At 69.3% G+C, this 185,404-nt stretch carries 171 protein-coding genes, 3 tRNA genes, 2 pseudogenes and 1 riboswitch (1 of these 177 running past the window's edge); of the genes and pseudogenes, 90 read left to right on the forward strand and 86 right to left on the reverse strand.

Annotated features, from left to right (window positions below; all coding sequences use genetic code 11):
- The 5 genes from ACFOY2_RS12530 to ACFOY2_RS12550 all read right to left on the reverse strand — a co-directional run.
- On the reverse strand, positions 1-1,513 hold the 5' end (the start) of the coding sequence (locus ACFOY2_RS12530; RefSeq protein WP_379528138.1) for a WD40 repeat domain-containing serine/threonine protein kinase. It extends 1,997 nt beyond the left edge of the window; 1,513 of the gene's 3,510 nt are visible here — the first part of the coding sequence; it begins with the start codon at positions 1,511-1,513; the stop codon falls past the left edge of the window.
- Between the two features lie 111 nt (positions 1,514-1,624).
- On the reverse strand, positions 1,625-2,272 hold the full coding sequence (locus ACFOY2_RS12535; protein ID WP_379528139.1) for a Pr6Pr family membrane protein: 648 nt from the start codon (positions 2,270-2,272) through the stop codon (positions 1,625-1,627).
- 93 nt (positions 2,273-2,365) lie between these two features.
- Positions 2,366-4,144: a hypothetical protein gene (locus ACFOY2_RS12540; RefSeq protein ID WP_379528140.1), complete on the reverse strand. Its 1,779-nt coding sequence runs from the start codon at positions 4,142-4,144 to the stop codon at positions 2,366-2,368.
- Positions 4,129-4,884 carry an ABC transporter ATP-binding protein gene (locus ACFOY2_RS12545; protein ID WP_379528141.1) on the reverse strand — a complete coding sequence of 252 codons (756 nt, stop codon included), beginning with the start codon at positions 4,882-4,884 and terminating at the stop codon, positions 4,129-4,131. The genes ACFOY2_RS12540 and ACFOY2_RS12545 overlap by 16 nt, the downstream gene beginning before the upstream one ends.
- A 198-nt stretch (positions 4,885-5,082) precedes the next feature.
- Positions 5,083-5,928, reverse strand: a complete 846-nt coding sequence (locus ACFOY2_RS12550; RefSeq protein ID WP_379528142.1) for a phage baseplate protein — start codon at positions 5,926-5,928, stop codon at positions 5,083-5,085.
- Positions 5,929-6,521: 593 nt separating this feature from the next.
- Between ACFOY2_RS12550 and ACFOY2_RS12555 the strand changes: the two genes are divergently transcribed.
- A complete protein-coding gene (locus ACFOY2_RS12555) occupies positions 6,522-7,883 on the forward strand; it encodes a multicopper oxidase family protein (RefSeq protein WP_379528143.1) in 1,362 nt (453 codons plus the stop codon).
- A 170-nt stretch (positions 7,884-8,053) separates the two neighbouring features.
- On the opposite strand, the gene ACFOY2_RS12560 is transcribed toward ACFOY2_RS12555, so the two are convergent.
- Complete coding sequence (locus ACFOY2_RS12560; protein WP_379528144.1) at positions 8,054-8,671, reverse strand: CGNR zinc finger domain-containing protein; 618 nt, start codon at positions 8,669-8,671, stop codon at positions 8,054-8,056.
- Here ACFOY2_RS12560 and ACFOY2_RS12565 point away from each other — a divergent pair.
- From ACFOY2_RS12565 to ACFOY2_RS12585, 5 genes are all read left to right on the forward strand, one after another.
- Complete coding sequence (locus ACFOY2_RS12565; protein ID WP_379528145.1) at positions 8,637-9,365, forward strand: alpha/beta fold hydrolase; 729 nt, start codon at positions 8,637-8,639, stop codon at positions 9,363-9,365. The genes ACFOY2_RS12560 and ACFOY2_RS12565 overlap by 35 nt on opposite strands.
- A 92-nt stretch (positions 9,366-9,457) precedes the next feature.
- On the forward strand, positions 9,458-9,850 hold the full coding sequence (locus ACFOY2_RS12570) for a hypothetical protein (RefSeq protein WP_379528146.1): 393 nt from the start codon (positions 9,458-9,460) through the stop codon (positions 9,848-9,850).
- A 129-nt stretch (positions 9,851-9,979) separates the two neighbouring features.
- Entirely contained in the window at positions 9,980-11,170 is a 1,191-nt protein-coding gene (locus tag ACFOY2_RS12575) for a helix-turn-helix domain-containing protein (RefSeq protein WP_379528147.1), read from the forward strand.
- 182 nt (positions 11,171-11,352) lie between these two features.
- Positions 11,353-11,610 carry a hypothetical protein gene (locus ACFOY2_RS12580; protein ID WP_379528148.1) on the forward strand — a complete coding sequence of 86 codons (258 nt, stop codon included), beginning with the start codon at positions 11,353-11,355 and terminating at the stop codon, positions 11,608-11,610.
- 2 nt (positions 11,611-11,612) lie between these two features.
- Entirely contained in the window at positions 11,613-11,879 is a 267-nt protein-coding gene (locus ACFOY2_RS12585) for a hypothetical protein (protein ID WP_379528149.1), read from the forward strand.
- A gap of 71 nt (positions 11,880-11,950) precedes the next feature.
- On the opposite strand, the gene ACFOY2_RS12590 is transcribed toward ACFOY2_RS12585, so the two are convergent.
- Positions 11,951-14,314 (reverse strand): right-handed parallel beta-helix repeat-containing protein, encoded by a 2,364-nt coding sequence (locus ACFOY2_RS12590; RefSeq protein ID WP_379528150.1) that lies wholly within the window; start codon positions 14,312-14,314, stop codon positions 11,951-11,953.
- Positions 14,315-14,397: 83 nt separating this feature from the next.
- On the reverse strand, positions 14,398-15,174 hold the full coding sequence (locus ACFOY2_RS12595; protein WP_379528151.1) for a hypothetical protein: 777 nt from the start codon (positions 15,172-15,174) through the stop codon (positions 14,398-14,400).
- 182 nt (positions 15,175-15,356) lie between these two features.
- Between ACFOY2_RS12595 and ACFOY2_RS12600 the strand changes: the two genes are divergently transcribed.
- The 5 genes from ACFOY2_RS12600 (at position 15,357) to ACFOY2_RS12620 (ending at position 21,827) form a co-directional block, all read left to right on the forward strand.
- On the forward strand, positions 15,357-15,482 hold the full coding sequence (locus ACFOY2_RS12600; protein WP_379528152.1) for a hypothetical protein: 126 nt from the start codon (positions 15,357-15,359) through the stop codon (positions 15,480-15,482).
- Between the two features lie 97 nt (positions 15,483-15,579).
- Complete coding sequence (locus ACFOY2_RS12605; RefSeq protein WP_379528153.1) at positions 15,580-17,310, forward strand: ATP-binding protein; 1,731 nt, start codon at positions 15,580-15,582, stop codon at positions 17,308-17,310.
- Between the two features lie 13 nt (positions 17,311-17,323).
- Complete coding sequence (locus ACFOY2_RS12610) at positions 17,324-18,463, forward strand: exonuclease SbcCD subunit D (protein ID WP_379528154.1); 1,140 nt, start codon at positions 17,324-17,326, stop codon at positions 18,461-18,463.
- Complete coding sequence (locus tag ACFOY2_RS12615) at positions 18,463-20,886, forward strand: AAA family ATPase (RefSeq protein WP_379528155.1); 2,424 nt, start codon at positions 18,463-18,465, stop codon at positions 20,884-20,886. The genes ACFOY2_RS12610 and ACFOY2_RS12615 overlap by 1 nt, the downstream gene beginning before the upstream one ends.
- Positions 20,883-21,827, forward strand: coding sequence for a hypothetical protein (locus ACFOY2_RS12620; protein ID WP_379528156.1), 945 nt, complete (start codon positions 20,883-20,885; stop codon positions 21,825-21,827). The genes ACFOY2_RS12615 and ACFOY2_RS12620 overlap by 4 nt, the downstream gene beginning before the upstream one ends.
- A gap of 117 nt (positions 21,828-21,944) precedes the next feature.
- Here ACFOY2_RS12620 and ACFOY2_RS12625 read toward each other — a convergent pair whose 3' ends face one another.
- The 3 genes from ACFOY2_RS12625 to ACFOY2_RS12635 form a co-directional block, all read right to left on the reverse strand.
- A complete protein-coding gene (locus tag ACFOY2_RS12625) occupies positions 21,945-23,270 on the reverse strand; it encodes a serine/threonine-protein kinase (protein ID WP_379528157.1) in 1,326 nt (441 codons plus the stop codon).
- A gap of 142 nt (positions 23,271-23,412) precedes the next feature.
- Positions 23,413-25,083 (reverse strand): serine/threonine protein kinase, encoded by a 1,671-nt coding sequence (locus ACFOY2_RS12630; protein WP_379528158.1) that lies wholly within the window; start codon positions 25,081-25,083, stop codon positions 23,413-23,415.
- Positions 25,080-27,176, reverse strand: coding sequence for a serine/threonine protein kinase (locus ACFOY2_RS12635; protein WP_379528159.1), 2,097 nt, complete (start codon positions 27,174-27,176; stop codon positions 25,080-25,082). Before ACFOY2_RS12635 ends, ACFOY2_RS12630 begins: the two co-directional genes overlap by 4 nt.
- Before the next feature lie 122 nt (positions 27,177-27,298).
- Between ACFOY2_RS12635 and ACFOY2_RS12640 the strand changes: the two genes are divergently transcribed.
- The gene (locus ACFOY2_RS12640) at positions 27,299-28,003 is read left to right on the forward strand and encodes a class I SAM-dependent methyltransferase (protein ID WP_379528160.1); all 705 of its coding nucleotides are present in this window, start codon (positions 27,299-27,301) and stop codon (positions 28,001-28,003) included.
- A gap of 250 nt (positions 28,004-28,253) precedes the next feature.
- Here the strand turns inward: ACFOY2_RS12640 and ACFOY2_RS12645 are convergent, their stop codons facing one another.
- Together ACFOY2_RS12645 and ACFOY2_RS12650 are read right to left on the reverse strand one after the other, a co-directional pair.
- Positions 28,254-28,442, reverse strand: a complete 189-nt coding sequence (locus tag ACFOY2_RS12645; protein WP_379528161.1) for a hypothetical protein — start codon at positions 28,440-28,442, stop codon at positions 28,254-28,256.
- Between the two features lie 26 nt (positions 28,443-28,468).
- Positions 28,469-28,726, reverse strand: a complete 258-nt coding sequence (locus ACFOY2_RS12650; protein WP_379528162.1) for a GntR family transcriptional regulator — start codon at positions 28,724-28,726, stop codon at positions 28,469-28,471.
- A gap of 427 nt (positions 28,727-29,153) precedes the next feature.
- Between ACFOY2_RS12650 and ACFOY2_RS12655 the strand changes: the two genes are divergently transcribed.
- The 4 genes from ACFOY2_RS12655 (at position 29,154) to ACFOY2_RS12670 (ending at position 32,093) form a co-directional block, all read left to right on the forward strand.
- Positions 29,154-29,339: a hypothetical protein gene (locus ACFOY2_RS12655; protein ID WP_379528163.1), complete on the forward strand. Its 186-nt coding sequence runs from the start codon at positions 29,154-29,156 to the stop codon at positions 29,337-29,339.
- Positions 29,336-29,626, forward strand: coding sequence for a hypothetical protein (locus tag ACFOY2_RS12660; RefSeq protein ID WP_379528164.1), 291 nt, complete (start codon positions 29,336-29,338; stop codon positions 29,624-29,626). The genes ACFOY2_RS12655 and ACFOY2_RS12660 overlap by 4 nt, the downstream gene beginning before the upstream one ends.
- Before the next feature lie 71 nt (positions 29,627-29,697).
- Positions 29,698-29,928, forward strand: coding sequence for a hypothetical protein (locus tag ACFOY2_RS12665; RefSeq protein WP_379528165.1), 231 nt, complete (start codon positions 29,698-29,700; stop codon positions 29,926-29,928).
- 692 nt (positions 29,929-30,620) lie between these two features.
- A complete protein-coding gene (locus ACFOY2_RS12670; protein WP_379528166.1) occupies positions 30,621-32,093 on the forward strand; it encodes an MFS transporter in 1,473 nt (490 codons plus the stop codon).
- A 16-nt stretch (positions 32,094-32,109) separates the two neighbouring features.
- On the opposite strand, the gene ACFOY2_RS12675 is transcribed toward ACFOY2_RS12670, so the two are convergent.
- Both ACFOY2_RS12675 and ACFOY2_RS12680 read right to left on the reverse strand, forming a co-directional pair.
- Positions 32,110-33,318 (reverse strand): sensor histidine kinase, encoded by a 1,209-nt coding sequence (locus ACFOY2_RS12675; RefSeq protein ID WP_379528167.1) that lies wholly within the window; start codon positions 33,316-33,318, stop codon positions 32,110-32,112.
- Positions 33,315-33,971 (reverse strand): response regulator transcription factor, encoded by a 657-nt coding sequence (locus ACFOY2_RS12680; protein WP_379528168.1) that lies wholly within the window; start codon positions 33,969-33,971, stop codon positions 33,315-33,317. Before ACFOY2_RS12680 ends, ACFOY2_RS12675 begins: the two co-directional genes overlap by 4 nt.
- A gap of 172 nt (positions 33,972-34,143) precedes the next feature.
- On the opposite strand from ACFOY2_RS12680, the gene ACFOY2_RS12685 reads away from it, so the two are divergent.
- Genes ACFOY2_RS12685 through ACFOY2_RS12700 form a run of 4 tightly spaced genes read left to right on the forward strand, consistent with a single transcriptional unit; the run spans position 34,144 to position 37,728 of the window.
- Positions 34,144-34,668 carry a hypothetical protein gene (locus tag ACFOY2_RS12685; RefSeq protein ID WP_379528169.1) on the forward strand — a complete coding sequence of 175 codons (525 nt, stop codon included), beginning with the start codon at positions 34,144-34,146 and terminating at the stop codon, positions 34,666-34,668.
- Between the two features lie 5 nt (positions 34,669-34,673).
- Positions 34,674-35,801, forward strand: coding sequence for an efflux RND transporter periplasmic adaptor subunit (locus tag ACFOY2_RS12690; protein WP_379528170.1), 1,128 nt, complete (start codon positions 34,674-34,676; stop codon positions 35,799-35,801).
- Complete coding sequence (locus ACFOY2_RS12695) at positions 35,798-36,511, forward strand: ABC transporter ATP-binding protein (protein ID WP_379528171.1); 714 nt, start codon at positions 35,798-35,800, stop codon at positions 36,509-36,511. The genes ACFOY2_RS12690 and ACFOY2_RS12695 overlap by 4 nt, the downstream gene beginning before the upstream one ends.
- A 41-nt stretch (positions 36,512-36,552) precedes the next feature.
- Entirely contained in the window at positions 36,553-37,728 is a 1,176-nt protein-coding gene (locus tag ACFOY2_RS12700) for an ABC transporter permease (RefSeq protein WP_379528302.1), read from the forward strand.
- A gap of 1 nt (position 37,729) precedes the next feature.
- Here ACFOY2_RS12700 and ACFOY2_RS12705 read toward each other — a convergent pair whose 3' ends face one another.
- On the reverse strand, positions 37,730-38,152 hold the full coding sequence (locus ACFOY2_RS12705) for a hypothetical protein (RefSeq protein ID WP_379528172.1): 423 nt from the start codon (positions 38,150-38,152) through the stop codon (positions 37,730-37,732).
- A 152-nt stretch (positions 38,153-38,304) separates the two neighbouring features.
- On the reverse strand, positions 38,305-38,937 hold the full coding sequence (locus tag ACFOY2_RS12710) for a TetR/AcrR family transcriptional regulator (RefSeq protein WP_379528173.1): 633 nt from the start codon (positions 38,935-38,937) through the stop codon (positions 38,305-38,307).
- A gap of 57 nt (positions 38,938-38,994) precedes the next feature.
- Between ACFOY2_RS12710 and ACFOY2_RS12715 the strand changes: the two genes are divergently transcribed.
- Positions 38,995-39,288, forward strand: coding sequence for a hypothetical protein (locus ACFOY2_RS12715; RefSeq protein ID WP_379528174.1), 294 nt, complete (start codon positions 38,995-38,997; stop codon positions 39,286-39,288).
- 75 nt (positions 39,289-39,363) lie between these two features.
- Here ACFOY2_RS12715 and ACFOY2_RS12720 read toward each other — a convergent pair whose 3' ends face one another.
- Positions 39,364-40,350: a rod shape-determining protein gene (locus tag ACFOY2_RS12720; RefSeq protein WP_379528175.1), complete on the reverse strand. Its 987-nt coding sequence runs from the start codon at positions 40,348-40,350 to the stop codon at positions 39,364-39,366.
- 129 nt (positions 40,351-40,479) lie between these two features.
- Here ACFOY2_RS12720 and ACFOY2_RS12725 point away from each other — a divergent pair, with 129 nt between their 5' ends.
- The 4 genes from ACFOY2_RS12725 to ACFOY2_RS12740 all read left to right on the forward strand — a co-directional run bounded on the left by ACFOY2_RS12725 (position 40,480) and on the right by ACFOY2_RS12740 (position 43,328).
- Positions 40,480-41,013, forward strand: a complete 534-nt coding sequence (locus tag ACFOY2_RS12725) for a class I SAM-dependent methyltransferase (RefSeq protein WP_379528176.1) — start codon at positions 40,480-40,482, stop codon at positions 41,011-41,013.
- Between the two features lie 67 nt (positions 41,014-41,080).
- Positions 41,081-41,281 (forward strand): DUF5302 domain-containing protein, encoded by a 201-nt coding sequence (locus ACFOY2_RS12730; RefSeq protein ID WP_357808215.1) that lies wholly within the window; start codon positions 41,081-41,083, stop codon positions 41,279-41,281.
- 169 nt (positions 41,282-41,450) lie between these two features.
- Positions 41,451-41,585, forward strand: a riboswitch (cyclic di-AMP (ydaO/yuaA leader).
- 188 nt (positions 41,586-41,773) lie between these two features.
- Complete coding sequence (locus ACFOY2_RS12735) at positions 41,774-42,445, forward strand: hypothetical protein (RefSeq protein WP_379528177.1); 672 nt, start codon at positions 41,774-41,776, stop codon at positions 42,443-42,445.
- Between the two features lie 37 nt (positions 42,446-42,482).
- Positions 42,483-43,328 carry an alpha/beta fold hydrolase gene (locus ACFOY2_RS12740; protein ID WP_379528178.1) on the forward strand — a complete coding sequence of 282 codons (846 nt, stop codon included), beginning with the start codon at positions 42,483-42,485 and terminating at the stop codon, positions 43,326-43,328.
- A 21-nt stretch (positions 43,329-43,349) separates the two neighbouring features.
- On the opposite strand, the gene ACFOY2_RS12745 is transcribed toward ACFOY2_RS12740, so the two are convergent.
- Positions 43,350-43,700, reverse strand: coding sequence for a winged helix-turn-helix transcriptional regulator (locus ACFOY2_RS12745; RefSeq protein WP_379528179.1), 351 nt, complete (start codon positions 43,698-43,700; stop codon positions 43,350-43,352).
- A gap of 54 nt (positions 43,701-43,754) precedes the next feature.
- Here ACFOY2_RS12745 and ACFOY2_RS12750 point away from each other — a divergent pair, with 54 nt between their 5' ends.
- Positions 43,755-44,357 (forward strand): NAD(P)-dependent oxidoreductase, encoded by a 603-nt coding sequence (locus tag ACFOY2_RS12750; protein ID WP_379528180.1) that lies wholly within the window; start codon positions 43,755-43,757, stop codon positions 44,355-44,357.
- Here the strand turns inward: ACFOY2_RS12750 and ACFOY2_RS12755 are convergent.
- Positions 44,351-45,559, reverse strand: a complete 1,209-nt coding sequence (locus ACFOY2_RS12755; RefSeq protein ID WP_379528181.1) for a DUF4032 domain-containing protein — start codon at positions 45,557-45,559, stop codon at positions 44,351-44,353. The genes ACFOY2_RS12750 and ACFOY2_RS12755 overlap by 7 nt on opposite strands.
- Positions 45,560-45,581: 22 nt before the next feature.
- Here ACFOY2_RS12755 and ACFOY2_RS12760 point away from each other — a divergent pair, with 22 nt between their 5' ends.
- Positions 45,582-47,150 carry a DUF885 domain-containing protein gene (locus tag ACFOY2_RS12760; protein ID WP_379528182.1) on the forward strand — a complete coding sequence of 523 codons (1,569 nt, stop codon included), beginning with the start codon at positions 45,582-45,584 and terminating at the stop codon, positions 47,148-47,150.
- Here ACFOY2_RS12760 and ACFOY2_RS12765 read toward each other — a convergent pair.
- Together ACFOY2_RS12765 and ACFOY2_RS12770 are read right to left on the reverse strand one after the other, a co-directional pair.
- Positions 47,147-47,773, reverse strand: a complete 627-nt coding sequence (locus ACFOY2_RS12765; protein WP_379528183.1) for a class II aldolase/adducin family protein — start codon at positions 47,771-47,773, stop codon at positions 47,147-47,149. The genes ACFOY2_RS12760 and ACFOY2_RS12765 overlap by 4 nt on opposite strands.
- A 41-nt stretch (positions 47,774-47,814) precedes the next feature.
- Positions 47,815-48,399: a TetR/AcrR family transcriptional regulator gene (locus ACFOY2_RS12770; RefSeq protein ID WP_379528184.1), complete on the reverse strand. Its 585-nt coding sequence runs from the start codon at positions 48,397-48,399 to the stop codon at positions 47,815-47,817.
- A gap of 47 nt (positions 48,400-48,446) precedes the next feature.
- On the opposite strand from ACFOY2_RS12770, the gene ACFOY2_RS12775 reads away from it, so the two are divergent.
- The 7 genes from ACFOY2_RS12775 to ACFOY2_RS12805 all read left to right on the forward strand — a co-directional run bounded on the left by ACFOY2_RS12775 (position 48,447) and on the right by ACFOY2_RS12805 (position 54,896).
- Positions 48,447-49,361, forward strand: coding sequence for a carbohydrate kinase family protein (locus ACFOY2_RS12775; RefSeq protein WP_379528185.1), 915 nt, complete (start codon positions 48,447-48,449; stop codon positions 49,359-49,361).
- 10 nt (positions 49,362-49,371) lie between these two features.
- A complete protein-coding gene (locus ACFOY2_RS12780) occupies positions 49,372-50,592 on the forward strand; it encodes an aminotransferase class III-fold pyridoxal phosphate-dependent enzyme (protein ID WP_379528186.1) in 1,221 nt (406 codons plus the stop codon).
- Between the two features lie 171 nt (positions 50,593-50,763).
- Positions 50,764-52,203 (forward strand): N-acetylglucosamine/diacetylchitobiose ABC transporter substrate-binding protein, encoded by a 1,440-nt coding sequence (gene ngcE / locus ACFOY2_RS12785; RefSeq protein ID WP_379528187.1) that lies wholly within the window; start codon positions 50,764-50,766, stop codon positions 52,201-52,203.
- A 3-nt stretch (positions 52,204-52,206) separates the two neighbouring features.
- Entirely contained in the window at positions 52,207-53,121 is a 915-nt protein-coding gene (locus tag ACFOY2_RS12790; RefSeq protein WP_379528188.1) for a carbohydrate ABC transporter permease, read from the forward strand.
- A gap of 2 nt (positions 53,122-53,123) precedes the next feature.
- Positions 53,124-53,972, forward strand: a complete 849-nt coding sequence (locus ACFOY2_RS12795) for a carbohydrate ABC transporter permease (RefSeq protein WP_379528189.1) — start codon at positions 53,124-53,126, stop codon at positions 53,970-53,972.
- Between the two features lie 10 nt (positions 53,973-53,982).
- On the forward strand, positions 53,983-54,258 hold the full coding sequence (locus ACFOY2_RS12800) for a 4a-hydroxytetrahydrobiopterin dehydratase (protein WP_357808181.1): 276 nt from the start codon (positions 53,983-53,985) through the stop codon (positions 54,256-54,258).
- An 80-nt stretch (positions 54,259-54,338) separates the two neighbouring features.
- Positions 54,339-54,896, forward strand: a complete 558-nt coding sequence (locus ACFOY2_RS12805) for a hypothetical protein (RefSeq protein ID WP_379528190.1) — start codon at positions 54,339-54,341, stop codon at positions 54,894-54,896.
- Between the two features lie 176 nt (positions 54,897-55,072).
- On the opposite strand, the gene ACFOY2_RS12810 is transcribed toward ACFOY2_RS12805, so the two are convergent.
- From ACFOY2_RS12810 to ACFOY2_RS12825, 4 genes are all read right to left on the reverse strand, one after another.
- Positions 55,073-55,711 (reverse strand): GOLPH3/VPS74 family protein, encoded by a 639-nt coding sequence (locus tag ACFOY2_RS12810; protein WP_379528191.1) that lies wholly within the window; start codon positions 55,709-55,711, stop codon positions 55,073-55,075.
- On the reverse strand, positions 55,695-55,934 hold the full coding sequence (locus ACFOY2_RS12815; RefSeq protein ID WP_379528192.1) for a hypothetical protein: 240 nt from the start codon (positions 55,932-55,934) through the stop codon (positions 55,695-55,697). The genes ACFOY2_RS12810 and ACFOY2_RS12815 overlap by 17 nt, the downstream gene beginning before the upstream one ends.
- A gap of 3 nt (positions 55,935-55,937) precedes the next feature.
- A complete protein-coding gene (locus tag ACFOY2_RS12820) occupies positions 55,938-56,888 on the reverse strand; it encodes an SPFH domain-containing protein (protein ID WP_379528193.1) in 951 nt (316 codons plus the stop codon).
- A gap of 100 nt (positions 56,889-56,988) precedes the next feature.
- Complete coding sequence (locus ACFOY2_RS12825; RefSeq protein WP_379528303.1) at positions 56,989-57,810, reverse strand: spermidine synthase; 822 nt, start codon at positions 57,808-57,810, stop codon at positions 56,989-56,991.
- 49 nt (positions 57,811-57,859) lie between these two features.
- Here ACFOY2_RS12825 and ACFOY2_RS12830 point away from each other — a divergent pair, with 49 nt between their 5' ends.
- From ACFOY2_RS12830 to lat, 4 genes are all read left to right on the forward strand, one after another.
- Positions 57,860-59,395, forward strand: coding sequence for a penicillin-binding transpeptidase domain-containing protein (locus tag ACFOY2_RS12830; RefSeq protein WP_379528194.1), 1,536 nt, complete (start codon positions 57,860-57,862; stop codon positions 59,393-59,395).
- 20 nt (positions 59,396-59,415) lie between these two features.
- Entirely contained in the window at positions 59,416-60,072 is a 657-nt protein-coding gene (gene trhA, locus ACFOY2_RS12835; RefSeq protein ID WP_379528195.1) for a PAQR family membrane homeostasis protein TrhA, read from the forward strand.
- A 53-nt stretch (positions 60,073-60,125) separates the two neighbouring features.
- On the forward strand, positions 60,126-60,665 hold the full coding sequence (locus ACFOY2_RS12840) for an HdeD family acid-resistance protein (protein WP_379528196.1): 540 nt from the start codon (positions 60,126-60,128) through the stop codon (positions 60,663-60,665).
- Between the two features lie 100 nt (positions 60,666-60,765).
- The gene (gene lat / locus ACFOY2_RS12845; protein WP_379528197.1) at positions 60,766-62,040 is read left to right on the forward strand and encodes an L-lysine 6-transaminase; all 1,275 of its coding nucleotides are present in this window, start codon (positions 60,766-60,768) and stop codon (positions 62,038-62,040) included.
- Here lat and ACFOY2_RS12850 read toward each other — a convergent pair.
- The 9 genes from ACFOY2_RS12850 to ACFOY2_RS12890 all read right to left on the reverse strand — a co-directional run bounded on the left by ACFOY2_RS12850 (position 62,030) and on the right by ACFOY2_RS12890 (position 72,179).
- Complete coding sequence (locus ACFOY2_RS12850) at positions 62,030-63,250, reverse strand: NAD(P)/FAD-dependent oxidoreductase (protein ID WP_379528198.1); 1,221 nt, start codon at positions 63,248-63,250, stop codon at positions 62,030-62,032. The genes lat and ACFOY2_RS12850 overlap by 11 nt on opposite strands.
- Before the next feature lie 413 nt (positions 63,251-63,663).
- The gene (locus tag ACFOY2_RS12855; protein WP_379528199.1) at positions 63,664-63,900 is read right to left on the reverse strand and encodes a helix-turn-helix domain-containing protein; all 237 of its coding nucleotides are present in this window, start codon (positions 63,898-63,900) and stop codon (positions 63,664-63,666) included.
- 171 nt (positions 63,901-64,071) lie between these two features.
- Positions 64,072-64,147 (reverse strand) — tRNA-His (locus ACFOY2_RS12860).
- A gap of 69 nt (positions 64,148-64,216) precedes the next feature.
- Entirely contained in the window at positions 64,217-64,810 is a 594-nt protein-coding gene (gene orn, locus ACFOY2_RS12865; protein WP_379528200.1) for an oligoribonuclease, read from the reverse strand.
- Between the two features lie 68 nt (positions 64,811-64,878).
- Positions 64,879-65,973 (reverse strand): DUF2510 domain-containing protein, encoded by a 1,095-nt coding sequence (locus tag ACFOY2_RS12870; protein WP_379528201.1) that lies wholly within the window; start codon positions 65,971-65,973, stop codon positions 64,879-64,881.
- Positions 65,974-66,132: 159 nt separating this feature from the next.
- The gene (locus ACFOY2_RS12875) at positions 66,133-67,491 is read right to left on the reverse strand and encodes a hypothetical protein (protein WP_379528202.1); all 1,359 of its coding nucleotides are present in this window, start codon (positions 67,489-67,491) and stop codon (positions 66,133-66,135) included.
- A 23-nt stretch (positions 67,492-67,514) separates the two neighbouring features.
- Positions 67,515-69,233 (reverse strand): serine/threonine protein kinase, encoded by a 1,719-nt coding sequence (locus tag ACFOY2_RS12880; RefSeq protein ID WP_379528203.1) that lies wholly within the window; start codon positions 69,231-69,233, stop codon positions 67,515-67,517.
- A gap of 109 nt (positions 69,234-69,342) precedes the next feature.
- The gene (locus ACFOY2_RS12885) at positions 69,343-71,454 is read right to left on the reverse strand and encodes a serine/threonine-protein kinase (RefSeq protein ID WP_379528204.1); all 2,112 of its coding nucleotides are present in this window, start codon (positions 71,452-71,454) and stop codon (positions 69,343-69,345) included.
- Positions 71,455-71,540: 86 nt separating this feature from the next.
- Entirely contained in the window at positions 71,541-72,179 is a 639-nt protein-coding gene (locus tag ACFOY2_RS12890) for a pyridoxamine 5'-phosphate oxidase family protein (RefSeq protein ID WP_379528205.1), read from the reverse strand.
- Positions 72,180-72,250: 71 nt separating this feature from the next.
- Between ACFOY2_RS12890 and pdxR the strand changes: the two genes are divergently transcribed.
- Positions 72,251-73,750 (forward strand): MocR-like pyridoxine biosynthesis transcription factor PdxR, encoded by a 1,500-nt coding sequence (pdxR, locus tag ACFOY2_RS12895; protein ID WP_379528206.1) that lies wholly within the window; start codon positions 72,251-72,253, stop codon positions 73,748-73,750.
- 556 nt (positions 73,751-74,306) lie between these two features.
- Here the strand turns inward: pdxR and ACFOY2_RS12900 are convergent.
- Positions 74,307-74,738, reverse strand: a pseudogene (locus ACFOY2_RS12900) (DegT/DnrJ/EryC1/StrS family aminotransferase); the annotation flags it as partial.
- Positions 74,735-75,673, reverse strand: a complete 939-nt coding sequence (locus tag ACFOY2_RS12905; RefSeq protein ID WP_379528207.1) for a GNAT family N-acetyltransferase — start codon at positions 75,671-75,673, stop codon at positions 74,735-74,737. The gene ACFOY2_RS12905 and the pseudogene ACFOY2_RS12900, both read right to left, overlap by 4 nt.
- 302 nt (positions 75,674-75,975) lie before the next feature.
- Between ACFOY2_RS12905 and ACFOY2_RS12910 the strand changes: the two genes are divergently transcribed.
- The 3 genes from ACFOY2_RS12910 (at position 75,976) to ACFOY2_RS12920 (ending at position 79,406) form a co-directional block, all read left to right on the forward strand.
- A complete protein-coding gene (locus ACFOY2_RS12910) occupies positions 75,976-77,001 on the forward strand; it encodes a phosphotransferase family protein (RefSeq protein ID WP_379528208.1) in 1,026 nt (341 codons plus the stop codon).
- A 43-nt stretch (positions 77,002-77,044) separates the two neighbouring features.
- Positions 77,045-77,797, forward strand: a complete 753-nt coding sequence (locus tag ACFOY2_RS12915) for an SDR family oxidoreductase (RefSeq protein ID WP_379528209.1) — start codon at positions 77,045-77,047, stop codon at positions 77,795-77,797.
- A gap of 220 nt (positions 77,798-78,017) precedes the next feature.
- Positions 78,018-79,406 (forward strand): GH39 family glycosyl hydrolase, encoded by a 1,389-nt coding sequence (locus tag ACFOY2_RS12920; protein ID WP_379528210.1) that lies wholly within the window; start codon positions 78,018-78,020, stop codon positions 79,404-79,406.
- A gap of 144 nt (positions 79,407-79,550) precedes the next feature.
- Here the strand turns inward: ACFOY2_RS12920 and ACFOY2_RS12925 are convergent, their stop codons facing one another.
- From ACFOY2_RS12925 to ACFOY2_RS12970, 10 genes are all read right to left on the reverse strand, one after another.
- Entirely contained in the window at positions 79,551-82,424 is a 2,874-nt protein-coding gene (locus ACFOY2_RS12925; protein WP_379528211.1) for a hypothetical protein, read from the reverse strand.
- 8 nt (positions 82,425-82,432) lie between these two features.
- Positions 82,433-83,749 (reverse strand): lipopolysaccharide biosynthesis protein, encoded by a 1,317-nt coding sequence (locus tag ACFOY2_RS12930; protein ID WP_379528212.1) that lies wholly within the window; start codon positions 83,747-83,749, stop codon positions 82,433-82,435.
- The gene (locus ACFOY2_RS12935; RefSeq protein ID WP_379528213.1) at positions 83,742-84,545 is read right to left on the reverse strand and encodes a polysaccharide deacetylase family protein; all 804 of its coding nucleotides are present in this window, start codon (positions 84,543-84,545) and stop codon (positions 83,742-83,744) included. Before ACFOY2_RS12935 ends, ACFOY2_RS12930 begins: the two co-directional genes overlap by 8 nt.
- Positions 84,542-85,483 (reverse strand): glycosyltransferase family 2 protein, encoded by a 942-nt coding sequence (locus ACFOY2_RS12940; protein ID WP_379528214.1) that lies wholly within the window; start codon positions 85,481-85,483, stop codon positions 84,542-84,544. The genes ACFOY2_RS12935 and ACFOY2_RS12940 overlap by 4 nt, the downstream gene beginning before the upstream one ends.
- Positions 85,484-85,494: 11 nt before the next feature.
- Positions 85,495-86,328: a glycosyltransferase family 2 protein gene (locus tag ACFOY2_RS12945; RefSeq protein ID WP_379528215.1), complete on the reverse strand. Its 834-nt coding sequence runs from the start codon at positions 86,326-86,328 to the stop codon at positions 85,495-85,497.
- A gap of 161 nt (positions 86,329-86,489) precedes the next feature.
- On the reverse strand, positions 86,490-87,593 hold the full coding sequence (locus ACFOY2_RS12950; protein ID WP_379528216.1) for a GNAT family N-acetyltransferase: 1,104 nt from the start codon (positions 87,591-87,593) through the stop codon (positions 86,490-86,492).
- Positions 87,590-87,958: a hypothetical protein gene (locus ACFOY2_RS12955; RefSeq protein WP_357808084.1), complete on the reverse strand. Its 369-nt coding sequence runs from the start codon at positions 87,956-87,958 to the stop codon at positions 87,590-87,592. Before ACFOY2_RS12955 ends, ACFOY2_RS12950 begins: the two co-directional genes overlap by 4 nt.
- Positions 87,959-88,273: 315 nt before the next feature.
- On the reverse strand, positions 88,274-89,842 hold the full coding sequence (locus ACFOY2_RS12960) for an RNA polymerase sigma factor (RefSeq protein WP_379528217.1): 1,569 nt from the start codon (positions 89,840-89,842) through the stop codon (positions 88,274-88,276).
- Positions 89,843-89,949: 107 nt separating this feature from the next.
- Positions 89,950-91,632, reverse strand: a complete 1,683-nt coding sequence (locus ACFOY2_RS12965) for a substrate-binding domain-containing protein (protein ID WP_379528218.1) — start codon at positions 91,630-91,632, stop codon at positions 89,950-89,952.
- A 225-nt stretch (positions 91,633-91,857) separates the two neighbouring features.
- A complete protein-coding gene (locus ACFOY2_RS12970; RefSeq protein WP_379528219.1) occupies positions 91,858-92,445 on the reverse strand; it encodes a hypothetical protein in 588 nt (195 codons plus the stop codon).
- 193 nt (positions 92,446-92,638) lie between these two features.
- Between ACFOY2_RS12970 and ACFOY2_RS12975 the strand changes: the two genes are divergently transcribed.
- Together ACFOY2_RS12975 and ACFOY2_RS12980 are read left to right on the forward strand one after the other, a co-directional pair.
- Positions 92,639-93,409, forward strand: coding sequence for a DUF4184 family protein (locus tag ACFOY2_RS12975; RefSeq protein WP_379528220.1), 771 nt, complete (start codon positions 92,639-92,641; stop codon positions 93,407-93,409).
- Complete coding sequence (locus ACFOY2_RS12980) at positions 93,402-94,277, forward strand: TrmH family RNA methyltransferase (protein ID WP_379528221.1); 876 nt, start codon at positions 93,402-93,404, stop codon at positions 94,275-94,277. Before ACFOY2_RS12975 ends, ACFOY2_RS12980 begins: the two co-directional genes overlap by 8 nt.
- A 239-nt stretch (positions 94,278-94,516) precedes the next feature.
- On the opposite strand, the gene ACFOY2_RS12985 is transcribed toward ACFOY2_RS12980, so the two are convergent.
- The 3 genes from ACFOY2_RS12985 to ACFOY2_RS12995 form a co-directional block, all read right to left on the reverse strand.
- On the reverse strand, positions 94,517-94,735 hold the full coding sequence (locus ACFOY2_RS12985; protein WP_379528222.1) for a hypothetical protein: 219 nt from the start codon (positions 94,733-94,735) through the stop codon (positions 94,517-94,519).
- Complete coding sequence (locus ACFOY2_RS12990; RefSeq protein WP_379528223.1) at positions 94,728-95,561, reverse strand: SAM-dependent methyltransferase; 834 nt, start codon at positions 95,559-95,561, stop codon at positions 94,728-94,730. The genes ACFOY2_RS12985 and ACFOY2_RS12990 overlap by 8 nt, the downstream gene beginning before the upstream one ends.
- Before the next feature lie 142 nt (positions 95,562-95,703).
- Entirely contained in the window at positions 95,704-96,144 is a 441-nt protein-coding gene (locus ACFOY2_RS12995) for an ATP-binding protein (protein WP_379528224.1), read from the reverse strand.
- Positions 96,145-96,295: 151 nt separating this feature from the next.
- Here ACFOY2_RS12995 and ACFOY2_RS13000 point away from each other — a divergent pair, with 151 nt between their 5' ends.
- A complete protein-coding gene (locus ACFOY2_RS13000) occupies positions 96,296-97,459 on the forward strand; it encodes a helix-turn-helix transcriptional regulator (RefSeq protein WP_379528225.1) in 1,164 nt (387 codons plus the stop codon).
- A 12-nt stretch (positions 97,460-97,471) separates the two neighbouring features.
- Entirely contained in the window at positions 97,472-98,236 is a 765-nt protein-coding gene (locus tag ACFOY2_RS13005) for a 5-formyltetrahydrofolate cyclo-ligase (protein WP_379528226.1), read from the forward strand.
- 92 nt (positions 98,237-98,328) lie between these two features.
- On the opposite strand, the gene ACFOY2_RS13010 is transcribed toward ACFOY2_RS13005, so the two are convergent.
- Complete coding sequence (locus tag ACFOY2_RS13010; RefSeq protein WP_379528227.1) at positions 98,329-98,814, reverse strand: hypothetical protein; 486 nt, start codon at positions 98,812-98,814, stop codon at positions 98,329-98,331.
- Between the two features lie 345 nt (positions 98,815-99,159).
- Here ACFOY2_RS13010 and ACFOY2_RS13015 point away from each other — a divergent pair, with 345 nt between their 5' ends.
- Genes ACFOY2_RS13015 through ACFOY2_RS13025 form a run of 3 tightly spaced genes read left to right on the forward strand, consistent with a single transcriptional unit; the run spans position 99,160 to position 101,855 of the window.
- A complete protein-coding gene (locus ACFOY2_RS13015; protein WP_379528304.1) occupies positions 99,160-99,963 on the forward strand; it encodes a cyclase family protein in 804 nt (267 codons plus the stop codon).
- A complete protein-coding gene (locus tag ACFOY2_RS13020; protein WP_379528228.1) occupies positions 99,960-101,363 on the forward strand; it encodes an MmgE/PrpD family protein in 1,404 nt (467 codons plus the stop codon). The genes ACFOY2_RS13015 and ACFOY2_RS13020 overlap by 4 nt, the downstream gene beginning before the upstream one ends.
- A 54-nt stretch (positions 101,364-101,417) precedes the next feature.
- Positions 101,418-101,855: a group II truncated hemoglobin gene (locus tag ACFOY2_RS13025; protein WP_379528229.1), complete on the forward strand. Its 438-nt coding sequence runs from the start codon at positions 101,418-101,420 to the stop codon at positions 101,853-101,855.
- A 5-nt stretch (positions 101,856-101,860) separates the two neighbouring features.
- On the opposite strand, the gene ACFOY2_RS13030 is transcribed toward ACFOY2_RS13025, so the two are convergent.
- A complete protein-coding gene (locus tag ACFOY2_RS13030; protein WP_379528230.1) occupies positions 101,861-102,145 on the reverse strand; it encodes a hypothetical protein in 285 nt (94 codons plus the stop codon).
- An 89-nt stretch (positions 102,146-102,234) separates the two neighbouring features.
- Positions 102,235-103,296, reverse strand: a complete 1,062-nt coding sequence (locus ACFOY2_RS13035) for a LacI family DNA-binding transcriptional regulator (RefSeq protein ID WP_379528231.1) — start codon at positions 103,294-103,296, stop codon at positions 102,235-102,237.
- A 72-nt stretch (positions 103,297-103,368) separates the two neighbouring features.
- Here ACFOY2_RS13035 and ACFOY2_RS13040 point away from each other — a divergent pair, with 72 nt between their 5' ends.
- A complete protein-coding gene (locus ACFOY2_RS13040) occupies positions 103,369-103,548 on the forward strand; it encodes a hypothetical protein (protein ID WP_379528232.1) in 180 nt (59 codons plus the stop codon).
- 9 nt (positions 103,549-103,557) lie between these two features.
- On the opposite strand, the gene ACFOY2_RS13045 is transcribed toward ACFOY2_RS13040, so the two are convergent.
- Entirely contained in the window at positions 103,558-104,403 is an 846-nt protein-coding gene (locus ACFOY2_RS13045; RefSeq protein WP_379528233.1) for a D-alanyl-D-alanine carboxypeptidase family protein, read from the reverse strand.
- A gap of 77 nt (positions 104,404-104,480) precedes the next feature.
- Between ACFOY2_RS13045 and ACFOY2_RS13050 the strand changes: the two genes are divergently transcribed.
- Entirely contained in the window at positions 104,481-104,702 is a 222-nt protein-coding gene (locus ACFOY2_RS13050; RefSeq protein WP_379528234.1) for a YegP family protein, read from the forward strand.
- Positions 104,703-104,759: 57 nt separating this feature from the next.
- On the opposite strand, the gene ACFOY2_RS13055 is transcribed toward ACFOY2_RS13050, so the two are convergent.
- Positions 104,760-109,292 (reverse strand): HEAT repeat domain-containing protein, encoded by a 4,533-nt coding sequence (locus tag ACFOY2_RS13055; RefSeq protein WP_379528235.1) that lies wholly within the window; start codon positions 109,290-109,292, stop codon positions 104,760-104,762.
- 556 nt (positions 109,293-109,848) lie between these two features.
- Between ACFOY2_RS13055 and ACFOY2_RS13060 the strand changes: the two genes are divergently transcribed.
- Positions 109,849-112,563: a hypothetical protein gene (locus tag ACFOY2_RS13060; protein WP_379528236.1), complete on the forward strand. Its 2,715-nt coding sequence runs from the start codon at positions 109,849-109,851 to the stop codon at positions 112,561-112,563.
- 150 nt (positions 112,564-112,713) lie between these two features.
- Here ACFOY2_RS13060 and ACFOY2_RS13065 read toward each other — a convergent pair whose 3' ends face one another.
- Positions 112,714-113,232 (reverse strand): DedA family protein, encoded by a 519-nt coding sequence (locus ACFOY2_RS13065; protein ID WP_379528237.1) that lies wholly within the window; start codon positions 113,230-113,232, stop codon positions 112,714-112,716.
- A 144-nt stretch (positions 113,233-113,376) separates the two neighbouring features.
- Here ACFOY2_RS13065 and ACFOY2_RS13070 point away from each other — a divergent pair, with 144 nt between their 5' ends.
- Positions 113,377-113,886, forward strand: a complete 510-nt coding sequence (locus tag ACFOY2_RS13070) for a hypothetical protein (RefSeq protein ID WP_379528238.1) — start codon at positions 113,377-113,379, stop codon at positions 113,884-113,886.
- Here ACFOY2_RS13070 and ACFOY2_RS13075 read toward each other — a convergent pair.
- From ACFOY2_RS13075 to ACFOY2_RS13085, 3 genes are all read right to left on the reverse strand, one after another.
- The gene (locus ACFOY2_RS13075) at positions 113,876-117,250 is read right to left on the reverse strand and encodes a BTAD domain-containing putative transcriptional regulator (protein ID WP_379528239.1); all 3,375 of its coding nucleotides are present in this window, start codon (positions 117,248-117,250) and stop codon (positions 113,876-113,878) included. The genes ACFOY2_RS13070 and ACFOY2_RS13075 overlap by 11 nt on opposite strands.
- A 63-nt stretch (positions 117,251-117,313) precedes the next feature.
- Complete coding sequence (locus ACFOY2_RS13080) at positions 117,314-118,375, reverse strand: lysylphosphatidylglycerol synthase domain-containing protein (RefSeq protein ID WP_379528240.1); 1,062 nt, start codon at positions 118,373-118,375, stop codon at positions 117,314-117,316.
- Between the two features lie 49 nt (positions 118,376-118,424).
- The gene (locus tag ACFOY2_RS13085) at positions 118,425-119,243 is read right to left on the reverse strand and encodes a PIG-L deacetylase family protein (RefSeq protein ID WP_379528241.1); all 819 of its coding nucleotides are present in this window, start codon (positions 119,241-119,243) and stop codon (positions 118,425-118,427) included.
- A gap of 23 nt (positions 119,244-119,266) precedes the next feature.
- Between ACFOY2_RS13085 and ACFOY2_RS13090 the strand changes: the two genes are divergently transcribed.
- Positions 119,267-120,376 carry a glycosyltransferase family 4 protein gene (locus ACFOY2_RS13090; protein ID WP_379528242.1) on the forward strand — a complete coding sequence of 370 codons (1,110 nt, stop codon included), beginning with the start codon at positions 119,267-119,269 and terminating at the stop codon, positions 120,374-120,376.
- On the opposite strand, the gene ACFOY2_RS13095 is transcribed toward ACFOY2_RS13090, so the two are convergent.
- On the reverse strand, positions 120,362-121,831 hold the full coding sequence (locus ACFOY2_RS13095) for a DUF2079 domain-containing protein (protein ID WP_379528243.1): 1,470 nt from the start codon (positions 121,829-121,831) through the stop codon (positions 120,362-120,364). The genes ACFOY2_RS13090 and ACFOY2_RS13095 overlap by 15 nt on opposite strands.
- A gap of 94 nt (positions 121,832-121,925) precedes the next feature.
- The gene (locus tag ACFOY2_RS13100; RefSeq protein WP_357808015.1) at positions 121,926-122,279 is read right to left on the reverse strand and encodes a hypothetical protein; all 354 of its coding nucleotides are present in this window, start codon (positions 122,277-122,279) and stop codon (positions 121,926-121,928) included.
- Positions 122,280-122,549: 270 nt separating this feature from the next.
- Here ACFOY2_RS13100 and ACFOY2_RS13105 point away from each other — a divergent pair, with 270 nt between their 5' ends.
- Positions 122,550-123,656, forward strand: a complete 1,107-nt coding sequence (locus ACFOY2_RS13105) for an aromatic ring-hydroxylating oxygenase subunit alpha (RefSeq protein ID WP_379528244.1) — start codon at positions 122,550-122,552, stop codon at positions 123,654-123,656.
- Here ACFOY2_RS13105 and ACFOY2_RS13110 read toward each other — a convergent pair.
- Positions 123,626-124,180, reverse strand: a complete 555-nt coding sequence (locus ACFOY2_RS13110; RefSeq protein WP_379528245.1) for a DUF1707 SHOCT-like domain-containing protein — start codon at positions 124,178-124,180, stop codon at positions 123,626-123,628. The two genes, ACFOY2_RS13105 and ACFOY2_RS13110, sit on opposite strands and share 31 nt — an antisense overlap.
- A 178-nt stretch (positions 124,181-124,358) precedes the next feature.
- On the opposite strand from ACFOY2_RS13110, the gene ACFOY2_RS13115 reads away from it, so the two are divergent.
- Entirely contained in the window at positions 124,359-125,288 is a 930-nt protein-coding gene (locus ACFOY2_RS13115) for an anti-sigma factor RsbA family regulatory protein (protein ID WP_379528246.1), read from the forward strand.
- 8 nt (positions 125,289-125,296) lie between these two features.
- On the opposite strand, the gene ACFOY2_RS13120 is transcribed toward ACFOY2_RS13115, so the two are convergent.
- Complete coding sequence (locus ACFOY2_RS13120; protein WP_379528247.1) at positions 125,297-125,911, reverse strand: aldo/keto reductase; 615 nt, start codon at positions 125,909-125,911, stop codon at positions 125,297-125,299.
- A 565-nt stretch (positions 125,912-126,476) separates the two neighbouring features.
- Here ACFOY2_RS13120 and ACFOY2_RS13125 point away from each other — a divergent pair.
- Complete coding sequence (locus tag ACFOY2_RS13125; RefSeq protein WP_379528248.1) at positions 126,477-127,106, forward strand: DUF998 domain-containing protein; 630 nt, start codon at positions 126,477-126,479, stop codon at positions 127,104-127,106.
- Here ACFOY2_RS13125 and ACFOY2_RS13130 read toward each other — a convergent pair.
- A complete protein-coding gene (locus ACFOY2_RS13130; RefSeq protein WP_379528249.1) occupies positions 127,067-127,432 on the reverse strand; it encodes a hypothetical protein in 366 nt (121 codons plus the stop codon). The genes ACFOY2_RS13125 and ACFOY2_RS13130 overlap by 40 nt on opposite strands.
- A gap of 85 nt (positions 127,433-127,517) precedes the next feature.
- On the opposite strand from ACFOY2_RS13130, the gene ACFOY2_RS13135 reads away from it, so the two are divergent.
- From ACFOY2_RS13135 to ACFOY2_RS13160, 6 genes are all read left to right on the forward strand, one after another.
- Complete coding sequence (locus tag ACFOY2_RS13135) at positions 127,518-127,979, forward strand: universal stress protein (protein ID WP_379528250.1); 462 nt, start codon at positions 127,518-127,520, stop codon at positions 127,977-127,979.
- A gap of 125 nt (positions 127,980-128,104) precedes the next feature.
- A complete protein-coding gene (locus ACFOY2_RS13140) occupies positions 128,105-129,412 on the forward strand; it encodes an APC family permease (RefSeq protein WP_379528251.1) in 1,308 nt (435 codons plus the stop codon).
- Positions 129,413-129,570: 158 nt separating this feature from the next.
- Positions 129,571-130,989: a methionine--tRNA ligase gene (locus ACFOY2_RS13145; RefSeq protein WP_379528252.1), complete on the forward strand. Its 1,419-nt coding sequence runs from the start codon at positions 129,571-129,573 to the stop codon at positions 130,987-130,989.
- Between the two features lie 58 nt (positions 130,990-131,047).
- Entirely contained in the window at positions 131,048-132,025 is a 978-nt protein-coding gene (locus tag ACFOY2_RS13150; RefSeq protein WP_379528253.1) for a phosphotriesterase family protein, read from the forward strand.
- 41 nt (positions 132,026-132,066) lie between these two features.
- Complete coding sequence (locus ACFOY2_RS13155) at positions 132,067-132,465, forward strand: STAS domain-containing protein (RefSeq protein ID WP_379528254.1); 399 nt, start codon at positions 132,067-132,069, stop codon at positions 132,463-132,465.
- Between the two features lie 324 nt (positions 132,466-132,789).
- Positions 132,790-133,122: a hypothetical protein gene (locus tag ACFOY2_RS13160; protein ID WP_379528255.1), complete on the forward strand. Its 333-nt coding sequence runs from the start codon at positions 132,790-132,792 to the stop codon at positions 133,120-133,122.
- Positions 133,123-133,162: 40 nt separating this feature from the next.
- Here the strand turns inward: ACFOY2_RS13160 and ACFOY2_RS13165 are convergent, their stop codons facing one another.
- The 3 genes from ACFOY2_RS13165 to ACFOY2_RS13175 all read right to left on the reverse strand — a co-directional run bounded on the left by ACFOY2_RS13165 (position 133,163) and on the right by ACFOY2_RS13175 (position 136,269).
- Positions 133,163-133,297, reverse strand: coding sequence for a hypothetical protein (locus ACFOY2_RS13165; RefSeq protein ID WP_379528256.1), 135 nt, complete (start codon positions 133,295-133,297; stop codon positions 133,163-133,165).
- Positions 133,298-133,324: 27 nt separating this feature from the next.
- A complete protein-coding gene (gene ilvD / locus ACFOY2_RS13170) occupies positions 133,325-134,974 on the reverse strand; it encodes a dihydroxy-acid dehydratase (protein WP_379528257.1) in 1,650 nt (549 codons plus the stop codon).
- Positions 134,975-135,048: 74 nt separating this feature from the next.
- Positions 135,049-136,269, reverse strand: a complete 1,221-nt coding sequence (locus ACFOY2_RS13175) for a saccharopine dehydrogenase family protein (protein ID WP_379528258.1) — start codon at positions 136,267-136,269, stop codon at positions 135,049-135,051.
- Positions 136,270-136,370: 101 nt separating this feature from the next.
- Between ACFOY2_RS13175 and ACFOY2_RS13180 the strand changes: the two genes are divergently transcribed.
- The 4 genes from ACFOY2_RS13180 (at position 136,371) to ACFOY2_RS13195 (ending at position 140,647) form a co-directional block, all read left to right on the forward strand.
- Positions 136,371-137,069 (forward strand): TetR/AcrR family transcriptional regulator, encoded by a 699-nt coding sequence (locus ACFOY2_RS13180; RefSeq protein ID WP_379528259.1) that lies wholly within the window; start codon positions 136,371-136,373, stop codon positions 137,067-137,069.
- 115 nt (positions 137,070-137,184) lie between these two features.
- Entirely contained in the window at positions 137,185-138,276 is a 1,092-nt protein-coding gene (locus tag ACFOY2_RS13185) for a sensor histidine kinase (protein ID WP_379528260.1), read from the forward strand.
- A 4-nt stretch (positions 138,277-138,280) separates the two neighbouring features.
- Positions 138,281-138,940 (forward strand): response regulator, encoded by a 660-nt coding sequence (locus ACFOY2_RS13190; protein ID WP_379528261.1) that lies wholly within the window; start codon positions 138,281-138,283, stop codon positions 138,938-138,940.
- 147 nt (positions 138,941-139,087) lie between these two features.
- A complete protein-coding gene (locus ACFOY2_RS13195; RefSeq protein WP_379528262.1) occupies positions 139,088-140,647 on the forward strand; it encodes a nitrilase-related carbon-nitrogen hydrolase in 1,560 nt (519 codons plus the stop codon).
- A 162-nt stretch (positions 140,648-140,809) separates the two neighbouring features.
- On the opposite strand, the gene ACFOY2_RS13200 is transcribed toward ACFOY2_RS13195, so the two are convergent.
- Positions 140,810-140,980: a hypothetical protein gene (locus ACFOY2_RS13200; RefSeq protein ID WP_379528263.1), complete on the reverse strand. Its 171-nt coding sequence runs from the start codon at positions 140,978-140,980 to the stop codon at positions 140,810-140,812.
- Between the two features lie 52 nt (positions 140,981-141,032).
- On the opposite strand from ACFOY2_RS13200, the gene ACFOY2_RS13205 reads away from it, so the two are divergent.
- Positions 141,033-141,521, forward strand: a complete 489-nt coding sequence (locus tag ACFOY2_RS13205; RefSeq protein WP_379528264.1) for a GNAT family N-acetyltransferase — start codon at positions 141,033-141,035, stop codon at positions 141,519-141,521.
- Positions 141,522-141,611: 90 nt separating this feature from the next.
- Here the strand turns inward: ACFOY2_RS13205 and ACFOY2_RS13210 are convergent, their stop codons facing one another.
- Complete coding sequence (locus tag ACFOY2_RS13210; protein WP_379528265.1) at positions 141,612-142,583, reverse strand: hypothetical protein; 972 nt, start codon at positions 142,581-142,583, stop codon at positions 141,612-141,614.
- A gap of 175 nt (positions 142,584-142,758) precedes the next feature.
- On the opposite strand from ACFOY2_RS13210, the gene ACFOY2_RS13215 reads away from it, so the two are divergent.
- Complete coding sequence (locus ACFOY2_RS13215) at positions 142,759-143,565, forward strand: UTRA domain-containing protein (protein ID WP_379528266.1); 807 nt, start codon at positions 142,759-142,761, stop codon at positions 143,563-143,565.
- A 234-nt stretch (positions 143,566-143,799) separates the two neighbouring features.
- On the opposite strand, the gene ACFOY2_RS13220 is transcribed toward ACFOY2_RS13215, so the two are convergent.
- The 3 genes from ACFOY2_RS13220 to ACFOY2_RS13230 form a co-directional block, all read right to left on the reverse strand.
- The gene (locus tag ACFOY2_RS13220; protein ID WP_379528267.1) at positions 143,800-146,268 is read right to left on the reverse strand and encodes a Tex family protein; all 2,469 of its coding nucleotides are present in this window, start codon (positions 146,266-146,268) and stop codon (positions 143,800-143,802) included.
- Positions 146,269-146,467: 199 nt separating this feature from the next.
- On the reverse strand, positions 146,468-146,902 hold the full coding sequence (locus tag ACFOY2_RS13225; RefSeq protein WP_357807954.1) for an RpiB/LacA/LacB family sugar-phosphate isomerase: 435 nt from the start codon (positions 146,900-146,902) through the stop codon (positions 146,468-146,470).
- A gap of 39 nt (positions 146,903-146,941) precedes the next feature.
- Positions 146,942-147,014: transfer RNA gene (locus tag ACFOY2_RS13230), tRNA-Met, on the reverse strand.
- Positions 147,015-147,248: 234 nt separating this feature from the next.
- On the opposite strand from ACFOY2_RS13230, the gene ACFOY2_RS13235 reads away from it, so the two are divergent.
- From ACFOY2_RS13235 to ACFOY2_RS13265, 7 genes are read left to right on the forward strand one after another with little or no spacing between them, the layout of a single operon-like run.
- Complete coding sequence (locus tag ACFOY2_RS13235) at positions 147,249-148,307, forward strand: DUF917 domain-containing protein (RefSeq protein WP_379528268.1); 1,059 nt, start codon at positions 147,249-147,251, stop codon at positions 148,305-148,307.
- Entirely contained in the window at positions 148,300-149,862 is a 1,563-nt protein-coding gene (locus ACFOY2_RS13240) for a hydantoinase/oxoprolinase N-terminal domain-containing protein (RefSeq protein ID WP_379528269.1), read from the forward strand. Before ACFOY2_RS13235 ends, ACFOY2_RS13240 begins: the two co-directional genes overlap by 8 nt.
- Before the next feature lie 23 nt (positions 149,863-149,885).
- On the forward strand, positions 149,886-151,499 hold the full coding sequence (locus ACFOY2_RS13245; RefSeq protein ID WP_379528270.1) for an ABC transporter substrate-binding protein: 1,614 nt from the start codon (positions 149,886-149,888) through the stop codon (positions 151,497-151,499).
- A 2-nt stretch (positions 151,500-151,501) separates the two neighbouring features.
- Complete coding sequence (locus tag ACFOY2_RS13250; RefSeq protein WP_379528271.1) at positions 151,502-152,518, forward strand: ABC transporter permease; 1,017 nt, start codon at positions 151,502-151,504, stop codon at positions 152,516-152,518.
- Complete coding sequence (locus tag ACFOY2_RS13255; RefSeq protein WP_379528272.1) at positions 152,515-153,369, forward strand: ABC transporter permease; 855 nt, start codon at positions 152,515-152,517, stop codon at positions 153,367-153,369. Before ACFOY2_RS13250 ends, ACFOY2_RS13255 begins: the two co-directional genes overlap by 4 nt.
- The gene (locus ACFOY2_RS13260; RefSeq protein ID WP_379528273.1) at positions 153,366-154,112 is read left to right on the forward strand and encodes an ATP-binding cassette domain-containing protein; all 747 of its coding nucleotides are present in this window, start codon (positions 153,366-153,368) and stop codon (positions 154,110-154,112) included. Before ACFOY2_RS13255 ends, ACFOY2_RS13260 begins: the two co-directional genes overlap by 4 nt.
- Positions 154,109-154,978: an ABC transporter ATP-binding protein gene (locus ACFOY2_RS13265; RefSeq protein ID WP_379528274.1), complete on the forward strand. Its 870-nt coding sequence runs from the start codon at positions 154,109-154,111 to the stop codon at positions 154,976-154,978. Before ACFOY2_RS13260 ends, ACFOY2_RS13265 begins: the two co-directional genes overlap by 4 nt.
- Positions 154,979-154,984: 6 nt before the next feature.
- Here the strand turns inward: ACFOY2_RS13265 and ACFOY2_RS13270 are convergent, their stop codons facing one another.
- A complete protein-coding gene (locus ACFOY2_RS13270; protein WP_357807933.1) occupies positions 154,985-155,341 on the reverse strand; it encodes a DUF742 domain-containing protein in 357 nt (118 codons plus the stop codon).
- Entirely contained in the window at positions 155,334-157,220 is a 1,887-nt protein-coding gene (locus tag ACFOY2_RS13275; RefSeq protein WP_379528275.1) for a sensor histidine kinase, read from the reverse strand. The genes ACFOY2_RS13270 and ACFOY2_RS13275 overlap by 8 nt, the downstream gene beginning before the upstream one ends.
- A 159-nt stretch (positions 157,221-157,379) precedes the next feature.
- Here ACFOY2_RS13275 and ACFOY2_RS13280 point away from each other — a divergent pair, with 159 nt between their 5' ends.
- On the forward strand, positions 157,380-158,942 hold the full coding sequence (locus tag ACFOY2_RS13280) for an ABC transporter substrate-binding protein (protein WP_379528276.1): 1,563 nt from the start codon (positions 157,380-157,382) through the stop codon (positions 158,940-158,942).
- Here the strand turns inward: ACFOY2_RS13280 and ACFOY2_RS13285 are convergent.
- Complete coding sequence (locus tag ACFOY2_RS13285; RefSeq protein WP_379528308.1) at positions 158,918-159,082, reverse strand: hypothetical protein; 165 nt, start codon at positions 159,080-159,082, stop codon at positions 158,918-158,920. The two genes, ACFOY2_RS13280 and ACFOY2_RS13285, sit on opposite strands and share 25 nt — an antisense overlap.
- 20 nt (positions 159,083-159,102) lie before the next feature.
- Here ACFOY2_RS13285 and ACFOY2_RS13290 point away from each other — a divergent pair, with 20 nt between their 5' ends.
- On the forward strand, positions 159,103-159,729 hold the full coding sequence (locus ACFOY2_RS13290) for a hypothetical protein (RefSeq protein ID WP_379528305.1): 627 nt from the start codon (positions 159,103-159,105) through the stop codon (positions 159,727-159,729).
- A gap of 30 nt (positions 159,730-159,759) precedes the next feature.
- Positions 159,760-162,765, forward strand: a complete 3,006-nt coding sequence (locus ACFOY2_RS13295) for an AfsR/SARP family transcriptional regulator (protein WP_379528277.1) — start codon at positions 159,760-159,762, stop codon at positions 162,763-162,765.
- Here ACFOY2_RS13295 and ACFOY2_RS13300 read toward each other — a convergent pair.
- Positions 162,756-163,484, reverse strand: a complete 729-nt coding sequence (locus ACFOY2_RS13300; protein WP_379528278.1) for an AfsR/SARP family transcriptional regulator — start codon at positions 163,482-163,484, stop codon at positions 162,756-162,758. The genes ACFOY2_RS13295 and ACFOY2_RS13300 overlap by 10 nt on opposite strands.
- A 131-nt stretch (positions 163,485-163,615) precedes the next feature.
- Between ACFOY2_RS13300 and ACFOY2_RS13305 the strand changes: the two genes are divergently transcribed.
- The gene (locus ACFOY2_RS13305; RefSeq protein ID WP_379528279.1) at positions 163,616-164,395 is read left to right on the forward strand and encodes a hypothetical protein; all 780 of its coding nucleotides are present in this window, start codon (positions 163,616-163,618) and stop codon (positions 164,393-164,395) included.
- 121 nt (positions 164,396-164,516) lie between these two features.
- On the opposite strand, the gene ACFOY2_RS13310 is transcribed toward ACFOY2_RS13305, so the two are convergent.
- Both ACFOY2_RS13310 and ACFOY2_RS13315 read right to left on the reverse strand, forming a co-directional pair.
- Entirely contained in the window at positions 164,517-165,458 is a 942-nt protein-coding gene (locus tag ACFOY2_RS13310; protein ID WP_379528280.1) for a cobalamin biosynthesis protein, read from the reverse strand.
- Entirely contained in the window at positions 165,442-166,224 is a 783-nt protein-coding gene (locus ACFOY2_RS13315) for a phosphotransferase (RefSeq protein WP_379528281.1), read from the reverse strand. Before ACFOY2_RS13315 ends, ACFOY2_RS13310 begins: the two co-directional genes overlap by 17 nt.
- Positions 166,225-166,599: 375 nt before the next feature.
- Here ACFOY2_RS13315 and ACFOY2_RS13320 point away from each other — a divergent pair.
- A tRNA-Arg gene (locus ACFOY2_RS13320) sits at positions 166,600-166,673 on the forward strand.
- 208 nt (positions 166,674-166,881) lie between these two features.
- Here ACFOY2_RS13320 and ACFOY2_RS13325 read toward each other — a convergent pair.
- Positions 166,882-167,928, reverse strand: a complete 1,047-nt coding sequence (locus tag ACFOY2_RS13325) for a site-specific integrase (protein ID WP_379528282.1) — start codon at positions 167,926-167,928, stop codon at positions 166,882-166,884.
- A 497-nt stretch (positions 167,929-168,425) separates the two neighbouring features.
- Entirely contained in the window at positions 168,426-169,523 is a 1,098-nt protein-coding gene (locus ACFOY2_RS13330; RefSeq protein WP_379528283.1) for a GNAT family N-acetyltransferase, read from the reverse strand.
- Positions 169,524-169,881: 358 nt separating this feature from the next.
- On the opposite strand from ACFOY2_RS13330, the gene ACFOY2_RS13335 reads away from it, so the two are divergent.
- The 4 genes from ACFOY2_RS13335 to ACFOY2_RS13350 are packed head-to-tail and all read left to right on the forward strand — an operon-like array spanning position 169,882 to position 175,108.
- Positions 169,882-171,636: a carbamoyltransferase N-terminal domain-containing protein gene (locus ACFOY2_RS13335; RefSeq protein WP_379528284.1), complete on the forward strand. Its 1,755-nt coding sequence runs from the start codon at positions 169,882-169,884 to the stop codon at positions 171,634-171,636.
- A gap of 11 nt (positions 171,637-171,647) precedes the next feature.
- Positions 171,648-172,967: an MFS transporter gene (locus ACFOY2_RS13340; protein WP_379528285.1), complete on the forward strand. Its 1,320-nt coding sequence runs from the start codon at positions 171,648-171,650 to the stop codon at positions 172,965-172,967.
- On the forward strand, positions 172,945-173,820 hold the full coding sequence (locus ACFOY2_RS13345; RefSeq protein ID WP_379528286.1) for a hypothetical protein: 876 nt from the start codon (positions 172,945-172,947) through the stop codon (positions 173,818-173,820). Before ACFOY2_RS13340 ends, ACFOY2_RS13345 begins: the two co-directional genes overlap by 23 nt.
- Positions 173,821-173,872: 52 nt before the next feature.
- Entirely contained in the window at positions 173,873-175,108 is a 1,236-nt protein-coding gene (locus ACFOY2_RS13350) for an ATP-grasp domain-containing protein (protein ID WP_379528287.1), read from the forward strand.
- Positions 175,109-175,117: 9 nt separating this feature from the next.
- On the opposite strand, the gene ACFOY2_RS13355 is transcribed toward ACFOY2_RS13350, so the two are convergent.
- Positions 175,118-175,363, reverse strand: a complete 246-nt coding sequence (locus ACFOY2_RS13355) for a YciI family protein (protein WP_379528306.1) — start codon at positions 175,361-175,363, stop codon at positions 175,118-175,120.
- A 467-nt stretch (positions 175,364-175,830) separates the two neighbouring features.
- On the opposite strand from ACFOY2_RS13355, the gene ACFOY2_RS13360 reads away from it, so the two are divergent.
- Together ACFOY2_RS13360 and ACFOY2_RS13365 are read left to right on the forward strand one after the other, a co-directional pair.
- Positions 175,831-176,493: a GntR family transcriptional regulator gene (locus ACFOY2_RS13360; protein WP_379528288.1), complete on the forward strand. Its 663-nt coding sequence runs from the start codon at positions 175,831-175,833 to the stop codon at positions 176,491-176,493.
- A gap of 55 nt (positions 176,494-176,548) precedes the next feature.
- The gene (locus ACFOY2_RS13365; protein ID WP_379528289.1) at positions 176,549-177,829 is read left to right on the forward strand and encodes an MFS transporter; all 1,281 of its coding nucleotides are present in this window, start codon (positions 176,549-176,551) and stop codon (positions 177,827-177,829) included.
- A 16-nt stretch (positions 177,830-177,845) separates the two neighbouring features.
- Here ACFOY2_RS13365 and ACFOY2_RS13370 read toward each other — a convergent pair whose 3' ends face one another.
- Genes ACFOY2_RS13370 through ACFOY2_RS13380 form a run of 3 tightly spaced genes read right to left on the reverse strand, consistent with a single transcriptional unit; the run spans position 177,846 to position 180,734 of the window.
- The gene (locus ACFOY2_RS13370; protein ID WP_379528290.1) at positions 177,846-178,442 is read right to left on the reverse strand and encodes a hypothetical protein; all 597 of its coding nucleotides are present in this window, start codon (positions 178,440-178,442) and stop codon (positions 177,846-177,848) included.
- A 37-nt stretch (positions 178,443-178,479) separates the two neighbouring features.
- On the reverse strand, positions 178,480-180,471 hold the full coding sequence (locus ACFOY2_RS13375; RefSeq protein ID WP_379528291.1) for a DUF6571 family protein: 1,992 nt from the start codon (positions 180,469-180,471) through the stop codon (positions 178,480-178,482).
- A 29-nt stretch (positions 180,472-180,500) separates the two neighbouring features.
- Positions 180,501-180,734, reverse strand: a complete 234-nt coding sequence (locus ACFOY2_RS13380; protein WP_379528292.1) for a hypothetical protein — start codon at positions 180,732-180,734, stop codon at positions 180,501-180,503.
- A 384-nt stretch (positions 180,735-181,118) separates the two neighbouring features.
- On the opposite strand from ACFOY2_RS13380, the pseudogene ACFOY2_RS13385 reads away from it, so the two are divergent.
- Positions 181,119-181,468: pseudogene (locus ACFOY2_RS13385) on the forward strand (transposase); the annotation flags it as partial.
- Positions 181,469-181,702: 234 nt separating this feature from the next.
- On the opposite strand, the gene ACFOY2_RS13390 reads toward ACFOY2_RS13385, so the two are convergent.
- Positions 181,703-181,843 (reverse strand): hypothetical protein, encoded by a 141-nt coding sequence (locus tag ACFOY2_RS13390; protein WP_379528293.1) that lies wholly within the window; start codon positions 181,841-181,843, stop codon positions 181,703-181,705.
- Between the two features lie 241 nt (positions 181,844-182,084).
- Here ACFOY2_RS13390 and ACFOY2_RS13395 point away from each other — a divergent pair, with 241 nt between their 5' ends.
- Positions 182,085-184,490, forward strand: coding sequence for an HD-GYP domain-containing protein (locus ACFOY2_RS13395; protein WP_379528294.1), 2,406 nt, complete (start codon positions 182,085-182,087; stop codon positions 184,488-184,490).
- Here ACFOY2_RS13395 and ACFOY2_RS13400 read toward each other — a convergent pair.
- Complete coding sequence (locus tag ACFOY2_RS13400) at positions 184,385-185,119, reverse strand: IS110 family transposase (RefSeq protein WP_379528295.1); 735 nt, start codon at positions 185,117-185,119, stop codon at positions 184,385-184,387. The two genes, ACFOY2_RS13395 and ACFOY2_RS13400, sit on opposite strands and share 106 nt — an antisense overlap.
- Before the next feature lie 77 nt (positions 185,120-185,196).
- Between ACFOY2_RS13400 and ACFOY2_RS13405 the strand changes: the two genes are divergently transcribed.
- A complete protein-coding gene (locus tag ACFOY2_RS13405) occupies positions 185,197-185,367 on the forward strand; it encodes a hypothetical protein (protein ID WP_379528296.1) in 171 nt (56 codons plus the stop codon).
- The last annotated feature ends 37 nt before the right edge of the window (positions 185,368-185,404 follow it).

Raw genomic sequence — 185,404 nt, forward strand, 5'->3', positions numbered from 1 at the left:
CGGTGCGCAACTGGTCGGCCTCGACGGCAAGCTGCCTGCCCGTCGCTGTGTCACGCTGCTCGGCGACGACGTCGCTCTGCCGTACAGCCAGGCCGCCCGCCACAAGGGCGACCACCAGAAGTCCCCCCAGCGCTACGCTGGTCAGCCGCCTGCGGCGGGCACGTTTCCTGGTCAGCAGCGTGCCCGCGTTGAGGAAGTCGCGCTCTTGCGGGGTCAGCGTCAGATGCCGGCGGCCGGTCGTCGCCCAGCTCAAGGCGTGTTCCAGGCGGCTGCCCTGCAGCAGATCGCCGATCCTGCGACCATGGTCTGCCCAATACCGCGCCGCTGTGGTGATCTCATTGAGGACGGGCAGACCGTCACGGTCGGCGTCGATCCACTGCCGGAGCCGGGGCCAGGCGCGCAGCAGGGCGGGACGGGTCAGCGCGACGTTGTCGCCCTTGCGCGTGACCAGATAGGAGAACGCCTGCAAGATGTGCTCGACTATGACGATCTCCCGCTCGGGCCGCCCCTCGACCAGTTCCTCCATGGACACGCGACGGCCGGACTCGCGCCCGTCCTCGTCGACGGAGACGAACCGCAGGAACACTTCGGGCACAAGCTCGCGGGTCTCGGGGGTGAGCGCGCCGTAGGCGTCCTCGGCGAGCGTGCCGAGTGCCGGGTCGACCGTCTCAGGCACGTGCAGGTCCCGCGCGGTGCGGCTTCCCTCGGTCAGCAGCCCGCGCGTGTCGGCGCCGTTGCCGCTGACCAGTGCGAGCAACAGGTCACGCGCCGACGGACGGGCGGCCGGATCCTTCTCCAGCGCGGCCTCGACCAGGGGACGCAGGTTCCCCGGCATGGTGCTCAGGTCGGGATGGACGGACAGCACGCGGTGCATCACGCCGCCGAGATTGTCGGCTCTGAACGGGTCCTCACCCGTGGCGGCGAACACCATGATCGCGCCCCAGGCGAACACGTCGGCCCTGGCATCGGCACGCTCACCGGTGAACACCTCCGGCGCCATGTAGGTCGGCGTACCCGTCACCAGCCCGGTCGCCGTCAGCGACATGTCTTGGGTACGCGCGATGCCGAAATCGATCACGCGCGGCCCGTCAGGGGAGAGCAGAACGTTATCCGGCTTGAGGTCACGGTGCGTGACACCCGCCTCGTGGATGGCGGTCAGCGCGGTCGCGATCGCCGTGCCCAGGCGGTGCAGGTCGTCACCGGCGAAGATCCGCTGCGCCGCTCGGAGGCTGGGACCCGCCACGTACTCGCTGACGATGTACGGCTTGCGCGCATCGGTCTGCACTGCCAGCACCCTGGCGGTGCAGAACGAGGCGACCCGCTGGGTGACTGCCGCCTCCTTCGCCAACTGCTCGCGCATCTTCTCCTCAGACGAATGAAGCACCTTGATCGCGACTCTGCGCCCCTCGCCGTCGTAGGCGTCATAGACGACCCCCTGGCCGCCCGAGCCGAGACGTCCGGCCAGCCAGTACCCGTCGATGCGTTGCGGGTCTCCCGCGATCAGTCCCTGCACAGCGGATTTGATGCTTTCCTTGTCGCCGAAGTTCGCCAGCCGTGGTCATGGTCGCGGCAACAGGCACCGGAACACGGTGGCATTCCTCCGGCACGGATCCCACGCGTGATCTCAATGTGTCGCTGGAGCAGGCGGGTCCGCGGTCGTACGGCTGGCCTGGTTGATCAGGCGGTGCAGGGCGATCAATCCATAGCCGAGCAGTGCGAAGCAGACGGCCAGCGCCAGCGATATGAGGGCCACCCCGCCGTACCCGAACCTGTCCACGTCCAGAAACGGATAGGGATACCGCTTCCACGCATCTGGAGGCAGGAGGGCTCCTCTGACCAGGGCAAAGGCCAGATAGGCCATCGGATAGACCAGCCACGTGAGAGCGGCCGCCCATTTGGGCCGAGGAGCGATCCGGTCGAAGAACAGCCAGTCGATCACGGCCATGACGGGCGTCACGTAGTGGAGAAGGAAGTTGCCCAGGCCGTGACCCTGAAGGGAGAGGTGCTCGAAGGGGCTGGCTCCGCGCATACGCAGGAAGTGCCAGACCAGCCCAGTGATCACGATGTAGAGCGTCACCGCCCCCTTGAGCTCAGCAGGAGAGCGCCATCTGCTGACCACCCGCCAGGAGTAAAACCCCGTGAGCAGCAGATTGCTCTGCACGGTGAAGAGCACGAGCGGGTTGAGCGGGCTGCCCAGGGCCATCCACGTGTAGATCAGGCCGACCACCGCAGCCAGGATCAGCATCAAGCGGTACGCCGTCACCCAAATCATGGGGATCATGGTCGCACAGGGCGCAGCACACCGACCTGCAGTTCGCCGATCGCGGAAACGCGGAAAGCAAAGGCCGGGCCCTGGCCGGCGACTTCATCGAGGGGACCATTGCGGGTCTCTTTGAAGAAGGCGCACTCCGGCCGTACCCAGGGCGATACCGAGCAGCACCATGAAGATGATCGTCGGCCACTGGGCCCACGACGGCAGGTACAGGGCCAGGAACCAGGCGCGGCCGTCCACCTCGGCGACCTTGAAGACGCCTGGCAGGATGCCCTGCGGGACCAGGGCAATTGGGCAGAGCGTCATGCACAGGCTCACGAGGATTTGCTTCAGCCTGGACAGGTCGTCGTATCCGACCAGCTTGGCCGTGCCCGTCTCACGGCGACCCGTGCGCATCATGTGGAGTAGCTCGGGGCCGTGAGCACGCAGTCGGCGTGCGGCCAGCGCGCCCAGGCCCCACCAGCACAGCGCCCCTGTCGCCAGGCCGACGGGTACACCGGCCCAGCCGTACAGCGCGGCCACCACGCCTGCGGGTAGCGCCGTGACCAGCCCCAGCGCCAGCAGGGCGTACATCATGCCGGTCGCTGAGCCTTCGTCCTCGGTGAAGCGGAGGGGATTGCCGCTGCGCCGGTGCGGGTCGATGCCGGGCACCAGCGCGTACACCGACACCAGAGGCGCGAGTCCGGCCCCGCCGCCGAGCAGCGCGAACGTGATGGACAGCACCAGCGGCCACGGCCCGTTGACAAGCGCGGTGAACGCCAGCGTCAGCAGGAGCGCCAAGGGGGTGACGAACAGCAGCCAAGCCAGTTGGCGGCCGCGAACGTCGTCCGCTCTCGGGGCGAGCAGCATGAGCCACAGCGCGGTCCCGTCGAAGCCGTAGAGGTTGGCCGACAGCGCGGCGGCCATCAGGATGAAGATCGGCCCTGCCCACGGCAGCATCTGGTCCCAGCCCATCAGCAGTGGGATCGTCGCGAAGAACACCCCGTAGGCCAAGGCGAAGGTCAGTTGATGCGTTCGCACCAGATCACGTGACCAGGTGCGCAGCTCTTTGCCCAGCACCGCGCCCGAGGCCGTGGTGGCACGCATGGGCCTGCGCCCCCGGGTGACAGCCCGCACGGCTCCCACGCGCCGGACCAGCAGCGCCGCCCACGCCGCCAGCAGCAGCACGATGAGCACCACCATGGCGGCCAGCGCCCCCGCGACCCATCCCCACTGGCCCCTCACCGCCGACTCCACCGCGAGCACGCCCCATCCGGACGGCAGCGCACGCACGACCGTGGTCACCATCGACGGCAGCCCGCCTGCCTCGCTGTAGGCGACGGCGAACACCCAGCCCTGGCCCAGCAGCGCCAGCACCAGCCCGTTGAGCACTCCCGCGCCGATCGCGCCCGTCCGTGTGCGCAGCACCAGACCGAACACCGCGACCGCGACCTTCGACAGCAGCACGAACACGGCCAGTTGCAACGGCAGGGCGGCAAACGCCACGAGCCCGGCCGCCCCACTCTGCCGTATCCCGAAGACAGCCAGCCCCGTCAGGGCCAGCAGGCTGATCACCGGTGCGATGCCGACGAACGCGGCCACCAGCAGCCCGGCGGCCAGGCGACGGGACGGCAGGCCCAGCAGCGAGAAGAATTCCGGCCTGATCGTCTCGTCACCGCCGCCGGCGAAGACCGGGCCGAGGATCCAGCCGAGCATCCACACCGCGTAGGCGGCGGCCAGGAAGTCGGGGCGGGTGAGCGCCAGCGCGATCGTGCCCGCCGCCAGCGCCGCGCCGAGCAGGCCGCCGACGGTGACCAGGCCGGCTCGGCGGCTGGTCATCGAGTGGCGGATGATGGCCACCTTCATGCTGGCCATGGTCAGCGCGACAGCCACGACAGTTCCTTCGTCTCGCCGTCTCGTGCCCCGACCAGGTCGACGAACCTGTCCTCGAGCGTCTGCGAGCCCTTGACCTCCCGCAAAGGTCCCGCTGCTGCCACCTGGCCTTTGTCGATCACGCCGACGTGGTCGCAGAGCTGCTCCACCAGCGCCATCACATGGCTGGACAGCACGATCGACCCGCCGCCCGCCACGAACCCCCGCAGGATGGTCTTGATGGTCGCGGCCGACACCGGGTCGACGGCTTCGAACGGCTCATCCAGCACGAGCAGCCGCGGAGCGTGCAACAGCGCGGTTGCCAGGCCGATCTTCTTACGCATGCCGGTCGAGTACTCGATCACGAGCGTCTTGTCCGCCCGGTCCAGGTCCAGCACCGCCAGCAGTTCCTCCGCCCGCTCGGCGACCACCTCGGGCGGCAGCCCGCGCAACAGGCCGAGATACCTCAGCACCTCTCGGCCGGTCAGCCGTTCAGGCATGGCCAGCCCGTCGGGCAGCACTCCGACCAGCGCCTTGGCCTGCGCGGGGTCCGCCCAGACGTCGATCCCGAAGATGCGGGAGGTCCCGGAATCCGGCCGGAGCAGGCCGACAGCCATCGACAGGGTCGTGGTCTTGCCCGCGCCGTTCTGCCCGACCAGGCCGTAGAACGAGCCCTGTGGAACGCTCAGATCGACATGATCGACGGCGACGTTGTCTCCGAATCTCTTGGTCAAGCCCGTCAGCTCAAGCGCAGCGGTCACGGTTCACTCCGGGTTATGAGGGGAAGCCGTTGGCCAGCTTACGAGCTCAGCAAGGTCGAGATGCGCCTTCCTGCGCCTGAGAACGGGCGTCATCACCGCCGACGGGATCGCGATCTTCCTCCTCGTCGACGGCTGAGTATTCGAGCCCCGCAGGGAAGAGGGTGCCGTAAGCCCGAACGGGCTTACGGCTCAGGCGACTTACCAGGTGAGGTCGCTCTTGTAGAAGACGGTTGCCCGGAACTGGTCAGGACTGCCACTGATCTTGCTGGAGAAGCCGAACGCGAGACGCGGGCCGTCCGACGATCGCCAGATCGCCATTCCCTGAGGTTCGCGACCGGGCAGCGACTCGCCCGCTCTCGTCCGGTACACCTCCTCGAACGAACCCCCGGTCTTGTTCATGTCGAGACGGACGAGGTAGGACGGCTTGGCCGGGTCCGAGGGCTTCGCGGGCGCACCGCCGTAGGAGAGGTAGGCGTACTGGCCGTACGAGGTCACGCCCTGGAAGAGGTCGGAGTCGGAGATACGGAGCTGGGCGTTGGTCGGGAGGGCGCGCTTGGCAAGGATGGGAGTGGCGTCGCTGATGCCCTTGTCCATGACGGCGGGGAGGTCGAACAGCGCGAGGCGCCATGGGCTCGTCGTCCCCATGTACCGGACGAGCAGCCGGTTGGTGTAGGGATCGATCGACGGTCTCGGACAGTCCAGGAAATCGGAGAGGCCGATCGGGAATTTCTGGATCCCCGCGTCCTTGGCGTAGTCGAGCAGGCCCCCGTCGCTGTACTTGATGCGGCAGATCGTGTGGCTGTTCGGGGCCGTACCGGGGGACAAGCTCCTCCAGTCGCCCGCGAGCCACACGTACGGAGATCCGGACGTGTCCGGCTGGATCGCCATCGACGAACCGTGGTCGAACCCGTGGAGTGCCATGGCGCCCAGCACCTTGCCGCTCAGGTCGGTCCTGGTCATCCAGAGGTCGCCGTTCGTGCTCCCGACCTTGGTCTGCACGAAGTAGATGTGCCCGTGGACGTGGTCGAAGGCGAAGGACTGCATCGCCCAGTAAGGCTGGTGAAGTGTGGCCCGCACAACGGGATCGCCGCCGGCCCCGTCGAATACGAAAAGCTGTGATGTCGGGACGGTCGCGGACGCCGATTCGGCCGTGAACAAGGAAAGGCCTCCGCTGGCGACGGCGGCTGCTATCCCTGTACCGGTTCGGAGGAGCGTGCGACGACTTACGGCAGATGCTTCGCCGATTTGGGTATTTTTGCGCAAGTGCATCACCCTGCCGGTCGTTCGGCGGATTTGGTTGATCACGATCAACCTAGCAATCGGACCGATGGGTGTCGATAAGACGAACTGCGGGCGATATGGGTACTTCACGCGCCAGAAGCCATGTTTCCTGCCACACAGGGGCGTTGCCGGAGACTGGTGAGACCGTGTTGGGCGGGACTCAGACGGGGTGGCCGAGCTGCGCTTCTTGAGCGGGAGCCAGGGGTGCGTGCCGTCCACGCATGGGGCGCCCGCGTCATCGGTGATCTGTCATGGGACACTGACCCGTCGTGAATCGCCGTAATTTTCTGCTTTTGGCAGCCTTGTCGGGTTTTGTCGCCTCGTGTAGCTCTGCGTCGGAGGCGGTCGTCAACCGGTTGAAGATCCCGCCGGAGCTCCGGCCGACCAGGCAAGCCGGCGGGGTCGCGGGGTTCGACCTGGCCCTGCGGGCGGGGACCACCGAGTTCTTCACCGGGCAACCCGCGCCGACCTGGGGCATCAACGGCTCCTACCTCGGCCCGACAGTACGGGTCTCGCGCGGCGACAAGGTGGCGATGCGGGTCACCAATGAGATCGGCGAGCCGACCACGCTGCACTGGCATGGCATGCGGCTACCGGCCAAGATGGACGGCGGTCCGCACCAGATGATCGCGCCCCGCGCCACCTGGACACCGGAGTGGACCGTCGACCAGCCCGCCGCGACCTCCTGGTACCACCCGCACCCCCACGAGCGCACCGCCATGCATGTCTATCGCGGCGCCGCCGGGTTGTTGCTCATCGACGACGAGCACACGAACGCGCTGGACCTACCGTCCGAGTACGGGATCGACGACATCCCGCTCATCATCCAGGACAAGCGCTTCAACGACGACGGCACGCTGCATGAGGCGGCCGTGGACAGCGGCACGTTCGGCTTTCTCGGCGATGAGATCCTCATCAACGGCACCCACAACCCGTCCCTGGAGGTCACGGCCGAGCGGGTGAGGTTCCGGATCCTCAACGCCTCCAACGCCCGGGTCTACCGCGTCGGCTTCGCCGACAACCGCTCCTTCCACGTCATCGGCAACGACGCGGGCCTGCTGCCGGAACCCGTGCAGGTGGACAGGGTGAAGCTCAGCCCCGGTGAACGTGCCGAGATCGTCGTGGCGTTCACGGCGGCGGAACGGGTCGTCATGAACAGCCTCGGCGAGGACCACTCCGACGCCGACAGCATCGAGCGAGACGAGTTCGACCTGCTGCGGATCACCGCCGCCGCCCGGCTGTCCCCGGCTAAGACGCTCCCGGCGCGACTGTCGGCCGAGCCGGCGATCGAACCGCGAACCGGCGCGCAGGTGCGGCGCTTCGTCCTCACCGGTACCGAGATCAACGACAAGACGATGGACATGAGACGGATCGACGAGGTCGTCCCCGCCGGAGCACAGGAGATCTGGGAGCTCGACAACACCACCTACGCACACAACTTCCACATCCACGAGGTCGCGTTCCGCGTGCTCGACATCAACGGCGCGCCCCCTCCGGCGTACATGAGGGGGCCCAAGGACACCGTTTTCGTGCCCAAGCGCGCAAAGGTACGGCTGGCCGTCACGTTCGGTACCTACACCGACCCGGGTAGCCCGTACATGTATCACTGCCACATCCTGCGGCACGAGGACCAAGGCATGATGGGGCAGTTCGTCATCGCGAAACCGGGGACCGAGCAGCAGGTGCCCCGGACCCTTCCCGACGCGGCACACCATTAGCCCCAGGTATTCGAACCGAGGCGGTTGTCGTGCTCTAGATCATGCGAAAAGGTGCCCCTGAACTGCAAGGATTCGGGTGTCGACGCCATATCCAGTGCAGAAGCAGGTGCACCTTTCTGGCGAGAAGGCTCAGGAACGGCGGGTCGATCCCGGGGCAGAGCCCGAGGTGGTCAGGACTCGGGCAGCTCTGGGGCAGTCGTGGAGTGGTGGCGTTGGTAGTGGCGTGCGGCCCGGGCGCGGTTGCCGCATGACGGCTTGCACCACTCCTGCCGCCCGTGGGTCTTGGCGAAGTAGCGTACGCAGCGCGGTGCGTTGCAGGCCCGCAACTGCTCACGCTGCGGACCACTGAGGAAATCGATGGCGGCCCGCGCCAGGGCTGTGATCAGCCGGACGTTGGCATCGCGCTCGGTCGACAACACTCCCGTTCGGGGTGTCCCGCCCGTGGGCCAGTCAAGTTGCGGGACGATTGCTTCACGGGCGGCCGCCGCGTTGAGGTGCGCCAGTGCCTGCTCGACCGGCATCAGTCGGTGGGCGTCGGCTCGGCTTGGCGGCGCTGGGCTGACCGCTTGCGCGAACAGCGCCCGCACGGCCCGGCGCAGCCCGACGATCTCGTTCCTGAGCTCCTCGCTCATCGTGAGCTCTGCAACGCCGACGTGGCCGGCCAGCAACTCAGCCTGCTGATGGATCCAGCGGGTTGTGCTCTGCACCGTTGCCAGTTCGTCGGCGACACCGCCGTTGCCGTCGTGGCGGATCGTGCTCGCCAGTTCCAGGGCCGGCCAGCGCTCCACTCGAACCTCCTGGTTGCGTACGTCCTTTTCACACCCTATGGTCTCTAACGCTAAATCTTATTTAACCGTTAGGTTCGAGCGGGCCTCGGTGGTGGGGCACGACCGGGGCGCGCGGGTGGCCCATCGCTGGGCGCTCGACCATCCCGACCAGGTCGAACGGCTGGCGGTGCTGGACGTGATCCCGACCCGCGAGATGTTCCGCCGCCTGGACGCGTCCGTGGCGTCGGGATACTGGCACTGGCTGTTCCACCTGCAGCCGGACCTGCCCGAGCGGCTCGTCGGCCACGACGTGCGGGGATATCTCGAGTTCTTCTTCGAGCGCTGGACCTACAACCGGCACGGTCTGCCGGCCGAGGCGGTGGACGCCTACGTGCGTGCCTTCTCCCGGCCGGGCGCGCTGCGGGCCGGGTTCGACGATTACCGTGCCCACGAACACGACCTCGCGCTCGACGACGAGGACTTCGCCGCAGGGCGCCGCCTGACGATGCCGGTGCTGGCCCTGTGGGGCTCGGCCGGGCTGCCCGCGCGGCTGCCGACCTTGGAGATCTGGCGCGAGTACGCCGACGACGTGACCGGCGCAGAGATCCCCGAATGCGGCCATTTCATCCCCGAAGAACGGCCAGACGCCCTGCTGGCCCACCTGCGTGACTTCCTGCCCGGATCGGTGCAGGCGCCGGAAGCGTCGTCCCGCTGACCACGGGCCCGACGTCGTTCAGGGGTTCTGTCGGCGGCGGCTGATATCCATGGGCCCATCACGTTGATCTCCGACGACGATGGAGCCCCCCCATGGCCACGGTCACCTTCAGGGACGAGAGCGCGACAGGCAAGCACTTAGCCGAGTTCTCCCTTCCCGACCTGCCCGAACGCATCACCGCGCGCGAGCTCGTCCGGCTGCGCGTCCGCGAGGAGGTGGCCCGCTACAACGCCGCCCCCGCGTCGCGCTTCAACGGCCTGGTCAGGCCAGTGGACGCCGAGATCGAACTGAACGGTTACCGGATGGGCGCAACGAGGCGCATCGACTGGGAGCGGCAGGCCGACATCGCCGAGCGGGCCTTCCAGCGCAACGGGTTCCTGCTGCTGGTGGGCGATCGGCAGATCGACGACCTGTCGGAGGCGATCGACCTGACCATCGACCCCGTCGTGTCGTTCGTCAAGCTCGTTCCGCTGGTCGGAGGCTGACATGGTGTCACCGGCAACGCCAAGGCCGGGCAGACAGCCGAGCGCCTTACAGAGTTACAGAGATCGGCCCACACGTTAAAAGCCCCGCACCGTAGCCTGGAGTTGCGAAGCTTCAGGAGGTGCAGGGCCGTGAAAGACGTTGGCACCATCGGCGCGGCGCTCAAGCGACTCCGCCGCGAACGAGGACTCGGCCAGGAAGCGCTGGCCGACAAGGCACAGCTCTCAAAAGACCTGATCCAAAAGCTCGAACAAGGCCGGCGCGAGAGCTGTCGTCTCAGCAGCCTTATGAAACTCGCCAACGCCCTCGACGTCGACATCTCCGACCTCACTGGCAAACGCGAACGCCTCGGCACCGACCGCGACGGAGGATCCGTCCTTGCCATCCGCGACGCCATCCTCGCCCCCTACCTCATGCCCGGCCTCGCAGGACTCGACGCCGATGACGACGGTGCCCCCACCCCCCTGTCCGAACTTGAAGCTGCCGTCTCCCGAAGCTGGAGCGACTACTGGAGCGGCGACTTCGGTCCCCTCGTGGCAGCCGTACCCGGTCTGATCACCGAGGCTCGGCTGACCCATCACTCCGTGGGGCCAACAGCGGCGGCCATGGTGGCGCAGTCCTACCAACTCGCCGCCTGCCTGCTCCTGCACTTCGGCAAGACCGACCTCGCCGCCATCGGAGCAGAACGCGGCCTTCAGGCAGCCACCCAGGGCGAGGACGAATGGCAGTGGGCAAGCGTTGTCTCCACCCTGGCCTGGGTCCTCATGTACCAAGGACGACTACGAGAGTCTGAACAGCTGGCCGCCGGCGTCGCCGCGCGGATCGAGCCCAGTTTCTCGGCGCCCCTGCCCCATCTCGCCTCGTGGGGCAACCTACTCATCGCCGCGATCGACACTGCGGCGATTGCCGGCCGAGATGTCTCCCAGTACGTGAGCATGGCCGCCGCCGGTGCGGAACGCCTGGGCGGGCTGGTGACCGCCTACCAGACCACCTTCGGCGCCTCGAAGGTCGCAGCCAACGCCGTGCACGCCTTCACTATGCAGAAGAACCCAGGCGCGGCGCTCAAGACCGCCTCCCGGGTGCGCATCGAGGACCTGCCACCGATCGCCTACGGACATCACCTGCTCGATCTGGCTCAGGCTCACACGGACGCCCGACACCTTCACACGGCGGAGGCGCGGCTGGAGGAGGCACGAGCGTTGTCGCCAGTGTGGTTCCGGCATCAGCTGGCCGCGCAGTCCATTGTGGCGGACATCAGGGAGCAGCAGACGCGGCCGTCGGCGACGATACGACGGTTGGCGCGGGCGGTGGACTTGGACTAGGACACCGTGTCCGAGCCTGGCAGGTGCAGGCTGTGCGTGTGGGACGCCGTGTCCTGCTGGTGCGCAATCCGGCGGGCCGGTTCGGACATCACGTCCGTGGATTGCGATTACACAGAGTCATAGCTTCGCTACATGGTTTTCACGGACTTGGACCGCACCCCGGACATCCACAAGGCGGTCTCATGAGTTGCCCTGGTGATGTCTTCTATTCGTGGGATGCCCACAACCACAGCGGCGATCGCGGCGTCTGCGGCATCGCCAAATCGCAGGCCCAGGCCACCGCCCAGCTGAGCCAGGCGCTTGCCGACCTCGCCCAGGGCGCGACGGGCATCATTCGGCTGACGAGCCTCGACCGACTGGCAGGCGCCTACAATTACGGCAGAGTGATCATGCGCGCCCGCCACGACGAGTCCGGCGTCGTCCTGGTGGGAGGCGGCTGACCGTGTACTCAAAGGCCGTCGCCAGGCAGCTCGCCACGCTGCGCCAGAACTTTCCGGGCTGGGACATCTACCGTTTTCGTGTCAGAGGGTCCGGCCAAATCGGGCTCCTGGCCAGTCTGCGGCGGCCGCTGACCGACCAGCTCCGAGCGGGCGGGGTCTGCCGGTTCATCTACCGGTTCGATGTCGGCGAGTTGGCCGCCGCTCTGACCACCCAGGCGGAACGCGTTCGCCGGAACCGCGTCGAGCGTCCCCTCACCCGGGCTTCATGAACGGCCCGGCCCGCTGCCGGTGAACGGTCAGCGGGCCGGGCGGCAGCGCGGTGGTCAGGCCGTGGAGCGCGTCACTTCGGCCCGATCCCCTCCAGGGTGAAGTTGCTGTTCCATTCGCGCACCCACCGGGGGCCGAAGCCCTCAGCGGTGTTCAGCGTGGTGGTCCGCGCGTCGAACTTGCCCGTGGCCGGGTCGAAGGCGAAGGCCGCCGCGTTCTCCTTCTTGATGTTGAAGGAGTCGAAGTCCGGGCTGAACGTCTTGACGTTCAGCCCGCCGGCGCCGTTGGTGTAGGCGAAGTCGCCGGTGGCGATGCTCACCGAGCGGGTCAGCATGTTGTTGGACGGCACGTAGACCGAGTCGGGGTTGCTCCACACGTACTCGTCGGCGCATTCCGTGGTGCCGACGGACGTGCAGACCTGGCCCTTGGAGTCGACGGGGACGTACCACTTCCTGATGTTCGGATACTGCTTGCCGTAGTGCCGGTACCACTTGTCGACGTTGGCCCGGGTGTTGGTGAAGCCGGTGCCGTCGCCGACCTTCAGCATGTCGTTGAACCGCTCGACCACGACCTTGGCGTTGGCCACCGGGAGTTTCTTGCCGCCCTCGTGGTAGAGCTTGTCGTGGCCGATGTAGGTGATGTCCTTGAACACGTTGTCGGAGGCCACGTTGCTGTGGCCCGACTGGAAGAACAGGCCGTGCTGGGCGGTGTCGAAGAAGTTGCCGCGCACCACCATCCCCGACATCCCGTCGTCCATGTAGACGGCCTGGTTGCCTCGCGCGCCGACGTTTCTGAACAGGTTGTAGGCGATCACGTTGTTCAGGTACGTGTAGTCACGGCCCGCGTAGATGACGCCCTGGTCGGAGGCGTTGGTCACGAGGTTCTCGAACCTGTTGTGACTGACCTCCATGTCGTTGCCCATGATCTGGATGGCCATGTGGGGCGCGTCGTGGACGTAGTTGTAGCGGAAGGTGTTGCCGACGCCGTACATGTAGCCCGCCGGGGTGTAGGTGGCGAGCTTGGAGAAGTCGTAGATCTCGTTGTGTTCCACGACATGGTCGCCGCGCTCCAGCGAGTCGCGGTCGCCTCCGGCGGTGAACACCCCGCCGCCGCCCAGGTCGTGCAGGCGGCTGTTCACGACCTTGTTGCGGTGGCCGCCCCTGCTCGTGCGGTATTCGGCGACCGCCGTGATCGCGTCGTTGGCCTCGCCGATGGCGATCGCGTCCATGCTGACGTTGAGGATCTCCAGGCCGTCGATCGTGCACGATTCGGCGTCGAGCAGGCGCACGCCGGTGCCGGTGGTGCCGTTCAGCTTCAGGCCCTTGAGCGTCACGTCGCGCACGTTCTCCAGTTGGAAGAACGGCGCGTCGAACGAGGTGAGGCTGATGTGTTTGCCTTCGACGGTTCCGCCAGGCGGGTAGTAGTAGAGGGTGCCCGCGTTGTTCCAGCGGTCGATGTAGTACTCGCCTTCTGCGTCCAGTTCGCTGAGGACGTTCTGCGCGACGAACGACGTCCATTTGTCGGTGGCGACGTACATCGTGGGATATGTCGTGCGCACGTCATCGCCGACGGACGCGATGCGCACGCGGTCGTTGGCGTAGTTGTTGCCGAAATAGCCCGCCAGCCAGCCGTCGGTTTCGTAGGCGGTGTTGTCGGGTGAGCCGCCGGCGGGCGGGGCCCACCTGGCCGAGCGCTCCTTGAGGGCGGGGTCGACGGCGGTGTAGACGGGGCCGGGGAGCTTGAGCATGTCCTCGTACGGCATCGTCGTGCCGTCCGGGGTCTTGTCCGAGAAGTAGTCGCGGGCACCCTTGGGGGCCTCTTTGACGGTCACCTGGGTGCGGCTGAGCTTGTCGGCGCCGTTCGGGTACTGGGCTAACGTCTGGGCGGCGTCGTCGGTGATCAGCTCGGGGGCGAACGGCCGCGGCTGCCAGTTGAAGCCGTTCTTGTTGATCTGGCCGGTGGGGATGCCCTCGGCGCCCAGGTCGTAGACGTACACGCCGGCGGCGGCCGAGGCGGGGACGCGCGACCGCGACGACCACTTGGGGTCGCCGGCCGGGACGTCGCTCAGCTTGCGGAACCTGTCGGGCGAGAGCGTGGTGACGCCGGCGAACTCGGCCTGTTCGCCCGGGTAGGCGGCGTAGGTGACGTGGGAGTTGGCCGGGCCCGTGAGCTTGATGGTCGAGGAGGTCTGGTACACGCCCCCGCGGATGTACACCAGGCCCCTGTCGCGCGCGGTGGTCCGGCCTGCCAGGGCGTCGCGGGCCTGTTGGACGGTGGCGAAGGGGTCGTCTTTCGTGCCGGTGGCGCCCTGCTTGCCGTCCGGCGCCACGTACACGGTGAGCTTGTCCTTCTGCGTGCCTGCCGTCGCCGGTGGGGCGCCGGTCGCGGCGGTGGCCAGCGCGGTGGCCAGCAGGACGCTCGTCACTCTGCTCGGCATGGTCGTGCGGTCCTCCAGTCAATCGTTTGACTAGTGTGGCCGCACGAGGATATCGCGTCACCCTGGGAACGCGCTCTGCCGGGTCAGGCCCGGGGCGTGTGCGGATGGGTGCGACGGCGGCGCAGGGCCAGGCCGGTGACGGAGGCGAGGATGAGCACGGAACCGGTCAGGATGAACGTCCGCCCGTCGGGTCCCGCCGTGCCGCCCGCCCCTGTTTCCGCGGCGCCCGACGGCGTCTCGGTCGTGGTCTCCTCGCTCGGCGTCTCCTCCGGCTCGTCGCTCTCGTCCGTCTCCTCGTCGTCCGGGGTCGGGCTGGTCGAATCGTCCGGGTCCGGGGTCGGCGAGCCGCCGGTGTCGGTGACCGTGAGGGTGTAGGTGGTGAGGTCCTCGCGGTTTTCCGCCTCGCACTCGATCGACGGTGAGGTGGGGCTGGCGCCGAAGTTGATGGCGGCGGGCCGCACGGTGCCCGTGCCGGCGCTGCCGGGGGTCGTGGCCAGGTTGACCTGGGCGGCCGGCAACGCGATCGCCTCCCCCGGGGTGGTCGCGTCGATGGTGCCGACCCCGGTGGCCGAGGTGAGGCCGGAGAAGTCGCTGATGCCGGCATAGGCGTAGAGCTTCGTGCCCTCGGGCAGGCCCGTCGCGGGGGTCATCAGCGAGGTGCTCTGGGCGTAGACGCCCCGCCAGCCGATGGTCAACTGCTGGCCCGCCGTGGCGCTGGTCGGCATGGTCAGCGTGACCTGGACGCTGACGGTCTGGGTGTCGCCGGAGGCGGTCGTCGTGCACACGTAGTTCACGATGTCGGTGGCGATGACCCGCTCCGACTCGGACGCGTGGGCTGGTCGGAACCATAAGACCAGCATGAAAGCGGCTAAAGCGGCTAAACGGACGCGCAAGGAGGCTCCTCTGCTACGGATGAGGCTCATGAGAGACGTCGTGGGATGGCGCTCGGTTCACACGATTGTCAAGATCGCGGGTCACCGCAAGATGGAGCCGCCCGTTGACTTTCGCGGAAACGTCGGCCCTCCTCCGTAGGGTGGGCGCCATGCCTTTCATCGTCACCACCGGCGCCATCGGACGGGTCGCGCGGCAGCGCACCTTCGTCGACGCCGGTGTTCCCACCCTCACCGGCCGCCCGGCGAGGGCCTTCGAGGAGCTGCTGGCCGCATGAATGAGCCGGACGCACACCCCTACCGCCATTACGCTCCCATTGACGGGCATACATGGGGGCGGAGGGATTCGTGACGGTCAACGGAGCTGTGAGCCGCGTGGCCACTGATCAGGCGGAAGCGGCCGGTGAGGTGGTCGGCCGGGTGCTCGGCACACAGGCGGCCTCGCCGCTGTCGTTCTGGATCGGGCTGGAGCCCGGCAAGGTCGTCCAGCTCGACGACGTGGTGGTGACCAGGCGCGAGGTGCCGGGCTACGGGCCGGTGCTGGTGGCGGGCGTGGTGACGACCGTGGAGGCCCGCCACGAGGGCGCCGCCTACGACTCCGACGTCTTCCTCATCGCCGACGGCGCGCTGCCCGCCGCCGTGGTCGAGGTGGCCGAGGTGCGGGTGACCAGGGTCGAGCCCGAGGTGTTCGTGCCGCCGCTGCCCGGCGCCAAGGTCTACCTGGCCGGCGCGGGCGACCGCGACCAGGCGCTCTACTTCGACGTGATGGACCGGCGCATCCCCATGGGCATGGGGCGCGACGGCCAGCCTCTCTACGTCAACTTCGACTTCCTCGACGGCACCCGCGGCGCCCACGTGTCGATCTCCGGCGTGTCCGGCATCGCCACCAAGACCTCGTTCGCGACCTTCCTGCTCTACTCGATCTTCAACTCGGGGGTGCTGGAGGGCGAGGCGGCCAACACCAAGGCCCTGATCTTCTCCGTCAAGGGTGAAGACCTGCTCTTCCTCGACCACGACAACGTCCGGCTCGACGAGAACGCCAGGAACGTCTACGCCAGGCTCGGGCTGCCCGCCCGGCCGTTCGGCAGCGTGCACGTCTTCGCGCCGCCCCGTCCCGGCGACCCCAACGGCGTGCCGCACGTCTCCGCGCGCACCCACGGCGTCAGCTCCTTCTACTGGACGCTGGTCGAGTTCTGCGAGGACGAACTGCTGCGGTTCGTCTTCGCCGACGCCGACGACGAGCGGGCCGGATACTCGCTGCTGGTGGGGCAGGTGGCCGCCCGGCTGAAGGCGTGGGCGGAGCCGGTCGGCGACGGCGGCGCGGTCATGGTGCGGGGCACGGCCTGCCGCACCTTCACCGACCTCGTCGAACTGCTGTCCGACCAGTTGCAGGACGAGGCCGCGCGGCACGAGTGGACCGGCGCGCAGACCCCGCTGGGCACCGTCAACGCGTTCCTGCGCCGCCTGCGCAGCGCCGTTCGTCCGCTGTCGCCGATCGTCCGCGGCGACCTGCCCTTCTTCCGCAACCACTCCGTCAAGACCTCCGACGCGCAGGTCTCCATCGTCGACCTGCACAACCTGCCGGAGCGGGCGCAGCGGTTCGTGGTAGGCGTGGTGCTGCGCGGCGAGTTCCACCGCAAGGAGTCCTCAGGCACGGCCAGGCCCCTGCTGTTCGTGGTGCTCGACGAGCTCAACAAGTACGCGCCGCGCGAGGGCGACTCGCCGATCAAGGAGATCCTGCTGGACGTGGCCGAGCGCGGCCGCTCGCTCGGCGTGATCCTCATCGGCGCCCAGCAGACCGCCTCCGAGGTGGAGCGCCGCATCGTCTCCAACAGCGCCGTCCGCGTCGCGGGCCGCCTCGACCCGGCCGAGGCCGCCAGGTCCGAGTACGGCTGGCTGCCCGCGGCCGTCCGCGACCGGGCCACGATCGCCAAACCCGGCACCATGTTCGTGGCGCAGCCGGAGATCCCGGTGCCGCTGGCCGTGGCGTTCCCGTTCCCCGCCTGGGCGACCAGGCCCGCCGAGGCGGCGACCGTTCCCGCACGCGCCGCGGCCGACCCGTTCCAGGGGCTGCCCGGCGTCGAAGACGACATCCCGCCGTTCTGATCCAGGGGGTTTGGTGAAGATCCTGCACACCGCGGACTGGCACGTGGGCAAGGTGCTCAAGGGCCGCCCCCGCATCGAGGAGCACCGCGCCGTGCTGCGCGAGCTCTACTCCGCCGCCCGCACCCACGACGTCGACGCCGTCATCGTGGCCGGAGACCTCTTCGACACCTCCGCCCCCACGCCGGAGGCGCAGTCGCTGGTCCTCAACGTCCTGATGGCGCTGCGCGGCGACGGCCGCGAGGTGATCGTGCTGGCGGGCAACCACGACAACCCGCAGCTGCTGGAGGTCTACCGGCCGGTGCTGGGCAAGCTCGGCCTGCACGTCGTCGGCACCTTCCGCCGTCCCGACGCGGGCGGCACGCTGGCCTTCACCGCCCGTTCCGGCGAGCCGGTGCGGCTGGCGGTGCTGCCGTTCCTGTCGCACCGCTACGTCGTCCGCGCCGCCGAGGTGCTCACCGGCACCGCCGCCGACCACAACCGCGACTACGCCGCCCGCATCTCCGAGCTCATGGGCGCGCTCACCGACGGCTTCCAGAGCGACACCGTCAACATCGTCACCACCCACGGCACCCTGCCCGGGGGCGCGTTCGGCGGCGGCGAGCGCGAGGCCCAGTCCATCTTCTCCTACTACTTCGAGCCGACCGTCTTCCCCACCGCCACCCAGTACGCCGCGCTCGGCCACCTCCACCGCCGCCAGCAGATCCCCGGCCCCTGCCCGATCTGGTACAGCGGCTCGCCCCTCGCCGTCGACTTCGGCGAGGAGGGCAACACGCCCGGCGCGCTGCTGGTGGAGGTCACTCCGGGGCATCCGGCCGTGGTCCAGGAGATCACGTTCGGCTCCGCGCGCAGGCTGCGCACCGTGCGCGGCACGCTGGAGGAGCTGGAGGCGATCGAGCCCGGCGACGACTGGCTCAAGGTCATCGTCGAGGAGAAACCCCGGGTCGGGCTGGCCGACGACGTACGCGATCTGCTGCCGGGCTCCGTCGACGTCATGCTGGACGAACGGTTCCGTCCCGTGCCCGCCACCAGGAAGGGCGGCACGGCCGGCCGCAGCCCGCGCGAGTTGTTCCGCGAATACCTGACCGCCACAGGGCGCCACGACGAACAGGTGGCCACGCTTTTCGACCGGCTCTACGACGAGGTGACCGGCTGATGCGTCCCCTGCTGCTCCACCTCGACCACTTCGGCAGCTTCCGCGAGCCGGTGAGCGTCGACTTCTCCGACACCGAATACTTCGCCCTGGTCGGGCCGACCGGCGCGGGCAAGAGCACGGTCATCGACGCGATCTGCTTCGCCCTGTACGGCACCGTGCCCCGATGGGGCAAGGAGAACGTCATCGCCCATGCCCTGGCGCCCTCGGCGAGCTCCGGCAAGGTGGCGCTGGTGTTCGAGAGCGACGGGCGGCGCTACGGCGTCGTCCGGTCCATGGTGCGCGACGCCAAGGGCGCGGTGCGCACCAAAGAGGCCAGGATCGACGAGCTCGACCCGGCCGCGTCGCTCGCCGAAGCCTACGACGCCGTCGTCAAACCCCTCGCCGAGGGCGAGAACGTCACCCCCGAGGTGCAGCGCGTCACCGGCCTGGAGTACAAGTTCTTCACCCAGTGCGTGGTGCTGCCGCAGGGGCGCTTCGCGGAGTTCCTGCACGCCGCCCCGCGTGAGCGTCAAGACCTGCTGGTCCAGCTTCTCGACGCCGACGTGTACGAGCTGATCAGGCAGCAGGCCGCCCGCGAGGAAGAGAGCGCCAAGCAGGCCGCCTCCTTCGCCCGCGACCAGCTCGCCCGCCTGTCGGGCGCCTCTGAGGAGGCCGAGCGGGAGCTGTCGGATCGGGTGGAGGCGCTGCGGCGGCTGGCGCAGACCATCGACACCGACCTCGACCTGCTGCGCGCCCGCGAGTCCGACATCCGGCGGGCCGAGCAGGAGCGGGCCGCCGTGGCCGAGCGGCAGTCGGTGTTGTCGTCGCTGCGCATGCCCACCGCTGTGCCGACGCTGGCCTCCGCCCGACGGGCCGCCGCCGAGTCCGTCGACGGGCTGAGCGCCGAGGTCGCCTCGCTGGAGGCCGACGACCACGAGACGTACGAGGCGCTGGCGGCGCTGGGCGACCGCGCCGAGCCGATTGCGGCGCTGGCCGCCCTCGACGCGCGCGAACGCCTGACCCGCGAGGGCGCCTCCGCCCGCTCCTCCGCCGCCTCGGCGGGCGCCTCCCTGGAGGGCCTGGCCGCCGGGCTCGCCGAGGCCGAGCAGGCCATGGCCGCCGCCGAGAGCGAGCGCGAACGGCTGCGCGACGCCCACGCCGCCGCCGACCTGGCCCGGCGGCTGAGCGTGGGGGAGCCGTGCCCGGTCTGCCTGCGCACGGTCTCGGAGCAGCCCCGCCACGAGGGCTCCCACGATCTTCGTGCCGCCGATCGGGCGCTGTCGGAGGCCAGAGAACGGGTCACCCGGGCCAGGTCCGCCCACGCCAAGGCCGAGACGTCGGCGACGATGCTGACAGAACGGGTGACGCGGATCGAGTCCGAACTGGCCGCGTTGCCCGCCCCCGGCGACCGCGCCGAGCTCGAAGGCCGGCTGGCCGCGATCGCCAAGGCCGACCAGCTCGCCACCCAGGCGCGCACGGCCGCCCGCGCCGCCCGCGCCAAGCTGGAACGCGCGCGGGGCGAGGTCCAGCAGGTCGAACGCCAGGCCGAGACCGCGTGGCGCACGCTTGAGTCCACCCGCGACCGGCTCCTGGTGTCCGGCGGCCACGACGACCCGCCGCCGCCCCTGACGCGCGACGACCTGCACCGCGCCTGGACCGACCTGCTCGCCTGGCGCGACAGGGCCGCCGAGTCCGCCCGCGCCGCCCTGGCCGAACGCGACGCCGAGCTCGCCCAGGCCGCCACGGTGCTCGCCGCCGAACGCCGCAAACTGGGCGAACGCCTGGCCGAGCACGGCATCACACCGCCGCGCGACGCCTCTCCCGACCAGCTCGGAGCCGGCGTCCACGCGACCGTCGCCCGGGTGGACGGCGCGCTCGAACGGGTCAGAGAAGACCGGCGCAGGGCCGCGGAACTGGAGGTCGCGGCGACCCAGAAGGAGCACGAGGCCAAGGTCGCCCACGAGCTGGCCCTGCGCCTGCGGGCCAACGCCTTCGAACGCTGGCTGTGCGCCGAGGCGCTGGCGATCCTGGTCGCGGGCGCGTCCGAGACGCTGCGCGAGCTGTCCGACGGCCAGTACGAGCTGGCGCTCAGCGACAAGACCGGCGACATCGAGGTCATCGACTACGGCGAGGCGGGCCTGCGGCGCAGCGCGCGCACGCTCTCCGGCGGCGAGACCTTCCAGGCCGCCCTCGCGCTGGCCCTGGCGCTGTCAGGCGCCGTCGCCAGGGGGCTCGACTCGATCTTCCTCGACGAAGGCTTCGGCACCCTCGACCCCGCCACCCTCGACACCGTCGCCACCACCCTCGAACGCCTCGCCGCCGGACAGGAACGCATGATCGGTGTCGTCACGCATGTTCCCGCGCTGGCGGAGCGGGTGCCGGTACGCTTCGAGGTCAAACGCGATGGCAAAGGCTCTCATATACGGAAGGCAGGTGGTATGTGACCGGCTTCACCGTCGACCCGTGGGATCCGGGCTACGCCGCCGCGCTCGCCGTCGAGGCGCTCTCCGAGCTGGGCACCACCAGCGCCGAGCTGGCGCTGGACGTCGAGTGCCCGCCCGCCGACTGGAAACCCGTCACGCCGGGCCCCGACGCCGAGGCCCCGGGCACGCTCCTGGTCGCCGACGGCGTGCGGCGGATCGACGCCCGCGTGTGGGTGCACGACCCCGACGCGCCCATGCCGGTGCCCGGCATCGCCGCCTCCTACGCGGCCGGGATCGTGCGCTGCGGCAAGGAAGGCGCCGATCTGGCGGCGATCGAGGTCAACCGGACGTTCATCTCGGCCTCGCCGTACACGCCGGAGGTCAAGACCACGCACGCCACCTACCAGCCCAGCAAGGCCGCCGACTCCAGCTTCGAGGAGCTGTCCCTGGCGCTGCAGCGTCAGGTCACCCAGCTGGAGGTGGACCTGGCCGTCAGACACCGCTCCCAGGACGACGACCTGCTGCTGGTCGACGGGCCGCTGCGCGGGCGCACCCACCTGCCGCGCACGGTCGGCTACATCAAGACCCACCACACCGCCTACCTGCCCGCCCCGCAGTCCGCGGTCGTCGCCGCGCTCACCCCCGGACAGCGCACGCCCGTCTTCCTGATGGGGACGAGCTGGCGGCGGCACGCCTGGTACGTGCGGCTGCCGGTCCAGTCGACGGCCCCGTGGGCGGGGATCGCGCGCTGCGAGGCCAGCGCCGACCTCGACCCCGCCGCCGTGGTGCGGCTGGCCGACGCCCTCACCCTGGCGCTGCCGCCGCTGGCCGGGGTCGACTACAAAGACCCGCGCGCGCCCCAGAACCTGGTGCCGATCGGCGGCCTGGAGAAGCTCCTGAGACACCACCTGGGCGATGCGCGGCTGCTGTATCGCGCGCTGCGGACCGTGGCGCTCAGCTAGTGCCAGGCGGTGTCCTCCTCGTCCGCGGTGGCGCGCCCCGGCCAGCTTGAGCAGCGCCCAGGTGCGGACTCGGCGGCGTCCCCGTCAGCGGAGGCAGAGGAAGATCACCGGGTGACCCTACGGCGATGGTGTTTCGCGCCTGCGCAGCCGCCCGGAGCGCCGAAACTTCCTCGACTCCCAGGCCCAGCCACCGGTGATGAGCATGAGGATGGTGATGACGAGCAACGACAGCTGCCAAGCATCGCTGCGATGGGCGAGATCAACCGCCATCGAAAGAACGGACATGCCGTCGAAGGCGAAACCCACGGCGAATCCACCGAAGAGGAGTCCGACGACACCCACGATGATGGCAACGGTCTTACCGGCGACCGGCGGTACGAACCGGGCGACCTGTGCGCCAAGTAAGCCGGCCAGACCGATGTCAGCGACGATGGCGACCCACACGGCGATGCCCTCGGCGTCGTCATCCATCACATCCTCGAATTCGTCCCAGGCGATGCCGACGTTCGTGAGGCCGACGACACCGAGCACGAAGATGATGGCCATCATCACCGCGACACCTTTGTGCTGCCACCCCTGCGGGGGGACCTCTTCAGGTGGGAGGATCTTGGTGCCGCCCCGGCCCGGCTGCTGCCTTCCGAGCAGGGCCAGGGCCTGCTCGATGGTCGGCCTGTTGTGCGGTTCCTTGTCGAGCAGTCGGGTGATGAGCGGTGCGAGCCGGCCGGCTCGTCGCGGCGGTGGGGGCTCTTCCAGCATGACCGCGGTCAGCGCCGCCGGGTGGGTGTTGCGGCGGAACGGTGAGAAGCCCTCGACGGCCTGGTAGAGGGTCACGCCGAGGGAGAACAGGTCACTGGCGGGAAGCCCGTCGATGCCGCGCAACCGTTCTGGGGCCATGTACTCGGGCGAGCCGATGAGCATCCCGACGGTCGTCAGAGTGGTGTCCGTGGGGTGGACCGCGATCCCGAAGTCGGTGAGCAGGACCTTGCTGTCCTTGGAGATCATGACGTTGGCCGGTTTGATGTCGCGGTGCACGATACCGGCCTGGTGCGCTGCGTCGAGCGCCGCCAGCAGCGCCAGGGCGAGCTCCGCGGCCCTGTCTACCGGCAACGGCCCGTGCGCGTCGATATGCTCGGCCAGGGACTGGCCGTCGATCAGCTCCATCACGATCCAGGGCAGTCTGTCCGTGACGATGTCGTGGATGGTCAGGACATTTTCGTGCGCCCGCAACCGGACGGCGTTGCGAGCCTCACGCGCGGTACGCTCCAGCCGCTTGTCCTGCTCCGCCTGCGACATCCCGGGCAGCAGCCGCAGCTCCTTGATTGCCACCTCGACGTCCAGGACCTCGTCATGAGCACGCCAGACCCGCCCGAACCCGCCGGAACCCAGTTCGCTGATCAGCCGGTAACGTCCGCCGACCATGTAGCCAGGCTCCGCCGATGTCATGGCCACTCCGCCCGTCTTGCCCCTGTATGACAGTTGATCAGATTAAAACACTGACAGGAGCGTTGTGATCCATAATTGTGATCCCAACGCCTGCGCGATCTGACGTGGCAAGCGCTGCGGACCATGGCGCGCGGGTAGCGGCCTACCAGGGGTCGTCGAATTCGGGGACGCAGATCCTCACGGTGACGCTCTTCCTGGCGCTCGCCGGGGTGATCACCTCCAAGGCGACGCGGTAGGTGCCGTTGCCCTTCCAGACGATGGAGGGGAGCAGGGCCTCCTTGCCGGGGGTGCCCTGCTGCCTGCCCTGGTTCTGGCCGTTGACCAGCCAACGGTAGCTGTAGGTGCCGGTGGTCGAGACGGTGGCCCAGATGTTGGTGTCGTGGCGCCAGCAGCCGTTTCGTTGGTAGCCCTCGTACCTGAAGGAGATGCCCTTCACGGCGGCGGTGGCGGTTTTCGGCTTGGCCGTGGTGGGTTTCTTGGTCGGTTGTTCGGTGGGTTCTTGCGGGGTGGGGTTCTGCGGGGTGGGGTCCTTGTCCTCGTCCTTCGGTGGGCGGGTGCTGGATCTTGTGGGCTTGGGGGTTTTCGCGGTTTCTGTGCGTTTTGTTGTTTTGGTGGGTTTGGGGGTTTCTGCTTCGGAGGGTTCGCCTGTGACGATGGCGGCGGTGTTGGGCTCCTCAGAGCGGCCGAGTGGTGACCAGGCCCAGGCGGCTATCAAGGAGCCGGTCACGACCATGGCCGCGCCGCCGGTGAGGAGGGCGGTGAGGTAGCGGTTGCGGGAGGGGGCGTGGGTGTCGTCGGGGGAAAGATGCGACGCCGCGAACTGCCTGCCCGGCCCGGTCTGGCCGGGGCCGCCGGGGAACTGGGAGCCGCCTGGGCCGCCTGGGAAAGGGGAACTGCCTGGGCCGCCTGAGAGCGGGCCGCCGGGGAAAGGGCTGCCCGGGAAAGGGCTGCCCGGGGATGACGGCTGACCTGGCGGTGGCGGGAAAGGGGCTTGTGGTGGGAAAGATGCCTGTGGTGGGGTGCCGATCGGCTGGTTGGCGGGGTGCTGTGCCGGGGAGGGCTGGGCGCCGATCAGGCGGAAGAGGACGTCCTGCATGGTCGGGCGGGCGCGCGGATCCTTGGCCAGGCAGGCGTACACGATCGAGCGCAACGGCGCGGGAACGTCCGCGAGCTGCGGTTCCTCGTACTGGATCCGCCTGAGCACCCCCACCACCGAGTCGTTGCCGAAAGGCGGGGTGCCGGTGGCTGCGAAGACCATCACCGACGCCCAGGCGAACACGTCCGAGGGCGGTCCCACGGGCGCGCCCGCGAACTGCTCAGGCGCCATGTACGCGGGCGTTCCCACGATGCTGCTGGTGCGGGTGACGGAGTCGTCCATGGCGCGGGCGATGCCGAAGTCGATGACGCGCGGGCCGTCCCGTCCGAGCAGGACGTTCGCGGGCTTGAAGTCGCGGTGGACGACGCCCGCCCGGTGGATGGCGACCAGGGCGGTGGCGGTCGCGACGGCCAGCCGCTGCAGGTCCGAACCGCTGTGGCGGCCCGCCGCGTGGAGGGAGGGACCGTCCACGAACTCGGTGACGATGTACGGCCGGGCACCCAGCGAGGCGTCCAGCACCTGCGCGATGCAGAACGGCTCCACCCGCCGCGCGGCCGCGATCTCCTTGGCGAAACGGCCGTCACCGCTGATGCCCTCACGCAGCACCTTGATGGCCACCGGCGTGCCGTCGCGGGCCTCGCCCAGATACACCACGCCCTGGCCGCCCTCACCGAGCTGCCTGACCACTCGGTAGGGGCCGATGGCGTCCGGTGTCACCAGGTCTCCATGGCGCACATCGTGAACGAGATGGTCTTGCTCGCCGTGGACGGGGAGGTGACGCGGAGGGTGAGTTTGTGGGGGCCGGGCTTGAGCATGTACTGGCCGGAGGTCACGAACGCGGTGTACTCGCCCTTCGACACCCACGACCTGTCACTCGAGATCACCTTGCCGTCCACGCTCCACGCGCTGTTGAACCAGATTTCCTGGCGTGTGGACTCCACGTAGGTCTGGAAGTGGATGGGCGGCATGTAGCAGCCCTGCGCGTTGCTTTGGCCGGGGCCGCCGGACAGCTTGAACTCCAGGATGCTGAACTTGGCGCTCGCGACCGGCTTCTTCGTGCTGCGGACGGGGGTGGGGGTCGACCGCTTGGTAGTACGTGCCGCGGTGGGCGTGGGCGGGGCCGTCGTCTTCGGGGCCGTCGTCTTCGGCGTGGCGGCCGTCGGCGTGGCCTTCTTGGTCGGCTTGTGGGTGGACTTGCCGGCTGTCGACTTGGGCTTCTTGGGAGGGTCCGGGGTGGGCTGGGCGGAGGAGGACGGGGAGGAGGCTTGGAGGGAGGCCGAGGTCGGGGCCTTGTTCGTCCAGGGGGCGATCCAGACGATGCCGCCGATGAGGGAAGCCACGACCACGCCCGCCACGCCCGCCACCACGGGGAGACCAATCGACTGACGACCGCCCGTCCGAGCCCGACGCCCCCGCCTCCCCCCAGCCCCATGCCCCGGCCCGTACCCGGACACGGATCCCCGCCCCGCCATCGGCCCTTGCCCTGGCATCTGAGCCTGGCCCGGCATCTGGGCTTGGCCCGGCATCGGTCCCTGCCCGGGCATCTGGCCTTGACCCGCGAACGACCCTTGTCCAGGCATCTGCGCCTGGCCCGGGAACGGCCCCTGACCAGGCATCGGTTCTGAGGCGAGGCCCGGCATCGGTCCCGAGACAGGCTCCTGGGCGGGTGCCGCCGCAGGCCACTGTCCGGATCCCGGCGACTGCCCAGGCCCAGACCACTGCCCAGGCCCTGGCGACTGCCCAGAACCCTGCGGCTGTTCGGGCATCGGCCATTGCCCAGAACCCTGCGGCTGTTCGGACCCTGGCCATTGCCCGGATCCTGGCCATTGCCCTGATGGTTGGCCGTGTCCAGGCCATTGCCCGGCAGGCCCTGGTGACTGCCCTGGGCCTGACAGTTGCCCGGAGTCCGGCCACTGCGCGGGCCCTGGCATGGCGGCATGTCGTGGTGTGAGGCCGTGGGGTGGCATCGAGTCCTGGCCGCCGCTCGGCGTCTGGGGCATGAGGTCCGCCCCGCCCAGCAGCCGTAACAGTACGTCCCGCATCCCCGGCCGGGCACGGGGGTCCTTGGCCAGGCAGTCGTACACGATCGACCGCAGGGGATGCGGCAGATCCCCGAGTTGCGGTTCGTTGTTGAGGATGCGGTTGATGATCGCGGGCAACGTGTCCTGCCCGAACGGCGGCGTCCCCGTACCTGCCCAGGTCATGACCGAAGCCCAGGCGAACACGTCCGCCGCCGCCGTCACCGGCTTCCCGGCCAGTTGCTCGGGGGCCATGTACGCGGGCGTGCCGACGATGCTGCCGGTCATCGTGGCGACGGCGTCCACGGCTCTGGCGATGCCGAAGTCGATGACGCGGGGTCCGCCGGGGCCGAGCAGCACGTTCGCGGGTTTGAAGTCCCGGTGCACGACGCCCGCCTCGTGGATGGAGACCAGCGCGGTGGCGGTGGCGACGGCCAGTCGCTGCAGGTCGGCGCCCGTGTGGCGTCCGGCCTGCTGCAGGGAGGGCCCTTCGACGTACTCGGTCACGATGTACGACTGCTGCCCCAGTGAGGCGTCCAGCACCTGGGCGATGCAGTACGGCTCCACCCGCCGCGCGGCCTCGATCTCCTTGGCGAACCGGTCGTCCAGTCCGCCGCGCGCGTCAGCGTTGAGCCCGGCGCTGTCCCGCAGCACCTTGACCGCGACCTTCCGGCCGTCGGGCGACTGCCCCAAATACACGGTTCCCTGGCCGCCTGCGCCGAGGCGACCGAGCAGCCGATATACCCCTACCGCCGCCGGATCATCCTCCCGCAGCGGTTCGACATGCGCCATGAGAGAAGTGGCTCCTGAGACGGGTGCGGTGGTGGATCTTTACGTACGATAGCGACTCATATCCAGATTTGTAGTGAAGTTCCCCATGCGGAGAAAACCCTCCAGGCAGGAAAGGACGGCGCGTGCCCCTGACCACGGACGACAACCTGGATGGGTCGCCCATCGTGGCCAACACCCTGATGAACCGCGAACGCCGCCTCTCCAGCTACAACCGCGAGTTGGGCCTGGACATCCTGGACGTCCTGCGCGCCGTACCGAACCGACCGGCCCGCTGGCTGGACCTGTGCTGCGGAACGGCCATCGCCCTCAACGAGGCCGCCGCCCGGCTCGGGGACGACGTCGAGATCGTCGGCGTGGACTTGGTCGACTTCTTCGCCTGCCCGCCGAACCCGCCACGCCTCCAACTCGTCACGGCCTCGGTAATCACCTGGCGGCCCGGCACGACGTTCGACCTCATCACCAGCGTCCACGGTCTGCACTACGTGGGCGACAAACTTGGCGTACTTTCGCGGATCGCCGACTGGCTCACGGACGACGGCCTCTTCGTCGCGAACTTCGACGTCCACAGCATCCGCCAGGAGAACGGCACCCCGGCGGGCCGCCGCCTCACGACCGCTCTGCGCGGACAAGGACTGGCGTACGACGGACGTACCCACCGAATCCGCCTGAACGGTCGACGCACGGTCACACTCCCGTACCGCTACCTGGGCGCCGACGACCAAGCCGGCCCCAACTACACCGGCCAGCCCGCCGTCAACTCCCACTACACCTGGCTCCCCACCCGCCCACCCATCCACGCCGCACCACCTGCATGCGGTTCGCGTTGAGCAACAGGTGAGCAGCCGCGCCCGGCGCGATGTGCGCCGGGCGCTGCCTGACGGATCGGCTGGCCGGGCGTGCGGCTCTCCCTCTCTGGCCGGTCCCGGCCGCCGCCCGCCAGGCAACGCCCAACGACTCCCACGAGGCGTTTGCGGACTCCATGGACAGATGCAACGCGCGCGCACGACCCCACGCTGTCCCGAACGGCCTGGTCCCACGATCTAGCAGGCGCGGCGCTCGCTCCGGCCACTCGGGTTCCTACTCGTCGGCGATCTCGATCTGGGTGCGGAACAGGCGCCAATAAGTTTTGGCGATGTCGGCGCCCTCGGCGCAGATGGCTTGGGCCTCACGCCGTAACGGCGGTGGTGGCGGTGGCGCCGAGCTCAGTCCGTAACACGGTATCGACTGTTTCAGCGCGGGCAGAGAATCCTGGAACTGGTCGGCCACCTTTTGTGCGGCTGTTGCGATCCGTCTCAGTCGAGGATGTCTCCGCCGGCGCTCTGGCTCCGCACGACGGAGCCCTTGCCGCGGAGGGTCACAATCAGACCTTCCTGGCGAAGCACGGCCATGGCCTGGCGAATCGTGGGTCGAGAGACCTCGAACTCCTCCTGAAGCTGCACTTCAGACAGGATCGTATGTGGCGGGTAGACCCCTGTGCGGATGCGGTCGCGGATGCAGCGCACGATCTGCTCGTACTTGTGCAGTTCGGGGTTCCATTGGATCTTGGCCACCTGATGACACTAGATGCCCATTGACGTCTGAGCATAGACATGGTATTCACATGCAAGCGTATTTTGGCATGTGACATCACGTGACATGACCTTACAGGTTCCGCTACCATCGGCGTATGGCGAGTGATCGCGATCGAGACCCGGCTGTTCAGTGGTTGAGTAGTGACCAGTGCCACCTGATGCGGGTCGCGGCGAGCGCGCCCAATCGTGTGGCGACGCCCGACGTGCCTGGGTTTCTCGGCATGGGCACTCCTCACCACACATGGCACGCGAGCACCGCTGACCTAGTGGAGTGACGATGAGCGCAAATAGACCGGACAGCCGTCAGGGGTGCGCGCTGACAGTGCAAGGCAGCTCTCTGAGCGGGCCCGGCCACGGCGTTGGCCCGCCGGGACGAGCCCTTGATCGGACAACGGAGGTCCGACTCATGGGCAACTCAACCACAGACATCCTACGAATCACGCCCCTGCTGGCTACTGAGGTCCAGGCCGTGCTGGAGAGGCACGGCTATCGGCTGCCGTCCGGCGGCGAACACGTCCACGCGCTGGTCCTGAGCCGCGTCGACGTCGTTCTCAGGAACCTCGTCGAGACCTTCGAGGGGAGGACCCGGTGACCGAGCGCGGTGAGATCCCCGACTTCCACAGCCTGCACCCCCAGCCACGCAAGCCCGACCACATCAAGCTCTCCTGGTACGAACCCGCACACCGGACACAGCGCATCCGCGTGGTCCTCCACACCTGCGAATGCCGCCACACCGTCTACGAGCTGTGCGCCACAGCCGGCCAGAGCTTCATCCGCCGCACAGACCGCGAGAAGGGAACGGTCCACGAGACCGCCTGGGCGCTGACCGCCGACGCCAGAGACACCTTCAACCGGATTCTCCTGGGTGAGGCCCAGTGAAAAGCGGCGCCCGCGGACGTCTGCGTGCCTCCAGGCGTCCGCAGGCGCCTTCCGGAACGAGACCCTTTACGGTGACCATCGCCGGGACGGAACGATTCGATGGAGAGGCGCCCTACACCTGGGTCGTGGAGGCAGCCGACCTGCGGAGCGCCGTGAACAAAGCCCTGGCCTACCATGCACTCTCCCAAGGCCAGCACTTGTGCGACCTGGAAGTCGATCTCCTGCACACGTTCAAAGGTGTGCCGCCCGAGAACTGCGCATACCGCTGGAACGACTTACGGCCTGCCGTCCCCGAAGGATGAAGGTCGAGGTGGCGAGTCGCACCATGAGGATGTGGTCACCGGCATCCCGGCGGTGATCGCATGAACCAGCAGGGCGTTCCCACCGATCGTGGTGAACAAGTGGACGTTGTTGGGGCGGTCCCTAAGCAGAAGTGCTACCTCGTTGCCGCAGAACACCAGAGCGCTGACACGGACCTTGATCCTTCCGAACGGGGCATCAGGAGAGTAGGACTGATCGTCGCTCAAGTGCATGCCCTTCCCAGCGCATCCACTAGAACAGCCCCCACACCCCGCCCGGCATCACATCCTCAACCCCGAAACAACACTCCCATCTCGACCGGAACTCTCACTCGGGTTAGGACTCTCGCTTGGGTCGGAACTCTCGCCTGGACGGGACCTTCTCGCTCGTGACGGGCATTTCTTCCCGGAACGCGCTATCCGGGGCCGCACCTCCGCCCGCGCTCGCGCTCCGCCCGGGGATCGCGCTCCCTGGCGTCGGGCCGCGTTCTTGTTCTCAACAGGGCCTGCCCTCAACCGGAAAGCTGTCCGGGGACGGCAACTCTGCGTCCACTGTTCGGCGTTCACGCTCCGGCGTTCGCGAAATTGTCGGTGGGACCTGGCAAGGTGGCCTCGGATTTCCAACAAGCACCAGCCGACGCCGGCCGCGACCAGGCGCCGGGCGGGGCACGACAGGTGAAGGAGGCGGGCGTACCGTGCAGGAGCCCGGCCGTGCCCGTGGACGACTGAGCGCGATCTCGTCCACGTTCCATCCTTTGGCGGCCAAGGACTTCCGTCGTTACTACCTGGGCCAGACCGCGTCCATGTTCGGCGACTCCCTCACGCCCCTCGCGATCGCCTTCGCCGTTCTGCACCTCACCGGTTCCCCGATCGACCTCGGCATCGTCGTCCTGAGCACCCGGCTGCCGATCGTCGTGCTGACTCTGCTGGGCGGTGCCGCAGGAGACCGTTTCTCCCGCCGTACCGTCATGCTGGTCGCCGACCTGACCCGCTTCGCCGCGCACGGTGCGACGGCGCTCTTACTTCTGACCGGCGTCGCACAGATCTGGATGTTGGTGGCACTGCAACTCCTCGCCGGTGCAGGGTCGGCCTTCTTCAACCCGGCAGCGGTGGGGCTCGTCCCCTCCCTGACCTCGAAGGAGGGCCTGCAGGCGGCCAACTCCCTGCTCTCGATCTCCCGGAGCGCCACGTCGATCCTGGCGTTGGGGGTCGCCGGAGCGTTGGTCGCGCTGGTCGGGCCGGGGTGGGCGATCCTGCTCGACGCGCTGACGTTCCTGGTGAGCGCCGCCTTCCTTTACGGGCTGCCACGCGCCGTCGCCGCCGAACGGCTCGCCGCGACCGGCGGGCTGCTGAAGAGCATCGGCGGTGGGATGGCGGAGGTGGGCAGGCGTACGTGGCTGTGGGTCTGGATCATCCACATCGCCCTGGCCAACGCGCTCGTGGTCTCCCCGGCCCTGGTGCTGGGCCCGTATGTCGCCGACCAGCATCTCGGCGGGGCTCCGGCCTGGTCGGCGATCGGCATCGCCTATGCCGTCGGTGGCCTGACGGGAGGCGTCGTCAGCGCCCGCTGGAGACCTCGCCGTCCCATGGCCGCCGCGATCGTGGTGTTCCTGCTGATGGCACCGCTCCCGGCCCTGATGGCGGCTCCGGCCGCTCTCTGGCTGTTGATGCTCGCGGCTGTGGGGGCCGGGCTGCAACTGGTGATCCACAACGTCATCCAGACGACCACCGTCCAGCAGAACCTCCCTGGGGAGTTCGTCGCCCGGGTCACCTCCGTCACCATGCTCGGCACCCTCGTGGCCACGCCCCTGGGCATGGGGCTGGCGGGCCCCGCCGCGGCCCTCTTCGGCCCCGGCCCCGTCCTCACGGTCAGCGCCGTCACGGCCGTCCTCATGACCGCCATCACCCTGCTGCTGCCCCCGATCTGGCGCATCCGATCCACCCCCACGGACACATCCGCCACAACCTCGACCTCTGCGGCCCCGACCCCCACGGACGCATCCGCCGGCGCTGACACGTCTCCCGCTGTCTCCGCGTCGGCTGCTCCTGCCGTGACTGGTATCACCTCGGGCGACACCGGTTCGGTCTCCCACCCCGTTGGCACGGAAGCCGCGAACCCCGACGTTGCGGGCTCCTCCCACGGCGATCCTTCCCGGGCGGGCACATAGGCGGGAGGACGCGGAGTCAGGCGCGAGCTCGTGGCAGGGCGGCGGTGACGATGAGGCCGCCTCCGTCGCGGGGTTTGGCCCGGACGTCCCCGCCGTGCGCGAGCGCCACCGACCGGACGATCGACAGCCCCAGCCCCGCGCTGCTCCCCGTGACCACTCGTTCGGTCCCGTGCCGGTGGAAGGGCTTGAAGAGCAGGGGGATGTCGTACGGGGGCACGTTCGGGCCGGTGTTGCTGACCTCGACCTCGACCCGCCCGTCCGACACGGTACGGCTCACCACCCGCACCCACCCGGTCCCGTCGTCCACGTTGTACCGGATGCCGTTCTCCACCAGGTTGTGCACCAGTCGTTCGAGCAGCAGCGCGTCCCCGGTCGTGGGGGCCTGCGCGGTCACTTCGTACACGGTGAGTTTGGCGTCCCGGGCGTCGGCGGCGGTCTGCTCGATGACGTGGGTCACGACGTCGGCGAGGTCGACGGGGGAACGGTCCGCGATCTCCTGTTCTGAGCGGGCCAGCAGGAGCAGGCCGGAGATGAGGCGTTCGTGGCGGGCGTTGATCTCCAGCAGGCTCTCGCCGAGTTCCTTGACGTCGGCCGAGGCGGTACGGCGGTGCATGGCCAGCTCGACCAGCGCCCGGTTGAGCGTCAGCGGGGTACGCAGTTCGTGCGAGGCGTTCGCCACGAACCGGCGCTGCCCGTCGAAGGAGTGGTCCAGCCGTTCGACCATGGTGTCGAAGGTGTCGGCGAGTTCTTTGACCTCGTCCTCTGGCCCGCGTAGCGAGATCCGTTCGTGCAGTCCGCGCTCGGCCAGGGGTGCGGCGGCGATCCTGCGCGCGGTGTCCGTCACCAGGTGCAGCGGGGCCAGCACCCGGCCCGCGACGACCCAGCCGAGCCCCACGGCCCCGCCGGCGACGGCGAGCAGCGCGATCGCGCCCTGGGTGAGCAGCGAGGTGACGGCGGCGCCGCGCAGCGCTTCCTCCTGCCGCCGCAGCCATTCGACGGCCTCGGCGCCCTCCAGTCGGACGCCGTCCTTGAAGAAGAACAGCTGCTTGGTCGTGCCGGGTTCGGCGGTGAAGCGGCTCTCGAAGGACTGGTTGAGCTGCTGGTTGAACAGCAGGTAGGTGACGCCGAGCAGGGTCAGTCCTGCCAGCAGGAAGAGGGCGCCGTACACGAGGGTGAGGCGCAGCCGCAGGGTCGGCTGCGGACGGAACGGCCACGGCGCCCTCATGAGATCCGGTACCCCACCCCCGGCACGGTCTCCACGACCGGCGGGTCGGCGAGCTTGCGGCGCAGTTTGAGAATGGTGAGACGCACCGCGCCGGTGAACGGGTCGGCGTGTTCGTCCCAGGCCTTTTCCAGGAGCTGTTCGGCCGAGACGACGTTGCCGTTGGCCCGCATCAGCTCGGTCAGCACCGCGAATTCTTTCTTCGCCAGCGGGACGAATCGCCCGTTCCTGAACACTTCCCTGCGCGCCGGGTCGAGTGTGATCCCGGCCCGGCGCAGTATGGGCGGCACCGCGGGGCGTGAGCGCCGTCCCAGCGCGAGGACGCGGGCGGCCAGTTCGGGGAACGCGAACGGTTTGGACAGGTAGTCGTCGGCCCCGAGGGACAGTCCGCTGACCCGGTCGTCGAGCTGGGCGGCGGCGGTGAGCATCAGCACCCGGGCGTCCGAGTGCGACTCGACCAGTTCCCTGCAGACGTCGTCGCCGTGGACGCGCGGCAGGTCGCGGTCCAGGACGACCACGTCGTAGTCGTTGACCGCGATCCGCTCCAGCGCGGCCGCCCCGTCGTGCGCCAGATCGACCGCATGGGTCTCCTCGCGCAGCCATTCGGCAATCGCGTCGGCGAGCATGCGCTCGTCCTCAACCACCAGCACCCGCATGGCGTACCCCAGGCCCTTTCATCGACTTACAAGAGCCGAGTGTGACCTACACGGCATTTGGTGAAAATAAGCGGCCGCCTCGGAAGCGAGCCGCGGCTGGAAACGCTGAGGAAACACGGCGAGCTATTGCATCTCCTCTCGAACGGCATAGATCCGACGAAGGAGAAGTTTCATGCGAGGACGAGTCCTCAGCGCGCTGATCACGGCGCCCATGGCGTTCACCCTGCTCCTGACCGGCTGCGGCTCGGACGACGGCGGCGGTTCTGACGTCGCCTCGGTGACGGGCGGCAACCAGGCGGCGGCCAGCGCGAAACCGAGCACGGACCCGCAGGAGAAGGGGCTCAAGTTCGCCCAGTGCATGCGCGAGAACGGCGTCGACGTCCCCGACCCGGAGCCGGGCAAGGGCGTGATGATGAAGTTCGACAAGAACACGCCCCAGGAGAAGGTGAAGGCGGCCCAGGAGGCGTGCAAGGAGTTCGCCCCGAGCGGTCAGATGCAGGGCGGGGGCGACCCCAAGAGGACGGAGGCCCTGCGCAAGGTGGCGCAGTGCATGCGTGACAACGGGGTGGAGAAGTACCCGGACCCCGAGGGCAACATGATGCGGATCACCGGCGACGTCGGCCAGGACCCCGACTTCAAGTCGGCCCAGCAGAAGTGCCAGAAGGAGCTCGGCGAGGCCGGTATGGGAGGGCTTTGATGGGCATGACCACCCTCGATGGAAAGGCGGAGCCGGACGCGACGCCTTCCAGGGTGCGCCGGCGTCGCGGCCGGGGCAAGGTGGTCGCCGGGATCGTGACCGTGCTGGTCGGCGTGGGGGCCGGATTCGTGGCGGCCAACAGCGCCGGCCTGCTGGGGGGCGGCCCGGGCCCGACCGGCTCCGCCGCCCCCCTGCCCCCGGCCACGACCACCGTGAGCCGGCAGACGCTGAACGACACCCTGGACGCCGACGGCGAGCTCGGCTACGGCCCGGTGACGACGGCGGTGAGCAGGAAGCCGGGCACGATCACCTGGCTGCCCGACAGCGGCAGGGAGATCACCCGGGGCAAGTCGCTGTACCGGCTGGACAACGACCCGGTCGTGCTCTTGTACGGCGACACGCCCGCCTACCGCGACCTCAAGGTCGGCGTGGAGGGCAAGGACGTCGAGAGCCTGGAGCGCAACCTCAAGAAGCTCGGCTACGGCGGGTTCACCGTCGACGACGAGTACACCTACGACACGGCCGAGGCCGTCATGGAGTGGCAGGAGGACCGTGGCCTGGAGGAGACCGGCGTGGTCGAGCTGGGCCGGGTCGTCTTCGCCCCCGGCAAGGTTCGGGTGGAGAGCCTGGAGGCCGAGGCGGGCCAGCCGGCCACGCCAGGCCAGCGGGTCCTGACCTACACGGGCACGTCCAAGGTGGTCACGGTGACGCTCGAGGCCGAGGACCAGCGGATGGCCAAGAAGGGCTCCAAGGTCGAGGTCACGCTGCCGGACGGCAAGGGCGTGCCGGGCAAGGTCACCGAGGTCGCCACGGTCGTCGTGCCGGGCGAGGGGCAGAACGCCGACTCCGAGACCCGGGTGGAGGCGCTGGTCTCGATCGGGAACGCCAAGTCGGCCAGAGGGCTGGACAAGGCGGCGGTGGACGTGACGTTCACGGCCTCGCAGCGCAAGAACGTGTTGACCGTGCCGGTCGCGGCGCTCGTGGCGTTGCAGGAGGGCGGGTTCGGGTTGGAGGCCATAGAAGGCGGTAAATCACGATATGTCGCCGTCAAGACTGGATTGTTTGCCGGAGGCCGCGTCGAGGTCACCGGCGACGGGCTCACCGAGGGCATGACCGTGGGGATGCCGAAATGACGTACCCCATGATCGAGCTGTCGGACGTGTCCAGGACGTACCCCGGCGGGGTCGCGGCGCTGAAGTCGGTGTCGCTGCGCATCCGGCACGGCGAACTCGTCGCCATCGTCGGCCCCTCCGGCTCGGGGAAGTCCACGATGCTCAATGTCGTCGGCACCCTCGACCGTCCGACCTCCGGGACCATCCACATCGACGGGTACGACGTCTCGAAGCTGTCCGACGGGCAGCTCTCGGCGCTGCGGGCCACCACGATCGGCTTCGTCTTCCAGTCCTTCCACCTGGCCGCCAAGGTGCCCGCGCTGGACAACGTGGCGGACGGCCTCGTCTACACCGGCATGAGCAGGGCGGAGCGCCGCCGCCGCGCGGCGGCGGCACTCGAACGGGTGGGGCTCGGGCACCGCATGGACCACGAGCCGCACGAGCTGTCCGGCGGCGAACGCCAGCGGGTGGCCATCGCCAGGGCCGTGGCGGGCGACCCGCCGCTGCTGCTGGCCGACGAACCGACCGGGGCGCTGGACTCGGTGTCGGGGACGGGGGTGATGGAGTTGCTGCACGAACTGAACGCCGGCGGCACCACGATCGTGATCATCACGCACGACCGTGAGATCGCGGCCAGCCTGCCCAGGCAGGTGAGCATGCGCGACGGCCAGATGATCTCCGACTCGGCCGCCTCCGCCGAGCCGCTGGCGGAATCCGGGGTGGCGTGGTGACCGTCATCGACCTGCCGCGCCCGAAGTTGTCCCCGGCCAGGATGCGTCTGGGCGACGTGATGCGGGTCGGCGCGGTCGGCCTGCGTACGCGGCCGCTGCGGGCGTTCCTGTCGGCGCTCGGCATCGCCATCGGCATCGCCGCCATGGTCGGCGTGGTCGGGCTGTCGTCGTCCTCGGGGGCACAGCTCGACCGCCAGCTCTCCGCGCTCGGCACCAACCTGCTCACCGTCTCCTCCGGCACCACGCTCATGGGCGAGGCGGCCCAGATGCCGACGGACGCCGAGGCGATGATCGAGCGAATCGGCCCCGTCGAGGCGGTCTCGTCGATCGGGAAGGTGCCGGAGGCCAAGGTCTACCGCTCGGAGCAGATCCCCGAAGCCCAGACCGGCGGCATCAACACCTACGCCGCCCGCCTCGATCTGCCCGCCACCGTCGGGGCGACCGTGCGCAGCGGAACCTGGCTGAACGGCGCCACCGAACGCTACCCGGCCGCCGTGCTCGGCTCCGCCGCCGCCCAGCGGCTCGGCGTCGGCTCGGTGAGCGCCGACACGCAGGTCGTCGTCGGCGGCAGCCGGTTCTCGGTGGTCGGCGTGCTCAACCCGGTCGCCCTGGCCACCGACCTGGACAGCGGCGTGCTCGTCGGCTGGCCGGTCGCGGAGGAGCGGCTGAACTTCGACGGGCATCCGACCACGCTCTACACCCGCGCGGAGGAGGCCAAGCTGGAGTCGGTACGCCAGGTGCTGGCGGGCACGGCCAACCCCGAGGCGCCCAACGAGGTGGACGTCTCCCGCCCGTCGGACGCGCTGGCGGCCAAGCAGGCGACCAGCCAGGCGTTCGCGAACCTGCTGCTGGGCGTCGGCGCGGTGGCCCTGCTCGTCGGCGGGGTCGGGGTGGCCAACACCATGGTCATCTCGGTGCTCGAACGCCGCGCGGAGATCGGCCTGCGCCGCTCGCTCGGGGCGACCAGGGGGCAGATCCGCACCCAGTTCCTGGCCGAGTCCCTGTTGCTGTCCGCGATGGGCGGGGGCGGCGGGGTCCTGCTCGGGACGGGGGTGACGATGGGGTACGCGTTCTACAGCGGCTGGCCGTCGGTCGTACCGGCCTGGGCCACCGGCGGCGGACTCGTGGCGACGCTGCTCATCGGGGCGGTGGCGGGCCTGTATCCGGCCATCCGCGCCTCCCGCCTCTCGCCGACCGAGGCGCTGGCCACGCCGTGACCTACCCGGTCGCGTAGCAGGTCGTCTTGCCGACGATCCGCACGCCGGGCTGCTCGCCGACGAGCACGGTCAGCTCGAACGTCAGCAGCGTCTCCGGATGCCGCAGTACCGACACGTCCTGGTCCTCGCGGAAATCCAGGTCATCGACCACCTCGGCGTACCCCAGGGCGTGCAGCCTGGCCAGCAGGCTCGCCGAGGCGTCGCTTTCGGCCCGCAGCAGCGCGCGAACCTGGCCGGGCACGCACGAACCGTCCTCGACCGTCTCGACGGTCGCGAGCCCGGCCGCGCCGAGCAGGTCGTCGGCGTCGCTGCTGAGCTGTTCGACGGCGGCCTCGATCGTCGGCGGCTCGGCCGCCTCGCTGCAGGCCGTCATCACCGCGGCGCACAAGAGCACCATGGAGAAGGCGTGACGGCGGGCGCACACGTTCGGACCATATCCGAGATCATCCGGCTCTACCGGTTGAATCCCGCAACGGCCGGCTCGCCGGCGCGAACACCGTCCCCTCAAGCCGAGCGGCGGCCCTTCACCACCTCTCCCGCCGCCCCACGGGCAGTGTCGGCCGCGAGGCGGCCGGGTCAGTTTTCGATGAGGTCGGCCGTCAGCGTTCGGTGCACCCACTCCTCCCACTGGTGCGGCGACCAGCCCCGCTCCTCGACGAACAGGAGGTAGGTCTCCGGGCTCAGCAGCCCGAACAGCACGTCGGCCGCGAACTCGACTGAGACCCCCGGCCGCGCCCCCGGTTTGCCCATGAGCGACTCGGCCGCGGACCGCTGCACCGTGTAGCGGGGATCGACGCCGCTGGGCCACAGCGCGGCCACCTCAGGATCGGTCGCCACGGCCGTGTCCAGCACTTTCACGATGCGCGCGACCCTGCCGAGCACGGCGGTCGTGCCGCTCACGTGCGCCCGCAGGTGGTCGCGCGCGCTCTCCGTCGCCATGGCGGCCACGAACCACGGCCTGTCCATGGTCGCCACCGGCTCGTCGTCGCCGGCGATCGTGACGTCCACCAGCTCTTTCAACAGCGTGCGCTTGTTGCCGAAGACGAAGTAGATCGTCTGTACGGCCACGCCCGCCTGCGCGGCGACGTCCTGCAGATTCGTGGCGCCGTAGCCGTCGCGGACGAACAGTTCTCCGGCCGCCCGCAGGATTCGCGCCCGGGTTTCCTGGGCTTTCTGCGTGCGTTTGCTGACCCTCTTGACATCGCTCATCGCTGTAGTTTAACTCTAGTCACATTAGCTAGAAGTCAACTCTAGAGAAGGACTACAGTGGCGATCCTCCGCATGACCCGCTTCACCGCCGACCCCGCCGACGCCGACCAGGTCATCGCCCGGCGCAACGACCTGATCACGGCCGTCAGAGCCGCCTACCCCGGGCTCACCGAGACCCGGCTCGCCAGGATCGACGAGCACACCTGGGTGGACTCCTGGCGCTGGGAGTCGCCCGCCACCATGGAGGCCGCGCTTGCGGGCGCGCCTTCACTGCCGCAGGCGGAGGCCGCTTTCTCGATCCTGAAGGGCCATCCCACGGCCGAGCAGGGCGAGATCGTCGACGAACGCTGACAAACGGGGCCCATCCTTTGGCGATGGGCCCCACCACGCGCCGGCCGCTGGGCTTCACAACCGGCCCAGGGCCCGTCACCGGTCCCTGAGTTTCGCGATCAGCCCCAGGTTCTCCGCGCAGCGGCCCAGCCCCAGCGCCACCGACTCCAGCGGCCGTTCGGCCCGCCGTACCGGCATGGACAGGGCGGCTCGCAGCCGCCGGCCGAGCCCGCGCAGCAGCGCGCCGCCCCCCACCAGCACCGCGCCCCGCTCCCCGAGGTCTCCGACCAGTTCGGGCGGGCAGCGTTCGACCGTGTCCACCGCCGCCCTGACGATGGCCTCCACCGGCTGCTTGGTCGCCTCGTAGATCTCCTGTACGGCCAGCGTCACCGAGCGCTCGCGTCCGGTGTCGGGGTCGCGCCCGCACACCACCACCTGCCGGTGCAGCGGCTTCCAATCGGTGCCCGCACGCCGTTTGGCCGCCTCCGCCTCGCGTTCGTCGAGCAGGACCCCGTGCTGGCGTTCGACCATGCGCACGATCGACCGGTTGACCGCCCGGCCCCCGCTGAGAACCGTGGTCGAGGCCACCACGGCCCCGTGGGAGAGCACGGCGACTCTGGCGGAGTCGTGCCCGATGTCGATCACCATGCGCCCGGCGCAGTCCTTGACCGGCAGGCCCGCGCCGAGCGCCGCCGCCAGTGCGTGCGGGACCAGCAGGATCCCCCTGACCTCCGCCTCGAACGCGACGTCGCGCAGCGCCGCCCGTTCGAGCTGTGTCGCGTTCTCCGGCAGCGCCATCACCACGCGCGGCCTGAAGAACGGCCGCCGGTGCACCTTGCGCAGGAAGTGCCTGATCATGCGCCTGGCCAGTTCGCCGTCGACCGGCAGGCCGCCGCTGACGGGCCAGAACGTCTCGCCGCCCGCGTCGTCGGCCGTGTCGGCGCCGTACCCGATGATCTTGCCCGTCAGGCTGTCCCGCATGACGGCCGAGGGCTCGTCGAGCACGATGCCCTTGCCCTTGGCGTAGATCCGGGTGCTCACCGCGCCTAGGTCCACGGCCAGGTCGCGGCCCAGAAGACTCATGTCTGGATCGGGGGCTCGAACATCATGTATGTCCTATTTCCGACCTTTCCCCAACACAACACCAGGAACGGCGCGGATCCCCTTTACCCGAGTATCGTCGGGTTTCCGATAATCTTGGAGGCTCACCTCGTGCTCGACTACGACCTGGAGGCGGCCCACTACGACGAGACCCGCGGTGGGTTGCCCCGCGCAGAGTCCGCCGCCGGGGCCGTGTGCGAGCTCGTCCCCGCCGGGGGCACGCTGCTCGACATCGCCTGCGGCACCGGGCTCGTGAGCCGGGAGCTGGCCGGGCGGGGCCTGCGGGTGCTCGGCGTGGACGCCTCCCAGGGGATGGCGCGGATCGCCGCCGGCCGGGTGGACGTGGTCCTGGGCGACGGCCGGGCGCTGCCCGTCCGCGACGGCGCGTTCGACGCCGTAGCCGTGATCTGGCTGCTGCACCTGCTGGACGACGCCCGCCCGGTGATCGCCGAGGCCGCCCGCGTGTTGCGGCCCGGGGGAGTGTTCGTCACGACGGTCGACAAGCGGGCCGCGCATGAGCGGCGAGACCACGTTCGTCGGGCACGGCCAGGGACGCTCGGGGCCCGACCCGACCTTCCGCCTGCTGGCCTTCACCCGGCTCTGAGCCCGGCCAGAGCGATGCCTGGTAGGCGTGCCGCGTCTTGAGGCCGGTTTCGCGTCATAAGCGGCTCCATGCGAAGCTGTAGAGGTCCCAACACCACGGAGGTCCTCAATGGCGGAAACACCGGAGCCGGAAACCAGCGAAACTCCCGAGGACGAGATGAAGCGCAAGTTCCGCGAGGCGCTGGAGCGCAAGCGCAACCAGGGCGCGGGCTCGGGCGCGGGTGGCAGGGGCGTCGACCCATCGAAGATTCACGGGGCGCACGGTCCGGCTGCGAGTAAGAGATCGTTCAGGCGCAAGAGCGGCGGCTGAGGCTGACATTTTTCCTTCGGGGGGTACGGGTTGCCGTGCCCCCCTTCTCTTTACCTTCTTAGGTAGATCTTCGCCCGTTTCATTATGAATCGTTTGCGTTTGTCCGGAATGTCTGGTTAAAGTAATCGCCAAAACCAGCCGGTGGCGTGGACCTCACCCAGGAGGAACCAGCCGGTTGGCGCCGAATCCCGATCATTCGGGAACCGGGGACCCAGGTTTTTGGGGTGAATCCGGCCGTGTGCCGGTAGGGCAACTCCACGCCCGAACCCGTCAGCTAACCCGGTAGGCGTGATGGAGAGGAACTGTGATCAATGCATGACCGCGTCATACCCCCAGACAGCGTAGTGCCGGCCGCCGGCTGAGCGGTTCTCCCCAGCTCTCCACGCTTTTCCCGCGCTGCGCGTAGCCGTCACCCCGTCAGGCGTCCTGTCCGGCTACCCCCTTTGCCACGGCGCGATCCCCCTGTCCCCTCGCAAAGGACTTTACGTTTTCATGACTGCTCGTTTTGGCCTGCGTTCCCTTGCCATGGTCGGCGTTTCCGCCTTCAGCGCGCTGTCCATCGCCGGCACCGCGGCCCACGCCGACTCCGACACCGACGAGAAGATCCTGCTCAAGGGCTCCACGACCGCCTCGTACTTCTGGGACGACGCCTCGGGCCGCGCGGGCGACACCGGCCTGCCGGCCAGCGGCAAGCCCATGCAGAAGGGGCTGGCCGCCAGCCCGAGCTGGCCACTGCTGACCGAGGGTTATGTGACGTACAACGGCAAGAAGCTGCCGTTCTTCGTCGGCGACCGCGGGCCGGGCGTGCCCTCCAACAACGGCATCATGCTGGACCTCGACGGCAAGACCTTCGCCGAGCTGACCGGCGGCACCTTCAACAACGACACGCTGGGCGTGGACGGGGTCGGCGGGCAGGGGCACATCAAGGTCGACTACGTCATCACCAAGTGGGGTGACGGGCCGGGCAAGAAGAACTATCCGGTGCCGTTCTCGAGTGGGGCCTACGCCGAGCGCGACAAGAACCCGGCCACGCCTCCGGAGCCTGTGGGTGAGGTCAACGAGTCGGGCAGCGCGGGCGGCGCCCTGATCGCCGGCGCCCTGGCCATGGCCGGTGGCGGCGCGGTGCTCGGGCGCGAGCGTATCCGCAAGGTCATCAAGGGCTGACTGGACCGACCCGGACCAGAATGTCATTCTGGTCCTCGTGACGATCCGCGTAGCCGCCAACGGCATCGAAATCGCCTATGAGAGCTTCGGCTCACCAGAAGGACGACCCCTGCTCCTGATCATGGGGCTGGGCGCGCAGCTCATCCACTGGGACGAAGAGCTCTGCGGGCTCCTGGCGGCCCAGGGGCACCACGTCGTACGGTTCGACAACCGCGACACGGGCCTGTCCACCCATTTCCACGACGTCGGCGCTCCCTCGGCGGGGGCGCCTTCGGCGTACCTGCTGGACGACCTGGCCGACGACGCCGCGGGGCTCATGGACGCCCTCGGCTGGCCGGCCGCCCACGTCGTGGGCGCCTCCATGGGCGGCATGGTCGCCCAGGCGCTGGCCATCCGGCATCCGGAACGCCTGCTGACGCTCACCTCGATCATGTCGACGCCCGGCCCGTCCGTCGCGCCGCCGAGCGAGGCCGCCATGGCCACCCTGATGGCCAGGCCCGCGGGTGATCGCGAATCCGTCATGGCGCAGTCGCTGGAGACGTGGTCGGTGATCGGGTCGCCCGGTTACGAGCTGGATCGCGAGCGGGTGACCGCGGTGGCCGGGCTCGCCTTCGACCGCTGCTTCGATCCCGGGGGCACCGCCCGCCAGCTGGCGGCCATCATGGCCTCGGGCGACCGGACGGAGCTGCTGGCCGGCGTCCGGGCGCCGACGCTCGTGCTGCATGGCGAGGCCGACCAGCTCGTCCCGGTCGCCGGCGGCCGGGCCACGGCGGCGGCCATCCCCGGTGCGCGGCTGGTGACCTACCCGGGGATGGGGCACGATCTGCCCCGGCCGCTCTGGCGGGACATCGTCGGCGAGATCACCAAGCACACCTCGGCCTGAGGGCCGCGAGAAGTCCGCGTTCTACGCGGACTTCTCGCGGTTGCGCAGGATCTCGGCCACGTTCTCCTCGGCCCACTGCGCCACCACCGAGACGGGGCCGTGCAGCGAGTGGCCCAGGTCCGTCAGCGTGTACTCCACCCGAGGCGGCACCTCCGCGAACACCTCCCGCGTCACCAGCCCGTCGCTCTCCATGGCCCGCAGCGTCTGCGTCAGCACCTTGGGCGTGACCCCGCCCATTCGCGTCCGCAGCCGGGTGAACCGCATCGGCCCTCCGGCGAGGCAGAGCAGCACCAGCACCGACCATTTATCGCCAATCCTGTCGAGAACCACTCGGGACGGGCAATTCTGGTTGAAAACATCGCCGGTATCCATGAGGTACTTATAGCACTATGAAGTAACCAGTATCTGATGGATACTCTTGCCGGCATGAAGCTTCTTCTCTTCGGCGCGACCGGCATGATCGGTCAGCGCATCGCCGCCGAACTGGTGAACCGCGGGCACGAGGTGACGGCAGTCAGCCGTTCGGGCCCGGTCAAGGGCGACGTGAAAGACACTGCCACGCTGGCCAAGGGCTACGACGCCATCGTCTCGGCGATCGCGCCGCCGCGCGACGGCACCGACCCCGAAGGCCCGTTCCTCGAGGCCAACCGCGCCCTGATCGAGGGGGCGCGCGCGGCAGGCGTGCGCCGGGTGATCTCCGTCGGCGGCGCGGGCAGCCTCAAGGTGGCTCCAGGGCTCGACCTGGTCGACACGCCCGAGTTCCCGGAGATCTACAAGAAGGAGTCGCTGGCGGGACGCAAGGCGCTCGGCCTCTTCCGCCAGGTCGACGACCTCGACTGGACCTACATCTCGCCGGCCGCCGAGATCGGTCCTGGCGAGCGCACGGGTATCTACCGCATCGGTCACGAGGACCTGCTCACCGACTCCGAGGGCCGCAGCTTCATCTCCGCCGAGGACTACGCGGTCGCCGTCGCGGACGAGTTGGAGAACGGCGCCCATCCGCGCCGGCGCATCACCGTCGCCTACTGAGCGGGTTCGTCGGGAAGCAGCGCCTTCTCCTCCGGCTTGTGCACCAGCACGTTGTCCACGTACGAGCGCACGGCCGAGGCCAGCCCCACGTCGGCGCCCTCCTCCTCCGACAGGTACCAGCGGTGGTCGAGGATCTCGTGGAAGAGCTGCGCGGGTTCGAGCTTGCCCCGCATGCGCGCGGGGATGGCCTCGACCGTCGGCTGGAACACCTCCGCCAGCCAGCGGTGCGCCACGATGGCCTCGTCCTCGTGGCGCAGCCCCTTGGCCACCCTGAAACCGTCGAGGTCGTTGAGCAGCCGCCGCGCCTGGTTCTCCTCCACGTCGAGGCCGGTCAGCCTGAGCAGGCGGCGCTGGTGGTGTCCGGCGTCCACGACCTTGGGCCGCACGATCAGCCGCCCGGTGCCGACCTTGCGCCGCACCATCATCTCGGCGACGTCGAAGCCGAGCAGGTTCAGGCGCCTGATGCGCTGCTCCACCCGGTGCCAGTCCACCTCCTCGATGATCTCGCTCTCGTTGATCTCGTCCCACAGGCGGTGGTAGCGGGCCACGACGTCCTCGGCGGTCTCCATGGGGTCGATGGAGGGGTGCAGCAGCCCGCCGGCCTCCAGGTCGAGCATCTCGCCGAAGATGTTGGTGTGGGCCGTGTCGATGTCGGCCAGCCGCTGGCCCCGGCTGATCATCGGGTGCATCTCGCCGGTCTCGGCGTCCACCAGGTAGGCGGCGAAGGAGCCGGCGTCCCTGCGGAACAGGGTGTTGGACAGTGAGCAGTCACCCCAGTAGAAGCCGTTCAGGTGCAGCCGCACCAGCAGCACGGCCAGGGCGTCCAGCAGCCGGGTGAGCGTGTCGGGCCGCAGCGTGCCCGACATGACCGCGCGGTAGGGCAGTGAGAACTGCAGGTGTCTGGTGATCAGCGCCGCGTCGAGGCCGCCCTCGCGCCCGGTGACGTACGCGACGGGCTCCACGGCGGGCGCGTCGAGCCTGGCCAGGTCCCACAACAACTGGTATTCACGCTTGGCGAAGCGCTCGCTGATCTCCTTGATCGCATACACCTTGCCGGACAGTCGCGCGAAGCGCACGACGTGGCGCGAGATGCCGCGTGGCAGATCGACCAGGTGGTGCTGCGGCCAGTCTTGGAGGGGCACCTCCCAGGGGAGGCGGATCAGGTCAGGGTCGCCTAGCGCGCCGGTGATCTGCAAGGGCATTTGTAAAGGATATGGTGCATCGGTGGACGAGTTTCTCAATTGGTACTTTTCCGACCGCCCCGTCGTCGCCAGCACCTTGGGAGCCGACGGCCACGATCACACCCTCGGTGACTTCACCGCATCCGGCTGGACCGCACGCGAGCGTGAGGAGGCCCGCTGGCTCGACCGCCTGGCGGCCCTGCGGCCCTCGTCGCTCGACGACGCGATCGACAGGGATCTCGTCCTGTCGCAGCTCAGGGGCTCTGTCGCCCTCGCGTCCTGGCCGGAGTGGCGCCGCTCCCCGTCCGCCTACCTGTCGTCGATCTTCACCTCGATGTACACGCCCTTCCAGCAGCGGCTGAAACCTGAGCCCGAGCTGGTCTCGGCCGCGATCCTCCGGCTGGCCGAGGTGCCGGGCGTGCTGGCGGCCTGCCGCGCGAACCTGGACCCGGACCTGGCCGCGCCGCTGCTGGTCAAGCGCGGGCTGGGCCAGGCGCGCACCGGCCGCAACTTCCTGACCCGCACGATTCCTTCCATGGTCGAGGACGAAGGGCTGCGCGCCCGGCTGGCCGAGGCCGCCGAGCCGGCCGCGCGGGCCTTCGACGACCTCGTCGCCTTCCTGGAGGGCTTCGAGTGCGGCGGCACCTGGCGGATGGGGGAGAAGCTGTACTCCACGCTGTTGCACGAGCGCGAGCTGCTCGGGTACGGCGCCGCCGAGCTGCACGAGAAGGGCAAGGCCGCCTGGGCCGAGCTCGACGCCCGGATGCGCGGGGTCGCGGTCGGGGTCAACGGCACCGAGGACTGGCGGGCGGCCATGGAGTCCCTCATGGACGACCACCCGCCGACCCTGGAGGACATGCGGGCCGAGTACGAGGCGGAGACGCGGCGGGCCAGGGAGTTCGTCAAGGAACGGGACCTGATGACCTTCGCCGACGGCGAGGAGTGCCTGGTGCTGCCGTCGGCCGAGTACACCCGTCCCATCCTGTCGGTCGCCCACTACCTGTCGCCGCCGCCGCTGCACAGTTCGCGCACCGGCATCTTCTTCGTCCCCTACACCCCCGACGGCTTCACCCCCGAGCAGGTACGCCAGCGCCTGCGGACGAACTGCAGGGCCCAGATGCCCTCGATCGCCGTCCACGAGGCGTATCCGGGGCATCACTGGCACCTGTCGTACATGGCGGGCAATCCCCGTGCGGTGCGCAAGGTGTTCCGCACTCCGTACTTCAGCGAGGGCTGGGCCCTGTACGTCGAGAAGCTCCTGCACGAGCAGGGCTACTTCGACACCCCGGCCACCGAGCTGGCCCACCTGGACTGCCGGATCTTCCGCGCCGCCAGGATCGTCGTGGACACCGCGCTGCACTGCGAGGACATGTCGATCGAGGAGGCCGAGACGTTCATGTCCACGAAGGCGTCGTTGTCGCCCGGCACCGCCGAGGGCGAGGTCAACCGCTACTGCGCCTGGCCCACGCAGGCGCCGTCGTACCTGACGGGCGCCATCGAGATCGACCGGATCAGGGAGTCGTTCCAGGGGTCGCAGAAGGACTTCCACGACAGGATCGCGGGCTCAGGCGGGCTGCCGCTCGGGCTGGCGGAGCAGGCGGCGCTGGCCTAACGGCGGGGGAAGTCCGGCGGGTTGGCCGCGCGCTCGACCACGGCGGCGAGCTGCTCGTCCGTCAGGACGGCCGGCTTGCCGACGGACAGGCCCCGCACGTAGACCTCGCACAGCCACTCCAGCAGCCGGGTGGCCTCGAACGCCTGCTCCAGGGTCGCCCCGATGGTCACCCCGCCGTGGTTGGCCATCAGGGCGGCCTGCTTGCCCTCCAGGGCTGCCCGCACGTTGGCGGCCAGCTCGGGGGTGCCGTACGTGGCGTACTCGGCGACCTTGACGACCCCGCCGAGCAGCAGCGCGTTGTAGTGGACGGGCGGCAGCTCGCTCATCGTGGTGGCCACGACCGTCCCGAACACCGAGTGCGTGTGCACGATGGCCTGCGCGTCCGTGGCGGCGTAGACGGCCAGGTGCATCGGGGTCTCGCTGGACGGCTGCAGCTCGCCCTCGACCAGCCGGCCCTCGATGTCGACGACGGGGCACATCTCCGGGGTGAGGCGGTCGAGCGCCACCCCCGAGGGTGTGACCGCGACGAGGTCGCCCTGGCGCACGCTCAGGTTCCCCGACGTGCCGATCACCAGGCCGAGTTCTGCGGCTCGACGGCCGTACTCGCAGAGCTGCGCGCGCATGTGCCAGGACTGTAGTCGGTCGTCCGAATTACGGCAATTGTTCAGAGGCGGTCGAGGGTCTGCAGCATGAGGCGTTCGAGGTCGACCCGGGTCAGGCGGCCGGGGTAGAGGAGCAGGTGCAGGCTGAGGCCGTCGACCAGGGCCAGCAGGTGCTCGGTCAGGTCGTCGAGGTTGTCGTCGGTGCGCAGTTCGCCGGCCGCGCGGGCCCTGGCCAGCAGGTCTCGGACGGCGGCGCGCAGTTCGTCCGCCTCGGCCCGCTGCACCTCGGCCAGTCGATCGGAGGCCAGGCTGCGGCTCCAGAAGCTGACCTCCAGCCGGCTCTCCTGGGTGCGCTCGGCGTCCAGCGGCAGGTTGTCCAGCAGGAGCTCGCGCAGCGCGGCCAGCCCCGTCACACCCTCGACCTTGCCGGTCAGCCTGGCCCTGATGCGCTGGTGCGACTGCCGCAGCGCCGACAGCAGGATCTCGTCCTTGTCGGCGAAGTAGTGGGCGAGCACCCCGTTGGAATAGCCGGCCTCCTTGGCGATGGCACGGGTGGTGGCGGCGTCGATGCCGTCCCTGACGATCACCCGGCGGGCCGCCGCCAGAACCTCACGCCTGCGCTCGTCATGATCGACGATCTTGGGCATCGGTCGCCTCCATTGACTTTTTATTCGGACGTCTGTCTATTTAGACTATGACCGTCGCCACCGTCGGCGTCCACATCGTCGACATCCTCGCCAGGCCCGTCGACCACATTCCCGAGGGCCAGGACACCGTGCTGGTCGACCAGATCCGCCTCACCGCCGCGGGCGCCGCCGCGGGGACCGCCGTCGACCTGGTCAAGCTGGGCCACTCCGTGGTCACCATGGGCGCCGTCGGCGACGACGAACTGGGCGACTTCCTGCTCATGGTGCTGGCCAAGCGCGGGGTCGACGTCTCCCGCCTGGTGCGCAGGGCGGGGGAGCGGACGGCCGCCTCGGTCCTGCCCATCAGACCGGACGGCGGCCGGCCCAGCTTCCACGTGCCGGGTGCCAACCTCTCGGTGACATACGCCGACCTGGACGCGGCCGTGCTGCGCGGAGCGCGGGCGATCCACCTGGGCGGCGTGGACGTCACCTTCGGCCTCGGCGACCCGGCCTTCTTCGCCCTCCTGGACGAGGTCCGCGCCGCCGGCGTGATCGTCACCATGGACCTGCTGTCGGAGATGGCCGACCTGCTGGCCATGGCCAGGGCCTTCCTGCCGCACGTGGACTACGTCCTGCCGAACCAGACCCAGGTCTTACTGATGACAGGCGAGCCCGACCCGGAGGCGGCGGCGCGGGCGCTGCTGGCCGACGGCCCCAAGGGCGTGCTCGTCACGCTCGGCGCGTCGGGCAGCCTCGTGGTCACCCCCGAGGCCGTCGAGCGGGTGCCCGCCGTGAAGACGGACGTCTCCGACACGACCGGCTGCGGCGACGCGTACTGCGCCGGGTTCCTCACGGGCCTGCTGCACGGGCAGGACGTGCCGACGGCCGCCCGCTGGGGCGCCGCCGCGGCGGCCCGGGTGGCCACGGGGCTCGGCTCCGACGCCGGCCTCACCGACCTCGATTCCCTCCTCAGCCTTCTGTAAGGACCACCCCTTGACGAACACTGACGCCGACCTCCGTCAAAGAGCCGCGAAGGTCGTCCCCGGCGGCATGTACGGCCACCTCAACGCCGCCCTGTTCGCCCCCGGCTACCCCCAGTTCTTCGCGCGCGGCGAGGGCTGCAGGCAGTGGGACGTGAACGGGCGCGAATACATCGACTTCATGTGCAGCTGGGGCCCCGTCGTGCTGGGCCACCGGCACCCGCGCGTGGAGGAGGCCGCCGCCCGGCAGGCCGCGCTCGGCGACTGCCTCAACGGTCCAGGGCCGATCATGGTGGAGCTGGCCGAGCTGCTCGTGGACACCGTGCCCAGCGCCGACTGGGCGATGTTCTCCAAGAACGGCACCGACGCCACCACGCAGGCGCTCATGGTCGCCAGGGCCGCCACGGGCCGGACGAAGGTCCTGATGGCCCACGGCGCCTACCACGGGGCCGACCCGTGGTGCACGCCCTCCCTGGCGGGCACGACCCCGAACGAGCGGGCCGACCTGGTCGAGTTCGCCTACAACTCGCTCGAATCCCTGGAGGCCGCGGCGGCGACCGTCGAGGGCGACGTGGCGGCCATCATCGTCACGCCGTTCAAGCACGACTCCTTCGAGGACCAGGAGCTCGTCGAGCCCGCCTTCGCCCGTGGCGCCCGCGCCCTGGCCGACCGGCTGGGGGCGGCGCTGGTGATCGACGACGTGCGCGCCGGGTTCCGTGTCGATCTGCGCGGGTCGTGGGAGCCGTACGGGGTTCGTCCCGACCTGACGGCCTGGTCCAAGGCCATGGCCAACGGCCACCCGATCGCCGCCGTCACCGGCGTGGACGCGCTGCGCGGCCCGGCGCAGACGCTGTACTCGACCGGGTCGTTCTGGTTCTCGGCGGTGGCGATGGCGGCGGCCAAGGCGACCATCGAGACGCTGCGCGACACCGACGGCATCGGGGCCATGGAACGGGCAGGGACGCGGTTGCGCGAGGGGCTGTACGCGCAGGCGAAGGCGCACGGGTTCGTGGTGAACCAGACCGGCCCGGTGACCATCCCGTGGCTGAGCTTCGACGGCGACGCCGACCTGTCCACGGCCATGTACTGGAGTGACGCCTGCCTGCGCCACGGCGTCTACCTCCACCCGTGGCACAACTGGTTCATGTCGGCCGCGCACACGGAGCAGGACGTGGCCAGGGCGCTGGAGGGCACGGATCTGGCGTTCGCGGAGACGCGCGCGCACCTGGGATGAGGGGCGGCCCTTGCCGTTCGCGCCCGCGTCCACGATGCTGTCGTCAGGTCCGCCGGGCCAGGGGATCACGGCACGGTCACGTCTCGGCGGCACCCTCTTGACGCGCCTCGGCCGCCGTTCGTACGTTCGGGCAAACGTTTAGGAAACTTTCCTAATTTACGGGAGCCCCCCATGACCCACCCGGGCGAGATCACTCGGCGTCAGTTGCTGCGCAGGATCGGCATCGCCGCGTTGGCCGCCGGGCCCGGCGCGGGCCTGCTGAGCGCCTGCGCCACGGCCGGGACGGGCGGCGAGCCGTCCGCCGCCCCCTCGGCCGCCGCCTCCACCAGCCTCCAGAACCCGTTCGGCGTGGACGCGAAGAAGCCGCTCGAAGTGATCATCTTCAGCGGCGGGTACGGCGACGCCTACGCCAAGGAGTTGCACGAGGAGCTCTACAAGAAGAAGTTCCCCGGCGTCTCGGTCAAACACGGGGGCACCCAGCAGATCGGCACCCAGCTCCGCCCGCGCTTCGTCGGCAACGACGCTCCCGACGTCTTCAACAACTCGGGCCCCGAGTCCATGGACCTGGCGGCGCTGGCCGCGGAAAGCCAGTTGGCCGACCTCGCCCCGCTCTTCGACGCCCCCTCGATCGACGACCCGGCCAAGAAGGTACGCGACACGGTCACGCCCGCCGTCCTCGACAACGCCAAGATCAACGGCAGGGACCTGGTGCTGAACTACACGGTCTCCCACCGCGCGCTCTGGTACAACGCCAAGCTCTTCGAGTCGATGAAGTGGGCGGTGCCGACGACGTGGGCCGAGTTCACGGCGCTGGGGGAGACGGCCAAGAAGGAGGGCATCCTGCTCTTCGCCTACCCGGGGCAGAAGGGCCCGTACTACCAGCTCTGGAACGTCCTCTACACCGCCGCCAAGATCGGCGGCAACCAGGTCATCATCGACATCGACAACCTGGTCGACAACGCGTGGAACGCCGCGCCCATGAAGCAGGCGGTCGCCGCCTGGGCGGACATCCAGGCGAAATATGGCGACAAAGCGTACTTCGGTCTCGACCACACCCAGACCCAGATCAAGCAGTTGCAGAACAAGCTGCTCTTCTACCCCGTCGGGTCCTGGGTCGAGAACGAGATGGCCAAGGACAAGCCCATGGACTTCGAGTACGCCATCGCCCCCATCCCCGACGTCACCGCCGCCGACAAGATGCCCTACGGCGCCATCCAGGTCGGCGTCGGCGAGAACTTCGTGGTCGCGGCCAGGGGCAAGAACCCGCAGGGCGGCCTCGAATACCTGCGCATCATGCTCTCCAAGGAAGGCGCGCGGGGATTCACCCAGAAGACCAAGAACCTCACCGTCGTCTACGGCGCCGCCGAGGGCCTCGACCTGCCCACCGGCCTGACGAGCGCGGCCAAGGCCCAGGACGCGGCCGGCCAGAACATCATCACCGACGCCCGCTTCGAAGGCTGGTACAAGGAGCTCTTCGACTACGGCACCGAGCAGATCAACGTGGTCATGGCCGGCCGCATCACCCCCGACCAGTTCTGCGCCAACATGCAGAAGAAGGCTGACGCCGTCAAGAAGGACGATTCGGTCGCCAAGCAGACGCGGAGCCAGTAGCCGATGCAGCGGTTGCGCAAGTACGGGTTCGTCGCCGGGTGCCTCTTCGTCCCGCTCACGCTCTACACCGTCTTCGTCATCAGCCCGTACGTCCAGGCCTTCCAGCTCTCCCTGACGAACTGGAACGGATACAGCTCGATCGTGCGGTACGTGGGGCTGGACAACTTCGGCCGGTTGTTCGAGGACGAGGTGTTCTGGCAGGCCCTGCGCAACCACGCGATCCTCCTGCTCGTGCTGCCGATCGTGACGATCGCCATCGCGCTCTTCCTGGCCTTCCTGCTGAACCTGGGCGGCGGCACCCGAGGCGCGGGCATGAAAGGGGTCTGGGGGTCGAAGTTCTACCGCGTAGTCTACTTCTTCCCCCAGGTGCTGGCCGTGGCCGTGGTGGGGGTGCTCTTCCAGGCCGTCTACCGGCCGGACGCGGACGGCGTCGTCAACGGCGTGCTCGCCAGGTTCGGCCTGGAACCCGTGGGCTGGCTCACCGAGCCGGGGCTGGCCCTGTGGTCGGTCATCGCGGTGATGGTCTGGCAGGCGGTCGGCTTCTACGTCGTGCTGTTCTCGGCCGGCATGGCCGCCATCCCCAAGGACTACTTCGAGGCCGCGGCCCTCGACGGCGCAGGGCGGGTGCGGCTGTTCTTCTCGATCACGCTGCCGCTGCTGCGCGACACCGTGCAGGTCGGCTGGATCTATCTGGGGATCGCGGCCTTCGACGGGTTCGCGCTGATCCAGGTGCTGGTGGGAGACAAGGGCGAGCCGGACGGCGCCACGACCATCCTGCCCATCACCATCTACAAGACGGCCTTCTCCTACAACAAGGTCGGATACGCCTCCGCGATGGGGGTGGCGCTGTTCTTCCTGACCGTGACGTTCGCCGTGCTGACACTGCGGACGACCAGACGCGAGAGAGTCGAGCTCTAGACATGCGAGATCGGGGCAGGCCGAGGCCCGGAGTGCTGAACGGGCTGTCGCACGTGGCGCTGGCCGTTTGGGCGTTTCTCATCATCGCGCCGCTGCTGTGGACGTTCCTGGCGTCGTTCAAGACCAACACCGAGATCTTCGGCGACCCCCTGCAGCTCCCCGGCGCGCTGCGGCTCGACTCGTGGGGCCGGGCCTGGGACAAGGCGCACATCGGGCAGTACATGCTCAACACCGTCGTCGTGGTGTTCTTCGGGACGGCGGGCACGATGCTCTTCGGGTCGATGGCGGCGTACGTGCTGGCGCGCTACGACTTCATCGGCAACAAGCTGATCTACTACTACTTCGTGGCAGGGCTGGCCTTCCCGGTCTTCCTGGCCCTCGGGCCGCTGTTCTTCGTGGTCAAGCAGGTCGGGCTGCTGAACTCGCACGTCGGGCTCGTCATCGTCTACATCGCGTACTCGCTGCCGTTCACCGTGTTCTTCTTGGCAGCATTTTTCAGGACGTTGCCGGAAACCGTGGCCGAGGCCGCCACCATCGACGGCGCCTCCCACACCCGCACGTTCTTCCAGATCATGGTCCCGATGGCCAGGCCCGGCCTGATCAGCATCACGATCTTCAACATCCTGGGCCAGTGGAACCAGTATCTGCTGCCGCTGGTCCTGCTGGCCGGCGACCCGGACAAGTGGGTCCTCACTCAGGGCATCGCCAAGATCTCCACCCTGGCGGGCTACGAGGCGGACTGGCCGGGACTGTTCGCCGCGCTGAGCATGACCATCCTGCCCGTCATGATCGTCTACATCATCTTCCAGCGCCAGATCCAGTCCGGGCTCAGCTCGGGAGCCCTCAAGTAACGTGGGCCCCATGGACATCGAGAGCAAGCTGGGCGGCTCGCCGGAGTGGCGGCGCGAGGGCGACGAGATCAAACGCACCATCACCGCGCCCGACTTCCCCACGGCCATCCGCATCGTCGACGAGATCGCCGCGCGCGCCGAGGAGCTCAACCACCACCCCGACATCGACATCCGCTGGCGCACGCTCCACCTGGCACTGACCACCCACGACCAGGGCGGGATCACCGACCTCGACTTCGCGCTCGCCGCCATGATCGACGACATCGCCGCGAAACACGGCGCCTGAAGTCGAATACTTTATGTAACCACGCGATCACTCGTTAGAGTGGGTGTCCTGTCGGAGCCTCACTGACCTTGGGTGATTTCATGCGCGTGCCCGCACTCCTTCTCGTCCTGCTCACCTCGGCCTGCGCGGGCCAGCCCGCACCGCTTCACGAGGCCGTGCATCCGACCGGCACACCCGCCGGCGCGATCACGCTGTCCGGCGCCGGGGAACTGACCTCCTCCGACACCGCGGCCATCGCCTACGACCGCAAGCTCGCCCCGCGCGGAGCTCAGGCCAGCGCGACCGTCGAGTCCTCGGGCGGCGTGACCCGCACCTCCCTCGTCGTCGAGGGCTTCCTGCACAAGCGCCGCTACGGCGCCCACCTGCACGTCAAGCCGTGCGGCAAGAAGCCCGACGACGCCGGCCCGCACTTCCAGCACGAGCATGGCAAGGTCAACCCGTCCAGCGAGGTCTGGCTCGACTTCACCACCAACGGCGAGGGCGCGGGCCGCTCCAGCGCCCGCAACGACTGGGCGCTGACCCCCGACCGGCTGCCCCACTCCCTCGTGATCCACTCCCAGGCCACCAAGACGTCGGGGCCGCAGGTCGGTACGGCGGGCGACCGCGTCGCCTGCGTGACCCTGAAGAAGGTGTCCTGATCAGGAGCCCTTGGCCAACGTGAACGCGCCTCGGGTCAGCCCCAATTGCTCCGAGGCCGTCTTCCCCTGCTCGAACGGCGTCTTCGGGTCGGTCGCGCCGCATCGCCTCGGCCGGCCACGTCAGCACGGCCACGCCCGTGGCACCCGCCAGGCCGAGGTCCTGCTTGTTCTCATCGTCAACCGCCCGCGCTCGACGCCGCGCCGGCGGCCTCGAGGTTCTCGCGCAGCGCGGTCGCGACCGGTTCGACCGGCATGGACAGCCGCTCGACCCGGTTCTTGACCTGGCGCCACTCGCGTCCCGGCAGGACCGCCTTGAGCCGCACCGCCGCGGCCAGCGCGGCCAGGACCCGGATGTCCTCGCCCATCCGCTCCACCGGCTGGCCGCCGCGAACGGCCCGCCCGACCCGCTCGGCCAGCCTGCGCGACAGGTACGGCCGGCGCGGCGTGATCCGCGCGACCCGGAACAGCAGCGGCCGCCGCCACTCCACGCGGATCAGGTGGTCGGCCTCCAGTTCGTCACGGACGAGGCGGAACGCCTGCGAGCGGTCCTTGCGGATCCACTGCCGCCACGACCGGGGCGGGGAGCCCGCGATCTGCTCCCACAGGGCGGCCTGCAGGGGGCCGGGGTCGGCGGGGGCGCGGACCGGGCGAACCCGGCCCGACTCGTCGGCCACGTTGCCGCCGATCATCAATTCGGCCAGCGCGGCGGCCCGCAGCAGGTAGCCCAGCTCGCCGCGGTTGGCCAGCCGCTCCTTGCGCAGGTCGAAGGCCAGTAGGAAGATCGACCTCGGCAGGGACTCACTCGGTGCCTTCACCGGATTCCTCCTTTTCGTCGGGGGTTTCGTCCGGGGTCTTTTTCGGTCGTCCTCGCGGGCGCATCCGTCCCACGCCGTCGGGCAGGCGGCCGGCTTCGGAGAGCGCCCTGCGCAGCAGGAACTCGATCTGGGAGTTCGTACTGCGCAGCTCGTCGGACGCCCACCTGGCCAGCGCGTCGTGCACCACCGGGTCGAGCCGCAGAAGGATCTTCTTGCGGTCCACGGATTACTGGTAGAGCGTTCCGGTGTTCACGACCGGCTGGGTGTCGCGGTCGCCGACGAGCACGACGAGCAGATTGCTGACCATGGCCGCCTTGCGCTCCTCGTCCAGCTCGACCACCTCGTGCTCGGCGAGCTTGGCCAGGGCCGTCTCGACCATGCCGACCGCGCCCTCGACGATCTGCTGCCGGGCCGCGACCACCGCGCCGGCCTGCTGGCGCCGCAACATCGCGTGGGCGATCTCCGGCGCGTAGGCCAGGTGGATGATGCGGGACTCGATGACCTTCACCCCGGCCGAGGCCACCCTGGCCGCGATCTCCGCCGACAGTCGCTCGTTGATCTCGTCGGCGTTGTCCCGCAACGACAACCGCTGCTCGCCGTGGGAGTCGTAGGGATAGTTGCCCGCGATGTGCCGCACGGCGGTCTCCGCCTGGATGGCGACGAACTCCACGAAGTCATCGACCTCGAACACCGCCTGCGCCGTGTCCTCCACCTGCCAGACCACCACGGTCGCGATCTGGATGGGGTTGCCGTCGGCGTCGTTGACCTTCGTCACGTCCGTCTCGTGGTTGCGGATCCTGGTGGACACCCGCCGCCGCAGGGTGATCGGGTTCACCCACTGCAGGCCCGGCGTGCGCAGGGTGCCGGTGTAGCGGCCGAGCAACTGCACCACCCTGGCCTCGCCCGGCGCCACGGCCGTGAGGCCGCACAGCAGGATGCCGCCGGCGAGGACCATCAGGCACGACGCCACGAGCAGCCAAGCGCCGTTCGCTCCGGAGCCCGAGGCGAGCATGCCGATCGCCACGGCGATCAGCGCCAGGCCCGCCAGGATCAGCGCCGTCGCCAGCCACAACATCATGAATCCGCTGGTGGTCCGTACGGGACGCTCGTGTGTGTGCGGCGCGGGCATGTCCACGACCGTCCCCTCGATCGTGGTTGCGCCTGATGTGTTCGTCATCGCCCCTCCCCTTCAGTGATGTCTCGCTGCTATCAAAGTGATATCACTTTTTGCGCAAAGGGGGAAGAGGGCCCTGACGAGCGGTGAAGGTGATCGGTGGTCAGCCGAAGACGGCCGGGGGCGGGACGGGCGCCAGCACGGCGTCGCCGTCCTTGATCGGGTGCGCCCCGGCGATGAAGTTGGTCAGCGCGTCCCCGTACACGCACCGCGCCTGCGTCAGCCCTCCGGCCGCCCGGCGGGTCAGCAGGTCCACGGGCAGGTCGGTACGCGAGGCCGCCACGATCAGGTTGCCGAACCGGCGCCCCCGCATGATCCCCGGCTCCGCCAGCAGGGCCACGTGCCTGAACGTGGCGGTGACGGTGGCCAGCAGCCGTTTGGCGAACGCCAGGCCCTTGCCGTCGGCCATGTTGATCAACAGCGTGCCCCCCGGGCGCAGCACCCGGGCGAGGTCCCCCATGTACTCCCGCGTCGCCAGCTCCACGGGCATCGTGGCTCCGGTGAACGCGTCGAGGACCACCAGGTCGGCCGAGGCGTCCCAGACCTTGGCGGTGCCCGCGCGCCCGCCCGCGACGATGACCTTCAGCTTGGGCACCGAGCGCAGGTCCAGTTGCTCGCGCACCAGGTTGACCAGCAGTTGGTCGGGCTCGATGACGATGTGCCTGGAGCCGGGCCTGGTGGCGGCGACGTAGCGGGGGATCGTGCAGGCGCCTCCGCCCACGTGGACACAGCTCAGCGGCCCTTCTGGCAGGACGTCGATCACATCCGCCATGAGTCGGACATATTCAAATTCCAGAAATGTCGGGTCTTGTAGATCGACATACGACTGAGGTACGCCATCCTTGGACAGCACCCAGCCGTCCTGCCTGTCCAGGTCCCGGAGAAGTTCGATCTCGCCGAACGTCACCGGATAAAGGCCAGGCATCGGTTCCCGCTGTCCACGTGCCACGCTGATCCCTCCTGGGAGAAACCGTATGCGACGTCGAAGGCTGATTGTGCTTGTTATCGCCGTTGTCGCGGTAGTTGGGGCGGGTGCTTTCGCCGTTCTGGCGTCGGACCGGATCAAGGGGAGCGCCGCCCAGACCGCCGCCGCCTACTTCGAGGCCTGGCGCGAGAGCGACGTGGGGGCCATGGAGCGGCTGGTCTACCAGCCGCCGTCCGACTTCGTCACGAGGCACCGCCAGCTTTCCGACAAACTCGGCATCCAGTCCATCCAGCTCACCCCTGGGCAGCTCAGAAGCACGGGGGAGTCGAGCGCCGAGATCCCGTTCACGGGGGTGCGGCAGCTCTCCGAGCTCGGAGCGTGGCCGTTCGAGAGCACGTTACGGCTGGGCGTCCACGATCGGGCCTGGAAGGTGCTGTGGACGCCTGAGACGCTGCACCCGCTGCTCAAGGACGGCGGCACGCTGGAGGTCGACCAGATCGCCGGCGCGCCGGCCGAACTGGTCACCAGCGAGGGCGACAGGATCCCGAACGACAGCTACGCCGAGCCGTACCTGAACCAGCTCAAGCCCGAGCTGGACAGGGCCGGGCACGGCTGGCGGCTGCTGTCGAAGGTGCCAGGGCGGCCCGACCGGCAGCTCCTGGCCCGTCAGCCCAAGGCGAACGTCGAACGCACCACCCTGTCGCGCCCCGTGCAGGCGGCGGCCGCCCGCGCGCTGGACGGGGTCGAGGACTCCGCGATCGTCGCCATCCGGCCCCGCACCGGCGAGATCCTGGGGCTGGCCGACCGCCTGGCGAACAACTTCAGCGCCATCCGCGACACCTTCCCGCCCGGTTCGGTCTTCAAGACGATCACGGCGGCGGCCCTGCTGAAGTCGGGCCTGACGCCGGCGGACCAGCTCCCGTGCCCCGCCTCGTACACGATCCCGTTCCACCGGTCCTTCGACAACGACGGCGAGGTGGATCGCGGCGTGGTCAGCTTCGCCGACGCCTTCGCCTACTCCTGCAACACCACGTTCGTCGAACAGGCCACCACCCGGCTGCGGGTGGAGGACCTGCGGCAGGCGGCGAGCGAGTGGGGGTTCGGGCAGCCGATCCCGACAGGCATCGGCGGGACCTGCGGCTCCATCTCCGGCGCCGACGATCCCGACATGCTCGGTGCCGACGCGATCGGCCAGGGCGGGGTCGAGGTGACGCCGCTGTGCATGGCCGCACTGGCCGCCTCCGTGCAGAGCGGCACCTGGCGCTCGCCGCGGCTGCTGTCGAAGCGGCAGGTGAGCGGCATCGAGGGCACTGCGCCCGGCGACGTCGAGCTCGACCAGGGCGTGGTGGGCGCGCTCAGGGAGATGATGGCGGCCGTCGTCGACCACGGCACCGCCAGCGGCTCGGGGCTGCCGGCGGGCGTGGCGGGCAAGACCGGGACGGCGGAGGTGTCGGATGGTTCGCGATCGCACGCGTGGTTCATCGGTTACCGCGACGACCTGGCGTTCTGCGTCTTCGTGCGGAACGGCGGATCGGGCGGCGGCACCGCCGTTCCCATAGCCGCCCGCTTCCTCAATGGGCTATAACCTACGGTACCGTAGGTTTCATGACGACCATCACCGTCAAGCCAAGGCTGCGAGGCTGGTTGCACGCTGGAGCGCTGCCCGTGGCGCTGGTCGCGGGGTTCGTGCTCGTGGTGCTCGGCCCCACTCTCCAGGCCCGTGTGGCCTCGGCTGTCTACGCCATCACCTCGGCGTTGTTGTTCGGTATCTCGGCCACCTATCACCGCAGCACGCTGGGCCCTCGGCTGGCGGAGTTCCTGCGCAGGTTCGACCATGCCAACATCTACCTGATCATCGCGGGCACCTACACGCCGTTCGCCTTGCTGGCGCTTGAGGGTGTGGCCCGGGTGGCGGTGTTGTCGGTCATCTGGGGTGGCGCGCTGGCCGGGGTGGCCTTCCGCGTGTTGTGGATGAACGCGCCGCGCTGGCTCTACACCGTCCTGTACCTGGCGCTGGGCTGGACGGCGATCTTCGTGATGCCGCAGCTGCTGAAGGGCGCGGGGGTGGCCGCCGTCGTGCTGGTGGCCGTCGGCGGCGTGTTCTACTCGGCGGGCGCGGTCGTGTACGGCCTGCGCCGCCCCGACCCCTCACCCCGCTGGTTCGGTTTCCACGAGGTCTTCCACGCCTTCACCGTCGCCGCCTACCTGGTGCAGTACATCGCGGTGTCGATCGTGGTCTACTCGCACGTCCAGCCTTCCTGACATTTGACCCCTTGTTGGTCTGTTCTCTAGCGCGTCTCGGAAAACAGACCAGCATGGGGGATATTTCTCGCACGTGGTGGTTGCTGCTGGTACGTGGCATCGCGGCAATTATCTTCGGCATCCTGGCGTGGGTCTGGCCGGCGATCACGCTGCTCGTCCTGGTAATCATCTTCGGGGTGTTCGCGCTCCTCAGCGGGGTGTTCGCGTTGGTCGCCGGGTTCCGGCACGGGGAGCAGTCCAGGGTTTGGCTCATCGTTTCCGGAATTATCGGGATATTGGCCGGGATCGTGGCCCTTGTCTGGCCGGGGATCACTTCCCTCGCGTTGCTCTTCATCGTGGCCTTCTGGGCCATCCTCGCCGGCATCTCCGAGATCGTGGCGGGCATCCATCTCCGCAAAGCGATCGAGGACGAGTGGATGCTCATCGTCGGCGGCATCCTGCTGGTGCTCTTCGGGATCATCCTGCTCCTCTGGCCGGGCGCGGGCCTGCTGAGCCTCGTGTGGCTGCTCGGCTTCTTCGCGATCCTGTACGGCATCGCCATGGCGGTCCTGGCCTTCCGCGTAAAGAAACTCGCTCCTGGCGCCTCGGCGTGAAAAACTTCGCCGACCGGGTAGATGTACCGTAAATTTTGTATATGTGCCCGTGCTCTCTGACGGGGACCGTACCGCCAGCCCAACCCACAGTGGAGGCGCCATGGACGTACACGCCCGCCTTGCCCGCCACCTGCTCGTCGACGGCTACCGCCTCGTGCTCGACCTGGAACTGAGCCACGGATCACGGCTCGTCGACGCCAGAAACGGCCGCCGCTACCTGGACTTCTACACCTTCTTCGCCTCCGCCCCGCTCGGCCTGAATCCCCCCTTCGACCCCGACTTCGCCCACCTGCTCGGCCAGGTCGCCAGGAACAAGCCCGCCAACCCCGACATCTACACCGAGCACCTGGCGGACTTCGTCGACACCTTCGCCCGGGTGCTCGGCGACCCCGACCTGCCGCACCTGTTCTTCGTCGAGGGGGGCGCCCTCGCCGTCGAGAACGCGCTCAAGACCGCCTTCGACTGGAAGAGCCGCCGCAACGAGGCCGCGGGCAGGTCACGCGACCTCGGCGGCAAGGTGCTGCACCTGACGAAAGCCTTCCACGGGCGCAGCGGCTACACCATGAGCCTCACCAACACCGAACCGGGCAAGACCGACCGATTCCCGAAATTCGACTGGCCGCGCATCGACGTGCCCGCCATCCACTTCGGCGACGTGGAGGCCGCCGAGGAACGCGCCCTGACCCAGGCGCGCGCGGCCTTCGAACGCCATCCGCACGACATCGCCTGCTTCATCGCCGAACCCATCCAGGGGGAGGGCGGCGACAACCACATGCGGCCCGAGTTCCTGCAGGCCATGCAGCGCCTGTGCCACGAGTACGACGCGCTGTTCATCCTGGACGAGGTGCAGACCGGCGGCGGGACGACCGGCACGCCGTGGGCGTACCAGCAACTGGACCTGGCGCCCGACGTGGTGGCGTTCGCCAAGAAGGTCCAGGTGGGCGGGATCATGGCGGGCCGCAGGGTGGACCTGGTGCCTGACAACGTCTTCCAGCAGAGCGGCCGGATCAACTCCACGTGGGGCGGCGGCCTGGTGGACATGGTCCGCAGCAGGGGCATCCTGGAGATCATCGAACGCGACGGCCTGATCGCCCGCGCCGCGACCCTGGGCGGCGTGCTGCTCGAACGCCTCACCAAGATGGAGGCCGAGAACCCCGACTCCATCTCGAACGTGCGCGGCAGGGGCCTGATGTGCGCCTTCGACCTGACGGACCAGGCCGCCCGCGACGCCCTGGTGACCAGGCTGCGGGAAGATCACGGGGTGCTGGTGCTGCCCTGCGGTCCCCGTTCCGTACGCCTGCGCCCGGCGCTGAACATCCCCGAAGCCGACCTCGACGAGGGCCTGCGCGCCCTGTCCGCCGCCCTCACTGGATGACGCTCGTGGCGCTGCGCCGGGGCCCGAGATAGCGCCAGAAGAAGTTGACCAGCACACTGATCCGGTTACGCCCGCCCAGCAGGTACGCCACGTGGACGAAGATCCACACCAGCCAGGCGGGCAGCCCGTGCATCGTCAGCCCGTTCGACAACTGCAGCACCGCCTCCGCCTTGCCCACCGTGGCCATGATCCCCGGATCGCGGTAGGAGAACGGCCGCGGCGACCTGCCCCGCGCGGCCGCCAGAATCTGCTCGCCCACGTGCCTGCCCATCTGCATGGCCGGCTGGGCGAGCTGCGGCAGCGGATGGGGCGGCCCCGCGAGATCGCCGGCCACGAACACCTCCGGGTGCCCGGGCACGTTCAGCGCCTCCGTGACCGTGATCCGGCCGCCCTTGCCCTGCGGCAACCCCCAGTCGGACACCTGCTTGGGCGCGGTGACGCCGAGCGCCCACACCGTCACGTCGCTCGGCAGTCGCGTGCCGTCCTCCAGCACCACCGCGTCCTCGTCCACGGCCTTCACCGTGGAACCCAGCCGCAGACGCACCCCCCTCTTACGCAGCGCGCCGGCCGCCTGATCGCGCAGACGCGGCTTGTACGGGGCCAGCACGTAGTCGAACCGCTCGACCAGGGTCACGCTCGTCTGGTGCGGCTTGATCTCGGGATGCGTCAGCGGGAGCGTCCGCCGCCGCAGCTCGGCCAGCGTCCCCGCCGTCTCCACCCCGGTCGCGCCCGCGCCCACCACCACGACGTGCGTGCTCTCGCGTCTGCCCTGCGCGGTGTCCTCCAGGCAGTGCTGCAACCGCCGCCGCAACACCGCCGCGTCGTCGAGCGAGTAGATCGGCAGCGCGTTCGCCCGCGAGCCCTCGACACCGAGCCAGTTCGTGGCGACCCCGGTGGAGATCACCAGGTAGTCGTAGTCCATCCCGCTGCCGTCCTCGAACTCCACGCGCTTCTCCGCCGGGAGCACCTTGCTCAACGCGGCCCGCCGCGCCCTCACGTTCGGCCATCTGGCGGCGAACGTCCTGATCGGGTACGACACATCCGCCTTGCCCATCCCGGCCGTGGCCACCTGGTAGAGAAGAGGCTGGAAGGTCGAGTACGGGTGGCGATCGACGAGCGTCACCAACGCACCGCCCCTGGCCAGGACCCGCGTGGCCCACAACCCCGCGAACCCGGCACCTACGACCACGACCCGCACTCTCTTCGCCATGCCGAAGGTCCTTCCCTCGAATGCCGTCAGAGACGCTCCTGGCACCACCAGCCCCTCCCAAACCTCGCTGCCCCAAACCACCGCTCAAACCGCACCCCTCACGTCCCGCCAGGACCTGCCCGCCTCGCCAATTGGGCCCACGGGCGACATTGACCCAAGGACGGCGCGGCCCGCTACGGGGCAGCCCGCTGACCAGAGCCAGGCGGCCAGCCAACCGGAACCGGGCGGCCAGTCGGAGTCGGCTGGAGTTCGGCGAGCGGGGTTCGTCGCCTGCGGGAGTCAGGTGACGAGTCAGGGCTTGGTGAGTGGCCGGAGCCCGCCCTTACGGCGGGCGCCGGGCCGGTGAAGTGGGGTCCTGGGGGAGGTGGCAGCCCCCGCTGTCAGCGCTCGTTCAGGACCGGGTGGGTGGATGGTTAGCGGTGGTGGGGGTCGTGGCGTGACAGCCACAGGCCGATGGCGGTGACCCGGGAGTCGACGCCGAGTTTGGCGTAGATGCGGTTGACGTGGTTCTTGACCGTTTTCTCGCTGAGGAACAGGCGTTCCGCGATTTGGCCGTTGGACTGACCTGTTGCGATCAGGTCCATGACTTCGGCCTCGCGCTTGCTCAGGGACGTGAGCACACTGTCGAACGCTGTGTCGTCGACTCTCATCCGGCCTCCGGGGGCGCGCTGACGGTCACATTGCCGAGGCCCCCGTGCTTCCGGCGTTAGCGGTAGACAGCGAGCATAACTCGCAATGTCATGATTTGGGGGCGTTGTCGGGAGAAATCGACGCCAGGAGAAACGACAACGGCCGATCCCGAAGGACCGGCCGCCGCACTTTGGGGTGAGTGAAGGGACTTGAACCCTCGACATCCAGGACCACAACCTGGCGCTCTGCCAACTGAGCTACACCCACCATGAGCCATCACCATCGTGGTGGCACAGGAAAAGTGTAGCGGGGTTCGGGAGTCTTTACGCCACTGGTTTAGCCGCTGACACGCTCCGCGAGCGTCCTGGCGGTCGTCGAGTCGGGCCCCGGTTGGCCCACGAAGACGGCCGCACGGTAGTAGCGCAGCTCCCTGATGCTCTCGGTGATGTCGGCCAAAGCCCGGTGTCCGCCCTGCTTCTCGGGCGCGGCGAAGTAGACCCGGGGATACCAGCGGCGGACCAGCTCCTTGATCGAGGAGACGTCGATCATCCGGTAGTGCAAATAGGCGTCGACTCCGGGCATGTCGCGGGCGAGGAACGTCCGGTCGGTGCTGATCGAGTTGCCGCACAGCGGCGCCTTCTTCGGCTCGGGGATGTGGCGGCGGATGTAGTCGAGCACGAGCGACTCGGCCTCCGCCAGCGTCACGCCGCCCGGCAGTTCGGGCAGCAGCCCCGAGGCCGTGTGCATCTCGCGCACGACCTCCGACATCTGCTCCAGCGACTCGGGCGGCGGTTTGATGACCACGTCGACGCCCTCGTCGATCTGGTTGAGCTCGCTGTCGGTGATGACGCACGCCACTTCGACCAGCGCGTCGCGACCGAGGTCGAGCCCGGTCATCTCGCAGTCGATCCAGACCAGCAAGTCACTCATTCGATCTCCTCGCCCAGCGGCTCGGAGCAATCCGCCCGCTTGTTACCCCACCAGCCTAGTGCCAGTGGTCATGCGGGCTTGAGCGAGCTGAGCACCTTGGCGACCACATCGGTGCCCAGATTGTCCGGGACGGAGACGTACAAGATCCCCGGACTCTCGCCAGAGCCGCGATCAATGAGAACGAGTGCGCCGTTCTCCTTCTTCCACTTGAAGCCCTTCTCCTCCGAGATCTTGGTGAAGTCGAGCTCGAACTGCAGCACCCAGGCGTCCTTGTCGCCGATCTTGAGCGCCTTGTCCGACACCACCTTGCTCTCGTGGGCGGGCGCGTAGAACCGGCCGGAGAAGTCGACGAACACGGCCTTGGCCGTGTCACCCATGCTGGAGACCCCGTTGTAGGGGTAGAGCTCGCTCAGCACCCCGGAGTAGACGTTGCCGACCCAGTCCTGGTCCTGCTCGTAGTTCTCCTGCGACATGGCCTGCACCGCGGCCGACCACTTCTGCGACATCGGGTCCTGGCCGTTGATCTGTTCGGACCGCGGCACCTGCCAGTCATCAGGCACCTCGAACGAGACGCCCGCGCCCGGGTCGGTGATGCGGCCGTCGGCGGGCTGGGGCAGCTCGGGGGCACCCTGGCCAGGCGGCGGCTCGTTGGACGGCAGCGGGTTCGCGGGCGGCTGCTCCGGCTCCAGCCTGTCGCTCGGCACCGGCGGCAGCGCGCTGTCCGTGCCGCTGCCGCGGTTGACGAAGAAGATCCCGGCCACCACGATGAGCGCGACCACCACCAGCGCCGCGAGCCCGCCGAACACCCAGGGCAGCGGATTGCCCTGCTTGGGCGGCGGTCCGTAGCCGGGCCCCGGTGTACCGCTCCACTGCGTGGGCGGCACGGGCTGCCCGTACGCGGACTGCCCGTGCGTGGGCTGGCCGAACTGCAGCGTGGGGTTGGCCGGAGTCGCCGACCAGTCGGGGTCCGACTGAGGCTGAGGCTGCGGGGGTTGGGGTTGGGGTTGCGGCTGCGGCTGCGGCCCGGAAGCCGGCTGCCGGGGGCTGCCGGAAGGCTGCTCCTGCGCGTGGGTGGCGTCGGTCCACTGGTCGCCGTCCCACCAACGGAGCTGAGGCTCTCCGTAGGGGTCCGGGTACCAGCCCGCGGGGGTCTGCGTGGTCATAATCGCCAGGTTATTGACATCCTCCCCCGCGCGTAAACGCCGGGGACTCCCCCACGTCAACGTTGGAGCCTTACTGCTTCCTCTACACCGCCTGAGCGCCATGGCTTTCGGGCTGTGCCAGGGTCGGAATTGCCTCGCCGTGCATTGCCGGCCAGGCCGTCAGCACTTGTAGGTGAAGCTGGCCTTGTCCGTACGAATCGGGCCGGGTGTCAGGATTTTCAGCGTCGCGGTGGCCTTGACGTTGCTGCGCCCGTTGAGCGTCCACCGCAGCGGGACCGTGTACGACGTCTGGTCCGACTTCGTGTGCAGCGTTCCCTTGACGATGACCTTGTCGAGGTTCCTGCGCCATTCGTAGGTGACCTCGCCGGGTGCCCCGTTCGTCACGACCGTGGCGTTGATCAGGACTTCGCTGTCGCAGCCCTGGGTCTTCTTCGGAGCCACCACGTTGATCGACCTGACCGCCAGTTCCGGGGTGTCGCTCAGCCGGAACCAGGCGAAGGCCGCCCCCGCCATGATCACCGCGAAGACGGTGGAGGCCAGGATCGTGCGCTGCCGCCGCCTGCGCGACGACCTGGTGAGGCGGGTGCCTGGGCGCTGCTCGGTGGCGGCCTCGTCGCGGCCCGAGCGCCAGATGCGCTCGGCGGGGGTCTCCTGCCGAGGTTCCCGGTCGCCGACCCCGGGGCCGAAGTGGACCGGTCCCGTCGTTCTGCCGGGGACGTGCAGGAGCGTGACGATGTCGCCCTCGTCCCTGGGCGGCGGGACGGGGGCTCGCCCGTACGCCGGCGTCTGCGCGAACGCCGACCTGCTCCGCGCCGCCTGCGCCAGCCCCTGCCTGCTGATCGCGCCGCCCGGCAGCGCGCCCCGCTCCGTGAGCAGCAGGTCCCGTGCGGCAGGCAGGCCCAGCGTCCCGGCCGTGGCCGCGGCACGTTCCAGCAGTTCGGCGGCCCGCGGCGCGCCCTGACCGAGCGGGGCGGCCAGCCCGCGCGCCAGCGCCGCCCAGCCGGACGCGTCCCGTTCGCGCGGGGAGATCTGGCCGCGGATGGCGTCGGCGAGACCGCGTTCCGACAGCAGCGCGACGCCCTCCGCGGTGATCACCACCGTGCCCGGGTGCACGGAGCCGTGCGTGATCCCGGCCGCGTGCAGCGCCATCAGGGTTTGGGCGGTCTCCACCAGCACCGACGCCGCGCCGCCAGGATCGACGGCTCCTGCGGCGAGCAGGTCGGCCAGCGTGGGGCTGACCGCCTGGCCGGTGAGCAGCCACACCTGCTCGCCCGCCGCGACCACGTCCGCCACGGGGATCAGCCCGGTCATCCCGCCGAGGACGAGCTGCTGGTCCGTCATGACCGCGCGCACCACGCGCTCGCGTACGCCGGGCAGGCCGATGATCTTCGGGTCGAACAGCAACGCCCCCGCTCTGCGGCCGTCGGGGGAGATGGCGTCGATCCAGTTGCCGAGTTCGGTCATCCAGGTGTGCTCGGTGAGCCGGAACCCGGCGATACCGTGTGCAGGGTTGGTCATCCCTAGCCCCCCGGGCGCGGTCTCTAGCGCTTCCTTCTCTGGCGGCGTTTCACCGCCAGTGTGACCGGAACGGGGCCGGACGTCATCAGGCCGAAGGCCACCAGCGCGGCCTGGGCCCCGCCCGCCCCTTCGAGTCGCGACTCATCGGGTGCGGGCTCTTCGCTCCGCGTGGGCTCCTGGGAGCGGGTCGGCTCCTGGCTCCGCGTGGGCTCCTGGCTCCGCGTGGGCTCCTGGGAACGGGTCGGCTCCTCGCTGAGCGTGGGCGTACGGGGCGGCTCTGGCGTGGGGGTCGGCTCGGCCGTGGTGGGCCTCGGACGGGTCGGCTCGGACGTGGTGGGCGCGGCCGTCGTGGGGGCCGCGGTGCCGTCCCCGCCCTCGTTGATTCTGCCGTTGAACTCGGGTTCCGGTGTCGACGACGCGCTCGGCGCGGGCTTCTTGGTCCTGACCGGCTTCGCGGTCGGCGTCGGCTTGGGGGCACGCGTTCTGACGGGCCGGGGGGTTTTCGTCGGCCGAGCGGTGTTCGCAGGCTGGGCGGGCGGCGGCGTCACGCTCTGCACGACCGTCGGCGTCGGCTCAGCGGGCAGGCTCGCCTCGGGGGTCTCCTCGGGCGTGGGTTCGGCGGAGGGCTCCGTCTCGGCGGGCTCAGGAGTCGCGGGCACGCCCGTGGTCGGCGTGACCCGCGCGGTTTCCGCCCGCAGCACGGGCTCGTCGGCCGAGGCGTTGACGGCGACCACTGCCCCGACGACCAGCACGGCGACGGCGCTCACCCCGAGGACGATCTTCACGGGCAGCTTGCCGAGCACCCCCGACGGGTCGCCGAACCGGGTCTGGGCCAGCGACGTCCGCACCTCGGTCGGCTCACCGAGCGCCTTCGGGAACAGCAGGGCGAGCAGCCCGGTCAGTGCCACGAGCCGGCGGCGTCCGCGCTCCTCCCAGTCCTCGCCGTACGCCTCGGCCGCGACGGCCTCCAGCTCGGCCAGGAACGCCTCCGCCGACGCCGGCCGCAGCTCCGGGTCCTTGGCCAGGCCGCGCCCGACCAGGCCGCGCAGCGGCGCAGGCACCTCCTCCACCGGCGGCGCGGCGCTCTGGTGCTGGCGGGCCAGGGCGGCGACGTTGAGCGCCCGGTAGGGCCTGGCGCCCGTCAGGCACTCGAAGAAGACGACCGTGGCCGCGTACACGTCGGTCGCCGGACTGGCGGGCGTGCCCGACCACTGCTCGGGCGCCATGTACGGCGGCGTGCCCGCGGCGCTCGCCTCCTCGCCCACCCGCACCGCGATGCCGAAGTCCACGAGCTTGCTGGCCCCGTCGGCCTGGACCATCACGTTCTCGGGCTTGAAATCGCGGTGCACGACCCCGAGCGCGTGGGCGGAGGCCAGACCTTGGAGCGAGCCCTTGAGGACCGTCAGCGCCGCCTCAGGGCCCGTGGGCCCCTCGGACCTGAGGATCTCGCGTAACGAGACCCCGTCGATCAGCTCCATGACGATCGCCGCGCCCTGACCCGACTCGACGTAGTCGATCAGCCGGGCGTGGTAAACGCTCTGGAGCGTGGCCAGCAGCCGCGCCTCGTGCCGGAAGCGGGCCACGAAGCCCATGTCGGAACGGAGCTCGTCGCTGAGGTATTTGATGGCGACCTCGACGCCGTCGTGGGCTCGCCTGGCCAGCACCACCCGTCCTGCGGCCCCCGAGCCGAGCTCGCGGACCTCGGTGTAGCCAGGGACCCCCCACTGCCCATCACCGTACATATCGATCTCCTCTGGAGTCTTCCGGGCCCCCACCCACATCAACCGGACGTAGCTTAATCAGGGGGAATCGCTTTCCCGCTAGTAAATCCCGTAAGTGTGTCTTACCTGGTCAATCGATCTTCTCCGGCAAATCAGGACTTGGCGTCCGGGTGGGAGTCTCCTCCTCGGACGGGCACTCGCGAGTGGTCCCGCCGGCGCTGTCGCCGCCACCGTCCGCCGCCGGATCCGTGGCGGCGCTCACCGACCACTTCACACCGCAGGAGATCTTGCCGCGGTAGGAGAAGGTCCTGCTGTACGACGTCTCGCCGGACAGGGTGACCGTCTGCGAGTCGCGTCCCTCGCCTGCCGAGAACGTGACGGTCAACCGTACCGGCTGGGCGTCCGCCGTGGTCACCGAGACCGTCGCGAAGAGCCCGTCGCTGGCGCTCGCCCGAAGGATACGTACCTGCCGCACGCGAGGCGGGCACGTCACCGAGGCCCGCGCGGTGGCCGTCCTGCCGCCCGCGCTCACCCGCACCGACACCGTCGAGCCGCACGGACGGGACCTGAAGGCGTACCCGAAGGTCTGGGCATAGGAGGTGCGGCCCGACAGGGTCGCCGAGCGGGACGCGACCGTCTCGCCGCCCACCGCGAACTCGGCCCGCACCGGGATGTCCGCCGTCCCGCTCGCGGTCAGCCTGACGCGGGCGGTGATACCGCGGCCGGGCGCCTCGGGCACGCTGAGGCCCACACGCAGCCCCGTCACCCGGGTCGGCGGTGTCGCAGTGGGCGATGTCACGGTCGGCGCGGACGTCGGTGCCACCGTCGGCGTCGGCGTCCGTATCTGCGTCCGTGTGGGTGTGGGTGTGGGCGTTGGTGTCCGTGTCTGCGTGGGCGTACGTGTGGGCGTGGGCGTCGGTGTACGTGTCCGCGTGGGCGTGGGCGTGGGCGTGGGTGTCGGCGTGTGGGAGTTCGTCCGCGTCGGGGTGCTCTCCAGCGTGGGCGGAGGCGCGAGCGACACCGTGGGCCCCGGCTCCTGCGGCGGCTCCTGCGGTGAGACCTCGGGCACGACGTCCTCGGGCGTGCTTTCCGGGGTGGACGGCGGTATGGCCGCCGGTTCCGTCGTGCCCTCGGACGGCGGTACGGCCGCCGCCGCGCCGATCGGGTCCGTGGGCGGCGGCTGCCGGTGGGTCAGCACGACCACCACCGCCACCGTCACCGCGGTGGCCAGCGCGGCGGCCATCGCGCCCCGGACCGCGGTCGAGCGCAGCGCGACCCGGACCGCGTCGGAGCGCAGCGCCGCGTTCGAGCGCAGCCGCCGGAGCTCGCGGAACACCGTCCTGGCCAGCGACGTGGAGACCTCGGGCGGCGGCGTCTGGGGCAGGGGCAGGAGCAGCGCGAGCAGGGCCACGAGCGCGGCCAGTCGCCGTTTGCCGCGTTCCTCCCAGTCCTCCCCGTACGCCGCCCTGGCCGCGCTCTCCAGCTCGGCCACGAACTCCACCGCGCTCGGAGGCCGCCGCGCCGGATCCTTGGCCAGCCCCCGCAGGACCAGCTGTCGGACCGGTTCGGGCGCGTCGTGGAAGGGCACGGGGGCGTGGACGTGCTGGTAGCCGAGCACGCTGGGCTCGGTGGAGCGGTATGGCCGATGCCCTGTCAGGCACTCGAAGAAGACCGCGGTGGCCGCGTACACGTCGGTCGACGGCGAGGCGGGCCGCCCCTGCCACAGCTCCGGCGCCATGTAAGGGGGCGTGCCCTCGGGCAGCGTGGTGGTGCCCTGGCGGACGGCCACGCCGAAGTCGACGAGCTTGCTGACGCCGTCGTCCCGCACGAGGACGTTCTCCGGCTTGTAGTCCCGGTGCACCAGCCCGAGGGCGTGCGCCCGCGCCAGGCCGAGCAGCGAGCCCTTGAGCACGGCCAGCGCCGCCTCCGGCTCGGTCGTGCCGTGCTCGCGCAGCAGCGCGCGCAGCGAGACGCCGTTGACCAGTTCCATCACGATGGCCGCGCCGCCGACGTCCTGGATGTACTCCCACATCGTGGCGATGTTCGGATCGCGCAGCGTCGTCAGCAGCCGCGCCTCCGACTGGAACCTGGCCAGAGCGGAGGGGTCGTGACGCAGTTGTTCGGACAGATACTTGATCGCGACCTTGACGCCGGTCTCGTCGTGCACGGCCAGCACGACCCGCCCGCCGGCCCCAGCCCCGAGCTGCTTGACTTCCGTGTATCCGGGAGCGCTCCACTCCATACGCCATCTCCCATCAGGAGCCGGCCCACCTGATGAGACGCGTGATCAAGCAGTCGGGTTTTCCAGGTGGTCCCGGAATTATGGAACTACTCCCGATGGAGGATGTGAACAGGCGCCCCGATACCTTCTTGGAGCACCGAATCCGGCTCGGGTTCGCCCCACGTCGTCACCAGGGGCAGCACACCGGCCCACACCGGCAGGTCGTAGTCCTCTTCTTCGTCCTTGGGGCCGCCGCGACGGATCTTGACCGACGCCTCCTCCAGCGACAGCGCCAGCACGGACGTGGCGGCCAGTTCCTTGCGCGAGGGCCGCCTGACGTAGTCCCACTGGCCGGGCGCGAGCTGCTCGGACAGGGCCCGCAGGCCCGCCATGCGCTCGTCGGGGTCGTCCACCAGCCTGGCCTGCCCGTAGATGACCGCGGAACGGTAGTTGACGGAGTGGTGGAAGATCGAGCGGGCCAGCACGACGCCGTCCAGGTGCGTGACCGTGACGCAGATCTGCGCGCCGTCGCCGGCCCGCAGCGACGTCGCTCCGGTGGAGCCGTGCAGGTAGAGGGTCTCGCCGATGCGGCCGTAGCCGGTGGGCACGACCATCGGGTGGCCGTTCACGACCACGCCCAGGTGGCAGATCAGTCCCGTGTCGAGCACCTCGTAGAGGTCGTTCCTGTCGGTGCTGCCGCGCTGCTTCTCGCGGCCGAGCGTGGTGCGGGCGGTGGTGGAGAGCATGATTCGACGGTAACGACGAAGTGGACCTATCCTGTAGGGCCACTATCGGCCCCTTCACGAAGACCACTTCCGTGCGCACCCACATTGACCTGCCCATATCCCTGTCACGAGACTCCGCCCTCCCACTCACCGCCCAGCTCGCCGGCTGGCTGCGCGGCGCCATGCTGGACGGCACGCTGGCGCCCGGCGAGCGGCTGCCGTCCTCGCGCGCCCTGGCGGCCCAGCTCGCCGTGAGCAGGACCGTGGTCACGGAGGCGTACCAGCAGCTCTACGCGGAGGGCTGGCTGGACGGGCGGCACGGCTCCGGCACGTTCGTGGCCGACATGGAACGGCCCAGGCCGCCGAGCGAGCGCCCGTACGTGCCGGCCCCCGAGCCGCCCCCCGCCGACGCGATCGACCTCACGCCGGGCGAGCCGTGGGTGCGCGACTACGACCGGGCGGCATGGAAGCGGGCCTGGCGCACGGCCGGCGAGCTGCCGCCAGGCGCCTCGCCCGACCCGTACGGCCTGCCGCGCCTCAGAGAGCTGCTCGCCGACCACCTGCGCCGGGCCAGGGGCATGGCCGTCGGCCCCGAGAACATCCTGGTCACCCGGGGCACCGGCAACGGCCTCGACCTGTGTGCGCTGGCCCTGCTCGGCGCCGGCGCCCGCGCCGGGGTCGAGGACCCCGGCTACCACGTGGCGCGCACGGTGTTCGCCGCCAGGGGCGCCGAGGTCGTGCCGTGCCCGGTGGACGAGGACGGCGTCATCGTCGACCGCCTCCCGGACGGCCTGAGCCTGCTCTACACCACGCCCGCGCACCAGTACCCGCTGGGCGGGCGGCTGCCGATCCCGCGCAGGGAACGCCTGCTGTCCTGGGCCAGGAGCACCGGCGCGACGATCGTCGAGGACGACTACGACGCCGAGTTCCGCTACGACGTCGCCCCGCTGCCCGCCCTCTACGGCCTCGACCCCTCCCGGGTGGTGCTCCTCGGCACGCTCTCCAAGATCCTCGCCCCGGACGTCGGCGTCGGCTGGCTGGTCGGCGAGCCCGAGCTGGTCGCCAGGATCGCGGGCCTGCGCCGCGCGGTCGCCGACCGCACCAGCGGGCCCGTCCAGCAGGCCGTGGCGGCCCTGCTGGAGCGCGGCGACCTGGACAGGCACCTGCGCAGGATGCGCCTGGAGTACGCGCGCCGCCGGGCCGTCGTCGTCGAGGTGCTCGGGCCCGTGTGCCGGCTGCGCGGCGACACGGCCGGGCTGCACGTCCTGGCGGAGCTGCCCTCGGCCGTGGCGCCCGTCGTGGTGGAGCGGGCCAGGGAGCGCGGCGTCCTGGTCGACTCGATGACGCGCCACCACCACGGCCCCGCCCGCCTGCCCGGCGTGGTGATCGGGTACGGCTCCGCCTCGCTCGCCGACGTGCGCCGAGGCTGCCGCGTCCTGGCAGAACTCATCCGCGACGCGGTCACGGAGGGGGCGGCGCGCCCTTCAGCTCACGCAGCACGGGAAGGGCCCGTTCGGCGTACAGCGGGTCGACCGGCAGGACATGCCGCGCCCACCATCGGGCGGGCTCCGGGTCGGGGGACGCCTCGGTGAAGGCGGGCGCGTAGTCGTCGTAGGGCGGGTCGTACAGGTAGCCCGTCGCCACCCCGTGCCGCTCCAGTTCGGCGATCGCGGTGTCTCTGTCGCCCACCAGCAGCGGCACCCGGAACAGCGGCTGGTCCAGGTGGCCGGGCACGGCGGGCGCGACCGTGGGCAGCGCGGCCAGCCGTTCGACCCCGGCCAGCCGGCTCCTGCGCTCTGAAGGGACCCCGGCCAGGCGCCTGGAGGCGTACCAGCGGGTCAGAGCGCCGCGACGGGCCCGGTAGTCGTGCAGGTCGGCGCGGACCCACGGGTCGAAGGGCGGCAACGCGGGCGCCTGCTTGAGCGCCACGGCGAGCCCTTGGGGGTCGAGCGCGATCCGGTAGCCCTCGCGTTCCTCCTGCATGCCGAGGGCGCGCATGATCGCCAGCGCCGGGCGTACGAGATCGAGCCTGAGCGCCGCCTGACGGGCCATGGAGGTGGCCACGCTGATCACGTCGGCCCTCCAGGAGCCGGGGGCGAGCAGGGCGTCGCGGGCGTGTTCGAGGGCACGCAGGTCGGCCTCGTGCTCGACGGCCAGCACCCCGCCGGATCCCGCCCCCGCGTGCTTGGACAGGCTGAAGACCCCGGCCTGGCCGAACGTCCCCAGCGGCCGCCCGCCGACGCTGCTCTCCAGCGCGTGGGCCACGTCCTCGATCAGGATCTTTCCCGAAAAGGCGGAGACGTGGTCGGGCAGTCCGTACAGGTTCGTGGTCAGGACGGCGTCCACCGAGGCGAGGTCGACCCGGGAGACGTCGATGTTGCCGTCGCGGGGCGACAGTGGCGCGATCACGGGGCGCAGACCGGCCGCGAGAACCAGGAAGAGGATCTCGTCGGCGGAGATGGGCGACATGAGCAGCCGCTGGCCGGGCGCGCACCAGTGGCGTAATGCGAGATAGAGACCGAGCCGGTTGGACGGAAGCGACAGGCAGTGACGGCCCGTGCGCTCGGCGATGAGTTTCACCCTTGTAGGACGGCACGGAGCCGCCCGTAGGTTTTCAACGCCTTGTCGGCGGTTTTGAGCAGCAGCGGGTTGGCCAGCACGGTCGCGCGGGTCTTGCGGACCGGCACCCGCATCATCCAGTGCAGGCCCGCCGCCGGGCCGAGCCTGGCCACGCGCCCTTCTGCCACCTGCAGCTCACCGGTCTTGAGCTTGTCCTTGTACTCCTTCTGGCCCCGGCCCATGTCGATCACCTGGATGCCGGACCCGGCGGCCCGCTCGGCCATCGCCAGGTGGTGGATCAGGCCGGGGGAGTATTTGGCGAAGCGCGTGTCGTAGGCGGGAAACCATCCGGACAGGGTGGTGCGCGTACGCAGCCCGAAATGCCCGGCCACCGGCTCGTCGTCGACGTAGACCATGTCGAGCACCCCGGCGAAGCTGTCGGACTGGACGGCGAGCAGCCGCTCGACCAGCTCCACGATCCACCGCTGCGCGAACCTGTCGGAGCGGCCCGTGCGGCGGTACTGGCCGGTCTTCCAGGCCAGCAGCGTGTGCAGGGGCGCCAGGTCCGTGATGGCGTAGTCGTGGCGCATCTGGCCGGCCTCGCGCTGGAGCTTGCGCGACTTGGCCAGGGTGGTCTTGTACGTCTTGCCGGAATGTTCCTTCAGCGTGCAGGTGTAGTGCTCGTAGCCGTCACGCAGGTCGATGATCGGGGAGGGATGCCGCTCGTGGCGCTCGCTCAGCAGCGGCTGCCCCGCCACCAGGTGGTCGAACTCGTAGACCGCCAGCCCGCATTCCTTGATCAGCCGGCGCGGGTCGATGTCGAAACCCTTGGCGTGGACCAGCCCCTGCGCGTCGGTCAGCCCGGCGGCCACCGGTTTGCCGATGCCGAGCGGATGCCGTTCGAAGGGGAAAAAGCCCACGATGTCGGGGCCGTCATAAAGGATTGCGACACGCACGACATCTCTGAGTTCACCGACAGTAATCGTGAATTCCGGCGACAAAAAGGGATTGTCGAAGGCCGCGTCCGACTCCTGCAGGGCTCGCCATCGGCCCAACTCCGGTTGCCCCAACTCGTGTGGGAGGGCAAGGGTGACGCGCATGTGCTCCTACTGTCGGCATGCCTCTGGTTTCCCAGCATCCGGCCAGACGTATACGGTCAGGGTAAAGGATCTGCTCTGAAGGTTATCGCCGCAGCTTCGGAACGTTACACAACTGCCAGCTATCATTCAGGACCGAGTGTCGTTCTAATGTAAGACCCATGACCCTACCTGGCATCGACCATCCCGGCCTGGTCGCGTGGATGGGCCGAAATGTCCCCGAAGTGGGCGGGCCTCTGACCGTCTCGCTCATATCGGGCGGCAGGTCCAACCTGACCTACCTGGTCGAGGCCGCCGGCCGCCGCCTGGTGCTGCGCCGGCCGCCGCTCGGACACGTGCTGCCCACGGCTCACGACATGCGGCGCGAGTGGCGGGTCATCTCGGCCCTGGCGCCGACGCCGGTGCCGGTCCCCGAGCCGGTGGCGTTCTGCGGCGACGAGTCGGTCATCGGGGCGCCGTTCTATCTCATGGGGTACGTGGAGGGCACCGCCGTACGCACGCGTGAGGAACTCGGCCACCCCACGGAGCAGCGGACGCGGCGGCTGTCGGAGCGGCTGGCCGAGGTGCTGGCCGCCATCCACGCCGTCGACTACCGCGAGGTCGGGCTGGGCGACTTCGGGCGGCCCGAGGGCTACCTGGCCAGGCAGCTCGACCGGTGGTGCCAGCAGTGGGAGCGGTCGAAGATGGCCGACCTGCCGGAATACGACCGGCTCGTGGCCCGGCTGCGCGAGCGGCTGCCCGCCCGGTCGGCCGGCACGCTGGTGCACGGCGACTACAGGCTCGACAACACGCTGGTCACGCTCGAAGACCTGGAGATCAGGGCGGTCGTCGACTGGGAGATGTCCACGCTCGGCGACCCGCTGGCCGACCTGGGGCTGACGCTGACGTACTGGTACGACCGGGGCGACGAAGAACGGGCCGGCATCCCGGTGGCGGGGGACGTGACGCTCACGCCGGGGTTCATGACCTCGGCGGAGTTCGCGGGGCACTACGCCAAGGCGTCAGGGCGGGATATTTCAGATCTTGGGTTCTATGTGGCTTTCGGCAACTTCAAGTTGGCGGTCATCGTTGAGGGTATCCATGCCCGCTTCCGGCAAGGTAAGACCGTGGGGGAGGGGTTCGACCACATCGGTTCCGCCGTGCCCACGCTGATCTCCCGGGCGCATCGCATGCTCGACCAGCCCTGACCCCCTGACCCGGAGAGGCCGGCTCTGACCCCTGAGGAGCGTTATGAGCACAGTTGCACTGATCACTGGAGCGGCCAGCGGCATCGGGGCCGCCGTGGCGCGCCGCCTGTCGGCGGGCGGCGTCAGGTGCGTCCTCGTCGATCTCGACGGTGAGGGCGCCGAGCGGCTGGCCAAAGAGGTGGACGGCGCGTGGCTGGCCGCCGACGTCAGCGCCGAGGAGGCCTCGCTGGAGGCCGTCGCGCTGGCCGAGCGGCGTTTCGGGCGGCTCGACCTGGTCCACCTCAACGCCGGGATCTCCGGGCAGGTCGATCTCGCGCGGTTCGACGTGGCCCGCTACCGCCAGGTCGTCGGCGTGAACGTGGACGGCGTCGTCTTCGGCATCAGGGCCGGCCTCCCGCTGCTCGCCCGATCCGGCGGCGGGGCCATCGTGGCCACCTCGTCCCTGGCCGGGCTCGTCGCCTACTCCGGCGACCCGATCTACACCATGACCAAGCACGCCGTCGTGGGCATCGTCAGGGGGCTGGCCGAGCCGCTGGCCGCCCAGAACATCCGCATCAGCGCCGTCTGCCCAGGCTTCACCGACACCCCGCTCGTCGCCGAGGCGCGGCAGACGTTCCTCAACGCGGGCTTCCCGCTGCTCACGGCCGAGGACGTGGCCGCCGCCGTCGAATCCGCCTTCTACTCCGAGATCCCCGGCAACCTGCTCATCGTGCAGCCGGGCCGGCCGCCGGTGCCGTACCGGTACGCCGGGGTTCCCGGGCCCGCAGGCGGTCAGCGTCCGCCGCGTACCGGCTGAACGAATTCTGATCGACGGCAAGTGCGCCGCAAGCGCGACGGCTAACGTTGAAGGGGCCGGATCCGGCGGTCCCATAGCGCTTGTGCGTTCGTGAGCCCTCTTGAGCTCCTGTACGTTCGTGATCTGCCGCGCGTTCGCGAATCCCTTGTAGGTTTTCGAGTGCCCGCACGTTCGTTTCGTGAGGTTGGTTCTCCGTGAGGTCGAGGATGAGGAGCCTTCAGTGATTCCGACCGACGGGCGCCACGCGCGCCGCAGACCGCCGTGGCCGATCGCCGTTGGCGCCGGCATTCTCGCGATCCTTCTCGTGGCAGGCATCATGTACTACGCCTCCGACCGGACGAAGTCCCGCAGCGGGTTCAGCGGCGACGAGATCGCCACCACGGTGCCCAGCGAGCCCGCGCCCACGCTCGCCGCGCCTCCCACGCTGGAGAACTGGCCGCGCTGGGGCGTCACCCACACCCAGTACAGCGCGACCAACGAGCCGGCGAACGTCGTGGAGCAGGCCAAAGGCATGCTCGGGCGGGTCCCGTTACTCCAGAACCAGCACATCATGGGCTGGGGCGTCGGCAACCCGGAGCCCAGCCCGGGTCAGTACAACTTCCGCGACCTCGACCGGCGGATGGAGTTCATCGCGTCCTCGCGCGGCCTGCCGGTGATCACCCTGTGCTGCGCCCCCGACTGGATGAAGGGCGGGCAGGCCGGGCGTACGGACTGGAGCAAGAACCACACGGTCGCCCCCGACCCCGAGCATTTCGATGATTTCGCCGCGCTGGCCGTCAGGGTCGCCAAGCAGTATCCGACCGTCAAACATTTCATGGTCTGGAACGAGTTCAAGGGTTTCTGGGACCCCGCCACCAACCGGTGGGACGCCGAGGGCTACACCGAAATGTACAACAAGGTATATCGGGCCCTGAAGAATGTGAACAAGGATATCCAGGTCGGCGGCCCCTACATCGCGATCGAAACCAGCATGGGAGGCGGCCCCTCCGAGGTGAGCGGCCCCTGGGGGAAGGTCGACCAGCGGACGCTCGAGGCCATCAAATACTGGGTCCAGCACAACGAGGGCGCCGACTTCATCGTGGTCGACGGGGCCTCCATGACCACCGACAAGGGCAACGTCCCCGACGATTTCGCCGCCCAGCAGAAGTTCAGCGCCCTGACCGCCTGGCTGCGCAAGGAAAGCGGCGACGCACCGGTCTGGTGGGCGGAATGGTACAACGAGCCGGAGAATTCCGGCTGGTCCGAGGAGAAGCGCACCGCGGTGCAGGCGGTGACCATGATGGAATTCGCCAGGAGCGGCGTGGCGACGGCCCTTTACTGGAATCCCCAGCAGAAGGACGCGGGCGATTGCCCCGGCTGCCTCTGGGCTCCCAAAGTGGGCGGCGAAATGCTCATGGCCGGCCTGATGAGCGGTTTCACCAAATGGTTCCCCGCCGGGGTGCGGATATCCGACGTGCAGTCCTCCGACCCGAAGGTGCGGGCCATTGGGCAGGAACGCCAGGTGGTCATGGTGAACACCTCCGACAAGAGCGTCACCGCCACCGTCGACGGCAAGCAGGTGACGCTGGCCCCGTACGAGATCCGCTGGGCCGGCCGAGGCACCGCCTGAGCCCTCAGCAGCCCGCGCCGTAGCCTGGCCTGCGCCAGTACGTCAGGTAACGCAGCAGCCACTCCACAGGGCGTCCACTGCAGCCTGCGCGGCGTGCTCCATGGTGGGTCATCATCCCGCAGAACCTTTGAGTTTCCTGTGAATTCAGCTAATTTGCGAGATGTAGACGAACCGCTCGACGATCACCGCCAGCGCCACCACGAAGGCGGGGATGGCCAGGTAGAGCAGGCGCTTGCGGGCCCTGCGCGCCCGCTTCGGCCCGTTCAGCCGGATGATCTCGTACGCGAAGAGCGCCGCCCAGGTCACGCCCAGCGCCCCGACCCCGACCGGCGTCCACGGCGAGGTGGGATCGCCGCGCCCCTTGTACGGCAGGGGTTCGGGGATCTCGGTGCCCCTGACGAACTTCTTCCACGTGTAGAGCGCCGCGTCCTGGTTGGAGAAGACCCGTTTCAGATCGGGCGAGGCGTCCAGCGCCGCACGGAAACGCGTCCCCCAGTCGTCCGGATAGCCCTCGTTGAGCTGCAGGTAGCTCACCTGGCCGCGGCTGACGATCAGGTACGAGTTACGCGGCTCGGCCTTCATGGCGTTGACCGCGTCCGCGATCACCGTCGGGTCCTTGTGGACCAGCGCCTGGACGTTGAAGTTGATCCGCTCGATGTCACGCTCGCCCCACGGCAGCGTCGGCGTGACCTCCTGGCCGACCTTGGGCACCAGGTAGACCACCTTGGCGCTCGGCTTGTCGTTGTTGTAGACGTAGTCGAGAGCGGCCACCTCGCCCTGGGTGACCCGCTCGAACTTCTCGTTGCCGTACCTCGCCAGCAGGAACGCCATCGCGAACAGCACCGCGAAGCACGCCGCGAGCCCGAGCGAGATCTTCCTGGTCAGGTTGGGGTTGAAGCGCACGTTCCGCTTGCGCAGCGGCACGGTCTCCTCGCGCGCGTCCGCGCTGTCGGCCGGCAGGTTCGGGAAGAACGCGTACGCGGCGAGCAGGCACGCGCCGGGCAGCGCGAACATGTAGATCCGCAGCCCGATCTCGCCGCCGTAGCTCTGCAGCGCCAGCGCCAGCACCGGCACGCAGAGCAGGATCAGCGCGGAGCGGTCGAACACCCCGCGCCGCAACCTCCGCAACAGCCCGGTCGCGGCCAGGCTGAGGATCACCACGAGGATGCCCAGCCGCGACTGCAGCACGAGCGCGTGCGCGGGGTCGGTGCCCTCGATCCGGTCGCCGGTGTTGCTGCGCAGGTTCTGCAGGATGTTGCCCAGACCGCCGAAGATCGTGTCGATCTGGCTCGACCAGAAACCCACCGTCATGTAGCTGATCCAGGCCAGCACCACCAGCCCGAGGGCGAACGGCAGCGCCCAGGTCAGCGTGGTCCGCTTGAAGATCAGGAACGCGGTGAGCGTGCCGAGCATCATGAACGGCGTGATCTGGTGCGAGGCCACCGCCGCGAAGAACAGCGCCACCAGCATGAACAGCATCAGCAGCTTGTCGGCCCTGTAGATGCGGGTGTTGGCGAGCTCGCCCGGCGTCATCGCGTCCAGCCTGCCGATCAGCCTGCGCAGGCCCTTGGGCGGGACCGGCTTGGTCCGCGGCTCCACCCGCCCGAACCAGCGCAGCAGGATCGCCACCCACGCCAGATACAGGGCGAAGGTGAAGCCCTGCGGCGAGAAGTAGTCCTGCCCGATCCACTGCACCAGCACGAACAGCAGCGCCGCGAACCAGCGCGCCCGCGTGGTCGCCACGACCTGGCGCAGGATCAGCACGAACGGGAGCAGGTAGAGCAGGTTCGACAGCAGCGGCGTCCACTGCAGGATCGCCGTCATGTCGCTGATGCCGGCGGCCTTCGTCACGAACGCGAACAACGCGAAGAAGCCCGGCCAGCCCATGCGGGCGTCGATGCTGATGGCCGACTCGCCCGTTCTGCTGATGAACTCCACGAAACCGGCGTGAATGTAGGCCGTGGGGAAACGCGGCTCGACCGCCACCAGCGAGCCCGCGCCGTGGAGGGCGAAGGTGATGGCGGCGATCTGGAACAGGAGCAGGAACTTGCGGTCGGAGCTCTGGACGACCGTGAGGAAGAACGACACGATCATGATCAGGATGGCGATGAACGCCGTGACCGGGAGCGCCGAGATCAGGCCGAGGCCGTCGATGTCGTTCGGGTCGACGCCGCCCAGGGGGCTGGGGGGCACCTTGAGGGCCAGGATGTACATGAACAGGCCCTCAAGGACCAGCGCCACGGGCAGCCACTTGGGCGCCGTCGCGATCAGCCGCCGGACGAGGCTGGGCTTGGCCGGGGGCGTCGGCTGCGGGGTGGCCTTCTGCTCCTGAGCCGCGGGACCGGCCTTCAACGCCACGGCCCCGCCCACCGGCCCCGCCTGGGGCCCGCTGACGGGCTGAGGTCCACTCACAGGAAGCGGCTGCGGCCCGCCGGCGGGCTGAGGGCCGCTCGGCGGTTGCGGGCGGGGGAGCGGCTGAGGGCCGCTCTCCGGGCCGGGTTTGGGCGGGACGAGGCTGGGATTGGTGGCGGCCGTATCGGGGACGTCGTCGTCCGGCGCCTCCACCGGGGGCGGCTTGGGCAGGGCGAGGCTGGGCTTGGTGTCGGAGGTGTCCTCGGGCTCGTCGTCCTCGGGTTCGTCCTCGCGGGCCGCCGTGCCCCCTTGCACGGGCATGATCACGGTTCCGGCGGCGGAGGCGTCCTCCTCCGCCGTGGGCGGATGCCCGATGTGCAGGGGTCTGGGCACACGGACGGCCGTGGTCGCCTCGGGGTCGCCGCCCTCGTCAAGGCCGGCCTCCTCGGCGGTGGCACCCTCGTCCGTGGAGGCGTCGTTGTTGGCGGAGGTGTCCTCGTCGGCGGGAGCGTCCTCCTTGGGCGGGGCCTCGGCGGCGAACGTCAGCCTCGGGATGACCCCGGTAGCATCCGGATCAAAGGGCACGTCCGGCTCCTCCTTGTCCCTGGGCACATCTGAGGAGCCCGTGATCCCGGTAGCCCTGCCTTCGCCGTCCCGTTGCGTCACGTTGACCATCATGCGGCCCCGGACGACCCCTGGGTGACAGCAGGCTTACCGCTTTCGCCGTACTTGAGTATTTTGCGGAGATTTCCAAAGATCAAAAATGCGACGAGCAGCTCGCTGAAGAGCAACCCGTACCCCACGGCGTCCACCCGGAAGTAGGGGAACAGCGCGAGGGTGGAGACGAGCACGAGCGCGGCCAGCCCGATCTGGACGGTGGCGAGCCTGCGCGCCTGGCTCTGCGCCCGCAGCGCGCTCAGGTAGACCTCGATCAGCACCCGAGGCAGCACGGCCAGCGACATCAGCCGCAACAGCGTCGTGCCCTCGTCCGCGAAGTCCGAGCCGAAGACGGTCAGGATCAGCGGCGCCGCCACGATCGCCACCACGACGATCGGAGTGACGATCATGAAGGCGCGCCGCAGCGCCATCTGGCAGCTCTGCGCCAGCTTGGACCGGTCGAAGGAGCCCTCGACGGTCAGCGACACCGCCATGTTCATGGCCAGCAGCTCGATCATGCTGGCCAGCGTGTGCGCCATCGCGAAGCGTCCGAACGTGGCCTCGCCCACCTGTGTCGCCACCGCCACGGGCACGAGGTAGATGATCGCCAGGATTGAGAGCGTTCCAGGGAAGTCGCCCGCCAGGAACCTGCGGATCTCCCGCAGCCGGGGTGGCTGCGCGACGGCGTCGGTCTGCCTGATGTGCCTGGGCACCACCATGCCGAAGATCAGCCAGTTGATGGGGATCAGTGCGAGCGCCGTCGGGATGACCCACGAGACGAAGATCCCGCCAGAGGGCAGCGCGCCCGCCAGCGCGACCAGCAGCCCCATCTTGACCAGGCCGAAGACCAGGTTGTTCATGGGCACGAACGTGGCCCTGCGCAGAGCGGTCAGCACCACGTCCTGCAGCGTGAACACGGCCCACACCACCACGGAGGCCAGGAAGAACAGCCCGGGCCCGAACCCGGCCAGCACCGAGTACGTCTGCCCCCACAACGGCAGCGTCAGCAGGAACCCCAGGGCCGCGACCCCGCCCGTGGCGGCGGCCAGGCCGTACCCGCGCAGGATCAGCTCGGGCGTGCGGCGGCCCGCCAGCGGCAGGAAGCGGGCCAGCGCGCCCACGAACCCGAGCGCGGTCAGCGACGCGAACAACCGCATCGCCGTGATGACCGCCTGCCCGCGCCCGAACTCCTCCGGCGAGTAGTAGTGGGCCGCCAGCAGCCAGTAGCCCATGCCGAGGACGCCGGTGACCACGGTGTTCGCCATGAGGGCGTAACCCTGACGGAACAGCGGATTGCGCAGGTCGTGGAGGATCCTCCCCCAGACGCTAGACATTTCCCCGCACCCGTTGCAGCCCGTACCGCGTGCGCCGCACGACCGCGTACCCCTTGGTGAGGATGCGTTCGCGCAGGTAGATGAGGGGCACGCCGGTGCCTTCGACGGCGCGTTTGAACATGGCGATGGTCGTGCCCCTGCCGACCGTCAACCGGGGGATGGCCAGCATGTCGTGCCGGTCGGCGGCGATGGCGTTGCTCACGGCGCACGCGGCGAAATAGCCGGCCTTGCGGACCTCTGTCCGCACGCGTGCGCTGGAGTACCCGTACGGGTAGGCCATGGTGGCGACCGGCGCGCCGATCCGCTCCTCCAGCAGGCCCTTGTTCCTGCGCAGCTCCTGCCGCAGGTCCTCCGTGCGGAGCTGGTCGAGCTGGGGATGGCTGTGGCTGTGGCCGCCGATCTCGACGCCGGTCTGCGCGGCCTCGCGGGCCTGCCCCCAGGACAGCATGCCGTCCAGCGGCCGGCCCGCGGCGTCCTTGCCCGCGTCGGACACCCAGCCGCTGGTGAGGAAGACCGTGGCGGGGAAGCTGTAGTGGTCGAGCAGCGGCAGCGCGTGGCTGTGGAAGTCGGCGTAGCCGTCGTCGAAGGTCACCACGACCGGCTTGGCGGGCACCGAGCGGCCGTTGTTCTTGTTCAGCGCGGCGACCAGGTCACCCAGGGTGAGCGGGGTGAAGCCGCTCTCGCTCAGGTAGGCGAGCTGTTCGGCCAGGTCGGAGGGACGCACCGCGTGAGGTCTGGTGTCGTCGTTGGGTTTGTCGGTGACGGAGTGGTACATCAGGATCGGGATCCGGATCATGATCGCGCCCACCTCAGCCGTGCGGAACCCATCACGTAACCCCAGGTCGTCCAGGCCAGCCCGATGACGATCGCGCCGGCCCGGCCGATCCCGCCCGCGTCGCCGCGCAGCGCCTCGCCGAGGCCGCGCAGCGCCCCGAGCGGCAGCGTCTTCAGCGCGTGCGCCCGCTCGCTGGCCAGTCCGTCCTGGGTGCCGACCTCTCGCGTCACCAGGGCCTTCGACAGCCCTTCTGCGTAGCATCTGGATCTGAAGTAGCGGAAGCGCTCGCGCGGCCCCGGCACCTTGTGCCCGATCACCGCGCGCGGCTCGAACAGCATCACCGAGCCGGGCTTGCGCTGGCTCAGCCTGATGCAGAACTCCGTCTCCTCGCACCCGAGCGGGCGCGACTTGCGCCCCTGCACGCTGCGTCCGATGCCGCTGTGGAAACCGCCCACCTCGGACACCACGTCGCGCAGGAAGGCGGCGTTGCCGCCCATCACGTTGCGGATCGGCGCCCTGACCGAGGGCATGCCTCGGTAGGTGCAGCCGACCGTCCAGTCGAACTCGTAGGGGAACCAGCGCGGCCGGCGCCCCGAAGCCCACAGCGGATCGGTGCGCCCGCCGACGCCCACCACTCCCGGGTTCTGGAAGCCCTCCTCCAAAGCCTCCAGCCACCCGCGGTCGGCGACCGCGTCGTCGTCGAGAAAGGCGACGATCTCACCGGTGGCCGTGGCCACGCCGGTGTTCTTGCCCCCGGACAGCCCCTGCTCGTGCGTGTTCTCCACCACGATGGCCCGTGGATACTCGCGTTTGAGCTTGAGGTGCAGGTCGGGGTTGTGATCGACCACCAGGATCAGCTCGTGTGCCGGGCGCGTCTGACTCTCGACCGACTCGACTGCCTGCCTGATGTCCTCCCACCGATCCTCGGTGTAGACGCAGATGACAACAGACGTGTTCACAACGTTCCCTTTTATGCGACGCCTCGGTCAGCGGCAGGAGTGGCGGCGGGCCCAGGCTGAAGCGGAGCGGGCTGGCGACGCCACTCCCTCAGGATGGTCTTGAGCACGCGGATGCCATCTCGTACGGCGTGCAGGTTGCTCTCGCCGTGGATGCGGGTGCGTTCGTGGCTGGGCACCTCGTGGACCTTCAGCCCGGCCTTGGCGGCGCGCACGTTCATCAGCGTCTCGACCTCGAAGCCGTCGCAGTCGAGGTCGAGCACGTCGAGGTGACGGGCCCAGAAGGCGTTGTAGCCGTAACACAGGTCGGTGTACTTGGTGCTGTACAGGACGTTGACCATTCCGGTCAGGACCCTGTTGCCGAGCCGCCGGTTCAGCGTCAGGTCGTCGCTGCCGCCGCCGGCGGCGTACCGCGAGCCCTTGACGAAGTCGGCGCCGGTCACGAGGGCTCCGACGAAGGAGATGATCTCGCGTCCGTCGGTCGAGCCGTCGGCGTCCAGCATGACGATGATGTCGCTGGTGCACGCGGCGAACCCGGCCGACAGCGCGTCGCCCTTGCCCTTGCCGGACTGGGTGACGATCTTGACGTTCGGCCGCAGCCGTCTGGCCACGGCCACCGTGTCGTCCACGGAGTTGCCGTCGACGAGCACGATCTCGTCGACCCACTGCGGGATCGTGGCGAAGACGTGCGGCAGGTTCTCCGCCTCGTTCATCGCCGGGACCACCACGCTCACCGTCGGGGAAATGGCCAGGTGAGGCGTGACGGGGGTGAAACTCGAAGGTGGCGGCATCGAACGCAAGGGCGACGCTTGCTGTTTGCCGTTGTGCTTGGCTATCTCGGGACTCATGGCGAGGGAAATCCTTCCGGGACCCTGTCGCCTGCTTCCGGCGGTGCCGCTCCCGGGTGCTGCGAGAATGGCGAAGCCGGTGGGACGGTGCATGCGAAGGGTCCTTGGAGTGAGGGTGTGCCGGGCCGGGAGCGCTCGGCGCGCTCCCGTTGGTTGCTTGACTACTGCGTGGGTGACTCCTGCTGCTGCATCGAGCTGCGCACCCGACCGAAGCCCTTCAGGACACGGTCAGCCGCCCTATAAAGAGACGGCCTGTCCATGACAATTGTTCGGGCTTTGTTGAAAGGAGTTCGGCCGATCCAGTGGACCGCCGCCGTCGCGGTCGGTCGTGAGATACGGCCTTCGGCAACGTACAGGACCCCGCTCTTGAGCCAGTCTTTGTACTCCTTGCCGCCTTTGCCCATGTCAACCATGTGCAGCCCGTTGTTCGCGGCGGCCTCGGCCATCTGCAGATGATGGACGATACCCGGCGAATAACGGCCGAACTCGGTGTCGTAGGCGGGGAACCACCCTACAAGCGTGGTGGCCGTGCGGAGGCCGAAATGCCCGGCCACCGGAACGTCACCGGCATAGAGCATGGTCAGGACGCCGGCGAAGTCCGATGAGTTTTCGGCATGCATCATATTGGTCAGTTCGACGATCCACGGCTGCGCGAACCTATCCACCCGGCCAGTTCTTCGATACTGGTCGGATTTCCACGCCAGCAGCGTGCGCAGCGTCTCCGGGTCGGGCGAGGCCCACTCGAAGCGCAGCCCGCCGTGCTCCCTGCCGAGCTTGCGCTCCTTGTAGCGCACGGTCTTGAGGTTCTTCGGCGAGTTGGCCTTGACCTGCTCGATCCAGGCGTCGAAACCCGCGGTGAAGTCCATGACCGGCGCCGGGCGCACGTCCGCCTCGTAGGGGGTGAACGTCGGCTGCCCCGCCACGAGGTGGTCGAAGTCGAACACGCTGAGCTTGCAGGCCCGCAACAGGGCCTTCGCGTCGAGCTTCAGATCCGGGGCCGAGATCAGGCCGTGGCACGTGGTCAGGAAGCCGCCGAGCGGCTTGCCGATGCCGAAGCTGTGCCGTTCGTAGGGGAAGAAGCCCACGATGCCGCTCGCGTCGGATATGACCGCCACCCTCACGTAATCACGCAAACGGTCCATCGCTACGGCGAACTCCACCGAAAGGAATGGGTTGTCCAGACTCGGGTCGGCTTTCTGCAGCTCCCGCCATCGGGCCCGCTCTGGGGCTCCCAGCTCACCCGGCCGGACTATCTGGATGTTCACCTTGCCCTGGCCCCCTGTTCGGTCTGGCTCTTCCCCCGGTACAACACGCGCAGCACGTACATGAACCCCCCGAGCACGGCCACTGTCGCCACGCCGGCCCGGGGCGACCACGCGTTGAACAGCAGCATGGCCTGGGCGAGAAGGACGTTGAGGACGAGGCTGGCCGCGGCTCCCACGGACAGCGCGGCGAGGGGGTCGCGGTCGCGCAACAGGCCCACCACGGCCGCCCCGGGAACGACAAGGAGGAACAGAGAGATCAGGAACGGGCGAATCGGCGTCTGTATGTCGAACAACGCCACTACCGCCCCCGCGATGCAGGCCAGCGCCAGCAGCCAGGCCAGCACCCTGCGGTGTTGCTTGAGCATCTCCTGCTTCTCTCCTGCTCTTGCTGGTTGAAGCACGGTCGATCGCAATTCATGGGACCAATCCGCGCCCGGACACGTCAATGCCGACGCTTGGCGACGTGCTCAGGTTTACCGGCAGGGTGAAAATTCTCATGTGAGTTTCAGCACGTGGTCAAGTGCTCCCCGGCTCGGCGTGATCCCCGAGCACATAAGAATGCCCTATTGGGCAGAGACACTTCGAGCGAAGGCCCGATTTATACCCGTTTGTCGCTTAAATCTGAAGACTTGCTGTGAATTGATGTGTTCTTACGGTGAATAACCGTGTTCTTTGGGTTATCAGCCGTCCAACGGAACTGTATCCACATCCACGTCCGGAGACGACTGCGGGCCCGTGGGCGACTCGGAGGGTTGCGCGGAGGGGGTCGGCTTCGCCGTCGGCGGCTCGGACGTCCGCAACTGGCCGCCCTCCCAGGACAGCGAGCAGGTCACCGTGCCGCCGTTCGAGGTGAAGGAGACCCGGCCGCGGCCGGCGGCGGCCGGATCGACGACCGTGACCCAGACCACCAGGGACCTGCCGGCCTTGATCGACCCTTTCGCCGGGTAGGCGTCCAGCCCCCGCGAGGCGGTCGCCACCCACGAGACCGCGGCGTTGCGGGCGCGCAGCCCGATCCTGCCTAGCCCGTCGACCGTCCGCGGGCACGTCGCGGCCAGCCGGGCGGCCGGCGCGGACTTGCGGCGGGTGGCCGTGGGCGCGACGGCGGACCTGGCGCTCGGCGGCGCGGAGGTGGGCCGCCGGTTCGGCGTGCTCTTCGACGGGGTCGGGGTCGGAGTCGGCGTGATGTCGTCGTCCGGCTCCGGCTCCGGCTCTGACTCGGACTCTGGCTCGGGCTCGGGGCTCGGCTCGAAGGTGAGCGTCGGGGCGGGCGAGAAGCGCGGCGCGGCGCCGCTGTTCGAGACGCCGCGCCCGTTCATGACGACCACCGCGCCCGTCGCGGCCAGCAGGCACACGCCCGCCAGCACCACCGGCGCCAGGCGGCGCGGCCTGCGCCGGCGCGATCGGGGCTCCGGCGGCACGGGGAACCCCGTCCTGTCGAAGCTGTCGCCGCGGTCGGTGATCAGCGTGCGGGTCTGGTCCCGCTCCGGGTTGACGCAGGTGTCGATCACCCGGCGGCGCAGCGAGATCGCCGGGTAGGCCACCGGCACCATGTCCAGCAGCCGAGCGGCCGAGACCTGCCGGTGCCTGCCCTCGGTGCACACCTCGCACCCGCCGATGTGCCCCGACAGCCGCCGCCGCAGCAGCGGGGTGAGCGGGCCCTCCCAGGAATCCAGCATCGCCGACAGATCGGGGCAGTGCGCGCGGCCCGTCCTGGCCAGCACCACCGCCGCGGCGGCGTTCTCGACCTGGTCGCGGGCGCTGCCGAGCCGGGACGCCGCCTGCCGCGAGGTCAGCCCGAGCACCGCGGCGACCTCCGACGGCGTCAGCCCGTGGCGCAGCGACAGCTCCAGGATCTCCCGCCGGCCCCCGCTCAGCTCGCCGAGCGTCTCGTGGACCAGAGCCGCCAGCTCGGGGTCGTCGTGCTCGCCGGGGTCCGGCGGCGTGCCCTCCGCCGGGCCGCCGGTGCGGTGCGCCATCCTGGCCCGCACCTGGAACCTGGTCAGCGCGTACAGCCAGGCGCGTAACCTGGCCGGCTCCTTCAGCCGGTGCACACACCCCTGCGCGGTTACCAGGGCGTCGTGCACGGCGTCGGCCGCCATGTCCCGCCCGGCGGCCAAGGAGAAGGCGTAGTCGTGCAGCCGCTCGCCGTAGGAGTCGTAGAGCTTGGCAGGGGCAGCGGTGTCCGCGCGGCGCAGAGCCTCAACCAGCTCCTGATCGGCGGCGCGATCGACAGTCGGCCATCCAGGCACGGATTCCCTCCCCGCGGGTACGACGGGCGCTCAGGCCCCACGCGGAGAGGACGCGGCCTTGTTCGTACCGGTTCGCCCGCCATGCCCAACAGGCATGGCGGGCCGGATCAGCCGTCGCAGTTGGGGGTGCAGAGGCGCCGTTCCATGCCCTGCAGGAAGAAGTCGCGGACCTGGAGGATGTCCTTGGCGATGTACGCCTCGCCGCCGGTGGCCTTGGCCAGGGCGTCCATCTGCTTCTTGCCCTGCTCGGCCTCAGGGCCGAAGGCGATGAGCAGGATGCTGACGGGCCGCTTCTGGTTGTAGGTCTTCTTCAGGAACTGCAGGATCTCGCTGTTCTTGACGCCGCCGTCAGGGTCGTCGTTGCCCGCGCCGTCCGTGAGGATCAGCAGTGTGTTGATCTTGTCCTCGCGGTAGGTCTTGGTCAGCTCCGTGTACGCCGCCTTGATCGTGTCGTTCAGCCCGGTGTCGCCCGTGGCCTTGGCCTGGATCGAGGCGAACGTCTTGACCAGCGAATCCTTGCGGAGTGTGCCGTCGACCGTCTCGCTGACCGGCCCGAGGGAGACCAGTTCCTTCCAGTCCTTGTCGCGTCCGTCCAGGTGTGTGGAGAACGTCCACAGCCCCAGCTCGGAGTCGGCGGGGAAGAGCCCCAGACCCTCCGTCGCGATCTTGTTGATGGCCTGCATGCGGGTCATGCCCGTGCCCGGCACCGGCAGCGCCATCGTGCCCGAGACGTCGAGCAGGGTCAGCAGGCGGCTGCCGAGGTTCAGCCGCGACCAGGTCTGCACCATCCTGGTGACGGTCGTGCCGTCGGGCGGGGCGAGGGCGGCCGGCTTCTCCGGCGCGAACCCCTTGTCCTGCGACAGCGCGTTGCCCGCCGTGCCGTCCACGTCCCTGAACCCGGCGTCGCGCAGGGTCTTCTTGGCCGACTCCGTGGTGAGGTCCTGCTTGAAGCTCGCCGCCGCCTTGAGCACCGCCGGGTCCTTGGTGAGGATCGTGACAGGGTAGTCGAGGTTGAGCGTGCCCTCCTGCGGATAGAGCGCGACCACCGGCGACTCAGGCTTCTTCGTGTTGTGGGCGTGGATGGCCTGCTCGGAGGTGACGCCGACGGGCACCCTGCTGCCCGACTTGACGGTCAGGCTGGCCAGCAGCGCCGTGGAGTCGGAGGCGAGCCGGTTCGACAGCTCCTTCAACGCGCCCACCAGCGCCTTGTCCTGGCCGGCCTCCTTGGCCGTGCCGGCGGCGGCCAGCAGCGCGGTCAGGCCGGCGGAGTTCTTCTGCGGGTCGAGGGCGAGCACGCGGACCTTCTTGCCCGGCCCGTCCACGTTGGCCACGTTCGCCGCGGAGATCATGCCCGCCCAGCTCGGCTGGAGGGAGTCCGACAACTTCGGCGCGGCGGACTTGGCCGCGGCCAGCACCACGGGGGAGACCGCGATCGAGCCCTCGACCTGGGGCAGCCTGTCGCCGCCCGACTGGCCCCGCATGCTCTCCATGAGCAGGCTGGAGTCGGCCACCCAGAAGTCGGCGCTCACCTTGCCCGCGGCCAGCGCGTTCGCGGTCCTGGCCGCGCTCTCCTTGGCCACCGTCACCTCGACGCACTTGCTGTCGATCGAGTGCAGGGCCTTGTTGTAGTTGCCGGCGATCTTGTTGAGCGCGGGCTGGATGTCGGGGGCGGCGACCACGCGCAGCGGCAGCTTGCCGCCCGTGCAGTCGTGGTCCCGATTGAAGATCACGAACGCCGCGACACCCAGGAGCACCGCCAGGGCGACCGCCCCGGCCAGCGGTACGAGCACCCTTCCCCGGCCGGCGCGGGACCGTCGGCGGGGCGGAGGTTCGTGCGCTCGGTATCCGCCGTCGAGTTCGTCTGTGCGGTGTCGCCCCACGATGTCCTCTTAGGTGTGATCGAGACCTTCCGGAGACCCTAGCGGGATTTGCTCCGCAATACTCCGGGAACGATACTCGGTGCGGTTAGTGTGGCAAAACAGCTCTTTTGGTGCAGCGATTACGCTGTGTGGCGCTCAATGGCAGCATGCGTGACCGCGCCAGGCGCGCCTTCCCTCCCGAACGGCGACCGCCGCCAGCGCCACCGCCACCGCCGGATCCACCCACCACCACCCCAAGGTGTTGAGCCAGAGCCCGGCCAGCACCCCCGCCGCCATCGCCGCGCAGATCAGGTTCTGGGTGCCCTCGCCCGACGTGGCCGCCGACGCCAGTCGCGCGCCGAGCCGCCGCTTGGCCACCCCCAGCATCGGCATGCTGACCAGGCTGAACGTCGTCACCACGATCCCCAGTGCGGTCGGCTCCGCCCGATGCCCCGCGTCCAGGTCGTGCAGGACGTGGACGACGAGGTACGGCGCCAGCAACCAGAAGCTCAGCGCGACCGCCCGCCTGGCGCTGTTCTCGGCGCTCGGCGAGAGCGTGCGCCGGCCGGTGAACCGCCACAACACGATCAGGCTGGCCGCCGCCTCCACGAACGCCGCCATCCCCCAGCCGATGAGCGCCACGGAATGCGCCGACAGCCCCGCGGCCAGACCCAGCGTGCTCTCCACGGCCAGCCAGGCCAGCGTGACCAGCGAGAGCGCGCGGGCGGCGCGCGCATCCTGCAACCATTCTGCTGACGCGGCCGGACGCTCATGAATCCGCTGGTCAGGCACCATGAACCCCCGCACTCCGGCTATCCGGCCGTCGACAGCGCTAGGTACCGTACCCATTGCTCATTGTGACCTCTTCCGATGGCGGCAAAGGATGGTCAAGCTTCACCGCATAATGGGGATCTTCGGGGGACTATCGGGGGGGTCTGTGCCGTTCACACCCAGCCACATCGCCGCGGTGCTGCCGTTGGCGTCGTCGGAACGCATCCGTCGCTTCGTCGACCCGTGGGCCCTGGCGCTCGGCGCCATGGTCCCCGACCTGCCGATCTTCCTGCCGTTCCTGCCCGACTACACCGACTGGCACTCCTGGCTGGGCGTGCTCACCATCGACCCGCTCGCGGTGCTGCTGCTCCTGCCCCTGTTCCACGCCGTCTTCAGGGAGCCGCTGATCTCCCTGCTGCCGCCGTCGCTGGCCGGCCGCGCCGCACTCCTGGTCCCCGACCGGATCCGCCTGGCGCCCATGGCCGCCGGCGCCGTGATCGGTTCCGCCACCCACGTCCTCTGGGACTCCTTCACCCACTCCACCGGCCCCCACGAATGGGGCGCCTGGCTGGCCGTGTCCGTCTTCGGGGTCATCAGGCTCTTCCGCCTCCTGCAGTATGTCTCGTCCGCGATCGGGCTGACCGTGGTGATCTGGTGGGCTTGGCGCGGGTTGTCGAAGCTGCCCGCGACGGCCGTCCCCGACCGACTGCGCATCACGCCGCGCGCCCGCTGGACCGTCATCGCCGCCTCCTCGCTCGGCTCGATCGCCGGCGCGCTCCTGTGGCCCCTCGTCGACGAGCCCAACCCCGCCCTCGGCATCCCCAGCGTGCTCACCAAGACGGGCGCGGGCACCCTCATCGGCCTGTGCCTCGTCCTCACCTGCTACGCGACGGTCTGGCAGGTCAGGCGGCGCATGGCAGTATCGGAAGGTGCTTGAGTACGTAACCGACGCCGGCGATCCCCGCCTGTCCGACTACACGAGGCTCCGAGACGTAGAACTCCGCAAAAGCCTCGAAGCCGAGCGCGGCCTGTTCCTGGCCGAGGGCGAGAAGGTCATCCGACGGGCCATCGGCGCCGGCTACCCGATCCGCTCGGTCCTGACCACCCGCCGCTGGCTCACCTCACTGGCGGACGTCCTCGGCGAGGCCACCGTCTACGTGGTCGACGACGAGGTCATGACGGGCATCGCGGGCTTCCAGGTCCACCGAGGCGCCCTGGCCTCCATGGAACGCCTCCCCCTCCCCGCCGTCGACACCCTCCTGAGGTCGGGCGAGGTCCTGGAGAACCACTCCCATGTGGAGGTTCCCGGACAACGCCCTCGGCGGATTTTGGTGTTGGAAGATTTGGTTGATCACAGCAACATCGGGGCGATCTTCAGATCGGCGGCTGCGCTGGGGGTTGACGCGATCATCCTGTCGCCTCGGTGTGCGGATCCGCTGTATCGGAGAGCGGTGAAGGTGTCGATGGGCGCGGTGTTCTCGATCCCGTACGCGCGCATGGACAACTGGTTCGAGGGACTGAAGCAGTTGCGGGAAGCGGGATTCCAGACGCTGGCGCTGACACCCGATCAGGCGGCCACACCCATGGATACGGTCAAGATGTCCGATCGGGTGGCCTTGCTGCTGGGATCGGAAGGTGACGGCCTGTCGTCTCGTTGGCTGGAGGAGGCTGATGAGACGGTGTGCATCCCGATGAGCGCGGACGCGATGGCCGCAGGAGTGGACTCGTTGAACGTCGTCGCCGCGGCGGCCATCGCGTGCCATGGATTGATGCGATCATCGGACGTGGCCGGCGAGCAGAGCTGACCACATGAGTTCGGCCTTTCGCCGATGCCATCGTGGGGTCTCCATGACCAGGTCTCCGGCCGTTCGTTGGATGAACCACTGGCCGGCGGAACTGCACAGCTCGTAGATCGGCATGGAGTGATGGCAGGTCCAGGCGTGCACCCGGCGTGGCTGCTCAACGCGTTCTTCAAACCAATCGAGTGGTGTGCAGCCGGGTGCGGGGTCGGGGACAAGGGGGCTCAAGCATTCATGGTCAGGATTCATGGATAGTGCGTGTACTGGGTCTGAGCCGACCTCTCCGCCGAGGACATGAGGTCGAGCAGGTCTTCGGGGCTGCGTGCGTCAATCACCAGGGAGCGGTTGGGGAGCCAGCAGGCGAAGGCGGACAACTGGCGGCGCCAGGGGGACCACATGATCATCCAACCGGGGCTCTGCTGCTGGATGGCAGCCGCGAGTGCACGGCCATCGTCGTCACGCATCACTCGCCGCTTCCCAGAGGAGGGGCTTCTGGCCGATGCCGCCGTACGCCGTGATGCGCGTTGTCGAACCCGGCCACTCTTCGTCTGGCCGCCAGTCCCGTACGTCCACTAATCCGGGTTCGACCAATCGCAGCCCGTCGAAGAACCGACGAACGGCCATGTAGGAACGCAGTGTGGCACGGCTGAAGGCGGTGTCGTAGAACTGAACCGCCTGGTCAGCGCGGGCGAGAAGAAGATGATCGGCTGTGGCGTGGGAGATGACCAGGAAGCTTCCGGGCGCGAGGGCCGAGACCAGGCGGGAGACTATCCCGTACGGGTCCTTGTCGTCGGCGATGAAGTCGAGGACGGCCACGAGCAGCAGCGCCACGGGCCGATCAAGGTCGATCTGAACGTTCAGGGCGGGATGAGAGAGGACCGACTCGGGATCACGCAGGTCGTCAAGGATCGCGATGGCGCCTTCACCGCGTGCCAGCATGGCGCGAGCGTGGATGACGACGGTCGGGTCGTTGTCGATGTAGGCCACCCGAGCGTCCGGATTGATCGCTTGCGCCACCTCGTGCACGTTGCCCTGAGACGGCAGGCCGGTGCCGATGTCGATGAACTGCCGAATCCCCGCCTTGGCCGTGAGCTGGGTGACCGCGCGCCGCAGAAAGGCGCGGCTATCGCGGGCGCTCTCTCGTACGTGGGGGGTGGCCTTGATGATCTGCTCGGCCGCCGCCCTGTCCGGGCCGAAGTTGTTCCTTCCGCCCAGCAAGTAGTCATAGATGCGGGCGACGTTGGGCGTCGTGGTGTCGATGTAAGGCTTCGCTCCGTTGCGCTTGCTCATCGTTCGGTCCCTCATGCGCTCAGGCGGCGAACACCGTCGCCGGATGGGTTGGATTGGGCGGTGTGGCCAGCAGTTCGAGGGCCTTGGCGAGCAGTTCCGCCGTCTGCGGAGTGACACGGCTTTGAGGGGTGGTCGTCTGGTCTCATTGCGCCACCGCCTGCCGGACGCAAGGCATGTCCAGCTCACACCAGACCGTCTTGCCGCGTTCGTTCACGCGGACGTTCCAGCGGTCGGCGTACTCCTCGACGATCAGCAGTCCACGTCCGCTCTCTGCCTCAGACGTGGACTGTCGCCGTATCGGTAGATTGTCCGGATCCCGGTCACGGACCTCGATCCTGAGCGTGCCGGCCGTGTACATCACCAGGACCGTGACCGTGGCGCCGCCGGTACGGGCGTGCTTGATCGCGTTGGTCGTCAACTCGGTGACCAGCCACTCCACCGGGGGTCTCAGCGCTTCGAGGCCCCACCTGTCGAGCATCTGCCGTACCCACTTGCGTGCCACGGGGATGGACGGCGGGATAGGCGACAAGGTGAAGGCCCGGGACAATGTGTCGTCGAGCTCGTGGGGAAAGTGGCTTGTCATAGGTCCGTAGGAAACGCCTCGCCGTTCTCTTCCTCCACAGCACAACCGTGCCGAGATGGCGCACCAATGTGGCATTGCCCCTGCGGACCAGCGCGTTCAGCAGGAATACTCCAGTCAAAGACCCCTGTCAGCGCGAGCCGGAGGGCGGACCGTGGTGGCACGACGGCGGCACAGGCTCATCCAGCGACGCAAGATGCTGGGTTTCTCGCAAGAGCAGTTGGCTCACCAGATCGGTGTCGAGCGCTCGACTGTCGTGCGCTGGGAGAGCGGCGAGAGAGAACCACGCCCCTGGCAGCGCCCCAGGCTTGCGGACGTCCTGGAGGTCTCGCTCGAGGAGGTGGACGAGCTTCTCGCGGCTCAGGTCAACGAGGAGCCGGAAGCCGAACGGCTCGACTTCGCGATGCGTAACCCGGCGGCTGTGGACCTGGTGACGGTGGCTCATCTGGCGCAGCGCGTTCAGCAGCTCAACGCCCAGTACGACGCGGCGCCCTCGGCCTCCCTACTCGCGGACGCAGGCCACTGCCACAGCCAAGTGACGCTACTTCGCGGCTTCGCTCCGAACGGGCGCATCAGACGTGAGCTGTGCGTCTCGACTGCCGAGTCGGCGATCTTGATGGGGCAACTTGTGTGGGACGCGTCGCAGCGGCGTGACCACGCCGTCTCGGTGCAGTACTTCGACCAGGCGATCAGCGCAGCCCGGGAGATCAGGGATCCGATCCTCGAAGCGCACGCCCAACTCCGTAAAGGCTTCGTGGCCCTGTATGGAACGAAGACGCCCAAGGAAGGGCTGCGTCTGTGCAACGAGACCGCGATCGTCGGGAGAGCCGGTAGCAACGTGCTCAGCGGCCTCGGATTCCTCCATGTGGGCGAGGCGTACGCGATGCTGGGGGAGAGACACGACTGTGAGCGAGCCCTCGGTGCGGCAGAAGAGAGCTTCGCCCGCATTCATAACGACGACGAAGCCCTGCACATGTTCTCGCCTACCCAGTTCGATCGCCTGGCGGGCTCCTGCTACCTCTTCCTCGGCGTGAACGACAAGGCCGAACAGATCCTCACCAGGTCGGCCCGCAGCCTGGTCCGCTGGAAGAAGTCGCAGTCCATCGTGCTGAGCAACCTCACCCTCGCCTACATCAGGCAAGGCAAGCTGGAGGAGGCGTGCGGCACCCTGCACGAGGCCATCGACCTCATCGCGGAGACGCGCGGGGGAGGGGGCCTCAACACCGCCTTCACCGCCGGCAGGGAGATGTCGCCCTGGCGTCACGAGCCGTGGGTCCAGGAGATCAGTGATCGTCTGTTCGCGCTGATGACGACGTGATGAACTGACGGCATGGGTCTCGACGATGAAAAGAACGCCGTCCGGGAACGCATCTGGTCGGCCCTGATCGACTCTGAGATATCCGCGCCGGACGCACGCGGCCATATCCCGCACTTCGTCGGCTCAGACAAGGCAGCGGAGTTGCTCGCCACGACGGAGACCTGGCGGCGAGCGCGTACCGTGAAGGCCAATCCCGACACCGCGCAACTACCGGTTCGTGCCCGTGCGCTGGTCGAAGGCAAGATTCTCTATATGGCGGTCCCGAAGATCGCCACCATCGAGCCGTTCTACCTCATCGACCCGGCACACTCCACGCTGCCGCCCGGCCAGGCCGCATTGAGCAGCACCGCCGCGAAGGCGAGCCCCCGGGTGGGCACGGAACAGATGCGCTCGATCGACCTCGTTGTGTGCGGAACCGTCGCGGTCAACCGAGAAGGCGTACGTCTCGGCAAGGGCGCCGGCTACTCCGACATCGAAGTGGCTCTCCTCATCGAAGACGGCCTGGTCACCGACGACACCGTGATCGTCACCACCGTGCATTCGCTTCAGGTGGTCGATGATGCGCTACCGGAGAGCGAGCACGACTTCCGAGTTGACCTGATCGTCACGGAGAAGGAGATCATCACCTGCCCGCGCTCCGCGCGCCCGAGCGGGCTGATCTGGTCCAGCATGCCCACCGACAAGATCGCCGCGATTCCGATTCTCGCCGCACGGGCCAAGAGGGACGCCAGCTACGTGCGCAGCCGACGTCGGCAACCGTGGACGATTGAGCCATAGCGAGACGCAGAAGGTACAGGCCAGCACGTGGGGGCAGTCGATGCCAGGCGGACTTGTCGGTGGGATTGAGTAGCGGATCCGACCGGGAGTCGTCACTGTAGTCGCGCGCCACGGCCCGTGGTCCAGAACTGCAACTTGAACAGGCTCGCTCGATAGATTTTGCTTGGGAATTCGGGATCGGTGTCGTTGGTCGGAGTCTTTGCAGAGATGCGGACCAACCAGTTCGTGGCCTGTCGACCGAGGTCGAACGGAGTGTAGTAATCGGCTTCGTCGTAGTAACTCACTGCGACGATTCGTCCGGAGGCCAGGTAGATTTGTCCTTCCCAGGAGCGCCAAGAGGGATCTATTGGCGGTGGCTGTGTATCCCAGAGTTCGTAACGGACGTAGGCCTTCGCCTCGCCCTCGATGCTGAAGGTCACACCATTGGGGCCGACCATGAACCATTCGGGATCAGGATCTCCGATGTGCCAGATAGTGGTCTCATCTTCGAAGTTGCCTTCGATGACTCCCACGTCCGCGACTCCGAAGAAATGGGAGATGCCTGATCGTTCGGTGATTGCTTTGATCGGCTGAGCCATCCCAGTAAGCTCCTAATTTGCGGAGAGATTGTTCTGGTACCAGGGTCGACGTAGTAAACGGCAAAGTTGAAGGTTGGTTCCAGCCCCTGTCGTCCCTTCAGCGGTCGCCGCGTAGGAGTATTCATGACATTTCTCATCCTCTTCAACGCTATCGTCGCCCTTGAAGGGCGGCCAGTTGACGATCGCTGTCCGAAGAGTAGGCACTCTGCAAACACTGGCGCGATCTTCCGCTCCTGCCGCGCTCGGGGTGGACGGCATCGTCCTGTCGCCCCGCTGCGCTGATCGTCCATCATGTGTACTGTCCGAAACACCTAATTTGTGATGGAACGATCGGGAGCCGTGAAGATGTCCCTGTGGAAGATGCTGGAAGGGTCGCGGGTTCTGGACCTGGCGCAGCCGATGCGGAAGGGGATGCCGCAGTCGCCCAATCATCCTCCGTTCCGGATGGCATTGGAGCGCAGGCACGGTGACATGGTCAGGTCTGACGGCGGGTCGGCGGCCAACGAGATCATCGTGACGGGCGGGCACGTCGGCACGCACGTGGACGCCCTCGCGCACGTCTCCCAGGAAGGGCTGCTGCACGGCGGGGTGGCCGCGGCCGAGGTGATGTCGCACGAGGGGTTCGGCTCGCTGGGCATCGACGGGTTCGAGCCGTACGTGGGCCGCTGCGTGCTGCTCGACGTGGCCGCCGTGCACGGGGTCAAGACGCTGCCGGCCGGTTATGAGGTCACCGCCGACGACCTGGTGCGGGCGGCCGGTGATCTGGAGATCCGCGAGGGTGACGCGGTGCTCGTCGGCACGGGTTGGTCACGGCTGTGGGAGTCGGGGGAGGAGTTCGTCGGCCGGCGGGACGGCGTGCCGGGACCCGGCGCGGAGGCCGGACGCTGGCTGGCCGAACGCCGGCCGCGTGTGGTGGGCGGCGAGACCATCGCCTTCGAGCACATCGCGCCGGGCCGAGGGCACGCCACGCTGCCCGTGCACCGGATCATGCTGGTGGAGTCGGGCGTCAACATCGTGGAGACCATGCGCCTGGCCGAGCTGCTCGACGCGGGGGCGCGCGAGTTCACCCTGGTGTTGAACCCGCTGCCGATCGTCGGCGCCACCGGTGCCCCGGTCCGCCCGCTGGCCATCATCGAGGAGCGGCCGTGACGACCCATGTCCAGCGGCTGGCCGAGTTCGCCGTCGCCTGCCGCGACAAGGGCCTGCCCGGCCAGGTGCGCGACGACGTGACCGGACGCGTGCTCGACGTCCTGGGCAACTGCCTGGCCGCCTACGCCGAACCGGACGGCGACGCTGCGCCTGCCGTGCTGCGGGCCGTCCTCCGATGGGGTGGCGTCGAGGAGGCGAGCGCGATCGGCAGCGGCCACCGGCTGCCCGCCCCGTCGGCGGCCCTGGTGAACGGCACGCTGGCGCACGCGCTCGACTACGACGACACGCACCTGCCGTCCGTGCTGCATCCGAGCGCCCCCGTGGTGCCCGCCGCGCTGGCCGCCGCCGAGGCGACGGGGGCGAGCGGGGCCGCGCTGGTCTCGGCCGTGGCGGCGGGTGTCGAGGTGTGCAACCGCCTCGGGATGGCCTCGTACCTGCCGGAGGCGCGCAACTCGCTCTTCTTCGAAAAGGGGCAGCACGCGACGTCCATCTGCGGCACGCTGGGCGCCGCGGTCGCGGCCGGCCTGCTGTTCGGGTTGTCGGCGGACGGCATCGCGCACGCGGCCGGCGTGGCCGCCAGCATGGGCGCGGGTCTGATCGAGGCCAACCGCACCGGTGGGACGATCAAACGCGTCCACTGCGGCTGGGCCGCCCATTCCGGCGTGTCGGCCGCGGTGCTCGCCCTGGAGGGCGTGACCGGGCCGCCGACCGTGCTGGAGGGCCGCTTCGGCTTCTTCGAGGCCTGGCTCGACGGCCGCTTCGACGAGTCGGCGCTGCTGTCGGACCTGGGGGAGAGGTGGGAGCTGTTGCGTACGGTCTACAAGCCGTACCCGACGAACCACTTCACCCACCCGGCCATCGACTGCGCCGTGGCGCTGCGGGCCGGCGGCCTGTCGCCGGACGATGTCGAGGAGATCGAGCTCGGCGTGCCCGCTCCGGTGCTGCGCACGATCGCGGAGCCGCGCGAAGACAAGATCAACCCGCGCTCGCCGTACCACGCGAAGTTCTCCGGCCCCTACACGGTGGCGGCGGCGCTGTACGGGGGCGGCGGGCTCGGCCTGGCCCTGGACGACTTCGCCTCCTTGGCTCCAGAACGGCTGGAGCTGGCCGGGCGGGTGCGCTGTGTGGCGGACGAGCGCGCCTCGGAGATCTTCCCCCAGGCGTTCGCGGCGGTCATGCGGGTACGGCTGCGCGACGGCTCGACGCTGGAACACCGCGTCGACTCCTCGCGCGGCGGCCCCGAGCACCCGCTGACGGCTGAGGAGCTGGCGGTCAAGTTCCGGACGAACGCGGGCCGCCTGCTGCCTCAGGACCAGGTGGACGCCCTCGTCACCGCCGTCGCCGACCTCCCATCGGCCCCGTCGGCGTCCCCGCTGCTGCGCCTGACCGTCGCCCGCTGATTTGGCGGGAAGTGGGTCTGGCACCACCGCGATCACAGGTGTAATCCTGTAATCATGGAGACGTTATTCGAGCACGCGGGCGGTCAGGACGGTCTGCGCAGATTCATCGAGATCTTCTACGGCAGCCTCCTGGCCGACCCCGTGCTGCGACCCCTGTTCGGCGCCGGCAAGGCGAGCCACGTCGACAACCTGACCGCCTTCACCGTGGAGACCTTCGGCGGTCCCGACACCTTCTCGAGGGAGATGGGCGGGTTCCCGCTGCTCATCGACGCCCACCGAGGGCTGAAGATCGACGAGACGCAGCGGGCGCGGTTCGTGGAGCTCTACATGGAGGCGGCCGACCGGGCGGGACTCCCGGACGACGAGCCGTTCAGGGCGGCTCTGCGCTCGCACGTGGAGTTCGGCACGCAGGTGGCCGTGCAGAACTCCCACGCCGAGACCGACGACCAACTCCACCCCCTGCGAGAGGTTCCCCGCTGGGGCTGGGAGTAGCCGGCTCACGGCTGGTCGGGCAGCCAGTCGGGATAGGAGTCGAGGTCGTGGGCGACGGGGCGGCTGATGACGGCCCCGCCGTCGCCGTTCGCCCTGAGCTGCTCTTCGAGCGTGGCGGCCGCTTCCCCCGTCGTGATGAACGTCAGCTCCCAGACCGGCTGCTCGGCGGGGTCAGGCGCCTGCGCGATGTCGATCGAGGTCGCCAGGCCCGCGCCGAGGATGCGGTGGCTCAAGGCGGCCGCTCTCTCGTAGCCCTCGATCGTCGTGCGGACCTCGATGAATTCCGCCATTGGGGTCGTCCTTAGCAGGGGAGGTGAGGAAACTCACCCTATCTGCGGAAATCGTCCAGGCAACACTTCGGCGAACAATCGCATCGTGGCTACGCATCAGGTCGTTCGGGGGGCGGGGCGGTCGAGGTGCGGACGATCAGCTCGTACGGGAACAGCTGTCGCTCCGGTTTCGCCGCGCCCCCCGACAGGAGCAGCCGCCCGGCCCGCTCCCCGATCTCCTGCTTAGCCTGCCTGATCGTGGTCAGCCCCGCCTCCTCGGCCGCGCTGTCGGAGAAGCCCACCACGGACAACTCCCGCGGCACCTCCAGACCCAGGTCGGCGGCGGCGTCGAGCACGCCGAGGGCCAGCACGTCGGTGTTGGTGAGGATCGCGGTGGGCCGCGGCTCGCGGCCGAGCAGCGCGTGGCCCGCCCTCCTGCCCGCCTCCCTGGAGTTGCGGGTGACCTCGTAGAACGGCACGCCGGACCAGTCGAGCCCGGCCTCCTCGCAGGCCCGCTGGTAGCCGCCGCGCCGGTTGCGCATGGCCTGGAACACGGCGCTCTCCTGCCGCTCCGGGTCGGCCCAGCCGGTGTAGCCGTCCTCGTGCAGGCCCACCATGGCCACGCCCAGCCGCCGGTGCCCGAGCTCCAGCACGTGGCGGGCGGCCGCGGCGCCCGCGGCGGGCTCGTCGATGCCGACGAACGGATGGCCGGGCACGTACGGCTCGTCGACCACCACCACGGGCAGCTTCCTGGCCAGCACCTCCGCCAGCGCCGGATGCCCGTCGGGCAGCGACATCACGCAGAAGGCGTCCACGACGGCGTCGCGTACGGTCTCGCTGCGCCGGTCGCCGTGCGGCAGCGGCAGGATCAGCAGGCCCACGCCCGCGTCCTCGGCGGCCGTGGCCAGCCCTTGGAAGAAGCCGATCGCGTACGGGTCGGCGAAGGCGTAGGGCAGCGTCTCGCTGAAGATCAGCCCGAGCGCGCCCGCCCTGCCGAGCCGCAGTGAGCGGGCCGTCGGGTTGGGGCCCGCGTAGCCGAGCTCGTCGGCGACTTCCAGGATCCGCCGCCGCATCCCGTCGCTGAGCTGGTCGGGGCGGGAGAAGGCGTAGGAGACGGTGGCCCGGGACACGCCGAGCCTGTCGGCGATCGTCTGCAGTGTGACCCTGGCCATCGTCCAACCGTACCGAAACCTGTTGCCCCGGCCTTCTTAATTGATTAAGCTCTTAATTGATTAAGGAGGGTTATGGACGCCATGCAGGTTCTCGCGCACCAGACGGCGATGGGACATCGGGGGTCGGTGGAGGAGGCGCTCCCGGGCGCGCCCCGGCGGCCGCACCGTCCACGGGCCACCGTCCGCCTACGGCTGGCGCGCTCGCTCAGGTGGACCGCCGACCGGCTGGATCCCGCCTGCCATCCGGCCTGAGACCAGGTGTCAGCTGCCTGCGATCTGTTCCCCCGCGTAGTCGAGCAGGCGCTCCGCCGTCGTGAAGCGGCGCTCGTTCTGGTCATGGAGGAGCACGCCCACGATCCGCTTGCCGCTGCGCTCTCCGGCGAACAGCAGGCAGTACCCGGCAGCGTTCGTGTAGCCGGTCTTCACCCCCAGCACCCCGTCTGCGCGGGAAAGCAGCTTGTTTGAGTTGCGCCAGGTGTGCGCCTTGTGCACCGCCGTCTTGCCCACCTTGTGTGTTTTGGTCCCGACGACGTCCGCGAACGTGTCGTTCGCGAGGGCCCGCGTCGCCAGCTTGACCTGGTCGACGGCCGTCGAGTAGCCGCCGCCCGCCGGGGTGGGCATGCCGTCGGGGTTGGTGTAGCGGGTGTCGTCCAGGCCGAGGGAGTCGGCGGCGCGGTTCATCTTGGCGATGAAGGCCGTCTTGCCGGGGCCGTAGTGCCGGGCCAGCGCGTTGGCCGCGTCCGCGCCCGACGGCAGCATGAGGGCGTACAGCAGGTCTCCGACCGTGAAGCGCTCGCCCTTGCGCAGCCCGGCCGTGGCGGCGCCGCCACGGGCGGCGTACTTGACGTCGGTCGCGGTGATCTCGATGGTGTCGCCCGGCTTGGCCTCGCGCAGCACCACGTAGGCGGTCATGACCTTGACCAGGCTGGCCACCGGCACCCGCTTCGTCTCACGCTTGCCGAAGTGGACCGTTCCTGATGAATCGACCACGTACGCCGTCGCCGCCTTCACCGCCGGGGCGTCCGCGGCGACGGCGGGCTGGGCCGTCCCCACGGCCGCTGTCATCGCGGCGAGGACGGCAGAACTGATGAATGCCCCAATACGCATGCAGAACATGTTGACAGGAGATCAAGGGTCCGTTTGCCGAACTACGCCATAAGGCACCATCAGATAGGGGTAAATCAATGACAGATCCGATATGGCGGGGGGAGTGGGCGGCCGTGGCGGGCAGGTTCATCATCAGCGAGGACGGGCGGGGCGGCTTCCGTTTCGCGCTCGTGGCGAGCAACGGGCAGACACTCGCGGTCGGCGAGGGCTACCCGAACAAGGTCGCCTGCGTGAACGGCATCGAGACCGTACGCAGGAACGCCCCCGAGGCCGCCATCGACGACCAGACGCGGACATAGACCGGGCCGAGAAGTCCACTGAAGATCTTGTGATTCACCACCGGTCCGGTTGGCGTGTCAGCCGTTGGGTTCCAGGTCGGCGGTCATCGTCGATGTGATCTTTTCGAGCACGGTGGTGTAGAGGTGTCGTTTGTCTGGGCGTGCCCGGCCGGCGGCGTGCCTGAGGGCGGGAATCGTCGGCGCACCGAGGAGCACGAGCCCGTCGGAGGTGGCCCTTCGGACGGCGGGGTGGGCGTGTGTGAGCAGGTCGACCAGTGCTGGGATGGCCGGCTTCCACGCCGCGTGGCACAAGGTCCTGACCGCCGAGCGCACGATGTCGGGTTGCCGGTCGTTGAGGAGCAGCAAGGTCTGTTCCAGGTAGTCCCCGTGCTTCATCACCTTGCGGGAGATCCGGTGGGCGTGCGACCGGACTCTCGCCTCGGGATGGCCGAGCGACTCGGCGAGCAGTTCCTCAAGGTCGGGATCGAGATCCGCCGGCCGGTCCGCGCCGTGCCGGCGCACGCGGGCGGGGTCGTCGTCGTGACGCTCGGCGAGCAGGGTCAGCGCCCGGCGGATCTGCTCGGGGCCGCCGGTACGGGCCAGGTGAAGCAGTTCCGTCCGGGACGGCCGTTGTTCCCGAGCGGCTGCTTCCTGGCCACGGGTTCGGCTGCGGAGTGCCGAGAGAGCGGCAGAGTCCTGCTGGGCCGCGTCGGGATGGCGCAGCGGCCCTTCCGCCAGGACGATTTTGTCCGCGAGGTCGTCGCGTCCTTCGTCGCGTAGTCGCCGGCGCGCCCGCACGAGCGAGGGGGTGCGCAGCAACACGACGCCGGAGATGAGATCGAGCAGGCCCCAGACTCCGGTTTCGAGGCGGCTTGACAGGGTCTCGGCCAGGACGTCGGGGTTCGCCTTACGCAAGGCCCATTCGGCTGACGCGTGAAGGGAGGGACCGCCGTGTTCCCACCAATCCAGCAACAGCGGGATGAGTCGTTCCACGTCCGGTGGGTCCACATGGGCGGCGACGCGGGCGATCCGTTCGCAGGCCGCGTCACCGCCGGTCTCGCGCAGTTCGGTCTCGCTCATGAGGGTCAGGGCGTGCGCGAGATCCGCGGTGACGGTGAGGTCGACCCGGCCGCCAAGGAAGGCACGCAGCACCGTGAGCCGGAACCGGGGTTCGGGCCAGCTCAGCAAGGCGCGGGCCGCGGCTTCGCGTTGATCCTGCACGGGATCGTCCAGCAGCTCCAGCAGGCGCTCATGCAGGGCCGCCGAGCGGGGCTGGTCCTGATCAGCGGGCCGAGCCACCCGGTCGGTCGGCGCGGATCGGCGGGCGTCCTCCGCGATGGTCCACGACGGTGCGTCGAGTGGCTGCAGCTCGATCATCCAGTCCAGCAGGATGTCGCGCACCTCGGTGCCGGCGCTGACGAAGACGCCGATCAGTGCGTTGAGCCGATCCCGTGAATCCGTCGGGCGTTCGTCGCGGTCAGCGCGGGAGAGGTGCCGTCCGAACGCCTCGTCATGGTCGTGCGTATCGAGGCCGTCGATGGGCCGGTCGGCGACCCGGAATCGCCGGAGGGCGTCGGGCGTGCGGGCGGCCGCGGCGAGGGTCTCCCGCCATCGGCGTACGGCAGGGCGCTCGGGCACCTCAACGCTGCCGTTCGACGCGGTGGCGGTGACCGGTCGTGGCAGCCCGAACGCCTCCCGCAACACCTCCTCCTCCGCCAGCCACGGGTTCGCGCCCGCGCGGGCGGCGGCCAGCGCCCGCGCGAGATCGGCGCGGGTCAGCACCGCACCGCATCGGCGCAGCAGCACCAGCGCGGACCGGCTCCCCGCGGCCGCCGGCGGCAACGCGCGAATTCGGGCGGCGAGGTGGAACATGTCGGTGAAGGGCAGCCGAACGACCGTGTCCTCGAGCAGCCGGAGGAGACGGTCGTGATGAGCGTCGCCGATGTCGGCCAGCCCTGCGACCAGCGTCCGTATCGACCGGGCGAAGACCTCCGTCTCGCCGGCCGTCCACGGCGGGGGGCAGAGCCGCACCACGAACCGCAGGACCCGGCCGCGATGTTCTGGCCCTTCGGCGGCCAGTTCCAGCCAACGTGCCAGCATCGGCCGGAGCCGGCTCAGCCGTTCGGCGGTCAGCTCGTCGGGATCCCGATCGAAGCTTTCCTCAAGGCGCCGTGCGATCTCGGAGTTCCAGCCGCGGCTCACCAGGGCGTCGAGCTCGGCGGCCGGCCGGGCGGCCGGCGGTCCCTGACGGGCCGGCGGCGTGATGCCGTGGGCCGCCATCCGGTCCGCCAGTTCCCCGGCCGTACCCGAACCAAGGGTGAGCCGGCCTGCGGCGACGAGCGAGAGCAGGAAGGCCCCGGCCGGTGACCACTGGTCGGCCAGAGCGCCGACGGCACGGGCGGACAGTGAGCCGTCGAGTCCGGTCAGCAGCAGCGCACGGGTACGGTCGTCGGCGGCGCGGTCGGCCGCAGCGACGACGGTGGCGGCGTAGGCATCGCCGAGGATCGTCCGCAATGCCGCGACGAGCGCGTCGCGCAGGCCCGGGTTGTCGTGCCTGCCGAGCCACGACAGCAGCTTCGGTACAGCCACGGGGGCTCCGGCATGGATCAGCGCGGTGGCGGCGCTCTTCTTGACGTTCATGTTCGGATGGTCGAGGCAGGCCGCGACCGCCGCCGCGGCCCAGCACGCGCGCGCGTGCCCGAGCGCGAGCAGCGCTTGGCGTGCGGTCTGAACGTCGGGAGCGCTGGTGAGCGGGATCAGGCTTGCCGACAACGCCTGAGCGTCCTCGCCATCGGCGTCGTGGGCGAGCAGCGCGATCACGTGCTTGCGGACATGGCGGTCACGGTGGCGCAGCAGCGGATGTACTCGTGACCGGATTCCCCGATAGGAGGTCTGGAGGAGCAGGCTGAGCAGGATCATCTGCTCGGCCGCCGTGAGCGCGGGGCGGTCCAGCAGATCGAGCGCGATGCTCGCGACGAGCGCGTCGCCGGCCTCCCGCGCGCTGCCCGCGGCGTCCAGAAGACAGCGCGGCCTGATCTTCCCTCTTTCGTGAAGGCGACCGCCGAGGTCACGAATGGCCGCAACGACTTCCTGCGGCACTGCCGGTTCGCCGGTACCTCCGGACGCGCCCGGCGCCCAGGAGGCCGCGAGATCGGACACGACCCGCAGCAGAAGATCGGCGATGGTCGGCACCGTGGTGGAGCCGGCGTTGCGGGCCAGCCTGCACAGGGAGGCCACGGGCTTGTCCGGGTCCAGGCCCGCGCGGAGCAACGTGAGTTCCCGTTCATCAGGGCCGCCGAGATCGGCGGCGATCCGGCGAGGCAGATCCTGCGGGTCGAGCCGAACCAGGATCGACTGTCGCCGGTCGGGGTCGTCGGTGAGATGCCACAGCACCTCCAAGGCCCGGTGGCGAACCGGCCGCAGGGAGGACACCACGGTGCCGACAGCGTCTCCGCCATCCGGCCTGTCCAGGCCCAGCCCTTCTCGCAGCGCTGTGACCGTCCGGGCTCCGCCCACGGCTTCAAGAGCCTCCACCGCCGCCGCGGGTGAGCGTGGTAGCGCGGCGATGACGGCCTCCTCGGCGGCCGTATGGCGCAGCGCGCGGATCGCTCGCAGGAACGGTCGCGGATCCGGTGCGGCGCGCAGCAGTTCGGTGACCTTCTCCCCCACCGGCAGGTCCCTGGCGCCCTGAGCGGCCAGGGCGACCAGAAGGTCCAGCCGCCGCGGCCAGTGCGGATCGTCCGCAGCCGCCGTCGTCAGCTCCTTGAGCGTTTCGTGCCGGCAGGTGAACAGGATGGTGGCGACCTCGTTCGCGGGCACCGAGTGGTCGGCGATGGCCAAGCGCACGATCGCCGGGGCGTCGTCGCCTGCCGGAAAGCGCCCACGCCGGTGCAGCCCACGCAGGCACCGGGTGACCGGCCCGGCGAGCAAGAGCGGGTCGGTGGCGGCGATGCCCACGAAGTCGCGGATGTCGTCGCGGCTGGCAAGGTCTCCGAGCAGCTCCAGCGCCCGTCGCCGCAGCGCCGAGGGACGGCTTCGGTCGGTGGCCACGTCGCGGAGCACGTCCTGATGACCGTGGTGGGCTGCGGCCTCGATCGCCGCGGCGGCCACTGCGGAGACGGCATCGCCGGGCCCGGTCTCGAGGAGCCGGTACAGGTGCTCTTGTGGCAGCGGATTCAACGCGGCCCAGGGCTCTGACAGCTCACGCAGTGCCGCCGCGGCGACGTCGGCCGCGGCAGCACTCGTGGCGGGTTCCCCGGCGATCGGTCCGGCGAGCCCCACCACGAGCGTCCGGGCACGTTCCGGTGCCAGCAGGCCGGTGTGCATGGACTCGCGCGCAACCCGCAGGGCCTGCGCCCGCAACACAGGATCCGGCCGGTCCGACAACTCCCCGGCGAGGCTCTCCGGTTCGTCGACGTCAGCCACATCGATCCCGCGGACGGCCTGGTAGAGCAGTTCGCCCGCGGGCTCGTCCCGTAGAGTCTGAGGCCGGTCAGCGATCTCGGCGCTCAGCCAGGCGATCCGGACCCGGGCCGGCAGATCCGCCTTGCGCCACTGCGGCCAGGGACGGGGCCGGACGTGCGCCCGCAGATTGAGATAAAGGTGCGCCAAGGCCAGTGCCGCCTCCGGCGAACCATCGAGTGAGCCCGGCAACGACGCCGCGAACTCGGCCAGTTCGGAACGGTCTTCATCTCCTCTCGCATCAAGACGTTCGGCAAGGGATACGAGGCCCAGTTCCCGGAGGCGTGGATCCTCATGCCTGACAAGAAGCCGCAGGACGGCCGGCGGACACCTCAACGGATCAAGGCCGGCGGAAAGCCGGTCCGCATCGGCGCAACGTATGGCGGTGAGGACCGTATCGTCGACCGACGTCACGCGCTATCAACTCCAGCCAGATCACGGAACAGCGCCAAGCGTAGCGACACGCCCCTCACCTGGCGCGCCGAAGGGTTTCCGAGATGGCTCCAGACCCCCACGGCCATGTCTCAGAGCACGTCGTCTTCGGCTACGGGCACCTTCTGCAGAACTACCGGCCGCGCCGGACCCGTACGGGAGCTGATGCCCAGGTTCGGACAGGGCGTTCTTCTCCCGGAGAGACGCGACGACGGCTGGGCAATTTGCGCGAATCCCGCAAATCCACTCAGCCCTTTCACTATCGTCGCCCGTTATGGTGATCATGAACCTGCCCTTGTCCTCGGCCGGTCCGGAGGCGTTGTCGGTGGCGCTGCGCGGAGCGGACTGGCCGGCGTTCGCACCGGCCCGCGACCTCCCGCCCCTGCGCGCCGCGCTCGCGGAGCTGGAACGGACCCACGGGATCACCGAGGCGCACCGGTTCGCGACCGAGCGCCTCAAGGACGCCGGCGCCGTGCTGCGCCATCCCGACGGGCACCCGGCCGAGATCAACGGCTTCGCGCTGAGCCCCTGCGGACGGTATCTCGCGATCGGCAGCTGGTGCGGCGACGACTACGAACGCGGCGGCGCCCTGCAGGTCTGGGAGCTGGCCACCGCGCGATGCGTCAACGTGCTCGACGGCATCGAGGGCGGGGTGGGCTGGCCCGGCTACGTGCGTACGATCCAGTGGTCGGCCGACGGGCAGCGGATCGCGCTGGCCTTCAACACCAACGGCGTGGGCCTGTGGGACCCGTTCGGCGAGGAGACGGAGTCGATCGGCGAGGCGTACGTGACCGACGGGAGCTCGCGGCCGCCCCGCTTCGCCTTCGCGCCCGACGGCACTCGCGCCTACATCAGCGTGTGGACCCCGCACGACGTGCGCGGCTGCCTCGCGCCGCTCACCGAAGGCGGCGTGTACGGCGACGACGACGTGGAACTCCTGCCCGAGGCCCTGCCGGCCGACATCAAGGCACGGCTCGAGGACGACGGGCTGTTCTTCAGCCGGGCCTTCTGGTCCAAGGACGGGACCCGCCTGCACGGGTACGGGGACGACTGGGCGGGCGCCGTCGACGTGGCGAGCGGGCAGGTGGTCTGGTTCGCCGATGCGGAGACCCGCGGAGCCGGCCCGGCGTGGAGCCAGGACGAGCGTTATGTCGCCCGCCACCTGCGCGGGCAGTTGGTCTTCGCCGACGCCATGACCGGTCGGACGGTCGCGACGGCGCAGGGACACCCCGGCGCCACCGAGCTGTCCTGGGGCAGCCGTGGCACGGTCGGCCGCCTGGCGGTCGTCGTGCCCGGCGGCGGACGGGCCCGGCCCCGCGTCGCCGTCTACGACGACGGGTGGCACCGCTACGACGTGGACGTCGCGCTGATGGAGATCGACCGGGACGACGTGGACGGCACCGTGTGGGCGTGGTCGCCGGACGGGCTGCACGCGGCGGCGCTGACCGACACCGGCCGGATCGAGGTCTGGCACCTCGGCGACGGCCCGGTCCGGTTGCGGTCTTTCGCGGCGCCCGAGGAGGCCTTCGGCGTGGCGTGGGGCGCGGACGGGGTGCTCGTCTCCGTCAGCGCGACCCACCTGCGGTTCGTCCGGGCCGCCACCGGCGAGACGACCGGGGACTTCGCCCTCCTTCAGGCGCCGCCCGAGCCGCGTCCGCTGGAGCTCGACGGCGACGACATCGGGATGGACCTGCGGGACGAGGAGGAGGCGCGCGTCGATCCGACGTTCGCGCTCGACGACGAGACCTGGGCCGTGGCCTTCGAGTCGGGGCTCGTCATCGCCCCTCCCGACCGGCGTGCGGCCCTCGACAACCTGCTCGCCTGGACGTTCGACGGGCGCTTCGGCTGGCCGGTGCGCTGGGGCGTGCTCGACGTCGTCCCGGACGCCGCCGCAGCCGCCGAGCGGGCCGTCGCGCCGCTGGCCGAGCACCTCGCGGGGTTCCGTGGCCGTACCGAGGCGCCGTCGGGGCCCGTGGCGTGGCCGCCGCCGAACACCGCCACCGTGGAGGACCTCTTCCAGATCGCGAGCACCTCGGTCGCGCCGCTGGACGAGGGCTGGGACCACCACGTGAGCGAGAACCTCCGGCACGCGGCGCGGCTCCGGGCGCGCCGCGGTGAGCCGGCGGGCGCGGCGAGCCTGCTCCAGGCGATCCCGACCCCGGCCGAACGGGTCAGGGGGCAGGCCGACGTGGCGCTGATCCTGGCCGCAACCGGGCGTCACGACGAGGCCCGCGCGTTCCTGGCGCCCGCCGAGGCCGAGGTCGAGGCCGTGCTCGACGAGTACAACGTGGCCTTCGTCGCCTCGTCGATGGCGGGCGCCTACGCCGCGCTCGGGGACGTAGAGGCCGAGGCGTGGTTCGACCGGGCACGGGCCGCGATCGAGCCCGAGACCAATCCGGGGGAGCATCGCCTGGCGGTCGCGTGGGCGCTGATCGAATGCGGTCGCGTGGAGGAGGCCCGGGCCCTGTGGCGGGAGGGGGACACTCCTTCGACCTTCTACAGCGTGCCGCTGCTGGCATACCTGGTCCTGACCAGGCGTGACGGCCTCGCCCGTGAGCTGCTCACCTTCCGCGACGGCGCGGAGGCATGGCAGGCGCAGGGCTGGTTCGACGGCTGGGAGGCGCCCGAGTTGTTCGCCTCTCTGGGGCGGCCGGACCTGCTCCGCGACTGGGCCGCGGTCCACGGGGACGGGTACGCGTGGGAGGAACTCCTCACCCGGGCCGAGGCCAACGTCCGTCCCGGGCCCCGGCCCACGCAGGCGGACCTCGCGGCGCTGGCCGAGGCGCACACGACGCTGCTGAAGACGCCGCGGACGCAGCGCGAGCGCCCGACCGAGCAGCTCATCGTGCAGGCCGCCACGTGCGGGCATCTCGGCGCGGTGGTGGACCTGCTCTCGGAGCTTTCGGCGAGGGACTTCAACGGACGGGCGGGATACGCCTTCCGCGCCCTGTGGATCACCGCCCTGGGGGCCGACGTGGAGCCGTGGTGAGCGGCACCTCAGGAGGGGTGCTCAGGACTCGGCCAGGGCGAGCGCTCGGGCCAGGGCGTGCCGGACGTTCTGCGGCATCGTCACCCTGGCCGCCCTGGTCATCCGGCTCCGAACCTGATCTAAGAAACGGTCAGCTCTTAGGAGACGGGCCTAGGAGACCAGGGCCTTCTCCTCGGAGTCGGACCGCTTCCTCCTGCGCCGCCATACAAGGAACCACGACACGGCCGCGACGGCCGCCACGGCCACGACCGCCGCCGTGATGGGGGAGCGCGCGGCGAGTTCCAGCCAGCCCCACACGATCGCCGTCAGGCCGAACCACCACAGCGGCGCCCACGTCAGGCAGCCCAGCGCGCTGGCGACCACGTACCAGGGGTAGGAGACCCGCAGCGCCCCGGCCACCCACGGCAGCGTGTGGCGCAGCATGGGCACCCAGAAGCAGCCGTAGACGGCCAGCGCGCCCCACTTCTCCACGACGTGTTCGATCTTGGCGATGCGCGCGCGGCCCAGCCGGACGCCGACGCGCGAGTCGTACAGCCTCTGCCCGAGCCTGCGCCCGACCCAGTAGTAGACCTGGAACGCGGCGAACAGGGCGAGGATCAGGATGGCCCCCACCAGCCAGTACGGCAGCCCGAGCCAGAACGGCCTCGTGGGATCGGCAATGTCGGCCACCCCGCCACCCCTTCCCCACAAGCCTTAGGTCAGCCTTACCTTATTTCAACGTGCAGGTGATTGCCACAGCGCCTGCAACCAGCCGACAAGCAGGACTCAACCACCCCGGCCCACTCTATGGGTGAGCCAAAAGAGGTGTTGAAGATGTCGACGACAAGCACGGCAGCCCTGGCCACCGGCACCGCGAACGCCGCCAAGCTCTTCGTCGCGGCCCTGGCTTTCACCAGCGCCTACGTCGGCTTCTCCGCCTACGGCAACGCCAGTTCGGCCGCCCGCCCCGCGCGGAGCTTCACCCTGTCGGCCCGCGAGGTGCCCGTCACCGAGACGATGGACGCGCCCGCCAAGGCCGGCACGCTCACCCTCTCCGTCCTGGCGGGCGGCGGCGCGGCCTGCGCCAGGACGTACGTGGCCCGCACCGTCGTCGTCAACCCCGACCCCGCCGAGCCCGTCCAGTACGGCTGGAAGCTCGCCCGCTGGAGCCCGGCCACCAAGACCTGGCGCACCTACCTGGTCGCCTACGACGGCTTCGCGGGCGCCACACGCAACGTCGAGTGGCGGCCCGGACTCGCGGGCAACCCCGGGCGGTACCGCGTCGAGCTGTCGGTCAAGGGCGCCAAGACCGTCAAGAGCGAGCCTTTCCAGGTCAGCTGCTGACCGACTGCCGCGCCGCCTCCACCCAGCGGGGCACCCCGACCCGTTCTGCCACCTCCAGAGCCTTGGTGTAGTGGTCGCGCGCGGCGTCGGGCTGGCCCAGGCGCACCGCGAGGTCGCCCAGGGTCAGCGCCACCGGCCACAGCGCCACCACGCCGGTGCCCGCGCCCGCCACCCGGTCGGCGAACGGCTTGAGCTTGTCGTAGCAGTCGACCATCCGCTCCCGGTCGTCGAGCAGCATCCCGGCCAGCGCCCGCCAGGTCATCGCCAGCTCGTAGAGGAAGTCGGGGCGCACCGGCGGCCGGGTGGCGGCCACGGCCTTGGCGTCGTTGAGGTGCCCGGCCGAGGCCAGGGCCAGGGCGTAGGCGTCGAGCGTCCACTTGGCGCCGCGCCGGTGGGCCTCGGCGAGCAGATCGACCATCTCGGCCGCCCGGCCGTCGACCAGATGCAGGCAGAACGCGGTGATCAGCGGCAGGTCCTGGCGGCCCTCCAGCATGCCGGCCCTGGCCGTCATCCTGGCCGCCTCGCCGTAGGCCCGCTCGGCGCCCGCGTAGTCGCCGGAGATCATCAGCCGCTGGCCCGAATACCAGACGACGACCGCGGCAGGCGCCGACAGGTCGTACTGCCTGGCCAGGCGGTCGGCGGCGGCCGCGTGCTCGTCGGCGACGGTGAACTGGCCCCTGGCCGCCGCGCACTCCAGCAGCACCAGATGCGCCAGCGCCTGGGTGGCCATCTGCCCGGAACGCTGCGCGACCTCCAGCAGTTCGCGGCCGATGCTCTCGCGCGTGTCGACCGCGGGGATGTCGTACGACTGCCGCAGCCGCCCGCTCAGCGCCGCCGCGATCAGCGTCGGGTCGCCGCTCTGGCGGGCCAGCTCCAGCGCCTCCAGCGACGCCTGACGCCCCCGCTCGGGCGAGGAGGAGCCCTCCAGCTCCAGCGCCAGCGTCGTCAGCAGACTCGCCCGCAGTTGCTGCTCGCCCTCGGGCAGCTCCATGAGCGCCTTCTCGGTGACGTCCACGATCTCCCACGCGGTGCGGGTGAAGTCGCGGGCGATGCCCTTGTGCGGCACGGCCAGCGAGGCCGCCACCTTCGCGGTGATCTCAAGATCGCCCAGCGGCAGCGCGGCGTCCATGGCCTGGCGGCGCAGCAGCCGGGCCGCCGTCATGTCGCCGCACAGCGCCAGCGCCCTGATCTGGCGCAGCAGGATGCGCAGCCGCTCTTTGGTGCGCTCGGGCTGCTGGTCGCCGCCCTGCTCGTCGCCGCGCGAACGGTCGAAGGCGGCGATGGCCTGCTCCCACAGCGTGGCGGCCTCGCGGTGGGCGAAACGCCGCTCGGCCTGCTCGGCCGCAAGGCCCGCGTAGCGCACCGCCTTCTCGGCCGCGTCGGCCAGGAAGTAGTGGTGGGCCAGCGCGGCCACGTCGGAGGGCGTGTGCTGCTCGATGACCGCCGCCACGGCCGCGTGCAGCCGCGTGCGGCGCAGCCGGGAGGCGTCGGAGTAGATCGTGTCGCGCACGAGGTCGTGGTCGAACCTGAGCAGCCCGGGGCCCGGCTCGGTCACCAGCCCGGCCAGCAGCGCCGCCTCGACGGCCTCGATCACCGCGTCCTCGTCGCCTGAGACGGCGATCAGCACGTCGAGGTCGACGTCGCGGCCGATCACCGCCGCCTGCAGCAGGATCTGCTGCGCGCCGGCGGGCAGCCGCGAGATGCGCCGCCGCAGCACGTCGCGCACGCCGGAGGGCACCCGCGAGAGCACCTCGGTGGCGCTGGCCCGGTCGGCCGCGCCCTCGGAGTCGAGCAGGCGCACGGTCTCGCGGACGAAGAACGGGTTACCGCCGGTGCGTTCGACGATCGACTCGACGGCGTCCTCGTCGATCTCGCGGACGCAGGTCGCCTTGACCAGCTCGGCCACGGCCTTCGGATCGAGCCCCGACAGGCCCACGCGGACGGGCCCCAGCCTGGCCAGGGCGGCCAGCACGTCGGACTGGCGGTCGTCGAGCTCGCTCTCCCTGCACGTCACCACGAGCAGCACCCGGCTGGTCGCCAGCAGGCTCGGCAGCGCGCGCAGCAGCGCGAGCGTCTGGTCGTCGGCCCAGTGGAGGTCTTCGAGGGTCAGCAGCACCGGCGCGCGCCGGGCGACGCCCGCCAGGTAGCCGCCGACCGCGCGGTGCAGGCGGAAGCCGCCGGAGGCCTCGTCCTCGTCGGGGTCGGGGGCGGCGTCGTCGAGCAGCGGGGCCAGGAGCTGCGCGTACTCGCCCGCGCCGGTCATGCCGACGAGGGCGCGCAGGATCTCCACCCACGCCCAGCCGGGCGGGGTGGTGCTGGAGTCGGGGCAGGCGCCGGAGGCGGTGATCCAGCCGTCGCCGGTCAGCCGGCCTTCGAGCTGGCGCAGCAGCGTGGTCTTGCCCGCGCCCGCGACCCCGGTCACGACCGCGACCTGGAACCTGCCGGTGCGCGAGGCCGCCGTGGTCAGCCTGGACAGCTCGGCGTCGCGGCCGACGAACGGCTCGGGCTCCAGCGGTGGCGGCTCGACGGGCGTGGCGGGCCTGGGCGGCCAGGTGTCGGCGGCCGGCGCGGGCCGCGACGGGCGCGCGGGGGCGGCCAGCTCCAGCTCGGGCGCCTGGGCCAGGATGTCGGACTCAAGCTTGCGCAGCGCGGGACCCGGGTCGATGCCGAGCTCGTCGGCCAGCATGTTCCTGGCCCTGCGCAGCGCGGCCAGCGCGTCGCCCTGCCGGCCGCACCGGTAGAGCCCGAGCGCCAGCAGCCGCCAGCCCTCCTCGCGCAGCGGGTGCTCGGTGGTGAGCGCCTCAAGGTCGGGGACGGTCTCGGCGTGCATGCCCAGCCGCAGCCCCGTGTCCGCGTGCCGTTCGCGGGCCACCAGGCGCAGCTCGGTCAGCCGGTTGACCTCGGCCTCGGCCCACTGCTGGTCGGCGAAGTCGGAGTAGGGGGTGCCGCGCCACAGGCCCAGCGCCTTCTCCAGCCGGCCGCGCGCCGCCTGCGGGTCGCCCTCTTCGAGGTGCTCGCCGGCCGCGCGGGTGAGCTGCTCGAACCTGAGCGCGTCGACCTTGTCGGGGGCCACGCGCAGCGCGTAGCCGGACGCGACCGTCACCAGCAGCCGGTTGGGCCCACCGCGCGGACGGCCCGGCTCCAGCACCCGGCGCAGCCGCGAGATGTAGACCTGAAGGCCCGACTGCGCGCCCTTCGCCGCGTCGTCGTCCCACAGGTCGTAAAGAAGTGTGTCAACGGGCACGACCTGACCTCTGGCCACGAGAAGCCGGGCGAGGACGGCCCGCTGCCGCAACCCGCCGAGGTCGAGTTCGTCGTCGTGTTCGTACGCCTCGACTGGCCCCAGAACTCGGAACGCCACCATGTCAGCCGCCACGCTATGCGGGCCTATGAATCACGCACAAGGACTTTGATGGGTTTGGGATTGTCACTGTGGGGCCTTCGATATCGCGGACGGGGGCTCCGCGCCGGCGTTCCGGCCGTTGCGCCTGCGCAGCAGCGCCCATGCGCCCAGTGCCAGGCCGCCGAACGGGATCTCGATAGTGTAAGTCCAGAAGCCGAAAAGCAGTGCGGTGGCGATCGCGGGAGTGACCGGGACGCCGAACGCGGTGATCAGCAGGGCGGCCACGCCGCTCTCCATGATCCCGGCCCCGCTGGGGGTGATCAGGGCGCTGGTCAGGACCCTGGACAGCGCGAAGACGGCGATCGACTCGGCCGGCCCAGGCCAGGCGCCCGTGGCGTGCATGCAGACCGCCATGATCGCCCACTGGAAGCCCAGAAAGAAGATCATGGCCAGCGACAGCCCGATGGATCTCGTCCTGACGATCGTGGCGGTGTCGGCGCGCAGCCGGTGGAACGCCCGCGAGGCGTGGATCTTCAGCCGCAGCAGCTTGGTCAGGCCGTCGAGCGCCCGGCCGAGCGCCTGCGCGGCGCGGTCCCAGTAGAGCGCGGCGGCCACCACCACGCACAGGACCAGGATCGAGATCGCGCCCGTCCAGCCCGCGCCGGCCACGGTCGAGTTGGGCGCCTTGCCCGCGATCAGCAGCGCGATGATCCCGACGGCCGGCAGGACGAACCTGAACAACGTGTTCCAGATCCCGCTGACCAGCGTCATGACCACGATCGAGCGGTTGGAGAAGCCCCAGCCCCTGGTCATCGCGAACGACACCGCCACCCCGACCGCCCCGCCGAAGGGCAGCAGGTTGCTCACGGCGCTGCCGGCGGCGTTGAGCGTCAGCCCCTGCAGATTGTTCAGGCCGGGCAGGGAGTTGGTCAGCACGAACGTGTAGGCCAGCAGACTCAGCAGCCACAGCGCGGTCATCAGCGCGATCTCGCCCGCGCCGAGCGTGCCGAACACCGCGCCGATCTGCGCCCATGAGACGGGCTTGCCGGTGAGCGTGCGCACGATCTGCGGCAGGTAGATCACGAGCAGCACGGCCAGGCCGAGCGACAGCACGGAGAGAACGATCTGGAGCCACTTGTTCTTCATCAGGGTCCAGTCTGCCGGTTGGGAACGACGTTCTCGTCGTTCTCGGGTACTACGGGGGCCACCGATCGAAGGGATGGCGGAGGCGGGCGCCGGGGGGCAGGTCGCGGCGGACGAACCACTCGGTGCCGAAGACCAGATGGTAGAGCGGGCGGGGGATCTTCAGCATCACGGCGAGCGTGCGGTCGCTGTCGCCGCCGGTGGCCTGGGAGGTGTGCGCGGCCATGGAGGCCCGTTTCTGCCTGGTGTAACGCCGTACGTTGACCCGGTGGGTGATCGTCTCGCTGGAGGAGTAGGCGCTCTCGAACGTGCGGACGTCGAACTCCGGCGGAAACCGGTAGAACCGCCCCGCCAGCCGCAGCAGCCGCAGCAGCGGGTCGCGGTTGACCGTCGCCTCCAGGACGATCTCCGTTTCCGCGATCTTCGCCGCTCGTTTGCCCACCCGGTGCACCTGCACGTGGTCGGGATGCCCGTAGCCGCCGGCCGGATCGTAGATCGCCAGCAGGTCGGCCTTCTCCTCCTGCAGGATGGCGGCCAGCGCCTTGGCGGCCTCTTCCGTGTCGGCGTCGATGAAGGCGTTGTCGGGCCGCTCCTCGGCGATGCCGCCCTTGGGGCTCAGCCCCGAGTCGCCGTAGCCGAGGCACTCCACGCGGGCGCAGCCGAGCAGCGCGGCCGACTGGTAGAGCTCCTTGAGCCTGGTCTCGCCGAGCGCCTCGCCCGGCTCCATCTCGGCCAGGCCGCGCTCGCCCGCGGTGGCCACCACGAGCACCACGCGGTGTCCTTCGGCCGCGAGCATCGCCATGGTGCCGGCCGTGAGCAAGGCCTCGTCGTCGGGATGGGCATGGAAGAACACAGCGGTACGTGGAGGCACACGCCCAGATTAGTCTGGGAGGGGTGCGGATCTTTCACGTGAGCGACTGTTACCTGCCGCGACTCGGTGGGATCGAGGTCCAGGTGGCCGATCTCGTACGGATGCAGCGCCAGGCGGGACACGACGTGTCCGTGGCCACGGCCACCAGGGGCGAGCCGCTGCCCGGCGTGCGCAGGATCGTCGCCAGAATGCCGTTCGACCTGCCGGTGCACCCGTTCGGTGTGGGGCATCTCACGCGCTGGATCACCTCCTCGCGCCCCGACGTGGTGCACGTGCACACGGGGGCGGTCTCGCCGTTCGCCTGGATGGGCGTGCGGGCGGCCGCGCGGGCGGGGGTGCCGTGCGTGGTGACCGTGCACAGCATGTGGGATCCGGTGACACGGGGTGTCTACCGGCTGCTGCGGCTGGCGTTCGGCTGGCATCGGTGGCGCCTGGTGGCGACCACGGTCAGCAACGCCGCGGCGGCGCCGATCCGTGCCGTGGCAGGGCCGCTGATCCCGGTCCGGGTCGTCTCCAATGGCCTCGACCTGTCGGGCTGGGCGCCGCCGCCGGGGACGACGCCCGACCGGCGCGAGGAGGTGCACATCGTGGCCGTCGGGCGGCTGGCGCCGCGCAAGCAGCCCATACGCCTGCTGAAGCTGCTCAAGGCGGCCCGCGCGCGGGTGCCGGCCAGGATCCCGATGCGGGCCACGATCGTGGGCGACGGCCCGGCTCGCGGGCAGATGGCGCGCTTTCTGGCCAAACACGGCATGAGCGACTGGGTGTCACTGCCCGGCCGCTACACCAGGGAACATATCGCCAAGGTGCTGAAGTCGGCCGACGTGTTCGTGGCGCCGGCGCCACGCGAGTCGTTCGGCATCGCGGCGCTGGAGGCGCGGGCGGCCGGCCTGCCCGTGGTGGCCAGGGCGCAGAGCGGGGTCGCCGACTTCGTCAAGAACGGCAAGGAAGGGCTGCTCGGCGCCACCCTCGGCGACCTGGCCAGAGCGGTGGCCCGGCTGTGCGCCGACGCCGGGCTGCGCGAGGCGATCGCGGCGCACAACCGGGCGACGCCGCCCGCCGCGGGCTCGTGGGAGACGGTGCTGGAGGGGTTCGAGCGGGCCTACGAGCAGGCCAGGGCGTCAAGGGCGGTGTAGCACCACGTAGCCGTCGCGTTCGAAGACCTTCACATACCCCTGTCCCTGCAGCTCGTTGACCCTGGCGAGCTGGTCGTCGAGCGAGCCGAACGGGAACTCCCAGCGCGAGACGTCGGCCACCACCCACGGCGCGCCGTACCCCTCGCGCCGCCACAGCAGGACGGTGGTCCGTGAGGTCAGCGCGGGCCCGATGGAGTTGACGGCCTCGACGGTGACCCCGGACGGCACCTTGCTCACCGCCTCCTCGGCCGCGGCCGCCTTCGGCTCCTTGTAGAAGGCCGGATGGTAGAGCTGGTCCAGCGCGAACCTGGGCACCAGGGTGAGCGCGACCGCGCACACCGCCGCAGCCCAGGCCAGCTTCAGCTGGCGGCTATCGGGACGTTCCAGCCGACGCAGCAGCCTGGCCAGCCCGTCCACCCCCGCGCACAGGAGGATCACTGCGGTGAAAGCGCTGTACTGGAAGTCGGCCTGCCACCACTGGGCGCGGTCGGACAGCATGCGTTCGAGCACGTGCGGCAGCGCCGCCAGCGACAGCGGCGACAGCAGGCACAGCAGCAGCGTCGGCCACACCAGCAGGAACAGCGTGTCGACCTTGGCCTCCTCGCTGAAGGGCAGCAGGATGGCGGCGATCGGATCGCGCAGCAGCCCCAGCACCGCGCCGGGGAGGTCGGGCCCGAGATGGTTGTAGGCCCAGAAGTCCTTGGACTCGCCCCCGAACGTCGAGGTCACCAGGCCGCGGATCAGCAGCACCGCGCCCAGGCCGAACACCGCGCACAGCACGCCGCGCCAGCGTTCGCCCATGAAGAACAGGCACAGCCCCACCCCGGCCACCATCAGCCCCATGTCCTCCTTGACCAGCAGGAGGGCGAGCATCGCGGCGAAGGCGACCCGCGTCCGCCCCGCCTGGTAGCGCTCGATCATGATCGCGGTGAGCATGGGGACGAACATGACCTCGTGCGCGTCGAACGCCGCCGCCTGCGCGATCGGCCATGACAGCGCGTACGCCACGGAGACCAGGTAGGCGGGTGCCACGCCGAGTACGCGCCGGGTGAACATCCAGATGAACGGGATCGCGCCGGCGAACAGCAGCGCCTGCGCCACGATCAGCGACGCGGGGCCGTCATGGATCCAGTAGAAGGGCGCCAGCAGCGCGTAGATGGGCGAGAAGTGGTCGGCGAGTTGCAGGTACTCCATGCCGCGCCCGTGGAACATGCCCAGCACGGGGATGTAGGGCGGGCGGAAGCTCGCGTAGTTGCGCACGGCCTGGTCCACGATCACCAGGTCGAATGTGGTGGCCCGGAAATTGCCCAGCTTGACCAGGCCCAGCACGGCATAGGCCACCGCGGCGGCGAGCGCGATGACGCCCACCCGTCCGCGGTGGCCTGACAACCGGTTTCTCCAGGAGGAGAGGGCAGTGCGTGCCCCCGCTCGCACCGCCTCTGTGTCACCCGTCACGGGCAGAAAGACTAGAACGAATCCGCCCGAACGTGGGCGCGGCCGCCGCGCCATCCTGCCCCCCACAGGTGGATGCGGCGACCGCGGGTCCCCATCAGGTGCAGGCGTTCGTGATCTTGCTGGTGAAACCGTTCACCTTGCCGCTGAACTCCGTGATCGAGTTCAGGTCGCCTTCCTTCATGGAGCCGAACCCGGAAGCGAGGTCGTTCAGCGCCGCGGCGACTTCGCCGTCGTACTTGCCGGCAAGCTCCTTGGTCTTGTCGGCGGCGGTGCTCGAAGCGTCCTGGACGGCCTTCTTGTCCGTGACGTTCGCGGTGACCGCGGTGCTCCACTCACTCGCGATCTTGCTTGCCTCGCTGGCGGCCGTGTTGCAGTCAACGGCCTGGCCCAGGGCACCACAGGCGGTGGTGAGAGCGGCAAGCGTGAGCGTCGCGGCCGCGACGGCCAAGCGACGACGAGGGGGTGTCATTTCCGTGCCCTTCGTTGGGTTTGCGAACGAAGGCAACATTATGGTGCGTGACTTGACCGTCACTTGCACCCCACTAACACCATCCGTATCAAGTGGGTGTAAAGCCACGTGGGAGGACCTGGGCGGTTTACCTGGCTGAGGATTCGGGAGCTCCAGGTGTGGAAACCGGGCTCTTGACAGCCTCATTGGGCCGCCTGACTATGTCGCATATAGAGCAACACGCTGCGTCATACGCAACAAGGCGGTTGGATGCCCCCCAGTCTGATCTCCACGCTTCCCGGCGGCTCTTATGCCGAGCCCGAGGTGTTCGTCCTAGAGCAGGGCAAGATCTTCGAGAGCCTGTGGTTTTGCGCCGTCAGGGCCGGTGACCTGCCGAAACCGGGCGCTTTCCGGACCGTCCAGGTCGGCAGGGAGAGCGTGATCGTCGTGCGCGGGCGCGACGAGCGGCTGCGCGCCTTCCTCAACGTCTGCAGGCACCGCGGCGCCCGCCTCTGCCTGGAGGCGGCGGGCGAGGTCAGAAGGACGATCAGGTGCACCTACCACGCCTGGTCCTACGACCTCGACGGCCGGCTCGCCGCCGCCCCGAACCTGGCCAAGATGCCCGACGTCGACCGCGTCGAGTACGGCCTGGTGCCCGTGCACCTGCGTGAATGGCTGGGCTACGCCTGGGTGTGCCTGGCCGCGGAGCCGCCGTCGTTCGAAGAGACGGTCACGTCCGCGGCCACGGAACGACTCGGCGACCCCGCCGCCATCGAGCACTACCACGTCGACAAGCTGGCACTGGGCCGCAGGATCAGCTACGACGTCAAGGCCAACTGGAAGCTCATCGTCGAGAACTTCATGGAGTGCTACCACTGCGCCACCATCCACCCCGAGCTGACCGCCGTGCTGCCGGAGTTCGCCGGCGGGTTCGCGGCCCAGTACTACGTGGGTCACGGCGCCGAGTTCGCCGAGCGGGCCGAGGGGTTCACCGTGGACGGCAGAGCGGGGTTCGGCAAGCTGCCCGACGTCTCGCAGGACCAGGACCGCCGCTACTACGCGATCACCGTCAAACCGCAGGTGTTCGTGAACCTGGTGCCCGACCACGTGATCGTGCACCGGATGTACCCTCTCGCGGTCGACCGCACGGTCGTGGAGTGCGACTGGCTCTACCACCCCGACGTCGTCGCCTCAGGGGCGGACCTGTCGGCGTCGGTCGAGCTGTTCCACCGGGTCAACGAGCAGGACTTCGACGCCTGCGAGCGCACCCAGCCCGGCATGGCGTCACGGGCGTACATCAAGGGCGGGGTGCTCGTGCCGAGCGAGCACCACATCTCCCTGTTCCATCAGTGGGTGAACCAGCGCCTACGCGGATAGCGCACCGACAGCGCGCCGTACTTCGACCGGCCCGTGATCACCACGTACAGCGCTCCCGGACGCTGCCTGTTCGGCACGTCGGACGTCGAGATGTGGCCCCAGTCGCTGTTGAAGGCGTCGACGTTCACCGCGCCGCCCTCCGGCAAGATGATCTTGGCGGAGCCGTAGGTGAGGTCGAGCTCGATGTCCACGACCGAGTGGGGCACGACGGCCTTCGACAGGTCCAGTTCGACGCTGCCGTACTTGGAGGAGCAGCGCAGGCGCCGGGGGACGGCCCAGTCGCCGGTGCGTTTGACGCCGCCGCTCTTCGACGCCAGCTCGACCACCTCGGTGGCGGGCGCCTGCTCGGCGGGGAGATCGCTGATCAAGCCCAGCAGGTCGCCGTACGTCTTCGCCTTCAGAGCGTTCTCGAGCCGTTCCTCGAGCTCGGGGTGGGTCAGTCGGCCCTCGGTGAAGGCCTGCTGGAGTTGTTGCGCGGTGCGTTCCCGGTCCTCGTCCGAGACCCGCATCTGCATTTCCGACATGTCCTGAGCATAGTTCGAAAGGCTCAGAACGGGAGCTGTCGGCCAGAAGGGGTGCGAAGGTCAAGGGGGAGTGGTCTCTGTACCGGACGGGGGCGGTGGATGACCTGGACTCTCTTCACAATTATTAAGTACCCACCAGATTGTCGTGGAGACATCATCCTTGGGTAGCGTGAACGAGATGTCCGCGGAACCTTTCGTGCATCCGGCGCTCTTCTACCAGGGTGCCGGCCAGTACATCGCGGCCGTCACCGCCTTCGTCCGCGCGGGCCTGACCGCCGGCGAGCCGGTCGCGATCGTGGTTCCCGGAGGGAACCTGGCCATGATCGAGGCGGCGCTCGGCGCGGACGCCGCGTCGGTGCGCCTGCTCGACATGCGCGAGGCGGGCCGGAATCCCGGGCGGATCATCCCCGCCGTGCTGACCGACTTCGCCGACCGGCACCCCGGACGGCGCGTCCGCATCGTGGGCGAGCCGATCTGGCCAGGGCGCACCGCGACGGAGTATCCGGCCGTGGCCCAGCACGAGGCGCTGATCAACCTGTCGTTCGCGGGCCGCCGGGTCACGATCCTGTGCCCGTACGACGCCGAGCGCCTGGCCCCCGAGGTGCTGCGCGAGGCAGAACGCACCCATCCCGTGCTGCGCGACGCCGCCGGGGAGCGGCCCAGCGCCGACTACGCGCCCCATGACGTGGTCGCCGGGCACAACCGGGCGTTCGAGGAGCCCGCCGCGTTCGTGTCGCTGCGGTTCGATCACACCAACCTGACGGAGGCCCGGAGGATGGCCGCGAGGCACGCCGTCGCTCTGGGCTTCACCAGGGACCGGGTCGACGACATCCGGCTGGCCGTGGCCGAACTGGGTGCCAACAGCCTCGACCACGGCGGCGGGTCGGGCACGATCCGGGTGTGGGCCGAGGGCGGGCGGCTGGTGTGCGAGGTCAGCGACTCGGGGCACATCACCGATCCGCTGGTGGGCCGCAGGCCGGTCGATCCGCGGAACGCGGGGTCGCGGGGGCTGCTCATCGTCAACCTGCTCAGTGATCTCGTCCGCGTGCACACGCGGGCCGGCGCCACGGTGATCCGCGCCTACTTCGACACCCCCGGCCCGGCCTGACGCCCCCCTCAGCGTTCGATCTCGGACATGCTGGGGTAGCGGTTCCCGCGCACGGCGTCCGCCGGCACGGCCGCCACCAGCGCGTCGAGCTGCTCGGACATCAGCGCGACGTCCGCGGCGGCGGCGTTCTCCTCCAGGTACTTCAGCCGCTTGGTCCCCGGGATCGGCACGACGTCCTGACCCTGGGCGAGCAGCCAGGCCAGGGAGATCTGCGCCGTGGTGACACCGGCCGCGTCGGCGATCTTGCGCACCTCGTCCGCCAGCGCCCTGTTGTGCGCGGCGTTCTCGCCGGTGTTGCGCGGCATATTACGGCGGAAGTCGCCGGCGGGCAGTTCGTCGGCGCTCGGCATCGCGGCCGACAGCAGGCCCCGGCTGATCGGCGAGTACGCCACCAGCGCGATCCCCAGCTCCCTGGCCGCCGGCAGGATCTCCTCCTCCAGCCCCCTGGTGAACAGGGAGTACTCGCTCTGCAGGGCCGCGATCGGGTGCACGGAGGCCGCCTCGCGCAGCGTCCGCGCGCTCACCTCGGACAGGCCGAGGTGAGCCACCTTGCCCTGCTGAACGAGCTCGGCCATGGCGCCGACCGACTCGGCGAGCGGGACGCCCGGGTTGCGGCGGTGCATGTATTGACGTGCTCCTCGCCCTGATAGAGGCGAGGATTCCCGTGCTGCTTACGCAGCAGTTCATGCCGCGAAGCAGCACGAGCTGTGGAACAGGATGCTTGACGCTTCACCGACCCGCCCACCGGCAAGTCTCCACGTCCTGTCACCGCCCGTCCGGCGGCCTCGTTGTACCGATGAATCCAGGAAGTGATCTCACGGGCAGCTTGGTTGTCGCTTGCCAGTTCGATCACGGAAACCTTACCGTACGTGGTTGAGACGTCGCAAGCAGTGTCTGCCCCTCCTGGGGTAGAGGTCGATCGTAGGGTTATGGGCGATCTCGCGGCCGAGGGCTCGGCAGCCTTGATCGTCGTACCTCCAGGCTCCTCCCTAGAGCGCACTCCAGGTCAAATCGGGATGCGGCCCCCACCCCCACCCTGAGGGGGCAGGCCCTACCCAGGGTCACGAATCCGCAGGTCACCGGGGGCTCCAACCTGGCTGTCAGCCGAAGGTATTAAGGGTCGCTTCAGGGCCGGTTCGGGCCGATCTCCGATACTCCGCAAGGCCGCGTTCCACGAGCTTGGAGGGCATGAAGGGATTGCTTGTCAGCGGATTCGCGGCCATCGGCACCGGGAGCGGCGCCATGCTCACTCTGCACGCGGAATCCGGCCTTGACCCGATGCACAGTGTCATCAGCGAGTACGCCTTCCAGGCGTCCGGCTGGCTGCTGCCCGCCGCGCTGACGCTGTTCGCGGTCGGCTCCGCGTTGATCGCCGAGGCGCTGCGCCGAGCGGGGATGAACCGCTGGGTGGTCGCACTGCTGCTGGCGTGGGGGGCGAGCATGTTCCTGATCGGCGCCTTTCCCACCGACCGGCCCGGCGTACCGCTCTCCCTGTCGGGCGGCATCCACCGGTACGCGGCCTTCGCCGCCTTCCTGGTGATGCCCATCGCGGGACTGCTGCTGGCCAGGGCGCGGATCCGGTACGCCAAGGCGGTGCGGATCCTCAGCACGCTGGCGCTGGGCGCGTTGCTGCTGGTCGTGATCCCGTACGTGGTGCGGATGTTCGGCATCCCGCTGACCAACGACGACATCCCGGCCGGGCTGACCCAGCGGGTCGTGGTGATCACGGAGCTGGGCGTGCTGGCGCTGGCCGGACTGTCGATGCTGAACCCGCTGGCTCAGCGCTCCCAGGGCGGAGCCTCGCCGATCTTGGCGTAGTAGCGCGCCAGGTGTTCCTTGACGGGCTCGATGTCCTCCTTCGGCAGATCGATCCCGCCCCTGGCGCCCTCCATGACCGCGGCGGCGGCGAACACGGCCCGGGGCACGGCCTTCAACTCTCCGTTCACGACGTCGGCGATCGGCAGCTTGTACGCTCCGAACTCGTCGGCGTCGTCCTCGTTGTACCAGATGAAGGACTTGCGGTACTTCGCATTGGGTTTGTCCTCGGCCCCGGCCTGCTTCCTCACCCGCTTGTCGGCCTCGGAGGCGTCCCACTCACGGTCGCGCTTGGCGAGAGGCAGGTCCTGGAACTTCGTCACGGTCATGAGGGTCGATTACCCGGGGTGCACGCGTGAAACAGGTCGCCGGGGAAAGAGGGAGGACTCGACCTTCGACAGGGGAGCGACTGAAATGACGATTTTGATTGCCTACGACGGTTCTGACGATGCCAAGTCCGCGATCACCTTCGCCGGACAACTCCTGCGGGGAGAGTCCGCCGTCGTCCTGACCGTGTGGGAACGCCTGGCGCTCGCCTCGACCCGGGCCTCTGCCGGGCTCATGGTGACCATCGACCAGTCGGCCGCCGAGGAGGAGGCCATCGGCCAGGCCATGAACGAACTGGCCCGCAGGGGCGCCGAGCTGGCCCGCCAGGTCGGACTTGACGCCGTGCCCCGGTGCGACGCGGACTCGGTCGCCGTGTGGTCGACCATCGTGGACGTGGCCAACGAGATCGACGCCAAGCTCATCGTGACGGGCACACGGGGGATGGGTGGGGTGCGATCGTTGCTGCTCGGAAGCACCTCGGACCGGGTCCTGCACCACGCCCACCGGCCGGTCCTGGTGGTCCCCGGGCCTCCTGAGGCGGGTGCCTGAGCCCGGTCCCGGCCGGCACCCGGTCCTGGTCGGCGCCCTGGGACGTGATGTTCATCTGAGCGTGGTGCCGATCGTCGGTGGCGTGCGGCAAAGTGGGTGCCCTGCGAGGAGAGGGGAGCGGGGCGTTGCCGGAAGGACTGGCGCGACGGCTGGGCACCGTCGACGCGGTCGTCGTGGGGCTGAGCGCGATGATCGGCGCGGGGGTGTTCGCGGCCTTCGCCCCCGCCGCGGCCGCCGCCGGTCCCTGGTTGCTGCTCGCGCTCGCGCTGGCCGCCGTCGTCGCCTACTGCAACGCCACGTCGTCGGCTCGCCTGGCCGCCCTCTATCCCGAGTCGGGCGGCACCTACGTCTACGGCAGACGCCGCCTGAGCCCGCTGTGGGGCTATATGGCGGGCTGGGGCTTCACCGTGGGCAAGACGGCCTCGTGCGCGGCGATGGCGCTCACGTTCGGCGCGTACGTCGCCCCCGAGCTGGCCAGACCCCTGGCGGTCGGCGCGGTGGCGGCGCTGACGGTGCTCAACCTGTACGGCGTGCAGCGCTCCGCGGGCGTGGCCCGGGTGATCGTGGCCTTCGTGCTGGCCGTCCTGGCGTCGGTGATCGTCGTGGGCCTGGCCGCCGACGACAGCGTCGTTTTCGGCTGGTTCGCCTACGCGCCCTTCGTCGAGGACGTCACGCCTGCCTCCGACCGCCCCTTCATCGGTGCCGCGTCGGTGACGCCGGCCTACGACGTCTGGGGCGTGCTGCAGGCGGCCGGGCTGCTGTTCTTCGCCTTCGCCGGATACGCCAGAATCGCCACCCTCGGCGAGGAGGTACGCGACCCGGCCCGCACCATCCCCAGGGCCGTCGGCATCGCCCTGGCCATCACGCTCGTCGTCTACACGCTGGTCGCGGTGGCCGCCTTGCGCACCTTGCAGCCGGAGCTGCTGGCCAGGTCCACGGCGCCGCTGGCCGACCTGGTCACGCAGGCGGGGGCGGGGTGGCTGGCGCCGGTGGTGCGGGTGGGCGCGGCGGTGGCCTCGCTGGGAGCGCTGCTCGCCCTGCTGCTGGGGGTCTCGCGCACGGTGCTGGCCATGGCGCGAGAGCGTGACCTGCCCGCAGCGCTGGCGGTCGTGCACCAGGAGCGGCAGGCTCCCAGGCGGGCCGAGCTGGCGGTCGGGGCCGCGGCGATCGTGCTGCTGCTGGTCGCCGACCTGCGCGGGGCGATCGGCTTCTCGTCGTTCGGCGTGCTCGTCTACTACGCGATCGCCAACGCCTCGGCGCTGACCCTCAGCCGCGACGAGGGCGCGCCGCCCAGGGCCGTCCCCGTGATCGGGCTGGGGCTGTGCGCGCTCCTGGCGGTCACGCTGCCGCTGAGCTCGGTGGTCGCCGGGCTGGCGGTGTTCGCGGCCGGCCTGCTCCTCTGGCTGGCCCGCCACCGTCGAAGACCGGCATAAAGGGCGGGCGGGGATGGCTTGAGGCCCGGTAGCATCGGAGCATGACGATTTCGCCGGTGGTGATGATGGCCCCGTAGGGGGCTCATCCGGCGACGTCTTGTTGAGGCCCTGCGACCCGGGGCCTCAAGTCGTGTTCGGGCCCCCTTTGGAGGCATCCGATGTACATCACGACAACCATCCCCTACGTCAACGCCCGACCCCATCTCGGCCACGCCCTGGAGCTCGTCCAGGCGGACGTGCTGGCCAGACATCACCGGCAGCGGGGTGAGCCGGTGCGGTTCCAGACGGGCACCGACGACAACTCGCTGAAGAACGTGCTGGCCGCCGAGGCGGAGGGCGTACCGGTCCGGGAGCTGGTGGACAGGAACGCGGCGGCGTTCGAGGGGCTGCGCGGCCCGCTGAACCTGTCCTTCGACTCCTTCATCAGGACGAGCGTCCATCCCGGCCACCGCGCCGGGGTCGAGCGCATCTGGGCGGCCACCCGGCACGACCTGTACCAGCGCCACTACGAAGGGCTCTACTGCGTGGGCTGCGAGCAGTTCTACCCGGAGGGGCCGTGTCCTGACGGGCATGAGGCGCCCCTGCAGCGCGTGGCGGAGGAGAACTGGTTCTTCCGGCTCTCCCGCTACCAGGACGCGCTGCTGGATCTCATCCGGTCAGGGCGGCTCAGGATCGAGCCGGTGGCGCGGCGGAACGAGGTGCTGGCGTTCGTCGAGGCGGGGCTGGCCGACCTCAGCATCTCGCGTTCGGCCGCCCGCGCCCGCGGCTGGGGGATCCCCGTGCCCGGAGATCCCGGTCAGGTCGTGTACGTGTGGTGGGACGCGCTGGCCAACTACGTCACCGCCCTCGAAGGCGGCGACTACGAGCGCTGGTGGGTCGCGGAGCGGCGCAAGGTCCACCTGGTGGGCAAGGGGGTCATCAGGTTCCACGCGGTGTACTGGCCGGCGATGCTGCTGTCCGCGGGGCTGCCGCTGCCGACGGAGATCTTCGTGCACGACTACCTGACGGCGGACGGGCGCAAGCTCAGCAAGTCCTCCGGGAACGCCGCCGATCCCGTGGCGCTCGTGGACGCGTACGGGGTCGACGCCGTGCGGTGGTGGCTGCTGCGCGAGGTGCCACGCGTGGGCGACGCCGACTTCACCGAGGAACGGCTGGTCGCCCGGGCCGATGAGGACCTGGCCAACGGCCTCGGCAACCTGGTCAACCGGGTCGTCACCATGGTCCACCGCTTCCTGGACGGCCACGTGCCCTCAGGAGGGGGAACGCACGACACGGTGGCGGACGCCGTCCACCAGGCGCTGGAGGACTTCGACTTCCGCAGGGCCGCCGCGGCCGTGTGGACGATCGTCGAGGACGCCAACAAGTACGTCGAGCGCACCCAACCCTGGCGACAGCCCAGAGCGGACCAGGAGAGATCCCTGGGAACGCTGGTGGAGGCGTGCCGCGCGCTGGCCGTCCACCTGGAGCCCTTCCTGCCGACGGCGGCGGCCAGGGTGGCGGCGGCGGTGCGCGGCGACCGGCTGCCGCCACCCCACCCCCTGTTCAGGAGGTTGACAGGAACCGGGGCGGCTGGTTGACGGCAGATGCGCGAAAGCCTAGGTTGGCGCCCACAGACCAGCCGGTATGGAGGCGCCCGTGCCCACCGTGGAGACTGTGCGAGGCCCTGTAGACGTTGACGATCTGGGGCAGACCCTGATGCATGAGCACGTCTTCATCGTGGCCACCGAGCACCTGGACAACTACGGCAAAGGTGCTTGGTGGGACGAGGAGCACCGTGTGGCGGACGCGGTCGCCAAGCTCGACGCGGTGGCCGCGAAGGGCGTGCGGACGCTCGTCGATCCGACGGTGTGGGGGCTGGGCCGCTACATCCCGCGCATCCGGCGCGTCGCCGAGCAGGTGCCCGATCTGAACATCGTGGTCGCCACCGGCATCTACAGCTTCGAGGAACTGCCGCACCAGTACGAGCACCGCGGCCCCGGCCTGTTCATCGACGAGCCGGAGCCGATGGTCGACGACTTCGTCCGCGACCTCACGCAGGGCATCGCCGACACCGGCGTCAAGGCCGCGTTCCTCAAGTGCGTGGTCGAGGCGAAGGGGCTGACGCCGGGCGTCGAGCGCATCTGCCGGGCCGTCGCCCAGACGCACGTGCGCACCGGCGCGCCGATCACCGTGCACACCAACGCGTTCACGCAGAGCGGACTGATCGCGCTCGACCTGTTCGCCAAGGAGGGGGTGAACCTGGAGAAGGTGGTCGTCGGGCACGCCGGAGACAGCAACGACCTCGACTACCTCATGCGGATGGCCGACACCGGGGCGACGTTGGGCATGGACCGATTCGGGCTGGATGTCTACAATCCGACCGCCCAGCGCGTGGCCACGGTGGCGGCCCTCTGCCAGCGCGGATACGCCGACCGCATGGTCCTCAGCCACGACGCGGCCTGCTTCATGGACTATTTCGGCGGCGCCTGGGACACGGCCCGCTCCGCACTCGCGCCGAACTGGCGCTACGATCACATTCACGACGACGTGTTGGCCGCACTGCTGGACTCGGGTGTGACCGATGACCAGATTGAGCAGATGCTGGTGTTCAACCCGAAGCGCTACTTCTCGTAAAGTGGTTGGATCGGGAGAGCAACGCGGGTAGGTGGAGCTGGGTGACTTCGGAGCAGGCCTTGTCGATAAGCCTCGGACTCCAGGGACCCTGCGTCATCGCACGGCTCACGGGGGATTTCGACTTCGGGTCCGCGGCAGAGGTCCGCGACCGCGTCACCAAAGCCCTCGATCTGACGCAACCGCCGCTGCTGGTCATCGACATGCAGGCCGTCAGCGTCTGCGACTCCTCCGGCCTGTCCGTGCTGGTCTACCTGCACAAGGCCGTCACGGCCTCAGGTGGGCGGCTGCTGCTGTCGGGGCTGAACGGCAGGTGCAAGCACCTGTTCGCGATCACCGCGCTGGACAAGTTCTTCGACATCCGCACCACGGCCGAGCTGGCCATCGCGGAGCTCAACGAACCCGCCGACTCATCCGGGAACACGCCGCCGTACACCGGGTAGCGCCCGGTGCGTACCCCGGCATAGCGGGGCATCTCGGGCTGCCCAGAGGGCACATCCGGCACCCTGGTATGCCAAGCCTCCATAAGCCCGACATAAGCGAGTAACCGTTTCATATCAGATCATGTTGGTGAAACCTTGGTGTGTTCGATTTCCTGATGTAATCGAACGAGTACAGGTCGCTGCCAACAGGGGGAAGCGACTGTTGCCGCACTGGGGGGCGCAATGATCAAGAGACTCGCTGGAACGGTCTTAGTCGCGGCTGCGGCGACGACGCTCATGGTGGCACCCGCCTCGGCGTCCTCGTCGAGCACGAGCGTCGCGACCGTGAAGTCGGCCGTTACCGCCAGGCCTCAGCTGGTCCGTACGAAGCTTTCCTTCGGAAGGTGTAAGGACACCTGCAGGATCAAGGTCCGCATCACGAACATCTCGCGTAAGACTCTGTTCAACGTCAAGCTCAACGCCACGCTCAAGGCGAACGGCCGTAAGGCGGGCGCCTGCTACGACTACGTCGGCACCATCAAGCCCCGCAAGGTCAAGTGGGCGTCGTGCACCGTGCGCAGTCACACGCTGGCCGATGAATGGACGGAATATCTGGACCGCCGCTCCAGCTTCAGGACTCAAGCCAGAACGAACGTGTCCTACAGGTACTACCGCTGAGTGAACGCGGGGCCGGGCTCTCGCTCGGCCCCTTTCCGGCTCACGCGGTGACGAGGAGCGCGACTCCGATCAGCACCACGACCGGGACAAGCCACATCACGGCCTCGACAGCGAACTCCTTGTACATCGCGCAAATCTCCTTTTCAGGGGCGGCCAAAACCTCTCTGCGCAGCATAGCCGCCCCCGTCGCCTGCCTGATCCGTCAGATGGTGACCGCCCCGTCGGAGGCGGAACCGACCGTCGCCACGTACTTGGTCAGCACTCCGCGCTCCACCGCCCGCTCCGGCCGCCGCCACGCCGCCCGCCGCGCGGCCAGCTCCTCCTCGGGCACCACCAGGTCCAGGGTCCCCGTCGCGCTGTCGATGACGACCGTGTCGCCGTCCCGAACCAGGGCGATCGGCCCTCCGTGGTACGCCTCCGGCGCCACATGCCCGATCACCCGCCCGTGCGAGACCCCGCTGAAGCGCCCGTCGGTGACCAGCGCCACGGACGAGCCCAGGCCGCGGCCCACGAGCGGCCCGGTGATGGAGAGCATCTCGCGCATGCCGGGACCGCCCGCGGGACCCTCGTACCTGACCACGATGACGTCACCCGGCACGATCAGCCCCGCGTCGATCGCGGCCGTGCAGCCGGCCTCCGAATCGAACACCCTGGCAGGCCCCTCGTGCCGGAAGTCCTCCTTGCCGCCCAGCTTGAGCACGCACCCGTCGGGCGCCAGCGAGCCCCGCAGGATCGCCAGCGCGCCATGCGGCTTGAACGGCTCCGCCACACCCCGCACCACCTGCTGACCCGGCCGCTCCTCGGCGTCGGCCGCCACGTCGGCGAGCGTGCGGCCGTCCACCAGCGTGACGTTCTCGCGCAGCAGCCCGGCCTCCAGCAGCCGGCGCACCACCAGCGACGTGCCGCCGGCCCGCCACAGGTCCAGGGCCGTGCAGTCGCCGCCGCTCGGCTTGAGCCCGGTGATGATCGGGACCTGGCGGCACACCTCGCCGATCTTGTCGATCTCCAGCGGCAGCCCCGCCTCACGGGCGATGGCCAGCAGGTGCAGGACGGCGTTCGTGGAGCCGCCCATGGCCGCGACCGAGACGATCGCGTTGTGCAGGGCGTCCTCGGTGAGCACGCGCGAAGGGCGGGCGTCGCGGGCCAGCGCCTCCATCGCGATCTCGCCGACGCGCCGCGCGGCGGCGTTCTTCTCCTCGGCGACGGCCGGGATGTCGCCGACGCCGAACGGCGCCAGGCCCAGGAAGTCGGCGACGCTGCCCATGGTGTTGGCGGTGTACTGGGCGGCGCAGGTCCCGGCGCCCGGGCAGGCGTGCTTGGCCAGGTCGTCCAGCTCGGACTGCTCCAGGCGCCCGACGGCGCGCTCGCCGAGCGCCTCCCACATGTCCTGGATCGTGACGTCGCGCCCGCGCCAGCGGCCCGGCATCATGCTGCCGCTGTAGAGGACGACCGACGGCACGTCCAGCCTGGCCAGCGCCATGATCCCGGCCGGTACGGTCTTGTCGCAGCCGACGATGGCCACCAGGGCGTCGAAACCGTGCGCGAGCCCCATGAGCTCGATCGAGTCCGCGATGACCTCCCGGCTGACCAGCGAGGCGCGCATGCCCGGGGTGTGCATGGTGAGGTTGTCGGAGACCGCGATCGTGTTGAACTCCATCGGCAGGCCGCCCGCCGCCCGCACCCCCTCCGCCACGTGGGCGGCCAACTCGCGGTGGGTGATGTTGCAGGGCATGGTGCCGGTCCAGGTGGTGGCGATGCCGACCACCGGGCGGCGCATCTCCTCCTCCGACAGGCCCATGGCGTACAGGTGGGAGCGGGCCGGTGCGCGGTCGGGGTCGTCGGCGATGCTCAAGGGGTCCTCCGTGGTACGGGTTGTGACCCTTCCATGATCCTGTGTCCGGTACGGACGGCGGGCGTCGGCCCCCCTCACTGCTCGCGCATGCCCCACGGTGAGCCGTACTCGACCAGCAGGTCCAGGTACGGCCGAGGCTCGAACGCCTCGGGGCCCAGCACGCCCGTGCCCTTCCAGACCCCGTTGGCCAGCAGCTCCAGCGCGATCACCGGGTTGACGGCGGTCTGCCAGACGACGGCCTGGGAGCCGTACTCGCGCATCGACCACTGGTTGTCCACCACGTGGTACAGGTACACCTCGCGCTCCCGGCCGTCCTTGACGCCCTTGACCCAGGTGCCCGCGCAGGTCTTGCCGTGCATGCGGTCGCCGAGCTCCGCCGGGTCCGGCAGCACGGCGGCGACCAGGTCGCGCGGGGCCACCCTGGCGGTGCCGCGGTCGGTCATGACCGGGACCGGCTCGGTGCTGTCCACGCCCAGCGCGTGCAGGGTCTTGAGGGTGCCGATGAACTCCTCGCCGAGGCCGTACTTGAAGGTGACCCGCCGCGCCGGGATCCACCGGGGGACGAGCAGCACCTCCTCGTGCTCGACGTTCACGCACTCGACGGGGCCGATGCCCTCGGGGAAGTCGAAGATCTCCGGCTCGCTGAACGGCTCCGTGGTGTACCAGCCGCGGTCGCGCTCGTAGATGACCGGCGGGTTCAGGCACTCCTCGATGGTGGTCCAGATGGAGAACGACGGGGCGAAGTCGTAGCCCTCGACCGTGAGGTTGCCGCCGTCCCTGATGCCGATCTCCTCGATGTCGTCGAAGAGTTCGTCGGCGGCGTACCGGGCGAAGACGTCGGCCAGGCCGGGCTCGACGCCCATGCCCACCAGCGCCAGACGGTCCGCCGCGGTCCACTCGGGCGCGCGGGCGAACTGCTCGTCGCCCAGCTTGACCCCGACCTTCTCGTACGGCCGGTCGGGGTGCGGCCTGGACATCGACATCGCCATGTCCAGGTATGAGACGCCCTGGCTGAGGGCGGCCTCGAACAGCGGCAACACGAAACGCGGGTCGGTGGCGTTGAGCAGGACGTCGCAGCGGTGCTCGGCCAGCAGGGCGATGACGGCTCTGGTGTCGGCGGCGTCGACCCTGGCCGGGGTGAAGCGGGTCGCGTGCTCGCCCAGCGCGGCGACGGCCGACTTGGCGCGGGGGAGGTCGTAGTCGGCGACCACCATGTGGTCGAAGAACGGGCGTCGGGCGGCGATCCTGGTGACGGCGGTTCCCACACCGCCTGCTCCCACAAGAAGAATACGCATGACGATAAATCCCCTTTTGAATGCTTTTGGGGGGCTTGTCGTTCATCCAACGCGACTACGCTCATCAACGTCAATGGCGTTGGCATAAGGAGCGGTTCTCGATGGCCAAGCGGGTCGTGCCCGAAACCGGGCGCAGGCGGCGGCGTCCCACCAAACAGGGGCAAGTGCTGACACACCAGCTCATCGTCGAGACGGCGCTGCGCATGCTGCGCGAACACGGCGCCGCCGGCCTGACCGCCCGGCGCCTCGGCCTCGCCCTCGGAGCCGACGCCAGCACCGTGTACCGGTACTTCCGCGGCATGGACGACCTGATCCTGGCGATCGCCGACGAACTGTTCAGCCACGCCATGGCCGACTGGCGATCGACCGGCGACTGGCGCTCCGACCTGCGCGACCTCGGCCTGCGCATCTACCACGCCTACCTGACCCACCCGCAGGCCGCCGTCCTCACCGCCAGCCGGGTGACCGGCCGGCCCAACGAGGTGGCCAGCGACGAGACCCTCCTCGGCGTCCTGCGCGGCGCCGGCTTCCCCGACAGGGACGCGGTGCGGATCTATCACGCCTTCATCGACCAGAGCCTGGCCTTCGCCATCCTCGACGCCGCCACCCTGGCCCTGCCCACGGCCGCCCGGGAGGCCGACGAGGAGGTGTGGCGGGACACCTACGCGCGGCTGCCCGCCAGCACACATCCGAACATCGCCGCCACGGCGGAGTTGCTGGTGGCCCGGATGAACGACAGCGCCTACCCGACAGCCCTCGACATGCTCCTGTCCAGCGCCGCCACCCAACTCAGGGCCTGACGCCGCCGACCGGCGGGCCGCACATCCCCAGTCGCGCATCAGCCTCGGGGCTGACCTCCCGATTCAGCCGCCAGTCCGATGCGCCCGTACCGAAGCCGAACCTACACTCGGCGGCATGGTCACCCTGGTGCCCGCCTGGCTGCGCGACCTGCCGCCCCGCCGGGTAGATCTGGCCGTCACCGTCGCCGTCACGGCCGCCACCGTGGTGCCCTTGCTGCTGCCCAGCCCCCGCGAGTGGTGGCTGGTCACGCTGGCGCTGCTCGCGTCCGTGCCGGTCTACTGGCGGCGGGTCGCGCCGATGGCGACAGGCGTCGTGGTCGGGCTCTCCATGAGCGCCATGGTGATGTGGGTGAAGCCGTTGCTGCCGTACGGGCCGCTGGTGTGCGTGTACACCGTGGCCTCGCTGGCCACCCGGGCCCAACGCCTGGTGGCCGTCCCCTTCATCGCCGTGACGGCGGTGGGCTCGCTGGCGTTGCCGCACGAAGAGCCGGAGGTCTACCGCTACATGGCCACGGCGCTGGTCGCCGCGTACGCGCTCGGCACCGGCGCGAGGGCCCGCCGAGCCCAGGCCGCCGAGGCGGAGGAGCGCGCCCGCAGGCTGGCGCGGGAGCGCGACGCCGCGGCCGCCCACGAGCGCGCCCGCGTCGCCCGCGACGTGCACGACATCGTGACCCACTCGGTGGGGCTCATGGTGGTGCAGGCCGAGGCCGGGCCGGTCGTCCTCAGGTCCGATCCCGCCCGGGCCGAGAACGCGTTCAACGCCATCGGCGACATCGGGCGCGGGGCCCTGGCGCAGTTACGCGGCCTGCTCGGCACGCTGCGATCCGGCGACGAGGCGCCAGGGCTCGACACACTGCCCCAACTGGTCGAACGGATCAGGCGCACCGGCCTCGACGTCCTGCTCCTGCGCGAAGGCGCCGCCCGCCCCGTCCGCGACGAGGTCGGCGTGGTGGCCTACCGCGTGGTGCAGGAAGCGCTGACGAACGTCCTGCGCCATTCACGGGCGCAGCGCGTGACAGTGCGCCTGGCGTGGCATGACGACGACCTGTCGGTGGAGGTCACCGACGACGGCGGCTCCGCGCCGCGTGGCGGGGAGGGGTACGGGCTGGTCGGCATGCGCGAAAGGGTCACCGCCTGCGGCGGCACGCTGCGGGCCGGGCCGGGGCCGTGCGGGTTCGTGGTGTCCGCCCAGCTACCGGTTGGATGAGCGCATGGTGCGCGTGCTCATCGTCGACGACCAGGACCTGTTCCGCGCGGGTTTCGCCATGATTCTCGACGCGCAGCCCGACATCACGGTCGTCGGAGAGGCGGGCGACGGAGACGCGGCCATCGCGGCGGCAGGCGCGCTCAGTCCCGACGTGGTGCTGATGGACATCCGGATGCCCGGCATGGGCGGCGTGGAGGCGACCGAGCGGATCTGTGCCACGACGTCGGCGAAGGTGCTCGTACTGACGATGTTCGACGTGGACGAGTACGTGTACGGCGCACTGAGGGCAGGAGCGAGCGGCTTCATCCTCAAGGACATCCGCCGCGACGAACTGGCCCACGCCGTACGCGTGGTGGCGGAGGGTGAGTCGCTGCTGGCCCCGGCGATCACCAGACGTCTCGTGGAGGACCTGGTCAGACGCCCTGCCCACGGCGTCGCCCCCCGGCTGGCGGCACGGCTCGACCTGCTGACCGATCGTGAGGCCGAGACCCTGCGGCTGGTCGCACGCGGCAGTTCAAACGCCGAGATCGCGGCCGAACTCTTCGTCAGCGAACATACCGTCAAAACTCACGTCAGCCGCATCCTTGCCAAACTCGGGCTCCGCGACCGGGTGCAGGCCGTGGTGTTCGCGTACGAGTCGGGGCTGGTGGTGGCGGGGGAGTAGTCCTCTGGGCTGTGGGGCTGGTGGTGGCGGAGAGCAGTCTTCCGGGCTGACGGGGCTGGTCGTGGGGGAGTAGTCCTCCGGGCTGACGTGGAAGTTCGCCCCCAGATCCGACGCCCCGGGAGCGCCCGCGGGTCCAGGATCGTCGCCATGAAAATCTGGAAAGCCGTCGCCGCCGCAGCACTATCGGCGGCGCTGTTCCACCTCGGCACCGGGCTGCACCCCATCGCGTGGTTCACCTGGCTCGCGCCGCTGCCCATGCTTCTGCTGGCGCCGAGGGCCGGCGCGGCCACAGCGCCGGTCGCGGGCTTCTTCGCCTGGGCGGTGGGCCAGGCGGCCATGTGGCCGTACTTCCTGAACGTCATCGACATGCCGCTGCCCGCCGTCGTGGCCAGCCAACTGGGCATGGCGCTGGTCTTCGGCCTGGCCGCCGCGGCCTTCCGCGCCCTCCTCCTGCGTGGCCGCCCGCTGTCGGCGGCCACGGTCGTGCCCGCCGCCTGGGTGGTGACGGAGTACGTCGTCTCGCTCGCGTTACCGCACGGCGCGTGGTGGAGCCTGGCCTACACGCAGGCGGAGGTCCTGCCGGTGGTGCAGAGCGCGTCGGCGACCGGTGTCTGGGGCATCACGTTCCTGCTGATGGCAGTCCCGTCAGCCATCGCCGCCGTCCTCCGCCTGGCCACGTCCTCCGCTCGGTCCGCCGTCCTCCATCCAATCACGCCCGCCACTCGCGCTGCCGTCCTCCGCCCAACCACGACCGCCGCTCGGTCCGCCGGGGGTGAGGCGTCTGTGGCGTGCCCGTGCTCGGATGGCGTCCGGGTGGCGGCGGTCTTCGGCGCCGTTGTCCTGCTGGCCCTCGGTTACGGCGGCTGGCGGTTGCGCACCGCGCCCGCCCCGCAGACTGCGAAGGTGGCGCTGGTAGCCACCGACCAGCCGAACGACGTCATCGCACTGGACTCCCCGCAGGGCCGGGACCTCGTCGACCGGTACGCCTCGCGCGTCGAGCAGCTCGCCTCGGACGGCGCGCGGGTGGTGGTGCTTCCCGAGAAGACGTTTCTCGCCGACGACGCGACGCTGCCCACGCTCGCCCGGCCCCTCACCAGGATCGCCCGCACCCACCGGGTCGACGTGGTGGCCGGGCTGGTCAGGTCCAGGGGCGGCGTCCGCTACAACGTGGCTCTCGACTTCCCCGCGGGCGGCGGCGAGCCCGTCGAATACACCAAACATCACCTGATCCCCGGCCTGGAGGACGACCTGCGCCCAGGCAACAGTCTGGCTTTCACGCCGAACACCCGATGGGGCCTGATCATCTGCAAGGACCTCGACTACCCCGGCCTCGTCCGCGCCTACCGGGCCGAGGGGGCCACCGCACTGTTCGCCCCCGCATGGGACTTCGGCGACGACGGCTGGCTGCACAGCCGGATCGCCGTCGTGCGGGGCGTGGAGAACGGGCTCGCGATCGCCCGCGTCCCGCGCGCCGGGCAGGTGACCGTCAGCGACCCCAACGGCCGCATCGTGGCGGAGGCGGCCACTTCGGACGCCGAATTCGTCACGGTCACGACCGCCCTTCCCGCGCCTACCGCGGCGACCTTGTACGCGCGCCTCGGCGACTGGTTCGCCTGGCTCTGCATGGCTCTGCTCGTCCTCACCCTGGGCACGCCACTCCTCCGGCCACGACGGGCCAAGCGGGCCACCCGGCCGGAGCAGGTCTGAGCGGTGGCCAGTGTGCGCCTCCGCCTCCACCTACCACCTCAGGGATTGCGCTGCTCCTGCTATCTCCGCCACCCCGATGGGAGAGGCGCCCGCCGGTTTTGCCCCGGCCCCGCCCACAACCTCGGGGTATCCATGCCCTTTGCCCGGCCGGTTTCGGGAAGCTCAGAGCCGGTTCTGGGCGATGCGTTTGCCGAGCCCGGCCAGCGAGTCGTCGGCCATGAGGGCGGGCAGCCGGGGTGCGGCAGTCGGCCGGCGCGTGACAGCCGAGGCCCTGACCTGCGGTGCCTTAGCCTGGATGAGACGCACTGAGCCCGAGGTCATCTCGTTCCTCATGAGGTTGACCTTGATCATGGAATGGCTGTGAGTGCCGTAGGATATGTCGGCTATGCCGGATCTTCAGCGTCTGCGTCTCGACCATGCTTCTGCTTTGTTCGCGTTCGAGCAGGAGAACAGGGCCTATTTCGCCGCGTCGATTCCGGACCGCGGCGACGATTACTTCGCCCGGTTCGCCGACCGGCACGCCGCCCTGCTCGCAGAGCAGGCCGCAGGGGGGTGCCACTTCCACGTGCTCGTGGACGACAGGGGCCAGGTGGTCGGGCGTGTCAACCTGATCGATGTGGCGGACGGTTCGGCGGAGCTGGGGTACCGGATCGCCGAGGCCGCCGCCGGACAGGGCCTGGCCACAAACGCCGTACGTCAGGTCTGCGCCCTCGCCGCCACCGAGTACGGGCTCATCACCCTGAGGGCGGCTACGACGTTGGACAACCTCGGCTCGCGCACCGTGCTGGCCCGCACGGGATTTACGGTGATCGCCGAGACCGTGTTTGACGGCCGCCCTGGGCTTCGATATGAACGAAACCTCCAGCCGGCCTGACGCAGGTCGCCGCGCCCCCTATGCAAGAGTGTTCGCGGTACAGACGACCCTCGCTCGTCAACCGGGACACTGGCCAGGCCCACTTCCGGCTCAGAGCCGGTTCTGGGCGATGCGTTTGCCGAGTCCGGCCAGTGAGTCGTCGGCCATGAGGGCGGGCAGCCGGGGCGCGTCATCGTCCACCTGTCGCAACACCGCAGCATGCCCGCCCAGGAAACGGCTCCACGCCCGAACCACCTCGGGCATCGCCGCGATGGCCGCGTCCGTCAGGATTGCCTCCCGCGGCAACCAGGAGGTCAGGAACTGCGACACCCGCCCAGGGCTCCACCACAAGGGCCGATCCCCGACGAACTCCACCAGCTTCTCGAACGCCTCCCGCGCCCCCGGAACGTCCGGCAACTCGTCGAACTCCGCCGCGGTGTCGTCGGCCGCCCCACGCACCAGGCCGGGCACCACACCGGCACGCGCGATCGCGACCGGCCGCACGGCCGGCAGCGTGTCGGCGACCACCGCCCCCATGATCCGGTCGCCCAGCTCGAACGCGTCCAGGATTCGTCCCGCCACCACCCGGGGATCCACCTCCCGCAGCCCCAGATCGTCGAGGAACTTCACCTCCTCGACCAACGCGTCGACCGCCAGCCCGCCATTGGGCTGATCGATCCCGACGACGAGGATGTGGGGCTCCTTGCCGTTCTCGTACCGAAAAGACAGAACAGCCAGAACCTGCTCACCGTACGGGTCGGCCTTGCCGTACCACGCACCTTCGCACGTCACCCGCCCCATCCGCCGCACCCACCCGGGCAGCGCCGCCGCCATACCGCCCCCGGCGCTCGTGTACGGTCCGCCGCCGGACTCGACGGCTTCGTGTACCGCTGCCAGGGCGGCGAGGGTGAGCCGGGCCTCCGTCCCGCCGCCCTGCGCCAGCCGCCGCAGGAACGGCTCCACCTCATCAGGCTCCAAGCCACCCGCGAGCCGGGCCGCCCAGAGCTCCGTCCGCAGGGGTGAACGCCATCTGAGCAGGTCGCGCGCTTGGGCGAGCGCCGCGTCGAACGCTGTCATACTCACCCTTAGACCGTATCGCCCCACCCGTCCCCAACGCCGAAACCGGCCCATCGGACGCCACCGTGCTCACCCTGCGGCCCCGATGTAGGGGGCTAAAGTCGAGCCCGGAGCTCTGGTCTGGACCGCAAAAAGGGACTGAAGTGCGCCGAATGTCGGTCGCTGAGGAGGCAACGTCCGGATGGATCTGAAGACGCTCAGGGAAGTTGCCCAGGTCAGCGATCCCGTCGAACGAGCCCGCGTCCTCAGTCGGCTCATGACCGAGGAACAGGGACTCGTGACCGAGGCGGCCAAGATGCGGCGGCAGGCCATCGCCGAGGCGCGGGAGTCCGGCATGAGCCTGGAGGAGATCGCCGGACGGCTGGGCGTCTCGCCCGGACGTATCTCCCAGATGCGCAAGGGGCCGACCGCTCGCGCCCCTGAAGGCCCCGCCTCACCGGCCCCTCGGATGCTGGTGCAGCGGGCGCTGCCGACTGAGCCCGCCGTACGAGGTTCAAAGTCCCTGTTCCTGGCGGAGGCGGAACGGCAAGGGCTCAAAGCCGACCGGAGGATGCTGTACGTCGGGCTGGAGCCCGCGAGCGATCATGTGGCCGCCTGCCTGCGGGTCGAGCCCGGTACGGACATCGTGGCCCGGCGCAAGATGATGACCGCCAACGACGTGCCGGTACGCATCGCGACGAGCTACTTCCGTGCCGACCTGTTCGGCGACACCAGGATTGCCGAGCCGGAGTTCGTGCAGCCGTCGCTCCAGTCCGCGTTGACCGCGCTGGGCTACGCGTTCGGCCATGCGGAAGAGAACCTGACCGCTCGGCCACCGACCACCTTCGAGCGCGAGACGCTGGAGCTTGAGCCGGGTGAGTGGATCGTCCAGGTGTTGCGGGCGAGTTATTCCACGGAAGACACGCCGGTCCACGTCCTGGAGACGATCTGCGCCGCGAACCGGCACATTTTCCCCATTGGCCAGGTCTCCGGGTACGACGAATTCTAAGAAACGATTGCGCCGGACACCCCCTGGACATGATCCCGCCTCTCCGCGACAGGCCCCCATTGACGGAGCAAGTAGCGGACGGTCGGCACCGAAAGGGCGTGCTGGGCCCGGAGCCGCGCTCGACTCGAACGCGGCGGGCCCGACAACGGGCTGCCCCCAGAGGTGCGCCGGGCCCAGCCGGCGAGGCTGGGACCCGGAGGCACACCGAACTCAGCGAGGAGGCATGGGGGCCGGTTAGCGGCCGTCGCCGCCGAGGCCGGCCTTGCGGAGGGCCTCCGCCATGGCGCCCGTGGGAGCCGGACGGTCCTGGCGGCGCCCGCCGCCCCGGCCGCCGTCGCCGCCCCTGGATCCGTCGCCGCGACCGCGCTGGCCGTCGCCTCGGTTGCCCTGGCCGCCTTGGCCGCCTTGGCCGCCTTGGCCACGACCACCTCGGTTGCCGTCGCCGCGACCACCGTTTCCTCGGTTGCCGTCGCCCCGGTTGCCGTTGCCTCGGCCGTCGTCGTTACGGTTGCCGTTCTGGCGGCCGCCGCCCTTTCGGGGTTCGCCCGAAGACGGGGCCGGGGTCTCGTCCTCCAGGCGGAGCGTCAGGGAGATGCGCTTGCGGGGGATGTCGACGTCGAGGACCTTGACGCGGACGATGTCGCCGGGCTTGACGACGTCACGCGGGTCCTTTACGTAATTTCGGGACATGGCCGAAACGTGGACCAGCCCGTCCTGGTGCACGCCGATGTCCACGAAGGCCCCGAAGGCGGCCACGTTCGTGACCACGCCCTCCAAGATCATCCCCGAGACCAGGTCGGACAGCTTCTCGACGCCCTCCTTGAAGGTGGCCGTCTTGAAGGCGGGACGCGGGTCGCGCCCCGGCTTCTCCAGCTCGCGCAGGATGTCGGTGACCGTCGGCAGGCCGAAGGTGTCGTCGGTGAACTCGTCCGGCCGGATCGTCCGAAGCGCCGACGTGTTGCCGATCAGCGACTTGAGGTCGGTCTTGGCGGAGTGGAGGATGCGGCGGACCACCGGATAGGCCTCCGGGTGCACGCTGGACACGTCGAGCGGGTCGTCGCCGCCCCGGATGCGCAGGAAGCCCGCGCACTGCTCGAACGCCTTGGGCCCCAGCCTCGGCACGCTCTTCAACGCGCCACGCGTCCTGAACGGCCCGTTGGCGTCGCGGTGGCGGACGATGCTCTCCGCGAGCGTGGAGCCGATGCCCGACACGCGGGTGAGCAGGGGCGCGGAGGCGGTGTTCACATCGACGCCGACGGCGTTGACGCAGTCTTCGACCACCGCGTCGAGCGAGCGGGAGAGCTTGGACTCGGCCAGGTCGTGCTGGTACTGGCCGACGCCTATCGACTTGGGGTCGATCTTGACCAGCTCGGCGAGCGGGTCCTGCAGGCGGCGGGCGATGGAGACCGCCCCGCGCAGCGACACGTCGAGCTCGGGCAGCTCCTGCGAGGCGTACGGCGAAGCGGAGTAGACGGACGCGCCCGCCTCGGAAACCACGATCTTGGTCACCGACGACATGTGCTGGACCAGCTCGCCGGCCAGCTTGTCGGTCTCGCGGGAGGCGGTGCCGTTGCCGATGGCGATCAGCTCGACCCCGTGCCGCTGCGCCAGCGCGCCGAGCACGGCCAGCGACTGGTCCCACTGCCGCTTGGGCTCGTGGGGGTAGACGGTGGCGGTCTCGACGACCTTGCCGGTGGCGTCGACGACGGCGACCTTGACGCCGGTGCGCAGGCCGGGGTCGAGGCCCATCGTCGCCCGGCTGCCCGCGGGGGCGGCCAGCAGCAGGTCGCGCAGGTTGGTCGCGAACACCCTGACCGCTTCGTCCTCGGCCGCCTGCCACAGCCGCATCCGCAGGTCGATGCCGAGGTGGACCAGGATGCGGGTGCGCCAGGCCCAGCGCACGGTCTCGCCCAGCCACTTGTCGGCCGGCCGCCCCTGGTCGGAGACGCCGAACCGGGAGGCGATGCGCAGCTCGTAGTCGGGGCTGTCGTCGGGCTCCAGGGTGACCGACAGCACCTCTTCCTTCTCGCCGCGGAACATGGCCAGGATGCGGTGGGAGGGCAGCTTCGTGAACGGCTCGCCGAACTCGAAGTAGTCGGAGAACTTGGCCCCGGCCTCCTCCTTGCCCTCGCGGACCTTCGAGGTCAGCTGGCCACGGCTCCAGAGCTGCTCGCGCAGGCCGCCGATGAGGTCGGCGTCCTCGGCGAAGCGCTCGATCAGGATCGCCCTGGCCCCTTCGAGCGCCGCGCCGGAGTCGGCCACGCCCTCGGTGACGAAGCCCTCGGCCGTGGCCGATGGGTCGAGCGTGGGGTCGGCGAGCAACTGGTCGGCCAGCGGCTCCAGCCCCAGCTCACGGGCGATCTGCGCCTTGGTGCGCCGCTTGGGCTTGTAAGGCAGGTAGATGTCTTCGAGCCTGGCCTTGGTCTCGGCCGCCATGATCTGCTCACGGAGCTCGTCGTCGAGCTTGCCCTGCGACTCGATCGACTCCAGGATCGCCGCCCTGCGCTCCTCCAGCTCGCGAAGGTAACGCAGCCGCTCCTCCAGCGTGCGCAACTGCGCGTCGTCGAGGGTGCCGGTGACCTCCTTGCGGTATCGCGCGATGAACGGCACGGTCGCGCCGCCGTCGAGCAGCTCGACGGCCGCCTGCACCTGCCCGTCGCGTACGCCGAGCTCTGCGGCGATCCGCTGGTGAATAGAGAGCACTTGCCTGCCTTTCGATGGTCCCGCGGGTCAATTGTGCAGGACTACGCCGTCTTTGATGACCAGAGTGCGCGCAGGGTGAACGGACCACCGCCCCCAAGGGAGCCCGCCGCGGAGCAGGACGTCGGCCATGCCAGCACCCTAAACGTCGCGACCGACGATTTCCGCTCTCGCGCCATGACAGTTGCGGCAGAGCCCGGGGTCAGATCTCGTCGATGTGGCCGACGTTCGCGACGTCGGCCGGGTCCGTGCTCGGCCGTCCTTCGAACCAGGCGTCGAGTATCTCCTCCAGCACCACGTCGGAGGTCAGCCGGAGGCTCAGCGCCAGCACGTTGGCGTCGTTCCACCTGCGGGCCCCGTCGGCGGTGTAGGCGTCCACGCAGAGCGCCGCCCGCACGCCGGGCACCTTGTTGGCCGCGATGGACGCCCCCGTACCCGTCCAGCAGCAGACGACCCCCTGGTCGGCCCGCCCTTCGCCGACGTCTCTCGCGGCCAGTTCGCAGGCCCACGCCCAGTCGTCGCGTTCGTCGTCGTTGAGCGCGCCATGGGTGATCACCTCGTGCCCGCGCCTGCGCAACTGCGCGACGACCCGCTCGGCCACGCCGTCCTTGCTGTCGGCTGCCACGGAAAACCGCATGCGCCCTCCCTTCCACCTCCCCAGGTGTACCAGTCGGAGTGGCGGGTGCGGGGATCGAACCCGCCTGAAGCCGCTTATGAAACGGCCGGGCACACCAGCACCCTCACCCGCCCGGGAAAGCCAACGGGCGCGGGGCGCGGGGATCGGTCAGGAGTCCCCGGACACGCCGGCCCGGCGTGGCATGCGCATGCGCATTCGCCTGGTGGCCATGGCGGCGTCCTTTCGACGGGGTCAGGTTCGATCTTGGCGGGCCCGAACGGGGTGGCGCAACGGGTTTTCTCGACCGCCGGACTGGCGCTTTGAGGTGGTATGTGCTTGGTTGTGTCGCCATATGAGCAGCATTCATGTGAGTGACGTCCCGGCTCTCGCCCGGGGGTGCGCCATCCTGGGCACTGGAGGCGGGGGCGATGTGCGTACCGGGTCGCTGGCCGCCGTCAGTGCCATTCGCGAGTACGGCGAGGTTCCGCTGGTCAGACTCGGCGACCTCGCGGACGACGCGCTGGTCCTGCCGCTGTCGGGGATCGGGGCGCCGACCGTCAGCCACGAGATGATCCACAGCGCCGACGAACCCAAACGCATCGCCGAGGAGGTCGAGCGGATCTTCGGCCGCCCCCCGAGCGCGATCATGTCCTCCGAGATCGGCGGCTCCAACGGGGTGGCCCCCGTCGCCTGGGCGGCGCAGCTCGGCCTGCCGCTGCTCGACGCCGACGGCATGGGACGGGCCTTCCCCGAGGTCCAGATGGTCTCGATGTACGTGGCGGGGCTCCCGGCCGACCTGGTGATCATGACGGACGTCGCGGGGAACGTGGTGACCATCCGCCCGGTGGACGGCCTGTGGTCGGAACGGCTGGCGCGGGCCGTGTGCGTGGCGGCGGGCTCGTCCGCGCTGATGGCCGATTATGTGCTCACCGCCGCTCAGACCAGGGGCGCGGTCATCGAGGGCACGGTCACGCGGGCCATCGAGGTCGGCAGGGCCACGGAGGGCGCGGCCGATCCCCTCCGGGCGCTCCAGGAGCGGTTAGGCGCCGCCAGGCTGATCACCGGCAAGCTGACGGACGTGGAACGGCGGACGACGGGCGGGTTCGTCCGCGGAACGGCCACCATCGAGGGCACCGGCGAGGACCGGGGCCGCACCCTGAGCGTGGAGCTCCAGAACGAGAACCTGGTCGCCGTCGAGGACGGCCGGGTCCGCGCGATGGTGCCCGACCTCATCACCGTCGTGGACACCGAGACCGCCGCCGCCGTCCAGACCGAGGCACTCAGGTACGGCCAGCGCGTCACGGTCCTCGCCTGGCCGTGCGACCCGCTCTGGCGCACCCCCAAGGGCCTGGAGACGGCCGGGCCGAAGGCTTTCGGGTACGAGCTGGACTACGTTCCGGTCGAGGAGTTGACAGCGCATGGCTGACCTGCCGGAGCTCGGGGTCGGGATCGACGTCGGCGGCACCAACACCGACGCGGTGGTGCTGGACGGCGGCGGCCGGGTGATCGCCAAGGCCAAGCGGCCCACGACGCCGGACGTCACCGGGGGCCTGCGGGCCGCCCTGGACGCCGTACTGGAAGAGCTGGATGCGGGCGTGGGACGGATCGGCCGCGTCATGCTGGGCACCACGCACGCGACCAACGCGATCCTGGAGCGCAGGAACCTCGGCCGCGTCGCCGTCGTCCGCCTCGGCGCCCCCGCCACCACCTCGGTCCCCCCGCTCTCCGACTGGCCGGAGGACCTGCGCGAGGCCGTCTCGGCGGGGGAGGCGATCGTGCCGGGCGGCCACTACGTGGACGGCCGCGAGATCAGCCCGCCGGGCCTGGACGAGGTCCGCAGGTTCCTGGACGCCACGCGGGCCGACGCCGTGGCCGTGACCAGCGTGTTCAGCCCGGCGAGCGCCGAGCACGAGCGCCTGGTCGAGGAGCTGGTCAGGGCGGAGTACGGCCTGCCGGTCTCGGCGAGCCACGAGATCGGCGCGCTCGGCCTGCTCGAACGCGAGAACGCCACGGTGCTCAACGCCGCCCTGTACGGGGTGGCCGCCCACGTGACCGACGCGCTGGTGACCGCCCTGGCGGAACGGAACCTGGCGGCCAGGCCGTACCTGGCGCAGAACGACGGCACGCTCATGACGGTGGAGCACGCCGCCCGCCTGCCGGTCTCCACGATCGGTTCCGGCCCGGCGAACTCCCTGCGCGGCGCCGCGTACCTGTCGGGAGTCGCGGACGCGATCGTGGTGGACGTGGGCGGCACGTCCACGGACCTGGGGGTGCTGGTAGGCGGCTTCCCCAGGGAGTCGGCGGCGGCGGTGGAGATCGGCGGCGTGCTCACCAACTTCCGCATGCCGGACATCCTGGCCATCGCCCTCGGGGGCGGGACCATCGTGAGAAGCGGCGGCATCGGCCCCGGCTCCGTCGGCTACCGGATCGTCGAGGAGGCGCTGGTGTTCGGGGGAGGCACGGCGACGATGACGGACGCGGCCGTCGCGGCGGGCCGCACCCCTGATGAAGCCACCGAATGGCGCGATCGCCTCCAAAAAGGTGACATGTCGGAAGAAATCGTAGACATCCTGCAAAGGGCGGTGGCCACGGCGGACGAGATGGTCATCGACGCCGTGGACAGAATGGCGCTCGGCAAAACCGACAGACCCCTGGTCGCGGTGGGGGGCGGCGCCTTCATGCTGCCCGACCGCATCCCCGGCGCGAGCCGGGTGATCCGCCCCGAACACGCGGAGGTGGCCAACGCCGTCGGCGCCGCGATAGCGCTCGCGAGCGGCAGAGTCGATACGATCTTGCCTGCGGGAGATAGCCGGTCAGAGGCGATCGAAAAGGCCAAGGAGGAGGCGGCCGCGCGGGCCGTGGCGGCGGGGGCGGATCCCTCCGGCGTCGAGATCGTCGATCTCCTAGAGGTGCCGTTGAGCTACCTTTCCGAGCCCGCCGTGCGGGTACACGTCAAAGCCGCCGGACCCCTCGCCCGGTGACAGATCGAAAGGATCCCCCCACCATGCGCTGGCACAAGCGCCTGTTCGTCGCCGGGGTCGCCGGTGTCCTGGCCCTGACCGCATCCGCGTGCGCGGGCGGTCAGGTGCGCGGGGCCGGCGGGACGCCCGCCCCGCAGGGGAGCAGCAGCAGCCAGGCCACCACGGCCGGGCAGGCAAACGACGGCACGTTCGTCTACGTGCCCAACCTCGAGGTGGTCACCGACTGGGACCCGGCCACCTCCTACTCCAACGAGATCATCGCCCTGACGAACATCTACGAGGGCCTGACCCGGTACAACTCCCAGGCCCGCAAGGCCGAACCGCGCCTGGCCACCGAGTGGACCTCGGCGAACGACGGCAAGGAGTGGACGTTCAAGCTGCGCCAGGGGGTGAAGTTCCACTCCGGGGCCGCCCTCGACGCCGAGGCCGCCAAGAAGGCCATCGAGCGGACGATCGAGAAGAAGGGCGGCGCGGCCTACATCTGGGACGCCGTCCAGAAGATCGAGGCGGTGGACGCGGCCACGCTGACGTTCACGCTCAAGTACGCCGCCCCGCTCGACCTCATCGCCTCCTCCGGCTACGCCGCCTACATCTACGACGTGGACGCCGTGGACGCCGACGGCAAGAAGACCGCCGGCACCGGCCCCTACACGATCGACTCCTGGCAGAAGGGCAAGGAGACCGAGCTCACGCTGAAGGCGTACGAGGACTACTGGGGCGGCTGGAAGCCCGAGCAGTACAAGAAGGTCGCCTTCCGCGTCACCCCCGAGATCACCACGGCCTGGCAGCTCCTGCAGCGGGGCGAGGTGAACTTCGTCCAGCGCCTGAACCCGCAGCTCTTCGAGCAGGCCGGGATGACCGAGGGCGTGCGGACGGCGCAGTCGCCCTCGTTCCAGAACCTGCTGGTGCTGTTCAACACGGCCGAGGGCCCGGCCAAGGACGTCAGGGTCCGGCAGGCGCTGCAGGCCGCGATCGACTACGACGGCCTCGCGGCGGCGCTCAAGGGCTCGGGGCAGAAGGCCAGCGGCCTGGTGCCGCAGGGGCTGCTCGGCTACCCCAACGACATGCAGCCCAAGCAGGACCTGGCCAAGGCGCAGGAGCTGCTGCAGCAGGCCGGGTACGGCCCCGACAACCCCGAGCTCAAGCTGAACCTGACCTACGGCCAGGGCGACGACGACCAGAAGTTGCTGGTCACGCTGCTCAGCTCGGCGCTGAAGAAGCTGAACGTGACCCTGCAGGCCAAGCCCATGACCTGGAACGCGCAGTGGGACCTGGGCAAGAAGAAGGGGCAGGACATCTTCGTCATGTACTGGTACCCGGACTATCCGGACGCCTACTCGTGGTTCGTCAACGTGTTCAAGAGCAATGACAAGCCGCAGCTCAACCTGTCCTACCTGAAGGACTCGCAGATCGACGCCGAGATCGGCACGCTGCCGCAGCTCGCGGCGACCGACCCGCTCAAGGCCGACCAGGCCTTCCAGGGCCTGCAGAAGAAGATCATCCAGGATCAGGCGGCGGTGGCGGTGCCGTACGTCCAGGTCTACCAGCGCGCGTTGACCGCGGACGTCGAGGGATACACGGACAATCCCGCCTATCCCAACGTGGTCTTCTTCTACGACCTCAAGCGCGCAAGCTGACCATGCTCGGTTATCTGGCCCGCCGGCTCGGCCAGGCCCTCCTGGTCGTGGCCGGCGTGGTCGTGCTCACGTTCGTGATCATGCGGCTGGTGCCCGGCGACCCGGCGGTGGCCTTCGCCGGGCCCAAGGCCACGCCCGAGGAGCTCGCGGCGGCGCGCGAGCGGTTCGGGCTCGACGACCCGCTCCCCATGCAGCTCCTGGCCTATGTGCGGGACCTGCTCACGGGCGAGTGGGGCATCAGCCTGCGTACCAGGCAACCCGTGCGCGACGACCTCTACCTCGCCTTTCCCGCCTCTCTTGAGCTGGTCGGGACGGCGCTGCTCATCGCGGTCGTCGTGGGCATCCCGACCGGAGTGCTCGCCGCCCGCTATAAGGCGAAATTTCCGGACTTTGGGGTGCGGTTCACCAGCATGCTGGCCGTCTCCGTCCCCGTCTTCTGGCTGGCCCTGGCCCTGCAGCTGATCTTCGCCAGCAACCTCGGCTGGTTCCCGATCGCCGGCGAGTACGACTCCTCCCTCGACACCACCAGCCCCCTCACCCTGTGGACGAACATCACCATCGTCGACGCCCTCATCACCGGCAACTGGCCCATCTTCACCAGCACCCTCCAGCACCTGGTGCTGCCCGCCCTGGTCGTGGCCGCCTACCCCACGGGCGTGATCGCCCAGATGACCAGGGCCGCCCTCATCGAGGAGGCGGGCCAGGACCACACCAGGCTCGAACGGGCGCTCGGCTTCGGCGAGACGTCCATCCTGACCAGATTCGCCCTGAGACCCGCGCTGAACCCCGTCCTGTCGCTGATCGCCCTGGTCTTCGCCTACGCGATCGTCAACGGCTTCCTCGTCGAGGCCGTCTTCAACTGGCCGGGCCTGGGCCGGTACGCCGCCGCCTCGATCCGCTCGCTGGACACCCCGGCCATCGCCGGCGTCACGCTGCTGGTCGCCGTGGTGTACGTCCTGGCCAACCTGGTCGTGGACCTGCTGCAGGGCTTCGTCGACCCGCGAACGAGGGCGCGATGAAGGCGAAGGAGGCGCCGCTGCGCCGCACGTTGTTGCCCCGGATCCCCGATCGGTTCGCCGCCTTCGGCGCCGTGCTCCTCCTGCTCGTCGTCCTGGCCTCGGTCCTGGCGCCATGGCTGGCGCCGTACCCGCCGAACGAGCCCAAGCCGCTGGAGCAGCTCCTGCCGCCGAGCGCCGCCCACTGGCTCGGGACCGACGGCGTCGGCCGCGACGTGCTCACCCAGATCCTGTACGGCGGCCGCACCTCGCTGTTCATCGCCGTGGCCGTGCTGGCCGTCTCCTCGCTGGCCGGGGTCACGCTCGGCGTGGTCGCCGGCTACGCGGGCGGCCGGCTTCGAGACGTGATCATGCGGATCACGGACGTCTTCCTGGCCTTCCCCGCGCTGCTGCTCTCCCTGGCCCTCGCGGTCGTGCTCCAGCCCAGCGTCACCACGGTCGTCCTGGCCATCGCGGTGACGTGGTGGCCCTGGTACACCCGCCTGGCCGCCTCGGTGGCCGCCTCGATCGCCACCCGGAGTTACGTGGACGCCGCCCGCTGCCTCGGCGTGCCCGCGCCGCTGATCATCGTGCGCCACGTGCTGCCGAACTCGCTCACCCCCGTCCTGGTCCAGCTCTCCCTGGACGCGGGCGGTGTGATCCTGACCTCGGCGGCGCTGTCGTACCTGGGGCTGGGCGCGCAGGAGCCGACGGCGGAGTGGGGGCTGATGGTGCAGCAGGGCCAGAGCCTGTTCACCACGAACTGGTGGGTCGTCACCTTCCCCGGGCTGGCGATCCTGGTGACGGCGTTCGCGTTCAACGTGCTCGGAGAAGGGCTGCGCAACGCGCTCGACCCGCGAAGGGCGGTTCGATGATCGAAGTGCGCGATCTTCAGGTCAGGTACGCGGGGCGGCTCGTCGCCGACGTGCCCGAGCTGGACGTGGGCGCGGGGGAGTGCGTGGCGATCGTGGGGGAGAGCGGCTCCGGCAAGTCCACGACGCTGCTCTCGCTCCTCGGCCTCACCACAGATGCCGAAATTTCCGGACAGATTATGGTCTGCGGCGTCGACGTGCTCACCGCCTCCCCGCGCCGCCTGCGCGCGATCAGGGGCGCCAGGGTGGCGCTGGTGATGCAGTCGCCCCAGGCCGCGCTCAGCCCGGCCACCCGCCTCGGCGTCCTGATGCGCCGCGCGCTCAAACTCCACGGCGTCGGCGAGAACCGACGCCTGGACGAGATCATGACCGAGGCCGTCGAGGCCGTCATGCTCGACAGGGAGATCCTGCGCCGCTACCCGCACGAGATCTCCGGCGGCCAGGCGCAGCGGTTCGCGATCGCGCTGGCCATCGCCCTGGGCGCCGAGGTGATCCTCGCCGACGAGCCCACCAGCGCCCTCGACGTGACCGTCCAGGCCGAGGTGGTCGGCGTGCTGCGCAGGCTCAGGCAGGAGCGCGGGCTGGCCCTCCTGCTCGTCTCCCACGACCTGGCACTGGTCTCCACGATCGCCGACCGGGTGCTCGTCATGCGCGACGGCGCGGTGGTGGAGTCGGGCCCGGCCGAGCGGGTGCTGTCCGAGCCGTCCCATCCCTACACCCGCGAACTGCTGGAGGCGCTGCCGTGACCCTGCTGCGAGCCGAGCGGGTGACGCTCGCGTACGGCAAGCGCGCCGTCGTCCACGAGGTGAGCCTGGACATCACCGAGGGCGGCGTCGGGCTGATCGGGGAGAGCGGCTCGGGCAAGACGACGCTGGCGCGCGCGTTCCTGGGCCTCCTCACCCCCATCTCCGGAAATATCTGGTACGGCGACCAAACGCTCAAAAAAGCGGACATGCGGACGTTCCGGAAAGACGTCCAACCCGTCTTCCAAGCCGAAGCCCTCGACCCCCGCATGCGCATCGGCGCCTCGATAGCCGAGGCCCTGCCGAGAAGCGCCCGATCACGCGTGCAGGACCTGCTCGAACAGGTCGGCCTCGACCCGGAACTGGCCACCCGCAGGCCGCACCAGCTCTCCGGCGGCCAGCGTCAGCGCGTGGTGATCGCCCGCGCCCTGGCGGTCGGCCCCCGCCTGCTCATCCTCGACGAGCCCACCAGCGCCCTCGACGTCACCGTCCAGGCCAGGATCCTCGACCTCCTGTCCGCCCTGGACACCGAACGCCTGCTCATCACCCACAACCTCGCGGTCGTGCGGCGGCTGTGCAGGACCTCGCACGTGTTGTTCGCGGGCAGGGTCGTCGAGTCGGGCCCCACGGACGACCTCCTGGAGAACCCGGCCCACCCCTACACCCGGGCCCTGCGCGACGCCGTGCCGACTCTGGGCGGCCCTCCGCCCGAGGCCAAGGGCAGGACGGAGGCCGTGCCCGCGCCGAGCGGATGCCCGTTCAGGCTGCGCTGCCCGCTGGCCGCGCCGGAATGCGAGCAGCCGCCCCCGCTCAGAGAGCTGGCAGGCCGTCAGGTCGCCTGCCACCGCGCGGAGGACGTCCTCGCCTAGGAAGGCTCACAGCGCCTTCAGGCCGCTGATCACCTCCAGCAGCACCTTCGCGTCGGGCGCGGGCGGCGGGTGCTCGACCTGGACGAGCTGCTGCGCATGCAGGTCGCCGACCAGCACGCGGACCACGCCGATGGGCAGGTTCAGCTCGGCCGCCACGTCCACGAGCCGCGTCGGCTTCGTGCACTTCTGCAGGATGATCAGGTGCTCGGGCCCGAGGCCGACGGGCGGCGCCAGGCCGCCGGAGGTGATGATCACCGCGATGAGGTCGATGGCCTCGCTCGCGGGAACCGTCCGGCCCCTGGTCAGCAGATAGGCGGGGACGATGGGGCCGGCGTCTTCGTCCAGCCAGCGCTCGTCAGTCACTGCGCACCACCCGCATGGGTCGCGCGGGCTCTTGCACGGGGGCCTCCGGTTCTGGATCGGCCACGTGCTCTTCCGGGATCAACACGATCGCGGTGGTCCCTCCATATGGTGAACCGCGCAACGTCACGCGGATGTCATGCCTGGCGGCCAGGCGGGAGACGACGAAAAGGCCGAGCCTTTCGCTGTCGGCCAGGTCGAACTCCGGCGGGCTGGCCAGCCGTTCGTTGAGTTCGTCCATCTCCTCCGGGCCCATCCCGTTCCCTCGGTCCTCGACCTCGAAGACGAAGCCGCGGGCCGCGTCCTCGCCGCGCACGATGACCGGGGTCTGCTCGGGGGAGTAGACGGTGGCGTTCTCGATGAGCTCGGCGATCAGGTGGATCAGGTCGGCGACCACCGGCCCGGCCAGGCGCTTGCCTGACATCGGCTCGACGGTGACCCGGCGGTAGTCCTCGACCTCGGCCGTCGCGGCGCGGGCCACGTCGAGCAGCGGCACGGGCCTGCTCCAGCCCCGGCCCGGCGTGGCGCCCGACAGGATGATCAGGCCCTCGGCGTGCCTGCGCATGCGGGTGGTCAGGTGGTCGAGCCTGAACAGGTCGTCCAGGGCCTCGGGGTCGGTGGCCCGGTGCTGCATGTCCTCCAGCTGGATGCGCTGGCGGTGCAGCAGCGCCTGGCTGCGCCTGGCCAGGTTGCGGAACACGTGACCGACCCCTTCGCTGAGTTGTGCCTGGCCGACCGCGGCCTCGACCGCGGTCTGCTGCACGGTGGAGAAGGCCTGACCGACGTCGTCGATCTCGACCGTAGTGCTGGCCACCGACAGCTCCGGCATCTCGACCTTCTCGCCCTTGCGGAGCTTGGCCACCACGTGCGGCAGCCGTTCCTGGGCCACTTCCAGCGCGGCCAGCCGCAGCGAGCCGAGCTCCTTGGACAGCCGGTCGCCCATCCGCAGCGAGAACGCGATCGACAGCACCACCAGTGCCAGGCCCGTTCCCGCCAGCAGGAACGCCCTGTTGAGCACCTGGTCGGCCACCGGGGCCGCGCGGGCGTTCAGCATCGTGCTGGCCTGCATCTGCGCCTCGTGGAAGGACTTGGCCAGCCCCTCGGTGGTGTTCAGCCAGCCCTGGGGCGCGGCCCCGGCGATGACCTGGTCCTCCATCAGCCGCATGCGCTGGTACTCGGGCGAGGCGATCAGCGAGACCTGGGTGTCGCGCAGGCTCGAGTCCAGCTCGGACAGCGCCTGGTCGACCAGGAAACGCCGGTTGCCGGCGAGCTGGGTGAACAGCCGGCGCTCCGCGGGCGTGGTCGGCCCGAGCGCGATGGCCTGCTCCCTGGTGAGCAGCTCCTTGGCGTAGCCCATGTCGATGACCACGCGCGACTGCTCGTAGATCGGGATGTCGTCGATGATCGCCACCCGCTTGTGCAGGTCGAACAGCGTGTCGACGACCGCGCTGTAGCTCTCCACGGTGTGCAGACGGTTGGACAGGTCCGCGTCGATCTCTCCTCTGATCGCGTCGAGCCTGTCGAGCTGTGTGTACACCGCGTCCACCTGTGTGCGGATCTCTTCAGATCTGTCCTTGGAATCGTTGGAGAGCTTCCTGAACGCCTCCCGGGCGGCGTCGGTACGGATGCGCTGGGTGTCCACCGCCGCCTTGTCCGCCGTGTGACGCAGGAGCCGGGCCGAGACCAGACGTTCGCGCTGGATCTCGTTGATCAGTTTGTAGGCGGGAAGGCGGAGGTTCGTCCAGACCGTCTTGTATTGGCGTAAGTCCAAGCTCTCAGTGGCGGTCACTGCGGTGATGACCCCCCACAACACCACCATGGAGGTCAGCGGCACCAGAAGCAGTCCGATGATCTTCATGCGGATCGTTCGGCTGCGACCCATGGCACCTCACTCCGGTCGGTCCCAAGCTGGCAACCCCGGACGGGACAAGCTCAGAGAATAGCAATTCGATCACCAGATTGCCCAATTTTTCGGGGCTTTTGGACACAAGTCATCGATCTTCGAGTAGGTTTCCCGGGTACATCGGTCACAGAGGGAGATGTGTTGCGCCGTCGTCTCGCAGCGGCCGCCGCGCTGCTGCTCCTCGCGGCCTGCTCGGCACCCGTGGAGGTCCCGCAGGCCCCCGCGGGGGAGGCGCCGTTCGTCTACGTGAAAAACCTGGACATCATCACGGAGTGGGACCCAGGCAGGTCCTACTCCAACGAGATCGTCGCCTTCCAGAACATCTACGAGACGCTCACCCGCTGGAACCCCGTCACCAAGAAGTCGGAGCCCAGACTGGCCACCTCGTGGCGGACCTCGTCCGACGGCCGGAGCTGGACGTTCAACCTGCGCCCCGACGTGACCTTCCACACCGGCAGGCCACTGGACGCCGCCGCGGTCAAGGCGTCCGTCGAGCGCACCATCAGCACCAAGAGCGGCGCCTCCTACATCTGGGACGCCGTCTCCTCGATCAGGGTCGAGGACACCCTCACGGTGACGTTCGCGCTGAAGTACCCCGTGCCCCTGGACCTGGTGGCCTCGGCCGGGTACGCGGCCTACATCTACGACACCCAGGCGGCCTCCGACCTCGGGAAATGGTTCAAACAGGGCAAGGACGCGGGCTCGGGCCCCTACACGGTGGCGAGCTGGCAGAAGGGCAAGGAGACCGAGCTCACGCTCAGGGCCTACGACAAGTACTGGGGCGGATGGAACCGGCCGCACTACAACTCGATCCAGTTCCGGGTCGTGCCCGATCCCGACAAGGCCTGGCAGATGCTGCAGCGCGGAGAGGTGAGCTTCGTGGAGCGGCTCAGCCCCCCGCTGTACGCCAAGGCGGCCGCGGCGCCGGGCGTGCGCACATCGGAACGGCCCTCGTTCCAGACCGCGATGCTGCTGTTCAACACCGCGAGCGGGCCGATGAAGGACATCCGCCTGCGCCGCGCCATCCAGCAGGCCGTCGACTACCGAGGGGTGGTCAGAGACCTGAAGGGCGCCGTCGCGCCGGCCAGCGGGGTCATCCCGGAGGGCCTGATGGGCCACGTGGCCGGCCGCGTCCCCCGGCAGAACCTGGAGCGCGCCGCCCAGTGGCTGGCCAAGGCCGGGTACGGACCGGGAGGCAGGCCCCTGCGGCTGCGGATGACGTACGGGGAGGGCGACTCGGACTGGCGGCTGCTCGCCACCAGGCTGACCAGGACGCTACGCCCGCTGAACGTCACGATCGAGGCCACGCCGATGCCGTGGAACGCCCAGTGGGCGCAGGGCAAGAAACGCGGCCAGGATATCCTCGCGATGTACTGGTGGCCCGACTACGCCGACGGCTACTCCTACTTCGGCAACGTCTTCCACAGCGCGAACCCGCCCGAGATGAACCTGACCTACCTGGCAGACCAGAGCCTGGACGCGCTGCTCGACACCGTGCCCGAGCTGACGGTGACCGACAGGCCGGCCGCGCAGCGGGCCTACGAGCAGGCCACCGTCCGCGTGCTCGACCAGCGGGCCGCCGCCTCGCTGCCGTGGGTGGTCACCTACCAGCGCGCCTACCTGAGCGGGGTGCATGGCTACGACGACAACCCGGCCTACCCCGACGTGGTCTTCGTCTACGAGCTGCGGCCCTCGGGTTGAGCCTCGGCCCGCTCGCGCAGGCGCAGCCTGATCTCCTCGGGGGTGTAGGCCCTGCGGCGCCGTTCGGCCCGCGCGATCACCACTCCGGTGGCCGCCACACCCATGATTCCCGCCAGACCCAGCATCTTCCACCAGCGCATGTGCCTAGGCTAGCCGTGTGCTGACTCTTGATGAGGCCGTCAAGGTGACCAGGACCGGCGACCTGTGGATCTTCCGCGGTCGCTCGGTGCCTGACCGCGCCATCCAGACGATGACCAACAGCCCGGTCAACCACGTGGGCATGGCCATCGTGATCGAGGACCTGCCGCCGATGATGTGGCACGCCGAACTCGGCAGGTCGCTGCTCGACCTGTGGTCGGGCACCCACCACCGCGGGGTGCAGCTCCACGACCTGCGGCAGGCCGTCACGACCTGGGCCGACAGATACGGCCAGCGGGCCTGGCTGCGCCAGCTCGAACCGGAGGCCACGCAGGAGATGGAGGACGCCGCCCTGCGCACGGTCGCCAGGCTCGACGGCACCCCGTTCCCCTCGACGGCCCGGCTGGCCGCCCGCTGGGCCAGGGGACGCGTCCCGCGCAGGAGCCGCAGGGAGCAGACGCTGGAGAGCGCCTACTGCGCCGAGGTCGTGGCGGTCACCTATGAGGAGATGGGGCTCCTGCAGGGCGGGCGGCGGCCCAACTGGTACGACCCGGGCAGGTTCTGGAGCGGCGATGACCTCGACCTGCTCATGGGCCGCAGGCTCGGCAACGAGATCACCGTCGGGGTGGAGCGCAGCGCGGCCCGCTGACCTCCTGAAGCTGCATTATGCTCGGGCGCGATGGACATCCGCGTGCTCGGCCCCGTCGAGGTCCGCCAAGGCGGTGCTGACCTCGCGATCGAAGGCGCGCAGCAGCAGTGCGTGCTCGGGCTGCTCGCGGTCCACCTCGGCGCGTACGTCCCCGTCGACCGGCTGATCGAGGCGCTGTGGGAGGACGACCCGCCCAAGACCGCGAAGACGATCGTCCAGCTCAAGGTGTCGCAGTTGCGCAAGACCCTGGGCGACCGCATCGCCACCACGACCGCCGGCTACGCGCTCGCCGTGCCCGCCGACGACATCGACCTGGGCCGCTTCCGCGGCCTGGTCGCCGAGGGCAGGGCCGCAGGACGGCCCGACAAGGCCGTGGTCGTCTGGGAGCGGGCGCTCGGCCTGTGGCGTGGACAGCCGCTCCAGGGCCTCGGCGCGACCTGGGTCGAGCAGCGCGTACGCGTGCCGCTGCTGCGCGAGCGCTGGGACCTGGTCGAGGAGCACGCCGCCGCCCTGATCGAGCTCGGCCGCCACCGCGAGGTGCCCGCGCTGCTGCAGGAACTGAGGAACGAGGAACCGCTCAGGGAGACGCCGCACGCGCTGGCCATGACCGCGCTGTGGCACGACGGCCGAACGGCCGAGGCGCTGGAGCTCTTCCACGCCGTGCAGCGGCTGCTGGCGGGCGAACTCGGCGTCGATCCTGGGCCGCGCCTGCGTGACCTGCACCAGCGCATCGTCGAGGGTCACCGCCCGGTGGTGCCACGCCAGCTCCCCAGAGACGTCGCCGGCTTCGTGGGCAGGCGGGCGGAGGCCGAACACGTACGGCGGCTGCTGTGCGACGGCCGCGTCGCCGTCGTCACCGGAGCGGCCGGCATCGGCAAGTCGGCGCTGGCCGTGCACGTCGGCCACCAGATCGCCGACGACTTCCCCGACGGCCAGCTCTACGTCGACCTCGGCGGCTACGGCCAAGGCGCCCCCCTGCCACCAGAGCGGGTGCTGCCGCGCCTGCTCGGCGCGCTCGGCGTGCCCGCGCCCGGCGGCGCCGCGGAACAGCTCGACGTCTACCGCTCGACGCTGGCCACCAGACGCGTGCTCCTCGTGCTCGACAACGCCGCCGGCGCCGAGCAGGTACGCCCGCTGCTGCCCGGCGGCTCGTCCTGCGCCGTGATCGTCACCAGCCGCGACGCGCTGCGCGGCCTGGCGCTGCAGGGCGCCCAGAGCGTACGGCTGGCCACGCTCACCCCGCAGGAGTCCCGCGACCTGCTCACCGACCTGGTGGGCCCCGATCTGGTCGAGGCCGACCCCGTGGCCGTCGCCGAGCTGGCCGCCCTGTGCGGGCACCTGCCGCTGGCCCTGGCCATCGCCGGCGCGAACCTCATCGGCCGGGCCGACCTGCGCGAGTACATCAAGGAGCTGCACGCCGACCGCCTGAGCACGCTGGCCGTCGAAGGCGACGCGCAGGCCACGGTGGCCGCCGCGTTCGCCGGCTCGTACGCCGCGCTCGCGCCGGACGCCCAGCTGCTGTTCCGCCGCCTCGGGCTGGTTCCCGGCTGCGACTTCACCGCCGCCTCGGCCGCCAGGCTCGCGGGCACCGACCCGGCCACGGCCAAACGGCTGCTGTCCAGACTCGCCTCGGCGCACCTGGTCGAGGAGCACGTGCCGGGCCGCTACCGGCTGCACGACCTGGTCTGCCTCTACGCCCGCGAACACTGCACGGTGGGCGACGACGACCCCGCCGGGCTGCACGCCTACTATCTGCACACCGCGCGGGCCGCGGCCCCGCTGCTGGCGCCCTCCATCGACCTGCTGCCGCTCTCGGCCGACGACGCGCCCTACGACGGCGAGGAGTTCGCCGGCGTGGAGGCTGCGGAGTCCTGGCTCCAGGCAGAGCAGCACAACCTGCTGGCCGTGATCGACCACGCCCGCGACCGCATGCTCTGGCGGCTGGTCGAGACGCTGCGCGCCTTCATGTACGCCGGCTACCAGCCCGAAGCGATCATCACCCTGGCCCGCCGCGCCCTGGCCGCCGCCGAACGCGCGGGCGACCGCGCCGGCCAGGCGAGCATGCACCACACGCTGGCCAACGCCAAGTTCGTGCTCAACGAGCCGCGCTCGGCCATCCACCACAGCGAGATCGCCTCCGACCTCTACACCGAGGTCGGCTGGCACACCGGCACGCTGCTGACCCTGACCAACCTCGTCGTGCTCAGCGCCAGCCTCGGAGACTTCCAGGAGAGCGTGGCCAACCACGAGCGCGTCATCAAGATGTGGGAGGCGTTCGAGCCCTCCGCGAAACTGGCCGCCACGCTGGAGAACTACGCCATCAAGCTCGTGTGGGCGGGCCGCGCGGAAGAGGCGCTGCGGCGGCAGCTCCGCGCGATCCGGATCAGGGAGGCGCTCGGCGAGCCGCCGGTGTGGAAGGCCAGGGCCTACTCCATCATCGGCGACATCCAGTTGGCCCTGGGCGATCTCGGGGCCGCCGTGGACGCCTTCGAGGAGGGGATGACGCTGGCGAAGGGCGGCCAGCTCGCCGGCACGCTGTCCAGCGCGGCCATGGCGCACCACATGGGAGGCGACGGCGCCCGCGCCGCCGAGCTGGCGGCGCGGGCCATCCAGGTGGCCCGCGCCCGAGGGCTGGGCAGCGAATACGACGAGGCCCGCAGCACGCTCGCCCGCGTGGACGACTCCCTCCCCTTCGACGAACGCGTCGGCATGCTGCACGACGTGCTGGCCTCCTACCAGGACCGGACCTACCCCTACCTCGACGTCCGCGCCCGCGTCTGGCTGGCCGAGGTGCTCCTCGACGGCGGCCGGTGGGACGAGGCCGCCGCCGCGGCGGAGCAGGCGTTCGACTCGGCCGTGCGGTACGGGCTGCGCAGGCTCGAAGGCCAGGCGCTCACCGTGCAGGCCAAGCTGCACCTGCGTAAGGGCTCTCCTGACGCAGGACGCGAGTACGCGGAGAAAGCCGCCGAGGTGCACCGCGAGTTCGGGCACCGGCTCGACGAGGCCGCCGCGCTGGCCGTGCTCGATCAGACGTGATGCGCCAATAACGACTCGAACGTGGTGCGCAGCTCCCGCCCCGGGTCCACGCCGAGCTGGTCGGCCAGCAGGCGGCGGGTGCGTTCATACAGTTCGAGCGCCTCCGCCTGCCGTCCGAGCCGGTAGAAGACCGTCATGAGCAGCGACACCAGCCGCTCCTGATGCGGATTGGCCGTCAAGGTCGCCCGCAACGGCGCGACCACACGTTCAGGCTGCCCGAGCCTGAGCCGCCTGCGCGCCAGCTCCTCGACGGCGGCCAGCCGCGCCTCCTCCAGCTCGACCGCCGCCACCTCCAGCGTCTTGCCGCCGCTCGCCTCGCCCAGCGCCGGGCCGCTCCACAACCCGAGCGCCTCGTCCAGCAGGTCCGCGCCGGACTCGTCGTCCCGCGCGGCGGCCTCGGCGAGCAGCCCCCGAAAACGCAGCGCGTCGACCCGCCCAGGGTCGGTACGCAGCACGTAGCCGGAAGAGTCGGTCTCCACCCGCACGCCGGGCAGCGTGCGACGCAACCGATAAACATGTCCCTGCACGGTCATCCGCGCACTGTCCGGGGGGTCGCCTTCCCACACGGCGTCGATCAGCCGCTCCACCGGCACCGGACGGTTCAGGTCCAGCAGCAGCGCGGCCAGTACATAACGACGCTTACGCGGCCCGAGATCCAGGCGGCGTCCCCCAACACAGGCGTCAATGGACCCGAGCAGGCGAAACTCAACGTGATCCATTCATCACAGGATTGCAGCAATCGCTAAAAGGTGGCTAAACAGCCTGGCACGCCAACAGAACGCCAACGGTCTCTGCCACCGTCGTCACTTCACTCACTCACGACCTTCGCCAATACAGGAAGAGAAGAAAGTTGATCACGAAGAAGGCCGCGATCGCCGTCATGGCGGGCTCGCTCCTCGCAGGGCCGGTCGCCACCATCGCCATGACGCAGCCGAGCAACGCCGCCGTCGCCGCCACGGCCGCCGCCGCCAAGGACCGGCTCCGCCCCGGCGACTGGCTGCTGCCCGGACAGTCGCTGACCTCAGGGGGAGGCCGTTTCAAGCTCGTCCAGCAGGCCGAGGGCAACCTGGTCTTCTACGACGGCACCAAGGCGCTGTGGACCTCGCCCACCTCGGGCAAGCCCGGCGCCAAGGCGACCATGCAGAAGGAGGGCAACCTCGTCATCTACGGCGTCGACAACAAGCCGCTGTGGTCGACGCCGACGGCCGGCAACCCCGGCGCGTACCTGCTGCTGCCGGAGGCCAGCGGCAACCTGGTCATCTACTCCAGCACCAACAAGCCGCTGTGGTCCTCGCAGGCCTACATCGGCAAGCTGCCCTCCGGGCACGTGCTCCGTCCCGGCCAGGTCGTGCAGTCGGACAACGGCCGCTACAAGCTGATCCAGCAGGACGAGGGCAACGCGGTCCTGTACGACGGCCAGCGCCCGCTGTTCACCACCCCGACGGCGGGACACCCGGGCGCCCGCTCGATCATGCAGGCCGAGGGTAACTGGGTCGTCGTCGACAGGAACGACAAGGCCCTGTGGACGACCAAGACCGCGGGCAACCCCGGCGCCTGGCTGGCTGTCAGCAACGACGGCCGGGTCATCATCTACTCCAGCGCCAACAAGCCGCTCTGGACCAGCCGCTAGTTCAGCCGCCTCCGGGGCCTAGCGGTATCACTCCCACCCCTCTCCAAAGACAGCCTCGCGCCGAAGTGCGGAGGGGGGTGGCCTTCCAGCGCGTTCTCCGCATCGGTGAACGCGCTGTTCGTCATGGCCGGGCGCCACGGCGTCTGGAGGCCAGCAACCAGGCTGTCGTCACGGCCGCTGCGGCGGCGGCCAGGCTCACCGCGCGCGTCAGGCGTACCGCGCGGCGGATGTCCTTGACGTCGGGTTTGGGGCCGTTGCCCATGGTCGGGCGGTGTTCGGTGCGACCGCTGTAGACGTTCGTGCCGCCCAGCGTGACCCCGAGCGCACCGGCGAACGCGGCCTCGCAGCGGCCGGCGTTCGGGCTGGGGTGGCGGTGGCCGTCCCGTCTGAACATGGCCAGCGCGTTCTTCTGGTCGGGCCCGGTCAGCACGGTGAGCAGGCCGGTCAGGCGCGCGGGCACGTAGTTCGCCACGTCGTCGAGCTTGGCCGCCGCCCACCCGAACCGCTCGTACCGAGGGGAGCGGTGGCCGATCATGGCGTCCAGCGTGTTGATCGCCCGGTACGCCAGCAGCCCCGGCACCCCCGCCACCGCACCCCAGAACAGCGGGGCCACGACGGCGTCGGAGGTGTTCTCGGCCAGCGACTCGACCGTCGCCCTGGCCAGTTCGGGCGCCTCCAACTGGCGGGGGTCGCGCCCGCACAGATGCGGCAGCCGTGCGCGAGCCCGTGACAGGTCGTCGCGTTCGAGGGCGTCGGCCATGCAGGCGCCTTCGCGGGCGAGCGTCGTGCCGCCGAGCACGGCCCAGGTCGCCACGGCCGTGGCGATCGTACGACCGCCTTTCGGCAGGCGCTGGGCCAGCACGCCGAGCCCGGCGGCCCCGCCGACGCAGACGGCCACCAGAACGACCCCGTTGGCCTTCCTGTCCTCGTACACAACCTTTTCCAGCTTTGTGGCGGCCCGCCCGAACACCGCGACCGGATGGGCGGCACTGCGCGGATCAGCAAAAAGGTGATCGAGGGCTACACCGAGGGCGAGACCGACCGGGTCATACCAAATGGGCATAAAGCTCATCTTCGTGGACATCCAGCCATGCCGCAGCCCGCCGGATGCGCTGCCCGGCCCCGCCCGCCCACATCTTCGCCCAGTTGCCGCCGGTCGCGGCGCGGGTGCGCATGGCGCCGTACGAACGGTGAAAACGTGTCCTGGCCAGGTCGAGCAGGCGGCGGCGATCGCGGGGATGAACGCCATAGGCGTCGCAGAACAGACGCAGTCGCGCTCCGACGTCAAGATTGCGCAGCAGCGGCGGCCGGTCGACGGGATCGGCGATGGGCGCCCAGTGGCGGAGGGTGGTGACGATGTCGAACAGCCGGGTCGTGGGCCGGGCAAGATCGAAGTCGATCAGCGCAACGGGCTGCCCTTCCCGAAACACCACGTTCTCCGGCGTTAAATCACAATGCCCGATGATTTCTGGCGATTTGTCATCATTTGACCCGCCTTCCCACCCCTCCAACGTGAGCGGAAACCCGGCCGTCGCATCGTGATACTCCCGCACCAGCACGGCCAACCCGGCCAGCGCCTCCTCGCTCACACTCTCCAGCCGCAACCCGGTGCTCCCGGGAACGTAGGTGAGAATCTCCCGCCCCAGCCCATCCATCCCCACAACCCTCGGCGCCCCGGCGAACCCGGCGGCCTCCAGATGTCGGAGCAGGGCATGCACGGCGGGCGTCGATGAACTGGCCGGTCTGCGCACGGTGTCCCCAACGCGCACCACCCCGTCAGTCACGTCCCCGCCCTGCAGGGGAATCTCATGCAGGAGCGTCGCGACCATGCCAAGACAGCTTAGACCCAACTGATCGCCCCCGCCTGGCCTTTTGCTCGTTCCTGTGTCGCACCACCCCCAACCCGGTCGCCACCTGTCACACCCCACCGTCGGTCAGAAGCCCCCATCGGAACCTGGACGGGGCCACCGAAGATGGGACTAAAGGTGCCAGCGAGACTACTGTGGGCACGCCCGCCACGCCGTCTGAGCCTTTTCCCCGGCTTTCTCCCTTTCCTCCCACCTCCGATATGCTTCGAAGACCCCGCACCACTGACACCCGCGGCCTTGGGGGCCCTGCTCAGGCGGGGTGTGATCAGGTCGACAGGCTGACACATGGAAAACCTGTGCGTGACAAGTCGCCGGATCATGCACAATAAGGCGGGAGCGCCCTTAGCTCAGCTGGATAGAGCACCGGACTTCTAATCCGACGGTCGCAGGTTCGAATCCTGCAGGGCGCGCTTTGATCATGCTCTGACCTGCGATGATGCGGGATCGGATGCGTTCTAGAATTTTCGTCTAGCGTTCGCGTGCTCCATGCGTGCTCGCGCGCACCAACCCCGCACACACCATGATCTATTCGCCGCCTCCGACTACTGCGGCAAGAACAGCGGCCCCGCCTCGCCGCGAGCAGGCGGCGAGTGCGGGGCCGGATGCTTTATCCGACTGTCAGCTTCTCAGCGAGATGAGTTTCCCGGGTTCGGCCTGGTCCCCTTCGCCTCCGAAGAGCAGGGCGGCGGTCTTCTCGGCTGCGGCCGTGGCCACTTGTGGGTAGACGGAGGTGTAGGTGTCGGCGGTGAAGGCGCTGGAGGTGTGGCCCAGCGTTTCCTGGACCACCTTCATCTCCACTCCGGCCGCCAGCATGAGCGAGGCGGCGCCATGGCGCAGGTCGTGGAGCCTGATGGGTGGCAGGCCGGCGAGGTAGGCGAGCCAGAGGAATTGGTCGGAGACGTGCTGTGGATGCAGGCGGTTGCCGTCGGGCTGGGTGAAGACGAATCCGCTGTCGGTCCACGCTTCGCCCATGGCCAGCCGTTCCTGCAGTTGCTGCTGCCGGTGGGCACGTAGGACTTGGGCGGTGTCGGTGTCCAGGGCGATGGTGCGTACGGAGGCGTCGGTTTTCGGTGTGCCTTCGTGGACCTGCCAGGCCAGTTGCACGAGTTGCCAGTTCACGGTGAGGCTGTGGCCGTCGAGGTCGACCTCTTTCCAGCGCAGCCCGCATGCCTCGCCTCGGCGTAGCCCGCGCAGCGCGATCAACTGATACCGGGCGAAGAGGCGATGCCGTCGTGCTTCTTCGAGGAACAGGCGGGTGTGTGCCGGTGTCCACACCATGACGGGGGAGGAGCGGGGCACGCTGGTATAGGCGTCGATCGGGTCGACCCGCCGCCCACCTCGACGCTGCTTCTCCGCCTCCCGGTAGCTGCGGTAGTCCTCCTGCCAGGAACGGACCCGGGCGTCGGTCCACACCAGCGGTCTGGGCCGGGTCTTGGCGGACATCTCCAGGACGGCGGCGGGGTTGAAGTCGATCAGCCGGTCCTGGCGCATTGCCATGTTGAGCGCGTGGCGGAGGGTGGCGCGGATGTTGTGCATGGTGGTGACGCTGATCGGCCGGCGATACTTGACACTTGCCCGCACGACTGGGTCGGGGTCGGTGCGGCGTTCGGTGATGGTGTCGTTGAACTCCTCGATCTGCTCGAACATCAACGCGATGTCACTCACTTTGAGCTGCTCCAACCGCAGCCGCCCCAGATAGGGGGTCAGGTAGAGGCGGATGTGGCCCTCGTAGGAGCGGCGGGTGGTCTCCTTGGCCTTGTCAAGCAGTCGACCATGAGCAATGATCGCCTTTGCAAAGATGGTCTAGGCGCCGGAATATCTGTCGTGCTTTGGGTGCCGGAAACTCGGCCGTTGGGACTGGCCTCAGGGTTTGGCGTTTCAGCGCTGGCAGGCATGATCGCCCCCATGACTGCGGTTCCTGGTAGAGGAGTTCGGCGCTGGTGCATCCTCGGCCCAGCGCCTGCGCAGGTAGGCGTCGTAGGTTTCCAGGCTCTTGGACCTCGGCCGCCTGCAGCCGTACCCGCTCCCGCCGCTCCTGCTCCGCGGGCGTATGCCAGGCCCCTCGTGCATAACGCATGCACGGTCGTACCGCAGGGAGCGTTGTCCGTCACGACTTCAGGACTCTTTGTATTCAACCTGTGTCAAGTGACCAGCTCCATTTTTCAGGTGGGGAACACCGATTGATCGCTGGATTCGAACCAGTCCGCAACGCCTTCCCCCGGATTCCACGCCTTAGCAAGGAAAGGCGACTTCAATATGGTTGAAAGAATTCTGGTATTGGCGCTGCGAATGGCATCGGCTTGGTCCTCCAGAACGCTACGCCGGGAAAGGTCCAGCAACCAGAGCGGTCTGAGCTGCGCGCCACGAAACGCCTTGGCTTCGGTGGACTCGATGCCCGCGTGCACCCAGCTCACGCCTGCTTCGATGGCTTGCTTGATCGGAAGATAGAACACGACGTTGAAGTATTCGGCGGCGTTGCGAAGCCGTGGATAGTCGAATCCGGCCGAGCGTATGAAGAGGGTGTCGCCATGGATGTAGTAGAGGGCGTAGCCGACCGGCGCTTCGTGCGGGGGAGCGCAAATGATCACGCGACCGGCCGTCCCCAGATGTTTCACCTGCCCGGTCAGCAGCCGGACGTAGGAGGCGGCGTGATTGTGGTGTCCGTACTTGGCCTCCGTGCTCGCCAGCAGTCGGGCGGCGGAATCGATCCACGCGCTGAGCGGAGCGTCCGTGATCTCGTAGCCCGCCTCGGCGAAACGCCGCACCTCTCTCCTGACCATCTCTCTGCGACGCTTGCCCAGGGAGCTCAGCCACGCCTCCCAGCCTCCGCCGGGGATGTGCAGCCATGCGTCGGCGTTGAGCAGCAGGGGGAGGGCGTGCACCCCGCTCTCCTTCAACGCGGCCGTGTCGTGGCTGTTCAGGAACATCGCCATCACGGTGAGGTCGACGTCCTCAAGCACGCCACGCACTCCCGCTGCCGCGTCTGCCGGCTTGGCGCCCGGCGTGGACAGGAGATGCGTCTGGTATCCACGTTGCGGCCCCACCAGCAACCCGCTGGGAGGTGGCCCGGGAAGGCCCTCCTTGCCGAGGATCGCGCGCCAGTCGTAGAACGTGTTGGCGATGCCCTCGACCCTGGAGACCGGCAGCGCCGAGGCGCCGCCCCCGGGAAGCGCTGCGGAGACCGCCCCTGAGGGCGCCCCGGACATGTCGGCGCAGAAGTGCAGCCAATGGCGTGAGGAATAGAAGACATTGCTGGTCATGGAGTCCCAAGCGTCAGAACTCATGCCGCCTAAAGGGTCAGAAAATATAGGATCCATTGGGAATTCTGGACGCGGGACGTAAATCTATTTGTTCATTCTCTATTAGCCTGATCAGCTAGCCCATGAGAGGGTGACACGGTGCGCGGGGGCGTGTCAAGAGTGCCGTATGGAACGCCACTTCAGCGACCATTTCATGGTTTTCCGATAGGGTAACACTTTGGCATCTCGCTAATGTGCTCACGATGCCGATGCGGACGGTTTGATTTCCTGGGAGAATTGGCGCAAGAGGGCTTGACACGGCAAGTTGCCTCATGAAGCATGCGATAGCGATCTGCGTATAGTTCGTCCCACTCGTCACATGCTCGCCCTTACGCTGGGGAAAGGCAATCCGATGATCGTCGGTGGCTTGAAGTTGACTCACAGTGGAGGTCTCGCCCTAGTCGAGGATGGTCGGCTGATCTTCAATCTCGAAGTACAGAAGCAGGACAATAGTCCGCGCTATAGTCCGGTATCCGACCTGGAAGTCATCCCGCGGATGCTCGCCGAATTCGGCTACGAGGTTTCCGACGTCGATCACTGGGCGATCGATGGGTGGGACGGTCCGACGAACCACGTCCTGACCCTTCTCGACCACAGCAACCCGATCAATGTCACGGTAGCCCCCTATCGGGAGACCGACACCGTCCCCTCTCTGGTCGAGCCCGGTTACGTGGGGCAGATACCCCTTGGCGGGCAGACGGTGACCTACAGCAGCTTCGTTCATATGTCCAGCCACTTCGGTGCCGCCTACTGCTCCAGCCCTTTCGCGAGGGACAACGAAGAATCCTTCGTGATGGTATGGGACGGTGGCTGCTTCCCCCGCCTCTACTACGTCACCCGAGAAGGGCAAGTGGAGAACGGCGGAGAGGTCTTCCCGCTGATTGGCCACTCCTACGCGATGGCGGCGCAGCACTTCGGACCATGGCGGAGGGCGAGCGGCGACCAGTCGAAGGTGGTCGACGACCTTTCGGTGGCCGGCAAGATGATGGCTTACATAGCGATGGGCACGCCCAAGGACGAGATCCAGGAGATCATCCGCGGCACGTTCCTCCGTCATTTCGAGGCCGACACCCCGTCGGTGGCTGACTATCGTCGGCAGGTCATCGGCTGTGGCAGTAACGGCGAGCCGTCTCACCGTTACGTCCACGCCTACCTGACGGAGATTCGTGACCAGGTTGAACGGATCGGCGCCTCGGAAGACGATGTGCTCGCCAGCATGCACCAGTTCGTCGAAGAATTCCTCGTCGAACGCCTTACCGCGAAGATCCGGGCGTGGAAGGGAGAGGGGCCGTGGAACCTCGCCTTCGCCGGTGGCTGCGCTCTTAACATCAAGTGGAACAGCGCGCTGCGGGCACATCCCATGTTCAAGTGCGTATGGGTCCCCCCGTTCCCCGATGATTCCGGCTCCGCCATTGGAACCGCCTGTACGCAGTTCGCGCACGTGAAGGGATTGTCCGGCATCGAGTGGGAGGCCCGCCTGGGGCCTGAGCTCCGGCGTAGTCCGCATGTGCCGGTGGGCTGGAGCGCCTCCCCATGCCGCCCGGAGGAACTGGCTCGCATCCTGCATCAGACCGGAAAGCCCGCCGTCCTCTTGCGGGGCCGGGCCGAACTCGGCCCCCGGGCTCTGGGCGGGCGCAGCATCATCGCTCCCGCAGTGGACCCGGCGATGAAAGACCTCCTCAACCGGGCCAAGAAGCGCGAGCCTTATCGGCCGGTGGCGCCCATCTGCCTCGTCGAGCATGCCCCGGAGATCTTCGACCCGGGCACGCCTGACCCGTACATGCTCTTCGACCATCTGGTTCGCCCGGAGTGGGTGGACCGCGTACCCGCCATCATGCACCTTGACGGCACCGCGAGGCTTCAGACGGTCAGCCGCGCGGACGACCCGGTGCTCGCCACCATTCTGCGCGAGTACCACAAATGGAGCGGCATCCCGGTGTTGTGCAACACCAGCGCCAACTTCAACGGCTACGGATTCTTCCCCGACGCGGCCTCGGCCATGGAGTGGGGACAGATCGATCTGGTGTGGAGCGAAGGAGTGCTCTATCGGAAGATCGGCGGCCCGCAAGATTGATCGCTCGTTCGGTGACGTTCCGTACCCTGTGGTTCGGTGAGATCGGCGCGCGTTTCGGTTACCAGATCACCGTCTTTCTTCTGCCCTTGGCGGTCGCGACCGTGCTGCGCGGCAGCGCCGGCGAGGTCGGACTGGTATCCGCGGCGCAGACCATTCCCGTGCTGGCTTTCTCTCTGCTGGCAGGGGTTTGGGTAGGCCGGTTCCCCGAGCGTGGGCTGCTGATCGTCACGAACCTTCTCCGTGGCGCTGCCTTCGGAGCGGTTGGAATTCTGTACGCGGCGCAGGGCCTCACGGTGTGGGCCCTGCTCGCCGTGGCGGCGGCGATCGGCCTGGTAAGTCTCCTGTACGACGTCGGATATCAGGTGACGATTCCCCGCCGGTTACCCGCCGAGAGTCTGGTTTCGGCGAACGGATTCATCCAGGCCACCACGTCGGTCGCCCAGATGGCCGGTCCTGCGCTGGCGGGTTTCCTGGTGCAGTCACTGCCCTTCCCCTGGGTGGTGGGTGTGACCTCAGGGCTGTTCGTGCTCTCCGCGCTGGTGTTCGGTCTGCTCCGGCCCGCCGCCGAGGAGGCCGGGCTCGCTCAGCGGCCGTCCGTACGGGCAGGCCTCGCCTTCGTCTGGAAATGCCGTCCCATCCGGGACCTTTGCCTGCAGTCCAGTCTCTTCAACCTGCATGAGCAGGCATTTCTCACCATCTTCCTCTTCCACGGCCTGCACACGCTCGGACTCTCGGCGGGGACGCTGGGTGCGGTCATCGGGCTGGGAAGCGTCGGCGCCCTTGTCGGCTCGCTGTTGGCCGGCCCGGCCGGACGCGGCCTGCATCTCGGGTGGATACTGAGGGTTTCCATCTTCGTGGCCGCCGCGGCGCTTCTGGTGGTGCCCGCGGCGGGTGGTTCGCTGCCGCTGATATGCCTGGCCTTCGGGGTCAACGGCGCCGCGCTCGCGCTCTACAACGTCTTCGCGATCAGTCTCCGGCAGGCTCTCCCTCCGGAGCGGCATCTCGGTCCCGTCACCGCCGCCTATCGAATGGCGACGGTAGGGATGATGCCGCTTGGCTCTCTGCTCGGCGGAACTCTCGCGGATCTGGCCGGGACCTCCACCTCATTGTGGTTGACCACGGTGTCACTCACCGCGTCTTCGCTCGTGTTGTTCACCTCGCCCCTTCGGCTGGCACGGACGACGGTCGACGCCAAAAACTCAATCGAAGGAGAATTACATGCGGAAAGCGCCACGCGTGATGGTGATTTCTCTGCAGAAGACCGGCACGCACATGATGCAGGGGCTCATGGGGCACCTGGGGTACAAGATGGCGGGCGTCCCCCGTCCTGAGCCCTCGAATGTTCCCCACTTCGACATCGAGCAGCGGAAAAAGACCGCCAGTCTGGTCTACTCGGAGTCTGATTACAAGGAACTGCTCGATCTGGAAGGTACCGAGGAGTTCTTCCGCCGTACCGACGAGGCATGGTCGGCACTGCTCTGGCACTGGCAGCGCCGCCTCGGTCAGCAGGTGGTCAACCGGTACGGTCAGGCACGGCACGACCACACGGACCAGGTGATCACCAACGATCACATCTCCTACGCCAAATTCGCCGACACGCCTCCGGGCCTGTGCTGGATCTTCCACGAGCTGGACCTTGCGCGCGTGGACGGGAATTTTCTCGGCGAGTGGATCGAGACCGGCAACCCGCCGCTCATCTTCAACTATCGAGACCCCCGCGACGTCGTCATTTCTTTGATCAACTTCATTGAGGGCCGCACTCGGCAGGGATATGGGAACTTCTATGAATACGATCTCTTCAACGCCATCCTGAAGACCAAGCCGACCTGGGAAGAGAAGATCGACTACGTCCTTCGGGAGCCGTCGTTCATCGCCCGAACGGAATTCGAGAGGGCGACCTGGCTTCTCAACCACCCGAACGTCTGCAAGCTCAGGTACGAAGACCTGGTCGGCCCGAACGGCGGAGGTTCACGGGAGGGGCAGCTCGACGCGGTCACGCGACTGCTGCGGCACATCGGTGATGACCGCGATCCTGAGCAGGTCCTGGACCGGATCTACGATCCCGGCTCCTGGAGCTTCTTCCAGGGGAGGATCGGAGCATGGCGGGACAAGTTCACCGATGCCAACCTGGCTCGTTTCAAAGAGGTGCACGGCGACTTGCTGGAGCAGTACGGCTATGAGTGAGTCGTTTCTTTTTCTCGGCGGTTTCCGCGTCCTGTGCCGTAACTGGGGTTACTTGTCCGAGATCCGCCGTCGCGGGCTCAAAGCCCTGTTCATCACCTCGGCCGGTTGGCGAGAGGCCACTACAGCCTGCATGTCCGATCCATCGCATCCCGCCTCAGTGATCGACGAGGCCGCGTTCGTCTCCGGTGCGGTGGAACTGGAGGGCAGCTTCACCGCCGGCGTCGTCGCCCAGGCTCTGAAGTGGGCCCGCGAACACGACATCGTCGGCGTGTATGCGGTCGGCGAGATGATGGTCGAGCAGACAGGCATCGTCGCCGACGCGCTCGGCCTGCGCTCACCCGGGCTCCGCGCCAGCCGGGTGTGCCGGAGCAAGTATCTCCAACGGCTCTACTGTCCAGAGTGGAGCCCAACCACCCTGATCTTCCCGCCGGGGAACCGTACCTCTCCCATCGGAGAACATCCCGGATGGCCCGCCGTGCTGAAACCGGCCGGGCGGCGCTCCAGTTCGGGGGTGCGGCGCGTGGGAAGCCAGGCGGAGCTGGACAAATGCCTGCACGGTTACCCGCACGAGGAGACCCTGCTCCTGGAAGGATGCGTGACCGGCCAGGAATACTCGGTGGAGAGCCTGGTCCAGGGCGGCAAGGTCATCTTTGAATCCGTCACCCGCAAAGAGACCAACGAATCCTCTTCGACGTCCTTTGTCGAGCTGGCGCATACCGTGCCGGCCCCGCCCAGCACGACCAACGACATGCTCCGCGCGGCGAGCGCATCCATTCTGGAGCGGTTGGACTTTGCCGACGGCATAGCGCACGTCGAGCTCAGGGCGACGCCCGAAGGGCGCGTCTACCTCATGGAGATCGCCGCACGCACGCCCGGCGACGGGCTGCTGCCTCTCTACCATCTGGCGACCGGGGCTCCGATGGAGCCGGAGATCATCCGCATCGCCCTCGGAGAACCCGCCACCTATCCCGCTCCCGCCAGATACGCGCGGCAGGTCTACCTCGACCACGATCCCGGCATCCTGCAGGACGTGAAGATCGATTGGCCCGGGGTGAGCGTCGAGTGGACTCCGGAAGGTGAGCTCTGGCCCACTCCGCAACCGGGCGCCCCTGATGACGGCCCCGCGTTGAGGAGCGTGCAAGTGCTGAAGTCGCCGGGCAGCGCGATCCATGGACTCAGCGAGTCCGACGACCGGGCCGTCACCTTCCTCATCGACGCTCGTACACCCGAGGAACTCGACGCGCTGGAGCAACAGGTGCAGGAGGCGATCACGCTCGCCATCACCTGACGCCGATCGTCAAGGCAAGATCGGCGTCCATTCCCGTAGCAGTGCGATGTCGTATGCGTCCACCGCCGTGTACGGGTCGCGGCTCAAGATCGCGCGAAGTTCCGCCTCGTCCGCGACCTCGTAGACGTGCAAGGCGCCCGTATCATCCGCCCACGGCCCCGCAGTGATCAGCTGACCCTTTTGGAGAAGCGCCTGTAGATGCTCACGATGAGCTGGACGTACCTCCAGGCGCTCCTTCTCATTCTTGAACACCATCTGCAGCACGAATCTTGCCATTGATAGTTGGGGGGCGGTGCTGTAAATGCCCGTTCCCCCTTCCCCCTTTCAGTTCCGTACGTTCGATTTTCCCGTACGCGACGTGCCCGGCCGGCGTCGCAGAATAGCAGCCGGCACGTGGACGGCGCGCGCCCCTGAACCGTTCCCGGGCGGGCTGGACACAGCGACTTAATGTCATCCGAGCAGGTCATCCAGCTTGTCCGACTCCTTCAGACCGCAGACTCGATGGTCCGCTGATCAGCCGCTGCCGGAAGGCGACCAGGGTGTTCTTGGCGACCGGCGGCCGTTCGGTGTTCAGGCAGTCCATAACCAGCCGCCACCCGCCTGGTGGCGCGTGGCGGTCATGGTGGTGTTGGGGAGACCGTCAGCGCACGGGCTGTTGCTACCGGTTAGGCGTCCCAGGTCATAGATACAAGCATGCATCTATCAATGTTAGGGTCGGGGCCATGGCCGAAACAGCGGGGCGCGCGTCTGCCGCGCAGGCGGTGTACGCCGTCACAAAGGAACTGATCCTCAGCGGCGAGTTGGTCGCCGGCAGCCTGATCAGCGAGGGCGAGATCGCCGAACGGGTCCGGGTCAGCCGGACCCCGGTCCGTGAGGCGTTCCTGCGTCTGGAGTCCGAAGAGTTGCTGGCCCTGCATCCCAAGCGCGGCGCCGTGGTCGTGCCCGTGCCCGCGGGCGAGGCCGCGGACGTGCTGGAGCTGCGGCAGGCGCTGGAGCAGGCCGCCGCGGAGCGTATCGCCCGGGACGGCCTGACGGCCAGGTTCGAACGGCACCTGCGCGAGCTGATCGAGCGGCAGCGTGAACTCGCGCAGGCCGGGGACGTCGACGGGTTCGCCGCAGCGGACGAGATGTTCCACCGGGGCATCGTCGAGGCGTCGGGGAACCGTCTCGCCGGCCGCTTCTACGCCACCCTCGGCGACCGGCAGCGGCGGATGAGCATCTCCGCGCTGTCGCCCCGGCCCCAGCGACTGAGCGTGCTGGCCGACGAGCACGAAACACTGCTCGCTCATCTCGTGGCCGGCGTAGCCGCAACGTTCGGGCAGGCCCTGCGCGCGCATCTCGCCGCAACACACGGTTCACCGGCGCCCTCCGGCGACGGCCGCTGATCAAACCGGCGGCAACAGCGCCGCTACCATCCACACGCAAGGAAACGTCATCACCATGCTCGAAACCCAGCGGGTCGTCGAGCCGACTGCCATCGTGGCCCCTTCGGGTGCGTGGCGCCGGGTCGCCGCAGCGATGTTCGTCTGCGGCTGGGGCGGCAACCAGTTCACCCCCCTTCTGCTGATGTACCGCCAGCTCGGTGGCTACTCGACACTCAGCGTGGACGCCTTTCTCGGCACCTACGTCGTCGGCCTGGTGCCCGGTCTGCTGATTGCCGGGCCGGTGTCGGACCGGCGTGGTCGCCGGCCGGTTCTGGTGTTCGGGACCGTGACGTCCGCGCTCGCCAGCCTGGTGCTGTGCTTCGGCGCAGACGGCGCCTGGACGATCTACGCGGGAAGGCTGCTCACGGGTGTCGCGGTCGGCATCGCCATGTCGGTGGGCAGCAGTTGGGTCAAGGAGCTCTCCGGCGACGCGGACAACGGGCTCGCCGCACGCCGGGCCGCGCTCTGCCAGACGGCCGGTTTCGCGCTGGGTGCAGGCGTTGCGGGTGCGCTGGCGCAGTGGGGGCCGTGGCCCATGGTGACTCCGTACGTTGTGCACATCCTCATCACCGTCGTCGTCCCGGCGCTGCTGCTGCGGGTGCCGGAGACGCGGGCGCCCGATCCGTCGGCGACGGCCGCCTCGAGCCGAGGACTCCTGCGATCCCTGGCGGACGACTTGCGCGTGCCCGCGCCCGCGCGCCGGCGGTTCCGGCTGGTGGTGCTGCCGATGGCGCCGTGGGTGTTCGGCGCGGCGGGGCTGGCGTACGCGGTGATGCCGGAACTGGTCGCATCACGGCTGGGCAACTGGGGGCTCGCCTACGCGACCGCCTTGACAGTGCTGACCCTGGGAACCGGCGCGGCCGTGCAACCGGTGGCCAAGCGGCTGCATCAGGCGGCGGGTCGCGGCCAGGGGCGCGCCTCCGTGGTGGCGATGACCGTGATGCTGCTCGGCACCGCGCTGTGCGCGGTGAACGCCGTACTGCGTTCACCGCTGCTGGCCGTGGCGGCTGCGATCGTCCTGGGTGCGGCCTATGGGATCGCGGTCGTCTCCGGGCTGATGGAGATACAGCAGATGGCGGGCGAGGACGATCTGGCCGGCCTGACGGGCATCTACTACGTGCTCGCCTACTCGGGGTTCCTCCTGCCCACCGTGCTGTCCACGCTGTCGCACTGGCTCTCGTACCCGGTGATGCTGTCGGCAGTGGCCCTGGCGGCCCTGGGCTGCCTCGCCCTGATCGCACACGGCACGAGCTCCGCAGCGTCCGCCGAGCGGCCTTCGATCGGCTGTAACGCATGAGCCGATCTTGAGCCGATCACTTGCCTCGGCCGGACGTCTGCTTCGATGCTCCGTCCGCGTCGAGAAGGATGGGTCTGAGCTGACGAATGAACTCGGCGGCGTCCTTCTGAGGGTCTCTGTTCGAAGGCGTTTCGTCCAGCGACACACTGAGCATACGACTGCCGTTTCGAGCCCATGCCCAGCCGCCGGTCTGGTATTTCACTCCGAACTCCACGATGGTGAAGGTGAATCCGGGGCCAGCGTCGGCAGGCAGGTCGACTCCGTCTCTGGCTGCTTTGGTTCCCTCTATCTCGCTCAGTGAGAGCACAGACGGATCATCGATCTCAATTTTGAGGCGATAAGAGCTGCTGGTGGGGGGATTGGGGTAGACGGAACAGGACTCGAGGCGCTTGCCATCGTTGGACATGTACTTTTTGACGGTGAAGTCGCTGAGGCCGGTGGCACGTTCGATGGACTGTCTCGAGATCATGTCGCACTCCTTGGGCGCGGCGGTGACATCGCCAAGCGGCCGCGTGTCGGGAGCGGGCGACGGGGGCGGTGATGGAGAGGCCGAGCAGGCGGTCAGCATGCCTGCCGCAAGAAGTAATGCCGTGGTTGGCAACAGGCTTCTCATGCTGAAGGAGGTTTCACTCATGGGCCTTTGTCATCGGTCAAGAGTTCCGATCTATCGCGGAATCTGCGCCGTAAAAGACGCGTTTCGTCGCTCTGTTCAGATAGAGCCACTCATTGTAAGCCTTCATTTCTGTTGCGGTCATCTCATCCTTTGATTTGATCTCGCCGTTTACCAGGAAGTCACCATTGGAGCCTTTCGGGTACTGCTTGGAAGCGTGTGGATGAGTGGGTGCGGGTACCGATCCATCACCGAAAAGGCCGTTCCGCATCATGGCTGCCGCGGTGGCATCGCGGAACATGATTTTGGCGTCCTCCATCGCGTTCCCGGCCGCTACTCTTGCCTTGTCTTCTGAGTTGGGCGTGAACTTCCCGTAGATGTGATCCTTTGCTTGGCTCACGAGCAGGCCGACGAACTTGCCCTGCGGCCCCGGAGCCAGATCGATGATCTTTGTCGCCATGTTCTTCCACGCCGCGTATCGCTCGTCGTTCTTCTTGGCTTCCTCGATCTTGGCGATGTTCGCGGCATCCGTGATCGCGTACGTCGTCTCGCTGAGGTCGTTCACGGCGCCCTGGAACTCAAAAGCTCCGCCGCCGCCTCCCATCTTCTTCTCGAGGATGTCCTGCCGCTTCTCGTCGATCTGTTTCTTGGTCGCTTCGGGATGCGACTTGTGCCATGCCGCGAACTCGGCTCTGACCTCCGCGGCCAGCCCGGATGCCGTCTCGTCCAGGACCTTCACCGAGTACTGCCCGTGGGCCGCCGCCACGGTCATGAACGCATCATTGTCCTTGAACGCCCACGTCATGGCCTTCTTGAGCTCGTCCTTGTTGAAGACGGCGCCATAGGGCTGCAGGCCGGACAGGGACTTGTCTGGATCGTTGGCGGCGTCCACGCCTATTTCCATGGTCGGCGGCGCCTGGTAGGCCCGGTGAACATCACTGATGTAGTTGGCGTGGATGGAAGCGGCCCAGATGCGGGTGTTCGGCAGGTTCTGCTGCACCTTCTCCTCGGCCCAGTAATGGCTGGCCCATGAGGCGATGAGTGCGGCCTTGTATCCGCTCGACTGCTCCCGGGGCATGCCGTGGTCCCGGAACTTCGTTGACGCCTCGTAGAGGGCCGCGCCGAGCAGGGTGTCGCTCTCCGGTCCCCACCGCCGCTCGCGCATCAGGTACGCCAGCGGCCTCCGCTTGGGGTCGGTGAAGAAATCCTGGCCCACCTTCGGATGATGGATCAGAGCACTCAGCACGGTGCTCATGGGGCTCACGTCGGGGGCGTGCTGAATCTTGTCCTGGCCGGGAGGCGGGAACTCCGGCTCTCTTGCGCGTGCCTGGGGGTGAGCCACGTCGTAGTCGTAGACCCGCTTTACCACATCGAGCATGAACGCGTGGTCGAACTTCCCCTTGTCGAGGAGCTTGCCGATGGCGAAGGCGCTCTGCGGGTCTCCCAGGTCCTTGAGCAGTTCATCGGCGTATTTATTGGGCAGCTTCCCGGCCCGGGAGGCGGTACCCAGGATGGTGCTGAACAGGTTGGCGACCTTTTTCTCTGTGTTCAGGTCCTTCTCATCCGGGCGGCCAGTGGGAGGAAGATCTGTTCTGAACATGCGGGAGATCAATCGCTTGAGCTCATCAGGCGGGATCTCCTTGGCGAACGCGGCCGCGAAGAGAGGATCGTTCTTGTGCTTCTCCAGTTCAGCGACCGTCTGGGCGTCGAAGGTCCCGGATTTGGCCTGCTCCCGGACTTTCGCTGCCACTGCCTGGGCAGCGGCAGCGCCTTCCGTGGTGCTGGACTGCCAATCCGCCCCATCCGCCCAGATGATGCCGTCGCGGCCGAACTCCCCGTCGGGGGTGGCGAGGATCAGATCCAGGCGACCTTGAAGGTCCGGTGGCTTCGCGCTCATTTGGTCGGCGACCCTGCGCAGCGCGGGCGAGGTCCAGAGCTCGACGCCAAGACGGCCGAGCGCGCTTTCGACCTGGCGGCTCGATTCCCGGAACTCAGGGCCCGTGCGCTTGAGCATGGCTATGACCTTGGTCATGAGTTCAGGATTGATACCCACGCGAGGACTCATGGAGACACCTCGGACGCGGGGAGGCTGTGGAGAACGTCCAGGGCCGCCCGGAAGTAGTTCTTGGTGTCACGCTCCCATTGGCGCATATCGGCGGAGAGTTTGTCTCCCTCCGGCCCTTTCAGCGCGCCACCCTCGGCGAGGCGGATGAGCTCGCGTAAATCCGCCTCGCACTGATCGGAAAGACGCTCGATCTGCCGGCGAGCGGTCTCTACCTCATCTTTCGTCGGCATGAAGGCCTGACCCGGGAAAGACGACTGGACGCTTGAATGGTAACCACGGATGGCACATCTGGGACGAGTTCGACCAAGTGGATATCGCTCGAACCTGGAAGCGCTGGCCGTACGTACAACCTGGGAAGTGGCTACGGCATGGGCAGACCGCGGATGGTGCGCCTGGTGCGTGACGCGGTTTGAGCTGGTGGGCAAGACTTTCGGCGGGTGCAGGTTCGATCCGCACCCATAACTCTCGTTAGCGTCCACGGGGGTGGTGTACGGGTTTGAATCCGTTCGTCACCTTAATGCCCGTGAGGGAAGATCGATGTGACATGAGGGCGGCCACTCCGCGATCCTTCACAGCTGTCGAAGGCACAAGAAGGAGAACGAGAAGTGGCCGCTATGGACATTCTGCCTGCTGAGGGTGAGGGTTCGACGAGACGCTGGCGCAGGCATCGCCCGATGTGCTGCGCGAGATGGTCGTGCGGATGGCGCAGATGATGATGGACGCCGAGGTTGAGCAGCGCTGCGGCGCCGGCTAGGGCGAGGTATCGGACCAGCGTGTCAACTCGCGTAACGGCTACCGGCGGCGGGAGTGGGACACCCGCGCGGACACGGTCGAACTTGCCATCCCCAAGCTGCGGCAGGGGTCGTACTGCCCGGACTGGCTGCTGGAGCGGCAGCGGCGCGCCGAACGGGCGCTGGCGTCGGTGGTGGCGACCTCGTACCTGCTGGGCGTCTCGTCACGTCAGCGGATGTGTCAGGAGTGCGCACAGCGTCAACGTGTTCGCCGTCGAAGACGAAGCCCCACCGGTGCTCTGGGATGAGTGGGTCGGGGCAGTCCGCTGCGGTGTCCCTCTACCCTACGGTGACGTTCGGCGCTCGCTTCAGCATCTCCTCGATCGCGAGGTAACGGGCCATTTCCGCACCGTTCAGGGCTCTGTATGAGCCAACTGGATATCCCCGCCCGTCGCCACACCTGCCGCTCACTGGCCGCAATAGACGCCGCCCTTGTCTTCGCCGTGCGCCGGGTGTCTGTGTCGGCACGCGCTTTTGTGGTTGGTAAGGGCGGTGACCAGGTTGAAGGCAGCAACGGCCAGTGGGATGAGGTCAACCAGAAGCTCCATCGTGGTTCCTCCGAGATATGCGTCGGTTGCTCTCCAAGGTCAGCGCAGGGAACGAGGGTCCGGCATCGGATGCGGAGCACGCCGGAGACACCACCGCGCAGCGTGAACCGAGCGTGCAGGCTGGACGGGTGCTGGGGCCGCACCGACGATAGGGGTTGGAACCGGTCCGATGCCGTCCGAGTCAGTCGCCGAAGGCCTCCGCGGCTGGATGGGGATGTCAGGACGGGGAGGAGCGTCACTGGTGCACGTTGAGATGCCCGACCCCAGCCAGGTGCACACCGTTCCCGAGCTGATATCCGCGTTACGTGCCTTACGGGCGGGCCGCTCGTACGCGGAACTCGGCAAAGCAGCCAACCCCGGCGACCGGCCGAAGGAAGGGCTACCGAGTTCGACGCTGTCGGACCTGCTCAACAAGGGCAGGGCCAGCCGGGAGACGCTGGAGGTGTTCCTGCGTGCCTGCGCGGTTCCCCGCGAGCAGTGGAGGGCGTGGCAAGAGGCGCGGGAACGCGCGCTAACCGCCGATGCTTCCGGCACTGCCGGCCTGATCCGGGTGGCACAGGCCGACCCGCGGCGGCTGGGTGTGCATGCCGCGATCGACGCTCCGGGCGCGACCGGCGACCTTCCCGCTTACATCCTTCGCGACACCGATACCGCCCCACGCGGAGTCCGGGATCTGCTGGCCAAGGCTGCCCGCCGAGGCGGAATGGTGGTGCTGGTCGGCGAGTCATCAGTGGGTAAGTCCCGATGTGCGTATGAGGCGATCGGGGCGGTGCTGCCGCACTGGTGGTTGCTCCATCCCGCTGATTCCGGGCAGGTCCGTCAGGTCGCCGAGCAGGTGACCGGACGCTTGGTCGTGTGGCTTGACGAGCTGCAACGGTACTTGGGCGGCTCGGCCGGTCTGAGCGCCGCCACCGTCCGCGTTCTGCTGCAGGCAGGCGCGGTGCTGATCGCGACTGTATGGCCCGAGCGTTATACCGCATACACGGCGATGCCGGGCCCAGGGCAGCCGGATCTGTACGCCGCTGAACGCGAGCTACTCGATCTGGCCGACGTGGTTCATCTGCGAGGCTCCTTCAGCCCCGCGGAGAGCGAGCGCGCCGAAGCTGTGGCGGCCTCTGGGGATCAGCGGATCGCATTGGCCCTGCGATCCGGAGATTACGGGCTCACCCAGATCATCGCCGCGGCTCCACAACTGGTGGATCGATGGCGCGGAGCGGACCCCTACGCCGCCGCCGTGCTGAACGCCGCCATCGACGCCACTCGCCTTGGCGCCGTGTCCCCGCTCAGCCCGGACCTGCTGCGTGCTGCGGCACCCGGGTATTGCGACGTCCGCCAGCGCGCCGCCGCCCCACCTGATTGGTTCGAGACCGCCCTCGCGTACGCCTCCGGCACCTTGAACGGCGCCGCGGCCGCCCTAGCACCGGTCGCCGGCTCCACCATCATGGGACAGATCACCGGCTACCAGGTCGCCGACTACCTCCAGCAACATGCCGGGCAGCAACGCCACCTGGCGGAGGTGCCACGTACCTGCTGGGAGGCACTGGTCGACCATCTCACCGACCCCGGCGACCAGACCCGCGTCGCCCACGCCGCACAACATCGCCTCTTGTACCAGCATGCTCGAGCTCTGTACCGCCACGCCATCCGCTCTGGTAATAGGCAGGCGACCGGGCTCTTGGCTACTCTCATGGTCGGACAGGGCCGAACAGATGACGCGCTGGCGCTGTGGCGCGCCCAGGCCGGTGCAGGTGAGGGCTCCGCGAGAACGATGCTGGCCGGCCTTCTCGACGAACAGAACCGAGCAGGACGGGAGCTCGCACGCAGGCAGGCCGATGCAGGCACCGGCGGCAGAGTAGCCGCCGTACGGATGGCCGGTCTACTGGTCGCACAGGGACGCCCGCAGGACGCGCCCGCACTATGGCGAGCCTGGGCCGATGCCGGCCACCTCGCCGCCGCCCGGTCACCTGAGCGGCTCGATACCGAAGTGACCGCCGATGATCTGGCCGAAATGCTGATGACGGCGCTGGACATCAAAAGTCCTCACACACGTCGGCACAGCGAACGCATCTCCCGGCTGGCCGCCATGATCGGCGACGAAATGGGAATGCGCCCTGACGCATTGGAGGCCGTACGTCTGGCTGGGCTGTTTCACGACATCGGCAAGCTCGCCGTCCCCGGCACTGTCCTTAACAAAGGCGGAGCTCTCACCCAGGAGGAATACGCGCTGATCCAATCGCATACGAGCTGCGGCGTGAGCATCGTTGCGGGACTGGTGGAACTCTTCGACGACCTCCTGGAACCAGCCGCTCGAATCGTCCTCACCGACGCCTCCCTGGAGGGAATTCTTCACCACCACGAACGGTTCGACGGCCGCGGCTATCCCAGGGGCTTGGCGGGCAGGGAGATTCCGGAGAGCGCCCGAGTCATCGCCGTGGCCGACGTGTTCGACGCCGTCGCCACTGGGCGTGCTTACCGGTCGGCGAGGAGCATCGAAGCGGCTCTCGAGGTCATGAGTCAGGAAGCGGGAGCGTCCTTCGATCCTCAGATGGTGGCGGCGTTTCTGTCCATCGCTGACAGCCGATGCGACCAGCTTGAATTGCTCTTCAGTCCCAAACCTGTCCGCAACGACCGTAAGAAGCCGATGTGAGCGTTGTTCCGTGGTGGACGTGCCGTAAGAACGTCCTTGGCACTCCCTCGCCTGATCGCCTCGATCGGGTTGACGCCGCAAAGGGCAGCGAAGGCAGCTTCGCTGCCGTGCCGGTTGGGGTTGTCGCCAGCGGTGATGAGCAGCGCAGCGGCGGTGTCCGGCCCGACCCGTGCCGCTGGAGCAGCTTCGGCGCACGTTCGGTAATGATCGCGACCAGCGCGCTCGTGAGCGCGGCTCTCCTCGGTCAGCGCCAGGATGCGGCGGGCGAGCATGCGCAGCGCCGTGTGGGCCGCGTCATCGATGGTGAGATGCTCGGCCTCCGGCAGGTCTGCGCAGGTACGGACGAGCGTGATCGGTCCGAGGCCGACGAGGGTGTCACGCAAGGCCGGGTCAGCTCGTACCAGGACGGCCCGCAGCTGGTTGATGGCCTGCGTGCGGGCCTTGATCGCCGAGTCTCGGGCGACCTTGATCATGCGGATCATCTCCACGGCGCCGTTCCCGGTCTTGGCGATGGCGGTGGCCTCCTGCGACAGCACGGCTCGGGCGGCGTTCTCGGCGTCGACGGTGTCGCTCTTGCCTCGCCACCGCCGACGGGCCCGATCGGGCCGGTTGACCTCCGGGCCCTCCACGTGGTGACGGCGTAGGTAGCGGTTGAGTGCGGTGCTGTGGAACTGGTTCCCTCGACTCCAGCCCGCCGCAGGTGGCCGTGTCCGCGTGTCCGCTCCAGCAGCGCGGCATATCCGTCGGCGGTGGCCGGGAACGCCTGGGCGCCCAGGAGCACCCCCAGGACGGTGGTCACCGGCCGGGCCAGGGCGACAGGGCCGCGCCCAGGGAGGTGGTGTTTGAGAAGGCCACCCGCAATCCGGTGGACTATTAGGAGGCAATCGCCTCAATATTCACTTTAGCATCGTTTG

It is taken from the genome of Nonomuraea purpurea (genome assembly GCF_042650645.1).
Lineage (GTDB): Bacteria > Actinomycetota > Actinomycetes > Streptosporangiales > Streptosporangiaceae > Nonomuraea > Nonomuraea purpurea.

Bases quoted from the DNA above. Each gene is read 5' to 3' on its own strand.
- ACFOY2_RS12535 (WP_379528139.1), bottom strand. From the start codon at position 2,272: ATGATTTGGGTGACGGCGTACCGCTTGATGCTGATCCTGGCTGCGGTG.
- ACFOY2_RS12550 (WP_379528142.1), bottom strand. From the start codon at position 5,928: ATGCAGTCCTTCGCCTTCGACCACGTCCACGGGCACATCTACTTCGTG.
- ACFOY2_RS12570 (WP_379528146.1), top strand. From the start codon at position 9,458: ATGGCCACGGTCACCTTCAGGGACGAGAGCGCGACAGGCAAGCACTTA.
- ACFOY2_RS12580 (WP_379528148.1), top strand. From the start codon at position 11,353: ATGAGTTGCCCTGGTGATGTCTTCTATTCGTGGGATGCCCACAACCAC.
- ACFOY2_RS12590 (WP_379528150.1), bottom strand. From the start codon at position 14,314: ATGCCGAGCAGAGTGACGAGCGTCCTGCTGGCCACCGCGCTGGCCACC.
- ACFOY2_RS12595 (WP_379528151.1), bottom strand. From the start codon at position 15,174: ATGCTGGTCTTATGGTTCCGACCAGCCCACGCGTCCGAGTCGGAGCGG.
- ACFOY2_RS12600 (WP_379528152.1), top strand. From the start codon at position 15,357: ATGCCTTTCATCGTCACCACCGGCGCCATCGGACGGGTCGCGCGGCAG.
- ACFOY2_RS12615 (WP_379528155.1), top strand. From the start codon at position 18,463: ATGCGTCCCCTGCTGCTCCACCTCGACCACTTCGGCAGCTTCCGCGAG.
- ACFOY2_RS12625 (WP_379528157.1), bottom strand. From the start codon at position 23,270: ATGACATCGGCGGAGCCTGGCTACATGGTCGGCGGACGTTACCGGCTG.
- ACFOY2_RS12635 (WP_379528159.1), bottom strand. From the start codon at position 27,176: ATGGCGCATGTCGAACCGCTGCGGGAGGATGATCCGGCGGCGGTAGGG.
- ACFOY2_RS12655 (WP_379528163.1), top strand. From the start codon at position 29,154: ATGGGCAACTCAACCACAGACATCCTACGAATCACGCCCCTGCTGGCT.
- ACFOY2_RS12675 (WP_379528167.1), bottom strand. From the start codon at position 33,318: ATGAGGGCGCCGTGGCCGTTCCGTCCGCAGCCGACCCTGCGGCTGCGC.
- ACFOY2_RS12680 (WP_379528168.1), bottom strand. From the start codon at position 33,971: ATGCGGGTGCTGGTGGTTGAGGACGAGCGCATGCTCGCCGACGCGATT.
- ACFOY2_RS12685 (WP_379528169.1), top strand. From the start codon at position 34,144: ATGCGAGGACGAGTCCTCAGCGCGCTGATCACGGCGCCCATGGCGTTC.
- ACFOY2_RS12690 (WP_379528170.1), top strand. From the start codon at position 34,674: ATGACCACCCTCGATGGAAAGGCGGAGCCGGACGCGACGCCTTCCAGG.
- ACFOY2_RS12695 (WP_379528171.1), top strand. From the start codon at position 35,798: ATGACGTACCCCATGATCGAGCTGTCGGACGTGTCCAGGACGTACCCC.
- ACFOY2_RS12700 (WP_379528302.1), top strand. From the start codon at position 36,553: ATGCGTCTGGGCGACGTGATGCGGGTCGGCGCGGTCGGCCTGCGTACG.
- ACFOY2_RS12710 (WP_379528173.1), bottom strand. From the start codon at position 38,937: ATGAGCGATGTCAAGAGGGTCAGCAAACGCACGCAGAAAGCCCAGGAA.
- ACFOY2_RS12720 (WP_379528175.1), bottom strand. From the start codon at position 40,350: ATGAGTCTTCTGGGCCGCGACCTGGCCGTGGACCTAGGCGCGGTGAGC.
- ACFOY2_RS12730 (WP_357808215.1), top strand. From the start codon at position 41,081: ATGGCGGAAACACCGGAGCCGGAAACCAGCGAAACTCCCGAGGACGAG.
- ACFOY2_RS12735 (WP_379528177.1), top strand. From the start codon at position 41,774: ATGACTGCTCGTTTTGGCCTGCGTTCCCTTGCCATGGTCGGCGTTTCC.
- ACFOY2_RS12745 (WP_379528179.1), bottom strand. From the start codon at position 43,700: ATGGATACCGGCGATGTTTTCAACCAGAATTGCCCGTCCCGAGTGGTT.
- ACFOY2_RS12750 (WP_379528180.1), top strand. From the start codon at position 43,755: ATGAAGCTTCTTCTCTTCGGCGCGACCGGCATGATCGGTCAGCGCATC.
- ACFOY2_RS12755 (WP_379528181.1), bottom strand. From the start codon at position 45,559: ATGCCCTTGCAGATCACCGGCGCGCTAGGCGACCCTGACCTGATCCGC.
- ACFOY2_RS12765 (WP_379528183.1), bottom strand. From the start codon at position 47,773: ATGCGCGCGCAGCTCTGCGAGTACGGCCGTCGAGCCGCAGAACTCGGC.
- ACFOY2_RS12770 (WP_379528184.1), bottom strand. From the start codon at position 48,399: ATGCCCAAGATCGTCGATCATGACGAGCGCAGGCGTGAGGTTCTGGCG.
- ACFOY2_RS12775 (WP_379528185.1), top strand. From the start codon at position 48,447: ATGACCGTCGCCACCGTCGGCGTCCACATCGTCGACATCCTCGCCAGG.
- ngcE (WP_379528187.1), top strand. From the start codon at position 50,764: ATGACCCACCCGGGCGAGATCACTCGGCGTCAGTTGCTGCGCAGGATC.
- ACFOY2_RS12790 (WP_379528188.1), top strand. From the start codon at position 52,207: ATGCAGCGGTTGCGCAAGTACGGGTTCGTCGCCGGGTGCCTCTTCGTC.
- ACFOY2_RS12795 (WP_379528189.1), top strand. From the start codon at position 53,124: ATGCGAGATCGGGGCAGGCCGAGGCCCGGAGTGCTGAACGGGCTGTCG.
- ACFOY2_RS12800 (WP_357808181.1), top strand. From the start codon at position 53,983: ATGGACATCGAGAGCAAGCTGGGCGGCTCGCCGGAGTGGCGGCGCGAG.
- ACFOY2_RS12805 (WP_379528190.1), top strand. From the start codon at position 54,339: ATGCGCGTGCCCGCACTCCTTCTCGTCCTGCTCACCTCGGCCTGCGCG.
- ACFOY2_RS12820 (WP_379528193.1), bottom strand. From the start codon at position 56,888: ATGACGAACACATCAGGCGCAACCACGATCGAGGGGACGGTCGTGGAC.
- ACFOY2_RS12825 (WP_379528303.1), bottom strand. From the start codon at position 57,810: ATGCCTGGCCTTTATCCGGTGACGTTCGGCGAGATCGAACTTCTCCGG.
- ACFOY2_RS12830 (WP_379528194.1), top strand. From the start codon at position 57,860: ATGCGACGTCGAAGGCTGATTGTGCTTGTTATCGCCGTTGTCGCGGTA.
- trhA (WP_379528195.1), top strand. From the start codon at position 59,416: ATGACGACCATCACCGTCAAGCCAAGGCTGCGAGGCTGGTTGCACGCT.
- ACFOY2_RS12840 (WP_379528196.1), top strand. From the start codon at position 60,126: ATGGGGGATATTTCTCGCACGTGGTGGTTGCTGCTGGTACGTGGCATC.
- lat (WP_379528197.1), top strand. From the start codon at position 60,766: ATGGACGTACACGCCCGCCTTGCCCGCCACCTGCTCGTCGACGGCTAC.
- ACFOY2_RS12850 (WP_379528198.1), bottom strand. From the start codon at position 63,250: ATGGCGAAGAGAGTGCGGGTCGTGGTCGTAGGTGCCGGGTTCGCGGGG.
- ACFOY2_RS12855 (WP_379528199.1), bottom strand. From the start codon at position 63,900: ATGAGAGTCGACGACACAGCGTTCGACAGTGTGCTCACGTCCCTGAGC.
- orn (WP_379528200.1), bottom strand. From the start codon at position 64,810: ATGAGTGACTTGCTGGTCTGGATCGACTGCGAGATGACCGGGCTCGAC.
- ACFOY2_RS12870 (WP_379528201.1), bottom strand. From the start codon at position 65,973: ATGACCACGCAGACCCCCGCGGGCTGGTACCCGGACCCCTACGGAGAG.
- ACFOY2_RS12875 (WP_379528202.1), bottom strand. From the start codon at position 67,491: ATGACCAACCCTGCACACGGTATCGCCGGGTTCCGGCTCACCGAGCAC.
- ACFOY2_RS12880 (WP_379528203.1), bottom strand. From the start codon at position 69,233: ATGTACGGTGATGGGCAGTGGGGGGTCCCTGGCTACACCGAGGTCCGC.
- ACFOY2_RS12885 (WP_379528204.1), bottom strand. From the start codon at position 71,454: ATGGAGTGGAGCGCTCCCGGATACACGGAAGTCAAGCAGCTCGGGGCT.
- ACFOY2_RS12890 (WP_379528205.1), bottom strand. From the start codon at position 72,179: ATGCTCTCCACCACCGCCCGCACCACGCTCGGCCGCGAGAAGCAGCGC.
- ACFOY2_RS12910 (WP_379528208.1), top strand. From the start codon at position 75,976: ATGACCCTACCTGGCATCGACCATCCCGGCCTGGTCGCGTGGATGGGC.
- ACFOY2_RS12915 (WP_379528209.1), top strand. From the start codon at position 77,045: ATGAGCACAGTTGCACTGATCACTGGAGCGGCCAGCGGCATCGGGGCC.
- ACFOY2_RS12930 (WP_379528212.1), bottom strand. From the start codon at position 83,749: ATGTCTAGCGTCTGGGGGAGGATCCTCCACGACCTGCGCAATCCGCTG.
- ACFOY2_RS12935 (WP_379528213.1), bottom strand. From the start codon at position 84,545: ATGATCCGGATCCCGATCCTGATGTACCACTCCGTCACCGACAAACCC.
- ACFOY2_RS12945 (WP_379528215.1), bottom strand. From the start codon at position 86,328: ATGAGTCCCGAGATAGCCAAGCACAACGGCAAACAGCAAGCGTCGCCC.
- ACFOY2_RS12955 (WP_357808084.1), bottom strand. From the start codon at position 87,958: ATGCTCAAGCAACACCGCAGGGTGCTGGCCTGGCTGCTGGCGCTGGCC.
- ACFOY2_RS12985 (WP_379528222.1), bottom strand. From the start codon at position 94,735: ATGCGTGACGACGATGGCCGTGCACTCGCGGCTGCCATCCAGCAGCAG.
- ACFOY2_RS12990 (WP_379528223.1), bottom strand. From the start codon at position 95,561: ATGAGCAAGCGCAACGGAGCGAAGCCTTACATCGACACCACGACGCCC.
- ACFOY2_RS12995 (WP_379528224.1), bottom strand. From the start codon at position 96,144: ATGACAAGCCACTTTCCCCACGAGCTCGACGACACATTGTCCCGGGCC.
- ACFOY2_RS13005 (WP_379528226.1), top strand. From the start codon at position 97,472: ATGGGTCTCGACGATGAAAAGAACGCCGTCCGGGAACGCATCTGGTCG.
- ACFOY2_RS13010 (WP_379528227.1), bottom strand. From the start codon at position 98,814: ATGGCTCAGCCGATCAAAGCAATCACCGAACGATCAGGCATCTCCCAT.
- ACFOY2_RS13015 (WP_379528304.1), top strand. From the start codon at position 99,160: ATGTCCCTGTGGAAGATGCTGGAAGGGTCGCGGGTTCTGGACCTGGCG.
- ACFOY2_RS13025 (WP_379528229.1), top strand. From the start codon at position 101,418: ATGGAGACGTTATTCGAGCACGCGGGCGGTCAGGACGGTCTGCGCAGA.
- ACFOY2_RS13030 (WP_379528230.1), bottom strand. From the start codon at position 102,145: ATGGCGGAATTCATCGAGGTCCGCACGACGATCGAGGGCTACGAGAGA.
- ACFOY2_RS13035 (WP_379528231.1), bottom strand. From the start codon at position 103,296: ATGGCCAGGGTCACACTGCAGACGATCGCCGACAGGCTCGGCGTGTCC.
- ACFOY2_RS13040 (WP_379528232.1), top strand. From the start codon at position 103,369: ATGGACGCCATGCAGGTTCTCGCGCACCAGACGGCGATGGGACATCGG.
- ACFOY2_RS13045 (WP_379528233.1), bottom strand. From the start codon at position 104,403: ATGCGTATTGGGGCATTCATCAGTTCTGCCGTCCTCGCCGCGATGACA.
- ACFOY2_RS13050 (WP_379528234.1), top strand. From the start codon at position 104,481: ATGACAGATCCGATATGGCGGGGGGAGTGGGCGGCCGTGGCGGGCAGG.
- ACFOY2_RS13060 (WP_379528236.1), top strand. From the start codon at position 109,849: ATGGTGATCATGAACCTGCCCTTGTCCTCGGCCGGTCCGGAGGCGTTG.
- ACFOY2_RS13070 (WP_379528238.1), top strand. From the start codon at position 113,377: ATGTCGACGACAAGCACGGCAGCCCTGGCCACCGGCACCGCGAACGCC.
- ACFOY2_RS13075 (WP_379528239.1), bottom strand. From the start codon at position 117,250: ATGGTGGCGTTCCGAGTTCTGGGGCCAGTCGAGGCGTACGAACACGAC.
- ACFOY2_RS13080 (WP_379528240.1), bottom strand. From the start codon at position 118,375: ATGAAGAACAAGTGGCTCCAGATCGTTCTCTCCGTGCTGTCGCTCGGC.
- ACFOY2_RS13105 (WP_379528244.1), top strand. From the start codon at position 122,550: ATGCCCCCCAGTCTGATCTCCACGCTTCCCGGCGGCTCTTATGCCGAG.
- ACFOY2_RS13110 (WP_379528245.1), bottom strand. From the start codon at position 124,180: ATGTCGGAAATGCAGATGCGGGTCTCGGACGAGGACCGGGAACGCACC.
- ACFOY2_RS13115 (WP_379528246.1), top strand. From the start codon at position 124,359: ATGTCCGCGGAACCTTTCGTGCATCCGGCGCTCTTCTACCAGGGTGCC.
- ACFOY2_RS13120 (WP_379528247.1), bottom strand. From the start codon at position 125,911: ATGCACCGCCGCAACCCGGGCGTCCCGCTCGCCGAGTCGGTCGGCGCC.
- ACFOY2_RS13125 (WP_379528248.1), top strand. From the start codon at position 126,477: ATGAAGGGATTGCTTGTCAGCGGATTCGCGGCCATCGGCACCGGGAGC.
- ACFOY2_RS13130 (WP_379528249.1), bottom strand. From the start codon at position 127,432: ATGACCGTGACGAAGTTCCAGGACCTGCCTCTCGCCAAGCGCGACCGT.
- ACFOY2_RS13135 (WP_379528250.1), top strand. From the start codon at position 127,518: ATGACGATTTTGATTGCCTACGACGGTTCTGACGATGCCAAGTCCGCG.
- ACFOY2_RS13145 (WP_379528252.1), top strand. From the start codon at position 129,571: ATGTACATCACGACAACCATCCCCTACGTCAACGCCCGACCCCATCTC.
- ACFOY2_RS13165 (WP_379528256.1), bottom strand. From the start codon at position 133,297: ATGCTGCGCAGAGAGGTTTTGGCCGCCCCTGAAAAGGAGATTTGCGCG.
- ACFOY2_RS13175 (WP_379528258.1), bottom strand. From the start codon at position 136,269: ATGCGTATTCTTCTTGTGGGAGCAGGCGGTGTGGGAACCGCCGTCACC.
- ACFOY2_RS13180 (WP_379528259.1), top strand. From the start codon at position 136,371: ATGGCCAAGCGGGTCGTGCCCGAAACCGGGCGCAGGCGGCGGCGTCCC.
- ACFOY2_RS13185 (WP_379528260.1), top strand. From the start codon at position 137,185: ATGGTCACCCTGGTGCCCGCCTGGCTGCGCGACCTGCCGCCCCGCCGG.
- ACFOY2_RS13190 (WP_379528261.1), top strand. From the start codon at position 138,281: ATGGTGCGCGTGCTCATCGTCGACGACCAGGACCTGTTCCGCGCGGGT.
- ACFOY2_RS13195 (WP_379528262.1), top strand. From the start codon at position 139,088: ATGAAAATCTGGAAAGCCGTCGCCGCCGCAGCACTATCGGCGGCGCTG.
- ACFOY2_RS13200 (WP_379528263.1), bottom strand. From the start codon at position 140,980: ATGAGGAACGAGATGACCTCGGGCTCAGTGCGTCTCATCCAGGCTAAG.
- ACFOY2_RS13205 (WP_379528264.1), top strand. From the start codon at position 141,033: ATGCCGGATCTTCAGCGTCTGCGTCTCGACCATGCTTCTGCTTTGTTC.
- ACFOY2_RS13215 (WP_379528266.1), top strand. From the start codon at position 142,759: ATGGATCTGAAGACGCTCAGGGAAGTTGCCCAGGTCAGCGATCCCGTC.
- ACFOY2_RS13225 (WP_357807954.1), bottom strand. From the start codon at position 146,902: ATGCGGTTTTCCGTGGCAGCCGACAGCAAGGACGGCGTGGCCGAGCGG.
- ACFOY2_RS13240 (WP_379528269.1), top strand. From the start codon at position 148,300: ATGGCTGACCTGCCGGAGCTCGGGGTCGGGATCGACGTCGGCGGCACC.
- ACFOY2_RS13245 (WP_379528270.1), top strand. From the start codon at position 149,886: ATGCGCTGGCACAAGCGCCTGTTCGTCGCCGGGGTCGCCGGTGTCCTG.
- ACFOY2_RS13250 (WP_379528271.1), top strand. From the start codon at position 151,502: ATGCTCGGTTATCTGGCCCGCCGGCTCGGCCAGGCCCTCCTGGTCGTG.
- ACFOY2_RS13255 (WP_379528272.1), top strand. From the start codon at position 152,515: ATGAAGGCGAAGGAGGCGCCGCTGCGCCGCACGTTGTTGCCCCGGATC.
- ACFOY2_RS13260 (WP_379528273.1), top strand. From the start codon at position 153,366: ATGATCGAAGTGCGCGATCTTCAGGTCAGGTACGCGGGGCGGCTCGTC.
- ACFOY2_RS13275 (WP_379528275.1), bottom strand. From the start codon at position 157,220: ATGGGTCGCAGCCGAACGATCCGCATGAAGATCATCGGACTGCTTCTG.
- ACFOY2_RS13285 (WP_379528308.1), bottom strand. From the start codon at position 159,082: ATGCGCTGGTGGAAGATGCTGGGTCTGGCGGGAATCATGGGTGTGGCG.
- ACFOY2_RS13295 (WP_379528277.1), top strand. From the start codon at position 159,760: ATGGACATCCGCGTGCTCGGCCCCGTCGAGGTCCGCCAAGGCGGTGCT.
- ACFOY2_RS13300 (WP_379528278.1), bottom strand. From the start codon at position 163,484: ATGGATCACGTTGAGTTTCGCCTGCTCGGGTCCATTGACGCCTGTGTT.
- ACFOY2_RS13310 (WP_379528280.1), bottom strand. From the start codon at position 165,458: ATGCCCATTTGGTATGACCCGGTCGGTCTCGCCCTCGGTGTAGCCCTC.
- ACFOY2_RS13315 (WP_379528281.1), bottom strand. From the start codon at position 166,224: ATGGTCGCGACGCTCCTGCATGAGATTCCCCTGCAGGGCGGGGACGTG.
- ACFOY2_RS13330 (WP_379528283.1), bottom strand. From the start codon at position 169,523: ATGACCAGCAATGTCTTCTATTCCTCACGCCATTGGCTGCACTTCTGC.
- ACFOY2_RS13335 (WP_379528284.1), top strand. From the start codon at position 169,882: ATGCTCGCCCTTACGCTGGGGAAAGGCAATCCGATGATCGTCGGTGGC.
- ACFOY2_RS13345 (WP_379528286.1), top strand. From the start codon at position 172,945: ATGGCGGGCGTCCCCCGTCCTGAGCCCTCGAATGTTCCCCACTTCGAC.
- ACFOY2_RS13355 (WP_379528306.1), bottom strand. From the start codon at position 175,363: ATGGTGTTCAAGAATGAGAAGGAGCGCCTGGAGGTACGTCCAGCTCAT.
- ACFOY2_RS13360 (WP_379528288.1), top strand. From the start codon at position 175,831: ATGGCCGAAACAGCGGGGCGCGCGTCTGCCGCGCAGGCGGTGTACGCC.
- ACFOY2_RS13365 (WP_379528289.1), top strand. From the start codon at position 176,549: ATGCTCGAAACCCAGCGGGTCGTCGAGCCGACTGCCATCGTGGCCCCT.
- ACFOY2_RS13370 (WP_379528290.1), bottom strand. From the start codon at position 178,442: ATGAGAAGCCTGTTGCCAACCACGGCATTACTTCTTGCGGCAGGCATG.
- ACFOY2_RS13375 (WP_379528291.1), bottom strand. From the start codon at position 180,471: ATGACCAAGGTCATAGCCATGCTCAAGCGCACGGGCCCTGAGTTCCGG.
- ACFOY2_RS13380 (WP_379528292.1), bottom strand. From the start codon at position 180,734: ATGCCGACGAAAGATGAGGTAGAGACCGCTCGCCGGCAGATCGAGCGT.
- ACFOY2_RS13390 (WP_379528293.1), bottom strand. From the start codon at position 181,843: ATGGAGCTTCTGGTTGACCTCATCCCACTGGCCGTTGCTGCCTTCAAC.